Genomic DNA, 224,184 nt, shown 5'->3' on the forward strand with positions numbered 1-224,184 from the left:
AGGATCAATACGAACTAAACGGGATATGACTGTGTCTCCAGTTAAATGCGGGCAGCAGAAAGGGCCGTTGTGACCTGCACAACGGCCCTTGCTGCTGCCCGGCCGGGAAGGGTCAGGGGATGTTGCTCCCCCGAGCCGTGACCCAGAGTTTGTACCAGTCGGCGCGGGTGAGGGCCTGCGCCACCCGGGCTGCGTCGCCGCAGGCCCGGATGCGGTCCGGGTTGACCGTCCCGATGACCGGCGCGATTCCGGCCGGGTGCTTCATCAGCCAGCCCAGCAGGACACCCTCGCCGGAGGTGCCGTACTCCCCCGCAAGCCCCGCCACGAGTTCGGCCGTTGCCGCATCGGCTGAGGTGGGACTGTCCGGTTCGGCGCCGGTGTAGACGCCGCGGGCCAGGGCGCCGTACGCCTGCAGGGTGATGTTGTTCCGGGTGCAATACTCAAGCGTCCCGTGCGGGAAGCTGTAGTCCAGGTGCTCCGGGTGGTTGACCAGGACCTGGCTTTCCAGCCATGCCCGCTTGAGCAGGCTCATTTCCAGCTGGTTGGCAACCACCGGGGTCTCCAGCCGGTCCCGCAGCGCCTCGATCTGCGCTGCGGACATGTTGGACACGCCCAGTTGCCGGACCTTGCCTTCGTCCATGAGCTGCCCGACGGCGGAGGCCATCTCCGCGGGGTCCGCCAGGGGGTCCGGGCGGTGCAGCAGGAGGATGTCCACGTAGTCCGTCCGGAGCCGTTCCAGGCTGCCGTTGACCCGTTCCAGGATGGCGTCCCGGCTCAGGTCGTAGTGGGTCTGAAGGCCGCGTTCGTTCAGCCGGATGCCGCATTTGGTCTGCAGCCGGATCCGTTCCCGCAGACCCGGAGTGGCGGCCATGACCTCGCCGAACACCGCCTCGGACTTGCCGCTGCGGTAGATGTCCGCGTGGTCGAACAGGGTGATCCCGGCGTCCAGGGCGGCCTGGACGGCAGCGGCGGCCTGGTCCACATGGTGGCTGCCATGTGGTTCGTCAGACCAGCTGCCGCCCAGTCCCATGCATCCGTAGATGACCTCCTGCATCAGGCCCGCCCACGCCGGCGGTTCACGCCCATCAGCGCAACCACGCGGTGGTGTTGGCCGGCAGCTTGCCGTCCTCCAGCGGGCCGCTGCTGACCAGCACCTTGCCGGCCGGAAGGTCAACGGCGGTGTTCCCGAAGTTGGTCACGGACTGCCACCCGTTGGGGCGCTTGAAGTGCAGGACGTCCGGGTTGCCGGTGGCAACCCATTCGAGGTCCTCGTCCGTCTGCAGTTCACGGCGGAGCTTCAGGGCCTCGCGGTAGAGCTCCAGGGTGGAACCTTCGGTGCCGTCCTGGGCCTCCACGGCGTACTTGCTGAACCAATCCGGCTGCGGCAGGTGGGAGCCGCCGTCGCCGAAGCCGAAGGAGGTGCCTTCCACCTTCCAGGGCAGCGGCACGCGGCAGCCGTCGCGGCCAATCTCCACGCCCTTGTTGCGATAGAAGGACGGGTCCTGCCGTTCCGATTCGGGAATCTCGGCCACTTCCTGCAGGCCCAGTTCCTCGCCCTGGTACAGGTACGCGGAGCCGGGAACGGCGAGCATCAGGAGGGTGGCGGCCCGCGCACGGCGCTCGCCCAGTTCAACGTCCAGCTGGTCCTTGGGGCCGCCGGCCAGCAGCCAGTCCTTGCCGTCCTGGCCCTTGGCGCCGGCCTTTTCCTTGGCCACCTGCGGCAGCCCGTAGCGGGTGGCGTGCCGTACCACGTCGTGGTTGGAGAACACCCACGTGGAGGAGGCGCCGGTGGCGGCAGCCTCGGCCAGGTTGCGGGTGATGATCTCCTTGAACTCGGCGGCGTCGAAGTCGGCCTGCAGCAGGTCGAAGTTGAACGCCTGGCCCAGGCCCTGGGGGCTGGCATAGCGGGCACGCCTGGTGGCGTGCACCCAGGCTTCGGCGACGGCGGTGCGCGGCGGGTTGTACTCGTTGAACACCGCGCGCCATTCGGCGTAGATCTCGTGCACTTCGTCGCGGTCCCAGAACGGGTGCGTCCCGTCGTCGAATCCGTCCACTCCGGTGTTGGCGGCGCTCAGTTCCAGCTTGGAGAGCAGCGGCTCGGTGAGGTCCTTGGTGAGGGCGTGGGCAACGTCGACGCGGAAACCGTCCACGCCGCGGTCGGACCAGAACCGCAGCGTCTTCAGGAAGTCATCCCGGATTTCGCGGTTGGACCAGTTCAGGTCCGGCTGCTCCTTGGCGAAGATGTGCATGTACCACTGGCCCGGGGTGCCGTCCGGTTCGGTGATGCGCTCCCAGGCGGGGCCGCCGAACACAGAGTCCCAGTCCGACGGCGGGAACTCGCCGTTGGGGCCCTTGCCGTCACGGAAGATGTAGCGGTCGCGGGCCGGCGAACCCTTCGGCGAGGCCAGCGCTTCCTGGAACCACTTGTGCCGGTTGGAGGAGTGGTTGGGGACAATGTCCGCAATCAGCTTGATGCCGGCTTCGTGGAGGGCCTTGGCCATCTCGTCGAAGTCGTCCAGGGTGCCCAGCTTGGGATCCACGTCGCGGTAGTTGTCAACGTCGTAGCCGCCGTCGGCGAGCGCGGAGGGGTAGAACGGGCTCAGCCAGACGGCGTCGATGCCCAGCGACTTCAGGTACGGGACCTTGGCGGTGATGCCCTTCAGGTCACCGATGCCGTCGCCGTTGGAGTCGGCAAAGCTGCGCGGGTAGATCTGGTATACGGAGGCCTGGCGCCACCAGTTGGGGTCGGCCGGACGGTCGGAGTCGGACAGGGTTGCCAGCGTGGCAGTGGTGGACAAGGGGTGGTCCTTTTCTTTGCAGCAGGTACATTTATATTGAATCTAAATTTACTTCCCCAAGTATTATCTGGTGCTTTGCTCAGGAAGGTCAACAGCATGCCTGAACTGGTTCCGGCGACTCCCCAGTTGCTGCGGCGGGTCAGTGCCGGCGCGGTCCTCGAATTCCTCCGCGCCTCGGCCGCGGTGACCGTCACGGACGTCATGGCCGCCACGGGCCTGACCCGCGCCACCACCATCGCCGTCTGCGAGGACCTGGTCCGGCGCGGCTGGGTCCTGGAGCGGGAAAACCAGCGCGAATTCGGCGGGTACCACAAGGGCCGCCCCGCCCGCCGGTTCGAACTCAACGAGCGCGCAGGCGTGGTCCTGGGCATGGACATCGGCTATTCAAAGGTCACCGTGGTGGTTTCCGACCTCCGGGGCAAGACATTGGGACGGTCCAGCCGGCCTTTCCAGGCGGGAGACGTTGGTTCCCGGGAACGCATAGCCTTCATCGACGGCGTAGCCCAGGCGGCCCTGCGGTCCGCAGAAACGGAGCCCGGCCGGGTACTGGCCGTCTGCGCCGGAGTTGCCGCACCCGTGGACCGGCACGGGGAGGTGGTGGCCACGCAGAAGTTCTGGGGGCTGTTCGACCTGGGACTGGGGGCGGCCCTCAAGGAAACCCGGGGCTGGACGGTGCTGCTGGAAAACGACGCCAACCTTGCGGCCCTGGGCGAACGCTGGCAGGGGGCGGCCGCGGGAATTGACGACGTGGTGGTGATCCTGGCCAGCGAACGGCTGGGTTCGGGCATCGTGGAGGGCGGCCGGCTGGTCCACGGAACGCGGGGCAGCGCCGGGGAGCTGGCGTACCTGGACCTGGTGGAAGGCGTGGGCGACACCTACGGCATCGCCCACCTGGCGCGGACCTGGGCCGCCGAAGCCCTGGCCACCCCGGTCCCCACCGCCCTCCGCTCCGTCCCCCACGGGCGGTTGGAAGCTGAGCAGGTCTTTGCGGCGGCGGAACAGGGCGACGCCGTGGCTCTTGGCATCATGGACCGGCTGGCGGACAGGATGGCACGGGTGGTGGGAACCGTAGCCACCCTGCTCAATCCGGAGCTGGTGGTGATCGGCGGCGGGGTGGCCGATTCCGCGGGCGTACTCCTTGCACCCATCAGCGAGCGCCTGAAAGACTTCACCGCCACCCCCGCGCGGGTGGCGGTCTCCCCGCTGGGCGACTCAATCGTCACGGTGGGTGCCGTGCGCTGCGCCCTGGACTACGTGGAGCAGAATTCCCTGGACCTGGACCTGGAGCTGGCCGCGCCGGTCGCCCCGGCATAACCGAGGCCACGCGCCCCTTGCCCGCCGGGGTCTACGCGCCCGGTTCCAGGGCCGCTGCCACCGGCAGCGTGCCGTCGCGGAACTCGATGGTCCGGCCTGCGGTCTGGGGCAGGTCCAGCACCGCCGCGGCCACGATCGCCGTGTTGGCACGTGACGTGTCACGGTCCCCATCCGGCGACGGGTCCACGTCGATCAGCCCGGTCCCCGGCTTGTCGGTCAGTGCCCCGGGGCCCAGGATGGTCCACGCCAGCCCGCTGCCGCGCAGGTACTCGTCAGCGGCCGCCTTGGCTTCGGCGTAGGCGAAGAAACTGTTGTCTTCCGGCACTCCGTGGTCCTTGCCCGCACCGAAGTAGGACACCATCACGTACCGGTCCACCCCTGCCTGGGCCGCCGCATCCATGGAGCGGATGGCAGCGTCCCTGTCCACCGCGTAGGTGCGGCCGGGGTTGCCGCCGCCAGCCCCGGCGGACCAGACCACGGCGTCATGCCCGGCCAAGGCATCGGCGATGGCCGCCGTCGTGGCATTTTCCACGTCCAGGACCGACGGCGTGGCGCCAGTGGCGGCGACGTCGTCCGCATGGTCCGGATTGCGGATGAACGAGGTGACGGAGTGGCCCTCGCCGGTGAGGAGCTGGGACAGGAGGAGGGCCACTTTCCCGTGGCCGCCGATGATGGCGATGCGTGTCATGCACCCATTCTGCCCGCCCCGGGAGGGATTCGGAGCAGCCATGGTCCACGGAACAGGGCCTTTGTGCCCTGTTCCGCGTTTCCGGCTCCCGCCTAGCTTGGGGGCATGGCTGCCGGACCCCGTGCGGGGTTAGATGGACCCGCATCAGAAGCAATGTTGAAGCTGGGCCGTTTCTTTACCCGGTGGGACCAGACCGACGACGGCAGGGCCGTCTTCCGGGAGGGGGGCCGCAAGGGCGACATCTTCTACCGCGACCGGTGGAGCCACGACAAGGTGGTCCGCTCCACCCACGGGGTGAACTGCACCGGTTCCTGCTCCTGGAAGGTGTACGTCAAGGACGGCATCATCACCTGGGAATCCCAGCAGACCGACTACCCGTCGGTGGGCCCTGACAGTCCCGAATACGAACCGAGAGGCTGCCCGCGCGGGGCAGCCTTTTCGTGGTACACCTACTCCCCCACCCGGGTCCGCTTTCCCTACGCACGCGGTGTACTGGTGGAGATGTACCGGGAAGCGAAAGCACGCCTGGGCGACCCGGTCCTGGCCTTCGCCGAGATAGCGGCCGACCCGGACAAGCGCCGGCGCTACCAGCAGGCCCGCGGCAAGGGCGGCCTGGTCCGGGTCTCCTGGCAGGAAGCGATCGAGATTGCCGCCGCCGCCCACGTGAACACCATCAAGACCTACGGCCCGGACCGCTGCGCCGGCTTCTCCCCCATCCCGGCCATGTCAATGGTTTCGCACGCCGTCGGTACGCGCTTCATCCAGCTGATCGGCGGGGTGATGACGTCCTTCTACGACTGGTACGCTGACCTGCCTGTCGCCAGCCCGCAGGTGTTCGGGGACCAGACCGACGTTCCCGAGTCCGGTGACTGGTGGGACGCGCGCTACCTCATGATGTGGGGATCGAACGTCCCGGTCACCCGAACTCCGGACGCGCACTGGATGGCCGAGGTGCGGTACCGCGGCACCAAGGTGGTCACGGTCAGCCCGGACTATGCGGACAACACCAAGTTCGCGGACGAATGGCTTCCCGCCCAGGCGGGAACGGACGCTGCCCTGGCGATGGCGATGGGGCACGTCATGCTGAAGGAATTCTTCGTGGACCGGGACGTGCCGTTCTTCACCGACTACGTGAAGCAGTACACGGACCTTCCGTTCCTGGTCCGGCTGGTGAGGAACGACGACGGCGCGCTGACGCCGTCAAAATTCCTCACTGCGCGTGACATCCCGGCGGAGTCCGGGGCAGAGGACGCTGCGTTCCGCACCGTCCTGTTCGACAAGAAGGCCGGCCGTCCGGCCGTCCCCAACGGGTCCCTGGGCTTCCGCTACTCCGGCAGCGGCGAGGGCAAGTGGAACCTGGACCTCGAGGGGATGGAACCGGCGCTGTCGCTGCGGGAGGTCTCGGGAGAAAGCGCCGAGGTCCTGCTCCCGTGCTTCGAGCAGGCGGACGGCACCGGCAGCGTGCTCCGCCGCGGCGTGCCCGTCATCGAGGTGGAAGGCCAGCTGGCCACCACGGTGTTCGACCTCATGCTCGCGCAGTACGGAGTGGGCCGCGACGGGCTGCCCGGGGATTGGGCCGCCAGCTATGACGACGCCGCCACGCCCTACACCCCGGCATGGCAGGAGGAGATCACCTCCGTACCCGCCCAGGCCTGCATCCGGGTGGCCCGCGAGTTCGCCCGCAACGCCGAGCAGTCCAAGGGCCGGTCCATGATCATCATGGGCGCCGGCATCTGCCAGTGGTTCCACGGCGACACCACGTACCGGGCCATCCTGGCGCTGGTGATGCTGACCGGCTGCATGGGACGGAACGGGGGCGGCTGGGCGCACTACGTGGGGCAGGAGAAGACCCGCCCGGTCACCGGCTGGGTGTCGCTGGCCAATGCCCTGGACTGGTCCCGGCCGCCGCGGACCATGATCGGCACCGGGTACTGGTACATGCACACGGACCAGTGGCGCCAGGACGGATATTCAGCGGATGCGCTGAAGTCCCCGTTGTCCACCGGCGCCCTGGACGGCCTGCACACCGCGGACGCCATCGTCCAGTCCGCCCGGCTCGGCTGGATGCCCTTCTATCCCCAGTTCGACCGCAACCCCCTGGACCTCGCCGACGAGGCGGAGGCCGCCGTCGCCGCCGGAACCGCCAAGGACACCCCCAGCTATATCGCGGACGCACTCAAGAACCGGACACTGAACCCGGCCATCGAGGACGTGGACGCCCCGGAGAACTGGCCGCGCACGCTGATCCTGTGGCGCTCCAACCTGTTCGGTTCCTCCGCCAAGGGCAATGAGTACTTCCTGCGGAACCTGCTGGGCACCCACAACAACGTCCTGGGCACGGATGCCGAGGGACTTAAACCCAAGGATGTGAAGTGGCACGAAAAGGCGCCGGAAGGAAAGCTGGACTTCCTGGTCTCCGCGGACTTCCGGATGACCTCCACCACGCTGCTCTCCGACGTCGTGTTCCCGGCCGCCACGTGGTACGAGAAGCACGACCTGTCCTCCACGGACATGCACCCGTTTGTGCACGCCTTCACCCCAGCAATCGACCCGCCGTGGGAAACCAAAACGGACTTCGAGATGTTCCACCTGCTGGCCCGGGAGTTCTCCCGGATGGCCAAGACCCATCTGGGCGTCCGCCGGGACCTGGTCAGCGTGCCGCTGCAGCACGACACCCCGGGCCAGCTGGCCCAGCCCGGGGGGATCGTGCGGGACTGGCGTGACACGGACATTCCCGCCGTACCGGGCCAGAACATGGCCGCCTTTTCGGTGGTGGAGCGGGACTACACGGCCATCGCGGACAAGCTCGCCGCCGTCGGGCCCCTGGCCGACAAGCTCGGTTTCACCGTCAAGAACGTCACGTACAAACTCGCCGGCCCGTTGGAGCGGCTCAGCCGTTCCAACGGCGTGATGCTCGGCGGCGCAGCGGACGGGCGGCCGGCGATCGACACCGACGCGAAAATGGCCGAGGCCATCCTGGCCTTCTCCGGCACCACCAACGGTGCGCTGTCCGTGCAGGGCTTCAAAGACCTCGAAGTCCGCACCGGAAGGAAGCTGGCGGACCTGTCCGAGGGCTCCGAGGAAAAGTTCATCACCTTCGCCCAGACCCAGGCCGGACCGGTCCCCGTGATCACGTCGCCGGAATGGTCAGGCTCCGAAACGGGCGGCCGGCGCTACGCCCCGTTCACCATCAACATCGAACGGCTCAAGCCCTTCCATACCCTGACGGGACGGATGCATTTCTTCCTGGACCACGACTGGATCACGGACATCGGCGAGGGGCTGCCCATCTACCGGCCGCCGCTGGACATGCACCGGCTCTTCGGCGAACCCAAACTGGGCCGGAACGGGGAGCTGGAAGTGGTGGTCCGGTACCTGACGCCGCATTCCAAGTGGTCCATCCACTCCGAATACCAGGACAACCTGCTCATGCTCTCGCTCTCCCGCGGCGGCCCCACGGTCTGGATGAGCCCCGCCGACGCCGAGGCGATCCAGGTCAAGGACAACGACTGGGTGGAGTGCCTGAACATCAACGGGGTCCTGGTGGCCCGGGCGATCGTCAGCCACCGGATGCCGGCCGGCGTGGTCTACGTCCACCACGCACAGGAACGCACCATCGACGTACCGAAGTCTGAAGCCACGGGACGGCGCGGCGGCATCCACAACTCGGTGACCCGGCTGCTGGTCAAGCCTTCGCACCTGATCGGCGGCTACGCCCAGCTGGCCTACGCGTTCAACTACCTCGGCCCCACCGGGAACCAGCGCGACATGGTTGCCACCGTCCGCCGTCGTTCCCAGGAGGTGCAGTACTGATGCGTGTCATGGCTCAAATGGGCATGGTCATGAACCTGGACAAATGCATCGGCTGCCACACCTGTTCCGTGACCTGCAAGCAGGCCTGGACCAACCGTGCGGGCACCGAGTACGTCTGGTTCAACAACGTGGAAACCCGGCCCGGGCAGGGGTATCCGCGCCGCTACGAGGACCAGGAGAGGTGGCACGGCGGCTGGGTGCTGAACAAGCGCGGCAAGCTGGTGCTGAAAGCCGGGGGCCGGGTGAAGAAGCTCCTGGGGATCTTCGCCAGCCCCGTCCAGCCCGAGCTCAAGGACTACTACGAGCCGTGGACCTACGACTACAAGACCCTCGTGGACGCGCCGCTGGGCGACGACTTCCCGGTGGCCCGGCCCAAGTCCCTGATCACCGGCAAAGACACGAAAATCACGTGGTCCGCGAACTGGGACGACGACCTGGGCGGCTCCACCGAAAACGGCCACCTGGACCCGATCGTGGAGAAGGTGCGGCGCGAGTCCGAGGACAAGATCAAGTTCGCCTACGAGCAGACGTTCATGTTCTACCTGCCGCGGATCTGCGAGCACTGCCTGAACCCGTCCTGCATGGCGTCCTGCCCCTCCGGCGCGATCTACAAGCGGGTGGAGGACGGGATCGTGCTGGTGGACCAGGACAAGTGCCGAGGCTGGCGGCAGTGCGTCACCGGCTGCCCGTACAAGAAGATCTACTTCAACCACAAGACGGGCAAGGCCGAGAAGTGCACCTTCTGCTATCCAAGGGTGGAGGTGGGGCTGCCGACGGTCTGTTCGGAGACCTGCGTGGGCCGGCTGCGGTACTTGGGGTTGTTCCTGTACGACGCCGACGCCGTCACCGCGGCGGCCGCGGTCACCGACCCCAAGGAACTCTACGACGCCCAGATGGACGTGCTGCTGGACCCGAACGACCCCGCCGTCCAGGCCGAGGCCCGCGCCCAGGGGATCCCCGAGGACTGGATCGACGCCGCGCGGCGCTCGCCGGTCTACGCCCTGGCCAAGGTCTACAAAGTGGCACTCCCGCTGCACCCCGAGTACCGCACCATGCCGATGGTCTGGTACGTGCCGCCGCTCTCACCCGTTGTGGACCTGCTGCGGGACCAGGGGCACGACGGCGAGGACCACGGCAATCTCTTTGGCGCCATTGATGCGCTGCGCATCCCGGTGGAGTATCTCGCGGAACTGTTCACCGCAGGCGATGCGGACCGGGTCACGGCCGTACTGAAGAAGCTGGCCGCCATGCGTTCCTACATGCGCGGCATCAGCCTCGGCAACGACCCGGACGACTCGATCCCCGAGGCCGTGGGCATGGACGGCCAGACCATGTACGAGATGTACCGGCTGATGGCCATTGCCAAATACGACGAACGGTACGTCATTCCCAAGGCGCACGTGGAGCAGGCCCACGACCTGGAGGAGATGGGCTGCTCGCTGGATTTCGACGGCGGCCCTGGCATGCAGGATTCGGCACCCTTCGGGGAGGCGAGCGGCAGGCCCGTCCCGGTGGCCGTGGACACCTTCCACGCCCTGCGCGACCGGCAGACAAGTGACGAGGTCTCCGCGGGGACGGGCCTGAAGGGCAGGGTGAACCTGCTGAACTGGGACGGCCGCGGGGCGCCGCCCGGCCTGTTCCCGGACAAGGGGCACGAAGCGGATACCCTCGACGCTGCGGAGGACCAGCCGTGAACCGCCACGACCAGGTGGTGTACCTGGCAGCGGCCTGGTGCCTGTCCTATCCCGATGAGGACCTGGTGCAGCGGGTTCCCCTGGTCCGGGCAGCGCTTTCCGAGTTTCCCGGGGCTTTGCCGGCATTTGCGCCGGTACTGGACCTTCTCGAGGCCACCCCGCCCATGGAACTGCAGGCCCAATATGTCCGCGAGTTCGATCTCGGCCGGCGGCACGCGCTGCATTTGAGCTACTGGACCGATGGCGACACCCGGCGCCGCGGTGAGGTGCTGGGCTTCTTCAAGGAGGCCTACCGGCACAGCGGCGCCCTGGTGGACCTGGACGGGGAACTTCCCGACTACCTGCCCATGGTGCTGGAATTCGCTGCCCGGGTGGATTCCGCGGCCGGACGCACCCTGCTGAAGCGTTACCGGGCCAGCTTGGAGATGCTTCGGCTGGGGCTGCTTCGGGACAACCTGCCGCATGCCACGATGCTGGCGGCCATCTGCGCCACCTTGCCCGGGAAGTCACCCCAGGACGAGCAGGAAGTGATGCGCATGGCCGGATACGGTCCACCCTCCGAAAGCGTGGGACTGGATCCCTACGACCTGCGGCTTTTGCCGGTCAGGAGGGCCTGACCATGCCCGCACTCAAGGCGTCCACCGTGGCGGAGCCGGGACCCGCCGTCGTCCTCAACGCCTGGGATACCGTCCTGTGGGGCGTCCTGCCCTATGTCATGGTGGTGGTGCTGGTGGGCGGGCTGGTGTGGCGCTACCGGTACGACCAGTTCGGCTGGACCACCCGGTCCTCCCAGCTTTACGAATCCCGGCTCCTGAGGATCGCCTCCCCGCTTTTCCACTTCGGGCTGCTTGCGGTCATCGCCGGGCACTTCTTCGGCCTGGTGATCCCGATGGCCTGGACGGCGGCGGCGGGCATGAGCCAGGAGTTCTACCACTTCAACGCCCTGCTGGTGGGCGGCATCGCCGGGGTGGGAACGCTGGGCGGGATCGCGCTGCTGATCTACCGGCGGCGCACCACCGGCCCGGTCTTCATGGCGACCACCAGGAACGACAAGACCATGTACGTGGTGCTGACCGCGGCCATCGTCTTTGGCCTGTGGACCACCCTGGCCAGTGTGTTCGAGGGAGAACACGGGCACAACTACCGGGAAACGGTGGCGCCGTGGTTCCGGTCGCTGTTCATCTTCCAGCCGGACATCGCGGCGATGGCCGCTGCGCCGTTCACCTTCCACCTGCACACCTTGGTGGGCATGGCGCTGTTCGTCATCTGGCCGTTCACGCGGCTGGTGCACGCCTTCACGGCACCCCTGCACTATCTTTTCCGCCCGTACATCGTCTACCGCTCGCGGGACAGGGAAACGAAGGGCCGGGGCTGGTCCGCCGTTGGCACGCCGGACAGGGACACCCGCAACCGCTGACCGGCGGTGCGTTTGGATCATGGTGAGGAGCAGGAAGTGGCCGGAATGACCACAGCGCCGGGCACCTGGAGGGCGCTGAACCTTGCGCTGGCGACGGCGGCATCCGTGGCAGGTTTCTGGGCATGGAACTCCGTGGCCACGCTGGGCGCCTTCTACGTCCAGAACCTGTCCCTGACGCCGGCCAGCACCGGGATCCTGGTGGCCATGCCGGTGTTCGTCGGTTCGCTGGGACGGATCGTCGTGGGCACGCTCACGGACAAGTACGGCGGCAGGGCCATGTTCACCTTCGTGCTCCTGGCCGCCATCCCTCCCCTCCTCCTGGTGTCGGTCGGCGGCCTCCTGGGTTCCTTCGCGCTGGTACTGGGGGCCGGGCTGCTGCTCGGCGTGGCAGGGACCGTTTTCGCCGTCGGGATCCCGTTCGTCAGCGCCTGGTACCAACCAGCCCGCCGAGGGTTCGCCACCGGTGTCTTCGGCGCCGGGATGGGCGGCACGGCGCTGGCGGCATTTCTGAATCCCCGGCTTGTGGCCGGGGTCGGATACTTTCAGACGCACCTGCTGATCGCCGGCGTCCTGGCCGTGATGGCGGCGCTGGTGTGGTTCGCCATGAAGGAATCCCCGGATTGGGCGCCCAGCCACCTGCCGGTGCTGCCCAAACTCCTCGACGCTGCCAGGACGGCAGTCACCTGGAAGATGTGCTTCCTCTACGCCGTGGTCTTCGGCGGTTTCGTTTCCTTCGCCACCTACCTGCCCACCTATCTGCGGGACGTGTACAGTTTCGATCCCTCCGGCGCCGGCGCCCGGACCGCCGGTTTTGCCCTGGCCGCTGTCCTGGCCCGTCCGGTGGGCGGGGTCCTGGCTGACAAGCTGGGCCCGAAACCGGTAGTCCTCACCGCCCTTGCCGCCGTCGCGGTCCTGGGCTGGGTGGTGAACATGCGGCCCGACGGCGAAGTCCCCGCCGGTGCCACATTCGTTGCCATGGCGGCGGCGCTGGGTCTGGGAACGGGCGGCGTGTTTGCGTGGGTCGGCGTCCTGTCACCGGCGGGGAAGGTGGGCAGCATCAGCGGCATCGTGAGCGCCGCTGGCGGATTGGGCGGATACTTCCCCCCTCTGGTCATGGGCGCCACCTATGACGCAGCGACCCGCAGCTATTCGATCGGGCTGCTCCTGCTGGTGGGCACCGCGCTGGTGGCCCTGTTGTTCACCCTCTTCGCGGTCCAGCGCAGGACGGGTGCGCCGGCGGTTCAGAGGACTCCGTAGCGCAGGTACACCACGCCGTTTCCGAACGGGCGTTCCTCCAGCAGTTCCAGCCGGGCCTCCAGTCCGTCCGGCAGGAAGCGCAGGCCGCCGCCCACGGCAACCGGGGTGATGAAGAACTGGCATTCGTCCACCAGGCCGGCGTTGAGGGCGTGTGCCGCCAGCGTGGGGCCGCCGATGCTGATGTTCCTGTCCGTGCCGGCCTTCATGTCCCGCACCGTCTCCGGGCGGAACTGCCGCTCCAGCCTGGTGCGGGGCGTGGCAGCGATGGCCAGCGTCGTCGAGTACACCACCTTGTCCGCCCCCTGCCAGATCCGGGCATAGTCCTGGATCACCGAAGGATCCCCGGACGTGCCCATGGTTTCCCAGACAGACATCACCTGGTACATCCGCCGCCCCAGGAGGTAGGTGCCCACATCCCGCTCCAGGTCGTTGATGAAACCGTGGACCTCCGCATCCGGCGCGGACCAGTTGAAGTTGCCGTCCTTGTCTGCCGTGTAGCCGTCGAGGGACATGATTGCGGAGTAGATCAGCTTCGCCATGGCCCCATTCTGCCGCCGGATATCAGGCCCGCATAGGCCTTCGGCGCTGCTTGCGGCATTCCTGGGCTTGTTCGCACATCCGTGCCTTCTACGCGGGTCATTGCGAACAAGGCTAGGACCGCAGCATCCGGCAAAGCCTTACTGCTGCCGCGACACCATGAACTGCTGGCCCAGCGTCCAGAGGTTGGAAACCGTCCAGTAGACCAGGACTCCGATGGGGAAGAAGATCCCGCCCACGCCGAAGACCACGGGCAGGACGTACAGCAGGACTTGCTGCTGGCGCATCAGGAGACTGTCGCTGTCTTGGCCGTCCATGGTCCGTGAGGCCACAAGTTTCTGCGTCAGGAATTGGCTGGCGATCATCACCAGGATCATGACGACGGCGAGCACAGCCACGGCGGCCGGGTCGCCTGCGCCGTGCTGCAGGGAGGAGGACAGTGGTGCCCCGAAGATGCTGGAGGAATCGAACTGGACCACCTGGTCGTGTCCCATCACGCCCATGCCTTCGCCCTGCCGCGAGGCGTTGGAAATTCCGGACAGCACCTGGAAAAGCGCCAGGAAGAACGGTGCCTGGATCAACAGCGGCAGGCACGCAGAGAACGGGTTGGTGCCGTGCTTTTTGTAGAGGGCCATCTGTTCCTGGGCCATGGCCTGCCGGGACGCAGGGTCTGTCCTGCCCTTGTACCTGTCCTGGAGCTCCTTCAGGTCCGGCTGCAGGAGCCGCATCCTGCGCTGGGCCCTCACCTGGGCCAGGAACACCGGGATTAGTGCTGCGCGGATGACCAGGACCAGCCCGATGATGGACAGCGTCCAGGTCCAGCCGCCCGCCGCCGGCATGCCCACGGCGGCCAGCCCGTCGTGGAAAGCCACCATGACGGCGGACACCAGCCACCGGAACGGCTGCATCACCGCCGTGAAAAAGTCCACCGATCCCCCGTCCGCCAATTGCTGCCAAGCTACTGCGGATCCGGGAAACAGGAAAGCCCCCGGAACCTTGCGGATTCCGGGGGCTTGGCCGCCGCAGACAGGTATTGGTGTGGGGAAGGCCAAGGGGGCAGACAGGACGTTCAGCGGCCCCTCCGCCCCATGTGTGGGACATGCAGGATGAATCTTCAGTCTGTTTGGACGAAAAGGAAGAGGAAGAGGAAGGCAGCACCCATGGCTAAGCCGATCCACATGCTGATCAGGCGTGTCTTCTTGTACTGCCTGGTTTTGCCCCGCTGGTCTGCCATGAGCCACTGATCGTACAGCACCAGCGAGGCCACGATAATCGCGGCAGAAATCGATAAGTAGGTGAACGACATGGCTCAATCTCGACCTGCGGGGCCTACAGAGCGTCACGCCCTTCAGTTTCTGATTTCACCCGATAGTGCCGCGCACGGCTCAGGATGATCCCAAGCCTGCTCACGCAGGCGATGACCAGAACCGTGCCTGTTGCCACGAAAAAAATATCGACCCCGGTCCAGCCTTCCCAATCGAACCGCACCAGGGTTGGAATAAGCAGGCATAAGCCGAGGATGAAGCCCCACCAAGGCAGAATCCAGCCCTCGTGCCCGTCAGATGACGTAGTGCCCATGCTTCCACCTTCCCAATAGGGCGTCCACGGAGCTTCCTGGTGTGGTGAGGCGGGCGGCCGCCGTAAGGAACCACCCGCCTCGTCCAGCAGCTGGGGAGTCAAAGCCAGCGGCTGGGTACTTTATCTACAGGCCAAGCAGCCTGTTGTGCCCTGACGGGCCCTAATATGGCGTGACATATGCCACTTTTCTGCTCAGTCCAACCTAATAGTAAGCATGCTGAGCAGTCAACACCGGCCGCTTAGATAAGTGCCTTGAAGTCGAGACGCCGCTAGAGATGGATGGACTTGCAGCAAACAGAAAAGCCCCCGGGATCCATGGATCCCGGGGGCTTAGCCTGTAGCGGTGGGGAGGCTCGATCTCCCGACCTCACGATTATGAGTCGTGCGCTCTAACCAACTGAGCTACACCGCCACGAATGAGAAAAACCTGCGTCAAGCCGGTCAAACCGCCTTGACGCAGGCCCTCATTCAGAGCCCCCCACCGGAATCGATCCGGTGACCTCGTTCTTACCAAGAACGCGCTCTACCACTGAGCTAGGGGGGCAACGAGTAAATACTCTACCGGAAGATTTACGCACCAACAAATCGGCGCCCGGAGCCCCTTCCGGACGGTCGGGCAAGTGCTTTTCCGGGCTGCGGAAGCGTGTTTTTCCGCGGAATTCCGGGGCTGGAGGGGTGATGGGAAGCAGGGCGGACGACGGCGGCAGGCGCCTTCCCAGGGCCCCTCGCCACCGTGCCGAAGCCCGAATGTGGCGAGTCCCACACCCGTGCGGTTAAACGCCGATGGGCCGGCTCGAAAGCCGGCCCATCGCCGTCGTCAATTCCTCAACGCCGGGGGTTTACCACTTGCCCTTGCGGTTGAAGTCGCGGTGCCCGCCCTCGCTGCCGCTGCGGGGCTTGCGGGAGCCGTCGCCGTGGCCGCCGAAGCGGGAGTCGCCCGACTGGCCGCGGTCGCTGAAGGAGCGCTCGCTGTACGAACGGCCGCCGCGGTCAGCGGAGGACCGCTCGCCGTCGTTCTTGCGGAATTCCTTCTTGAACCCGCCGTTGCCCTTGAAGTTGCCTCCCCGGTCGCCGCCGCGGCTGCCCTGGTAGGCGCCGCGGTCACCGGACGGCTTGCGGCCGTTGTCCAGTTCGAGGTGGATCAGCTCGCCGCCGATCCGCGTGCGGGACAGGGCCTTCAGCTGGTCGGGGCTCAGGTCCGCGGGCAGCTCCACCAGGGAGTGGTCCGAGCGGATGTCGATGCCGCCGATCTGCGCGGAGGAGATGCCGCCTTCGTTGGCAATGGCGCCCACGATGGAGCCGGGCATGACGCGCTGGCGGCGTCCCACCGCGATCCGGTAGGTGGCATTGCCCTCGGTCAGCGCACGGGTCGGCCCACGTGAGCCGAAGCCGTCCTTGGAGCGCTCGCGCTTCTGGAATTCAGGAGCGGCAGGCAGTTCCTTGACCAGCAGCGGCTGCCCGCCCTGCGCCATCACGGCAAGGGCGGCAGCGATTTCTGCTGCGGGAACGTTGTGCTCCTCCTCGTAGGAGGCGATGAGGTCCCGGAACGCCGCGACGTCCTCGGAGGCGAGGGTCTCGGTGATGCGCTCGGCGAACTTGCCCAGGCGCAGCGTGTTGACGGTCTCGGCCGTGGGCAGGTGCATCTGCTCCACCGGCTGGCGGGTGGCCTTTTCGATGGAACGCAGCAGGTACTTCTCCCGCGGCGTCATGAACAGGATGGCGTCACCGGAACGGCCTGCACGGCCGGTACGGCCGATGCGGTGCACGTAGGACTCGGTGTCGTGCGGGATGTCGTAGTTGATGACGTGGCTGATGCGTTCCACGTCAAGGCCACGGGCGGCGACGTCGGTGGCCACCAGGATGTCGATGCGGCCTTCCTTCAGCGCGTCGACGGTCCGCTCGCGCTGCTGCTGCGGGATGTCACCGTTGATGGCGGCGGCCTGGAAACCGCGGGACTTCAGCTTGTCAGCAAGGTCCTCGGTGGCCATCTTGGTGCGCACGAAGGCGATGACGCCGTCGAAGTCTTCCACCTCGAGGATGCGGGTCATGGCGTCGAGCTTGTGCGGGCCCATGACCTGCAGGTACCGCTGGCGGGTGTTGGCACCGGTGGTGGTCTTGGACTTGACGGAGATCTCGGCGGGATCGTTCAGGTACTGCTTGGACATGCGGCGGATCTGGCTCGGCATGGTGGCGGAGAACAGTGCCACCTGGCGGTCCGACGGCGTCTGCTGGAAGATCTGCTCAACGTCCTCGGCGAAGCCCATGCGCAGCATCTCGTCGGCCTCGTCCAGCACCAGGTACTGGAGTTCGGACAGGTCCAGGGAACCCTTGGAGATGTGGTCGATCACGCGGCCGGGGGTACCAACAACCACCTGGGCGCCGCGGCGCAGGCCGGCCAGCTGGGGCCCGTAGGCGGAGCCGCCGTAGACGGGCAGGACGGTGAAGTCGTCGATGTGCTTGGCGTAGGAGGTGAAGGCCTCGGCCACCTGGAGGGCCAGCTCGCGGGTGGGTGCCAGGACCAGGGCCTGGGTCTTGCGGGACGGGCCGTTGAGGTCGTGGAGCTCGGCCAGGCGGGACAGTGCCGGTACTGCGAATGCTGCAGTCTTACCGGTGCCGGTCTGGGCGAGGCCCACGACGTCGCGGCCTTCAAGCAGCAGCGGGATGGTTGCTGCCTGGATGGGGGAAGGCTTTTCGTAGCCAACGTCCTGCAGGGCGGCCAGGACGCGGCCGTCGATGCCAAGGTCGGCGAACTTCACGGTGTTTTCTTCTGCCTCAGCGGCAGGGGCGTCCGCAGCGGCAGGAGCCTCGGCGGCGGGAGCGGTTGCAGGAGCCTCGGCGGCGGGAGCCACGGGGGCATCCTCAACAACGGCGGTGGTTTCGTTCTGGTTTTCGGGCATAGGGGGATATTCCTCATCCATAGGGGGCCAGGCGGCACTACCCGAGGTGAGCGGAGCCGCAGTACGCGTGCCGATGATGCCGGGCAAACGTTGACCGGCCGGTCACAGAAGTCCGGCGCTTTCGCAATCCCGTGGCAGGACTTCGCGCTGCATCTCTTGGCTGCTATCCCAGCAGTCTGTACAGCGTTTTCTTTAGCCGGCTCTCCCTATGAAAATGCCCGCATCGCTTGTGCGGGCCCCAACACTTGCCAGTCCTGCCTCAAAAATTGGGCAGGAATAAGGGATTTCCGGAGTGGGGGATATTTCAAGTGTAAGGTACGGACGCCATTGACCGCCAATTCAATGCCCGACGGCGGCGGTGAGCTTGCGCACACAGCCCGCCCCGGGCAGGGATGCTACTGCCCCAGCCGCCGCAGCAGCAGCCCAAACTTTGTGTGGTATTCGTCCTGGAGCCGGATCTCGCCGTCGGCCTCTGCATTGCGGAGCGCCTCGATGACCTCCGCGTCCGGCTCACTGAACCACTGGCCGATCGTGATGCCGTGGCGCGGCACGAAGGTCCGCTGGATGGGGTCGCCGGCGCGGATGCTGCCGGTGCGAATGACGCGCAGGTAGGTCCCCACCCGCCCCTCCTCGGTGAACCGCTTCACCCACTGCGGTTCCTTCATCCGGCGCTGGAACGTGGCGCAGGGGACGCGCGGGGAGGTGACCTCGAGTTCGACGTCGGCCCCCACCTTCCAGCGCTCCCCGATGACGGCGTGGGTGGCTTCGATGCCGGCCACCCGCAGGTTCTCACCAAACATGCCCGGCGGCAGTTCGCGTCCCAGGGTGCGCGCCCAGAAGTCGGCGTCGGCCTGGGAATAGGCGTAGACGGCCTGGTCCTCTCCGCCGTGGTGCACCCGGTTGGCCTGGATGTCTCCGCGCAGGCCCAGCTTGTGGACCTTCACCGGGCCGTCCGCCGGGCGCTTGTCGATGGCCGTCACGCCAACGTTTCCCTGGTCCGCGATGAGCTGGTGGACGCGGCAGACAGCAAGGACAGAACCAGATTCCATGGCATCCAGTCTAGGGTTCCCCCGCGGCGGGCTCCCTGCGGCGCGGGGATGGGCAGTTCTCCCCTGCCGTCGAGCGCGGTTTTGCTCGCAGCAGGCCTGCCCAGGGATTACGCTGATCCGAGGATTGCAATTGGGGGTGCAGCGCTGTGCCCAATTCACGTGGACAACTGAAGGGGACGCTGTGGATTCAAACACCATGGACCCGAACGAGGATCCCAGCAAGGAGCCGGACAACGCTTCCGAGGCGCAGCACGGCGCGTCCGGCCGGCCGCAACCGGGAACCGGCAGCAGCACCGCCAAGCCTCCGCCCTGGCAGGTCCCCAAGCCGGACCTGCGCCCCGAACTCCTCAATGAACCGGTCACCCCTGTCGATCCGTTCGCGCGGGAGCGGGAAAAGCAGCTCAATGACGCGGCCGCACGGAAGAAGCGTTCCCAGCGGCGCACCGTGGTGGTGGGCCTGGGCGTGACAGCCCTCCTGGCCGGGACCATCACAGCCGTGGTGGCCAGCAATGAGGATGATCCCGAGTACGCGCAGGTGTGCTTCAACGACGAAACCGGCGAGCGCGTGCCGGACACCAACTGCGATAGCTCTGCGGGCCGCGGGGGCGGCATCTACGCCTGGTACTTCTACTCCCGCGGGGCAAGTGTTCCGCCCATTGGCCAGAACCGGTCCACCGCGCCCAACTACACGCGGACCGTCCCCAGCGGCGCAAAAGCCTCCACGGGGTACAGCAGCCAGGGCGGCACGGTCAGCCGCGGCGGCTTCGGCTCCAGCGCCAAGAGCGGCTCAAGCGGTGGCGGCGGCAAGGTCTCGGGGGGCTGACGGATGAAGAGGATGTTGTCCGAACCCCGGCCGGGCTGGAAGCAGAAGATCGAAGAGCAGGGCCTGGTGTTCTCCACCACCACCATGGACGACGGGCGCCGGATCGAGTACTGGAACGAATCCGCGTACTACGAGTTCACCATGGACGAGGTGGAGACCCTTGAAGTGGCGGCCGAGGAAATGCACCGGATGTGCCTGGAAGCCGCGAAGTTCCTGGCCACCGGGGCCATGGGCAGCATCGGCATCGGCCCCCAGGCACTGGAACTGGCGGCCGCATCGCTGCAGGCCGGCGACGTGGATGTTTACGGCCGGTTCGACTTCATCTACGACGGCCGGGGCGGGCCGGCCAAGATGCTCGAATACAACGCCGACACCCCCACCGGACTCATCGAGGCCGCCGTCGCCCAATGGTTCTGGCTCCAGGACGTGTTTCCGGAGAAGGACCAGTGGAACGGCATCCACGAGGCCCTCATCCGGCAGTGGAAGAAATTCCAGTACCGCACCGGCATGAGCACCCTCCACGTGGCCCACTCCGAGGTGGAGGAATCCGGCGAGGACTGGATGACCGCCGCGTACATGCGCGACGTCGCCGGCCAGGCGGGGTGGACCACCATCGGGATCAACATGTCCGATATCGGCTGGGACCCCAACCTGAACCGCTTCGTGGACCTGGACAACTTCCTGATCAACACCATCTTCAAGCTCTATCCCTGGGAGCTGATGATGAAGGAGGAGTTCGGGCCCCGCCTGCTGGAGCGGGCGCACAACCCGCGCTGGGTGGAACCCGCCTGGAAGATGCTCCTCTCCAACAAGGCCCTGCTGGCCGCCCTGTGGCATCTGTACCCCGGCCATCCCAACCTGCTGCCCGCGTACCTCACGGATCCGGGGCCGCTGAAGGAGTGGGTGGGCAAGCCCCTCCACGGCCGTGAAGGCGACAACATCCGGATCCACGCGGACGGGATCAGCCTGGAGCAGCCCGGCGGCTACGGGCGGGAGGGCTGGTGCTACCAGCAGTACCACCCATTGCCGGACTTCGACGGCAACCATCCGGTGCTGGGCCTCTGGGTGGTGGACGGCGAGTCCGTGGGCTGCGGCATCCGGGAATCGGACGGGCCGGTCACGGACTACTTCTGCCGCTTCGTCCCCAACACCATTGACGCGCCGGCGCCGCTTTCGGCGGTGGCGGACTCCACCAAGGCAGGAATCGTTCTATGAAACCGGTGACAGCATGAGCACGGACATGACGACGACGGGCGGCCCCGGGCGCGGGACCGGCACCACCGTGCCGGCCAAGGGACTGCGGGCCGGCATCCTGGACCTGGGCGACTCCGTGATGCTGGGGCTGGCCTCCACCGCGCCGGTGTACTCCCTCGCCGCCACCCTGGGCCTGATCGTTGCAGTCAACGGCAACTACACTCCCCTGATCCTGCTGCTGGGCTTCATCCCGGTCCTGTTCATCGCCTACGCGTTCCGCGAGCTGAACAGCGCCATCCCGGACTGCGGCACCACCTTCACCTGGTCCCGCCAGGCCTTCGGCCCCTGGGCAGGCTGGCTGGGCGGCTGGGGCGTGGCCCTGGCCGGAATCGTGGTCCTGGCCAACCTCGCCCAGGTAGCGGGGAAGTATCTTTGGCTGCTGGTGGGCGACGGATCGCTGGCGGAGAACACCTTGCTGGTCACCGGCACGGGGCTGCTGTTCATCATCCTCATGACCTTGGTGAACTACCGCGGGATCCGGCTCGGCGAGCACGTCCAGCGCGTGCTGACCTACGTGCAGTACATTGCGCTGGGCATTTTCGCACTGGCCATCGTGGTGCGGATCGTGGGCGGGGCACCGGAAGGGCAGGCCTTTGACCTGGAATGGTTCAACCCGGCCGGCGCCTTTACCGACCCCGGCGCCGTAGTACACGGCGCCCTCCTTGCCCTGTTCATCTATTGGGGCTGGGACACCTGCCTGGCCGTGAACGAGGAGACCGAGAACCCGTCCACCACACCCGGCCGCGGCGCCGTGATCTCGGCGTTCGTCCTGGTGGCAATCTACGTTTCCGTGGCACTGCTGGTGATGATGTACGCCACCGTGGGCTCGGAAGGAATCGGCCTGGGCAACGAGGCCAACCAGGACGATGTGTTCCTGGCCATGAAGGACGTGGTGCTGGGCCCGTGGGGCTGGCTGATCGTCGTCGCGGTTCTTGCCTCGGTGCTGTCCTCCACCCAGACCACCATCCTGCCCACGGCCCGCGGGACCCTCTCCATGGGGGTCCACGGCGCGCTGCCGGCAAAGTTCGCAGAGGTGCATCCGCGCAATCAGACCCCGGGATTTTCCACCCAGGTGATGGGAGGCGCCGCCGCGGCCTACTACGTGGCCATGAGCTTCCTGAGCGAGAACCTGCTGGCGGACTCCATCAGTGCCATCAGCCTTTTCATCGCGTTCTACTACGCCCTGACCGGCTTCGCCTGTTTCTGGTACTTCCGCGGAACCCTGCGGGCATCGGCGCGCAACCTCTGGTTCCGCGGCATCCTCCCCCTCGCCGGCGCGCTGCTCCTGACCGCCGCCTTCTTCATCTCGGCGGTCCAGATGTGGGACCCGGCGTACGGCGACACCCAAATCTTCGGTGTCGGCGGCGCCTTTGTGAGCGGGGTGCTGCTGCTGGCGCTGGGCGTGGTCCTCGCGGCCGCGTGCCGTTTCATGCCGTCCACCCGCAGATACTTCCAGGTGAAGAAATGACTGGTGAAAAAATGCCGGGTGAAGCCGTGACCGCGGGCCCGTCCGATGTCCTGGACCTCGACTCCCTGCTGTCCGCGGACGAACTGGAGCTCCGGCAAAAGGTCCGCGACTTCACCCGGCAGCGGATCAAACCGGACATCGCCCGCTGGTATGAGGACGCCGTCTTTCCCCTCGACCTCGCGACGGAACTGGGTGAGCTGGGCGTCCTGGGGATGCACCTGGACGGCTATGGCTGCCCGGGCCGGTCCGCCGTCGAATACGGCCTGGCGGCCATGGAGCTGGAGGCCGGCGATTCCGGCATCCGCACCTTCGTGTCCGTCCAGGGCTCGCTGGCCATGACGGCCATCCATACCTGGGGATCCGAGGAGCAGAAGCAGGAGTGGCTGCCCCGGATGGCGGCCGGGGAGGTCATCGGGTGCTTCGCCCTGACCGAGCCAACGGCGGGTTCAGATCCCGCCTCCATGGCCACTTTCGCGGAGCGGGACGGCAGCGGGGATGACGCCGGCTGGGTGCTCAACGGTGCCAAGCGCTGGATCGGGCTCGCCTCAGTGGCCGGGGTGATGGTCGTCTGGGCCATGACGGACGACGGCGTCCACGGCTTCCTTGTTCCGGCGGGCACCCCCGGCGTGACTGCCACGCCTATCCGGCAGAAGCTGTCCATGCGCGCCTCCATCCAGTGCGATGTGGTGTTCGACGACGTCCGGCTGGGTCCCGAGGCCCTGCTCCCGGGAGCGCGGGGGCTGCGTGGGCCGTTCACCTGCCTGAACGAGGCCCGGTACGGCATCGCCTGGGGTGCCATGGGCGCCGCCCGGGATTCCTACGAAGCCGCCCTGGCGTACTCGCAGGAGCGGCTGCAGTTCGGCAGGCCGCTGGCCGGCTACCAGCTCACGCAGGAGAAGCTGGTGAACATGCTGGTGGAAATCCAGAAGGGCACCCTGCTGGCGCTGCACCTGGGCCGGCTGAAGGACGCCGGAAGCATCCGGCCGGAGCAGATTTCGCTGGCCAAGCTGAACAACGTCCGCGAGGCGATTGCCGTGGCCCGGGAGGCGCGGTCCATCCTGGGCGGCAACGGCATCACCACGGACTATTCACCGCTGCGGCACGCCGCGAACCTGGAGTCGGTCCGCACCTATGAGGGCACGGACGAGGTGCACACCCTGATCCTTGGCCGGCACATCACCGGCCTGGACGCCTTTCACTGACCCCTCCCCCAACCAGCTAGCAGTAGATGCCGTTTTGGGGGCCCAAAACGGCATCTACTGCGAGTCAGTTGGGAGGGCGCGGCGCGAAGGGGGTGCAGGGCACTCAGGCCGAGAAGCCGCCGTCGGCCTTGATCAGCTGCCCGGATACCCAGCGGCCGGCCGGGGACAGGAGGAACGCGACGGTGCCGGCGACATCGGCCGGGGTGCCGAGCCTCCCGGTGGGCTGGCGCGCGGTGAGCTCCCGGCGGACCTCCGGGGACATCCAGCCGGTGTCCACCGGCCCCGGGTTGAGCACGTTGGCCGAGATCCCCTGCGGACCCAGCTCGCGGGCGGCGGCGATGACGATCCGGTCCAGGGCACCCTTCGAGGCACCGTACGGAAGGTTGAACGCCGTATGGTCACTGGTCAGCGCAACGATCGCGCCGCCGTCGTCCGGTGCCTGCCGCGCAAAGGCGGCGATCAGCTGCCAGCTGGCGCGTGTGTTGACGGCGAAGTGGCGGTCAAAGGATTCGATACTGGTGTCCAGCACGCCCGAATCCACCGATTCAGCGTGGCTGAGCACCAGGCCCTGAAGCGGGCCCGCCAGCTGCCCGGCCTCGGCCACCAGCCTGTCCGGGACGCCGGGATCCTGGAGGTCTGCCGACAGGACCTGGACCTTGGCTCCAATCGCTTCCAGCTCGGCCGTGAGGCGGACCACGTCCTCGGGTTCGCTCCCCCACGGCATGCGGGCGTCGTAGTCGGCCCAGTAGGACAGGGCCAGGTCCCAGCCGTCCGCAGCGAGCTGCCGGGCAATGCCGGCACCGATTCCGGCAAGCCGTCCCACACCGGTGACCAGGGCAACGGGACGGACAGGGGCGGGTGCGACGGGTTCCATCCGACCAGCCTAGCCGCGCCCCAGATCAAGCCGCTGCCGGCTCCGCTTCCCGCGAACTGTGGTGCCGGCGGATGGTGGCACTGATGACCGCAGCGATGGTGCACATGGCTGCGGCTCCCAACCAGGCGTAGGTGTAGTGGCCGGTGGCATCCCGCAGGGCCCCGGCCGCGATGGCCGCCGCGGCGGCGCCCAGCTGGTGGGCGGCGAAGACCCATCCGAACACCACACTGCCGTCAGCACCGAACGTTTCACGGCAGATGGCGGCCGTGGGCGGAACGGTGGCCACCCAGTCCAATCCGTAGATCACCACGAACACGATCATGCTGGGCTGCACGTCTGCATTCAGCAGCAGCGGCAGCACCAGCAGCCCGATGCCGCGGAACTGGTAGTAGACGGCGAGCAGGACGCGGGGGTTGAAGCGGTCCGTCAGCCAGCCCGAGGCGATGGTCCCGATAATGTCGAAGATTCCGACGACGGCCAGCAGGCCCGCGGCCGTGGTTTCGGGCATGCCGTGGTCATGGGCGGAGGGGATGAAGTGGGTGCCGATCAGGCCGTTGGTGGTGGCGCCGCAGATGGCGAAACCGGCCGCGAGCGCCCAGAACGTGCGCACCCTGCTGGCGCGCTTGAGGACCTGGAGCGCCCGGACGGCAGCGTTGCTGCGCGGGGCGCCTTCCGGAGCCGCTGCCTGGGAACCAGCCTGTTCTTCAATGGCTGGCCCTTCCGCGCCGTAGGGCAGCACCCCGACGTCGGCCGGCGAGTTCTTGAGGAACTTCAGCACCAGCGGGACCACGGCAAGCGCCCCGGCAGCGATCAGCAGGGAGGCCTGGCGCCACCCGGGATCCTGCGCGAGGAGGGCGATGAAGGGCAGGAAGACCAGCTGGCCGGCGGCGCTGCCGGCCGTCAGGATGCCGATGACCAGGCCCCGGTTTTTCGTAAACCACGTGTTGGCGATGGTGGCGGCGAAGACCAGTGCCATGGAGCCGGTGCCGAGCCCGATCAGCAGCCCCCAGGTGAGGAGGATCTGCCATGACTGGTTGACCAGCACGGTCAGCGCGCTGCCCATGCCGATCAGGACCAGGGCTGTTGATGTGACGGCCCGGATGCCGAACCGCTCCATCAGGGCGGCGGCAAACGGAGCCGTGAGGCCGAACAGCACCAGGTTGATGCTGACGGCCGCCGAGAGCACGGTGGTGGACCAGCCGAACTCCTGCTGGAGCGGCACCATGAGGACGCCCGGGGCGGCCCGGAATCCGGCTGCCCCAACCAAGGCAAGGAATGCCACGGCGGCGACGATCCAGGCCGGGTGCAGGCGGCGTCGAGGTCCGGGGGCCTGAAGAACGGTGGTCTGCGAGGGAGTTCCGGCCGTTTCCTCGGGCAGGGTGCTCACGATGCCGCTCCCTTCCCGGATGCGGTGGACAGCCGGATGGGTTGATCGGACCTGGACCGGCTGTGCCAGCTGGTGTTGGCCGCCGTCAGCCGCGCGCCGCATTCGGTGCAGGTGTCCGCCGAGGTTGTGGGTTTCCCGCAGCCGGTGTGGATCACGTAAAGGTGGGCCTGGTCCGACGGCGCGGGCAGGTGTTTTTCCGCCCAGATGGTGACCGCGTTCAGCACCGGCAGGGCGTCCTCACCCTTGGGGGTGAGGACGTACTCCTGGCGTGTGCGGCCGCCGTCGTCGTAGGCCTTCCTGGCCAGCAGCCCGGACTCAACCAGGCCTGCCAGGCGTTTGGTGAGCACCGAGTCCGCCACTTCCAGCCGGCTTTTCATGGCGTCGAAGCGGCCATTCCCAAAGAAGACCTCGCGCAGCACCAGGATGCTCCAGGGGTCGCCCAGGATGTCCAGGCCGCGGGCCATGCTGCAGCTGCGTTGGGACCAGTCGGATCGAAGAGGCATAGGGAAAACCCTAGCTGGCTTTCCTCAAGAAAGCCAGACCCTTTCGTGGTTACGGGATGGCCGAGAACGCCTGGTCCAGGTCCGCGATCAGGTCCTCCACGTCCTCGATGCCGCAGGACAGCCGCAGCAGGTTGACCGGGACGGCCAGCTCGGTGCCCTTGACGGACGCGTGGGTCATCTCGGAGGGGTAGTTCATCAGCGACTCGATCCCGCCCAGGGATTCGGCGAGCGTGAACACGGACGTGGACTCCGCCACCTTCCGGGCCGCCGCCTCACCGCCCTTGAACTGCACCGAGACCATGCCGCCGAACTTCCGCATCTGCTTTTTGGCGAGCTCATGGCCGGGGTGGCTGGGCAGGCCCGGATACAGGACGGCCTCAACCTCCGGGCGTTCCAGCAGCCACTCCGCCACGGCCTGCCCGTTCTCGCTGTGCCGGTCCATGCGGACGCCCAGGGTCTTCAGTCCGCGGGTGGTCAGGAAGGCGTCCATGGGCCCGGACACGGCGCCCACGGCGAACTGGACGAAGCCGATCTTTTCCGCCAGTTCGGCGTCCTTCACCACGACGGCGCCGCCCACCACGTCGGAGTGGCCGCCGATGTACTTGGTGGTGGAGTGGACCACCACGTCCGCACCCAGGGCGAGCGGGGTCTGCAGGTAGGGGGACGCGAAGGTGTTGTCGACCACCAGGAGGGCCCCGGCGTCGTGCGCTATGTCCGCGAGCGCTGCGATGTCGGTGATCTTCATCAGCGGATTGGAGGGTGTCTCCACCCACAGGAAGCGGGTCTTATGGGAGGCCACGGCGTCGCGGACCATGTCCAGGTTGGCCATGTCCACGGGGGTGTTGCCAATTCCCCAGTCGCCGAGCACCCGGCTGATCAGCCGGTACGTGCCACCGTAGGCGTCATTGCCCAGCACGATGTGGTCCCCGGGGCGGGTCAGCGCGCGGATCAGGGCGTCCTCCGCGGCCAGGCCGGAGCTGAAGCTGTAGGCGGAGGTGCCCAGTTCCAGCGACGCGAGCTGTTCCTGCAGCGCGTCCCGGGTGGGGTTTCCGCCGCGCCCGTATTCGTAGCCGCTGCGCAGTCCCCCGATCCCGTCCTGGGCATAGGTGGAACTGAAGTGCAGCGGCGGCACCACGGCTCCGGTGCGGGGCTCGAAGTCCTGGCCGGCGTGGACGGCGCGGGTGTTGAAACCTTGGTTTTCAGGCAGGGACATGGTGCTCCTTTGCGGGTAACGCAGATCAGTTGCTGAGGTAGGCCAGCAGGTCGTGCCGGGTGAGGATGCCAACGGGCGCACCCACGAACGTGACCATCAGGGTGTCCGTGTCAGACAGCAGTTCCCTGGCGGCAGAGATGGTTTCCAGCGATCCGATGACGGGCAGCTTGGGTCCCATATGCTCGGAGATCTTGTCCGTCAGCTTGGCCTCGCCCCGGAACAGTTTGGCAGTCAGTGTGCGCTCGTCCACGGCGCCGAGGACCTCGCCCATGACCACGGGCGGTTCCTGGGACAGGACCGGGATGTGGCTGACGCCGAACTCGTTCATGATGTTGATGACGTCGCGGACAGACTCGTTGGGGTGGATGTGCACCAGGTCCGGCAGTTCGCCGTTCTTGGACTTGATGACCTCCCCCACGGAGGTTTCCTCGCCGCCGGAGAGGAAACCATAGGAGCGCATCCACTGGTCGTTGAAGATCTTGGCCAGGTAGCCGCGTCCTGAGTCTGGGAGGATGACCACGACGACGGCGCTTTCCGGCAGGTCCCGGGCCGCCTGCAGCGCGGCTACCACGGCCATCCCGGAGGAGCCGCCCACCAGCAGTCCCTCCTCCCGCGCCAGCCGGCGGGTCATGGCGAAGGAATCGGCGTCGCTGACGGCGATCACCTCGTCCGGGACCGACTTGTCGTAGTTAGCCGGCCACATGTCCTCGCCAACGCCCTCCACGAAGTAGGGGCGCCCGGTCCCGCCGGAGTAGACCGAGCCCGCGGGGTCCGCGCCGATGATCTTGACCACGCCGCCGTCGGACTCCGGCCGGTCCGCCGAAACCTCCTTGAGGTACCGCCCGGTGCCGGTGATGGTGCCGCCCGTGCCCGCGCCGATAACGCAGTGCGTTACCTTGCCGTCGGTATCGCGCCAGATCTCCGGGCCGGTGGTCTTGTAGTGGCTGCCCGGGGCGGCGGGATTGGAGAACTGGTCCGGCTTGTAGGCGCCCGGCGTCTCCCGGGTGATGCGGTCCGAGACGCCGTAGTAGCTTTGCGGGCTGTCCGGCGGAACGGAGGTGGGCGTGACCACCACTTCCGCGCCGTACGCCTGCAGCACCGCACGCTTGTCCTCGCCCACCTTGTCCGGGACCACGAAGATGCACTTGTAGCCCTTCTGCTGCGCCACCAGGGCCAGGCCCACGCCGGTGTTGCCGGAGGTGGGCTCCACAATGGTGCCGCCGGGCTTCAGCTTGCCCTCGCGCTCGGCGTCCTCGATCATCTGCGCGGCGATGCGGTCCTTGATGGATCCGCCCGGATTCAGGTACTCAAGTTTGACCAGGATGGTGGCCTTGAGGCCGTCGGTCACGTGGTTGAGTTTGATGAGCGGGGTATTGCCGATGAGGTCCAGGATGGACTGGGCGTACTTCATAGGTACTAAGCTACCGCTTCCTGCGCGCCCGCCCCGGTGCGGGATGCGAGGATAGGCCGGTGAAGCAGTTCGCATGGCTGAAAGCCGCCCGGAGCTACCTGCTGCCCGGCGGAACGCTGGCAGCAGGTATAGCCACCCTGGCACTCGGTGCGCTCCCCCTGCCCGCGTTCGGGGAGCTTTCTTCCCGGACCATTCCCATCCTGGCCTTCGTGCTGGCCATGTCCCTGGTCACCGAACTGGTGGACGAGGCAGGACTGTTCCGGGTGGTGACGGACAGGCTGGCGGCCCTGGGCCGTGGCCGGGTCTTCCAGCTGTGGCTGCTGGTGGTGGCGGTGGCCACGGTGTCCACCGTGTTCCTGTCCCTGGATACGACGGCGGTGCTGGTGACGCCCGTGGTGGTCCTGCTGGCCGTCCATGCCCGGATCCCGCCGCTGCCGTTTGCGCTGACCAGCATCTGGCTGGCCAATACCGCTTCACTGCTGCTTCCCGTTTCCAACCTCACCAACCTCCTGGCCCAGGACCGGCTGGGCCTGAGCCCCTGGCGTTTTGCGGGGCTGGTGTGGGCGCCTGCCCTGGTGGGCCTTCTGGTCCCCCTGGTCCTGTTGTGGCTGGCTTTCCGGCGGGACCTGCGCGGAACATACGGGCCGCAGCCTGCGCATCCCATCCGCGACCGCACCCTGTTGAAGGCCGCTGCCGTCACGCTCCTGGTCCTGTTGCCTGCGCTGGTGTCCGGAGTGCCGGTGCAGTACCCGGCACTGGCAGCCGCGGCCTTCCTCCTGGTGGTCTTCCTGCGCCGCCGGCCGTCCGTCCTGCGGTGGTCAATGGTGCCATGGCGGCCGCTGATGCTGACGGTGGGCCTGTTCATGCTCATGGAAGCACTGCACGCGCACGGCCTGACCGCACTGCTGGCGGGTGTTGCCGGTTCCGGTGAGAGCCTGCCTGCGCTCCTGCAGCTGGCCGGGCTGGGCGCCGGTGCCGCCAACGCCGCCAACAACCTGCCCGCCTACCTGGCACTGGAACCGGTGGCGGGATCGCCGGCAAGGCTTGCGGCACTGCTCATCGGAGTGAACCTTGGGCCGCTGGTGACTCCGTGGGCGTCGCTGGCCACGCTGCTCTGGCATGAGCGGCTGCGGGTGCTGAACGTCCCCATCCGGTGGGGCGGGTTCGCCCTGGCCGGCCTGGTGGCCGTGGTGCTGACGGTGCCGCTGGCCGTCCTGGCGCTGTGGCTGGTTTCCGGCACACTGTGAACCCCCGGACCGGCACCCGTGAAACGGCAGCCCCGGACCGGCACCCGTGAAACGGCACCGTACAGCGAAGGCTGTCAGCCGCGCTGGGCGTCCCCTTCGGCCGGGAGATTCTCCCAGAGGCCCATCACATTGCCCTCGGAATCCCTGAAGTAGGCCGTGTAGCCCATGCCGGGAATTTCGTTCTTCGGTACCACCACTGATCCACCCAGTTCCTCCACCCTCTTGAGGGTGGCATTGATGTCCGGGACGTCCACCGTGACCACCGGGTTGGTGATCTCCCCCTCCCTGGCCATCATGCCCCCGTTGATGGCACCGGCGGCCACTGGCTGGCCGTTGTCATCCATGTCCGCGGTGATGACCATGCTGTAGTCCATCCCTGGCACTGGTTCGATCCGCCAGCCCAAGGCTTCCCGGTAGAACTTGCTGGCCCGGTCCTGGTCGTCCGCGGGGATTTCGAAATGCACCACTCCGCCCATCATGGCCCTCCTGCCGTGTCGGGTTGCGGCGCAGTCTGTTCCGCGCCACAGGGTGGATTCTAGGTTTTGCCCGGGCGGGGAATTAGGGCCGTTCTACCTTTGCTTCCGGCCGTTTTCCTCCCCCGGCTGGCTTATGGGCCGGCTGGTTGTCCCGCCGCTGTCAGTGGTCCGTGGGACGATTGAAGGCATGACGATCGCAGAGGCACCTCCCCGGGTGGCAGCCGCGGCGGACGTGTCCCTGCGGTGGTATCCGGAGGCTCCGTACAGCCTTTCCCGCACGCTTGCGCCTCTTCTGCGGGGCAACAGTGATCCTTCCTTCTGCGTTCAAGGCGACGTTATCTGGAATGCGTTTACGACGCCGGCCGGTCCGGCAACAATGCGGCTCGCCCCGGCGGGCGGCGAGGCAGCAGACGGCCCCTTGGTGGACATCCAGGCCTGGGGTCCCGGTGCCGCGGCCGCCGTCAGGGCAGCGCCCCGGCTCCTGGGGGACGACGACGACTGGCGGGGTTTCGACGAACCCTCCTTCCATGCCACACTGCCCCACATGGTCCGGGAGGCCCGGCGGCGCAGCCTGGCGGTGCGGCTGCCGTCCAGCGGCCGCATGGTGGACCAGCTGGTGCCGATCATCCTGGAGCAGAAGGTGACGGTCATTGAGGCGCGGCGCGCCTACCGCTATCTGGTGCACCGGTACGGAACCCCGGCGCCCCGGGCCGGTACGTCCACCCCGGCCGGGCTGGTGGTGGCGCCAACGGCAGCGCAGTGGCTGCAGGTTCCCAGTTGGGAGTGGCACAGGGCCGGCGTGGGTCCCCAGCGCTCAGCCACCGTCATGCGCGCGCTGCGCTCCGCCGCCGCACTTGAACGGCTCGCCGCGCTGCCGGCCGCGGAAGCTGCCGGGAAGATGCAGGTCATTCCGGGCATCGGGGTATGGACCGCCGCCGAGGTTGTGCAGCGCACCCACGGCTGCCCGGATTCGATCTCCGTGGGCGACTACCACCTCGCCGCCTACGTGGGGGCGGCGCTCACCGGACGCAGGACGGACGACGCCGGGATGCTCCGGCTGCTGGAACCCTGGCGGGGGCACCGGCAGCGCGTGGTCCGGATGATCCAGAGCACCGGTTACCGCAAGCCCACTTTTGGCCCGCGGATGACCCTCCAGGACCACCGGGGGCACTGAGGCTTGCCACGGCAGGTCAACGGGTGCTTGATCCGGACCGCGATGGGTAAGGCTACGGTGTGGCGTCCAGCCAGGCACGGCCGGACCACGATTGAGAGGAATCCATGAGCTCCGATCCTGGACGCACCAACTACGCCGGCGGGGAACCCCTGGACGTGGATCCAACCGGGCAAGACCCCGCGGTGGTGGACCCGGAGGCGCACGATCCTGACGGGGATGCCAAATTGAAGCTGCAACTGGCCATCTTCGACGTGACTCGCCGCGGGGCCACGGGCAAGAGCCTTGAGGAAATCCGGGAGATGCTGCTGACCGCGTTCACCGCGCGGGACGTTGCCCCACCACCGTTCACCTGGGTGGAGTCCGTGGCGTCGTCGGCGTTCTACGGTGAGCCCTACATCATCGACTACCCAACAGCCATCGCCGCCGACGATCTGGAGGCTGCCCCCGATGAGACGGTGCGGGAGCGGCTGGCCGCCCGACGGAAACTGCGCGAGACCCAACTGCCGCAGGGGATCCTTCCGGCCCCGTCCGAGTGGCACATTCCCGCCAACGAGGTCACCGGCGGCAGGACGCGACAGGCCCCCATGGCCGGAAGGAACGGGGCAGCGGTCCTGGCCTTGGTCGCACTGGCGGCGGGCGCCGTCGTGGCCGTTGTGGCGCTACGGCTATCCCGCCGCCCAACCGGCCGCAGTAGCTAGCGGGCAGTTCTCCCCATGCCTCCGGCGGCGCGCCTCGCGTAAGCTTGAGCCTGGATATTTGGGGGAATAATGGCAGGCATTTATGGGGCGGACGTCGCCCAACTTCGCGCCCTGGGAAAGGCCCTTACCGCCTCTTCCGCGCGCTTGATGTCCACTGCCACGGCGCTGTCGAGGAACATGGGCGAGCCGGGCACCTGGAAAGGGGCCGACGCCGAGAGGTTCCGGAACGACTGGAATGGCACGCACAGCCTCCTGCTGGGCCGCGTCATTGAGGCCCTTGCGGACGCAGGGAAGGCAGCCGCACAGCACGCGGACGAGCAGGAACGCGCCAGCGGCGCCGGTGGCGCGTCAGGCCGGACCAGTACGGCCGGGGGCCCTCCCGGCAAGGCCGCCGGGGATGCGACGTCCGATTACCTGACCGGCGGGGAGCATTCTGTGGCGCGCCACCCCGACCGCGGCGAAGCGAACCTTGCCGCGCCCGAACTGGACAGGCTACAGGGCCTGGTCAGGGACGCTGCGTCGGGCGACAACTTCTTTGTGGGCAACGATTCGGACGTCAACAAGCTCCGCGACGCCTTGACCGGGCTCAAACCTGCCCAGCTGAACCAGTTGCTGGAGTCGTTAACCGATGATGAGCTCCGAAGCCTGGGCAGCGGCGCGGCGACCGACGGCAAGGGACTGTTCAACTGGGAGGGAACCACGCCTTTCGAACGTCAGCAACTGCTGGACCAGCTCCTGTCCAAGGCGTCAGCAGAGCAGGTGGGGCGCCTGAAGGACCTCATCCCGTGGGCCCAGCTGGACGGGCAGGCCATGGGAGATGCAGCGAGGCCTGATGGCCCTGACGCCAGCAGCACGAACCGGTGGATGGAACCCAAGTGGCCGGTGGTCGGACAACGCCCGGGCACTGACGACATCAGGCAGGGGCAGTACGGGGATTGCGTGGTTTTGGCCGCCGCCGGGGCCATGATCAATGCCGATTCGGGTTGGGCCCGCGAGCACGTAACGGACAACGGCAACGGCACGGTTTCCGTCCTGCTGTTCGACAAGAACGGAGAGGAGCAGTGGGTCACCGTCACCTCGGACCTGCCGGCAAACAGCAAGGGCGCACAGATGGGAGCCAAAGCAGGGTTTGGCGGCAACTGGCCTGCCTATGTCGAGAAAGCGCTGGCACAGGTTTACACCGAGGACGACAGAAACGACGGGACAGCGGAAGGGGCGCCCCCGGACCAGGCGTATCCGCCAGGCAACTACCGCGCCATTGAAGGCAACTGGGGTCCCGACGCATTCCAGTTTTTGGCAGGACCGGACGTGGAACGCACCGACGACGCCGGGAAGCTGTGGGAGGCGGCCGGCCGGGGACGTCCGGCCTTGGTCACAACACTGGGTGAAACGCCGGAGGAGGCGCCCAACGGATACCATGCCGGCCACGCCTATTTCGTTACCGGAGTTGACGAGCGGGGGAACATCATCCTTCAAAACCCATGGGGCCCCTCCGAGCCGCGCATGTACATCTCGCAGGACGAATTCACCAAGCTCTTCAGCGATGCCACGGTGGCGGGCTGATGCCGCGTCCAGCCCTGCGGCTTCGTGGCCGCATTCTCGCTTGCACGGTTTTGCCTCTGGCACTCTCTCTGAGCGGCTGCTCCCCCTCCGCAGAGCCGTCCCAACAGCACTCACCCCAAGCATCAAAGGAGCCAGCCATGACGTCAACGGCAAGCTGCACCAACACTGGAATTTACCGGATCATCCCGTCTGCAAATGGCTCTTTTCCGCTTCTGCCGGATTCCCCGCGGGGCTCGGATGCCACACCGCTCGTGCGACTGTCCAGCACACACCTGAAGAATGACCCGCCGACGGTGGACCTGTCGGTAGCCTTGTTCGAGGTCAGCAGCCCGGCATCGAAAGACTTTCCGGGGTTGGCACTCGGGCAGGAAGCCACATTTGACGGCTACACCATCCGGATCACCTCGATCTGCGAGGGCGAAGTCCGATTCGACCTGGTGCAGCAGCCCCGCTAGTCAGAGCCGCAGCCGGGCCACCGCTTCCTCGCGCATCTGGACCTTGCGGACCTTCCCTGAGACCGTCATGGGGAAACTCTCGCGCACCTCCACGTAGCGCGGGATCTTGTAGTGGGCCAGCCTCCCCCGGCAGTACTCGGCCACCGCTGCGGCGTCCAGCCGTTCCGCGCCCGGCTTGAGGATTATGCAGGCCATCAGCTCCTCCCCATATGTGGGATCAGGAACCCCAATCACCTGGACGTCCTGGATGGCAGGGTGCGTGTACAGGAACTCCTCGATTTCCCGGGGGTAGATGTTCTCCCCGCCCCGGATCACCATGTCCTTGATCCGGCCCTCCACCACCACGTACCCGTCGTCGTCCATCCGGGCGAGGTCGCCGGTGTGCATCCACCCGTCGGCGTCGATGGCTTCGGCCGTCTTGTCAGGCTGGTTCCAGTACCCGGCCATCACCGCGTAGCCGCGGGTGCAGAGCTCACCGATCTGCCCGCGCTCCAGTTCCTCCCCCGTGGCAGGGTCAACGATCCGGCTCTCGAGTTGCGGCATGGTCCTGCCCACGGTCTCGGTGCGCTGCTGGAGGGTGTCCCCCTTGCGGGTCATCGTGGACACGGGCGAGGTCTCGGTCATGCCGTAGCAGATGGCCACATCCACCATGTTCATTTCCGAGATCACCCGGTTCATCACCTCGATGGGGCACAGCGAACCGGCCATCACCCCCGTGCGGAGCGTGGACAGGTCATAGGAGGCGAAGTCCGGCAGCGCGAGCTCGGCGATGAACATGGTGGGAACCCCATAGAGGGATGTTCCGGCGAAGTCCTGCACTGCCTCAAGTGCGGCCGCCGGCGAGAAGCCGCGGCCAGGGATGATGGTGGCGGCGCCGTGGCTGAGCGCATTGAGGTTGCCGATCACCATCCCGAAGCAGTGGTAGAAGGGCACCGGGATGACCACCCGGTCATGGTCCGTGTAGCCCAGCAGCTCACCGATGGCGTAGCCGTTGTTCAGGATGTTGTGGTGCGTGAGCGTGGCGCCTTTGGGAAAGCCCGTGGTGCCGGACGTGTACTGCAGGTTGATGGGATCGTGCGGGTGGAGTTCGGCCATGCGGGCCTTCAGGGCAGCGTGACTCACGTCGTCCGCCCGCTTGAGCAGTTCGGCGTACGTCAGTTCGGCATCGCTTTGGGGGCTCCCGGCCGTCAGCCCATCCAGGCCGTGGTCCGGCAGGAAGACCAGCTCCCGCAGGTCCGGGCAAGTCAGCAGGGCCTGCCGCGCCATGGCCACGTAGTCGCTGTTGTTGTCCGACGGCGCCGTGAACAGCATGCGCATGCCGTTCTGCTTGACCACGAATTCCAGTTCATGGCTGCGGTAGGCCGGGTTGACGTTGACCAGGATGGCGCCGGCCTTGGCGGTGGCGTACTGCAGCAGCGTCCATTCGGCGCAGTTGGGGCTCCAGATGCCCACCCGCTCCCCCTTGGCGATGCCCAGGGCGAGGAGCGCACGCGCCAGCCGGTCGACGTCGTCGTTCATCTTTGTGTAGCTCCAGCGGCGGGCATCGGCGCCCGGCACCGGTGCGGCCTCAATCAAGGCGTCATGGAGGGGGAACTGGGCGGCCACGCGCTCGAAGTTCGCGCCGATGGTTTCCTCCAGGAGCGGGACGTCAGTGTCCCCGGCTGTATAAGCACGCATGATGGCACGCTACCAACAGGATCCCTGCAGGAGAAGGAAGACAGGCGGGGAAACGGGCGCAACACAACGGGGCGCCACCTGCAGCCCCGGTATTGTGAAACGCATGAGTGCACCCATTGACCTGATAGCAACGTTCATTCCCAACGACGGCGAGTTCTTCCGCGTCAAGCTGGCCCTGGAAATCGCGATCGATGAGGTGGTGAACGAGCCAGGCTGCATCCGCTACGAGCTGACCGAAGCCACGGAGGAGAAGCTGGTCCTGACCGAACAGTGGGCGTCCGAGGAGGACCTGGACAAGCACTCCAAGGGCACCGCTGTGCAGGACCTGAACGAGTCGCTGAGCGCGTTGCTGGCCGAACCGGTCAAGCTGGAACGCGTCTGACGCAGCCTGAACGCAAAAATGCGGGACCTCCAGTGGGAGGTCCCGCATTTTTTGTGCTGTCAGAGTCTTAGAAGTCGGGGATCTGGGTGCCGTCCTGCGTACCGTCCCGGGGGCCGGCAGGCTGGCTGGCCGCCGCTGCCGCTTCTTCCCGCTGGCGGGCCACGTGGGCGTGGACCTCGTCCATGTCCAGTGCCTTCACCGCGTCCACCACCTGTTCCAGCTGCTGGGCGTTCAGGGCGCCGGGCTGCGAGAACACCAGCACCTTTTCACGGAAGGCCATCAGGGTGGGGATGGAGGTGATGCCTGCCTCCGCCGCCAGCTGCTGCTCTGCTTCGGTGTCCACTTTGGTGAACACGACGTCAGGGTGCTTCTCGGAAACTGCTGCGTAGGTGGGGCCGAACTGCTTGCAGGGGCCGCACCATTCTGCCCAGAAATCGACCAGGACAATGTCGTTGCCTTCGATCGTGGATGCGAACTGTTCACCTGTGATGTCGAGGGTAGCCATGTGTCCACGCTACGCGCCGGGGCCCCGGCTGTCGCCCGTGTTCGCTCCCCGCGTCATCGGGAATAGGGGAAGGACGACGCCGGCACGGGGGTTCAGCGGTTGGCATCCCACAGGTGCGGGGAAGGCGTGCGGCTGCCGGGCAGGGCGCTGGAGGCGCGCCACTCATGGATCCACTCGGGCAGCACCAGGTCCCCGGGCGGTGTCCCGAACTCCGCGATGATCTCCTCCTGGCTGACCGGGCCGGTCTTGGTGACCAGCCGGGTGGCGATGTAGGCACGTGCGTAAATCTCGCCGTCGGCCACCATGCGCTGCTCGAAGAAGATCGCCTTGGTGTCCAGCCCGATGATGCGGGTCTCGATGGCGTAGTCCTGCCACAGCTGCAGGGATTTGCGGAAGGAGATGGTTTCCGCCGACACCACCGGGCTCCAGCCGCGGCGGCGCATCCGCTTCCAGACGCCGCTGCGCACCATGAGGTCGAACCGGCCCAGGTCCATCAGGGACAGGTACATGCCGTTGTTGACGTGCATGGCGATGTCGATGTCCGTGGGCAGGACGCGCAATGGCAAGGATGCCGGTTCCCATACGGCGAGCGGCGGCCGCCGTTTCGACCGGAAAAGCAGAAGCAGTGTTCTCAGGAGCAGGTGCATGCCTCAATGTTACCCGCCGGTAACATCTTTTGGCCTGCTGTGCCGCGGTCCATCCCCTTAGGATTTTCTGCATGACGCAGCAACGCTACCGGGCCCTGGCGGAGTGGCCCCTGATGGCGACGGCACTGGTATTTCTCGGCGCGTACGCCTGGCAGGTCATCGGCAGGGTCGAGGGCAGTGGGGCGGACTGGCTTGAGGCGGTCATGTGGGTGACCTGGTTCGTCTTCGTCCTGGACTACTCTGCAAACCTGTGGCTCTCGGCTGACCGGCGGCAGTGGTTCATCCGGAACCTGCACGAGCTGGTGATCGTGGCCTTGCCGTTCTTCCGGCCGCTGCGCCTGCTGCGCCTGGTCACATTGTTGTCCGTCCTGCACCGTACCGTGGGCGAAACGCTGCGCGGCCGCGTGGTCACGTATGTGGCGGGGTCCGCGGCGCTGCTGGTTTTTGTCGGTGCGCTGGCTGTGCTGGACGTCGAACAATGGGCGCCGGACGCCAAGATCACCACGTTCGGCGATGCCCTGTGGTGGGCCACCGCAACCATCACCACGGTGGGCTATGGGGACATGTACCCGGTGACGCCCATCGGCCGGCTGGTGGCCACGGCGCTGATGATGAGCGGCATCGCCGTGCTGGGTGTCGTGACGGCGTCCATTGCCTCCTGGCTCGTCCAGCGGGTTGAGGATACAGCGGAAACGGTGGCGGAGGCCGTGGAAGAGCCGCTGCGGGTTGAAGTGACGGAACTGGTGGCCGAGATTGCCTCATTGCGCCGGGAAATCGCCGAGCTGCGGGAACGCCGGACGCCGTAGAAGCGGGGATTGAGAGATTCCGTTTGGTGGTTGGCCTGCGCCCTCCAGGTCACGGCCGGTGGCAAGTATTGGGCTTCCGGATGCTGAGTAGCTTCGCTGCCGCGGGCGGGTACCGGCCCCGAAAACTCGGGTAATTCCTACTGGTGCCCCGGCCTTGGGGCGATTCCTAGACTCGGGATTCCTAGGACCAACACGCACTGGCAGGTCCCCCGGGTGGCTTCCGGACGTTCCTGCCTTCACGCGGAGTTCCGCATTTTCTGGGTATGCGGATGCCTCCACCCTGTGCCGCCTGCGGCTCCGGCAACTGCCGGGGCCGGCGGTGCAATGACTTCGCCATCCGTCCGGCGCACCGGTGTGCAGCAGCACAACCTGGCTGGACCGAACCCAGATGGGCCAACTCCATGAAACAGCCTTTCATTCCCTCCCCCGAGGGCACCAGCAGAAGCTTCGCCACCGACGAACCACGGACTGACCTCAACACCGGCCGGCCGGTCATCAGCAACAGGTTATGGGCCGGCATGGCCACGGCGGCCGTTGTGGCCGCGGTAGGCGTGGGCGCCATGGCAGCGCCGCCCGCTACCCTCGGCGGAAGCACGACGGCGGCGGCCCAGGTGGCAGAGGCCGCCTCACCACCGTCGCCAAGCGCCGCAGCCGAAACAGCCACGGACGCCGTGGCATCCGGACAAAGCGATCCGGGTGCGGCATCGGCGGTGGCGGCACAGGCTGCTGCGCCGGCCGCCGACCCGGCGCCTGCCCCCGCACCGGCAGCAGCCGAACCTGCGCCGGAACCTGCGCCCGCACCGGCCCCCGCGCCTGCCGGTGACCCCAACGTGTACACCGTGGTCCCGGGCGACACCGTGGGCGCGATTGCTGCCGGCCATGGCGTGGACATGAACGCCATGCTCGCGGCCAACGGGCTCAGCGCCTACAGCATCATCTACCCTGGCCAGACGCTCCTGCTGACCGGTCCGGCCATCGCAGTGGCCGCACCCGCCCCGGCTCCGGCCGCGGCTCCGGCCGCGGCCCCGGCCGCGGCCCCGGCTCCAGCGGCCGCACCGGCACCTGCTCCGGCTCCCGTCCCCGCAGCGCCTGCAATCCGGACCATTTACGTTGCCGGCTCCGGCGGCCAGTCCATGGTGGACGCCTGCATCGGGCCCATCCACTTCACCCCCAATGACGGCTATTCGCTGTTCATCACCGAGCATGATTTCTGCGGCGGCTGGGCCCGGTTCTCCGGGATCAGCGTGGGTGAGACGGTGAGCATCCCGGGCTATGGAACCTTCACGGTAACGGGGCGCGGGACGGTCCCCAATCCCGGAACCACCAACGACGTGATTGCGGTGTTCGGCGGTTTCCCCCGGGCGATCCTGCAGACCTGCATCCCGGGCACAAGCCAGATGCTGCTGATCGCACTGAACTGAAGGCACGTGAACCCGGGAGCTGAGCCGGGTTATCAAAAGCTTGTCCGCGGGTCCGAACCTTTACGGCTTGGATCCGCGGACAAGGCCATGCCGCATTGCCGGCGCTATATCCCGTGGCGCTCCGAGATGTGCTCCACCAGTTCGCCTACGCGCTGTTCGGAGTAGTTGCGCGCAATGTCGCCCTGGCTGATGATGCCCACCAGTTTGTGGTCGGAGATCACCGGGAGCCTGCGGACCTGGTGCTTTTCCATCATGTCGATGGCTGCATCGACGTTGGCGTCGGCGTCGACGCAGTAGGGCTTGCCGGAGGCGAGGTCGCGGGCCATCATCTGGCCCGGGTCACGGCCGGCGGCGACGCACTTGAGCACAATGTCGCGGTCGGTGATCATGCCCTTCAACTTGCCGTCATCCCCGCAGATGGGGAGGGCGCCGCAGTCCAGGTCCTGCATCATCCGGGCGGCGTCCACAAGGGACTCGCCTTCACGGATACATCGCGCATCCGTGGTCATGAATTCACGTACAGCACTCATTGAATCCTCCTTCATCGATGGATTTATCGACGCAGGGCATCGGGGCACGTGCGCCGATTCTGTCAGACTACGCCCGCACCCCCATGGTGTCGACGACGGTTTGGCACCGTTTCCAGGCGGCCTCCGGCCCTGCCTGGAGACACGAAAAAGCCCCCGGAACCTGGTGGTTCCGGAGGCTTTCCTTGGGTGGCAGATGAGGGATTCGAACCCCCGTAGGCGTTGCCAGCTGATTTACAGTCAGCCCCCTTTGGCCGCTCGGGTAATCTGCCGAACTTCAAAAGAAGTACCCGCTGATGCAGTGTTCGGAGCGTCCGTTTCCGTCCGTTCCGCTTCAGTAACCGCGGGCAAGACAACTTTACAGAACTTCCGCCGAAGAATCGAATCGAGCCCCGGGCAGCCCCAAAAGCCGCGGAACAGCGCCGGAAAACCGCTGTTTTATGCCTCCTGGCCCAGGATGCGTCCGGCCAGCTTGGCCTCGAAGCTCAGGGCCTGCTCCTCGGTGATCTGGTTCAGCTGCACGGCCCGCTGAAGGTCCGCCCGTACCCCGTCCATGCGGGAGGAGGCGTCGGCCACCGGGCTGAAGATGATGGAGGCTGCCAGCGCTGCCGCCGCCACCGAGGTCGCCGCCGTGGCCACCGCCCCCGCTGCTGCTGATGTGGTCCGGGTGACATAACGGGCGGCCTTGCGGTGCATGGTGTTCCTCTCGAACTTCAGTACAACTGCTCCAACTCTCGCCAGCGCGCCTTCGTTCCCCCGGTGCGTCCGCTGAGAGGGAACTGTGAATCCGCGGCCCCCACCGGTCCGGGCATCCGTACTAGGCTGGATTCCAGTGATCCTGGCCCTGTTCCGCGCGGGGCGCCCCATCAACAAAGGAGAGTCATGGCAGGCGAGTCAACGTTCGACGTCGTAAGCAAAGTGGACAAGCAGGAAGTGGCCAACGCGCTCAACCAGGCCCAGAAGGAACTCGCCCAGCGCTACGACTTCAAGGGCGTCGGGGCCGAGGTGGACTTCAGCGGCGAGAAGATCCTCATGAAGGCCAACTCCGAGGAACGCGTCCTGGCGGTCCTGGACGTACTGCAGTCCAAGCTGATCCGCCGCGGAATCTCACTGAAGTCGCTGGATACCGGCGAGCCCTACGCATCCGGCAAGGAGTTCCGCCTGGAAGCCTCCATCAAGGAAGGCATTGCGCAGGACCTGGCCAAGAAGATCAACAAGCTGATCCGGGACGAGGCGCCCAAATCGGTGAAGTCCCAGATCCAGGGCGACGAACTGCGGGTCTCCTCCAAGTCCCGCGATGACTTGCAGGCCACCATGGCGCTGCTGAAGGACTTCGAGGAAGCCGACCTGCAGTTTGTGAACTTCCGCAGCTAGCCTTCCCCGCCGTCGAATTCGACGCGGATAATTTCCTCCGCTACGCCTAACGGCCGGCGCACCCGATATACGGGGGGCGCCGGCCTTTTTGCGTATCGCGGACGGCTTTGCGTGTCGCGGGCGGCTTTGCGTGTCGCGGGCGGCGGAGCCGGTCGCCGATTCCGCTGCGGCCCCGCCATGCGTAACGAACACGAAATTACAGCACGTTTAGTTTGCGTAATTGCCGGCGCCGGGTAATCTCATCCTTAGGCCTGCCTAAGTAAGGCTTACCTGAGCGAAAGAACCTCCATGACTGCCAACTACCTGATCGGCCTGCGCGAAGGACTCGAAGCCACCCTGGTGGTGGTCCTCCTCATGGCCTACCTCGCCAAGACGGACCGCCGCCACCTCATCCCCCGGCTGTGGACAGGCGTTGCGGCGGCCGTGGCTGTCTCCGTCGGGTTCGGGGCCCTCCTGACCTTCGGCCCCAAGGGCCTCACGTTTGAGGCGCAGGAGGCGATTGGCGGCAGCCTGTCCATCCTCGCCGTCGGCCTGGTCACCTGGATGGTCTTCTGGATGGCCCGCACCGCGCGGACACTCGGCAGCGACCTGAAGTCGCGCGTTGACCGGTCCGCAGGCGGGGCCGGTTGGGGCCTGGCCGTGGTGGCAGCCATCGCCGTGGGACGGGAAGGCCTGGAAACGGCCCTCTTCCTGTGGGCGGCGGCCAAGGCCACCGGTGAGACCACCCAGCCACTGCTGGGCGCCCTGCTTGGCCTGGCAACCGCGGCCGGCCTGGGCTACCTGCTGCACCGCGGCGTCCTGAAGGTCAATCTCTCCCGCTTTTTCACCTGGACCGGCGCCGCCCTGATCGTCATCGCCGGCGGCGTGCTGTCCTACGGCGTCCATGATCTTCAGGAGGCCCGGCTCCTTCCGGGCCTGCACTCCCTGGCGTTCGATATCAGCGCCACGGTACCGCTGTCGTCCTGGTACGGCACCCTGCTCAAGGGCACCCTGAACTTCTCCCCGGCTACCACCTGGCTGGAAGCCGCGGCGTGGCTTGTGTACGTACTGCCCGTGCTGTTCCTCTACCTGCGCACGCACTTCACGTCGGTGCCGCCAGGCAGGACCATGGCCGGCAACAACCACGCCGCCAAAGCCCCGGCCGCTGCCTGACCGACTGCTTGACCGCCAAAAGACCTCCGCACCCGCACCCAAAGGACAACCCAATGCCCGGCTTCACCCTGCCCAAAACACCCCGGTACGTCTTCCGAAACAAGCCCGCCGCCCTTGCTGCCGCCGTCGTGGCCGTCCCTCTGCTCCTCACCGGCTGCACGGACAACACCAAGGCAGCGGACACCTCGGGTGGCGCCATCGAGGTTGTCAGCTCAAATACCGAGTGCAAGGTCTCGGCCGGCAGCGTGCCCAGCGGAAACCTCAGCTTCTCCGTGAAGAACGAGGGCACGGAGGTCACCGAGTTCTACCTGCTGGCAGCGGACGGGCTGCGCATCCTGGGCGAGGTGGAGAACATCGGCCCCGGCCTGACCCGCAACCTGGTGGTCACCGCCCCGGCAGGCACCTACACGACAGCCTGCAAGCCGGGCATGGAAGGCGACGGGATCAGGGGCGCCCTGGAAGTCACCCAGTCCGGAAACCAGCCGTCGGCCGACACGGACTTCCAGCACCTCCTGGACACCGCCACCGGGCAGTACGCCTCCTACGTCAAGGACCAGAGCGAGCAGCTGCTCACCGGCACCCAGCAGTTCGCCGCCGCCTTCGCGGCCGGCAACGCGGAGGAGGCGCGCTCCCTGTACGCGGCAACGCGCCAGCACTGGGAACGGATCGAGCCCGTGGCCGAGTCCTTTGGGGACCTGGACCCGCAACTTGATGCCCGTGAAGCCGATCTCGAACCGGGCCAGGAGTGGACCGGCTGGCACCGTGCCGAGAAGGACCTGTTCCCGCCGGCGGACTACACGGCGTTGACGGCAGCGGAACGGTCCTCGATCGCAGACCGGATGGTGGCCGACACCAAGGACCTGGTGGAGCGCACCCGCACCCTGGAGATTTCCGCGGACATGCTGGGCAACGGCGCCAAGGAACTGCTGGACGAGGTTGCCACCGGAAAGGTGACCGGGGAGGAGGAGATCTGGTCGCACACGGATCTTTGGGACTTCCAGGCGAACGTCGACGGCGCCCGCATCGCCTTCGAAAGCCTGAAGCCTGCTTTGCTTCGGAAGGACGCTGCCCTGGCCTCCTCCCTGGATGAGAAATTCGCCGCACTGCAGGCGGAGCTGGCCACGCACGCCCAGGGCACTGGCTTCGCCTCCTACGACAAGCTGGCCCCTGAGCAGGTCCAGCGGCTGGCGTCACTGGTTGACGCGCTCGGCGAACCGCTGTCCCGGCTGACGGCGGCGGTGGTCCTGTGACCGGCTGCCCCTTTGGCGGCCGGCCGCCGGAGGCCTCCGCGCCGGATGAACCTGCCGCTTCACCTGGGGCGGCGCAGGATGGCGGGGACCGGGAACAGCCGACGGCGGGAGCCCGCCTAAGCAGGCGCGGCCTGTTTGGCATCGCCGGACTGGGCGGTGCGGCAGCGGGGCTCGCCGCAGGCTTCCTGGGGCACGACGCCGTGGCCGCCTCTGCCGCGCCGCCGGCCGCCGACAGCCCGGTGGTCCCCTTCCACGGCCACCACCAGGCCGGCATTACCACCCCCGCCCAGGACCGCCTGCACATGGCCGCGTTCGACGTCACCACGACGAAGCGTGAGGAACTGGTCCAGCTGCTCAAGGACTGGACGCGGGCTGCGGAAGCACTGACCGAGGGCCGCCCTGCGGGCGCAACCGGCGCCGTGGACGGACCCTATGGTGCCCCTCCGGAGGACACCGGCGAGGCGCTGGACCTCAACGCGGGAAAGCTGACCCTGACCTTCGGCTTCGGCGCCGGCCTGTTCGAAAAGGACGGCGTGGCCCGCTTCGGACTGGAAGGACGCCGGCCCGAGGCCCTGGCCGACCTGCCGCACTTCCCCGGCGAGGACCTGGACCCCGCCCGCAGCGGCGGCGACCTGGTGGTGCAGGCCTGCGCGGACGACCCCCAGGTGGCGGTGCACGCCATCCGAAACCTGGCACGGATCGGCTTCGGCAAGGTGCGGGTCAGGTGGTCCCAGCTGGGCTTCGGCCGGACATCGTCCACGTCCCGCACGCAGGAGACCCCGCGGAACCTCTTCGGGTTCAAGGACGGCACCAACAACCTGAAGGTGGAGGACCAGCAACTGCTGGACCAGCATGTGTGGGCAGCGGCCGCCCGGCCCCAGGATGCCTGGATGACAGGCGGCAGCTACCTGGTGGCCCGCCGGATCCGCATGCACATCGAGATCTGGGACCGCACGTCCCTGGGCGAACAGGAAGGCCTGATCGGCCGGACCAAGGGAACGGGTGCACCCCTGTCCGGCGGCGGGGAGTTCACCGAGCCCGATTTCGCGCGGCAGGGCAAGGGCGGAAAACCCCTGATCCCCCTCGATTCCCACATGCGGATGGCACATCCCAGCCAGAACAGCGGCGTGCGGATGCTGCGCCGGGGCTACAACTACACCGACGGTTCCGACGGCCTGGGGCACCTGGACGCCGGGCTGTTCTTCATTGCGTTCGTCACCGATCCACGGACCCACTATGTCCCCATGCAGATGGCGATGGCCAAGGGCGACACCCTGGCGGTGGAGTACCTGAAGCACACGGGCTCCGGACTTTTCGCGGTGCCGGGCGGGGTGAAGCCCGGCGGCTTCATCGGCGAAGGCCTCTTCGCGTAGCGGGACCGCCCATGCCGGCCCCGCCCCGCCGTCGTTCCCGACGCGCCAAAGGCTAACCGCTGCGCAGGTTCCTTGGCGCACCCGAAATACCAGAGGCGCCAAGGAATCTGCGCAGCGAAAATGAAGGTGCGCGTCGCCGGCGAAGGCGCAGGTCGCTGCTGAAGGCAGGGCGTCGGCAGACAGGTCCGACGGCGGGCAACCGGCTACGTCTGCCGGCCGGCCATCCGCTCCAGCCGGGCGATCCGGTCCCGCATGGGCGGGTGGGTGGCGAACAGCTTGTTCATGGCGCCGCCGCGGAAGGGGTTGGCGATCATGAGGTGGGAGGCGTTGACCAGCCGCTGGTCCTGCGGCAGGGGCGCGATGGTGACGCCGCGTTCGATCTTGGCCAGTGCCGAGGCGAGCGCCAGCGGATCGCCCGTGAGCTGCGAACCGTCCTCGTCGGCGTCGTACTCCCTGGTGCGGGAGATGGCCATCTGGATCAGCGACGCCGCGAACGGCGCCAGCAGTGCCATGGCGATCATGGCCAGGGGGTTGGCGTTGCGCCGGTCACCGCCGCCAAAGAACAGCAGCATCTGCCCCACGGACGTGATGACGCCCGCGACGGCGGCAGCCACGGATGAGGTGAGGATGTCCCGGTTGTAGACGTGCATCAGTTCGTGTCCCAGGACGCCGCGGAGTTCACGGGCGTCCAGGAGCTGGAGGATGCCCTCGGTGCAGCAGACCGCGGCATTTTGCGGATTGCGTCCGGTGGCGAACGCGTTGGGGTTCATGGTGGGCGACACATAGATGCGCGGCATGGGCTGGTTGGCGCGCATCGAAAGCTCGCGGACAATCTGGTAGAGCTGCGGCGCCTGGGCTTCGGAGACCGGGATGGCCTGCATGGCCCGGATGGCAATCTTGTCGCTGTTCCAGTACCCGTAGAAGGTGGTGCCGACGCCGATCAGGGCCATGATCCAGATGGGGGCCGAGCTGCGTGTCCCCACGCCGATGAGCCCGCCAAGGCCCAGCAGCACCGCCCACAGCACCCCGAACAGTGCCGCGGTCTTCAGTCCGTTGTGATGGTTATGCACGTTTCCTCCTCGTTAAAAGGAACGGCCGGCTAGGGAACCGGGTTCCGCGCATCGTACGTCCGGAAGCCCGGCTGCAGTTTCGCCGCCAGCAAGGCCCCCGCAATACACAGCGCACCGCCGAGCAGCAGGACCCAGCCCTCATTCAAAATCTTAGTCGCGCCACCCGCCAGCAGGTCCCCGATTCGAGGGCCGCCGGCCACCACCACGATGAACACGCCCTGCAGCCGGCCGCGGAGGTGGTCAGGGGCCGCGGCCTGCAGGATGGTGTTGCGGTAGACGCTGCTGATGGAGTCGGCAATGCCTGCAAGGACACAGCAGACGGCGGCGGGCAGGAGCCACAGGGTCACCGCCCCGGCCGGCGCGGGACCGGCCAGCAGCACCACCAGGCCGAACGCCCCGATGGACGCGCCCCAGCCCATCACCGAAACGACGACGGCGGTCCCCTGGCGGCGCACGCTGCCCAGCGGACCGGAGAACAAGCCGGCCAGGAAGGCCCCGACGGCGGTGCAGGCCAGCAGGATGCCCACGGTTGCCTCGCCGCCGCCGATCATGAGGGCCGCGACTGCGGGCAGCAGCGCCCGCGGCTGGGCAAGGACCATGGCGATGAGGTCGATGATGAAGGTCATGCGGAGGTTGGGCCGCGTGCCAAGGAACCGGAACCCCTCGATGACGGAGCGGATCCCCGCCTTGCTGTGTCCACCGGTGGGCGGCATGGGTGGCAGCCGGTAGACAGCCCATAGGACGAAGGCAAAGCTCACGAAGTCGATGGTGTAGGTCCAGCCGAACCCGAGCCACGCCACCAGGAGGCCGGCCAGCAGCGGCCCCGCGGTCATGGCAAGGCCCAGGGTCAGCATGCTCAGCGCGTTGGCGGCCGGCAGGAGTTCCTTGCGGATGAGCGTGGGGATGATGGCGCTGCGTGCCGGCTGGTTGATGGCCTGGGCCCCGCTTTGCAGTGCCACCAGCAGGTACAGCACCCACACGTTGCCGAGCTGCACCCAGGCCTGCAGTGCGATCAGGCCGGTGGTCAGCCAGAGCACGGTGGTGGCCAGCAGGGCAATCCGCCTGCGGTCGTGGGCGTCGGCGATGGAGCCGCCCATCAGGCCACCGATCACGAGGGGAACCAGCGCGAAGATGCCCAGCAGGCCCACGTAGAAGCTGTCCTGCGTCAGGCGGTACACCTCGAGGCTCACTGCCACCAGGGTGAGCTGGCTGCCGACGGCGGACACCGCCGATCCGAGCCACAACCGGCGGAATGCCGGGCTTTCCCTGAGCGGTGTGACATCGGCAAGCAGTTTCCCCACCCCCGTAACACTAGCGGGCGACACGGGAAGGTAAGCCACGCCTTATTGTGAGTTGCTAAAAATAAGTGTTTCAATGGAGCCATGATGGAGCACTTTGACGGCCAGGAAGCGTGGGCTGCAGCCCTGCGCGCCCACGGCCGCAGGGTGACCAAGCAGCGGCTGGCCGTCCTTGCCGCCGTCGAACGCCACCCCCACTCGCCTGCCGAAAGCATCCTTGCCGCCGCCCGGGCCGAGCTGCCCGAACTGACGGCCCAGTCCGTCTATGTAGTCCTCGGCGACCTGACGGACCTGCACATGCTGCGCCGCTTCGAGCCGCCGCACTCCCCTGCCCTGTATGAGACGCGTGTGGGCGACAACCACCACCACGCCATCTGCATCAGCTGCGGCCGGGTGGAGGACGTGGACTGCGCCGTCGGCCACGCCCCCTGCCTCACGCCGCACTGGAACCCGGACGCCAAGCCCATGACCATCCAGATCGCGGACGTCATGTACCAGGGCATCTGCCAGGAATGCCAGCAGGCCCAGCAACTTCCTCCCCACAGTCCCTCGCAAGAAAAAGAGAAATAGGAGAACAATGACTGCCGTTTCCACAACCCAGTCAGGCGCGCCGGTTACATCCGACGCTCACTCGAAGTCAGTTGGTGCCGATGGTGCCATCATCCTGACCGACCACTACCTCGTTGAAAAGCTCGCGCAGTTCAACCGCGAGCGGGTTCCGGAGCGCGTAGTGCACGCCAAGGGCGGCGGCGCATTCGGCACGTTCAAGACCACCGAAGACATCTCCAAGTACACCAAGGCCGCGTTCCTGCAGCCCGGCGTCGAGACCGAGATGCTGATCCGCTTCTCCTCCGTCGCGGGCGAGAACGGCTCCCCGGACACCTGGCGCGACCCCCGCGGTTTCGCCGTGAAGTTCTACACCACCGAGGGCAACTACGACCTCGTGGGCAACAACACCCCCGTCTTCTTCATCCGCGACGGCATCAAATTCCCGGACTTCATCCACTCCCAGAAGCGCCTGCCGGGCACGCACCTCCGCGACGCCGACATGCAGTGGGACTTCTGGACCCTGTCCCCCGAGTCCGCCCACCAGGTCACCTGGCTCATGGGTGACCGCGGCCTGCCGGCCTCCTGGCGCGAAATGCAGGGCTACGGCTCGCACACCTACCAGTGGATTAACGAAGCCGGTGAGCGCTTCTGGGTCAAGTACCACTTCAAGTCCAACCAGGGCGTGAACTCCATGAGCTCCGAGCAGGCCGAACAGCTGGCCGGCTCTGACGCGGACTTCTACATCCGCGACCTGTCCGAGAACATCGCCGCGGGCAACTTCCCGTCCTGGGACCTGCACGTGCAGGTCATGCCGTACGAGGATGCCAAGACCTACCGCTTCAACCCGTTCGACCTGACCAAGGTGTGGCCGCACGGCGACTACCCGCTGATCAAGGTGGGCACCATGGAGCTGAACCGGAACCCGGAGAACTACTTCGCGCAGATCGAGCAGGCCACCTTCGCGCCGTCGAACTTCGTGCCGGGCATCGCCGCCTCGCCGGACAAGATGCTGCAGGCCCGCATCTTCTCCTACGCGGACGCACACCGCTACCGCGTGGGCACCAACCACGCGCAGATCCCGGTGAACCAGCCCAAGAACCAGGTCAACAACTACAGCCAGGACGGTGCCGGACGTTACCTGTTCAACGCCCCCTCCGTTCCGGTCTACGCACCCAACTCCGTGGGCGGCCCGGCTGCCGTTGAGCCGCAGAACCCGGCCGGCGGCTGGGAGAACGACGGCGAGCTGACCCTTGCCGCGCACTCCCTCCACGCCGAGGACAGCGACTTCGTCCAGGCCGGCGCGCTGTACCGCGAGGTCTACGACGAGGCAGCAAAGGCCCGCTTCCTGGAGACCATCACCGGTGCCGTGGGCGGCGTCCAGAGCCCGGGCATCAAGGAACGCGCCATCCAGTACTGGACCAACGTTGATGCCGAACTCGGCGCCAAGCTGCGCGCCAACCTCGGCGCAGGGGATGCCCCCTCCGCTCCGGCCTCGGATGCAGAGTCCGCCAACAAGATCGGCTGACCAGGCTTCCTGCCGGCTGAACCGAAAGAACACCCCGTCACGGGCCTCCGTGGCGGGGTGTTCTGCAGTCGGGCCGCTTTTGCACATACGGCGGCGTAGACCTGGCTGGTTGCGGGCGGCAGCCCTACGCTCCGTAGATGAACACTTTCGCAGGCATCCCCGTCGAAGCTTTCCGCTTCTACGCACAGCTGGAGGACAACAACAACCGCGACTGGTGGCTGGCACACAAGGCAACGTACGAGGAATCAGTCAAGGCACCACTCACCCTCCTGCTCTCCGAGCTGGAACCCGAGTTCGGACCGGCCAAGCTTTTCCGCCCCAACCGCGACGTCCGCTTCTCACTGGACAAGTCGCCCTACAAAACTGCCCAGGGAGCATTCGCTGCGCGCCAGGAAGGCGTGGGTTTCTATCTCCAAATCAATGCTGACGGGCTGTTGATCGGTGGGGGCTACCACTCCCACACTCCCGCCCAGCTGGCACGGTTCCGCGCGGCCGCCGACGCTTCCGCCAGCGGCGCCGCCCTGCAGGACATTGTTGATGCCGTGGCCGGCGCCGGTTTTGCCATCGAGGGCGAGACGCTGAAAACCGTCCCGCGGGGATTCGACAAAGACCATCCCCGCGCCGAACTGCTCAAGCACAAATCGCTCTCCGCCGGAGTCGAGGTGGGCCGGCCGGAGTGGGTCTCCACACCCGCAGCGAAGGAGCGGATCGCGGAACGGTGGCGGCAGCTCCGGCCGCTCGTGGAATGGGTGGGCCGGTACGCGGCGCCCTGAAACGCGGCTGCCGGAAATGCGGCTGCCCGCCCGGCACAGGCCGGGCGGGCAGTTCAGGAGGAGTGGTCGCGGGCCGTCAGGTGCGGCTCAGCTCATCCTCGTCGTCCCGTTCGGCGGCGGGGGCTGCAGCGGAACCCGCGGCGCCGTTGACGCTGGCGTTGGCCTCGGCGAAGCGCTCGTTGAGCCGGGAGTGCCGCTGTCCGTACGCGAAGTAGATCGCCAGGCCAATGACCAGCCAGACGGCAAAGAAGATCCAGGTCTCCACGGCGAGGTTGGTCATCAGGTACAGGCACAGCACCGCGGAGACAACCGGCAGTACCTTGCCGAACGGGACGCGGAAGGCGGGCTTCAAGTCCGGGCGCTTCCTGCGGAGCACCAGGATGCCCAGGCTGACCACCACGAACGCGGACAGCGTGCCGATGTTGATCATTTCCTCGAGCAGGTCCACGTTGGTCAGGCCTGCCACCAGGGCAACTGCGGCGCCGCAGATGATCTGGAGGCGCGCCGGGGTGGAACGCTTGTCGCTGGTCTTGGACAGCGACCGGGGCAGCAGTCCGTCGCGGCTCATGGCCAGCACCACGCGGGACAGGCCCATGAGGAGCACCATGATCACGGTGGTCAGGCCCACCAGGGAACCGAAGGCGATGACCTTGGCAGCGGACGTGTCGCCCACGGCCTCGAAGGCAGTGGTGAGGGTGGGGCTCTTGGCCTCGGCCAGCTGGGTGTAGGACACCATGCCGGTCAGGGCCAGGGACACGAGGATGTAGAGCAGCGTCACCAGGGCCAGGCCGCCAAAGATGCCGCGGGGCAGCGTCTTCTGCGGGTTCTTGACTTCCTCGGCGGAGGTGGCCACCACGTCGAATCCGATGAAGGCGAAGAACACCAGTGCGGCCCCGGCGAAGATGCCCATGGTGCCGTACTGGGCGGGCGCGGCACCGGTCAGGAAGCCGAAGAAGGACTGCTTCAGGACGTCCGCGGCGCCGGTGCCTGCCGTGGGCTGGGCGGCGGGAACGAACGGGCTGTAGTTCTCCAGCTTCACGTAGGTGAAGCCCACCACGATCACGAACAGCACCACGCCGATCTTGATCAGGGTGAAGATGTTTCCCACGCGGGCGGACAGCTTGGTGCCCAGCACCAGCAGCACGGTGAAGATGGCCACGATCAGGAAGGCGCCCCAGTAGAGGTCCACGCCGCCCAGCGAGAGGGCCGGCGGGATGTCGAGGCCCGTGAGGGCAAACACCTTGCTGAGGTAGATGCCCCAGTACTTGGCGATGACGGCGGCGGCCGTGAACAGCTCGAGGATCAGGTTCCAGCCGATGATCCAGGCAAGGAGTTCGCCCATGGTGGCGTAGGTGAAGACGTAGGCCGATCCGGCCACGGGGATGGCGGTGGCGAACTCGGCGTAGCACATGATGGCCAGCGCGCACGTGACGGCGGCGATGGCGAAGGAGACGGTGACGGCGGGGCCCGCGAAGTTGGCAGCGGCCTTGGCGCCCACCGAGAAGATACCGGCGCCCACAGCAACGGCGACGCCCATGATCATGAGGTCCCAGGTGCTGAGGGAACGCTTGAGTTTGCGCCCTGGCTCATCGGCGTCGGCAATCGACTGCTCGATGGATTTTGTCCGCAGAAGATTCATAAGGGGGGTCACAATCCTGGTTTGTGATGGAAACAGACCTATCAACGATAGTGTCCATCCACTGGACGGCCCCAATCGTCCCGAATAGTGAGACGGCCTCTGCGCCGAATATTCTTCCGCCAACGCACTCGGGGCCCTCCTAATGGAGAGCCCCGAGGCGTAAAGCGTCGAACTTGCTAGGCAGGCCAGTCCATCAGCGTTGACCGGATCAGGAAGCGTTTGCCCTCCGGCGCTTCCACCGAAAAGCCGCTCCCCCGGCCCGGTACAACGTCCACGGTCAGGTGGGTGTGGCTCCAGTAATTGAACTGTTCCCGGGACATCCAGAACTCCAGCGGAAGTGGCTGCAGGCCGTCGGACAGGTCGAACAGCCCCAGCAGGACGTCCGAGTCCCCCGTGATGAAGTCCCCTGCCGGGTAACACATGGGTGAGGACCCGTCGCAGCAGCCTCCGGACTGGTGGAACATGAGCGGTCCGTGCCGGTCCCAGAGCATCCGCAGCAGGTCCACGGCCGCCGGCGTGAGCGCCACCCGGGAAAAGTCTTCCCCGGGCAGCGTCACGGCGGCGTCCATCCCGTGGTCCGGCATCAGAACCTCAGCACCACGCGGCCGTCGATCTTGGCGTGCTTCATCTCATCGAAGACGGCGTTGACCTCGGAGAGCTCCCGGACGGACACTGTGGGGCGGATCTTTCCCCTGGCGTAGAAATCCAGCGCTTCCTCAAGGTCCTGCCGGGTTCCGACGATGGAACCGCGGACCGTCAGCCCCTTGAGCACGATGTCGAAGATCGGCGCCGGAAAGTCCCCCGGAGGCAGTCCATTGAACACGATGGTGCCGCCCCTGCGGGCCATGCCAATGGCCTGTCCGAATGCTGACGGATGCACCGCCGTAACCAGCACCCCATGGCACCCTCCTGTTTCACGCTGGATCACCTCTACCGGATCTTCATGCAGCGCGTTGACGGTCACTTCCGCTCCGTGGGTCCTGGCCAGGGCCAACTTGTCGTCCGCGACGTCCACGGCGGCCACCCGCAGGCCCATGGCGACGGCGTACTGGACGGCGATGTGCCCCAGCCCTCCGATGCCGGAGATGGTGACCCACTGCCCCGGCCGGGTCTCGGTCATCTTCAGGCCCTTGTAGACGGTGACGCCGGCACAGAGTACCGGCGCCACCTCGACGGGGTCGGATCCCGCCGGTATGCGCGCCGCGAAGCGTGAGTCCACGAGCATGTACTCCCCGAAGGACCCGTCCACCGTGTAGCCGCCGTTCTGCTGGGCCTCGCAGAGGGTCTCCCAGCCGGTGCGGCAGTACTGGCAGTCACCGCAGGCGGACCACAGCCAGGCGTTGCCCACCACGTCTCCGATGCGGAGGTCGGTGACGCCTTCACCCAGTGCCACCACCTCCCCCACGCCCTCGTGGCCGGGAACGAACGGCGGGGCGGGTTTGACCGGCCAGTCCCCTTCTGCTGCGTGGAGGTCGGTGTGGCATACGCCGGTGGTCAAGACTTTGACCAGTGCCTGGCCGGGCCCGGGTACCGGCATGGCGACGTCCTGGACGGACAGGTCGGCACCGAATTTGGTTACTACTGCTGCTTGCATTGTCGTCGTCATTGGCGAAATCCTTGCGTCGTTGTGGCGGGGGGGTAGTGCTGGCCTAGAAGAAGCCCAGCTTGTTTTCGTCGTAGCTGACCAGCAGGTTCTTGGTCTGCTGGTAGTGGTCCAGCATCATGGCGTGGTTTTCACGGCCGATGCCCGAGGACTTGTAGCCACCGAAGGCGGCACCCGCCGGGTAGGCGTGGTAGTTGTTGACCCAGACACGGCCGGCCTGGATTTCCCGGCCGGCGCGGTAGGCCACGTTGCCGTTGCGGGACCAGACACCGGCGCCCAGCCCGTAGAGGGTGTCGTTGGCGATGCCCATGGCGTCGTTGTAGTCGCTGAACTTGGTCACCGCCACCACGGGCCCGAAGATCTCCTCCTGGAAGATCCGCATCCGGTTGTGGCCCTCAAACACGGTGGGCTGGACGTAGAAGCCACCCGCCAAATCGCCCGGGAGTTCGGCGCGGGCGCCGCCGGTGAGGATCCTGGCGCCTTCCTGCTTTCCGATGTCAATGTAGGACAGGATCTTCTCCAACTGGTCGTTGGAGGCCTGTGCACCAACCTGCGTATCGGTGTCCAGCGGGTTGCCCTGGACCATCTTTTCCACCCGGGCCACGGCGTCCGCCATGAAGGAGTCGTAGATGTCCTCCTGGACCAGCGCCCGGGACGGGCAGGTGCAGACTTCGCCCTGGTTGAAGGCGAACAGCGCGAAACCTTCCTGGGCCTTGTCGTAGAACGCGTCGTTCTCCTGGGCAACGTCGTTGAAGAAGATGTTGGGGCTCTTGCCGCCCAGTTCCAGGGTGACGGGGATGAGGTTCTGGCTGGCGTACTGGCTGATCAGCCGGCCGGTGGTGGTCTCGCCGGTGAACGCGATCTTCCGGATCCGGGAGCTGGAGGCCAGCGGCTTGCCGGCCTCCACGCCGAAGCCGTTGACCACGTTCAGCACGCCGGCGGGCAGCAGGTCCCCGATGAGTTCCACCAGCACCAGGATGGAGCTTGGCGTCTGTTCGGCGGGCTTGAGCACCACCGTGTTTCCGGCGGCGAGCGCGGGTGCCAGCTTCCAGACGGCCATGAGGATGGGGAAGTTCCAGGGAATGATCTGGCCCACCACGCCGAGCGGTTCGTGGAAGTGGTATGCGGTGGTGTTCTCGTCCAGCTGGGAGAGGCTGCCTTCCTGGGCACGGACGGCTGAGGCGAAGTAGCGGAAGTGGTCCGCCGCCAGCGGCAGGTCCGCGTTCAGGGTCTCCCGGACCGGCTTGCCGTTGTCCCAGGTTTCGGCGACGGCGAGCATTTCCAGGTTTTCGTCGATGCGGTCGGCGATCCTGTTCAGGATTGCGGCACGTTCCGCTGCTGAGGTCTTTCCCCAGGACGGTGCCGCCTTGTGCGCCGCGTCCAGCGCCAGTTCGATGTCTTCGGCCGTGCCGCGGGCCACCTGGCAGAACGCCTTGCCCGTCACCGGAGTGATGTTGTCGAAGTATTGCCCCTTCACGGGGGCCACCCATTCCCCGCCGATCCAGTTTTCGTACCGGTCCTTGAAGGTGACCTTCGAACCGTCGGTTCCCGGCTGTGCGTAAACGGTCATGTGCTTAGCTCCTTTGCTGTGCAGAAGGCGGGCCCCAGGGGCCGTTCGCCGTTGGAGACAGCGTAGGAGTTGGCAGGTTGCAGCCAGGTTGCAGGCCTGTGGCCGGTGTCACAGGGGGGCGTTGTCAGGCGCGCAGTTCGGCTTCCAGCCGTTCCAGGTCGGCCACGACGGCGGCCCGCTTGGGTGAGCGCGGCGGCAGGAGGCGGAGCGCGGCGCGGCGGATTCCGACGTCGTCACTTGCCTCGGGAAGCGCGGCGTACTTGAGCAGGGACTCGGCACTTCCATCCGTGAGGACGGCCTCCCGGAGCAGGGACGAGACCCTGTTCCTCAGCTCGATGATGCCGGGCGCCTCGGAGCGCGGGAGCACGCCGCCACGGTAAATCTCCAGGGCAATCCGGTGTGCACCGCGCTGCAGGCAACTAAGCACCTGGCCGGTGTCCGGCACCAGGTCGACAGGCAGCCGGTAGGGGCGCGAGCCGGGAACAGCGTCCGGGGAAAGCTGTTGGATGACCTTGCGCAGGCGGACCATCTCGGCGCGCAGCGTCATGGTAGGGCCGTCCCCGGGATACAGCAGGGCGCTGAGTTCCTCCGCGGTGAGCCCGTCCGGGTGGGTGCTGAGCAGGGCCAGGATCTCGCTGTGCCGGGCGGACAGCGAAACCGTCCTGCCGCCCAGGCTGAGCAGCGCCTGGTCGCGGCCCAGCAGCTGCAGGCTGTTCCGGTAGAGGCTGCCTTCCTTGGCACCCTGGCCCTGCCTGGCGGCGGACGCCGGGGACCGCCGTCGTACGGGCTTCCTGGCCAGCTCCGCCGCGCGCTGCAGGCGCTCCACCCGCAGCTGCGCCTGCGCGGCCGCCACGGTGGCCTCCACCAGCGACAGCGTATGCGGCGCCACCGCGGTGGCTGTCCCGGTGATGTCCACGACGCCCAGCACGGCGCCTGAATCGGGGTCGTGGAAGGGGACGGCGGTGCAGCTCCAGGGATGGACGGCCCGCTGGTAGTGCTCGGCGCCGGCGATCTGGATCCCCTTGCCCAGGGCCAGGGCCGTTCCCGGGGCACTGGTGCCAACACTGGCCTCGGACCAGTCGGCACCGGGGACGAACATCATGCCTTCGGCGCGGCGCTGGAGCGTGGGGTCGCCGTCCACCCACAGGAGCCTGCCCACCTCATCGCCTACGGCCACCAGGAGGCCGCTGTCATGGCTGGGCTGGACCAGGAGTTTGTTGATGACCGGCATGATCGCTGCAAGGGGGTGCTGCCGGCGGTAGTCCTCCAGCTCGTCCCAGTCGAAGGCAAGCGGCGCGGCCGCATTGTCAGGATTGGCTTTGAAGCCGGCGGACCGTAGCCACGATTCCCTGATGAGTTTGCGCAGGCCGGGGATTTCGGGCGTGGCATCGCCCAGGCCCGGCATCTCTGGAATGGCACCGTCCAGGCGCTCGTGACCTGCCAGCGCGGCGCGCTGTCGCGGTTCAGGCTGGAGCAGGTTCGTCATCAAACTCCCGGAAAGTGCAGGCTTCTGGCGCGGCTAGTCTAGCCGTACCAGTTCCTCCAGCGCATCCACCCCTGCCACTGCTCCACCCGCGGCAGCGTAGCCCTCCGCAACCCGCCGCGCCCCCGGCGCCTTGGTCCGGGCCTGGTGGACGGCGGCGCGGAGCCTTTCCGGGGTGAGGTGCTTCCGGCTCAGCCGCACCCCGGCGTCGGCGGCCACCACCCTCGCCGCCACCTCGTGCTGGTCCCTGCCGAACGGAACCACCACCACGGGCACCCCTTTGGCGAGCGCCTTCTGCGTCGCCCCCATGCCGCCGTGCGTGATGGCGACGGCGGCGCGGTCAAGGACGGGACCGTGCGGCACGAAGTGTTCCAGCCGGGCATTGGCCGGGACGGACGCAAAGGCTTCGGCGCCGGATGCCCGGTGCGCCCCGGCGGACCCGGTGTCCGCTGCCGGCAGGGTGGCCACCACGGTGAAGGGTTCAGCGGCCAGGCCGGCCAGCGCCGCCCGTACCAGGGCTTCGTCGGCCTGGTATTCGGAGGATGTGGTCACCAGGACCACGGGGTCCTGGCCATCCCCGAGCCAGGAGGGAGGCTCCGCGGGCGGTTCCCAGCCGAGCGCGCCGATCATCCGCACGTCCGGCCCCCAGTCCGGATGGGGATACTCGAACGGCTGCGACGTGGCCACAAGCATCAGCGGCGCGGTGCGGAACATCTCGTCCGCACCGCTGACGGGTAGCAGTTGGCCGGCGGACAGCTCCGCCCGCAGCGCGTTGATGTGCGGCAGCATCAGCTTTTCCACGGCGCCGGTCACCAGGCGGCGGGCCAGTGCATCACGGGCCCTCCCCAGCGGGCCGGACATGGGGGCAAGCCCGGGTCCGAACGGCGGCGTTCCCCTCGACTGGAGCGGCGGGGTGTAGGGGCTGAAAGTGGCCCACGGCAGCCCCGAGGATTCGGCCTGGATGCGGGCTCCCCAGGCGTTGATGTCGATGAGCAGCAGGTCCGGGCGAACGTCATCAATGGCCTGCTGCAGGTCCGGGGCGTCGAACCGGGCGCGGGCCGTGAAGGTCTCCACGCTGGAAGCCAGGGCCGCCTTCGCGTTGTTGGCGCGGTAGTCAGTGGCCTCGACCGCAAGTATCCGGTCATCCACCGGTCCGGCATGGAACCCCGCCTCCATGAGCAGCGGGACCTGCCGGCGCAGGGTACGGACGTGGACACCATGCCCGCGGACCTTCAGCTCCTGGAGCAGCGGGACCATGGGGAAAAGGTGGCCGATGGCGGGAGAGGTGTAGGCAAGGACGGTGGACATCAGGGCCTCCGGATGAAGGGTTCCAGCATTTCGAGCAGGCAGTGGGCCACGTGGTCGCGGCTGAGCCCGGCATCGAGGCGCAGCAGCTTCCAGGTGTAGACGTCGCAGAGGGCGACGAACTGGGCAAGGCGGCGCTTCCGCTCTACCCCGTCCGGCAGGAAGTCATCTGCCAGGAAGGGCGCGAAGACGCGTTCGCACCACTGCCGGTGGAGCTGCCGGCCGCCTTCGGTGATCTCTGCGAGGACAGGGGACGTTTCCTCCTCGGCCAGCATCTTCAGGGCCAGGGCGCCGGTGGTTTCGTAGTGTTCCAGGAGATTGTCGACGGCGGCGGGTACGTCGCCGGGAGGAGCGGCACCGCGCTGGCCGGCAACCTGCGCTGACGCGAATTCCGCCGTGGCGTGGATCAGGCCCGGGCGGTCGCCGAAGCGGCGGATGACGGTCTGGACGGTCACCCCGGCCCGTTCAGCAACGGCATTCAGCGTCACGCCGGCGAGCGGCCCCTCCATGAAGAGGTCCAGCGTTGCCTGCAGGATCCGGCGCCCGGTTGCGGCGGCAGAGGCCGCACGCTTCCGGGAGTCGTAGGCACGGGTTCCCGCCATATTCATGTTAATCAGACTAACTTGAATACGGCTCTGCGGCCAGAGGTCACCGGGCCAGGTTTACAACCAGGGCCCGCCCGACCCATCAGATGCCCCCTTCACGGCCAGCGCCTCCAGCTGCCCGTCCGCGCTTCCAACAAGCAGTGAGAGGCGGCTGCGAACGTGGGAGGCCTGCTCTTTGGGGGTTTTCGCCTCTCCCAGAGGGCGCAGCCACAGTGCAATGTTCACGTATTACTGCAGTCCATACTGCGATTTCTGCAATTCGGCCACAGTGATCACGTCATCGGTGTCGCGGTACCAGGATCCGCTGTGCTTCGAGAATCCCGCACCCTTCATGAAGCCGTCAAAAGTGGTTTGAATGACGTTCCTGCTCATGGCCCTCCCTAAGTAACCACCTGCTGGCGGAGTGCGGCCGGAGTCAGCCGCGGGAGATGCGGATCATGTCCTCGCGCGGCACCACTTTGATCCGTTCGCGCACCACGTGGTCCAGGCCTTCGGGTCCGGTCCAAGCGGCCCCGAGTCCAGCCTCATGGGCGTCGAGCTTGTTCCACCCTTCCCAGGTGGTGTATTCGATGCCGCGTTCCTCGAGCAAGTCGATGATGGCCTGGGGATCCGGGTTTTGTGCAGCGGGGAGGTTCGGCCGGTCCTCCAGCAGGAAGCCGATGGTCTCCAGCGCATCGCCCTTGGTGTGGCCGATGAGCCCGACGGGTCCGCGCTTGATCCAGCCCGTGGTGTAGATGCCCGGGACGGGGTTCCCGTCGGCATCCAGGACGCGTCCGCCCTCATTGGGGATGACGCCGCGCTTGGCGTCGTACTCCAGTTCGTCCAGGGCGGAGCCGTGATAGCCGATGGCCCGGTAGACAGCCTGGACGTTGTATTCGACGTACTCCCCGGTGCCCTTGGCGTTGCCGGTCCCGTCCAGCTGCATGCGCTCAAACTTGATGCCGCCCACCCTGCCCGTGCCGTCGTCGAGCACTTCCACGGGGCTGTGCAGGAAGTGCAGGTGCAGCCTGCGGGAGGAGGGGCTCTCCGACTCCGCGTGCTCCTCAACCAGCCAATTGGTGAGCGTGTTCACCATGGTCTTGACCTGGTTGTTGCTGCGGATGGCCTCATCCGAGGCCTCGTCGAATTCAAAGTCCTCCGGATACAGGACGATGTCCACGTCGTCCATGTGGCTCAGCTCGCGCAGCTCCAGCGGGGTGAATTTCACCTGGGCCGGTCCGCGGCGGCCGAAAACGTGGACGTCCGTGACGGGCGAGGACTTCAGGCCCTGGTAGACGTTGTCCGGAATCTCGGTGCTCAGCAGCTCCTCGGGGTGCTTGACCAGCATGCGGGCCACATCCAGGGCCACGTTGCCGTTGCCGATGACGGCGATTTCCCTGGCCTCGAGCGGCCATTCCCGGGGAACATCGGGGTGCCCGTCGTACCAGGACACGAAGTCGGCGCCGCCGAAGGAACCCTGGAGGTTAATGCCGGGAATGTCCAGGTCCGCGTCCTTCACGGCGCCCGTGGAAAAGATCACGGCATCATAGAAGGCCCGGAAATCGTGCAGGGTAAGGTCCCGGCCGTAGGTCACGTTGCCCAGGAACCGGATGTCCCCGCGGTCCAGGACCTTGTGCAGGGCGTTCACGATGCCCTTGATGCGGGGGTGGTCCGGGGCCACGCCGTAACGGATCAGTCCGTAGGGCGCGGGGTAGGCCTCGAAGAGGTCGATGCTGACCTGGAAGTCGCCGTCCTTCACCCCGCTGGACTTGGTGAGGATGTCCGCAGCATAGACTCCTGCCGGTCCTGCGCCGACGATGGCGACGCGGAGGGGACGGTTGGCGGTTTCGCTCTTGTTGGACACCGGGAGCCCTTCTGAACTGGTCCTGCTCACGTTTCATGAGACTGCGCCGCGTCATGCAGCGCACAGTCCCCCATTCTAGTTGGCGGCCAGGGCCACCACCTTGCCTTCGCGGTACAGGAGTGCCCGGAGTTCGGCCTCCGCCGAGTCCAGGCGCTTTGGATCGATGGTTTCGCCGTCATGGAAGTGGTCCAGGACGCGGGGGTCCACGTAGCTCTTCCGGGCGATGGAGGGTGTGTTGCCCAGCGTCTCCGCGGCCTCGTGCATGGCCCGGCTGATGGCCCGTTTCCGTTTGGCCGCCGTGCGCTGGGGGCCGGTCCGGGCAAGGCTTGCCGCCGCGGCCACCGTCCCGCGAAGGGTGCGGAAATCCTTGGCGGTGAAGTCCGATCCGGTCCGCTCCTTCACGTAGGCGTTGATGTCCGCGCTGGTGACCGGACGCCAGGTCCTGCCCTCCTTGTAGGCCAGGAGCCGGGCGTTGGGCCCGCGGCGCTTGAGGAGGCGCAGCACGGCGGCGAGGTCCGGGTCGCGGATCTCCGATTCCCAGTCCTTGCCGCTCTTGCCAGGGAAGCGCAGCAGGATGCGGTCCTTGCGGACCTGGACGTGGGCGCACAGCAGGGTGGCCAGGCCCCGGCTGCCGTTTTCGTTGGTGTAGCGTTCGGATCCGACGCGCAGGGATCCGCTGTCCAGCATCCGGAACGCGGCCGCCAGGACCCGCTCGCGGGTGAAGCCATCGCTGCGCAGGTCCATGGTGACCATGCGGCGTGCCGCGGGCAGCGATTCGGCCAGCTGGAGGGACCGGTCGAACTTCACCCGGTCCTTACGCTCACGCCACTCCGGGTGGTAGATGTACTGGCGACGGCCCACCGCGTCCACCCCGGTGGCCTGGATGTGGCCGTTCTCAAACGGGGCAATCCAGACGTCCGTCCACGCGGGCGGGATGCCGATGCTCTCCAGCCGGTCACGGACGGGACCGGGCGGCAGGGTGGAGCCGTCCAGGTCCCGGTAACTGAAGCCTTTGCCTGCCGGTACCCTGCGGTAGCCGCGGCCCGAGGCGTTGCTGCGCCGGAGCCTCATGGGGCCGGCTGCGGGGTACGGGCACATGTCATGAAAGAAAGCCTACTGACTATTTTCGCGTTTTCCCGCCTGCCTCCCGGAATACCTGCCCGCGGGCTGCTGTTATGGAAAGCGTGCCCATGCCAGAAGGAACCCCCGTAGCCACCTCCCCCACGTCACGCTCCACGGCAGGTGATGCGGTGCCCGCGGGTCCCAAGGCAGTCGCCGGGGATTCGACGGCGGGAATGCTGTTCGGCATCGGCGCGTACGTTTTGTGGGGGCTGCTCCCGCTGTACTTCTTCATCCTGATGCCGGCCGGCGCCGTCGAGATCGTGGCCAACCGCGTGGTGTGGTCGCTCCTGTTCTGCGCCCTCCTGATCACGGTCACCCGGGCGTGGGGTGTGCTGGCTGCCGCGCTGAAGGACCGCCGCGTGTTTGGTTCCCTGGCGCTGGCTGCTTTCCTGATCGCCATCAACTGGCTGACCTATACCTACGGCGTGACCACCGGGCAGGCGGTGGAAACGTCACTGGGCTACTTCATCAACCCGCTGGTCTCGGTGCTCCTCGGCGTGCTGGTCCTGAAGGAAAAGCTGCGTCCGCTCCAGTGGGCCGCGGTGGGCGTGGGCTTCGTGGCCGTGGGCGTCCTCACCTACTCCTACGGGAAGTTGCCGTGGATTGCGCTGACGCTGGCGTTCAGCTTCGGCCTGTATGGCTTCGTCAAGAACCGGGTGGGGTCGAGGGTGGACGCCATCACCAGCCTCAGCGTGGAGACCATGGTGCTGGCACCGCTGGCCGCCGTGGCGATGGTGGTCCTGGCCGCGAACGGCAGCTCCACGCTGACTTCCCAGGGGCCCGGGCACTTCTGGCTGCTGCTGGCGTCCGGCGTGATCACCGCCGTTCCGCTGCTCTTCTTCGGCGCCTCCGCGCGGCGGCTGCCCATGACGACTATCGGGCTGCTGCAGTACTTTGCCCCCGTGCTGCAGTTCCTGGTGGCGCTGCTGGTGTTCCGGGAGGCCATGACCGTGGAGCGCTGGATGGGGTTCGGGGTGGTGTGGCTGGCACTGCTCCTGCTGACCCTGGACATGCTGCGGACGGCGCGCAGGAACTCGGTGGCCCGCCGGGCAGCGCTCCGCCAGGCGGCCTAGAAAGCGTCCGATGACAAAGAAGGTGGGCTCCCCACCGGGAGCCCACCTTCTTTGCGTTGCCGGAGGGAGTCGTTCCGGTTAGGCGTTGGCCTTGATGGCGGCGGCGAGGACATCCAGGCCGTCGTTCAGCAGTTCGTCGGTGATGACCAGCGGCGGCAGCAGGCGGATGACGTTGCCGTAGGTGCCGCAGGTGAGGATGATGACGCCTTCCTTGAGGCAGGCGGCGGCAACAGCCTTGGTCAGTTCCGGGTTCGGCTCCTTGGACCCTGCCTGGACAAGTTCGACGGCGAGCATGGCGCCGCGGCCGCGGACGTCGCCGATCACGGCGGTGCCGGAGCCGGCCAGTTCAGTCTGCAGGCCGCGGAGCCGGCCCAGCGCGAGTTCCTCGATGTGGCGGGCACGGCCGTTCAGGTCGTACTCCTCCATGGAGCCGATGGAGGCCAGCGCCGCGGCGCAGGCCACCGGGTTGCCGCCGTAGGTGCCGCCCAGGCCGCCGGGGTGGACGGCGTCCAGCAGGTCGGCGCGGCCGGTGATGGCGGACAGCGGCATGCCGCCGGCGATGCCCTTGGCCATGGTGATGATGTCCGGGACGACGCCCTCGTGGTTCACTGCGAACCATTCGCCCGTGCGGCAGAAGCCGGACTGGACCTCGTCCGCGATGAAGACGATGCCCTTTTCCTTGGCCCAGGCGGCCAGCGCGGGCAGGAACCCCTCGGCGGGAACGATGAAGCCGCCCTCGCCTTGGATGGGCTCGATGATGATCGCGGCCACCTGGTCGCCGCCGATCTGCTTCTCGATCATGGTGATGGCACGCTTGGCGGCCTCGGCACCGGTGATGGAGGGGTTTTCCTCGCGGTACGGGTAGCTCATGGGCATGCGGTAGACCTCGGGAGCGAACGGTCCGAAGTTGGTCTTGTACGGCATGGCCTTGGCGGTCAGCGCCATGGTCAGGTTGGTGCGGCCGTGGTAGGCGTGGTCAAAGGCGACGACTGCGTCCCGGCCGGTTGCCAGGCGGGCCACCTTGACGGCGTTTTCCACTGCTTCCGCGCCGGAGTTGAAGAGGACGGTGCGCTTTTCGTGGTCGCCCGGGGTGAGGCGGTTCAGCTGCTCGGCGACCGCCACGTAGCCTTCGTACGGGGTGACCATGAAGCAGGTGTGGGTGAAGTGCTCCACCGCTTCCTTGACGGCGCCGACGACGGCGGGATCGGACGCTCCCACGCTGGTCACGGCGATGCCCGAGCCGAGGTCGATGAAGGAGTTGCCGTCGACGTCGTGGATGATGCCGCCGTCGGCGTCTGCAACGTAGACCGGGACGCTGGAGGCGACGCCGGCAGCCACCACGGACTTGCGGCGTTCGGTCAGTGCCACGGACTTGGGGCCCGGGAAGTCGGCCTGGACGTTGCGCTTCTGCTCCAGGCGGTAGGTGATGTCTGATGCGGTGGTGGTCATGGGAAGGCCTTTCTTTGAAGCCTGGCGGTGGGTGGTTTTACGCGTCGAGGGCGGACATCACGTGCTTGATGCGCGTGTAGTCCTCCACGCCGTACATGGAGAGGTCCTTGCCGTAGCCGGACTGCTTGAAGCCGCCGTGCGGCATTTCGGCGGTGAGCAGGATGTGGGTGTTGATCCAGACGGCGCCGAAGTCCAGGTCGCGGCTCAGCCGCATGGCGGTGCCGTGGTTGGTGGTCCAGACACTGGAGGCCAGGGCGTAGTCCACGTCATTGGCCATGGCCACTGCCTCTTCTTCGGTGCTGAACTTCTGCACCGTGATGACCGGGCCGAAGGTTTCCTTCTGCACCACGTCGTCGGTCTGCTTTGCTCCGGTGATGATGGTGGGTTCGAAGAAGTAGCCCTTCTCCCCCGCGCGGTGGCCGCCGGTTTCGATCCGGCAGTTGGCCGGCAGGTTCTCCACCACCGACGTGACGGCGTTGAAGTGGTTCACGTTGTTCAGGGGGCCGAAGTAGTTGTCTTCGTCGTTCTGCGAGCCGGTGTGCAGGGTCCTGGTGTGCTCCACCATGGCGGCCACGACGTCGTCGTGCACGGACTCCTCCACCAGCACGCGGGTGATGGCGGTGCAGTCCTGGCCGGCGTTGAAGAAGGCGAACTCGGCGATGGCCGCGGCGCTCTTCTTGATGTCGGCGTCCTTGAACACGATGGCCGGGGCTTTGCCGCCGAGCTCCAGGTGCGCACGCTTCAGGCCCTTTGCGGCACCGGAGGCAACGGCGATGCCGGCGCGCACGGAACCGGTGATGGACACCAGGCCGGGGACCTTGTGCTCCACCATCATGGCGCCTGTTTCGCCGGTGCCGAGCACCACGTTCAGCACGCCGGCCGGGAAGATGCCGCCGGCCAGGCGTGCCAGGACCAGGGTTGATTCGGGGGTGGTGTCCGACGGTTTCAGGACCACGGTGTTGCCGGCCGCGAGCGCGGGGCCGATCTTCCAGATGGCCATCAGGAACGGGTAGTTCCAGGGCGCCACCTGGGCCACCACGCCGATGGGTTCGCGGCGGACGTAGGAGGTGTGGCCCTCGAAGTACTCGCCCGCGGACTTGCCTTCCATGATGCGGGCGGCGCCGGCGAAGAAGCGGAGCTGGTCGGCGCCGGCAGCCACTTCCTCGGAGGCGATCAGGGAGCGGACCTGGCCGGTGTTGCGGTGCTGGGCTTCGACGAGCTCGTCGCTGTTGGCCTCAATGGCGTCGGCGAGCTTGAGCAGCATCAGCTGGCGCTGGCCCGGGGTGACATGCTTCCAGGTCCTGAAGGCGTCCTTGGCAGCTGCCATGGCGGCATCGACGTCCGGCTGCACGGAAACGGGGGCCTGCGCCACCACGTCGCCGTTGGTGGGGTTGACCACGTCCAGCAGGGTGGTGCCGGCGGGGGTGACGAACTTCCCGTTGATGAAGTTCTGCAAGGTTTGGACCACGGTGTGCAACCTCTTTCGTAAGGGCCATCGGCGGCCGGGCGGAGACCACGACGGATGGATGGAACTGCCTTGAGCCTATGCCAGCGCCCAAGCGGGGTGAATAGCCACCTGCACACCCTTGCCAAAGAGGTTTAGTGCGGTTGCCCAGCTCACGTTTATCCTTGCTTCATGGCCATTTCCCTTGCTGCCCTGGTGGGCGTGTCCTCCCTGAAGCTGTCCAAGGCGGGCGTGGCGGAGACTACCTGGAACCAGGACATCAACTGGGTTGCCGTCACGGAGCTGGAGGATCCCCAGCGGTTCCTCAACGGCGGCGAGCTGGTCCTCACCACCGGCCTGCGGCTGCGTTCCGCCCCTGAGCAGCGCCGTTTTGTCCGCCAGGTGCAGCGCGCCGGCGCGGTGGGCATCGGTTTCGGCGTGGGCCTTTCGCATGAGGCGGTGCCGCCGGCCCTCCTGGCGGAGGCCAACCGCTGGGGCCTGCCCGTGGTGGAGGTGCCGTACGAGACTCCCTTCATTGCCATCACCAAGCTGGTGGCGGACGCCCAGTCGGCGGACCACTACGCCAAGCTGGAACGGCTGATCGCAGGGCACCAGGTGCTGGCGCGGGCGCTGCTGACCGGCGGCGGACTTTCCGAGCTGTTGAAGAACCTGGGGGGCATGCTGCGTACAGACATCGCGCTCACGCAGTTCACCGCGCAGCTGTACAACAGCAGCACCGCCAGCCCGTCGGCGGAGACCTGGTCCAGCTATCCCGTCCCTACCGGGCGGCGCGATGCGTGCACGCTGTGGGTGCGCCAGCCGTTCGAGGACACAGGGATCATTGGCTACGCGCAGAACCTGATCAGCGTGGAGCTGAACAACATGGTCAAGCAGCGGCAGGCCCAGCGTGCCCTCTGCGGCCAGGTGCTGGAGGACGTGATCCACGGCGCGCTGGAGACCAGCGAGGCGCAGCGCCGCCTGGCCGGCGTGGGCGTGAACAGCACCCGCAAGAACGTGGTGCTGCTCGCTGTTTCGGCCGCCCATGGCAAGGCCCTGGGGAGCACCTCGGTGCCGCTGGAACTGGAAAAGGCCGTTGCCGCCGTCGTGGGCAAGGACCTGGTACTGGTGGTCAATGACGACGGCGGGACGGCGCCGGCGCTGGCACGGAAGCTCAGCGACCACCTCGCCGAAGCCGGGATCCACGCCACGATCGGCATCGGCGGGGCGTACACCAAGCCGAACGGCCTGCGCTGGAGCTACTTCGAGGCCCGGGACGCCGCCAGCCACGGCCTGCCCGTCAACGAACCCGAGCGGCTCAGCCTGACGTCGCTGCTGCTGGCCAGCGAGGATGTGCCGCTGGCGGATATGGCCCACGAATCACTGAACCCCCTGCGGTCCTTCGATGCCGCACACGGCTCTGAGCTGATGGCCACGCTGGAGAGCTACCTGAACAACAACGGCTCGGTGGCCGCGGTGGCGGAGGAGCTCACGCTGCACCGCAACACCGTCCGCTACCGGCTGGCCCAGATCACCGAACTGACGGGGTACGACCCCGCCGTCACCGCCGACCGGGTGCAGCTGTGGCTCGCCCTGGCCGTGGCCCGGTTGTCGGCCCGCCAGGGCAGGTAGGCAGGGAGGCGGAAAAGGGGGCCGGCAGCGCCCTGCTGCCGGATCAGATGACGCCGTGCCCCAACAGGTCGCGGGATTTCTTCCAGGCCTTCCGGAAGCCGGCCCGGGCTGCCAGCATCCGTTCTTCCTGCCGGCTGAGCAGGTGGGCATAGATGCCTGCGGCGGCCGCGTCGGTGTTGTCGGCGGCGACACCGGCAAGCAGGTCGCGGGCCACTGCGGCGTCCTGGAAGCTGCCCAGGATCTTTTGCTGCCGGCGGGCGGCCTTTGCCACCTTGCCCGCACGCTTGCCATGTACCAGCGCGGCTGATTCGGCCACGTGGCGCAGCCGCTTGGCGTCCTTGCGGACACGGTGGAGGGCAAGTTCCTGTTCCCTGCCGCGCCGTGCCCCCTTGGCAGCCTTGCGTGAGCGGCGCAGCCGTTTGGCGGCCTTGTCCACCGCCTTTGCCGCCGCCCGCCGGCCGGGCGTAACCGCTTCGGCCCGCACCGGTGGGTTGTCCCGGAAGTCCTCGAGCTTGTCCAGGAGCCGGAAGTAGCGCTCCGTTCCCAGGGCTTCGCGCAGGAGCCGGTACGCGTCGTCGTAATCGGCAACCGTGCGCTGTTCCAGGCCTGCCGTTGCTCCCGCAACACCGTCCCCGGGCGGCAGCCCGGCCAGCTCTCCGCGGAGCTGCTCCCGCAGGACTTCAGCGTCACGCGGCCGGCCCAGCAGCTGGCCCAGCCACTTCAGCTCGCTCCGCAGCTTGCGCACCGGCGACGCCCGGTACAGCCTCCCGTAGGCGCCCAGGACCGAGCGGATCCGGCGCGTTGCCGAGCGCATGGCATGGACCGCCTCCGGCTCCTCGCCCCGGACAGCGGCATCGGTGGCAAGGATCTGCTCAATCTGCGCCCCCACGTACACGGTGACGACGGCGGCTGCGGGGGCACGCTTTCCGGCCAGCAGCGCCGGGCTGCCTTCGTCGCCGGCGGGGCCGGCGGCGTCCCCGCCGCCGGGGGACCGCGTTCCGGCCGCCTTGCCCGGCCCCAGTGCGCGGGCCAGCTTGGAGGCGTGGCCTGCGGGGCGGGCGCCGGCAGCGGCAAGCAGTTCCTCCACCGGGCCAAAGAGGCCTGGGTCGCCGTGGACCAGTTCCAGTTCCCACTCGCGCCACTGCTGCCGGGTGGCTGCGCCCCCCTCCTGCAGCCGTTCGGCGGTGACCTGGTCGTCGGCGAGGTCGGCGAGGTGCACGCCGTCGTCACCGTACAGGGGGTAGGTGGTGCGCCGCGTGTGCAGTCGGACCACCGGCACCGGGACGGCACCCCGGAGGTAGGCATGCAGGTGGGTGAGCAGGGCGTCCGGGACCACGTCCGGGCGGCCCAGGGGTGCGTGCAGTTCCGTGCGTTGCTGCGGGCCTTCCCCGGCTGCGGCGGCGGCCTGGGGTGGCAGCTTCAGGTGCCACCCGGCGTCCTTCCCGCCCGTGCGCCGGCGGAGGGTGATGCGCCGGGCGGCGAGGGAATGCTTTGGCGTGTCGAAGTAGACCGCTTCAAGGAGATCGGTATGCGGCTTGCCCGTGCGGGCCACCCCTGCCGCCTGCTCCAATGCGGGCACTGCGGCGCCAGTGTCGACGTCGTATTTTTTCTCGATCTCGAGTCCCCGGGAAGCCTCCACAGCCGTCCTTCCGCACCACCTGGTCCGCGCCAGGCCCTCCGACAGTCCGTTGGCAGTCTATTGCAGCGGCGCCGGACCGGGAGAGGTTGGCCACAAAAGCGCAAACATCAAACGTCTAACCTTTAGGATGGAGGGTATGTCCGCCACTCCCCCCGCTTCCCCGCCCGCAAGCATCCAGGCGCCCACCGCAGCCCCCGCCGCGCCGGCACCCGGCATGGCGCCTGCCAAGCCACGCTCCGCCGTCGTGTTCGGTGTCATTGCGTTGGTGCTGATCGGGCTGAACCTCCGCGCGGGCATCACCGGGGCGTCAGCCCTGCTGCACGACCTCCAGTCGGTACTGGGCTACGGGGCGTTGGTGGCGGCCATCATTCCGTCGATTCCCACACTCTGCTTCGCGGTGGCCGGCGCCGCGACGTCCTGGCTCAGCGGCAAGGTGGGTGTGGAGAAAGCCATCCTGCTGTCGCTGGCCCTGCTGGCCGGCGGCCTGTTGCTGCGCGGCATCCCCGCCACCGGCATGCTCGTGGCCGGCAGTGTGGTGGGCATGTCCGGACTGGCCATCTGCAACGTGGCCATGCCGTCCTTCATCCGCGAGCACTTCGCCTCCCGCACCTCGCTCATGACCGCCGTCTACACCGTGACCATGACCACCGGCGGCACCCTGACCTCCGTCCTGGTCGTACCCCTGGCCCAAGCCCTCGGATCCCCGTCCGCCGCGGTGGGCGCCGTCGGCATCGCTGCCGTGGCCGCCTTCCTGGGGTTCCTGCCCGTGGCACTGCACGCGCACCGCAACGCCGCCCCGGCCACGGGCCTGCGCGTGTCCCCCTGGCCGCTGTTGCGGACCCGCAAAGGTCAACTCCTCACCGCGATCTTCGCCCTTCAGGCCCTGCTCGCGTACGCCCTGCTCAGCTGGTTTCCCTACATGCTCACCACCATGGGCCTGAGCGCCTCGGACAGCGGACTGATGTTCGGGCTCATGCAGCTGGTCTCCGTTCCGGCGGGCATGGTGCTGATCGCCATCGGCTCCCGCCCGCGGATGCTGCGCCCGGCGTTCTACCTGGTGAGCATCACCATGGCCGTGGGAATCCTGGCGCTCCTGGTCCTCCCCGTGGGGCTGGCGGCCGTGCCCGCCGTCCTGCTGGGCTTTGGCCTGGGCATCTTCCCGCTGGTGATGGTCATGATCAGCCGCAGCGGCACCAGCACCGCCGAAACCACTGCACTGTCCACGCTGGCCCAGTCGTCGGGTTACCTGCTGGCCACGGTGGGCCCGTTCGGCATGGGCCTGCTGCACAGCGCCACGGGCGGCTGGATCCTGCCGCTGGTGCTGCTGCTGGCACTGGCCCTGGTACAGATTGTGGTATCCCACCTGATTACCGGCCGCGCCATGACCGGAAAGCCCGCAGGGGCAGCTCCGGTCCGGGCTGCGGACGGAAGGAAGTAACGCCATGTCCCTGAGCCCGTCAGTCCGGCCGCCGCTCGCCGCCGAAGTCACGGCCAAGCTGCGCGGGATGGTCCACTCCGGCGAGTGGGCCCTGAACCAGCGCATCCCGCCCGAACCGGAACTCATGGCCCGGCTCGGCGTCTCCCGCGGGACCCTCCGTGAAGCGGTCAAGGCCCTTGCCCACGGCGGCATGCTGGAGGTCCGGCGCGGGGACGGCACCTATGTGCGCGCCACAAGCGAGATGTCCGGCGCCGCGCAGCGGATGTACCAGGACCACACCGAGCAGCACATCCTTGAGGTGCGGCTGGGCCTGGACACCCAGGCGGCCCGGCTGGCCGCCCGCAATGCCACGGACGACGACGTCACGGCCCTGCGTGCCCTGCTCGCCAGCCGGGACCAGGCCTGGAACAACGGGGACGTCGACGCCTGGGCGGACGCCGACTGGCACTTCCACGAAGGCATCGCCCGGGCGTCCGGGAACCCGCTGCTGCACGAGCTCTACGCCAGCTTCGGAACCGCGTTCCACCAGGATCTCCTCAAGCAGCAGCGCCGGCCCGGCTTCAACGGGCTTCCGCGGGACGGCCACGAGACGCTGCTCGCTGCGATCGAGCGGCGGGATGAAGACGCTGCCGTCGCCACGGTGAACCGGAACCTGAACTCCTGCGCGGAGTGGCTGGCCGAGTAGTCCCGGCGGCACACCCTGCGGGGAAGGGCCCGCTCCGGGGTTTCCGCACCCCCAAACCATCAGTAGGCTTACCATCTGACGAAGGTTGTTCTGCCCTGCGCCGCATCCCGTGGCGCAGGGCACCCTCCGGACGATGAGGAGTACCCATGGCGCGATCAACACGCCTTAGTGATCAAGAGCTGGGCAACGAGCCCCTCCGGCAGGCGCAGGACGGCGCAGCGGCTGGCGATGGGGCACATACCGATGCCGGGCGGCCGGGCGGTGCAGCCCGCCAGGGTCAGCGCCCAGGCACCATCAGGAAAGCATCGGGCTCCAGGCCGCCGGGCGCGCTCTGGTCTGACGGCCTGGGCAGGGCAGGCACCCGCGCAGCCCAGGTTCTGCTGGTTGTGCTGGTAGTCGCCGTCTCCGTCTTCGCGCTGATGCAGATCAAGCTCCTGGTGATCCCCGCCCTGATCGCCCTGATCCTGGCAGCAGCGATCGGCCCGTTCGTGAACATGCTCCGCCGCCGCGGGATACCGGGTGGTCTGGCCACCGGCATGGCGTTCGTGGCGCTGCTGGTGATCCTGGCCGGTGTGTCCACCGTCATCTATTTCTCCGTCCGGAACCAGTGGGGCGAACTGGCGGCGCAGGCCTCCTCCGGCCTCGACGAGCTGGAGCAGTTCCTGCTGACGGGGCCCATCCCCATCGAGCGGGAACAGCTCAACCAGGCACGGGAGGCGGTGGTTCAGTTTGCCACCAGCAGCCAGGTCCGCTCCGGCGCGGTCACCGGGCTGTCCGTGGTGACCGAATTTATTGCCGGGGCCAGCCTCATGGTGGTCATCCTGTTCTTCTTCCTCAAGGACGGCGCCAAGATCTGGGACTTCTTCCTCCGCCCCTTCTCCGGCCAGCGTGAAGCCAAGCTGCGCCGGTCCGGACGCCGCACGCTCGAGGTTTTGGGCGGCTACGTCCGCGGCACAGCGATCGTGGCCCTGGTGGATACCGTGGCCATCGGTGCGGCGCTGCTGATCATGCAGGTACCGCTGGCCATTCCGCTGGCCATCATCGTCTTCATTACCGCCTTCATCCCGCTGGTGGGGGCAACGGTCGCAGGCATCCTGGCCGCCCTCGTGGCGCTTGTTGCCAACGGGCCGGTGGTGGCCCTCATTGTGGTGGCCGTCGTCGTCGCGGTCAACCAGCTGGAGGGCGACCTCCTGCAGCCGGTCGTCATGGGCAAGTCACTTCAGCTCCATGCCCTGGTGATCCTCATGGCATTGACTGCCGGCACCATCCTGGCCGGGATCGTGGGCGCGGTCCTGTCCGTGCCGCTGGCGGCGGTGGCCTGGGCCATCATCCAAGTGTGGACAGCCGAGGACCCGGACCTGAAGGACATGAACCCGGACCTGCCCCCGGCCAATACGCAACCGGTCTAGCGGACTCCGCCCCAAGCACCCCGGACACGGCAGCGGCCCGGCACTTACGTGCCGGGCCGCCGTCGTCAGCTTCTTACTGCGTGTTCGCCCTACTCGCCGCGGAGGCCTGCAAAGACGTTCTTGGGCCGCTGCATCTCGCCGTGCTTGGCGCCGAGGATGATCACCAGGGCTGCGAAGCCGGGGATGGCCCACTGCAGGAGCTTGAGCTGCTGCTGGGCCGTCTTCAATTCGTCCGAGGCCGCGCCGTGCGGCTCCGTTGCGCCTTCGGCGCCTTCACCGGCAAGCTTTTCCACCTTCTTGCCCAGGATGCCCGAGTACAGGGTCACCGCGGCGCCCACCACGGTGACCGCCGTCTTGATGACGGTGTCGCGGGCCACGCCCTCCTGCTTGGCGATGCGGCCCTTGTTCTCCCAGGCGATGGCGAGGTCCGCCACCAGGTGGGAGGCGAAAGCCGCCGTCTGGAACGGCGCCCACTTCATCCAGCCGGCACTGGAAAGCCGGGTGCGCTCGGCGGGGTCCTTGGCCTGGGCCGCCGCGCCGTTGAGTCCGATGGCGCCCATGAGTGATCCGCCAAACCATGCTGCCGCGGTCAGGTCGTGAACTGAACGGGCAATGAGGTTTCCTGCCATGATGTGCGTTCCTAACGTTGTGAACTGGTTCCGGGTTTTGCCGCTGTGCAGCGGACTTCGCTTGCCTGTTCCATCGAGGTATGGTGCGCCCATGGTAAGCACACTTACTAATATTACGAAACCCCGTCCCGGGCGGGGGCAACCGCGTAATATCGTCGCCATGGGAAAAACAGGAACATTGTTCGGCTGGGCCTTCGGGGACCCCGCCCGTGAAAGTGACGGCGGCTACGTGGACGGCCTGCAGCGCGAGGCGCTCAGGAATGCGCGGGAAACCGCCAAAGCCAAGGGCGTGGAGGCGGTCACCGGGTCCGAGGTGTTCACCGTCCTCAGCGCGGACGATTCCCTGGTGGAACTGGACAACGCCCCGGGCCAGCTGGTGGTCCGCTGCACCGTGCACGTGGAGGGACCGGGCGCGGAGAAGCTGAGGGCCGAAGGGCCCATGAACGGCTGAACCATGTCCGACGGCGATTCCACCCTCAGCCAGGCAGCAGACGCTGTCGAGGAGGCGTCCAACCACAAGGCCCTGGACGTCCTGGCCCGCACCGGATTTGCCGTCATGGCGGTGCTGCACATCATCGTTGGGGCCATCGCCGTTGCCATCGCCCTCGGCCATCCGGGCGATGCCGAACCCACCGGCGCCATCGCCCAGCTCGCGGACAACCCGTGGGGACCCGTGGTCATGTGGGGGTGCGTGGCGGCCTGCCTGGGCCTTGCCCTGTGGCAGGCCAGCGAAGCGACGTTGCGCGCCCGGAGCCTGGCCCGCAAGGAACGGCTGGCCAAGCTGGTCTCCTCGGGATTCCTGGCCATCGCATACGGCAGTGTGGGCCTTACGTTCGCCGGCTTCGCCCTGGGCCAGCGCAGCGACTCGGGAGACAACACCCGGGACTTCAGTGCCAGCCTGATGGCCAACCCTCTGGGGCCGTGGGTCCTGGTGGCGCTGGGGCTGACCATCCTGGGCATCGGCATCTACTTCATCGTCAAGGGAATCCGTCGCGGCTTCAAGGAGGAGCTGTTCCACTTCGACGGCACCCGGCGCGGCAGGCTTATCGACAGCCTGGGCGTCACCGGCCATGTGGCCAAAGGGATAGCGCTGGACCTCACGGGCCTGTTGTTCGTGATCGCCGCGGCCAAGCACCGGCCCGAGGAATCCACCGGCCTGGACGGCAGCCTCAAGGCCCTGCAGCACCACCCGTTCGGGCCCACCCTCCTGGTGGCCATTGGCGCCGGCTTCATCGCTTACGGGATCTTCGCGCTGATCCGGGCCCGGTTCGGGCGCATGTAGTCCGCCGCTTTATGGGTAGGAAGGAAGTATGACCCAGCAGCCGCGCGTTCTTTCCACCGTCACCGGGAGTGCCGGGCAGGCCTTTGCCGCCCTCTTCCGGCTCCTCAAACTCGCGCGGCCGGACCGGCCCATCCACCCCCAGGGCCTGGGCCTGGCCGGACAGCTCACCAGGACCGGCAACCCCGCACAGCCCAGCGGCATCGACTGGCTCGATTCCCCGGGGACCGACCCGGTGGTGGCCCGCTTTTCACGGTCCTTGGGCCTGCCGCAGGCGCTGCCGGACATCCTGGGCCTGGCGCTCCGGGTTTCGCCGACCAGTGCTTCCGCCGGTTCCTCGACCCCTGCCGCTGCCTCCGGTACCAACCCCGCGGACGTCCTGTTTGCCTCCACCGGCTGGGGACTGCCGGGCAGGTTCCTCCTGATGCCGCGGCTGGACATTGCGGGAGCCACCCTGACCACGCTGATGCCGTACCGCGGCCGGACGGGCCCGGTGCTGTTGGGACTGCGGACGCTGAACCTACCTTCGGGGTCGCCGGCCTCCGGCGAATGGGTGCTGGGACTGTCCTGGGCCAGACCCGGAGGGCCGTGGCGGGCGTGCGGTGAACTGCGGCTGAACGCGGGTGCGGACCCCGCGGACATCCCGCTGCGTTTCGACCCTCTTGAGAACCAGCCGCCGGGCGCCCGGACGTACGCCTGGACCCGCCGCCTGCGGAAGCCGTCCTACCGGGCCGCACGGCGGCCCGCACCTCCCGCCGTCGGACACTTGAAGGACCCCGGACACCCGACGGGGTCCGCCGAAGCACCCCACCAAAGCATGACCGGAACCGGAAGGAACTCCATGTCCACCGTCTCGCGGCTGTTCACCTCCCCCGCGGCCGACGTCTGGCGGGTCATCGCCGACGGCTGGCTGTATTCCGGCTGGGTGGTGGGCGCATCCCGGATCAGGGACGTGGACGCCGAATGGCCCCGGCAGGGTTCCCGGCTGCACCACTCCGTGGGCGCCTGGCCGCTGGTGATTGATGACAGCACCAGCGTGGCGGCCGTCGAGCCAGGCCGCTCGCTGGAACTGGTGGCGCGGGGCTGGCCGATGGGCGAGGCCAAGGTGGAGATCACGCTGGAGGACCGGGGCGACCAGTGCCTGGTGACCATCGCCGAGGATGCCATCCGCGGCCCCGGCAAGCTGATGCCGAAATTCCTGCGGGACCCGCTGATTTCGGCGCGGAACCGCGAGACCCTGCGTCGCCTGGAGCTGATGGCCGTTGGCGGCGCTGGTAAGCAACAGGGTTAGGGCATATTAAAGCAGGAACCGCGGGACCAATGGCCCCGCGGTTCCTGTCTGATGGTGCGTTGAATCGGTGCGTTAGACCTGCGCGGCCACACCGTCGCGGGAGATGTCCACCATGTCCTCGCGCGGCACCACCTTGATGCGCTCACGCTTGACCTCCACGCCGTGCGATCCCCCGGCCTCAGTGGCAGCTGCACCCAGTGCGAGTTCGTGCGCGTCCAGCGCCAGCCAGCCTTCCCAGCTGGTGAACTTCACGCCGCGTGCGTCGAGGAGTTCGGTGACGGCGTCCTCCTCCGGTGCCGAAGCGACGGGAAGGTTTTCGCGGTCTTCCAGCAGGTAGGTCACCGTCTCCAGGGCGTCGCCCTTGGTGTGGCCGATGAGGCCGACCGGCCCGCGCTTGATCCAGCCGGTGGCGTAGATGCCCGGGACGTGGTTGCCGTCGGAGTCCAGGACGCGGCCGCCGTCGTTCACCACAACGCCCTTCTTGTGGTCGAACTCCACGTCCGGGAGGGCGGAACCAAAGTAGCCGATGGCTCGGTAGACGGCCTGGACCGGGTAGTCCACGTACTCGCCGGTGCCGCGGGCGTTGCCGGTGCCGTCCAGCTCGGTGCGCTCAAACTTGATGCCGGCCACCTTGCCCGGGGTCTCGGCGTCGTCATAGATCTCCACCGGGCTGTGCAGGAAGTGCAGGTGCAGGCGGCGGGACGCCTTGAGCTCGGAGACGTCCTCGGGCTGCTCGGCAATCCAGTTGGTGAGCGTGCCCACCATTGTCTTGGTCTGGTTGTTGGTCTGGATCTGGCGGTCCGATTCCTCGTCGAACTCGAAGTCCTCCGGGTACAGGATGATGTCTACGTCCTTGGAGTGGGACAGCTCGCGCAGCTCCAGCGGGGTGAACTTGACCTGGGCGGGGCCGCGGCGGCCGAAGACGTGCACGTCGGTGACCGGGGAAGCCTTCAGGCCGGCGTAGACGTTGTCCGGGATCTCGGTGGTGAGGAGGTCGTCGGCATGCTTGGACAAAACACGGGCCACGTCCAGGGCCACGTTGCCGTTGCCGATCACCGCGATTTCCTTGGCCTCGAGCGGCCATTCGCGCGGGACATCGGGGTGGCCGTCGTACCAGGAGACGAAGTCGGCGCCGCCGAACGAGCCCTCCAGCTCGATGCCGGGGATGTTCAGGTCCGCGTCCTTGATGGCGCCGGTGGCGAAGATGACGGCGTCGTAATGGGTCCGGAGGTCCTCGATGGTGAGGTCCGTGCCGTAGTCCACGTTGCCGAAGAAGCGGATGTCGCCGCGGTCCAGCACCTTGTGCAGGGCGTTCACGATGCCCTTGATGCGGGGGTGGTCCGGGGCCACGCCGTAGCGGATCAGGCCGTAGGGTGCCGGGTAGCGGTCAAAGAGGTCGATGCTGACGGTCAGCTCGCCGCTTTTGACGGCTTCGCTCTTGGTGAGGATGTCGGCGGCGTAGACGCCGGCCGGGCCGGAGCCCACGACGGCGACGCGCAGCGGACGCGCAGCAGTTCCTACGGTGGTGCTGGATGACACGGCTGTGTTCCTTTTCTTCGTTCCGGCCCAACTGGCTCGCATTTGTTGTCGTTTTGACGGCTCAGAACGACAACAACTGCCAGTCAGTTGGGTGGGGCTAGGTGGTGAGGACGGTCTTGCGGGGGCTGTTCGGGGTGGTGGTGCTGTAGTCAGCGGTTTTGAAGTGCGACGGCGCGAAGGGGCTCACGCGCACCACGTCACCGATGACAATCACGGCAGGATTTGCGACGCCGGCCGCCTGGGCCTGGTCGGCGATGGAACCGAGCGTGCCAATGGTGACGCGCTGGTCCGGCAAATAGCCGTTTTCCACGATACCAACCGGGGTGTCCTGCGGCAGGCCGGCTTCGCCCAGCGCGGACGCGGATTCGCGCAGCTGGCCCACGCCCATGAGCAGGACGATCGTGTGGTCCGGACGGGCGGGTACCTCGGAGAGTTCCTCGTGGCCGGTGACCACGCTGAAGCCCTTGGCCAGGCCGCGGTGGGTGACGGGAATTCCGGCTGCTGCGGGAACGGAGATTGCCGAGGTGACGCCGGAGACCACTTCAACCTCGACGCCGTGCTGGCGGCAGTATTCGGCTTCCTCGCCGCCGCGGCCCAGCACGTAGGGGTCCCCGCCCTTGAGCCGGACAACGCGGTGTCCCTTGAGGGCTTCCTCGACGAGGATCCGGTTGATCCCAGCCTGCGGAACGGGGTGGTGGCCGGGGGTCTTGCCGACTTCGATGATCCGGACGTCCGGGGCGAGTTCGTTGAGCAGTCCGCGGGGGCCCAGGCGGTCGGCGACCACGACGTCGGCCTGGCCCAGGAGACGGCGGCCGCGGACCGTGATGAGGCCCGTATCGCCGGGACCGCCGCCAACCAGCGCGACGGATCCCTGGTGTGCGCGGCGGCGGCGCAGCGGCAGGTCGCCGGTTTCGAGGGCGGTGGCCACGGCATCGCGCACGGCCATGGCCCGCCGCGGGTCGCCGCCGGCGTTGATGGCGATCTTGACGTCGTCGACCTCCGCAACGGCGGGAGTCCAGGCGGCGGAAGCTTCATGGTTGGAGGCGTTGACGCACCAAACGCGCTGTGCCTCGGCGTCGGCCGACACCTGGGCGTCCACGGCGGAATCGCCGGTGGCGGTCTGGACGAACCACACGCCGTCGACGTCGCTGGAAAGGTAGGGCCGCGCTTCCCAGGTGAGCAGGCCGGCGCCGGCCATCTCCAGCAGCGCGGGCGAGGCAACCGGAGCCACGACGGTGACCACGGCCCCGGCGTCGAGCAGCCCCTTGGCGCGGCGGGCGGCAACGGGGCCGCCGCCCACCACCAGCACCGGGCGGCCGAGCAGCCGCAGCGCCGTGGGGTAAATGTCCTGAATTGCCATGAATCAACGGTAGGTCCGCGTCACATTCGCCCACAAAGGCCGAGCAACACCAGTTCACGTAAGGTAATGCTGCGTCACAAACGTTTAGCCGCAGCGGCGAGGAACCTGCCCCTGCGGACGATGATGCGCTCCAGGTACCGGGCCAGGAACAGGCGCTCGACGGCGCGGCCCAGGACCCCCAGCGGGGCGGTGAACTCCACCCGGTCAACCATCAGGCTTCCCGTGGCAGTAGGCGCGAATTCGTGGACGTGCCGGAAGGCCTTGAAGGGGCCCTTGACCTGTTCGTCGGTAAAACTGCGCGGGTAATCGAAGGCGGTAATGCGGCTGGTCATGGTGAGCGGTATGCCGAGGTGCCTGGCTCGCCACGTTACTTCCTGGCCTTCCCCGATAAGCCCGGTTGTCACCCCTCCCACCGCCCGCTCGCCCGCTGTCCGCTGCGACTCCAAGTGGATGTCAATGCTGCGCGCCCGGTCGAAGAGCTGCTCCACGGGGAGCGGGGACGCGGTGCGGCACTCGAAGCTGGCGGTCATGGCGCCAGTCTGCCACGGCCCGCCCTGGTGGGCGCCGGCGGTCGCGGGGCACTTTGGCGCGTTCCGGCGTCGAACCGGCCCTGAAACCCGGCGTGTCCGTGTCAAAGTGCCCCGGTTCCGTCAGGTCAGGGCACAGAACAGTCAGAGCACAGGACAGCAGAGAGCCCGACGGCGGGACTCGCCTTCGGGCTCTCAGGTGCCTGGGTGCGGGCTGACTTAGCGGGTGCTGCCGGCCAGGAGGCCGCGGCGGCGCAGGAGGCGCTTCTCGATGGGGCCGAACACCAGAAGCTCAATCAGGATGCCGACCGCGAGGATCAGCAGGATGGCGGCCATGACCACGCCCATGTCGGACAGGGTCCGGCCCTGGTCCAGCAGCGACCCCAGGCCGAAGCCGATGGTGCCGCCCACAGCGATGATCTCCGCGGCCATGAGGGAGCGCCAGGAGAAGGCCCAGCCCTGTTTGAGGCCGCCCAGGTAGCCCGGCAGCGCGGCCGGGAGGACAATCTGCAGGGCCATCTGCAGCCGGGACGCGCCAAGCACCGTGCCCACCCGGCGGTACTGCGGCGGGATCTGGTCCACACCGGAGATGAGCCCGTTGATGATGGACGGGATGGCCCCCATGAACACCACGAAGTACACGGTGGCGTCAGTAAGGCCGAACCAGATGATGGCCGCGGGGACCCACGCCACGGAGGGCAGGACCTGCAGTCCCGAAATGAGCGGTCCAAACGCGCGCCGCAACGGTGCCACCTGGGCCAGCAGCAGGCCGACCGGCGTGGCGATGGCCACCGAAATCAGGAAGCCCACCACGCCGCGCTGCAGCGACGTCCAGACTGATTCCTGGAACTTGCCGTCGCCCCAGAGAACGCCCAGCTGGCCAAGGACGTCCAGCGGCCCGGGAACCAGGTCGCGCCGTTTGACGCCCAGGGACACGTAGAACTGCCAGACCAGCACCAGCACCAGCAGCGCGGCTACGGGCAGGAGGATGCGGCTCCAGTCGATCCGGTGTTTGCGGTCGGCGTCGGACTGCAGCGAGTCAAGGCCGGATTCCAGCTCCCGGAGGTCCTCGTTGCCGGTGGACGTCCGGGTCAGGGCGGCATGGACTGGCTCGCGGGTTTTGGTTTCGTCGGGCTCAACCACCGGCGCGGAGCCGGACAGGGACTTACTTGGCATGGCGGCGAATCTCCTCCCGCAGCCGGGCGGTGATGACCCCGGTCAGCTGGCCGGCGAGCCCGGCGTCGGTTCGGTGTTCCTCGGTGACGGCCCATTCCTGGACCACGCGGCCGGGGCGCGAGGACAGCAGCAGGACGCGCTGGCCCAGCCGGACGGCCTCGCGGACGTTGTGGGTGACGAAGACGATGGTGCGCCCGGTTTCCTTCCAGATGCGTTCCAGCTCGTCGTGCAGCAGGTCGCGGGTGATTGCGTCCAGCGCGGCGAACGGCTCGTCCATGAGCAGCAGCTGCCGGTCCTGGGCCAGCGAACGTGCCAGCGAGACGCGCTGCCGCATGCCGCCGGAGAGCTCGTGCGGGCGCTTGTCCCCCGCCGTCCCCAGGTGCACCAGTTCCAGGAGCTCCTGGGCCTTGGCCTTGCGCTCGGCCTTGCCCACCCCGCGGAGCTTGAGGGCCAGCTCGATGTTTTCCCGGGCGGTGAGCCACGGGAAGAGGGCGGCGTCCTGGAACATGAAGGCGGCGCCGTCGCTAGGTACTTCCAGGGCGCCCGACGTCGGCGCTTCGAGTCCCGCGATGATGTTCAGGAGGGTGGATTTGCCGCAGCCGGAGGCACCGAGGAGGGCAACGAACTCGCCCTGCTTGATGTTGGCGTTGACGTCGTCCAGTACCGGGGCGCCGTCGCCGAAGCGCTTGCCCAGGTGTTCCAGTACGACTGGCATGGTGCCGTCCTTAGGTAGTGGGGGTGGGTCAGTCCTGGCCGAGTCCGGCCGCAGAAATCTTGTCGGTACCGCCGGTGACCTGGTTGAGGGCACGGAGGTCGAAGAGGCCGTTGATGTCGGCCTTCTTGGTGGTGCCGGCCTCCACGCCGTCCTGGAGGAGCTTGGAGTAGCTGCCGGCCAGGGGGTCCAGGGTGAAGGTGATGTTGGCCAGCGACCTGGTAAGGACATCTCCCGGCAGTGCTGCCCCGGCGGTTTCCTGCAGGGCGGAGTTGATGAGCTCCGCCTTCTGGCCGGCCGGCGCCGAATTGAGCCACGCTACCGATTCCGCGTTCCCCTTCAGCAGCGCCTTGACCGTGTCCGGGTGGTCCGCGGCGAACTTCTGGTTCACGATCAGGATGGTGGTGGGGAACTCGCCCGGCTTGCCGGTGCCGGTTCCGTCCCACAGGTCCTTTTCGTCCACCAGCACCTGGGCGCCGGCCTGGAGCACCAATCGTGAGGCCCACGGCTCAGGCAGCCACGCGCCGTCGAGCTTTCCGTCCTGGAACAGCTTGAGGGACTGGGCGTTGTCTGTGGGGTTGATGGCGACATCGCCGCTGCCGTCCACGTTGGTCTTGTAGCCCTGCTTGCTGAGCCAGGCCCGGAGGGCCACGTCCTGCGTGCCGCCGAGCTGCGGGGACGCGAGCGTCTTGCCCTTGAGGTCGGCGGCGGAGTTGATCCCGGGCCTGACCACCAGCTGTGCACCGCCCGCCGCGGCGCCCGCAATCACCCGCACGGACTGGCCCTGGCTCTTGGCGAACGAGTTGATGGCCGGATTGGGGCCGATGTAGGCGGCGTCGATGGCACCGGCATTCAGGGCCTCGATGGCTGCCGGGCCGGCGTTGAAGGTTTCGGTGCTGAGCCTGGTGCTGCCCAGGGCGTGCGCGAGGAACCCCTTTTTGATGCCCACCAGGGCCGCGGCGTGGGTGACGTTGCCGAAGTAGCCCAGCTTCAGTTCCGCGGCCGGGGTGGGCTCGGCGGCCTGCGCCTCGCTGTTGCGGGAAATGTTCGAGGCCACGATGGCGCCGACGGCGATCAGCAGGACCAGCCCGATGGCCAAGGCAGCCTCGACGGCGCGCCTGCGCGTGGGAACCGCGCTTTCGCCTGCCACGATGCGGGTCATCCCGGGCTTGGAACTAGTCATTGTTTCACCATAGGGAGTGGCCCAAACGCGTTCAACGACGCGGAAACGGGGGGTCACGGACGTTCATCTAGCGTCACATTTGGCCGCACTCCTGCCCTGTTTCGCAGATTCAGTTGCCTTTGACGTTGACCAGCTGCCGCAGCTTGTGCCGCACCGTGACCAGGTCCGCGGCATCCTGCATGACCTGGTCGATCGGCTTGTACGCGGCCGGGATTTCGTCAATGAAGGCCTCCGAGGCGCGGAACTCGATGCCCCGCATGGCCCGCTTCAGCTCCTCCAGCGTGAAGGCCTTCCGGGCAGCGTTCCGGGAGTACTCACGCCCCGCCCCGTGCGGTGAGGAGTTCAGCGACGCCGGGTTGCCACGGCCCACCACAACATACGACGCCGTCCCCATGGACCCGGGGATAAGTCCGGGATCTCCGGGGGCGGCTTTGATGGCGCCCTTGCGGGACACCCACACGGACTTGCCGTAGTGCGTTTCCTGCTCGGTGAAGTTGTGGTGGCAGTTGATCCGCTCGCGTTCGCGGACCGGCCCGCCCACCCAGTGGCTGAACTGGGTTCTTACGCGGTCCATCATCTCCTCCCGGTTCAGCAGGGCGAAGTGCTGGGCCCAGCGCAGCTCGGCAATGTACCGCTCGAACTGCGGGGTTCCCTCGTCCAGGTACGCGAGGTCCGGGTGCGGCAGGTAGATCTGGTTCTTGCGGCTGATAAGCCGGGCGACGCCGATGTGGTGCTGGGCGATCCTGTTACCGATGCCCCGCGAGCCCGAATGCAGGAAGAGCCACACGCCGTCGTCCTCATCTGCGGACACCTCGATGAAGTGGTTCCCCGAGCCCAGGGACCCCAGCTGCAGCTCCCACTTGGGAACGTACTGGGCAGGGTTGAAACCGGCCTTCGCGGCCCGCTGCTTCAGCTCCGCGATCCGCGGCTGCGCCGTGGGAAGGACCTGCCTGTTGTTATGCCCTGCCGATAAGGGGATGACCCGCTCGATGTCCTCCCGGAGGCGCTTGCGGTCCTTGGGCAGGTCCTTCACGGAGTACTGGGTGCGGACCGCGATCATGCCGCAGCCGATGTCCACGCCAACCGCGGCCGGAATGATGGCGCGCAGCGTGGGGATGACGGAGCCCACGGTGGCGCCCATGCCCAGGTGCGCATCCGGCATCAGCGCCAGGTGCGGGTAGATGAACGGCAGGGCCGCGGTCATCACTGCCTGCTCGCGGGTCTTGTCATCCAGGATGGACGCCCAGTTGAGGAGCTTCGGGCTGATGGTCTCCATGCTTTCGCCTCCTCTGACAACCTTACGAGACGGCAAAACCGCGGCTTGTTCGCGCGTCAGAACCTTCACGGTCCGGATCTGCGAACAAGCCGCGGTTTCGAAAGGAGTACCTAGATGCTGTAGCGCTCGTCCTCGTGGTCGCCCGGGTGGTCCTTGACCAGGCCGGCGGCCAGCGTGTTGCCGTCCAGCGGGTCGATCACCAGGAATGCGCCGGTGCGGCGGTGGTGCAGGTAGTTCTCCAGCGGCAGCGGGGCGGCGAGCCGGAGCTGCGCGTGCCCGATGTCGTTCAGTTCCAGGCTGGAGGCGCCTTCAAGCTTGAAGGTGGCCAGGTCCAGCTTGCCGGAGACGCTGCGGACCATCGCCTGCACCGTCCGGGTGCCGTGCTTGACCAGCACCTTCTGGCCTTCGCGGAGCGGCTTCGGGGACAGCCAGCACAGGGCGGCGTACAGGTCGGCGGAAGCCTCGCGGACGGTGCCGGCGGCCGCGATGGTGTCACCGCGTGCGACGTCGAACTCGTCCGCCAGCCGGATGGCCACCGACTGCGGGGCGGCGGCTTCCTGCAGGGAAGCCCCGGCAAAGTCGATGCCCACCACGGTGGTGGTCCGCGGTGCCTGGCCCGGTGTCAGCACGGACACCTGGTCCCCCACCTTCACGGAGCCTTCGGTGATCTGGCCGGCGTAGGCGCGGTAGTCGCGGAAGGCCTCCACATCCAGGCCGGCGGCGACGGCGTCGGGGGCCAGGGCGCCCTGCGGCCGGATGACCAGCTGCACCGGGAAGCGGAAGCTTTCCAGGTGGCTTTCCAGTTCATCGGCGGCGGGCAGGGTCTCCAGGACCTCCAGCAGTGCGGGGCCGGTGTACCAGGGGGTGCGCTCGGAGCGCTCCACCACGTTGTCGCCGTCGAGAGCGGAGACCGGGATGACCAGGAGGTCGCTGATGCCGTCGGCGCCCAGGCCCAGTTCGCGGCCCACCTGCTGCACGTCGGCTTCGATCCCGCGGAACACGGACTCGCTGAAGTCCACCAGGTCGATCTTGTTCACGGCCACGATCACGTGCGCCACGCGCAGCAGCTGCAGCACGGACAGGTGCCGGCGGGTCTGCTCCAGCACACCCTTGCGGGCGTCGATGAGCACGACGACGGCATCCGCAGTGGACGCGCCGGTCACCGTGTTCTTGGTGTACTGCACGTGCCCGGGGCAGTCGGCCAGGATGAAGCTGCGCTGGTCGGTGGCGAAGTAGCGGTAGGCCACGTCGATGGTGATGCCCTGTTCGCGCTCGGCGCGCAGGCCATCGGTCAGCAGGGCCAGGTCGATCCCGCCCTTGTCGCCGCCGAAACCGCGGTCGGCCGAGGTGCGGGCGACGGCGTCGAGCTGGTCAGCCAGGATGGCCTTGGAATCGTGAAGGAGGCGGCCCACCAGAGTGGACTTGCCGTCGTCGACCGATCCTGCCGTGGCGAAGCGGAAGAGCGTGGTGGGCAGGGCCGTTTCCAGGTCTGCCGGGAGAACTGCTTCGGTGGTCATTAGAAGTACCCGTCCTTCTTGCGGTCTTCCATGGCGGCCTCGGAGATGCGGTCATCTGCGCGGGTGGCGCCACGTTCGGTCAGGGTGGAGGCGGCGACTTCCACCACGACGTCGGACACGGTGTAGGCGTTGGATTCCACAGCGCCGGTGCAGGACATGTCCCCCACTGTGCGGTAGCGGACGGTCTTGGTGATGACTTCCTCGCCGTCGCGGGGCTGGGACACTTCGCCCACCGCGCGCCACATGCCGTCGCGGGCGAAGACCTCACGCTCGTGGGCGTAGTAGAGGCCCGGCAGCTCGATGTTCTCGCGTTCGATGTAGCGCCAGATGTCCAGCTCGGTCCAGTTGCTGATGGGGAAGGCCCGGACGTGCTGGCCCACGGTGTGGCGGCCGTTGTAGAGGTTCCACAGCTCGGGGCGCTGGTTGCGCGGGTCCCACTGGCCGAACTCGTCGCGGAGGCTCAGGATGCGCTCCTTGGCGCGGGCCTTGTCCTCGTCGCGGCGGCCGCCGCCGAACACGGCGTCGAACTTGTTCTGCTGGATGGCGTCCAGCAGGGGGACGGTCTGCAGCGGGTTCCGGGTGCCGTCGGCGCGCTCGGCCAGCTCGCCGCGGTCGATGAACTCCTGGACGGAGCCCACCACCAGCTTCAGGCCCAGCCGCTCAACAGTGCGGTCGCGGAAGTCGATGACCTCGGGGAAGTTGTGGCCGGTGTCCACGTGCAGCACGGGGAACGGCACCTTGCCGGGCCAGAACGCCTTGGTGGCCAGGTGCAGCATCACCACGGAGTCCTTGCCGCCGGAGAACAGCAGCGCGGGCTTCTCGAACTCGGCAACAACCTCGCGGATGATGTGGATGGCCTCGGACTCCAGGGTGTCCAGGCTGGACAGGCGCGTGGATACGGCGGCGTCAGTCACCTGGGTCTCCTCGGTAAGTGAAGTGCTCATACGTGTAGTCCGCATTCTGTCTTGTCGGTTCCTGCCCAGCGGCCGGCGCGGGGGTCCTCGCCGGGTGCCACCTTGCGGGTGCAGGGCTGGCAGCCAATGGAGGGGTAGCCCTGGGAAAGCAGCGGGTTGACGGGCAGGAGGTTGTCGTCGGAGTACTGGACCAGCTGGTCGAATGTCCAGGCGGCCATGGGGTTGACCTTGACCAGGCCGTTCTTCTCGTCCCAGCCGATCAGCGGCGTGTTGGTCCGGGTGGGGGCTTCGTCGCGGCGGACGCCGGTGAACCAGAGCTCGTAGCCGGCCAGGGTGCGCTGCAGCGGGGCCACCTTGCGGAGGGCGCAGCACTGGGCGGCGTCGCGGGCAAAGAGGTCCTTGCCCAGGAGCCGGTCCTGCTGCTCCACGGTGTTTTCGGGGAGCACGTCCACCACGTTGACGCGGAGGTTCGCGGCCACCTCGTCACGCGTGGCGTAGGTTTCCGGGAAGTGGTAACCGGTCTCCAGGAAGAGGACGTCGACGCCTGGCATCTGGTCCGCCACCAGGGCGGGCAGGACGGCGTCGGCCATGGAGCAGGCGACGGCGACGGCGGGCAGTTCGAAGTTGCGCTCCACCCAGGCGATGACATCGCGGGCAGGGGCGTCCCAGCCGAGCTCGGCAGCGCCGGCTTCAGCCAGCGCCTTGAGCTCCTCGACGGGACGCTTGGCGGGTGCGGGTGCCAGGTGTTTTGCCATTACTGCAATGCCTCCTCGTCTGCTGCGTGGGCCCATTCGGCGAAGGTCTGGCCTTCGGCACGGTCGGCCACGAACCGGCGGACCACCCGCTCCACGTAGTCTGGCAGGTCGTCCACGTACACCTTCAGGCCGCGGACGGTGCGTCCCAGCCCTGCTTCCTCGCGGTCGTTGGAAGCCAGCCCGCCGCCCAGGTGGACCTGGAAACCCGGGGAGGGGTCGCCGTCGGGCGTTGGCAGCATCATGCCCTTCAGCCCGATGTCCGCCGTCTGGATGCGGGCGCAGGAGTTGGGGCAGCCGTTGATGTGCAGCGAAAGTGCCTGCGGCAGCTCGCCCGAGCCGGCGAGGTCGGCCAGGCGGCGCTCCAGCTCGGCCACGGCCGTGGCGGCGGTGTGCTTGGTCTCCACAATGGCCAGCTTGCAGTACTCGATGCCGGTGCAGGCGATGGTGCCGCGGCGGAACACGGACGGGCGGGCGGACAGGCCCAGGGCGTCCAGTTCAGCCACCAGGGGCTCAACCTGTTCCTTCTCGACGTCCAGGACCACCAGCTTCTGGTGCGGGGTGGTGCGCAGGCGCCGGGAGCCGCGGGCCTCAAGGGTGTCCGCGAGCTTGACCAGCTGGGCACCGGACAGCCGGCCGGCCAGCGGGGTGGCGCCGATGAAGAACTTGCCGTCCTTCTGCTCGTGCACGCCGATGTGGTCGCCCGGTGCGGTGGGCTTGGGCGCGGCGGGACCGTCGGCCAGCTTGTAGCCCAGGTATTCGTCCTCGAGGATCTGGCGGAACTTCTCCGGACCCCAGTCAGCCAGCAGGAACTTCAGGCGGGCCTTGGTGCGCATGCGGCGGTAGCCGTAGTCACGGAAGATGCTGGTGACGCCCAGCCACACGTCCGCGGCCTGCTCCGGCTTCACGAACGCGCCCAGGCGCTTGCCGAGCATCGGGTTGGTGGACAGCGCGCCACCCACCCATAGGTCGTAGCCGGCGCCGAATTCGGGGTGCTTCACACCAACCAGGGCGCAGTCGTTGATCTCGTGCACCACGTCCTGGCTGGGGTGGCCGGTGATGGCGGTCTTGTACTTGCGCGGGAGGTTGGACAGCAGCGGGTTGCCGATGAACCGCTCCCCCAGCTCCTCGATGAGCGGGGTGGGGTCGATGATCTCGTCCTTGGCGATGCCCGCCACGGGCGAGCCCAGGATGACGCGGGGAACGTCCCCGCAGGCCTCGGTGGTGGACAGGCCCACGCCTTCCAGGCGGTTCCAGATCTCGGGGATGTCCTCCACGCGGATCCAGTGCAGCTGGATGTTCTGGCGGTCGGTGAGGTCGGCGGAGTCGCGGGCGAAGTCCACGGAGATCTGGCCGATGACGCGCAGCTGCTCGGTGGTCAGGGCGCCGCCGTCGATCCGCACGCGCAGCATGAAGTACTTGTCCTCGAGCTCGTGCGGCTCAAGCGTTGCGGTCTTGCCGCCGTCGATCCCGGGCTTGCGCTGGGTGTACAGGCCCCACCAGCGGAACCGGCCGTGCAGGTCCTGGCCGGGGATCGCGTCGAAGCCCTCTTTGGCGTAGATGGTCTCGATACGCTCGCGCACGTTCAGGCCGTCGTCTTCCTGTTTCCAGGTTTCGTTGGCATTCAGGGGCGTCTTGCCGTCCACCTTCCACTGCCCGTGCGGCTTCGCAGCAGGACGGGACGGGCGGGCGGGGCGCTTGGTGGCAGCGGAGTCCGCGGACGCTCCGGCTAGAGCTGTATCAGTCATGCATCGACTGTAGGTCCCGCCCGAATTGCGTCACAAAGGGCCGGAAACGCTAAGTCACCTAGGGAAATATTTCGTCACGAAACGCCGGAGGGCCTTGAAGATGCCACCCTCCTGTGCATCCGCGGCGGGTGCGGCCGGGGCCGGTGCGGCGGCTTCCAGGGGTGCCGCTGCCGGTGCTTCCGCAGGGGTCCCGTTCATCGTTGCGACGGCGGCGTCGTACCTGTCCAGCGCGATGTCGGCGAGCACGGGGGACGGCAGCAGGGGTTCGGTCACGACGTCGGCTCCTGCCTTGGCGAGCTGGTCGTGGAAGAAGCCCGGCGCCAGGAGGTAGGAGGCAATCACCACCCTTCCGCCGACGTCGACGGCCCCGGCGGACTCCCCCGCCCCGGCACCTCCTTCAAGTTCCTCCCGAAGCATCGCGACGGCGTCGGGCACTGAGGGCTTGGCCGAGGCACCGTAGGCGGCCACGATCCGGTTGGACCGGAGCTCCTGGAGCTGGCGCAGCAGCTCCTCCACGCTGACGGCGGCGTTGGGGTTGGACGAGCCGGCGGCGGCAAGGACGATGACGTCGTTGTCCGTGGTCCCGGCTTCGCGCAGCCGCTGGTCCAGCAGTCTGGCGAGCCGCGGGTCGGGACCCAGCGGTGCGGCGGCCGCACTGTCCGGACGGCTCTTCACGGCCCGCGCGATGTCCACCTTCACGTGGTAACCAACGCTGAGCAGCAAGGGAACCACCACGGCGGCCTCCCCCTCCGGCAGGCCCGCCACCACATCCACCAGGTCCGGCTGCTGGACGTCCACATAGGCTTCCCGGACGTCGAGGCCTGGCCGCAGTTCAGCAATGGCGGCGCGCAGGGCGTTGACCTCCGCGGCCCCCTGTGTGTTGGACGTCCCATGGGCACAGGCGATCATGATGGGGCTGTTCATAGGGGCTAGCGTAACGTTGGAGCCGCCCTGTCCGCCCTCTTTGAAATACCGGGGACGCCCCATGACATTCGCCTTTGACAACTCCCCGGTGTGGCTGGATCTGCTGGGCGTGTTTTTCTTTGCCGTCTCGGGCTCGCTGCTGGCGGCGCGGAAGCAGATCGACATTGTGGGATCGCTGCTGCTCGCTTCCCTGGTGGGGCTCGGCGGAGGCGTCATCCGGGACATCATCCTGGCCATTGTTCCGGCGGCCTTCACCAATCCGGCGTACCTGGCCCCGCCGCTGCTGGCCACCGTGCTGGTCTTCTTCCTGTTCTCCAGCGTGCAGCGCTACACGTCCCTGCTGATCCTGTTCGACGCCGCGGGCCTGGCCCTGTTCTGCATGACCGGCACGCTCAAGGCGCTGGCAACGGGCCTTAACCCGGTGGCGTCCGTGCTGCTGGGGGTGACGACGGCGGTGGGCGGCGGGCTGCTGCGGGATATCACCGCCAATGAGGTTCCCGAACTGTTCAACCCCAAGGACATCTACGCGCTGCCGGCATTTTTAGGGGCTGCCATGACTGCCGTGCTCTGGGTCTTCGGCGTGTTCAACGTCCTCACGGCGGCCGCCATCGCGGCAGTGGTTTTCACGTTCCGGGTCCTGGCGTGGCGGCGTTCCTGGCAGGCCCCCCTCGCAGTCCGCGGGTGGCACCGGCGCGGCACCGATCCAGGGCTGTGAGTGCTGCCCCGGTGTCATTTTGGGGTGCTCCGCATTGGCTAGGATATGAGCATGACTGACATGTTCCTCGAGAAGTTCCGTGCGCTTGTTCCGAAGTATCTCGAGGATGAATGGCAGGAAGAGGACGGCCTGACCCCTGAGGAACTGGATAAGGCCCTCGCCGGGCACCAGTTCCAGATCCCCTTGGTTTTGCGCGAGTTCTACCTGGCCCTTGGCGGCTGCGAGGACCTCATGGAGGCCTACCACTACTTCTGGGACCCCGAAGAGCTCGAGGTCGACGACGAGGGCTTCCTCATGTTCCTCGAGGACGAAGAGGAACAGTTCACCTGGGGCTTCCGCGTAGGAGACCTCAGCGTCCCCGATCCCATCGTGTACCGCCGCAACAATGCCCGCGGCCAGTGGAAGTCCGAGGAAGGCACCTTCTCCGAATTCGTCTTCGACATGTTCGAGTGGGCGTTCGAGGACGAAGAGGAAGAGTAGGGACTCCCCGCTTCGGCTGGGCTGCCTTGCTGCGGTCCTGGGGCACTGCTGCGGTCCTGGGGCACTTTGACACGGACACGCCGTGATCCCAGCCTGTTTTGCCAACTGTCGCGGCCAAAGTGCCCCGCGGCCGCGGGAACTCACCGCGCACTGAATGATCCCCGCCGGCTCTGTTCCAGCACCGCCAGGACCTGGTCCACCATCACCTCGGGATGGTGGACCACATCCGCATAGCCGAACCTCAGGCAGAGACGCCCGCCAATCACTGTGGCATTGTTGCGTGCCCTGTCCTTCTTAACCTGCTTTGCCTCCAGGTGGCTGGCGCCGTCGGTTTCCACCACCAGGAAATCCTCAATCAGGAAGTCCACTTCACCCACCCCCGGGAGCTCCACGTGCCGGCGGACATGGAGGCCGGCCCTGTGGAAGTGGTAGTTGGCCAAGACTTCCAGGAGCGAGTCCGCCCGCGGAATTACGTGATCCAGGACTGACCGGGCACGGGCGTTGCGGTTCCCGGGAAGCTTGCGCCGCAGGAAGTCCACCGTCACATCTCCGCGTTGCGCGGCGCACTGGACCATTACCAGCGCCTCCAGTTCCGGCAGGCAGTGCAGGGCATGGATGAGGACGTCGGCCAGGCCTGCCACCGGCAGCCAGGGATGGACAGGGTGGCGGATCCGGCCGTGGGTGAGGGTGTCCGGCACTGTCTTCCTGTGCCCAGGGCTCAGATGGACCACACCCGCCTTCTCCAGGGTCCACAGCTGATAAACGGGGGCAGCGGAAAGGCAGGTCACGAGCGCATTGTGCTGCAGCGCCAAACCGAGCACGCCGCCTTCCACCGGCAGGCCATAAACACCCCGCCGGAACCTCACGATGAGGCCTGCTGCCAGGAACTTGTCCACCCGCGTTCTGGGGAACCCCGCCCGGTGCAGTGCTGCAGTCCGGGCCACCCCTCCCCGGCGACGGAGAAAAGCCTCAATATCCATGGCTCCACGGTCCCCTGTACCTTGCCGCAAGCGACAGTTCCGGGCCGCGCCATGTGGAGAACCTGCAGTCGTGGGGCACTTCGACACGGACCCGCCGCGGGTTCAGCCCTGTATGCAGGGGGCGGCCCTCAATGTGCCCCACGACGGCCGCAAAGGCAGCCCTGAAAAATCTTTGACACCTGCAGTAACAAGGGACTTGCGCGTTATGACAAAGCTGTCATAAGCTATTCACGGATCCGCTAAACGCCTCCGGCGGGTCTGATGCGAACGGAGAGATGGCCCCGGTTCACAGCAGCTTCGGTTGTTGAGGACCGGGGCTGTCCCGTTAAGCGGGGGCACAAGAAGAAGCCCGGCACCAACTGGATAACCAGGGGAACCGGGCTCCTAAAACCAAGGATCAGCTGGCGCGGTCCACCACGGCCAGCGCGAAGTTGGACAGCGACTCCTTGACCACGCCCTCGGGCAGCGGGGCCAGGGCAGCGATGGCTTCGTCAGCCCAGCGGCGTGCCACCACCCAGGACTGAGCAGTGACAGGGTGCTCGCGCAGCCCGGCCACGGCGGCAGCCAGTGCATCATCAGAGGACAGGTCGCCGTCAATCAGCGTCAAAAGGTCGACGGCGGACTGGTCACCGTCAGCGGCAGCCTTGCGCAGGAGCAGGACGGGCAGGGTGGGAACGCCTTCACGCAGGTCCGTTCCGGGCGACTTGCCGGACTTCACCTTCACGCCGGTGACATCGATGACGTCGTCGGCCAGCTGGAACGCGACGCCCACCTTCTCGCCGTACTCCACCAGGATGTCCTCAAAGGCCTCGTCGGCGCCGGAGAAGATGGCACCGAACTGGCCGGAAGCTGCCACCAGCGAGCCGGTCTTGTCCGCGATCACGGAGAGGTAGTGCTCCACCGGATCCTCGTCAGGGCGGGGCCCCACCGTTTCGTGCAGCTGGCCCAGGCACAGCCGCTCAAACGTGCGGGCCTGGATGCCCAGCGCACGCCCGCCGAGTTCGGACACCAGGATGGAGGCCCTGGCGAAGATCAGGTCGCCCGTCAGGACGGCCACGGAGTTGCCCCATACTTCGTGGGCCGTAGGGGCGCCGCGGCGGAACGGCGCGGAGTCCATGACGTCATCGTGGTACAGGGTTGCCAGGTGCGTCAGTTCCACCACGACGGCGGCCTGCACCACTGCGGGCAGGGATGCGTCCCCGAGGTGGGCGCAGAGCAGGGTCAGCAGCGGCCGGATGCGCTTGCCGCCGGCTTCCACCAGGTGGCGCGACGTTGCGTCAGCCAGCGGATCCGAATTGGCGATGGCTTCCCGGAGTTTCTTCTCCACCTTGGCCAGGTTGTTGGTGATGGCCGGCCCCAGCTCGGCGTCCCCCGCGATGGCCGCGAAGCCTGCCGGCAGCTGGAGGCCCGTGGCAATGGCGGTGGTGTTGAGGCTGGGTTCGGAGTCCGGCAGGCCGTGCCCGGCGTGCGTCCAGCTGTGGTCTGCGGATTTGGTCACGGGTTAACCCTAACTTTTTGTTGCGGATACCGCTGATTCGGAGCTGACGGGGTATTGGACGTGGCCGGAACCAGCGATTCCAGGACGCGGATCACCCGGTCCTCGAAGCCTTTGGCGGTGGGGTCCGTGAGGTTGGCAAGGAGCCTGACCACGAACCGCATCAGCACTGGGATTGGCATGCCTGTCCGCAGCGCGAGTTTCATGACGGCCGGCTTGCCGATCAGCGCGGCGAAGGCCCGGCCGAGGGTAAAGTGCGAGCCCCACTGGTCCCGCACGTAGTCCGCGTACCGCGAAAGGTGCGCGTCGGCGTCGTACGTTCCGCCTGCTGCCATGGAGCGCGAGGAGGCGTCGATGATGAACTCCGCGGCAAAACGCGCCGACTCCATCGCGTAGGAGATGCCCTCACCGTTGAACGGGGACACCATGCCGCCGGCGTCGCCCAGCAGCAGGAGTCCCGGCGAGTAGTGCGGGGTGCGGTTGAAGCCCATGGGCAGCGCGGCGCCGCGGATCTCCCCCACCTGGTTTTCCGGTGTGAAGCCCCAGTCGGCGGGCATGCCGGCGGTCCATTCACGCAGGACCTGCTTGTAGTCGAGCTTGCCGAATTCCTTGGAGGAGTTCAGGATGCCCAGGCCCACGTTGGAGGTGCCGTCGCCCACGCCGAACACCCAGCCGTAGCCGGGCAGCAGCTTGCCGTCACGGCCAGGAAGTTCCAGCCAGCCTTCCATCCAGTCGTCGTCGGTGCGCGGCGAGGTGAAGTAGGTGCGGACGGCGACGCCGAGCGGCCGGTCGTCGCGCTTCTGGATGCCGAGTGAGACAGCGGTGCGGGTGGAGTTGCCGTCGGCGGCCAGGACGACGTCGGCACTGAAGTCGTGCGTCTGTCCCGTCTTGCGTCCGGACTCGTCAAGGAGCGCTGCGCGGACCCCGGTGACCCGGCCGTCGTCGTCCCGGAGGGCATCGGTGACGCTGTGCCGCTCGAGGATGGTGGCACCCGCGGCCTGGGCGTGCCGGCCCAGTTCCTCGTCAAAGCCAAGCCGGGTGCGGATCAGGCCGTACTGCGGGAAGTCGGACACCTCGGGCCAGGGCAGTTCGATGGTGCGGCCGCCGGCGATCAGGCGCAGGCCCTTGTTCCGCCGCCAGCCGTCGTTCTCAGGGTGCGGCAGGCCGAGCTTCTGGATCTCGCGGACGGCCCGGGGCGTGAGCCCGTCGCCGCAGACTTTCTCGCGCGGGAAGCTGGTTTTCTCCAGGACCGTGACATCGAGGCCGGCCTTGGCGAGGTAGTACGCGGCGGTGGATCCGGCAGGGCCGGCGCCGACAATCAGTACCTTCACAGGTCAGCGGACGATGTTGCGGCGCAGCTTGGCCACCGGGCCCTTGTGGGCGGCGATGGCGGCCGCGCCGCCGTTGGACGGCGGGGCGGGCTTGAAGGCGCGGTGGACTGCCACGATGCCGCCGGTCAGGTTCCGGTAGGTGACATTCTCCCAGCCGGCCTCCTGCAGCCAGGCGGCCAGGTGGTCCTGGTCCGGCCAGGCGCGGATGGACTCGGCCAGGTAGACGTAGGCGTCGGGGTTGGAGGCGACCTTGACCGCGATGGCCGGCAGGGCCCGCATCAGGTATTCGGTGTACATGGTGCGCCACAGCGGGACCACGGGCTGGGAGAACTCGGCGATGACCAGCCGGCCGCCCGGCTTGGTGACGCGCAGCATCTCCAGCAGCGCCTTCTTGGGCTCGTTCACGTTGCGGAGGCCGAAGGAGATGGTGGTGGCATCGAACGTGTTGTCAGCGAACGGCAGGTTGGTGGCGTCACCGGCAATGAAGTTGATGTCCGGGCGGCGGCGCTTTCCCACCTTGAGCATGCCCAGGGAGAAGTCGCAGGCCACCACGTCTATGCCGGCGTCGGCATATGGCTCGCTGGAGGTCCCCGTTCCGGCCGCGAGGTCCAGGACGCGCTGGCCCTTGGAGACTTCCATCGCGTCCACCACGATCCTCCGCCAGCGGCGGGTCTGCCCCATGGAGAGGACATCGTTGACGACGTCGTATTTCGGTGCGACGTCGTCAAACATCGTGGCTACTTCGTCCGGACGCTTATCCAAGGATGCTCGGTTCACCATGACATTGTCTCAAATGTTCCCGTGCGTGCTGACCAGCCCTTTTTGCCCACTCAAGCCTGCATCAGGGTGCCGGGGAGGCCACCGTGTACGCGGGAGTAGTGTTGTCTCATCATGACGAGCACGTTCCGCACCTTGACAGTCCCCCTGGATGGCAAAGCGTTCCCCGGGGGGCTGCCTTCGTTTCTGGTCAGGGACGATGTCCTGTGCTGGACCCGCAGGGAAGCCGGGCTGGCCGGGTTTGGCGAGATTGCGCGCTTCACTGCCACCGGGCCGGACCGGTTCCTGGAGGCGGACATCTGGTGGCGGCACCTGGTCCTCGAGGCTGAGGTCGCGGACTCCGTGGAGCTGCCCGGCACTGGCCCCGTCGCCTTCGGCTCCTTTGCCTTTTCCAAGACTTCCGCCCACGAGTCGCGGCTGATCGTGCCGGAGATCGTGGTGGGCGTGCGGGACAACCAGGCATGGCTCACGCAATTGACGTTCGACGACGGCCAGCTCACCGAAGAGTCGGCCCTCGCCGCACTGGACCGCTGGCTCAGCAGTGCTTCCGCCGAAGACCCGGACGTTGAAGGCACGACGGCGGCAGCGGACTCCGCCGGGGACGCTTCCCTGGGCGGCGTGCCCGGCAAAGCCCGCGGCGCCGTCGTACGCCCCCTCCCCCTGGCGGCCGGCGCAACGCTGCACACCGGTTCCCTCAGTGAGGAAGCCTGGATGGAGGCCGTGGCCGCCGGTGTTGCCGAGATCCGCACGGGGGCACTGGAGAAACTGGTGCTGGCGCGGGACGTTGTGGCTACTATTCCTTCCGGCGTACATGCCGCGGACGTGCTGCGCGAACTTGCCGCACGGTACCGCGAATGCTGGACGTACGGCGTGGACGGGCTGGTGGGGGCCACGCCCGAGATGCTGATCCAGGTGGAGGGCCGCACCGCGCAGGCGCGCGTGCTGGCCGGCACCCTGGACCGCCGCGACGCGCACGGCGAGGACGGTCCGCCCATGGATTACGCTACGCGCGTGCTCGCCGGCTCCGAGAAGCAGCGGCATGAGCACGAGATTGCCATCCAGTCCCTGACCAGGCAGCTGGCGCCGTTCTCGGAGGCCATGAATGCGCATGATGAGCCCTTCATCCTGGAGTTGCCCAACGTGTGGCACCTGGCCTCGGACGTCAAGGCGGAACTCACCGAGGTGGAGGGCCACGTGCCCACCTGCCTGGCCCTGATCAACGCCCTGCATCCCACGGCAGCTGTCTGCGGAACCCCCACCCTGGTGGCGGGCGAACTGATCCGGAAGCTGGAACATCTTGACCGCGGCCCCTATGCCGGGCCGGTGGGCTGGCTGGATGCCGCCGGGAACGGCGAATGGGGCATCGCCCTGCGAGGTGCGGTCATCGAGTCGACCGACACCGTGAGGCTATATGCCGGCTGCGGCATCGTTGACGGCTCGCAGCCCAAAGCCGAGCTGGCCGAAACGTGGGCCAAGTTCCGGCCCATGCTGGAATCGCTGGGCATCAAGAGCTGATTTTCCCCCGGATTGGGTAGGAGGTCTGGGATTACAGACTCTTCCCGCTCCTAAAGGCTTGCTTTTGCCCCCGTTACAGTTATCCAATAGTGAAACTTAGTTGCGTGTGACGTACCTCTCTTGTTGAGCGTTACACTATAAGCCGCGTTAGTACCTCATAGCCCCTGCAACAAAAGGTAAGAAATGCAGACTCCCCGTACCCTCCTGGGCACTTCCAAGCTGACCGCTGCCACCATGATCGCCATCAGCGCCCTGGCCCTCTCAGCATGCACGAACGCCTCGGAAACGGGTCCCTCCGGCGCGGCCACGTCCTCAGGCAAGGCCAGCGCGAGCTTTGATCCGTCCACGGTCAAGAAGGACGACGCCCTCGCTGCCATGGTCCCGGACACCATCAAGTCCAAGGGCACCATCACGGTAGGCTCCGACACCAGCTACGCACCGGCCGAATTCCTGGGTCCGGACGGCCAGACTCCCGTGGGCTACGACGTGGACATCGCCAAGGCCATCGGCGCCACGCTGGGCCTCAAGGTCCAGGTCCAGACTGCCGAGTTCACCGGCATCCTTCCGGCCCTCGGCCCCAAGTACGATCTGGGCATCTCCTCGTTCACCATCAACCCGGAGCGACTGGGCGCCGTGAACATGGTCAGCTACTTCAACGCCGGCACCGCCTGGGCCGTGCAGAAGGGCAACCCCAAGAAGTTCTCCCTGGATGATGTCTGCGGCAAGTCCATCGGTGTGCAGACCGGCACCGTCCAGGAAGACCCCGATCTTTCCGACCGCAACAAGAAGTGCGTCGCAGACGGCAAGAAGCCCATTGACATCGTCACCCTGAAGAACCAGACGGATGTCACCACCCGCCTGGTGAACGGCAGCATCGACGCCATGACCGCCGACTCCCCCATCATCGGCTACGCGCTGACCCAGACCAACGGCCAGCTGGAGAAGCTGGGCGACGTCTACGATTCCGCTCCCCAGGGCATTGCTGTGGCCAAGGCTGACACCGCCTGGGCAGAGGTCATCCAGAAGACCGTCACCAAGCTGATGGAAGACGGCTCCTACAAGAAGATCCTTGAGGGCTGGGGCAACTCTGAGGGCGCCATCACCAAGTCCGAGGTCAACCCGGCGGTCAAGTCTTGAGTTTTCGCGTTACCGACGACAAGTCAGGCGTGCATATGGAACACCCTCAACACCGGGATGCGCCGGTACTGAACAAGTCAGTGCCGGTGCGCCACCCCGGCCGGTGGATCAGCGCCCTCATCATCCTCGCTGTCGTAGCAGTGTTCCTGCAGAGCCTGTTCACCAACCCCAACTTCCGCTGGGACGTTGTGGGCACCTACATCCTGGACGTCAAGGTGGTCCAGGGTGTGGGCTGGACGCTGTTGCTTACCGTGGCCTCGATGGTCCTGGCCATCGTCCTGGCCATCCTGCTGGCATTCATGCGCCAGTCCGACAACCCCATATTCCGCTGGTCGAGCTGGGTCTGGGTGTGGTTCTTCCGCGGCACACCCGTCTATACCCAGCTGGTGTTGTGGGGCCTGATTTCGGTCCTTTATCCCAAGATCAGTGCGGGCATTCCGTTTGGACCTGAATTCTTCAGCCTGGACACCTCCGCAGTCATCACTGCCACGGTGGCTGCCATCCTCGGTTTGGGTCTCAACGAATCCGCCTACCTGGCGGAGATCTTCCGGGCCGGCCTCAAGTCCGTGGACAGGGGCCAGCAGGAAGCCGCCGAGGCGCTTGGCATGTCCAAGGGCAAAATCATGTGGCGGATCATTCTTCCCCAGGCCATGCGGGTGATCGTGCCGCCAACCGGCAACGAAACCATCGGCATGCTGAAGACCACCTCGCTGGTCCTGGCGGTCCCGTTCACCCTGGACCTGACATTTGCCACCAATGCGTTGGCCAACCGCACTTATCTGCCCGTGCCGCTGCTGATCGTGGCAGCCATCTGGTACCTGGTAATCACCAGCATCCTGATGGTGGGTCAGCACTTCATCGAGGCCTACTACGGCAGGGGCGTGGACAACCAGGCCCCCGCAGCCGGTGTCAACCCGGCTGCTGCCAAGGCTGCCGCGGCCGGTGCCGATGCACACCGGTCAATGAAGACGGACTTCCCCGAGGAGAGTGCACGATGACGATCACAGCAGAAAAGCCGCTGGTCCAGATCGAGGGCCTCCACAAGTACTACGGGCACCACCATGTGCTGCGGGGCATCGACATGACCGTCAAACAGGGCGAGGTGTCCGTGGTGATCGGGCCTTCGGGTTCCGGCAAGTCCACCATGCTGCGCTGCGTGAACCTCCTGGAAACTATCAGTGCCGGGCGGATTTCCGTGGGCGGTCAGTTGATCGGCTACCGCGAGGTCAACGGCCGGCTCCACGACCTCAAGACCAAGGAAATCGCCGCCCAGCGCCGGGAAATCGGCATGGTGTTCCAGCGGTTCAACCTGTTCCCGCACAAGACCGCGCTCCAGAACGTCATGGAAGCACCGGTGCATGTGAAGGGCCAGCCGAAGGCCGAGGCCCAGAAGCGGGCGCTTGAGCTGCTGGACCGTGTGGGACTGGGCGACCGGGCAGGCCACTACCCGTCCCAGCTTTCCGGCGGCCAGCAGCAGCGCGTGGCCATCGCCCGGGCGCTGGCCATGGAGCCTGAGCTCATGCTCTTTGATGAGCCCACCTCGGCCCTGGACCCGGAGCTGGTGGGCGACGTCCTGAACGTGATGAAGGACCTGGCAAAGTCCGGCATGACCATGATCGTGGTGACCCACGAGATCGGCTTCGCCCGCGAAGTGGGCGACACCCTGACCTTCATGGACGGCGGCGTGGTGGTGGAGTCGGGCGATCCCCGCGAGATCATCGCCAACCCCCAGCATGCGCGCACCAAGGAGTTCCTCAGCCGCGTGCTGTAGCTTCGTCCGCTTTCGAAGCCCAAATTCCCTGGCGCTGCCGTTATCTCGGTAGCGCCAGGGAATTTGTGCTTCCAGAGGGAATATGCGCGTCGAGGACGTGCGCACGCCCCCCAGGCGCTTACCGGCCGGCCAGCACGCCCTCAACTGCCGCGGCCACCGCTTCCTTGATGCGGGCGTGGAGCTGCCGCAGCTGCCGGCGGTCCGTCCGGACCTCCACGATGCTGCGCCCCTGCACAGGCCGGGCCAGCGCTTCGGCGAGTCCCGCCGTCGTACTTACCAGTGAATGTGCGACGCCGTACGCTGCGGCGAGTGCCGCGATGTCCACTGAGTGCGGGGTACCGAAGAGGCGCTCGACGACGTCCCCGTAGCGGCCGCCCTCCTGGACTCCCCCGTGCTCCAGCAGCCCGAAGATGGCGCCACCGGAATCATTGAGGACCACGATCCGCAGGTCCGGCTGCTCCTCCCCCGCGCCGAGGAGGAGTCCGCCGGCGTCATGGAGGAAGGTCACGTCGCCCATGAGGGCGGTGGTCTCCTGCCGGCCGCCCAGGGCAATGCCGGTTGCTGTGGAAATGGTGCCGTCGATCCCGGCAAGGCCCCGGTTTGCGTAGACGGTGGCGGACGGATCAGTGGCGGGCACGCCGGCCAGGTCCACATCCCGGATGCCATTGGAGGACCCGAGCAGCAGCTGGCCGCGTGCATGCTTCCAGACCTGTGAGGCAACGGAGGGGCCGGTGGCGGCGGCCTCTGCGGAGACCACCTGGTCCAGGGCATGCTGGGCAGCCGAGCCGGCGAGGAGCCAGGTGTCCAGCCAGGCGGAGGTGCCCCGGCCGGCGAAATCGGCAAGGTCGGCCAGGTTCTCCAGCGGCAGCTCGGTGCGCCGGCCAGGCTCGTACCACGCGACCGGAACCGGCTGGTACAGGGCGGATTCAACATCGTCGCGGGCCAGCAGCGCGGCCACGGGACGGGACAGGGTGGGCCGGCCGAACAGCACCACGCGCTCAATCGGCTGCGCCGAGCTGGGTCCGAAATGCTCCAGCAGCAGCCGGTACGGGCCCACGGCGTTGGGTCCGAACCGGGAATTGGAGGACGGTTCGGCGAGCAGCGGCAGGTTGTGGGCGCGGGCGAACGCCTCGGCGACCGGGCCGGCGTCGTGCCCTGCCAGCACCACGGTGCGCCGCTCCGGCAGGCTGTCCGCTGCCGGGGGCAGGTTCATGACCAGGGGCTCGGTGCCCACCCGGTAGCGCGTCCGTTCCACCGCCTCCGGCAGACCTTCTTCGGGGGACGGGACCAGGGGGTCGCGGAACGCGAGGTTCAGCTGGACCGGGCCCGGCGGCAGGTCCGGGAAGGCGCCGGTTGCCGCGGAAAGCCCGGTTTGAATGGCCCGCTCCGGACTGGTTCCGGCGGGTATGTCGGCCGCGAACCGGACCTGGTCACCAAACAGGTCCGGCTGCACGGTGGTCTGGTTGGCGCCGGTTCCGCGCAACTCCTCCGGCCGGTCCGCGGACAGGACGATGAGCGGGACGGCAGCATGGTTGGCCTCCATCACCGCCGGCATCAGGTTTCCGACGGCGGTCCCGGACGTGGTGAGCACGGCTGCGGGCGAACCGGTGGACAGGGCCAGGCCCAGGGCCGTAAACCCGGCGGACCGTTCGTCGATCCGGACCAGCAGGTCCACCCGGCCGGCCGCGGAGGCCTCGGCCAGGGCGTACGCCATGGGGGCCGACCGGGAACCAGGCGACACCACCACGTGCCGCACGCCGCCGTCGAGCAGGACGTCGACGGCGATCCGCGCCGCAGCCAGGGCGCTCAACTGGGCTTCCGGGTCATCCCGGTCGGGGAATCCAGGGGTGGCCTCCGGGGCAGGTTCGTTCGGCAAAGTCACCCAACCAGTCTGCCACCCCGCGACGCCCCATCACCTCCCGCACCAAAACACCCGACGCCCCATCACCTCCTGCCGCTGTGGGCCGGTAGGTGATGGGGCGTCGCCGAAAAACCCACGGAAGGTGATGGGGCGTCCGAAGGGTCAGCCGCGGAACACCTGGACCACCGCGGGACGGGGCGCGCGCACCTGGCCGGGTGCCGGCGTCGTGCCTGCCGGGACGTAGTCCGGAAAGTAGGAGTGCGGCGCCTCGAAGGTGCCTTCCTCGCCCGGGTGCTGCACGGAGACGAACACCATGCGCTCGTCGTCGTGGATGACCGGGCCGCAGGTTTCGGCGTCGCGTGGAACGGAGAGGAACTGCTCCACCTTGCCGCGCTCGGCGCCGTCCAGGGTGACCTTGAAGAGGCCGTCGTTGTAGCCGATGCCGGACGGCGCGCCGTCGGTGGAGATCCAGAGGTTGCCCACGGAGTCGAAGGCCACGTTGTCCGGGCAGGAGATGGGCGAGACCTTGTCCACCGGGTAGCCGGAGAAGTAGGTGACGTCGCCCTGGGCGGGGTCGCCGCAGACCATCAGGAGGGTCCAGTTGAACTTGGTGGAGGTCTGGTCGCCGGTTTCGGTGATTTCCACGATGTGCCCGTCGCGGTTCTGGGTGCGCGGGTTGACTTCGGTGGCGCCCTCCTTGGTGCCGGTGCCGCGGTCCGAGTTGTTGGTGCAGACCACGTAGACCTTGCCGGTGTGCAGGCTGGGCTGGACGTCCTCGCACCGGTCCATCTTGGTTGGTCCCACCTTGTCCGCTGCCAGGCGGGTGTAGACCAGGACTTCTTCGACGGACATGCCGGGGACGGCTGACTTGCCGCCGACCACCAGGGGCAGCCATTCGCCGGTGCCGTCGAACGCGCCGTCGGAGGGGAGCGCCCCGGTTCCGGTGATTTCTGCCGCGGGCGAGTTGCCGGTGAACTTGGCAACGTAGAGGTCACCCTGGGACAGCAGGTCCATGTTGTGCCTGCGGTCGCCCTCACGGTACTTCTCTGCCGAGACGAACTTGTAGAGGTAGTCGAACTTCTCGTCGTCGCCCATGTAGGCCACCACGTGACCGGATTCGGCCACGATCACGTTGGCACCCTCGTGCTTGAAGCGGCCCATCGCGGAGCGCTTCTTGGGCGTTGAGGTGGGGTCGAAGGGGTCGACTTCCACGATCCAGCCGAAGCGGTTGGTTTCGTTTTCGTAGCCGGCGTTGCGGGTGTCGAAGCGGGGATCGTCCAGCTCCCACTTGCGGGCGGTGGGCTTGGCGGTGAGGCCGTAGCGCTTGTCGCTGGCGGAGGTGCCGCCGGCCACGAAGTAGCCGTTGAAGTTTTCCTCGCCGGAGAGGATGGTGCCCCAGGGGGTGGTGCCGCCGGAGCAGTTGCCGAACGTGCCTTTGATGGCGCGGCCGGAGGGATCGGCGTCGGTTTTGACGAGGGCCGAGCCGGCGACGGGGCCGGTCAGTTCGAAGGTGGTATCGGAGAGGTAGCGGCGGTTCAGCGGGGCGCCCTTGACGTAGCTCCACGGCTTGGTGGTGTTCTTGCGCTCGAGTTCCACCACGGCCAGGCCGTGCGCTGCGCGGCCGATGGCACGGGTTTCGGCGGCGTCGTAGCCGGCCGGGACCATGATGTTCTCGTTGGTGTATTCGTGGTTGGTGAACAGTACCGCGCGGCGGCCCTTGCTGCCCGGGATTTCCACGATGTCCGTGTAGTCGTTGTTGTAGCCGAACTGGCGGGCCTGGGCTGCGGCAGTCTGGTTGTTGAGGTCGAAGTCCGGCGAGTCAGCGAACAGCGGGTCGCCCCAGCGGATGATCGGCTGCCATGTGAAACCTTCCGGAACGGTGAAGGCGTCGACGGCTTTGTCCACGGGCTTGATGGCGGTGAACTGCAGCTTGGAGTTGCCGAAGCCTTCCTTGGCGGCCTTGGACAGGCCCGCAGCGGAGGCGGGTTCGGCGGAGCTCACCGCGGAACCGAGGACGACGGCGAGTGCACCGGCGGCTCCCATGCCCAGGGCGGCGCGGCGGGACAGGGTGGCGGAGGCGATGTCGCGGAAGTAGCTGTTGGAGCTGGTGTTGCAGACGTCACCGGCGCAGGCGTTGTCGCACTTGAGCGCGCAGGTGACGGGGCTGCGCTTGCCCTTGGTATGGCCGAGCATGGGCAGCAGGGTGAACTTGCGGGCAGTTTCAGACATGGGAACCTTCCAAGAATTCTCGCTGGGGTGCCCGATCACCCTTCCAGCCGGTTCCTACAGGAAGCCATCAATTGGATGAAGTTATGGTGAACCGCCCGTGACCTGCAGGAACGTTTCATCCGTCAATGCAGGTGGTACCGCCCGTTCCGTGGGTTGGCTGAACATGCCGCGGCTGCTTCCCGCTGGCGGTGGGCGGACTTAAAATTGGAGTGCTGGGCGGACGGCGCCATCAGAGGTTTGGCCGGACACGGCGCTGCAGGCGGCCCAAACACGTCACCCTGTCCAGAGCGGATGCCCCGGCATGAGCACGAACAGACCTGCCTGGCGGCGGGCGGTCTTCGCCGCCGTCCTCGCCGTGACCGGCTGCACCTACACCCCGGACGAGCCCGTCCCCTCCCCAAGCTCCCCCAACCCCTTCGGCTCCCTTGAGAACCAGGTGAAGCTGTTCATGAACGACGGCGCGGTGGCCACCGTCGTGCAGGTCAAATGGCCGGAAGGTGAGTGGTCCAAGGCCTTTGGCATGCGCGACCTTGAAACGAGGACCCCGGCACAGGCCACCGACCGTGTGCAGATCGCCAGCGTCACCAAAACGATGACGGCCGTGGCAGTACTCAAACTCGTCGACGACCACCTCATCGGCCTGGACGACCCCGTAAACGATGTCATCCCCGGCTTCACAGCACTCAAGCCTCCGGGCCCCATCACGGTGAGACAGCTGCTCAGCCACACGTCTGGCATGCCGGAGGCCAACGATGCGTTGCCGCGCGACGTCGACTTCCGCCCAAGTGTTTCCCGGACGATGACGATGGAGCGGGGTTTGCAGCTGGCCGGCACCCTCCCGTGGGATGGGTCCAGCGTCGGCTCCTTTAGGTACTCGAACACGAACTACCTCGCACTCGGCCTGCTTATCCAGGAACTGCGGCATAAGCCCTTCACCAGCGTCATGCGTGAGGAGATCTTTGGTCCGCTTGGTTTGAAGAGCACCACCCTGGACCACCTCGACCCGCTCGAATCCGGGCTTCTCCACGGCTATGTGACCCTCCGGGGTGAGCGGATCGATACCACTGACAACATCTTCAGTGCCGGTTCGCCGGCCGTGGGCGCCGTTTCGACAGTGGAGGACATGAACCACTTCATGGCGGCCCTTTTCCAGGGCCGGGCAATCTCCGCCGCGTCGTTGGGCGCGATGACGGCGAAGACCGTCTTCTCGCCGTACGGGCTGGGCCTCTGGGAACACGCAGATGGCTGCTCGCCCCAGCCGCGCTACGCGGGCAGGGGGCTCTTCTGGGACTATCAGACTGTGGCGGTCAGCAGCAGCGACGGGCGCTACCAGGCCGCGATGACCGTCACCACCCCGCCGCTTCCGACAGAGCTGGAGGATGAGTCCACCCAGAACATGCGCGAACTCCTGGTCGGCCAAATCGAGTCAACCCTTAACGAGGCCCTTGACCGGCTGTGCGCGCCGGCAAAATGAGGAAACACCACTCCCCGATTGGTGGCCGTCTTCCTCAACCCACGGGATGCCCGTGCGAGCAGTGGTCCTCCCCCGGCAGGATCTCATGCCCCTGGATGCAGGTCCGTTGCGGGGCAAGGGGCCGGTCATGGCTGCTGAGGAAGATACTGCTGGAGGCACGCTCGATGCCCTCGTCCTCCCGCCTCAGCCATTCCGCCAGGTGCAGCCGGTGATGCTCCCCGGAGTTTTCCCGCTTTCTCGATTCATCCGCCTGATGCCTGAAAGGTATCTTCACCATGGCACTTGCGACCTTAAATAACGTCCCTGTTCGGTGCAGGGAGGAACCGGTGGAACCATGATAGGAGCCACGCAACCCTCCGGCAATCACCCGCAGGACGCCACCCTGCAGCGACATCCAATGCCGGCTAACTGCCGTTTGGGGCGTGAAAACGGCAGCTACTCAGCAGTCGCTCGGGTGAGGAGGGCGTGGACACGGCGGAGCCTGTCCAGCCACCAGTCCCGCCGGTCCGCGGGAGCCGCAAACCGCTCAAGCAGCCCGGCGTCGGCGGCAACGTCGCGCAGGCGGATGGCGCCGTCGTCGGCCACTAGGGGGTCCGTGGTGATGTCCGAGTCAAACAGCGACACCGTTCCCAGGCCGCAGGCGTAGGGCAGCTCGGGCAGGGCGGCGGCGAGGGCAAGGCCCGCGCGGATGCCGATGGAGGTGTCCAGCGCGGAGCTGACGACGGCGGGGAGTCCGGCCTGTGCCACGATGTCCAGGGCGCGCCGCACTCCCCCAAGCGGTGCCACCTTGACCACGATCAGGTCCGCCGCGCCCGCCCGGGCCACCCGGAGCGGATCGGTTTCCTTGCGGACGCTTTCGTCGGCCGCGACCAACACCGGCGTCCCGGCGTCCCGAAGCCGGGACCGGACCTCGGCAAGACCCTCGATGGAAGGCACCGGCTGCTCTGCGTATTCCAGCCCAACAGGCGCCAGCCGGGTCAACGCCTCCACGGCGCCGGGCACGTCCCAGCCGCCGTTGGCGTCCACGCGGATGGCCGCGTCCGGCAAAGCGGCGCGCACGGCACGGACCCGGGCAACGTCGTCGTCAAGCGACTGGCCCTGCTCCGCCACCTTGACCTTGACGGCGTCCACGCGGCCGAACCGGGCCAGGACGTCGGGCACCCGGTCCGCGGAGACAGCCGGCACGGTGGCGTTCACCGGGATGCTGTCCCGCAGCGGGGCCGGGAACCCCTGCCAGCCCGCCTCGATGGCGGCGGCCAGCCAGTGCGATGCCTCGGCGTCGCCATACTCGGGAAAGGGGCAGAACTCGCCCCAGCCCGCCGGCCCGCGGAGCAGGAGGGACTCGCGTTCCATGATTCCCCGGAACTTCACGCGCATGGGCAGGCTGACCACGTGCGCGCTGGCCAGGAGTTCGTCAAGCATGCCGTTTACTGTAGCCGCACCTCACTGCGAATTTTGCGCGTCGAGGAGGCGCAGGGCCAGCGAAGGACGTCAGATCCACTTGTTGTGCTTGAACGCCAGGTAAAGGGCCAGCCCCATGGCCGCCATCACACCCAGCGCATAGGGGTAGCCATAGGTCCACGCCAGTTCGGGCATGTTGACGAAGTTCATGCCGTAGATGGACGCCACCAGCGTGGGGGCGAACAGGATGGCAGCCCAGGAGGAGATGCGCTTGACCTGCTCGTTCTGCTCAAAGCTGGACTCTGTCATCCGCTGCATTTCACCGTTTTGCCGCTGGGCCACGAGGGCGGCGTTGACGGCGAGCGCGTTCTGGAGCAGGGCCCGGAAGGATGCCACGCGTTCATTGATCCTGAGGACGTGGTCCAGGACATCGCGGTAGTGGTCCCGAAGCTCGGTTGACTGTTCGCGGTCCGGGGCTCCGGCGATCAGGGCCTGCAGTATCCCCGCCAGCGGACTCGTGGCCCGCTGGAAGGTGATGACCTGCCGGGACAGTTCATAGATGCGGCGGGATACGTCCGGATCCGCACCGAACAGGTCATCCTCAATTTCGTCGATGTCGTTTTCCAGGCCCGCCACCACCGGCTCGTATTCGTCCACCACCTGGTCCAGGATCCCGTAGAGCACCGCGTCCGGTCCCAGGGCCAGGAATTCCGGCATCGACTCCATCCGGCGGCGGACCTTGGCCAAATCCGGGGACTCGGCGTGCCGGACGGTGACCACGTACTCGTCGCCCGCGAAGACGTGGATCTCGCCGAAGTCCACCCTTTCTTCGTCGTCACGGTATCGGGCTGGCCTCAGCACCAAAAACAGGCACTCGCCGTAGTGCTCCAGCTTGGCCCGCTGGTGGCCGGCAAGTGCGTCCTCGATGGCCAGCGCGTTGAGGTCGAATTCCTCGCCGACGGACTGCAGTTCCTCTGCGTCAGGCCGGTACAGCCCTATCCACGCCATCCCCTCCCGCTGGCGGAGCAGGAAGTAGGTCTCGTCAAGGTCTTCCGGGTCCTCGGTGCGCAGCCCGTTCACGTACACGGCGTTGTCGATGATGGTCACGGCGTGGCCTCCCTGGCCCGTTCGCGCTCCCAGTCGTCCAGCAGGGCCGGCATCCGCGCATTGAGGAACCGGTAGAACCGGGCCATGTCCGCCACCCGGGCCCGGGCCGCTGATCCCTCCGGGAGGGTTTCCGCCGTGGCGTCGGTCAGGGCCGCCAGCTTTTCGTAGATGGGGCTGTTCCGCATGGACACCACGTACCACTCGTCCTCATGCAGGGCGTAGAGGTCGCGGCGGCTGCCGGGCTGGGAGACGCGATGGACGAAGCCCACCGTCTGCAGGTACCGCACAGCCCCGGAGACCGCCGCGGCGCTGGCCCCCAGCCGCTCCGAAAGTTCCGCAGCCGTGAGGCTCCCCTGCTCGGAGGACACCAGTGCCAGCAGGGTCCGTGCCGGCATCTTGGGGAAACCGGCGGCGGCGAAGGCAGCGGCAGCTATTTCGGCAGCGGCGGCGGTTGAAGCCGCGGCGGCCAGCGTGTCCCGGGCAGCCGCCACCTCAGCTCGGGTGCTCATGCCGACCCCACTTCCCGCCGCCGCATGCCCGCAATGGCCAGCGCGGCGGCAGCCGCGGTGATGGCCAGCATCCACCATGCGCCGCTCCAGTCCGTGGCGTCCCCGTGCGGTACCGGTGTGTGGGTGAACGGGGACAGGTCGCGCAGGCTTTGGTCCAACCCCAGCATGCCCCCGAAGATTCCCAGCATCACGCCCAGGGCCAGCAACGCCCAGCTGGTGGCGGTGGTCCCGGCAGGCCACAGGACGAATACCAGCGCCGGAACGGCAAGGTAGATCAACGCTGCGGGCAGCTGGGCCAGCGCGGTTTCCCACAGCGCATCGGCCGGCATTGAGGTATCCCCGGAACCGGTGAGCGTGGCCCACGCCCCCACCCCGGCCAGGCCCACCACCAGCACCACGGCCCCCGCGCCCAGCAGCAGGTAGCCGGCCAGCCACCGGACCCGGCCCACCGGTGCGGCCAGCAAGAGTTCGGCGGTTCCGGCGGCTTCCTCCTGCCGCAGCCTGATCACCGCCTGGAGGGCGCACGCCGCCGCCAGGACCCCGGCCATCGAGAAGAGTACCGACACCATGAGCTGGGTCAGTGATGTGCCCTGCGACTGGAGCATGGCCCGCATCACGGCAGTGATGTTGGTGTCAGGGGTGTCGACGGCGGCAATCGCCTTTCCGAGCGACCCCGCCAGCAGCCCGAGGGCCAGCCCGCTGAGCCCCCACCCGATGATCGACCCGGACTGCAGCCGCAGTGCCAGGGCTGCCGGGCTTCGCAGCCCCGGCCGGGCGGCGGCGCGTCCCGGCCTGGCGCCCCAGACGCTTGCCCCGCTGTCCCGCGTGCGGAGGATGAGCCAGGCGGCGGCGAGGCAGCCGGCAGCGAGCCCCACCGGCAGCAGCAGCGGCCAGGTGCGGTTGCCGGAGAACGCGAACGTCTGCTGGCCCCAGCCGATCGGTGAGAACCAGCTGGCAGCCCCTTCAGTCATAGTGGTCCCGTCGGCGCCGGGCGTTCCGGTGGCGTCCCCGATCCCACGCAGGATATAGGCCAGGACAACCAGCGCGGCCGAGACCCCGTTCGCACCGCGCGAAGTCCCCATGAACTGGGCCACCAGCAGTCCCACGCCCAGGAAGGCGAGGCCGGCGGCGCCCGTTGCGGCTCCGGCGGTCAGGGCACCCTGCGCGTCCAGCCCCTGGGCGGCGAATCCGCCAAACACCGCGAGCGCCACGAGGATGTTGGCCGTGACGCCGTGCAGCAGGGTGGCGGCGTTGGGCAGCAGGCGGCCGGCAGGCGTGGCGGCCACCAGTTCCGCCGTCCCCGTCTCCTCGTCCGCCCGGGTGTGGCGTACCGCCAGGAAGGTGCTCATCAGGCCTGCCAGCAGGGCAAGGAACGCGTAGATCAGGAAGAACGTGAAGGCCCCCTGGTCGGCGCCACGGGGCAGGCCGCGCAGCATCAGGATGGCGGGCGTGGCGATGGCCACCTGCAGGATTTCCGTGCGGCTGGCCACGTTGCCGTAGGTCTGGGTCACTGCGGCGGCTGCGAACCAGGCGAACGCCCCGATGGCCGCCACCCAGCTCAGCAGCTGCCAGCGGTCCCGGCGCAGCCGCTGGCCCCAGAGGACCAGGAGGACGGCCATGTCAGCTCCGCCCCCTCGCGCCGAGCAGGTGGCGCCGGGAGCCGTGTCCGCCGTCGGGCGCATCAGCCCGTGGCCCGGCGGTACCGGCGCTGTCGCCGTAGTGGCGCAGGAACAGTTCCTCCAGGGACGGCGGAACAATCGTCAGGCCCTGAACGCCCAAGGCGCCCAGGGCAGGAAGCACCTCCGCGATCCGGTCGGTGTCGGCGCTGAACCGGATCCGCCCGGCGTCGACCGTCAGGTCATGCACCGCGCCCAGGCGGGCCAGGGCCTCGGGGTCCAAACCGTCAGCGGCGAACGACACCTCCGACCTGGTGAGGTGCCGCAGGGAGTCCAGCGTCCCGCCGTCGACAATCCTGCCCGCGCGGATGATGCTCACCCGGTGGCACAGCACCTCCACCTCGGAGAGGATGTGGCTGGAGAGGAGCACGGTGGCTCCGCGGTCGAAGGCGGTGAGCAGCTCCCTGCGGAAGACCTCCTCCATGAGCGGGTCAAGGCCGCTGGTGGGTTCGTCGAGCAGGTATACCTCGGCTTCGGTGGCGAGGGCCGCGATCAGGGCCACTTTTTGCCGGTTGCCTTTTGAGTAGGCGCGCCCCTTCTTGGCGGGATCGAAGTCGAAGACCTGGCACAGCTGGTCTTTTCGACGCCGGTACGCACCGCCGTCGGCGGTGCCGCCGCGCAGCCGGGACAGCAGGTCGATGGTTTCCCCGCCGGAGAGGTTGGGCCAGAGCCGGACGTCCCCGGGAACGTAGGCCAGCCGTCGGTGCAGCTCCACCGCCTGGGTCCAGGGCTCGAAACCCAGGACGGACGCGGAGCCGGACGTGGGCCTGGCCAGCCCCAGCAGGATGCGCAGGGTGGTGGATTTCCCGGCGCCGTTGGGACCCAGGAAACCGTGGATCTCACCGCGCTGGACTACCAGGTCGAGGCCGTCAAGGGCCCTGACGTGCCCAAAGTGCTTGTGCAGGTTCGCTGTGTGGACAACGGTGTTCATGGTTCAAGTCTTCGAAGTTTTCACAAATTTATGAAGGTACTAAAGTCCCCACTATGAGCACCGGCCACCCCCAGTCCAGCGGCAAGGCCGCCAGCTCGTCCTCGGCACCGCTGTATGCCGCGGGGTTCGTCACCGCTTTCGGTGCCCACAGCATCGCGGCCGGGCTGGGCGCGCAGAGCGGAAACATCGGGCTGACCCTGCTGAACCTGGGCATCCTGCTGGCCCTCTACGACGTTGCCGAGGTCTTCCTGAAGCCCGTCTTCGGTGCGCTCAGCGACCGGATCGGCGCCAAACCCGTCGTCGTCGGCGGCCTCTTCGCTTTTGCCGCCCTGTCCTTGATCGGCCTTGGCGCAGCTGACCCGCTGATCCTTGCCCTGGCCAGGCTGGGACAGGGCGCGGCGGCGTCGGCCTTCTCGCCGGCGTCGTCCGCCATGGTGGCAAGGATGGCCCGCGGCGGGAAGGCGGGAACCTACTTTGGCCGGTATGGGTCCTGGAAGAGCCTGGGCTACATCATCGGGCCGCCACTGGGTGCCGGCCTGATCCTGGCCGGCGGTTTCCCGCTGCTGTTCGGCACGCTGTCGGCGCTGGCCGCTGTCACTGCGGTATGGGTGCTGGTGTCCGTGCCGCATCTGGCGCCGCTGCCGCGGAAGCGGTACACGGTGCTGGACCTGGCGCGGCAGGTGGGCGAGCGCCGGTTCCTGGTCCCCACGCTGGTGCTGGCCGCCTCAACGGGTGCGTTGGGTGCCGCCGTCGGCTTCCTTCCGGCGCTGGCCACCCGGCACGGCCTGGACGCCTTCGCCGGGACGGCGGCGGTGAGCGTGGTGGCGCTGGGCTCGGTGCTGACCCAGCCGTGGATCGGGCGGCTGCGGGACCGGCACGCCGTCACGGACAACAGGGGCACGACGACGGGCCTGCTGCTGATTGCCGCGGGCGTCGGCCTGGTGGCGGCCGCCCCGGGAGTGGTCACCATCTTCGTTGCCGCGGCGTTCATCGGGGTTGGGATCGGCGCGGTGACCCCCCTCGGTTTCGCCCACCTGGCGGACACCACGCCCCCCGAACGGATGGGCAGGACCATGGGCTCGGCGGAACTGGGACGCGAACTGGGCGACGCCGGCGGGCCGCTGCTGGTGGGCGGCATCGCCACGGCCACGGCGCTTCCGTTCGGGCTGGGTGTGCTGGCGCTGCTGGTGGCCGCGGCGAGCATCCCCCGGCTGGACCCGGTCCAACCCACCCACCGCGGCCCAATCAACCCCCCGCCGCCCAACTAGCTCGCAGTAACTGTCGTTTTGAGCCCTGAAAACGACAGTTAGTGCGAGCCAGTTTCAACGCTTGAGAGGTCTTCCAGCTTTCTGTGTCACCCTTAACCGCGATGACTTCTTCACGGCAACTACCCACCAGGACCCCGGCCCGGCCTGCCCCGGGCTCGGCGTTCCTGTTCGTGCTGTCCACCCTGGCGTGCATTGCCGGGCTGGTTGCCACCTACTACTTCTTCGTCCAGACCACCACCGGACAGTTCATTGACGAGTCCGCGCTGGTGGAGGCCGTGGAGATCCACGGCCCCGCCGGCAAGGCCGCCACCCGGTTCCTGGACCTGCTGCCCACCATCTCGCTGGTGATGGCCGCCGTCGTGGTCCTTTTTGTGACGGTGATCCGGCGGCACTGGACGGAGGCAGGGATCGCCGTGGCCGCGTGCATCGGCGCCAACGTGGCAACCCAGGTACTGAAGGACCTCCTGCCGCCGCGCCCGGACAAAGGCGTGTTGACGCTGGAGCTGAATTCGCTGCCGTCGGGGCATACCACTCTGGCCGCGTCCGCGGCGGCTGCGGTGTTTTTGATGGCGTCGCCGCGCTGGCGCCCCATGGCCGGCTTCATTGGCGGCACCTTTGCCATCGCCTCGGGGGTGTCCACGCTGATCAACCAATGGCACCGGCCCGCCGACGTGGTGGCAGCCTTCCTGCTGGTGGGGGCGTTCATGATCCCTGCTGGCTGGCTGATCCTCCGCCGTGGTTCATGGAACGAATGGGACGGGTTCGGCGAGCATGTGGGATCCGCCCGGATCTGGCTTACGCTGCCGGTGCTGATCGGCTTGGCCTCGGCCGTGGTGGCGGTGTATTCGTTGATCCGGATTGCGCCCAGTCCGTGGCAGGAGGCCAGCACCACCAACTACTTCTGGGCGGGCATCTCCCTGATTGTGATCGCGGGATACCTGGCCACCGTTGCCACCACCTCCCTGTTCGCCTACGCGGCACGACGGCGGGACGCGCCCAGTAGCACGGAGCGGCCGCCGGCAGCGGGGTTTTGAGCAAATCTTGAGGAATTGATACCCCCTGGCTTGAGCCATGCCCGGGATAGTTGCAGGTGCCCGGGCGGCGTCTTGAAGTGGGCGCCGCCCGGTACCCCCACTGCTCTCCCGCTTGCAGCCTCTCCGGCGGAGGTTTCAGGGATCGAGCCGCTTGCGCAGGAGGCAGAACTCGTTGCCTTCCGGGTCCTGCAGCACGTGCCACTGCTCGTCGCCGGTCTGCCCCACGTCGGCCGGCCGTGCGCCGAGGGCCAGCAGGCGTTCCAGCTCCGCGTCCTGGTCCCGGTCCACGGGGTTGACGTCGATATGCAGCGGAAGCCTCCCCACCCGCGGATTGCTGCTGGGGCTCAGGAAGATAGTGGGCTGCAGACCGCCAAAACCGGCATCGGGCGGTCCGATCTCGATCGCACCATCCTCCCGGTCGATCTCCACATAACCCAGGACCCCGCTCCAGAACCGCGCAAGCAGTTCCGGGTCGGCACAGTTCAGGACCAGTTCGCTGATACGGCATGACATGGTGCCAGTGTACGGACGGGCCGCGGCTGCATGCGGGCGGACACGGACAGGAAGGCACGACGGCGGCACGCACCTCGCGCGGCAACTCGCCTTCGACGCGCATCGCCTTTCCCGACGCGCAGGGTTGTTCTCGACGCGCGTAGTTGTTCTCGACGCGCGTAGTTGTTCTCGACGCGGATATTCCCCTCCGCGGCCCAAATATCCGGGGCGCAAAGGCAACTGCGGGTCGAAAGTGAACATGCGCGTCGTGACAAGGGCGGGCTGAACCACAGCTGGACGGGCAACCCAGCCCGGCGGGAGGCGGCGCCGCTGCGTGGGGGGTGTTAGCAGCGGCGCCTTCTTCCGTCGGGCTGGCGGTGGACCGGCGCCTAGAAGGTCGTGGACAAGCAGGTGACTTTGTTGCTGTTGTTTCCTTGTTCCAGTGACACGGTGGCTGACGCGGTGGTCTGCACCTGGTTCGCGTATGTCGCTGTGACACGGATGGTGAGTGGGGTGGTGGTCCTGTTGGCCAGCACGATCTGCGAGTTGATGGTCAGGGTGATGGTGCTGGTTGTTCCCAGGCTTACGGACTCGTTGTAGGAGGGCCCATACGTGCCGTTCGACTGGAGTGCGGCGTAGGTAAGTGTCGTTGGCGCCGTCGTCCCCACCGCTGACAAGGTTGCGGTTTGCCGCGGGTTGTCATTGGTGCAGGTGAATCCCGAGAACTGGTTCGGCCACGCGCCGGAGGCAGTGACGGTCATGGTGGCCGTGGCGCTCTGCTGCCAGAGGGCCGAGGCCGAGGCGCCGCCTATGCCCAGCAGCACCGTGAGGATGAAGGCCCCGACGGCGAGGCCCGCACCGGGAGCATTCCGGATCCGTGCCATCTACTGCGCCCCGGCGGCCGCGTTGTCCCGGGAACGGGTCTTGCGGACCGACCTGTACACGGTGATGGCTCCGTAGCCGATGAGTGCCACGGCAGCGATGACTGTCCAGGTCCCACGGTCGGAATTCCCCAGGAAGTTGGCCACGAAACCCACGTACGGGACTGCGTAGAACAGCTTGCCCTTGACCTGGATGGCGCGGACGGGGTTCTCATCGTTGGCGCCGTTGTTGTCGCCCTTGGTGATCAGTGTCTTCTCGCCCTGCTGGGTGGACCCGAACCCCACGATCCGGTGCGTCTCCACATCGGGCCGGCCTGAGTAGAGCTGGAAAGTGATGACGTCACCATATTTCAGCTCATCAAACGGGGCAGGTTTCATCACCATGAACGTGCCCGGCGGGTACTTCTGCGCCATGGATTTGGTCAGCACCGTGTAGGTCTGCGAACCCGTCGCCACCGGAACCACGATGAGGACCAGGGCGGCGAACAGTGACACCAGCATGGCTGCCATGCTCAGGAAACGTCCGACGACGGCCCAGGCGGCAGTGCGCCTTCGTCCACGCTGCCGGGTGGTTGCCGGAGTCCCGCTCCGCGGTTCTGTCGGGTCGGCTTCGCCGCCCAGCAGGCGTTCGGTCAGGTCAGCAGCCACTGGGCACCCCGCAGAGCTGACGTGCGGTGAGTTGGAGCGAGATGTTCACTGCCTGTCCTTTCACTGTGGAGGGGGCGCTGGTGCTCAGGCTCACCTGGAAACAGAAGACGGTGGAACCGCCTTTGGCAACCGTGGGCGAGACAAGCCCTGCGGTACTGATTGACGCGAAGCCTGTGGCGGTGCTGCATTCCGCGGAGGAAGCCGCAGTTTTGGCGTTGACGCTGACGTAACTGGCGAGGGTTCCGCCGCTGACGTTTGCGATGGTGGGCTGGCCTGCCGTGATCGCCGTGTTGAACTGGCCGCCGGCATTGGTGTTGTTGGTGACCACCACTCCGCCGTAGACCGAGGTGCCCGGGCCCAGTGTCCCTGCGGGAGAAAGGGTCAAGGTGGCAGCCGAACCGTCAGCAAGGGTCATTGTGGTTGTTTGTCCCGTGTTGACCGCCGTCAGCGCCGTATCGAACGACGCCGACGTGATGGTCCCAGGGGAGGCTGATGCCGCCGCGCTCCACAACGCGTAGGTTCCCTGAACGGTGAACAGTCCCAGGACCACTGCAACGGCGGTCAGCGCTGCCGCCTGCAGCCTGCGCTTGGTGCGCATGGTTCCTCCTGGTCCTGATTCCTGGCTTCGGTCAATCCAGGCGGGTGACCTTGAGGCCACCCGCCTGCGCAAGGCTAGGAAAGACCGGTCTGGGTCACCTGGGTCAGCTGGAACGCCACGTTGTTGAAGTTGTAATTCGCTGTGGTGTCCGCGCGGCCGGCAGTGCTGGACAGGAACTCAAAGGTGATTGTCGCGGTGACCGTCTGGGCTGAACCCGTCGGCAGCAGCGGGTTGGCTACGGGCGCGCCGGCAACGGTAAGAGCCGGACCGGTCACAGACACGTTGGCGGTCGTGAAGCCGTTGGTCGCGGTGATGCCAGTGGTTGCCACGTTGGCGGCCATCTTGTTGCCGACCAGGGTTACCGTCAGATCCTGGGTGAAGGTGAGCTTGTCGCCCGGGACCACCTTGTAGGTGCTGATGTCGGCAATCGTGGTGCCCGCACGGTCCTTCCAAACACCGGATGCAGTCTTGGCAACGTTCAAGTCACCGGCAACGATGGTTCCCGGAGCCGCAATTGCCTCCGCGTTCCAGTTGGCCAGGGTTCCCCCGCCGCCCAGCAACAGTGCTGCGCCAACGGCGATGGCTGCGGTTCCCTTAATCAGAGTGCTGTTCTTCATGATGTCCCCTCAGACTTTTTATGTGTGCGTTTTGTCTAGCTGGGGACAACATTGCCGTGCCAAGCTCAGGAAGTGAGGGGGTAAAACGTCAACGAAAGCTCAAGTTATTTGAAATTTCAACCAGCCCCTGACCTGCACTTCCATCGGAATGCAGCTCATTTCTGCTCCAGTAACAGCCGGCACCAGGCATCGGTCAGCCAGTCTGCGAACCGTTCCGGACTCCACCCGCGCTGGTCCACCAGCAGCACCCAGTATTCGGGCCCGTTCATGCTCCATACGGCGTCGGCAAGCTCTTCGGCAGGCCGGTCCGTCCGCAGTTCCCCGGTGGAGGCAAGGTCCTCAACGAACTTCAGCATGTTGGCCGCGCGCCGGTTGGAGATTTCCTGCCACAGTGCTGCGCAGTCGGGATCCGTGCCGGCGGCATCGCGCAACGCCACGTATACCGGAGCCAGGCGCGGCTGGATGCGGGCCAGAGCATGGGCGTAGATGGAAATCTTTTCGGCTGCCGCCTTCGCCTCCCGCATTCGGATTACATAGTCGCGGCGCTCGGCGGGCACCGCCTGGCCGGTCCCGGAGATGGCCGTTTCCACCACTTCCCGCAGGAGGTCCGGTTTTCGGCCGATGGTGGCATAGATGGTGTCGACGGCGACGCCAGCCCGCCGTGCGATGCCGGCCACGGTGCTGGAACGGTAGCCCTCCCCCACAAAAAGTTCACGGGCAGCAGCCAACACGGCGTCGCGGGTGGCCGCCGCCTGTTCCTTCCGGAGCGGCGAGTGATAGCGGCGGGCCGGGGCATTGACTGCATCCATCGGGAGGCCTACCCTAATTTCATCCGAAGTATATTCGGATGAATCTTAGCAGGAAGCCCGGACAGGCAGTAGCGAACCCGCAAGGCGGCGGCAAAAGCCGCAACGCCGTGGCAGGCTCACAGCAGTCCGGGGCGGAAGGGCAGGCGTCATGTCAGAGCACTTCGATACGGTCGTCATCGGCGGCGGCCAGGCGGGTTTGGCCATGGGCTACCACCTGTCCCTCCTCAAGCGCCCCTACGTCATCCTGGATGAGAACGCCAGTACCGGGGACAGCTGGCGCAGCCGCTGGGACTCCCTCCGGCTGTTCACCCCGGCCCGGTACGACGCCCTTCCCGGCAGCCGCTACCCGGCTCCTCCGTGGTCCTACCCGTCCCGGGAGGAGTTTGCCGGTTACCTGAGCAGCTACGCGGAAAGATTCGCGCTGCCGATCCGGAACAACGTCCGGGTCACCAGCCTCAGCCGCAGCGGACATCACTTCGTCATTGAAACCGAGAGCGGCCGGCAGTTCGAGGCGGACAACGTGGTGGTCGCCGCCGGCTGGGACCGGAAGCCCAAAGTTCCGGCATTCGCACATCACCTCAACCCTGACATCCAGCAGTTCACGGCGGCAAGCTACAGGAACCCAGGAGACCTCGCCCCGGGCCCGGCCCTGGTGGTCGGCGCGGGCAATTCGGGCGCGGACATTGCCCTGGAGCTGGCCACCAGCCGCACGACATATCTCTCCGGCAGGCATCCCGGCGAGATTCCTTGGCCCATCGACGGCGTGGCAGCAAGGCCACTGACCCTCGCGGTCTTCTTCGCTTTCTCCCACGTCCTGACGCTCAACACGCCGATGGGCCGCAAGGCCCGCCCACAAATCCTTGCGCACAGCGGACCACTGGTCAGGGTGAAAAACCGGGACCTGGTGCGTGCCGGCGTCGAACGCGTCCCCAGGACGGAGGGCGTCAAGGACGGCCGCCCGTTGCTGGCGGACGGCCGGACCCTTGAGGTCGCCAACGTCATGTGGTGCACCGGCTTCCGGCCCGCGCTGGAGTGGATCCGTCTGCCAGTGTTCGGCCCGGACGGCGAGCCGGAGCAGCACCGCGGCGTCGCAAGGGCGCAGGCGGGGCTCTACTTCCTGGGCGCCGTCTTCCAGCAGTCGCTGGCGTCCTCCATGGTCCACGGCGTAGGCACGGACGCAGCCTTCATCGCCAGGCACGTCGCAGCAACCAAGGCATCCACGGCAACAAAGACACCGGCCGGCGTCAGGCCGGAAGGTTCAGCTGCTCCACAATGATCCGCGCGGTTCCGGGGTCGCCCAGGATCCTGAAGTGTCCCGCCACCGGGAGTTCAATGTTGGTGGCACCGGGAAGGACGCTCCCCTCCGGAATGTGCGGATCGAACGGCCCGTAGATGGACGTGATGCGGCTGTTGATGGTCAGTTCACGGGACATCTGGAGGGTCAGGGCGTTGCGCGGCGAGAAGATCCGGAGGCTGGGCAGCAGCATGTACCGGGCGTAGCGCGAGCCGGAAAACGGTGCGCACACGGCGATCATCCGGTCGATCCGGTGCTCCGGGTCCAGGGACAGCATGGCGTACTTCCCAATCAGGCCGCCCTTGCTGTGCGCCACCAGGATGGCATCGCGCAGTCCCGCCTCCTCCAGGTGCTGGGCCACCAGCTTTGCAGCGTCCGGGACCTTCATCTTGTTGCGCTGCAGCACCGTGACCACGTGCACGGGATGCCCGGCGTCGTGGATGGCCTGGATGAGCGGCATCATGAACTGCCAGTTTTCGTACACGCCGGGAATGATCAGCACGGGCTGCCGGGTGCCGTTGCGGAAGGACTCCGGCTGCACGCGCGACAGGAATCCGCGGACCTGCCAGCCCGCGGCATAAACATAGTCCTGCGCCCACCACACGGCTTTTTGCAGCGGGCTGATGCGGGCTTCAGCGCCGGGATCACTCATGTGTCGAGAATAACCCGCTCCTGCGACACTTCCCGCAATGACGGCCCGGGGGAAGTGGAGCCGCAGCTGGACCTGGCGGATTGGCCCCGACCAGCTTCACCGTGACTAGCGCTGGGTGCAGGCGTCGTCCACGAGGCGCCGGGCCAGGTTCAGGGCACGCTTGCCGTAGCGGGCGCCGTCGAGAACCGCGCCTGTTGCATAGGCCCCGTTGAGGACGATGAGCAACTCCTCGGCCAGCTCGCCAGGGTCCTGCGCACCGGCGTCGGCTGCCAGCGACTGGAACCAGTCCCGCACCTGCTGCTTGTGCGCTGCCGCCACCAGATGGGCCGGGTGGTTGCCCTCCGGGAACTCGGTGTTCGTGTTCAGCATCGGGCAGCCGCGGTAGGTAGCACCGGCGGTATCTCCGGCCAACACCTCAAACACGGCAATGAGTTTCTCCCGGGCGTCGTCGCGTTCCCCGGCCGCCTGCCGCATCCGCTCGAACCAGGCGTCCGCGCGTCCCTGAACGAACGCTGTGGCGAGGGCGTCCTTGGTGGGGAACTGGCGGTAGATGGTGGCGTTTCCCACCCCGCATTCCTTGACCACCGTATCCATCCCGACCGCGCGGATTCCCCGCTGGTAGAACAGGCGCGTGGCCACCTCAAGCACATTGCGCCGGTTCTCCTCGCCGCTCTTGCGCGCCACGGCAAACCCCACCCTTCCAAAACCCAAGCCAAAAAATGTACCGCCTTTAGTTTGACAGACGGATCGATCCGTCACAAACTAATGAGAACGATCCGTCACATCAGATCCGACCCGATAAATAAGAAGCTAAGGGAACCACCATGAAGACTGCTGTCCTCGGAACCGGCACTGTCGGCCGCACCATCGCCACCCGCCTGGCAGAGCTCGGACATACCGTGACCATTGGCACCCGCAGCCCCGAAGCCACGCTCGGCCGCACTGAGGCCGACGCCATGGGCAACGCACCCTTCGCCACCTGGGCTGCAGCAAACCCGGGCGTCACGCTGGCCGGCTACGCAGAGGCCGCCGTCGGGGCAGAGCTCATCGTCAACGCCACCAACGGCAACGGATCCCTGGATGCCCTGGCACAGGTAGGCGCGGAGAACCTTGACGGCAAGGTCATTCTGGATATCGCCAACCCGCTCGATTTCAGCCAGGGCATGCCGCCCACCCTGTTCGTCAAGGACACCGATTCACTCGGTGAGCAGATCCAGCGCGCTTTCCCCACCGCCCGCGTGGTGAAGTCCCTCAACACCCTCAATGCCGACCTCATGGCGCGTCCGGACACCCTTCCCGAGGCCAGCACTGTCTTCGTCTCCGGAAACGACGCGGACGCCAAGCACATGGTCACGGAACTGTTGAAGGATTTCGGCCACCAGGACGTCATCGACCTCGGGGACATCTCGACCGCCCGTGGCACGGAGATGCTCCTCCCTGTCTGGCTTCGCCTCTGGGGCGCCCTCGGCACGCCCGAGTTCAACTTCAAGATCGTTCGCTGACCCGGGGAACCGGTTCGGGACGCCAGCCTTGGGGTGACGTCCCGGCGGTCAGCAGTTGCGGCGGTCAGCAGTTCCTGCGGTCAGTAGTTGCGGCGGTGCTTCAGGCGGGGAATGACGACGCCGAACACGGCCGCCGCCGCGAACCCCAGCAGGCCTGTGGCTGAGATCCCCGGGCCCAGGGAGGCCAGGGCGGTCACCCCGGACAGCAGGACCGGGCCGCCTGTGGAGCCGGCATCCGCCATGAACCGCCAGAGGCCCAGGAACTGGCCGCGGCCCCGGTCCGGCGAAAAGTCGGCGCCCAGCGTCATCACCAGGCCGGAGCTGATGCCGTTGCCAAAGCCGATCAGCAGCGCCGCCAGCAGCAGTCCCACGAAGGAACCGGTGAGCGGGATCAGGAGCAGCGCAGTCCCCATGAGCAGCGTGGAGGGAATCGCCACCCACTGCCGCCCTTTCCGGTCCATCAGTTTCCCGGCGGGATAGAACACCAGCATGTCGATGGCACCGGAGAGCCCGTAGATCAGGGATGCGGAGGTGGCGTCCATGCCCAGGTGGTCGGCCCAGAGCGGGATCACCACCTGCCGGGAGGACCGCAGCGCGCTGAGCAGCAGGATGCCCACGCCCAGCGAAAGGAACACGCCGGCATGCGACACCGCGACGCTCCGAAGCGTGGGCTGGGGGCCCGCGTCCCCGCCCAAGGGGACATCCGGCGTCGCAAGGTCCGGGATGGTGAGGGACAGCAGCGCGGCGGCCGCCATGGCCACCACCCCCACCCAGTAGGCGCCGGCGATGCCGAAGAACTGCATCACCGCCGCGCCCGCGAACGGGCCGATGAACACGCCGATGCGGTTCACGCCGCCCAGCGTGGACAGCGCCCGGGCGCGGAAGGCCACCGGCACCGCCTCCGTCAGGTACTTCTGGCGGGCCAGGCCAAACACCGCCCCGGACATCCCGACGACGGCCATCGCCACGGCGAGCAGCCACAGTCCGTTCGGGGCCAGGGCGGAGGTGGCGGCGGCTGCCAGCGCCAGGCCACCGGCGACGGCGGCGCCCACGATGGACCAGCGTTCACCGAAGCGAAGGGTTACCAGCGACGCCGGCAGGTTGAAGAACCAGGATCCCAGTCCGATGAGGGTGACGATCAGGGCCGCCACTGCCACCGAAGCGCCCAACTCGCGGGCAGATAATGCCACCACCGGAAGGATGGCGCCCTGCCCAATTCCGAAGAGCAGTGTGGGTCCGAAAGCGGCTACCGCAATGCTGCGCAGGCTGAAGGGCTGGGAAGGGTCCGGGGAAGTCATCAGATTTATCCTATGGCCGCCCCCTTACCAAGCAGGATGCAGTGTGACGCACCGGACAGGGCCCAGTGGCCTGTGCTCAGCGGGCCCGGGGCTCAAACCCGGCCAGGGCGCGGAACAGGTTGACGACTTCCACCACCGCCCCAATGGCCGAGCCGACGATGCCGATCACCAGCAGCACCCGCACAAGCACCGGCCAGCCGGACCAGCTGGTGCCGAAGTCGAAGGGAAACACCTCCCACAGGCGCAGCATGGCGGCTACCCCGAAGCCTATGACCACCAGATTGCCCAGCGCCATGAGGGTGCGGGCGTGGATCACCACGCAGACGAGGTTGACGATGATGCCCGCGATCAGGGACGCGTTGATGAGGTCAAGGACGCGGGACATGTCAGCCGTCAGGAACGGCAGCACCTGCCACCCCGGCCACAAGTTGATTCCGTACAGCAGCAGACCATTGACGATGGCTGAGCCAAGGTTGCCGCTGCGGCTGGTGGTTGTCCTGTCCGCCATGGCAACAGGCTCCAGCCGAACCGTCCCGCCCAAAAGTGCCGAAGGTCCCCCTGCCTCAACATCGGGTCACGGTCCGGACGACGACAGGCCCTTCGGCCCTGTTTCACCGCCACTCAGAGCAACGACGCTGGCTTCAGGAGGTGGTGGGAAATGTTTACTCTTCGCACCCTGGGCGGCGTCGCCCTTTTGATGGCAGGAAGCAGCTGGTTGTGGATCACGCCCACCTTCGCCACGCGTGGCGTGAACACGTCAGGTATCTGGTGGAGCATCACCATGGTGCTTGCGCTGCTGACCGTCCTGGGATTCCTGGTGGCCACGTGGGGATTGTTTGCCCGGTGGAGCTGGTGGGAAAATGCGGCCCTCGCTTCGGCGGCACTTGGGCTTGTGGCCCTGGTGCCCTTCTGGTTCGCGGCCATCGGCGGGGGCGAAACAGTCGGGACCACGGCCTGGAATGTGTTCGTCCACGTCCTGATGGTGGCCGGCGTCGCGGTGTTGTTGCTGGTACCGCCGCTGGAGCGGTGGGTGAACCAGCAGGTCATGGGTTAAACGGGGATCAGTAACCTTCCAGGACTTCCCTTGCCTTGCCGTTTGCCGCCGCGCTGGTCAATTCTTCCGCCACCACGTGCAGTTTGACGTTGGCGTGCTGGCTTCTGGCGGCCAGCACCTGGAATGCAGACTCGGCATCCACACAGTGCAGAGCCATGACAATGCCCTTCGCCTGCTCAATGACCGCCTTATGCCCGAACGCACCCTCGATGGCCTCAGTGGCGGCATGCTGGGATTCGATGCGCAGGCTCTGGGTCACATCCACCATGAAGCCGCGGGCCCGCTCCACCCGTCCTGACGGCGCTGCGAGGGCCTGGATCGCCGAGAAGACGCGCCGCTCCCTGCCCCGGACGTCAATGATCCGGTGCAGCAGGGCGCCCTGGCCGCCAGCCGTAAGAAGGTCCGCCCACAGGGCGCGCACCGGTTCCCGGTCGTCCGGGTGCTTGTGGGCCATCAGCACGTCAAAAGTGGGCACCACCTCCCCTGGCTGCAGCCCGTGAATGCCAAACATGCCATCTGACCACTTCATGCTTCCCGAGGCAACGTGCAGCTCAAAGGTCCCCGAAGGACAGACGGCGGTAATCGGCAGCGGGAAGAGGTACGCATCCAGCTTCGACCACATTCATTCCTCCAAAACTCACATAACCCATGCGGGTTTTGGCACAACGTTAGCTGACTGAAGTGCCACTCATTTGCCATGTTCGCTGACGGCAGCAGGCCACATTCGGGGGGTCACAAAAGCCGCCTGGAGGAGTAGCGTTCGCCTTATGGGCGCTGTTCCGCGCCCGCAGCCAAGGGGAGGTCAATTCATGGGTGAAGTGTGGATACGCACACTGGGCAACGGGCTGGTCCGGGCAGACCGAGTCACTGAAATTTCATCCACGCGCGGGTCCCTGCATGAGGACAGCGGGTATTCACTGAAGGTCATCGTGGACGGCAAGGGCCACGTGCTGATTGACGACGGCGGGCTGCAGGGGTCCCTGCCCGAACGGCTGGAATACGCCAGGCACATGGAGGACGCCCTGCTGCTGGCCATTGACGAGGCGCGCGAGAACGACGCGTCCATGGTGATCTCCTACGAGCCGGAGCGCGAACGCTGGTCCGCAGCTCCAGTTTCAGTATTAACCGGACGGCTTCCCGAAGTCGTCTGACCCGCGGATTGCGGCCTGCGGCCCGGGCAACACTGAGTGCCCGGGGCCGCAGTACTTAGCTGTGCGTGGGTTCTTCCACCAGGGCGGTGGCAATGCTGGCCGCGTCTTCCAGCGCTGCCAGGAACCGCTCGGCGTCCAGGGCTGCGGCGCAGCCGGTGCCGGCGGCGGTGATGGCCTGCCGGTAGCGGTGGTCCACGGCGTCGCCGCAGGCAAAGACGCCCGGCAGGTTGGTGCACGTGGTGGGGGCGTCCACCTTGATGTAGCCCTCCCCGTCCAGGTCCACCTGGCCTGCCACCAGCTCGGTCCGCGGCAAGTGCCCGATGGCCACGAAGATGCCGGTGGCGTCCTGGTGCCTGGTCTCACCGGAACGGGTGTCCGTGAGGGTGACGCCAGTGACCTTGCCGTCGCCGTGGATGGCAGTAACGGCTGAATTCCAGGCGAAGCGGATCTTGGGGTTGTCCTTGGCCCGCTGCGCCATGATGCGGGAGGCGCGCAGTTCGCCCTTGCGCACCACCACGGTCACAGTCTTGCCGAACCGGGTCAGGAAGGTGGCTTCCTCCATGGCCGAGTCGCCGCCGCCCACCACAATGATGTCCTGGTCGCGGAAGAAGAACCCGTCGCAGGTTGCGCACCAGGAAACACCGTGGCCGCTGAACTTCTTCTCCTCCGGCAGGCCGAGTTCCTTGTAGGCGGAGCCGGTGGCCAGGATGACGGCCGTAGCCTCGTAGGTCTCCCCGCCGCCGGTGACCACACGCTTGACGGACCCCTTCAGGTCAACGGACGTGGCGTCGTCGTACTCAATGCGCGCGCCGAACCTCTCCGCCTGCTGCTGCAGCCCGTCCATCAGCTCAGGGCCCTGGATGCCGCCGGGGAAGCCCGGAAAGTTTTCCACCTCAGTGGTGTTCATCAGCGCGCCGCCGGCGGTGACGGAGCCGGCGAGGACCAGGGGGTTCAGGCCCGCGCGGGCGGCGTAGATGGCGGCGGTGTAGCCGGAGGGGCCGGAGCCGATGATGATCAGCTGTTCTTTGCTCATGGATTGTCCTTCGGTGGCGGTACTACTGGGCGTCCGCGTGCTGCGCGGGCAGGAGTTCGGTGATCAGTTGTTCAACGCGTGCCTTGATCTCATCACGGATTGGACGGACGGATTCAACACCCTTGCCGGCCGGATCCTCCAGGACCCAGTCTTCGTAACGCTTGCCCGGGAAGAACGGGCACTCGTCACCGCAGCCCATGGTGATCACCACGTCCGATTCTTTCACTGCCTCGGTGGTAAGCACCTTGGGGACCTCGGTTGACATGTCGATCCCAACCTCGGCCATGGCCTCCACCGCCGCCGGATTGACCTTGTCGGCCGGCTGGGAACCGGCGGAGCGCACCTCGACGGCTCCCCTGGACAAGGAGGTGAGGAACGCTGCCGCCATCTGGGACCGGCCGGCGTTGTGGACGCAGACAAAGAGGACGGAAGGCTTTCCTGCGGGGTCGATGCTCATGGCACTCCTCAAACTGGTAGGAAACTACGTTCGGTGTAATAAAGGCCCCCGTGTTGCGCAGGTCACATTTGTTGCCTAATCTAATTGAGGCTCATGCAAACGGGCCATGCAAGAAGCTGCAGCGTCGCAGCCAATGCCGGGGAAGGCTTTACAACTTGAACTCTAAGCTGAACATCGTAGTCCGGGTGGATCTGGACCACAGCAAGGCCAAGGTGATTGCAACGGGGCATATCACCATTCACAGCGTCAACGCCCTCTATGTAGTGGCAAAGCGTGCCAACTCCCTCAGGGGAGGCCTGGACCTGGAACTGGACGTTTCCAGCGCCTGGGTGGACGAGGAAGCACTGGAAATGCTCCGCGCCGCCTCTGAAACAAGGCACCTTCCAGCCAAAATCGATCCGGAACAGGCTCCCTGCACCATCAGCGTGCTGGCTGACCGCCGACATCCGCGTCACACGGCCGGCCGCCTGGCCGCATAAATTTCCCGGCCGCTCGACGCGCCCATTTTTCGGGCCAGAGCAGGCCGACCACCGCTTCTCTTTCCGCTCCAACAGCCCGAAGTGCAGCTGCATCTGAACAAACGGATGGCTGCACTTCGGGATGGTGGAGCAGTTTTTGTTTTACCGCAGCTGGTCCTTGGCAACCAGGATGTCCTGAAGCTCCTCAACGGTGAGGCCGGCGGCCCTGCCCAGGTCCTCCTGCCCTGCACCCAGCCTCGCGGCGCTCTGGACTGCATGCTCAAACCGCTCCTGCGCCGCATCCAGCTCCCACTGGAGGCTCTCCACCCTTGCGGAAGCCAGCTGGACGGCCTCCAGCGGATCACCGGCAGTGCCGCCGTCGACGATCCTGTAACCGCATGCGCAGGACCATTCCGCCGAGCCAAGCTCCAATGGTGCCCACCCCAGCGACGCTATCGGTACGGGGCCGGCCGCCATCGCTGCGCCGCAGTGAAAGGGTGCCGCGGGGTCGCCAATCACAGAGGGCGCGGGCTGAAGCGGGAGTTCTTCGTAATGCTCAACGCGGGTCGACTGCCCCGGCGCCTGAGGTTCAAGTACTGCAGTCATGCAATCCGCCGTCCGATAGTTAACTAACAATGTAGCTAGTCTAACTAGGATTATCTCTTTGTCTACCGGCCGGTAATGCCGGGGCCGGAGTTGACGGCGTCCACTGCTTCCCGCATGCGCACCAGGAAGTGCATGACGGCCTTGATTTCTTCGGAAGACAATGATTCGGCGGCTTCCAGCATGCGCTTGTGCATCTGGTTCAGGTTGTGCCGGACTTCCTCGTCGGCGCCGGGAGTAGGCCGCAGGATGACGGCGCGGCGGTCCGAGGGGTGGGGCTCCCGGGTGACGTAGCCGCCGGACACCAGGCGGTCCACAAGACTGGTCATGGAGGCGGACGTGATGCACAGGCGGGCTGCAAGTTCCGTGGGTCGGATTCCCACGCCGGCAGCCTCTGCATCGATGAGGTACCGCAGCGCCAGGAGGTCCGTCTCCCCCATTGCGGCGGACGAGCGGGTGCGCCTTCTCATAGCGCTCTCCGAGGTCCGGAATTCGCGGAGCGCGTTGATGACATCAACAGCCCCGGGCTCGACGCCCTCAACGGGTGGGTACCAGTAGCCTTCGCTTGCACCATGCGGGTTCATGCGAATTCCTTCGATATCCTACTTGCTTGGCTGTCTAACAAACCCATGGTAGCCCACTTGTTCCCCCGCCACCTCCACAACGTTGAAAAGCAGCAGGCAAGTACCCGGGCGGGCGGCACGGGAAAAGTAGAGTACCGGCTACTCGTGCCGCACACCGTCCCGGCCCAATAAGTTTCTTCCAACCCGCGGCGCCACGGCCAAGGGGCGTGACGAGACGGGGGTGCAGGGTGGCGGTTGGCCCGGCAGACAATGTGGAGCCCGAACGGCAGGGGTTCCTGCTGGATTTGGTGACAGGGGCCGACGGCGATGCAGGGTCCCTGCAGAAGCTCACCGATGCTGCCGCCCGCTGGATCAGCACTTCCGCCGGAAGGGCACTGGAGTGCGCCGCCGTCCTGCACCGGCAGCGGTCCTGTTTTGCCACCGCCGGCAGCACTCCGGCCGCGGCCAGCGTGGCATCGGAGGACGAGCACGGGGACAGCCCCACCGCTCTTGGTTCGCCGCTGATGGCGCCGGCAGTGATCAACCAGGCCGGCGCCCGCTGGGAGGCGTACCGCAGGCGGCTGCTGGACAAAGGCTTCGGCTCAGCGCTTGCCGTTCCCCTGGAATTGCAGCCGGGCTCGGCTGGAGCCCTCGTGTTCCTGGGACCGGCAAACTACGTTTTCAACGCCAAGGTGATCAACGAGGCAGCCTGGTTTGGCGAGGTGGCATCGCACAGCCTGAAGCTGGCCCTCGACGTGCACGGCGTCATCCGCGCCGGGGACAACCTGAAACAGGTACTGGAGAGCCGGACCAGCATCGACGTGGCCTGCGGCGTGCTCATGGCGCAGAACCGCTGCTCATACACGGAGGCGTTCAGCAAGCTTGCCGGCACCTCACGGCACCGGAACCTGAAGGTCCGCAGCGTTGCGGAGAACATCCTGAGGTCACTGCCCAGCGGCACGCCCGGAACACGGTTCGAGCCCCCCGCAATCGCGTAGGAACTGCGGCGAAAATCCTAGTGCCGTGCCCGTGCCCTGATAAGGCCGGCCGCCACCAGCCCTGCACCTCCGAGTGAAGCCAGCATGCCGCCGAGAGCCACAAAGTAATCGGTAATGGTCATTGTCCTGCGCTCCTTCCGTACTGCCTGATGAGCCCAAGCTATGCGGCGAAACTCAGCATTTCCTGAAGGATCGCCAGCAGCTTTGGTCAAGATCCGGTAAAGGAAAACTGCGGCGATCCACATACTTCGCCCCGCGATCTTCTCTTTGTAGGGGCGTTCCGTATTATTCATGCATGTGGACAAAACAAAGCCAGAGCTTCTGCCCCACCTGCGGCAGGACCACCAATCACGTCACCCATTTCCAAAAGGACGACGCCGGGTCCCTGGTTGCGGACGTCCGCTGCGTTGAGTGCCCCGAGATTGCCGGGGCGGTCGCCTAGGTAGTTTCGTTCCCCGAAGACGGCGGTTGGCCTTCCCTGCCGGAGGCGTGCGGACGCACGACGGCGAAGACCGCCAGGGCCGCGGCCTGGACCACCGTGACGGTAACCGCAAGTGCAGGAACTGAGATCTCGTAGAGCAGGCCGATGACGAAACTGCCGGCCAGCCAGGCAAGGCCGTAGCAGGCAGTGAACATCCCGTAAGCACTCCCCCGCCGGGCCACCGGAGCGAGGCCCGCCACCCCGGCCCGCATGGTGCTTTCCTGGACACCCATCGCTGCTCCCCACAGCAGCACCCCCGCCACCGCAAGCGCCGTGCTGTTGCTGAAGCCCAGCCACGGGACCGCGGCGGCCAGGACCGGAAGGGCCAGGAGAACCTTCAACCCCACCTGGTCAAAAAGCCAGCCGGAAACCAATGCCGCCACGGCATCCACTCCCATGGCCGCGGCGTAAAGCACCGGGACCAATGAGGGTGGCAGGAGTCCGGTGGCCACCAGATGGAACGACAGCAGGCCGAACGTGGCATAGCCGAACATGGTCAGGCTGCTGAAGGCTGCGTAGAGCCAGTACTGGCGCGGCATTGGGGCCGGCTTCCCAGCAATTGTGTCCTGGGCGGGAACGGGGCTGGCGGGAGCGGGGCTGGGTGGGGCTGGCGGCGCGGCGGAAGGCTCGTAGACACCGGGGTCGGGAACGCGTCGCCTGAGGCGGAACAGAATCAGCATGGCAGCAAGCCCTGGAACAGCCAGGAGCAGGAACCCGGGACCGTAGCTGCCGGACAGCGCCAGGGCCGCCCCCACCAGCAGCGGCCCCACCAGTGCCCCCACCTGGTCCAGCGCCTCGTGCAGCGCGAACGCCTTGCCCTGCCCCATCGCTGAACCGGCCTCGGCCAGCATGGTGTCCTTCGCCGGGCTCCGCACCGCCTTGCCCAGCCTTTCCGCCAGGACCAGCAGGCAGGCTATCCACAGCGCATCGGTGATCCCCAGCAACGGCACGGACAGCGCGGTCAGGGCATAACCGCTGAGTGCGAGCGTCCATCGCAGCGCCGGCCGGTCGGCCAGCCGCCCAAACACCAGGCGGAGCACCAAGGCCACCGCTTCACCAGCCCCCGTGACCACGCTGACCAGGAGCGCGGACGCGCCCAGCGCACCCAGGTATGGGCCGGTGACGCTCCGCGCCCCTTCGTAGACCATGTCCATCAGCGCACTGACCACCCCGAAGACCAGGATGAAGCGGATGGCAGTCATCGGCGCCGGAGGAGTTGTCCCGCCGGCGCTACCGCTGGTACGCATGCTCCCGGGCCTGCTTCACGGCCCGGCCGGACACAGCTCGGGTTGACACGGGCCGGGCTGACACGGGACGGCCGGGTCCGGCGCGACGGGACCGGGTGGGGTGAGGGTGTACACCTTCCGGACGCGTTACCGCCAGGATCACCCCGATGCCGGCCAGTGAGGAGACCATGGCCGATCCGCCATAGGAGATGAACGGCAGCGGCACGCCGATCACCGGCAGCAGTCCGCTGACCATGGCGATGTTGATCACGGCCTGTCCCAGGATCCAGGTGATCACGCTGCAGGCCACGATCCGCGAGAAGGTGTCCGTGGTGCGGGCAATGGTCTTGAACACCGCGATGGCCAGGATGGCGAACAGCCCCAGCACCAGCAGGGTTCCGGCCAGGCCGAGTTCTTCGCCGAGGATGGAGAAGATGAAGTCGTTGTGGGCTTCCGGGATCCAGTTCCATTTCTGCCGGCTCTGTCCCAGGCCCACGCCAAACCAGCCGCCGGAGGCCAGGGCGTACGCGCCGTGCTGCGCCTGGTAGCCCATTCCCTGTGCGTCCTCGTCGGATCCCATGCCCAGCCACGATGAGATCCGCCCCATCCGGTTGCCGCTGGTGGCCGCGAGCAGGAGCGCTGCCACCGCGCAGACCAGCCCCGCAACCGAGAACACCTTCATCCGGACTCCGCCATAGAACATGGTGGCGGCGAGGATCATCATGATGATCATGGTGGTGCCCAGGTCGTGCCCCAGCGCCACGATCAGCATGATCAGTCCCCCGGCGGGTGCCAACGGAATGACCGCATGCTTCCACTGCCCCAGGAGGGCCTGCTTGCGGTCCAGGATGGCGGCGGCCCAGACGATCAGCGAGAGCTTTGCGAACTCGGAGGGCTGCGCGGTGAAACCTCCCACGCTCAGCCAGTTCCGGTTGCCGTTGACGGACATTCCCAGCGGTGTGAACACCAGCACCAGGGCAACAAGGGAGCCGATCAGCAGCGGCCAACCCAGCCATCGGATCCGCCGCACGGGCATCCGGGCCAGCACCAGCATGATCACCACGCCAGCCACGGTCCACATGGCCTGCTTCAGGGGCAGGTCGTACGGATTGTTTCCTGCCGCCACAGATTCCACGGACGACGCCGATGCCACCTCCACGAGTCCGATCGCCGAGAGCGTGAGGACCACCGCCAGGATCAGCGGCCGGAGGCGTCCCGGGGAGTCATCCACCAGCCACACCGCCACTTTGCCCAGCCCGCGCCGGGCAGGACGGCCCGCCACGCGCTGCTTTTGTCCTGTATTCATCTGTCCGTTCCTCAGCCTGCACAGCAGGGCTTCCCCCATGGCCGGGCCCATCTCCGGGGCGGGTACCCGCCGAGAAAAAAGAGTACGCCCTCTGCCGCCGCCAGGACCGGGACGGCGCGGCTGCAGGCTGCCGTTCTTGGGGAATTGCCAGCTTGGGCCTGTAGGGTAGCCGAAACCTGTCCCCTCCCGAAGGTCATTTTTTCGTGTTCGGTTCCAGAAAATCCCCCGGCCCGGATCAGGTTGGCTCCGCCCCCGGCGCCTACCCCGGCCAAGGCGAGTTGTACGCCGCCAGTTTGCGCCGCCGTCGGCCTGTACGCCGTGTCCCGCGCTGGCTCAAGGCCGTTACCGCCGTGGTGTCCGCGCTGCTTGTCGGTGCCGTGGCCTTCGGCGGCTACTGGGCGTGGCGCCTGCAGTCGAACATCACAACGTCTGAACTGACGGCGGGTGGGGAGCGGACCGAAGGGACCGTGAACGACAGCACGGACCGGATGCAGATCCTGGTCCTGGGCTCCGACACCCGGGACGGCAGCAACAGCCAGTACGGCAGCGCGGAGGACTCCTCCGGCTACGGCCAGTCCGACGTCATGATGCTGCTGGACATTTCCGCGGACAACAAGCACGTCAACGTGGTCAGCTTCCCGCGCGACCTGCTGGTGGACGTGCCGGCGTGCACGGACCCCAAAACCAAGCAGGCATATCCCGCCCGCCAGGACGTGATGATCAACAGCGCCATGGCACAGGCCGGCATCGGCTGCGCCGTGGACACCGTGAACAAACTGACCGGCCTGGAGGTGGACCACTTCATGATGGCCGACTTCAACGCGGTAAAGGAACTGTCCAATGCCGTGGGTGGCGTGGAGGTCTGCGTCAGCGATGCCGTGCACGATCCGGACAGCGGGCTGAACCTGCCTGCCGGAACGTCCCAGGTGCAGGGCGAACAGGCGCTGGCGTTCCTGCGGACCCGGCACGCTTTCGCCAACGGCGGGGACCTGGGGCGCATCCAGGCCCAGCAGGGCTTCCTGGCTTCGCTCAGCCGGAAGCTCAAGTCCGAGGGCACGCTGGGCAATCCGCAGAAGACCCTGACCATTGCCGACACCATCACCAGGAACCTGACCGTTGACTCGGGCCTGTCCTCCATCCCATCACTGCTGACCATCGCCAACCGGCTGAAGAACATCGACCCGGCCAACATCAACTTCATCACCACGCCCACGGTGCCGGCGCCGGCGGACCCCAACCGGCTGGCACTGAATGAGCCGACAGCCTCCAACTTCTTCGCCGCGCTCCGAAGCAGCCCGGACCTGAGCCAGCCCTCCTCCGCCTCCCCCACGGAGGCGCCCGCAACTCCCGCGGCACCCGCCTACGACAAGTCGCTGCAGCCCGTCTCCATTGCCAACGGCACCGGCGTGACGGGGCGGAGCAATGCCATTGCCGGGCTGCTCTCTGAGGCCGGTTTCACCAACCTGACCAAGCTGCAGGCCCAGGCGCAGGAGAAGACCATGGTCTACTACTCGGCCGGGTTCGAGGACGTGGCCGCGGACGTGGCCGCGCTGTTCGGCCTGCCCGCAGGCAACGTGCAGCAGGTGGCGAACATCCAGGGCGTGCAACTGTACGCGGGCACGGACTTTGCCGCCGGCACCAAACCCGCCGCACCGCCGTCGTCCGCCGACTCCTCAGGCGGCGTGGTGGCCCAGACGGGCAGCGACCAGACCTGCCAATCGGCCAACCCCCTGGGGTAGCAGGACTACAGGCCGGTCTACCGGCGCGGCGGCTCACACGGCATGGGGCTGAAGGCGTGCTTCTCCGGGAGGCTTCGTTCGCCGGGCAGGCTTCGTTCGCGGGCCCGGCTTCGTTGGCGGGACTGGCTTCGTTCGCCGGGCAGGAACCCTGGCGGCCACTTTGGTGGTTCCCAGTCCTGGTGTTCGCTTGTGTAGTGGCGGCCGGTGGGTGAGGTCCAGCTGGGTGGTTCGTTCGTGCTGGCCGGGGTGGGTTTCCAGCCGGTGGTGTGCCGGAGCCGGTGGTGCTTCGGGCAGGGCTGTCCCAGGTTGCTGATTCCGGTGGTGCCGCCGTGGTGCCAGGCGAGAAGATGGTCGGCCTCCGTGTCCAGGGAGGTGTTGCTGCAGCCCGGGAACGGGCATTTCCCGTCCCGCATCCGCAGCCAGGCCCGCATCGCCCTGGGAACCCGGTAACTCTTCCGGCCGATCTCCAACGGCGCCCCGTCCCGGGGATCCACCAACACCCGGTAAAACGAGCCCGCCCCGTCCGCGACCAGTCGCCGCGCCATCGACGCCGGCACCGGACCATACCCGTCCAGCATCCCCGGCTCATCCGTCAAACCCATCAGCGCGAACACCGGAACCGTAACCAGCACCTCGGCGCGGACCGGCGCCAAGTGTCCCGGCCCGGCGCCGTCAGTGCCACCGGCACCGGCACCCGGCCCCGCAGCAGCCACGACGCCGGCAGTGGCACTGGCACTGGCACTGGTGAGACTGGTACTGCCGCCCCGGGTGTCGCCGCTGCCGAGGATCGCTGCGGCGAAACTGTCGGCCCGCAGCTGGGGCATGGTCCTGTCCTCGGCCGGGCCCTGCAGGCCCCGTGCGGCAGCGGTGAGCCGGTTCCAGCCGGACATGGCCTGGTCCGCGGGCAGGTAGGCGCCCAGCCACGCCATCCCGTCCCGGTCCGGCCGGAACTCCACCCGCCGCTCCGCCACACCCCTGGCGTGCCGCTTCTCCATCGATTCGGCGTGGTGGCGCTCCCGCCAGGTCCGGGCCTTGACCCGGAACCGGTGCGCCGGCAGCTCCCCGGCAGGACAGCCCCGGGCGGCATCCTGTGCTTCAGGGTCCAGGAAATGCGCCTCCAACGCCGCCGCCCCCGCCACATCAAGGGACGCCGTCTCATCTGCCAGCACTATCGCGTGCTGCCACGACAGGGTCCCGGACTGCAACGCCTCCAAAGTCCGCGGCAAGCTGCTGGTCAGGGCATGGGAGGTAGCCAGGAACGACGCCGCCGCCCGCGGACCCAACGCCAGCACGCACCCGATCTCCGCCGCGACCGCCATCTCCTGCGCCACCACCGGCACCTCCGGCCCCGCCACAGCATGCGCAGCCTCCGCGTACCCCACCGCAGCCTTCGCCTTCACCCCCGCAACCCGCGCCTCGACCTCCCGGGCCCCGGCAAGAATATCCAGGCAGCCATCGGCCAGACCGGCCAGCGGATCAATATCCGAGAACGGCAACGAACCCGCCCCGTCCACCTCAGCCTGAAGCACAGCAAGGGCAGCGCGAATCTCCTCGAACGCCCTCACCACCGCCGCTTTCCCCATAAACCCATCATGACAAGGGGGTCTGACAATTGCCGGTGGGCCACCGAAAGTGAACCGCCCCCTCCACTGCAGCGGCGGTTGTTCAAGCCGAAAAACTTGTCGCGGGGGCTGGGATTACAGTTCATCTTCACCTGAATACAGTGATGGATGTACTCTAAGACCATGCAAACCCTCGAGCCCATCCAGACCCTCACCCACGCCCCTGTGCTGGCCCGTTTTGGCTATGCGGTGTCGGACCCTACCCGCGCCCGAGTCCTGCTGGCACTTGCAGACGCCCCTTCCTATCCTTCCGACCTGGCGGACAACTTAGGGGTGTCCCGGCAGAGCATGTCCAATCACTTGACCTGTTTGCGCGGCTGCGGACTGGTGGTTGCGGTGCGGGACGGGCGGCGGAGCCGTTATGAACTGGCGGACGCCCGGATCGGCCACGCTATCAAGGACCTCATCAATGTTGTCCTCGCGGTGGACCCAGCCTGCTGCGCCCCTGATGGGGAATGCTTCGCATGACCGCTGCGCTTAACTCCCCCACCGCGGAACGCCGCAGGGTGCTGAGCCGGCGAATCCGGCTTCTGGCGGGAGCAACCATCACCTACAACGTCATCGAGGCCGTCGTGTCCCTGTGGGCGGGCGGCGCGGCCGACTCCTCGGCGCTGATCGGCTTCGGCCTGGATTCGGTGATCGAAGTAGCCTCCGCACTGGCATTGTCCTGGCAGTTCTCCGCCAAGGACCCGGAGCGGCGTGAGCATCTGACCCTGCGGATCATCGCCATCTCATTCTTCGCCCTGGCCGCATTCGTGGCTGTGAATGCCATCCGCTCTTTGGCGGGTGCGGGAGAAGCCCAGCACTCAGTGCCCGGCATCGTGATCGCGGCGTTGAGCCTGGCCGTCATGCCGGTCCTGTCCTGGACCCAGCGCAGGGCTGGGCGGGAACTGGGATCACGCACAGCGGTGGCCGATTCCAAGCAGACGCTGCTATGCACCTACCTCTCCGCCGTGCTGCTGGTTGGCCTGGTCCTGAACAGCACCCTGGGCTGGTGGTGGGCAGACGCCGGCGCGGCGCTGGTGATCGCCGGCATTGCGGTGCGTGAAGGCGTCAACGCGTGGCGCGGGGACGCCTGCTGCGCCGTTCCCCACGTGGTGGCTGACGAAGCCGAAAACACTGCGTGCTGCCCGGACTGTTCCAGCGCCGCCAAACCGGAGTCCATGGGTATGCCCAGCATCCGAAAGGACTGACCTGCAGCTTCAGGCGTCGGTTGGTCAGGCGTCAGTTGATCAATTGGCCGGCAGGCTCGGGTTCCTGCGCTGGTTGCTTGGAAGCATTAGGCGCGGAAGGCGCTCGGCCCGGAGTCCCGGGAGTGGAACCTGCAGGCGTTGAACGGTCGACGGCGGGCTCCAGCCTTTTGTTCGCCCATCCCCGGAGCGGCCGCTCAACAAAGCGGAACGACGCGTACGCCAGCAATACCGTGAGGGCTGCGGTCAGTGCGATGCGGAGCGGCAGCGCCGGGATCAGGGGCATCAGCAGCAGGTAGACCGGCAGGTGCCAGAGGTACAGGCCGTAGGACAGATCGCGGCCGGGGCGGGCCAGCCAGGGGTGGCTGAGGATACGGGAAAGGAACCCGGCCGGCTGGAGCACCAGGGAACCGATCAGTACCGCGGACAACAACGCGAGCGCCGCGGGCCCCCACGTCCAAAACAGGTTGAACCAGTCGCCGGGGGTGTCCGGCTCCTTAAGCAGGAACAGCGCTGCCACCAGGGAGATGCCGGCCAGCGGTGCAGCCCAGCGGGCAGCGGACACCAGTGCGCGGTGCAGCCGGGAACCGTCCCGCACGGCCGTGAACATCAAGGCGAGCGCACAGCCGATCAGCAGTTCGTCCGCCCGGGTGTCCGGTCCGTTGTAGATGCGGTCCAGCGGCTCGCCCGCGTTCACCAGCAGGAACCGGTTCAGTACGAAGACGGCGGCCAGGGCGACGGTGGCCAAGGCTGAGGTACGGACCTTCCAGAAGCGGAGCATCAGCAGCAGGAGCAGCGGCCACACCAGGTAGAACTGCTCTTCCACGGCGAGGGTCCAGGTGGGGCCGAGGGTTTCACCCGCGATGGACTCGCCGAACATGCCAAAGTGCGCCAGGTTCATCACGTACGCGGCAGCGGGAAGGACGAACCCCGCCTGGCCGCCCCAGCCTGACGCCGGGAACAGAAGGCCGACGGCGACGATCACCGCGCAGAGTGCCAGGAGCGCCGGCCAAAGCCGGGCCAGGCGCTTGGCGTAGAAGACGCCCAGGTGGAGCCGGCCGGTGGCGATCCGTTCCTTCATGATCAGCAGCGTGATCACGAAGCCGCTCAGCGTGAAGAACACGTCAACACCGATGGATCCACCCGGCATGGAGTCGGTGGCGGTATGGAAAAAGAACACGCCCGCCACGGCGATGCTCCGGAGCCCATCCAGGGCATGCTTGCGCCCCGCGATCAGCCCCGTTTGGGGCGCCGACGGGCGTTCCGGTACTGACAAATTTCCGCTGCTGGACCTAAAAACCACTAAGCAAGCATATATAACGTTTCCATAACTGCGCTGTGCGCGGGCTTGGAGAAGGCTGGTATCGGTGCGCTGATCCCGCCCTTGTGGCTGATTCCTGCTGCTTCTACATTGAACAGATGGTGGACCAGGACATGGCGGACGACTTTGAAGGGATTGTGGATCTGATCGCCGGGACGGAGGACATCAAGTCGGTGCTGGATGGACTCACCGGCTTCGCGGCAGCCAGCATGACCAGCACTACCGGAGTGCCCATCGAATGCGCTGTCACCCTGCACCGGCGCAAGCGTACGGCCACCATCGGCGGCAGCAGCGGCAGGGCCGCGGTGCTTGACCGGATTGAACAAACGCTGGGAGACGGGCCCTGCGTGGAAGCGTTGGAAAGCGGAGTTCCCGTCCTGTTGGGAGACGTTTCGTCCGACCTGCGGTGGCCGGAATACCGGAGCGCCCTTTCTGCCGCGGGGGTTGCCAGTGCCCTTGGCATCCCCATGAAGATGAATGACGACGCCGGGGCAGTCCTGGATTTCTTCGCCCCCTCCACGGGGTGCTTCTCTGAGCAGGCGGTGTCTGATGGGCTCCGGTTCGCCGAGATGGCGGGAAAGGCCCTGCGGCTCGCAGTCCGGATCGTGGCTGCGGAACAGCGGGCCGAGCACTTGAAGTCGGCCATGGACACCAGGACCGCCATCGACCTGGCCTGCGGCATCATTATGGCCCAGAACAACTGCAGCAGGGATGCCGCCTTCGGCCTTCTCAGCAACGCCTCCAGCACTCGAAACCAAAAGCTCAACGAACTCGCCGAAACGCTGGTGGACCGGTTCTCGGGCCCTGGAACAGCTGAGGCCCACTTCGACGACTGAGGCTTCACCCCACCCCTTCCCGCTTGGGGAGGGCCCTGTTAGCATGACGCGTGCCGACAACGAAGTCCCGCTCACAAAAGGAGTCCCCGTATGCCCACCCGGCTCAATCCCTATCTGAGCTTTCGAAACAATGCCCGTGAAGCCATGGAGTTCTACAAAGACGTCTTTGGCGGTGAACTGAACATCGGCACGTTCGCGGAATTCCAGGCCAGCCAGGATCCCTCCGAAGACCAGTTGGTCATGCACGCACAACTCGATACCCCAACGGGGCTGACCCTGATGGCGTCGGACACCCCGCAGCGGATGGACTACACGCCCGGAAACACGTTCAGCATCTCCCTCAGCGGCGGTGACGACGCGGAACTCAGGGGCTACTGGGAGAAGTTGTCCGAGGGCGGCACGGTGACAATGCCGTTGAACACAGCCATCTGGGGTGACACCTTTGGCATGTGCACCGACAAATTCGGTGTCCAGTGGCTGGTGAACATCGCCGGGCCGAAGCAGTAACTTGCGCTGAGAGGTCAGCCGCCGGCCCTGCCGCACCAAGTGTCCAGGGCCTCGGCAAGCCCGTCTGCTGAGCCCGCGCCCACCCAGGCGACGTACCCGTCCGGCCGCACCAGGACTGCGGCGGGCGCACCCACAGCACCCAGCACGGGAAGCTGCCAGCCGCCGTCGTACGTGGCCGGAACATCCCGCACCCTGCCGTTGGAAAGGCCCGCACCCAACTCCTGCCCGCTGAAGTCCAGCAGCAGGGGCCGCGCCTGGTGCAGCAGTTCGAAGACCCGGATGGGACCTTCGGCAGTGGTGACGTCCAGGTCCGGCATCCGGCGACCCAGGAGCGGATGGCCGGCGCCCAGGTCGTAGGCCACGTCGAGCCCTGTCACAAGCGCCGCGATGGGAACCCCGGCCCCCTCCACGCGGAGCACCTCGCCAAGCAGGTCGCGCAGCGCCTCCTGCCGGGGGTCTGATTTTTGGAAAAGCGACTGCGCCATGGTGTACTTCAGCGCCCGCTCCCCCGCCTGGTGGCGCTCCGCGTGGTAGGTCTCCAGCAGTTCCTCACCGGAGAGGCCCCGCACTACCTGCCCCAGCTTCCACCCAAGGTTGACCGCGTCCTGCACGCCGAGGCCAATACCGAGCCCGCCTGTCGGTGAGTGGACATGCGCCGCGTCGCCGGCCAGCAGCACCCGGCCCTTCCGGTAGGTCTCCGCCTGGCGGGTGGCGTCGGTGAACCGTGACAGCCAGGTGGGACTGTGCACGCCGAAGTCGGTGCCGAACACGTCGGTCAGCGCCTGCCGCAGGTCCGCCAGGGTGGGCTCGGTGGTTGGACCGAGCACAGCCTCGGTCACCACCACGCGGACCGTGCCGTCCCCCATCGGGTAGAGGCCGTGGATGCCGCGGGCGTCCACCTTTCCCTGCTGGACAGGCTCCCCCGCCACCTTCACCTCGGCAATCAGGCTGCTCCGGGTTGCGTCCGGGCCCGCCATCGTGATGCCCGCCGAACGCCGCACCGTGCTGCGGCCCCCGTCGGTGCCCACCACATACCGGGCCCGCAGCGATCCGCCGGCGCCAAGATGAACGGCCACGCCGCCGTCGTCCGCCTCCACGCCGGTGACCTCCACGCCGCGCCGGACCTGTACGCCCAGCTCCTCCACCCACTCAAGCAGCAGCCGCTCAATGTGGTTCTGGAACAGCGCCAGCGTGTATGGATGCCGGGTGGGCAGCCCGCCCAGGTCCAGCGGGGTGTTGCCGAACGTGGCCGCGTTAATCGTTTTGCCCTCGGCAAGGAACCTGTCCACGATGCCGCGCTGGTCCAGCAGTTCAAGGGTGCGGGAATGGATTCCGCCCCCGCGGGAGCCCGCCAACTCCTGGGACTCCCGCCGTTCAAGGACAACGGCGTCCACCCCCGCCAGCCGCAGCTCGCCCGCCAGCATCAACCCCGTGGGCCCACTCCCCACAATCACCACGTCATGCATGCCGTCCCCCTCAATCCACGAATAGTCGATCGCCAGTATGCGGCACCCCCGGGGCCTTGCGGCAAGGCCCCCGCGGCGGGGTACCTTGGAAATGGAAGGGGATTCCCGCGCTGCTGTCGATTTTCGCTTCCGGTGCGCGTCGTATGGGTAGGGGCTCCACTGAAGGGCTCCGGCCAACAGCGAAGGGAGCACGACATGTCCAAGTATTTGATCCTGATTTTCCAGGATGAGGCGGTAGCGCGGCAGGCCGAAGGCGAGTCGATCAGCGCCAGCTACCAGGAGTTCATGCAGCGGCGCGGTTCCAACCTGATCAACGGGGCCGCCCTGCAGCCATCCTCGACCGTGACGTCCGTCCGGCGTGATGGGTCGGGCGGGTTCCTGGTCTCGGATGGTCCGTTCGCGGAGTCGAAGGAAACCCTGGGCGGCTATTACCTGGTGGAGGCAGCCGACCTGGATGAAGCCCTCGAAATCGCCAAGGAGGTACCCGCCGGGGTTGGAGTCGAGGTCTGGCCCGTTCGGGTGGTCAGCTGATGCCGCACGCCGCCAGCTCCGAGGTCGCCGCGGCAGTGGCCGACGCCCACCGGCGCGAATGGGGGTTCGTGCTGGCGGCCACGGTGCGTGTTGCCGGGGATATCGACGCCGCCGAAGAGGCGGTCCAGGACGCGTATGCCAGTGCTTTGTCCACGTGGGGCGTGAACGGAATCCCCAGGAATCCGGGGGCCTGGCTTACGGTTACGGCACGACGGCGGGCCCTGGACATGCGGCGCCGCGTGGCCACCCTCCAGCGGGCCCTGCCCAAGCTGCTGGAACCTGAGGAGTATGGCGACGACGCGCCGGACGCTGATGACATCCCGGACGACCGGCTCCGGCTGATTTTCACCTGCTGCCATCCCGCCCTGGCGCTCGAAGCCCAGGTGGCGCTGACGCTGCGGCTGCTGTGCGGACTGTCCACCGCCGATGTGGCGCGCGCGTTCCTGGTCCCGGAAGCCACCATGGCGGCACGGATCACCCGCGCGAAAAAGAAGATTGCCGCCGCCGGCATCCCCTACCGGGTACCGCCGGTGTCTGAGCTGCACGAACGCGTGGACGGCGTGCTGTCGGTGGTGTACCTGGTGTACACGACGGGGCACACCTCCCCGTCAGGTTCGGACCTGATGCGCCGCGACCTTGCCGAACGCGGTTTGGAGCTGGCCAGGACACTGCGGGTCCTGCTACCCGCTGACCCCGATGTTGCCGGCCTGCTGGCCCTGGTCCTGCTTACGGACGCCCGCAGGGACGCCCGGGTGGACAAGCACGACGACCAGGTTCTGCTCGAGGACCAGGACCGGTCGAAATGGGACCGGCGTGCCATCGCGGAAGGTGTTGGGCTGTTGCGGGAGGCCTTGGTTTCGCGGCCTCCCGGCAGGTTCGCCCTGATGGCCGCGATTGCCGCTGTGCACGATGAAAGCGGATCCTGGTCCGACACCGACTGGCAGGAGATCCTGGTCCTGTATGACCTGCTGATGGAAAGGTGGCCGTCCCCGGTGGTCCAGCTCAACAGGGCCATCGCGCTGGGCTTCGCCGTGGGTTATGCGGAAGGCCTGGCGGAGCTGGATGCGCTCGGTGCCGAGCCGCAGCTCGCCCGGTACCCGTATCTTGCCGCGGCGCGGGCCGACTTCCTGGCCCGGCTTGGGCACCCGGAGGAGGCGCGGGTGGCGTTCCAGGAAGCCCTGATCCTCACCGGCAATGAGGCGGAGCGGCGTGCCCTCCGGGCCCGCCTGGGTCAACTCGTGGAGTAGCCATCGCCGGTTCCTGTCCTGTTCCGGGCAAAGGGAAAGCCCCTCCCAGGAGGGGCTTTCAACGTAGTGGTCATTTGTCTGTAGGTAACGGTCAGTGGTGATGCACTCCCCCTTCCCGGACGCCCCCGGCGCCCATCCGGACTATGACCCAACCCACTTTAATAACATGTGGCCAGTGCGTAAAGACCCTTGTGCCGAAAAACTTGAAAGGAACGACGACGGCGCGGGGCCGCCGTCGAGCCATGGCTGGTTGGGTCAGTCCAAGCCTTCGCCGTGGCTAGGACTTAGCCCAGATGGACACCCAGTCGACCAGGACGTGGCCGCTGGTCTCGGGCAGCGGGCATTTTGGCGAGCAGGACTCGGTCTGCAGGATGTAGTGCATGGGTGTGTTCAGTCCGAACGACCTGGACACACCGATCGAATTTCCATCAAGGAAGAATTCGATGCCGTCGGCACGCCACTCAGTAGTAGCGATATGCCAGTCCCCGTACGGTACTTCCGGACGCAGGGCGTCCCAACGGTGCACGCCGTTCTCCACGCCGTGTACGGCTGCGTAGATGAGCTTTGACAGGTCTCCCTCGGGAAAATCGATCTCGCCGTCCTCGGGCCATCGCTTGCTGTCCGGCCACAGCAGCCACGCCAGTTTGAATCCCGGCAGGACATCGGCCTTGAAGCGGACCGAATAGCGCCCGTACACCAAGCTGTTGTACGGCCGCTGGCTGGCCCCATCCAGTTTCGGTGACGGAGCAGCACCCATTGCCACACCGTTTTCAGAATGCAGGTAGAAGTCCAGGACGCCATCGTGGACACTCAGGACCTTCGACGGGAAATACCCGGATGTCCGTTCGCCCTTGTTTTGCTGCTGGGCGGCTGTGTCCGGCGTGCCGTCCGCGTAGTTGGCGCTCCAGCGCGTGCCGTAGACGGGGCCCGGGAATCCGCCAGTGCCAACGTCTCCTTCGGCGAAGTCCTCAACAAAAACCTGCCTCCAGCCAGGCAGGTCTCCCACTGGCACGGACAGGGAGGCTGCAGAAGGGTCTGAGGGTCGATCGAGGACAAGGGGCGGTACCGAACCAGGCGATGGCTCCTCTGTTGGTGGCTGTGCTGACTCAGAGGCCGCGGAAGGGACGTCCGTCGCCGCCTGCGCAGAATCGGAGACCGTGCTCTCCGGTTCGGCTCCCTGGGGCGGCGATGAACCTGGAGCACGCCTGAGGTCGCCGCATGCCACAGCTGATAAAAGCGTCATAACCAAGACGAGGACGACGCAAGTCCATGCACGATGCTGAATCCTCTTCAAGAGTTTCGCTCCTCCCAGAAGACCTTGGACGGGAGCCTGGTCCCCCTAGTCAATTCAGCCTACGGACAAGCCGCGCATTCGGTCACGAGTAGTGGGTACTCATATTTCCGTTCAGGGCCTTGAGGGGGCTACGCGTTAGGTTGATTACGGGGAGGACCGTCAGCCCAATGGGGATACCGTGCGCCAGTATGAGGTTGCGCCGGTTTCCTTTTGGTGCGCGTTACGGGAAAAAAGCCCTGTCCCTGACTCGGCCATAGGCGGCGGAATACGGACAATTTCGAGTTCAAAGATATCGAGCAGACACCTGCTTCCGGTCAATGTGTCCAGAATCCAAAACCGCCCGTATTCCGGGTCTGTGTCCGTCACCGGGCCCCGATGAATCAACGTGTTCTGGTAGAAAGCTTCGATCGCATCGCCGGAAACGAGCTCACTGCAGGATCCAACGACATGGGGGTCAAGACTTGTCACGACTCATCCTTTTCTCTTGGCTTACAGGTCCCCCTGTCTCATATCCTTCCTGCGCAAGCTGACTGCCGGGTGTCTACAGGATGATGATTCCCTGACATTTTGGGTGCAGGGCCCCGCACGAGCCCGCGCAAAGGCCCGGCCCTGGATTGCGGGTGCTAGCCGACTACCGGGACCGGGCCTTTGTCTGACGGACGGGCCTTTGCAGGAATGTCAGGCGCGGGTCCTGCCACGCAGGAAATGGAAGATCAGGACCACCACGGCGACAACCAGAAGTATGTGGATCAGTCCCCCGCCGATATTGGCGAGCAGGCCCAGAAGCCAGAGGACCGCGATGATAATGGCTATCCAAAGCAACATCAGAATCTCCTTGGTTCGTTTCCAGATGGCACATATATACCCCCGCCAGGGGCGGCCCCTGGAAAGGCCCACAAAGGTTTACCGCGTGGTGCCTCTTACCCTAATTCAGATTTCCATTAGGGGAAATGGCGCCACGAATTGCACCAAGAATTCATCCCTCAAACAGCGGCCACTAAATGTCGGCCAGCAGCGACGTGGGGTTTTCGATGGCATCTGCCACAAAGCGGAGGAAGCCGCCGGCGGTGCCGCCGTCACAGACGCGGTGGTCGAAGGTCAGCGTGAGTTCGGTGACCTTGCGGACCGCCAGCTCACCGTTGACCACCCACGGCTTGTCGATGATCCGGCCGACGCCGAGGATGGCCACCTCCGGATGGTTGATGATCGCCGCGGACCCGTCCACACCGAACACGCCGTAGTTGTTCAGGGTGAACGTGCCACTGCCCAGCTCGGTGGGGGTCGCCTTGCCGTCCCGGGCCACCTGGGTGAGGCGGCGGATCTCGCCGTCGAGCTCCCTGGCGCTGAGCTTCTCGGCGCCGCGGACGGACGGGACCACCAGGCCCCGGTCGGTCTGCGCCGCGAAGCCCAGGTTGACGCCGTCGAACGCGACAATCTCCTGCGACCCGTCCTCCGCGGCTTCGATCCGGGTGTTCAGCTCCGGGTACTTTTTCAGCCCTGCGGTGACGAAACGGGCGATGAATGCCAGCAGGCCAGGAGCCTCGGCGCCGTTGGCCTTAAGTCCCTCGCGGAGCTCCATCAGTGCGGTGGCGTCCACATCCACCCATACGGTTGCTTCCGGGATCTCGGCCCGGCTGCGGGCCATGTTGGCGGCCACGGCCTTGCGGACCCCACGGACCGGGGTGCGGGCGGCAATGCCAAGCCCGGTGCGGGCGTCCACGCCGTTGGCCGGGGCGGCTTCCCGGGGCGCCGTGGCCGGCCGCGTTTCGGCGGGCTTGGCCTCCTCGGGCTTGGCTGCGGGGGCTTCCACCGGTGCAGTGGTCCGCAGCGCAGCCTCAACGTCGCGCCGCATGATCAGGCCGCTGTCGCCGGAGCCTGAGATGTCCCCGAGATCGACGCCGTGCTCCCGGGCCATGCGCCGGACCAGCGGCGAGATCACCGCGCCGAGCTTGCCGGGGACGCGGGTGCGCAGGAGGGTGAGGTCGTCCTCGGTGGGCTTCGGTTCAGCCGGCTCAGCGAGGGCGACGGCGGTCTTCCGGGCACGGGTGCGCCGGGCAACACCGTGTCCGCCGGGAGTCCCATAACCGATCAGCACATTGCCGGATCCGGCCTTCTCTTCTTCCCGGTAGGCTTCGGCTGCCGCATTGGCCGGCTTGGGCCCGGCAAGCTCGGTCTCTGTGGGCTGTACTTCCGGCTGGGCCGGCGAAGGGGCGGGGGCGGCATCATCCGCGGCGGCCCCGGCATTAGCACCAACAGGCGTCACCGTAATCAGCGGCTTCCCCACGTCCAGGGTCTCGCCGGGCTGGCCGTGCAGTTCGGTGACGATTCCGGCATACGGGGACGGTACCTCCACGGCGGACTTGGCGGTCTCCACCTCGGCAATCGGCTGGTCGACGGCGATCTCGTCGCCCACGGCAACGTGCCAGGAGACGAGTTCAGCTTCGGTAAGGCCCTCGCCGAGGTCGGGCAGCAAAAACACACGTGGTTCGCTCATGGTCAGTTCTCCCACTGAAGGTCGTCAACGGCGTCGAGGATGCGGTCCACGCCGGGCAGGTAGTACTTCTCGAGTTTGGGTGCCGGGTAGGGGACGTCGAATCCGGTAACGCGGCGGATGGGGGCGGCCAGGTAGTGGAAGCAGCGTTCCTGGACCCGGGCCACGATCTCGGAGGACACGGACGCGAAGCCGTGCGCCTCGGCGATCACCACGGCCCGGCCGGTCTTGCGGACGGACGCGCACACGGTGTCGTCGTCGAACGGGACGATGGTCCGCACGTCGATGACCTCCAGCGAGCGGCCTTCCAACGCGGCCGCTTCGGCGGCGGCGAGCGCGGTGGGGACGGACGGGCCGTAGGCAATCAGCGTGGCGTCCGTGCCGGGACGTGCGACGGCGGCACGGCCTTCGGAGGTGCGTCCCGCCGTCGTGCCTTCCGCGGAAGCACCTTCCTCGTGAAGGCGGCGGAGCTCGGCAAGGTCCACGGAGTCCTTGGTCCAGTACATCTTCTTGGGCTCCATGAAGACGACGGGGTCGTCGGAGTCGATGGCTTCGCGCAGCATCCGGTAGCCGTCCGCCACCGTGGCGGGGGTGTACACCTTCAGGCCGGCGGTGTGGGCGTAATAGGACTCGGAGGAGTCGCAGTGGTGCTCAACTCCCCCGATGCCGCCGCCGTACGGGATGCGGATCACCATGGGCAGCTTCACGGCCCCCTTGGTGCGGTTGTGCATCTTGGCCACGTGGCTGACGATCTGCTCGAACGCAGGGTAGGCGAACGCATCGAACTGCATCTCGATCACCGGGCGCATCCCGTTGATGGCCATGCCCACGGCCATTCCCACGATGCCGGACTCGGCCAGCGGGGTGTCGAAGCAGCGCTGTTCGCCGAACGTGGCGGTGAGGCCGTCGGTGATGCGGAAGACCCCGCCCAGCATGCCCACGTCCTCGCCGAACACCAGGACGGAGGAGTCGGCGTGCATGGCGTCCGCCAGGGCGGTGTTGAGGGCCTTGGCCATGGTGACGGGCTGGGGACCCGCGGCTTCGGCGGACGCGGCGGCCGAGGCTGCGGCCCGGGCGGTGGCGGCACTGACGTTGCCGTTGGCTTCGGACGAGGTGGTGATGGTGGGGCTCACTTGCCGGCCTCCTGTGAATCAGTAGCTGCTGCGTCGCGGGCCAGCTCGTCGGCGAGCATGGCGGATTGTTCCTTCAACTGCGGCGTCTGCCGGGCGAAGACGTGGCGGAACAGTTCCTGCGGGTCCACCTGCACGTCCTCGCTCAAGCCCTCGCGCAGCTGGGCGGCAACCGCTTCAGCGTGGGAAGCGATGCGTGCTTCGGCGTCGTCATCCAGCAGCCCCCGGTCCGTCAGGTACGTCCGCATCCGGTTGACCGGATCCTTGGCCCGCCACTCCGCAACCTCGCTGTTTTCCCGGTAGCGGGTGTCGTCGTCGGCGTTGGTGTGGGCCTGCATGCGGTAGGTGTTGGCTTCCACCAGGAGCGGTCCGGAGCCTTCGCGGGCGAGTTTCACGGCGCGGTCCAGGACGGCGAGGAGGGCCACCACGTCATTGCCGTCCACGCGTTCGCCGGCCATGCCGTAGCCCACGGCCTTGTGCGCCAGCGACGGCGCCACGGACTGGTGCGCCAGGGGCACCGAGATGGCGTACTTGTTGTTCTGGACGAAGAAGACCACCGGCAGGTGGAAGACGGCGGCGAAGTTGAGGGCTTCGTGGAAGTCGCCTTCGCTGGTGGCACCGTCACCGCACATGGCCAGCACCACGGTGTCCTCGCCGCGGAGCTTGGCGGCGTGCGCCACGCCCACGGCATGCAGCAACTGGGTGGTCAGCGGCGTGCACTGGATGCCCACCTTGTATTTGAGGGGGTCGTAGCCGCCGTGCCAGTCGCCGCGGAAGATGGTCATCACCTGTACCGGGTCCACGCCGCGGGTCATCACGGCCACGGCGTCGCGGTAGGTGGGGAACATCCAGTCACGCTCGGACAGGCAGAGGGCGGCGGCCACCTGGCAGGCTTCCTGGCCGTGGCTGGAGGGGTAGACGGCCATACGGCCCTGCCGGACCAGGGCGGAGTTCTGGTCGTTGACGCGGCGTCCGACGACGAGGCGTTCGTACGCTGCCAGCAGTTCGTCATCGCCGGGTACAGGGTATTCGTGGCCGGGCTGGGTGCCCTGCTCGCTGTCCGGGATGAGCCGGCCGTCCGGATCCACCATCTGGATCTGGTGCCGGGCGGGGAGCATGTAGTCCTCCACCGTGATGCCGAACTTCTTCACAGCTTCCGTGAGCGCATCGTCTGCGGGCTCGGTGCTGGCGGTGTCCGGCGCGGTGTGGTCTGCGGAGATCGTCATTGGTCCGTCCTTCGGTAGCCACTATTCCCTCCCAGTATTGTCCCGGGCGAGGTTTCGTATCCAGCACCTGCGCAAATCGTGGAGAAGCTGCCCTGAAGTGCCGGGTTTGGAAGACGATTTGTAACTGTGACGTGGATTACCGACCGGAGCCGTGGACAAAATGCCGGGCAGGGAAACTGCACCTGCTTCCATCCGGGCGCGAAAGCCTGGCGGCCAACGGAAAGAAGTGCATTGACCCCTGTCTCCCGAAGGCCCACACTCGGATGATGCGGGTACGCACCGTCCCGGGACATCCGGGACTGCGGCATTTTCCTAACAGCAGTGACAGGCGGGGGCGTTAGCTATGGAAATAGCCAAATTGTGGGACAGGCTCGACCCGGACACGCGGCAATGGCTGGTTGATAATCCCGGCTGCAGGATCCTTCCGCGCACCGTCGCGGCGGCCATCACGAAGAGCCCCGGAGTCGAATTCGAACAGGACCGGCATGGCGAAACCGTGCTCTCCCCCGGCGACTGCGACTTCATCCGCGGCGCAGCGGAGGGGACCGGGACCCGCCACGGCGGGTCCTGATCCACACCCCGGACGGCCCGGGAAAGGCCGACCGGCCGAGCATCATTCGTTCCAGCGGCGTTCCTGCTGCCGGTTTTGTATTCCCGCGCGCTCCTGCCACGGAGACTCTCCTCAAATCTGCCTACTATGGAAGACGATTTGTATTCGTGAGGTGGAGTACCAACGGGAGCCGAGTGCACAATGGCGGGCAAGGATGTGGCGGCCGAGGTTCCGCTGGATGAGATCGACCGGCGCATCATCAGCGAACTCACCCGGGACGGCCGCATGTCCGTCACGCAGGTGGCGGAAAACGTGCACATTTCCCGGGCGCATGCCTATTCCCGCATTGCCCGGCTGACCGGTGACGGCGTGCTCACCCGGTTCACCGCGCTGGTGGATCCCATCAAGGCAGGGTTGAAGTCATCCGCCTACGTGACGCTGAAGCTGAAGCAGGATTCGTGGCGGGAACTCCGCGACCAGTTGGGCGCCATCCCGGAGGTGCACCACATCGCGCTGGTGGGCGGCGACTTCGACGTGATCCTGCTGGTCCGGGCCGTGGACAACATCGACCTGCGCCGCGTCATCTTCGACCAGCTGCAGACCATGCCCGGCGTGCTGGACACGCAGACGTTCCTGGTGTTCGAGGACGTGGATACGCGGTAAGCCGGCCTTCCTCGCTGCCGCGCACCGGAATCAAGCGGTCAATATTGAGCCGACCTTGATGAATTCTTGACCGGATCCGGGGACGTCCTTGAGGCGTTCCCTCCAAAGTGATGCGTGAAGGACGGGAGCGCATCGCTGATGCACCTGGGTACTGGGTCCCAGTCAACCCGCGCCTGCGTCGGATAACACCGACGGTCTCAGAAGCCTGGCGGCGCTAAGCAAGGGCGCCGCCAGGCATCCAACTTAACGTTCCACACAAGACCAGGGGCCTGCGGCGGAGGCACGGATCAGCGTCGATCCGAAAAAGCCGCCGGCCCCCGCACCCCAAGCGGGAAGTACGACGGCGGGACGCGGCCGCCGTCGTACGCTCGCGTCCCTGCGTTGATTGACGCGCATATTCGCCCACGACGCGCACATTCCCTTTCGCCGCCCACATTCGAGCCGCGCCACGGAATATGCGCGTCGAAAATCACGAAGCGCGTCGAAGTTCACTTCCTGCGGCGCACCACCAGCACGATGTACAGGGCAACAGCCACCGCCACCAACGCGCCGATGCTGACTCCTGCGCTGGGACCGTCAAGCATGCCGGAACTCCTCTCCAGCGAGACATCGTTACTGACGCCAACAGCATACGTCCGTCCGTCGTCGTCGCCCCGCCGGCTGCGGACAGCGGACTGGGGGCATTGGCACCCGCTTTGACTTTGGCCACCCGAGTAGGGGCGCACGAATCCCAGTAGTGGAATTCACACTCCCCTGAAAATTCGAGTACCGGTACGTGTTGTTGGGCAGAGCGCCAGCCGAAAACATTGGGTCATCGATCCACCGAAAGGCACCAGGATGGGGCCGCTCATGGGGGAACGGGTTCTCAATCACATTCACAAGGAGTCTTTCCATGCGCCCAATGACCAAGAAGAACAAGATCGCCGCTGTTGCACTTTCCGCCACGCTGCTGGCAGCCGGTGGCGGCGCCGCCTACGCCTACTGGAGCACCACGGGCTCCGGCACCGGCTCTGCAGCGGCGGCAGCCGGCACGCAGGCCGTCACCATCAACGTGACGGTGGATCCGGGTGTGGCGCCCGGTACGCCGCAGACCATCACCTACACGGCCGCAAACCCGAACGCGAGCAACACCCAGGTGACGCTTGCCACGCCGGTAGTTACTACAAGCGTCGACGGCTGCCTGCCAGCTTGGTTCTCGGCCACGGCTCCCGCCGGCGCCACTAACGTACCGGCCAAGGCCACGGCCACGCCTCTGGGCACCGGAACCCTCACCCTCAACGACAGCGCGACGGTCGACCAGAGTGCCTGCAAGGGCGCCACGATCACTGTGACCGTCGGCAGCAACTAACAAACGAGCGGGCCGGGGACGGGTGAAAACCCCGTCCCCGGTTCGTCGTCAACCGCACCAAAGTGGAAGGGGCACGGGGTGCACAACAAAGACGGGCAACCGCGGCATCGCCTGCGGCAGGCCATCAAGGTGGCGCTGATCGGGCTTGCGGTGATGCTGGCCAGCGCGGGGGCGCTGTTCGCCGCAACGCAAAGCACCAAAGCGGGCATCACGGTCCAGGTCTCGCCCGCCAGCCAGTCGGTCCAGCAGGGGCAGTCCGCGGCCTACACGGTGACGGTGACGTCCACCGGGGGCTTCAGCGGTACGGTCAACCTGACCACCGCGGGACTGCCGGCCGGAGCAACAGGTGCCTTCACGCCGTCGTCCGTCCCCCTCAGCTCGGGCACCACGTCAACTTCCACCCTGAACGTCAGCACGGCAGCCACCACCCCGGCGGGCACCAGCTCGTTGACCATCACCGGCACCAGCGGCAAGGTCTCCGGCAGCGTCACCGCCGGCCTCACCGTCAACTACAAGATCTCCTCCGGCCTGACAGTCGCCGCCTCCCCTGATTCGCTCACCGTCCCGCCCGGTTCCACCGCGGTGTACACCCTGCAGATCACCCGGAACAACCTGTCCGGGCCGGTCACCTTCAGCGTCCTGGGCGGACTGCCCTCCGGCGCCGCCGCAACGTTCTCGCCCAATCCGGTGACCGGCACCTCCACCACCCTGCAGGTGGCAACAACGGCCGCTTCACCGAACGGCAGCTACAGCCTCTACCTCATGGGCACGGGCAAGGATGCCGCCGGGAAGGCCCAGTACGCCTACGCCAACGTGCAACTGGTCCTGGACTCCACCATCAAGCAGTTCGTCCTCTCCGGAAACGTCCCCGGCACCCTGTCCCCCGGCACGTCGGCCGGCCTGGACCTGCAAATCAGCAACCCCAACAACAAGGCGCTCTCGCTGACCAACATGTCCGTGGCGGTGGCAGGCGTCACCCGCAGCACGGACGCCGTGGCCAGGAACCTTCCCTGCACCGCAGCGGACTTCGTGGTCACGCAGTACAGCGGCCCCTACCCGGTCTCCGTTCCGGCGGGCAGCAGCTCCCTTTCCGGGCTCCGTTTGGCACCGTCGGTGTGGCCCAGGGTGGGAATGCTGGACACCTCCGCCAACCAGGACGGCTGCAAGGGTGCCTCGCTCCAGCTCACCTACTCAGGATCAGGACAGGGGAACTGAGATGACCGCCAACCCAACCACCCGCCGTCGTGCAGTCAGGGCAGCGGCCCTCGCCGGACTCCTGGCCGCTGCCGGCGCCGGAACCGCCTACGCGTACTGGGGCACCGCGGGCACCGGCACCGGTTCCGCAGCCGCGGCCACCATGCAGGCCGTCACCGTGGACGCGCTCGTCGCCGGGGACAACCCAAAGTCGACGCTTGTTCCCGGCGGTACTGCCGACGTCGTCCTCCGCCTCACCAACCCCAACCCCTACGCCGTGCAGGTCTACAGCGTCACGGCCAACGGGGCCGCCACCGCGGACGCGGCACACCCCGGCTGCACCACCACCGGAGTCAGCTTCGTGGGGAGCGCGGCGCCACTGTCCCCGGCCACCTTCGTTCCGGCCAACTCGTCCACCCTGCTCACCCTTCCAGGATCGGCCGCCATGGATACCACCTCTCTCGCAGCCTGCCAGGGCGCCACCTTCCACCTTCCCGTCACGGCGGAGGTGCGCAAATGAGCCTCGCCATCCGTGCTTTATTCGGCCGCCCGTCCCGCCGGGTGCCCTGGATCATCACCGCGCTCCTGCTCCTGCTGGGCACGGGTACCGCTGCCTATGCCTTCTGGGCCTCGACCACCAGCAGCAACAACGCGGCCGCCGCTGCCGACGCGCTGTCCGCCGGGTCCAAGCCCGCCGTCACCGCCAACGGTGCCTCGCTCAGCGTCAGCTGGGCAGCCGGCACCACGGTCAACGGCCGGGCGGCCACCGGGTACACCGTCACCAGGTACGCGGCGGCCACCGGTGGCACCGGAACACCGGCAACAGGTGGTTGCGCGGGGACCGTCACCACGCTCACCTGCACCGAACAGAATGTCCCGGGCGGCATCTGGTACTACACGGTCACCCCCACCATCGCGCTGTGGACGGGTTCGGAAAGCCCGCGCAGCACCGGCGTCAGCAGTGACTCCACCGCCCCGGTGGCCTCGGTGTCCGGCATTTCGCCCACCCCCAACGCCGCCGGCTGGAACAGCACCAGCCCGGTCACCGTGACCATCACCGCCGACGACGGGACGGCTGGATCCGGCGTCGCCTCCATTACCTACGCGGTCGACGGCGGCGCCAAGCAGACTGTGGGCGGCAGCGTCACCAGCATCCCGGTGAGCGGCGACGGAACGCACACGGTCTCCTACTTCGCCACCGACAACGCCGGCAATGCCGGCACGGCGCAGAGCCAGACGGTGCGGATCGACACCCAGGCGCCTGCCGCACCGGGGCTCAGCGTGCCCGCCTTTGTGAACTCCGCCAACGTTGCCGCCGTACCCGTCACCGGGACGGCGGAGGCAGGGGCCAAGATCACCCTTACTGCCAGCGACACCGGTTCCGGCGCCCCACATTCGGTGACGGTTACGGCTACCGCATCGGGAACCGGAAGCTGGTCCGCCTCCTTGGATTTGAGCACCTTCAAGCAGGGAACGATCAACTACAGCGCCACGGCCGCGGACGCCGCCGGGAACACGGGAGCGGCAACTGCGGCTTCGAACACCAAGGACACCATCGCTCCGGCACCAGCGCAGGGCGTGGGCGTGCCTATATACGTCAACAGCTCCACCGTTTCCTCCGTGCGGGTCTCCGGAAGCGCCGAAGCCGGGACCACTGTGACGGTTGCGGCCACGGACACCACTACTGCCCCTCCGGTCACTGGCACGGCCACTGACGCCGGAACGGGTTGGTCACTGAACCTGAACCTCACGCCGCTCAAGGATGGAACAGTCACCTACGCCGTCACAGTCAAGGACGCCGCAGGCAACAGCAGTTCGGCCGTTACACCGAGCCCCACCAGTTTGAAGGACACTGTGGCACCGAAGCTGACCATTGACACCCCGGCGTACATCTACTCGGGCAACGTGGGCGGCTATAAGGTCAGCGGCACCAATGATCCTGGCCTGACCGTCAACCTGAGCGTCAGCGATTCGACCACCAGCGTCCCGGCAACGGCATCAGGGACGCCATGGACAACCGGCGGCCTCAATCTGGCGGGCCTCAAGGAGACGTCCACGGTTGTACCGGTGGTCACGGTCACTATCACTGCCACCACAAGCGATGCGGCAGGAAACAGCAGTACGGTCACGGCCACAGCGGTCAAGGACACCCAAGGGCCCACAGTTACCTCAGTCAAGCTGCTCAACGGCGGCTCGACCAATACCCGCCAGGCCTCAGCGGACGCTGGCGACACCATTACCCTCAAATTCTCGGAAAAGTTGGACCTGGCCAAGGTGTGCACCAACTGGACCGGCTCCCAATTGTCGGGCACTGCAACGATCACTGATAATGCGGGCAATGACACACTGGGTGTCACGATCCCCGGTTGCTCCGTCGGCACGGTATCCCTCGGCGGGGACTACCTCAACGGCGCCGCGGCCACCTTTGGAGCCCAGGGAACAGGCTCAACCCTCAACTGGGATGCCGCCAACAACGCCATGGTTATCAAACTCGGCAATGCGCCTAACGGCAGCGCAGGCGCGGGCACACTCAACGCGGGTGTCCCTGCGGGCCTGCCGGCGTACGCCCCACCACAGAGCCTGACCGACGTGGCGGGGAACCTGATCGGTACTGTCTCGTTCAGAGACACCCTCTCCTCAGGACTGGGATAGGTGACGCGTTACCGGCTCCCCACCGACTATTCGGCGGGGAGCCGGTGCGTGTCCGGCCGGGGTGTGGTTCACGCTCCTTACGACACACCCCACATACACTTTGGCTAGCGGATCCAGCAAAGGGGCGCGTGATCAAGCACCCCCGGACCGCCCAAGGGAACAGGAACCCAACGTAATGACGGACTTTGATGCCTTGATCGACGCCGAACGGAACCGCCTCATCGGCGCCCTGGAAAGGCTCGACGACGAACGCTGGAACTCACCGAGCCTGTGCGGTGGCTGGCGGGTGAGGGACGTCGTCGTCCATCTCCTGATGCCCTACCAAATGTCCCTACCGCGGTTCTTCATCAATATGGCCGCAGCCGGGTTCGCGTTCGACAGGATGGCGGACCGCTGGGCCACCCGGGACACCCGCCCGAAGGATGAACTGCTGTCAGCCCTTCGGCGCACGAAGGCGGAGCGTTTCGGGGTTCCAGGCGCCGGCCCTGAAGCACCGCTGAGCCACCTTGTCATACATGCGGAGGACATCTACAGGCCCCTGAAGATCGACCATGTGATAGAGCCGGAGAGTGCCAACATCGTCCTGGACCAGCTCACCACGCCCCAGGCCCAGCGTTCACTGAAACCGGGCCTGATCGATGGGCTTGCCTTCTCCACCCAGGACACGGGCTGGAGGCACGGCACCGGCGCCCAGGTGCTGGGCAGCGCGTCGGCCCTGATCTCCACCCTTGCGGGGCGGCAGGGATCCGCAGCCGAGCTGACCGGCGAAGGAGCCATTCTGCTTCAGGGCAGGGGCCGCTGACTTTCCCGATCCCGGCTGCTTCGTTGAATGGCTTCGGCCATGCTCTTGATTCTCTGGAGCCGGGCATCCCATGCAGCGCTGACCGACGACAACTGGGCAACGGCGCGGGAAAGCTCTGCCTGGTTCACCTCATAAACGCGTTGCCGGCCTGCGGGCCTGACATAGACCATCCCCGCACGGTGCAGTACCTCCAGGTGCTTCGCCACCGCCTGCCTGGTCACGGGCAGCCGGGTGCTCAGGCCCGTGGCCGTGCCGCCGCCTTCGGACAGGATCAGGTCGAGCATCTTCCGCCGGGTGGGATCACCCACCGCGGACCAGAGATCGTCGTCGATAGCGATGGTCATTGCGCAGCGACCAGCCGGCCGATGTAGGCCACAAGCCGTGGCAGGAAGTAGTCCCAGCCCCGGACGTGGTCATTGTAGTTAAGCTCGACGTCAGCTTGCTCCCATCCCTTGTCCTGGAACCCTGCCTCCGTAAAGCGCAGCAGTGTCCCCGAGCCCTGCGGAATCAGCTCAAAAGTCACCAGGAGGGAGTTTTCCGGCGATGCCGCGGCTTCGTCGTAAACCCACCTGAAGGAGAAGCGCCGCGACGGCTCGACCTCCACAACCGTCAGCTTCACCACTTTTGCATCTGCCGCCGTCCGGTCGCCGAAGACTATGTCCCCGCTTGAACCCGCGGTGGGGTCAAAGGCGGCCTCATCGGGCCACCATTGGCGCAGGTGTTCGGGGGTGCTGATGACCTCGAAAACAATCTCCGGCGCCGCTTCAATGTGGATTTCCCGCTCAATGCTGTTGTGCATGTCCAGTTCCTTTCGCAACCATTGGTTGCTAAGAGCCTAAACGACGCAGCACCCGAAGCGCAACCATCGGTTGCGCAGGCGTCTTCGCCAACCCGGAGCGGCAGAGATGACGACGGCTGAGATCGCCTGCCTACTTCTGCTCGGGTATCCAGAACGGGGCATTCACCCCCGCTCCTGTGAGGTTGTCGCAGCGGACCAGCTGGGTGCCGATGCGCTCCAGCGGGCAATCCACGTAGGTGTTAAGGACTTCCTCGTCATAGCCCGCGGTGGCCGGGGCTGGCCCTGCGGAGAGGAAGAGTGCCGGAAAAACGGCAGCGATGACCGGGACAGTGCGCTTGTGCAACGGGGGGCTCCTTGGATTCGGCAAGGGAGATTGACGGGCGGCCGGCCCTGGACGAGGGCCAGCGCAACTGGGTCCCCAGCCGATTCCCCAAAATGCGAATCCTGCCAGCTCAGGACTCTCCGGCAGGACCAAAGTACATGAACCGCCCGGGCAGCCATAAGGGTCCCGGGCACCCCTTATGCAGCACGGCCTACCCAATCATGACTCCCGCAATCCCGGGAACGGGCGCGGGGTGGGCCTACGCAACGAAAGGAAAATCCCCTCCTCCTGGAGGCTTATCCCCCAACACCCACCCCTCCGGAACCCTCCCCGGCCCTTAGTTGTTCGCGTGGATATGCGGACTCCTCTCCCCCACAAACCCACAATCCGTTGCACTGGCGCAACTGATGCGGGGGTGGGTCATGTCTCGGAATGGCCCACCTTCACCGCTGAGTTACCGTGACGAGCGCCTACCAGTGACGAGGCTGCGACCGGCATCCCGCTACCGGCGCAGTTGCCCGTGCTGCAAGGGCGCCCGTCAGGATGTTTTCCTCCTGGTTGCTTCTGCCTCTGCCCCGCCGGAGAGGGCACCCTGCAGCCGGGCACCGGACAGCGGCCTGTCACCGCTTCGCCGCAATGTCAGCATCACCAGGCCTGCAGCCAGGAGGCAACATGCCAGGAAGATGGACGTGGCCAGGAAACTGCCGTGCGTCACATCCTGCAGGAAACCACCAACGTAGGGTCCAACGAATCCGCCGAGGTTTCCTACCGCATTGATCAGTCCCATAGCGGTGCCGGCGACGGCCACCGGCATGGCCCGGGACGCTGAAGCCCAGAATGGACCGTCGTAGGCCAAGGCCCCGGCGACGGCGATGCTAATGAGGGTAACCGCAAGGAACGGCATATTGTCTCCGGTTGCTACCGAGACCACCAGCGCAACAGCACCGACTGCCATCGACAGCAGCACGTGAGTGGAGTAGCGGCCGGAACGGTCGGCCGCTTTGGCGTTGTACCAGAGGCCGACCATCGCCAGCACGTACGGAACTGCGGTGATGAGCCCCACCTCCATAGACGATCCGGAGGTAATTGTCTTGATCACGTGCGGCAGCCAGATGTTGATGCCATAGAAGCCAATCTGGATGAGGAAGTACACCAAGGTCAGCCGCCACACAACCGTGTTGGACATAACGTGGCGCAGGCCCAGTTTCTCCTGCTGAGGATGTTCCCTTGCATCCGCAGCGAGCCCATTCTCGATGTACTCACGCTCCTGGACCGAGCACCATGCCGCCTCGCGCGGATGGTCAGCGATCAGGGCCCACCACAGGGGTGCGGCGATGACGAAGGGGAAGATGCCCTCGATGATGAACAGCCACCGCCAGTCCGAGAAGGAGAGAATCCAGCCGGAGAGGGGGCCCGTAATGATGGAGGCGATGGCGATGTTCATCATCCAGAATGCGTAGGCCCGTGCCCGCTCAGCGGCCGGGAACCAGTGGCTGATCAGGACAAGGATCGCAGGCCAGATTCCGGCCTCGGCGACACCCAGGAAAAAGCGCACCACCAGCAGTTGCGTGAAATTTTGGATGAATCCGGAAAGAACGGCCAGTACGCCCCAGATGAGCACCATGATTCCGACGAACTTCTTCGCGCTCCAGTGCTCGGCGAGGTGGCCGCCTGGAATTTGCAGGACGAGATAGCCGATGAAGAAGATGCCTGCAGCCAGGCCCTGCTGGGCGGCGTCGATGCCCAGGTCCTGATGGAGTCCGTTCAGGGCGAACCCGATATTGGTCCTGTCCATAAACGAAATGATGTAGACGACAATGGCGACGGGAATCAACCGCTTCCACCGGGCATTGCCCACTGCCGTTGCTGACTTGACGTTCTGTGCCATTGGAAATGCTCCTTCGCGATATGGCTGATCAGACCGCCCCCCCAGTAAAGCTACTGCTCTCCCGCGGACCTCGTCGGGGTTCGCTTTCCGCCAAGCGGCGGAACGAGCGGGACTTGTTCGGACAGAGCCGACCTGACGTTGCAGGCTTTTACGCCTTGAGTTGGCGACCCTTACCCGAGCAGCATTTTCTTATTTTCACGCAACTATTGCGTTAGCGCAATAAGTCATTTAGCCAGGTCGCCAAGGGTGACGTGCAGGTTCTGGGATGCTGAGCCGCGCTGCACGATGACGTCCACCTGCTGCCCGGGGTCCTGTTTCCTGAGGGCCACCAGCAGGTCCGTCACGTTTCCAATGTCTGCCTGGGCGAACTTGGTGATGATGTCTCCTGCCTTCATGCCGGCTTGTTCCGCTGGGCTTCCTTGCGAAACGCTCACGATCAGCGCCCCCGCCGTCGTGGGCAGGGAGAACCGTTGGGCGAGTTGCGGCGTGATGTCGGTGGGGACCACACCGAGGGCGGCGTGTTTGACCGATCCGCTGGCCAACAGCTGGTCTGCAACGTCGGTGACAGTGGAAGATGGCGTAACGAACCCGATGGCTACGGCTCCGGTGCTGGGTGGAAGGTAAGCCTCGGAAAGACCGATTACCTGTCCGCCGGCATTCGCCACCGCACCGCCGGAATTACCGGGGGAAATCGGCGCATCGGTCTGCAGCAGGTCGATGGCGCCGTGGGGTGATTCCTTCGACGGCGGCATGTTCCGGTGCAGGCTGGAGACAATTCCGGCAGTGACGGTTTCCTCCAACCCCAGCGGGCTTCCGATGACAACGGTCATCGAACCCACCTCCGGATCTGTTGCAGCAAATTTTGCGGCCGGAAGGCCGGTGCGGTCGACCTTGAGGACAGCAAGGTCCGTGACGTCGTCAACGCCAACTATTGTGCCTTGGGACTGAGAGCCATCAGCGAACTGGACCTCAACGTTCTTAAAGGGCTGTTTTTGCTGGTCCTCCACGACATGGGCGTCTGTGACAATGGATCCATTGCCGTCGTAGATGACACCGCTGCCAAGGCCGACAGCAGTCCTGATGGTGACCACGGATGGTTCGACCTCCCTGACCACGCCGGGAACCGCGGCCAGGCCGCCGCCGCCCGACAGGCTTGCCTTGGATGCGTCCGGTGATGCAGTGGAGGAACCGGGCCCCGGTGCCGGGTTTCCCGTACAGCCCGTCAGCGTCAGCGCCGCTGCGGTCATTCCAGCCGCCGCGTAGAGTCTTAACCTCATTGGATACCTCCTCTTTGAGAGATCGCCCGGGAGGGGCGGTCGCCTGTCTTGCCCAGCAGGGCTGCTGCCAGCGTCAAGGGCTGGGCGAAGGAACATAAGGCTGGTACTGGTCAAAAGTCCCGTCCTGAATGGGGACGTTGATTCTGGTTTCCTGCCCCTTCACGCTTACTGTCAGGTCAGTGCGCGCCCCGGGAGCCTCCGCGGCACTGTTGAGAATGAGGGGCGTCTGGTCAAACTCCTTGTTCCCGCTTGCCGGGATCCTGACCTGGACTTGCTCGTCGGAGTCGGCCAGGACCATCTCAATATCAGCAGCCGTGGTGTTGATGATCGTTCCCAACACGCGTGCGGGTTCATTTTGCCCTGATGTCACAAGCAGAACGCTTCGCAACTCCAGCCCGGCAAAGTTCAAGTCGGAACCGAGCGCAATGGGATCGCGGTCCCCTTCGGAAGGGTTGTAGCAGCCGGTAGCCAGAAGGGCCGAGATCACCAGGACGGGCAGGAGGCGGAAAAACCGTATGGTGCCGTGGGCGGGTTTCATGGATGTTCCTTTCCCTGGCGTTGAGATGCTGCCGGCTGGTCAAAACAGAAGCCTGCATGAGATCTGCAGGTGACAATGCGGCGGAGATGGCGCAGGTCGCCTGGCAGCCCAGTACAGCTTTTCCCCTGCCCCACCGTGGTTAGCTTTAGGGCTTCATCCGTGGGCTTCCCCGATATATCCCCTCCCTCAGTGTGGCGCAGCACTTGCGCCAACGCAATCACTATCCACTTAGCAAGTTCCACTTTTCTGAATTGTTGCCCTCCTGTTACCGGATTCAGCCCTGTCGATGCAGATTCGGGACATAGCATTGTTTGCACATTGGCAATCATTCCGAGACAAGCGGCACTAGACCCAGGAGGGGTTGCTTCCAGGCACCCCTGTCCATGCGACGCCTTGATCGAAGTGCAGTGACGACACGACAAGGAATTCTCCTGCATGCTCCTTAGAGACAAACTGTGGCGAAAGGCTGCCGCCTTCATGGCTGCCTGCGTCATCGGCGGCTTCCTGGTCACCGGGCTCCTGGTCCCCGCGGCGGCGTTGGGCTCATCCCTGGCCGCTACATCCACCAAGCTTTTCGAGCAGCTGCCCTCAGTGCTGGATCTGAACCCCCCGGCCCGGAACTCGGAGGTGCTGGCTAAAGATGGGTCGGTCATCGCCACGTTCTATTCGCAGAATCGCGTGCCGGTGGAACTGGAGCAGGTATCACCGTTTATGCGCGACGGGATCGTGGCCATCGAGGACTCCCGTTTCTATGAGCACGGCGGCATCGATCCAGCGGGCATTCTCCGGGCCCTCTACGTGGACACCTTGGGCGGCCGGCAGGGCGCATCGACCATCACCCAGCAGTACGTCAAGAACGTGCTCATCCAGGCGCTGATCTCCAGCGGCAGGGCGGACGAGGTCAAGTCCAGCGCGGCCAGGACCATCGGCGACAAACTTCGGGAGATGAAACTCGCCGTCAGCCTCGAGGACAAGTACTCCAAGGACCAGATCCTTCAGGGCTACCTGAACCTGGTGTATTTCGGCAACGGAGCCTACGGCATCCAGTCGGCAGCCAAAGAGTATTTCGGCGTCGCCGCAAGCGACCTCAGCCTTACCCAAGCCGCCGCCCTGGCAGGAGTGGTCAACAGGCCCCTGTACTACGATCCGATCACCGAACCAGGCCATGTGGTGGCCCGGCGCAATGAAGTTCTGGACCAAATGCTCCAACAGGGTTACATCTCCACGGTCCAGCACGACAAGGCTGCCGCCGCGCCCCTCGCCTTGAACGTCCAGCCAACCGTCCAAGGATGCGCCGCGGCGACTTCTCCATACTTCTGCGACTACGTCCAACGTTTGATCCTCAACGACCCCGCCTTCGGGGCCGACGAGACGGCCCGGCGCAGACTTTTGTACCAGGGTGGGCTGTCCATCCACACCACTCTGGACCCGGACCTGCAAAAAGTGGCCCAGGGACAGGTCAATGCCTCGCTTCCCCCGGCGGATCCCCTGCAGCGCGGGGCCGCCCTTGTCAGCGTCCAGCCCCGGACGGGCAAGATCCTTGCCATGGCCCAAAACACCATATACAACCCGGCGCCTGGGCCCGGACACTACACGGGCAACTTCGCCCTCCCAGAAACGGACAGCCGCGGTAAGCCGCTCCATGGTGCCGGCGGCTTCCAGATCGGTTCCACGATGAAACCATTCGTCTTTGCTGAATGGCTCAATTCCGGCCGGTCCATGGCTGTCCGGCTGGACGGCTCGGTCCGCACCTACAAGGCCGGCTTCCCATGGAAAAACAGCTGCGGCACGACGGCCGGGTCCTACGATCCCGCCCTCGGCCAGACACCCCTGCCCAACGACGACCCCTACCACTACTACCGGATGAGTGTCCTGGAAGGCCTGTACCACTCCATCAACACCATCACGTTCCAGTCAGCAACGCAGCTGGATTTCTGCAACATCCAGAAGATGGCCACAGCGGCGGGCATCAAGGACGGCCACACCAACAAGCCCTACGACCTCTCCAGTATCGCCAACCTGATCGGCACCCAGGATGTCGCGCCGCTGGACATGGCTACCGCTTACGCAACTTTCGCGGCCGGAGGAATCCGCTGCAGACCCGTCGCCTTGGAGACGGTCACCGGACCCGGCGGACACCACTACCCGGTGCCAGCCGCGGACTGCACCCAGACCATCGACCCGGACGTCGCTGCCGGCGTCACGTACGCCCTGAAGCCAGTACTGACCAAAGGATCGGGCTACAACATTCCCGTGAACAAGGAACAGGACATCTTCGCCAAAACCGGCACCACCGACGGACACACCCAGACATGGACCGTTGGCGCCACCACAGGCATCGCCACCGCCTCATGGTTCGGAAGCTACAAAGGATTCGGGCCGGAATGGGCAAATGAGCACATCACCATCAACGGAAAGTACTACGCCGGTCTGGACGGAGCAAACATCGCCGGCACCCAGTGGGCCCACCTCATGAACGCCGCGGCCCCAAAATACCCAGGCGGCCCTTTTCCCTCGCCACCACCATCAATGCTCCGCTGACGGGGGCGGGCCAGCCCCGTATTCGATTGCGCAATTACAATTATTGCGCTATCGTTCATTGATACTCGGTGAAGCAACGGTGGCTTTTTCACGAGCTTCACTTCCCAAACCGCGAAAGTTCCCCAACGACGAGGAACCAGTCCAGCAGGAGGAATGGGTGCCGCCGTGGCAAGCGATGACGACGATGTCCGCCCTGATGTAAAAGAGTCGCAGTCTCAATCCTTGGCTTTTCGCTTAGGCGACGGATTCATTGTTCCCCCAGGCCGGTTCCTCGTCCTGAGCGCAGTGTCACTTGCGCTGGCCCTGGCCGGCGCCGCTTCCTTTTTGCTGACGCTGGGGGAAGTGCTTCACGGCAATGGCGTCACAGCGGCCGACGGTCCCATGACCGAGTGGTTCGTGAATCACCGGACCAGTGCTGCCACCATGGTTCTGGCGGGACTCGCCATTGTGTTCGGCCCGGTCGCCCTTCCGCTGATAACACTGCTCGCCACCACGGCCTGGGCCCTTTTGACCCGCCGCCTTTGGCGCCCCTTGCTGCTCGCCGGGTCGATGCTCACGGGGGTCATCATTACGGAGGTCATCGCCCACGCCGTGGGACGTTCCCGTCCCCCAGCGGCACTGATGATGCTGGGCGCCGATGCCACTTCATCGTTTCCTTCCGGGCACGTCGTCGGTGCCTCAAACTTTCTGCTGATCGGCGCATACCTGCTCTATTCCCGCTCCTCCCGCACGGTTTCCGTGATCGTTGCCTTCAGCGCTGCAGCCGGAGGCCTGACACTGGAAGCAGCAAGCCGCGTTTACCTCGGCTATCACTGGTTTACAGATACGCTCGCGTCCGCCTCCATCTCCGTGGTTCTCCTCGCGGTCGTGATCATGCTGGATATCAACCGCGGCGGCCATGCGGCAGAACAATGAGTGCGAAAGCCGACTGGCTGCCCGGCTGCTGAGCGGGCTCGATGGACGTTAGCGCTTGCTTCCCCCACACTGTTGCGTGATCGCAAATAAAGCGAGACACTGGCCAGGACAACCACGGCTAAAGGGAGACATCATGCGTGCGCTGACAGTGACCCCGGGAGTCAAGGACTCCCTTCACCTGCGCGACATTCCGGAACCGGCAGCGGGTGAAGGACAAGTGCTGGTGGATGCCCTGGCGGTTGGCCTCTGCGGCACCGACGCCGAGATCATCGCGGCAGATTACGGCGAGGCTCCGCCGGGCCAGGACTACCTGGTGCTGGGCCATGAAAACCTGGGCCGGGTGCGGGAAGCTCCGCGGGATTCCGGCCTCGCCGAGGGAGACCTGGTGGTGGGCATTGTCCGCAGGCCCGATCCCGAACCCTGCAAAGCCTGCGCCGCCGGCGAGTGGGACATGTGCCTGAACGGCAAGTACACCGAGCACGGCATCAAAGGCCTGGACGGATTCGCGCGCCAGCAATGGCGCGCCGACCCGCAGTCCATAGTGAAACTGGAGGCGGGGCTGGAAGACGTGGGTGTGCTGCTGGAGCCCACTACCATCGTGGCCAAGGCCTGGGAACAGATCACCAGGATCGGGCAGCGGGCTTTCTACGACCCTCATATCGCCGTGGTGACCGGAGCCGGACCCGTTGGCTTGCTCGCCGCACTTCTGGGCGTCCAGCAGGGCCTGGAAGTCCACGTCTTCGACATCGTCAAGGACGGGCCCAAGCCGGAGCTGGTCCGGGACCTCGGAGCCATCTACCACAGCGAATCACTGCCGGACTCCGGCCTGAAACCGAACGTCCTGGTTGAGTGCACGGGCGTCACCCCCGTGGTCCTGGACGCACTGCGCTGCCGCGCCCAGGACGCCATCACCTGCCTGACCGGCGTCTCGGGAACCGGGAACCAAACGGAAGTGGATGTCGGCGCCCTCAACCGCGAGGAAGTGCTGATGAACGGCGTGGTCTTCGGCAGTGTCAACGCCAACCGGCGCCACTACGATGCCGGCGCCAAGGCCCTGTCCTCTGCCAACCCCGACTGGCTGCGCCGCCTCATCAGCCGCCGGGTACCCCTCGAAAACTACGCTGAGGCCTTCCATCACAGGCCTGACGACGTCAAGGTTGTGCTGGACCTGCAAAAGTCCCGCGGCGGCAGAGGCGACCAGCGATGATTCCCCGCCGGGAACCAACAGAAGCCACCATCGACCACCGGCACCCGTCCGGGCTCCAGTACGAAATCCGGTACGGCGGGCAAACCGCGCACCTCACGGAGGTTGGCGGGGCATTGCGGGACTACCTGCTGGACGGCCGCACCTTGCTGGACGGGTATGGACCGGATGAGATGTGCACGGGCGCACGCGGTCAGTCGCTCATCCCCTGGCCGAACCGGATCAAGGCCGGCAGCTATGAGTGGGAAGGCCGTCGGCTCCAGCTTGACCTGAGCGAGCCGGACAAAGGCGGGGCCATCCACGGACTGACCCGCTGGCGGAACTGGAATGCCCCGGTTGTGGAGCAGACCGACGAATCCATCTCCTTCGCCTACACCCTGCACGCCTGCCAAGGCTGGCCCTGGGTCCTCGACTGCCGGCTGGACTATCAACTCGGTCCGGACGGATTGACGGTGCGGAGCACGGCGGTGAACCGGAGCGACTCGCCGTGCCCCTACGGGACTGGGGCGCATCCTTACCTCAGCACAGGAACGGTGAGCGCGGGCGCTATCGACACCGCCTTGGTCCAGGTGCCGGGGCGGACGTACCTGCCCGTGGATGAACGCGGCATCCCCACCGGGCACGAGCGTGTGGACGGCACAAAGTACGACCTGCGTGAACTCCAGCAACTTGGTGGCCGGCACATCGACGTGGCCTACACCGACCTTCTCCGCGGCGGGGATGGGCGCGCCCGCGTAAGGCTGCTGCGCCCGGACCGCTCCGGAGGAGTTGAGCTGTGGGTGGACGACACATACCCCTACCTGGAGATCTTCACCGGGGACACCCTCCCCCAACGGGACTGCCGCCGGACCGGGCTGGGCGTGGAGCCCATGACGTGCGCCCCTGACGCCTTCAACTCCGGCGAAGGCCTGATCACCCTGGACCCCGGGCAATCCCACACCGGACAGTGGGGCATCAAGCCAGCCTGAAGGATTCCCTCCGCCGATCCGGGTCCAGCAGAGAAGACATCCCACTTTTGCCAACTATTGCGCAAACGCAAATATTGGGTTTCAATGAAAACATGGCTTGCCGCACCAGGATCCGGTCACGTCACGTACCGGCTCCCAACGTAAAGCGACCGTCGGAGGTACCCTGGCCGCCGGCGGCGGCTGCGAAGGCCTCCAGCGCGGCGGCCAGCGCAGGACGCCGGCCCGCAGGCATCCTGGAAATCACCTCTGCGATGGCCTGCCGCCGGTGCTCCAACACGGAGTTGACCAGTTCCTTGCCCTTGCTGGTCAACTCCAACCGGATGTATCGGCGGTCCGCGGGGTCTTCACGGCGCTGCAGCAGGTCAGCCGCTACCAGCCGGTCGCAGATGCGGGTGGCATTGGATGCGTGCACGCCAAGCTCTGCGGCGACGCCGCCGAGGTTTTGTGGTCCGCGGGTATGGATAAGGACCAGCACCCGCAGCTGTGGCGTATTGACGATGTCCTCAACCTCAGCAACAGAGCGGGCCACCACGCGCAGAAGAGTGTCGGCGGCGCCCATCACCGCTTCGACTTCCCGACTTGAAGGTTCAGGGATCAACGCAGATCCGGCAGATGTATCCATGGGCACCAGTTTCCTCTAATGGTTGCTGTCCCGCAAAGTTTGCCAGCTTCCCTCGTCTGTTCGCAGGCGGCCCGAAGGAGAATCATGAAGACGCAACACCCGGCAGATCCGGTCCGCAGCACGGTGAATGGCATCGACCGGCTTGTACGGAATGTGCAGACGGGGAGGTTTGAGCGCTCCTTGTCAGGCCTGACGGCTGCCGGTGCCCTGGTCACGGCGGCGGAAATCTATCTGGAACATGACAAGGCCAGTTTCGGCAACAAGTGGATGTGGGTTCCCGTTGCCTTGGGCCCGCTGGGGGCCGCCGCGGGAGTAGCCGGCGTATTCAGCCGCCGCATGGCTAAGACCGCCCTCCCGCTGGCCAGCGCCGCGATCATTGCCAACGGGCTGCAAGGAACCTGGCTGCACCTGCAGGGCATCCGGCAGAAACCGGGCGGCCTGTCCAACCTGCGCTACAACCTGGAGATGGGTCCGCCGCTGTTCGCGCCGCTGCTGGTCACCCTGGTGGGCGGAATGGGGGTGCTGGCCTCCGTCCTGAGGCGGGAACCATGAGCAGCCTCCCACTGGACATGTCCGACGGCGGCGGCCGCTACCCCGGCTTCAGCACCCGCGCCCAGGCGGGCCATTGGGACCGGGCGACTGCCGCCGTCGTCGAGTCCCGCCTGGGTATGCCGCCGGACGTCCGTTTCTTCACGCCCGCAGAGGAGGCCGCAGCGCGCGCCCTCTTCGACCAGTTACTGGGCCAGCAGGGCGAGCCCCGGGTGCCGGTGGTGAACATGGTGGACGCCCGCCTGGCAGATGAGCAAACCGACGGCTGGCACTATGACAACATGCCGAGGGACGGCGAAGCGTGGCGGGCAACGCTCGCGGCGCTGGACCGTGAAGCGCACTCCCGTGCCGGCTCCACCTTTGCCGGCCTGGATCCAGAGCAGCAGGCCGGGCTCCTGCAGGACATCTGCAATCTGCACCGGGAACTCTGGCACGGCCTGCCGGCGGACCGGGTGTGGAGCCTCTGGACCCGGTACGCCTGCACCGCCTTCTACTCGCATCCCCTGGCCTGGGACGAAATCGGCTTCGCGGGACCGGCCTACCCGCGCGGCTACAAGAACCTGGGTGTGAACCGCCTGGAGCCGTTCGAGGTGCGCGACATCCGCCCCGATGCTGACCCCACCCACGGGCCAACCCACGACGCAGGCCACGGGGCAGACCGGTGAACAGGGTCCGCGAACGCAATGAGTCCGCGTGGCTGCTCCCTTCCGGACCCGGCAGCAACCTTCGGCTGCGGGAGAATATGCGGCGGTACGCCGAAACCGATGAGGTGGACATGGTCATCGTGGGCTGCGGAGCAGGAGGTTCCACGCTGCTGCAGCGCCTGGCACGGGCCGGGTGGCGGGCGGTGGCGTTGGAGGCGGGTCCGTTCTGGGAACCCGAGCAGGACTGGGTCAGCGATGAAGCCGGATCCCACCATCTGTACTGGACCGAACCACGGGTTATTGCCGGGGCTGATCCCGTGCCCTTGGGGTCAAACAACTCGGGCCGGGGGGTGGGCGGCTCCATGGTCCACTTCGCCGGGTACACGCCACGTTTCCACCCCAGCGATTTCCGGACCTTCACTGCTGATGGGGTGGGCGCCGACTGGCCCCTGGAGTACGCGGAACTGCGGCCGTTCTACGAAGACATCGAAGCGGAACTGCCGGTCGCCGGGGAGCGCTGGCCGTGGGGCGACCCGCACGGCTACCCGCACCGGCCGCATCCTGTGTCCGGCAACGGCGAGCTGTTCCTGCGCGGCGCCAACGCCTGCGGCATCACCGCGAAGGTGGGTCCGGTGGCCATCGCCAACGGCAGGTTCGGCAACCGGCCGCACTGCATCTACCGGGGATTCTGCCTCCAGGGCTGCAAGGTCAACGCCAAGGCATCCCCGCTGATCACGCACGTCCCGGACGCGCTGGCCCACGGCGCCGAAATCCGCCCCGACTCGATGGCCACCCGGATCGGCTTTGACGAACGCAGCGGGCTGGCAACCGGCGTCGAATATGTCCAGGGCGGCGTCACGAAGTTTCAGCGGGCCCGCCTGGTGGCCGTGGCCGGCTACTCGATAGAAACCCCGCGGCTGCTGCTGAACTCCGCCACGCCGCGCTTCCCGGACGGGATGTGCAACGACTTCGACCAGGTGGGACGGTACCTGATGGTCCAGGGCGCGCCCCAAACCGCCGGGCGGTTCCAGGCCGAGGTGCGGATGTGGAAGGCCCCTCCCCCCGAAGTCAGCACGGAGGACTTCTACGAAACGGACCCGGCAAAGCCCTACAAGCGGGGATTCTCCATCCAGTGCGTGTCCCCGTTGCCCATTACCTGGGCCGAGCATGTTGCCGCGCAAGGGCACTGGGGGTCCACCCTCCGCCGCTATATGAGCGACTACCCGCACTGGGCCTGCCTGGGCGCCCTGTGCGAATTCCTCCCCCTTAAGGAGAACCGGGTAACGCTGGCTGACGGGACGGACCGGCACGGCATTCCCGTGGCGTGCTTCAGCTACGGCCAGTGCGACAACGACCGGCAGCTGATGTCCGCAGCACAGCAGGTCATGGAAGAAATCCTGACCGCTGCAGGGGCAGAGGAAGTCATCACCATCAACCGCTATGCCCACTTGGTGGGCGGGGCCCGGATGGCAGCCACCCAGGACGCCGGTGTGGTCGACCGGAACTGCCGCAGTTTCGCGGTACGCAACCTCCTGGTCACGGACGGCAGCGTGCTGCCCACCCAGGGGAGCGCCAACCCCGCCCTGACCATCATGGCGCTGGCGGCCCGCGCCGCCCGCGTCCTGGTCCAAGGCGCCCGCCGCGGCGCCACGATGAGCGCAAAGGAAGACTGATCATGGCAACCACAGTGGCCGACTACCTGCTCGCACGCCTCGGTGAGTGGGGTGTGGACAAGGTCTTCGGTTTCCCCGGAGACGGTATCAACGGCATCCTGGCCGCCTTTGGCAAGGCCGGCAACCAGCCGAAATTCATCCAGGCACGGCACGAGGAGATGGCCGCGTTCGAGGCCGTGGGCTACGCCAAGTTCGGCGGCCGCGTGGCCGTGTGCATGGCCACTTCCGGGCCCGGAGCCATCCATCTGCTCAACGGCCTCTACGACGCCAAGCTGGACCACGTTCCGGTGGTGGCCATCGTGGGACAGACGGCACGCAGCGCCATGGGCGGCTCCTACCAGCAGGAGGTTGACCTGCTGACTCTCTTCAAGGACGTGGCTTCCGACTACGTCCAGATGGTGACCGTCCCCCAGCAGCTGCCCAACGTCATCGACCGCGCCATCCGGATCGCGGAGGCCCAACAGGCACCCACCGCTGTGATCATCCCGGCCGATGTGCAGGAACTCGAGTATGCCGCCCCCACCCACGACTTCAAGATGGTCCCTTCCAGCGTCGGTGTCCGCTGGCCCGACATCCAGCCTGACACCGACTCGATCCGCGGTGCCGCGCAACTCCTGAATGAAGGCTCCAAGGTGGCCATCCTGATCGGACAAGGGGCGCGGGGCGCGGCCGCGGAGGTCCGGGAAGTGGCTGAACTGCTGGGAGCAGGGGTGGCCAAGGCGCTGCTGGGCAAGGACGCCCTGCCCGATGACCTTCCCTACGTCACCGGCTCCATCGGGTTGCTGGGCACCCGCCCCAGTTACGAGATGATGCGGGACTGCGACACCCTGCTCACGGTGGGATCCAGTTTCCCGTACACGCAGTTCCTGCCTGAACCGGGCCAGGCGCGTGGCGTGCAGATCGACGTCGACCCCAAGATGATCGGGCTGCGCTACACCAACGAATTCAACATCGTCTCCGACGCCGCTGCCGCCCTGCGCGCCCTGATTCCGCACCTGGCCCGCAAGCAGGAGCGGTCCTGGCGGGAAAACCTGGAATCGAACATCAGCCGCTGGTGGGAAACCATGCACGACGAAGCCATGGTCAGCGCCAACCCGGTCAACCCCATGCGGCTGTTCGCCGAACTCTCCACCCGGTTGCCGGCGGACGCGATGCTCAGCGCCGATTCCGGCTCCTCAGCCAACTGGTACGCGCGGCAGCTGAAGTTCCGGGAAGGCGTCCGGGGCTCGCTGTCCGGTAACCTGGCCACCATGGGCCCCGGTGTGCCCTACGCCATCGGCGCCAAGTTCGCCTTTCCGGCCCGGCCCGCCATCGCCTTCGCCGGGGACGGCGCCATGCAGATGAACGGGCTGGCGGAGCTCATCACGGTGAAACACTACTGGCGCGAATGGAATGATCCCCGGCTGGTGGTGGCCGTCCTGCACAACAATGACCTGAACCAGGTCACCTGGGAAATGAGGGCCATGGGCGGGGTGCCGGCCTTCCGCGAGTCCCAGGCCCTGCCCGACGTCGACTACGCGGGTTTTGCGGAGAGCCTGGGGTTGCAGGGCATCCACGTTGAGGACCCCGACGACGTGGGGCCGGCCTGGGAGAAGGCCCTCGCCGCGGACCGGCCCACCCTCCTGGACGTCCGCACCGACCCCGATATTCCGCCGATCCCGCCGCACGCCACCTTTGAACAGGCGCGGAAGACTGCGGAGGCCATGGTCAAGGGTGACGACAGCGCCTGGGGCGTGGTGAAGGAAGGGGTCAAGACCAAGATCCAGGAATTCCTGCCGCACAAGGAGGGCTGAACCGTGTCCGCCGCCGCCACCCCGGTCACCGCCATCCGGGCAAGCGCCTTCACGGTTCCAACCGACGCACCCGAAGCGGACGGCACCTACAGCTGGGACTCCACCACCCTGGTCCTGGTGGAAGCGGACGGCGGCGGGAAGACCGGGTTGGGCTGGACCTACGCCCCGGTGCCGGCGGCGGCCCTGGTGGAAGGCTTGCTGGCCCCGGCCGTCCAGGGCATTGGCGTTTTGGACGTGCCGGCCGCGGCAGCTGCGATGGCGCGGACGGTGCGCAACCCTGGCCGGACCGGCCTGGCATCCTATGCCGTGTCCGCCGTCGACTGTGCCCTGTGGGATCTGAAGGCCCGGCTGCTGGAGGTGCCGCTGCATAAACTCCTGGGCGCTGTCCGGGATTCCGTGGCCGTGTACGGCAGCGGCGGGTTCACCACCTACTCCGACGACCAGCTGCGGGACCAGCTCCAGGGCTGGGCCCAGGGCCAGCACATCCCCCGGGTGAAGATCAAGATCGGCCAGGACGGCGGGACGCACGTCGCGCGGGACCTGGAGCGCATCCGCCAGGCGCGTGCCGCCATCGGGCCCGGCACGGAACTGTTCGTGGACGCCAACGGTGGCTACAGCGCCAAGCAGGCAATCCGGGTGATGCGGGACGCAGCAGATGAGCACGTCACTTGGTTCGAAGAACCCGTCTCCAGCGACGACCTCGCCGGACTGCGGGCGGTGCGCGCCGCCGTCGACGCCGACGTGGCCGCCGGGGAGTACGGAACGGGACTGGTGTACTTCCGGCGCATGTGCAGCGCGGACGCCGTCGACTGCCTCCAGGCCGATGTCAGCAGGTGCGGCGGGATCAGCGAATGGCTGCGCGTGGCCGCCGTCGCTGCCGCCCACGGACTGGAAATCTCAGGCCACTGCGCACCCCACCTCAGTGCCGCCGTCGCCGCAGCCACCCCTAATTTCCGGCACCTGGAATGGTTCCACGACCACGTCCGGATCGAAAACATGCTCTTTGACGGAACGCTTGACCCGGACGGCGGGTGGGTCCGTCCGTCGGATGTCCCCGGCAACGGGCTGGCCTTCCGCGCTGCCGACGCCCGCCCTTACCGGGTCCAGTAAAAGCAGGTACCCGCCAACCATGACAGGACCGAAAGGAAGCCCATGAGCACCAGCCCAGGCAACGCGAACCCCTCCGGGGCAAAGCCACTTGACCCTGACCCCACAGGCCAGGATCCGAGCGCCGAGGACCCCGGCGGGAGGCAGAAAGCGCTGCTGCAGGCGGTGATCTTCGAGGTCGCACGGGAGACCGAAGGCCGGGGGCTGGCGGATATCCGGGACATGCTGCAGTCAGGTTTCGCGCGCGCCGGCGTGGCGGCACCTACCAATGCATGGCTGGACTCGGTGGCTTCCGCGGCGTTCTATGGAGAGCCGTACATCATCGACCTCCCCGCAGCCCTGGCGGCGGAGGGTGCAGTGCCCGCCCCCAACCAGGAGGTACGGGAGCGGCTGGCCGTACGCCGGGAGCTGCGGCAGGAACAACTGCCGCCGGGGATCTTTCCTCCCGCGTCGGCCTGGGAGTTGGATGAGAACGATGTCACCGGCAGAAGGCCGGAGCCGGGCCCCGATGCCCGGGCCGTGCTGGAAAGCACCCGTGCGGCGCGGCGGATGCTTGCCGTGGCGGCGTCAGGCGCGGCCGCGGGCCTGGCCTTTGCGGCGGTCCGGGCGGCGAGGAACGCACGGCGCTGGAGAAGCGGACGTTCGACGGCGGGTGGTGCCTAATGCCGGCATGGCTGCAGGCATGGATGTGGGGCACCATCGCCGGCGGGGCGCTGGTGGTGGGATGCGCGCTGGCGTGGCAATGGAAGATCCCGCCAAAGGTGGTGTCCTCTGTGATGTCGTTCGGCGCCGGTGTGCTGATTTCTGCGCTGTCGTTTGAGCTCGTGGAGGAGGCCGTCAACGGCGGCGGACTGTGGCCCACCATCGCCGGGTTCGCCAGCGGCGCCCTGGTGTATGTGGCTGCCAATGCCGTACTGGCCAGCAAGGGCGCGAAGCATCGGAAGCGTTCGGGCGGCAAGCAGCCCTCCGAAAAGGAAAAGCCGGGCAGCGGGACGGCCATCGCCATCGGCGCGCTGCTGGACGGCATCCCGGAATCGGTGGTCCTGGGGGTGGGGCTGGTGACAGCGGGCGCGGTCAGCCCTGCCATGCTGGCCGCCGTCTTCATCTCCAATGTCCCCGAGGGACTGTCCAGCACAGCCGGGATGAAAAGGGCCGGCCGCGGGCCTGGCTACGTGTTCGGCGTGTGGGGCGGCATCGCCGTCCTCTCCGGGCTTGCCGCGCTGGTCGGGTTCCTGGTCCTGCAGAACGCCCCCGGGGAACTGGTCGCCTTCATCACCGCCGTTGCGGCCGGCGCCATCCTGGCGATGCTCGCCGACACAATGATTCCCGAGGCCTTCGAGGAGCATCACCTGCTTACCGGCCTGATCGCCGCCGCGGGATTCCTGGCGGCATTCACCGTGGACCAGGTGGGCGGATAGCTTCCCGGCTTCCCAACTGGCGGGAAGCCGCACCATGTCGGATACGAAACCCCGGAGGAACAGATGGCAAGGATCGAAGACTATGCGATCATCGGTGACCTGCACACGGCTGCATTGGTGGGCCGCAGCGGGTCCATCGACTGGATGTGCATGCCAAACTTCGATTCACCGGCATGCTTCGCGGCCCTGCTGGACTCGCCGGAGGCGGGGCGGTGGCGGCTGGCCCCGGCCGGAGCCGGTGACTGCACCCGGCGGCGCTACCGGCCCGGCACGCTGATCCTGGAGACGGAATGGGACACGGCGGATGGAAGCGTCAGGGTAACGGACTTGATGCCGGTCCGCGATGGTTCCGCTGACGTGGTGCGCATGGTGGAGGGCCTGAAGGGGAGCGTTGCCATGCAGGGCGAACTGTCCCTGCGCTTCGATTACGGCCGGATCGTTCCGTGGGTCCGGCGGACCAGCCACGGCATCAGCGCCATCGCGGGCCCTGACGCCGCCTACCTCAGCACCCCCGCGCCGCTGGAGGGCAAGGACATGCGGACCGTCAGTGAATTCACCGTCAACGCCGGTGACCGCATCCCGTTCGTCCTGCGCTGGGCACACAGTTACAAGGCCGTCCCGGACCAAACCGAGCCGGAGAAGGCGCTGGCCTCCACGCAGGAGTATTGGGAGCAATGGACCGGCCGGAACTCCATGGCCGGCGACTACAAAGACGCGGTGGAACGGTCCCTGATCACCCTCAAGGCACTTACCTTCGCCCCGACCGGAGGCATCGTGGCCGCCGCAACCACCTCATTGCCTGAGAACCCCGGGGGCAGCCGCAACTGGGACTACCGCTTCTGCTGGCTGCGGGACGCCACCCTGACGCTGCAGTCCCTGCTGGCCTGCGGCTACAAGGATGAAGCAGCGGCGTGGCGGGAATGGCTGCTGCGTGCGGTGGCCGGCAACCCCGCGGATTTGCAGATTATGTATGGGCTGGACGGGACACGCCGGCTGCCCGAGGCCGAGCTGCCGTGGCTTGGAGGGTTCGAAGGTTCCAAGCCTGTCCGGACCGGCAACGCCGCGGCCCCGCAGCTGCAGCTGGACGTGTGGGGAGAGGTCCTGGACGGCCTGGCCCTCACCCGGGCCGCGGACCCTGGCACCACGGATGATTCCTGGGATATCCAGGTGGCGTTGATGGAGTTCCTGGAGGGCGCGTGGGACCAGCCGGACAACGGGCTCTGGGAGATGCGGGGGCCCCGGCGCCATTTCACCCATTCCAAGGTCATGGCCTGGGTGGCCGCGGACCGGATGGTCAAGGCCGTCCAGGAATCCGGCCTTCCCGGACCCGGGGGGCGCTGGGCCGCACTGCGCAAGCAGATCCACGACGACGTCATGACGCACGGCTTCGACCAAAAACGCAACACCTTCGTCCAGTCCTACGGCAGCAGCGAACTCGATGCCAGCCTGCTGCTGATCCCCCGCGTCGGGTTCCTTCCCCATGACCATCCCCGCGTCGTGGGCACGGTGGACGCGGTCCAGAAGAACCTGACCGAGGACGGGTTCGTCCTGCGGTACCACCCCGAGGCCAGCAATGACGGGCTGCCTGGCACCGAAGGCGTCTTCATGGCATGCTCCTTCTGGCTCGCCGACGCGCTGCTGGGCATCGGCCGCCGGGACGAGGCCGTGGACCTGTTTGAACGCCTGCTTTCGCTGCGCAACGACGTGGGCCTGCTCAGTGAGGAATGGGACCCCCGCAACAGCCGCCAGCTGGGCAACACGCCCCAGGCATTCAGCCATTTCCCGCTCATCCACTGCGCCCTCCAGCTGCAGCACGGCCCGCACCATAGCAATATGCCGCTGAAGGAAAGGCATGCTGGCCTGAAGTGAACGGCTCAGCCTGCGCTTGAGGTCGGGATTGGTGCGGGGGTCCCCCCTCCGCCGGAATCCACGGTGGATGCCGGCGTTGCCTCGTCAACGGACGACGTCGGCTGCCCGCCTTCCCCGTACTGGCCCGCCGGCGCTGTGGCCACCTCAGTCGGAGCCGGGTTGGGGGCGCCGGCCGGGGCCGTCGGCTGGGCCGGGCCGGTGGGTTCGGTTTGGGAACTGGCAGTCGTGGGGCCCGGGGAGGGTCCTGCTGATGCCGGAGCTGTCGGCCCGGAGGACGACGTCCCGGAAGTGCCCTTAACGATGGCCGTAATCTGCTCCTTGTAGCCGTTCAACGTGGCCTGGATATCGGAGAGCGGCACGTCCTGGAGATTCCGGCCGTACTCGGCGATCTGCGCCCACAACGCCTCGAGCTGCTGCTTGCTGGCCGGATCCAGCGGCCCGTCCAGGGTCAGGACCAGCTGGCTGGCCAGGGCGTAGGCCAGGCAGTCCAGGCAGTTGTAGTTCGCCGCCGCGGAGAGGTTCTGCGGGACGATGACGTCCGCCTGCCCCACCACCAGGACCACCTGGAATCCGACAGCCACCGCGGCGCAGCCCGTGCAGTTGGCGAAAGCGTAAGCCTCGTTGGTGGTGGTGACGGGATTGCCGTCCTCGGCCCACACCAGCGCGAACGCCACGCTGTACGTCACCGAGCCGTCGGTGGTGTTGACCGCGAGCGCCTGGTTTCCGTCGCCCTCCGGGGCGGCGGGCCGGTCGAACGGGAACACCCAGGACGGCGCCGCAGCGGAAGAAGCGCCGCCGGTGGAGGACGCCCCGGTACCAGAGGCATCTGCGGGTACCAGCACCATGCTCAGCTGCGGGTTGTCCCGTGTGGGCTTGGTGGCGCCGGCCGGCCACAGCGCAAGGGTCTGCCCGGTTGCTCCCTGCCGGAGCGCCCCGCGCTCACGCTGGGGAAGGATTGCCCGGGTGGCGTCCCCAAGTGTCCCGCGTTCGTAAGCCTGGACCGGACGGTACGTCCCGCCGTCGGGCCACCATGCCCAGGCGAGCCCTGCCAGAAGAGCCGCGACGGCGGCCATGGCAACGGTGCGCTGCACCGCCTTGCCGCGCGTTTTCTGCCACAGCCCGGTCACCAGCTGCCGCAGCAGCCGCACCACGATGTACAGCACGCCCAGCACCGGCACGGCCACCACAACAACCGCCAGTGCCCGCACCGCCGCGCCCAAAACGTCGCCGGAGGACAGACTCGCCGCCAGCATTTCCTGCTGCTTGACCGCACTCGCCCACCCGGTGGCCAGCAGCCGCGGCAGGGAAAGCACCATCATCACCATGCTGAACAGCAGCACCGGAACGGTCACCAGGACCCAGGCGGTGACCACGGCCCGGGCCCAGGGCTTGAGCACCTTGCTTTCAGGGTTGCCCCACCGCCACGGAAGGATCCCCAGGAGGGTGGGCTTGATCCGCTGGAACAGGTCGGGCACGCCGGTAGCGTCGGCCAGGATGTGGTAGCCGTCATACTTCACCAGCGGGATCAGCTGGCGGACCATCTGCAGGATCTGCGTGACCACCACCAGCAGCAGCGCATCAAAGCCGGTGGCCCACCACAGTCCCATGATGGCCACTGCCACGATGGCGTTGAAGTACAGGCCGCCCAGGTCCGTGCGGATCCGGCCGCCGCGGCCCAGCCGGTATGAGTCGGTCACGTCCGTGAAGAACGCAGGCCACAAAAGGTACAGCCCGGCACCCATGGCCCCGGGAGTAGCCCCGCCCTTGCGGGTGGCGGCGGCATGGCCGAATTCGTGGAAGCCGGCGGAGAGGATGGTGACGGCGAGGATCAGCAGCAGGAGGGCGGGCTGGGCAAACGCCTCGTGGGTGGCCGAGCCCAGGCCCTTGACCATGAGCACCCACCAGCAGGCGGCCAGGAACGCCGCGGTCACGGCCACCACGATCAGCGGGTTGAAGAGGACAGCGAACGGCGCGGTGATCCTGCGGGTGCGTTGGGGGTCGGACACGATGTAGCGGAACCGCAGGCCCAGCAGCGGGTTGGCCTTCCTGACTTCGGGCTGGGTGCCGTCGGCGAGCCGGAGCAGGCCCATCGGGAGCAGCTGGGTGTCCATCAGGGTGCGCACGTTGTCCGCGCTGACCAGCCGTCCGGAGCCTTCGCTGACGTGCCGGGCGATGCCCTCAAGGTCCCGCGTCCCGTCGGCGGCCTCCAGCACCAAATACAGGAGCCTGGTCAGCTGCAGGGTCTGGCCGTCGGCGCGCCGCACCAGGGCGGGCGGTTCGCGGTAGCCGGATCCTTCGGCGGGGCCAAGCAGCTGCACACCGTCGGCCAGGGCGGGAAGGTGGCCGGCCGGCGTCGTAATGGTCTGGTCCGGGGGGTCCTGGGCAAGGGTGGCGCGTGACGACGGCGGGCCCGCCTCGGGAGGCGGGCCGCCGTGGGTTTGGGTCATCTGCCTTACTGCTGCAGGTCGGACTGCTGATCGGCCGTGGCGTTGGCCTCGCCGTCGATGTGCTGCGAGATGGTGGCGCTCTGGTCCGAGATGGCGTAGGCCTGGCTGTCGATGGAGCCGATGTTCGCGGCCACCGCCGCGTCGATGGGAGCGGCAACGTTGGCATTGGCGGCCACGGCACCGTTGATGGGTGCCGCGATGGCGGCGTCGGCGTCCAGGTTTACGTCGACGTTCAGAAGGTTGCCGTTCAGGGCGCCCGCTGCATCCGTCAGCCCGCCGGTGCCGGAGGGGACCGTTACCGAACCGGACGTTCCGTCCGTGGTCCCGTCCGTGGTTCCGGTGTCGGTGGTACCCCCGTCCGCCGTGCCATCAGCCTGGCCGATGACGCTGTCCTGCGTGGAGTCCGCATTCGCGTCGGCAGTGATGCCCTGGTCAATGGCGGCGTCCTGGCTGGACAGTGCCTGCGCGTCGGAGCCGAAGGAGAGGATGTTGGCCGAGGCTGCTGCGTCGATCGGTGCCGCCACGTTGGCGTTGGCGGCTACGGCCAGGTCGATGGGTGCTGCGGCGTTGATGCCAAGGTCCAGGTCAGCGTTCAGGTCCAGGACCGATGCCACTTCCTTGTCCGGAAGCGCGGTGGCCTGTTCCGACATCAGTTCTTCATCAGTGAGGGGACGCATTTCATTGTCCATGCTTGAGAGACCTCCGGTGCGGCGCGGGTGCTCTGCCCCCAGCGGACAGCCCGCGCCCAACAATAGTAAGCATGATTATTAGTTTTGCGAAGGGACAACCTCGACGTTTTCGACGCGCAAGTTCCATTTTCGCGGCCCATATATGGCCTGCGCCCGGGAAGATGCGAGTCGAAAATGAACCCGCGCGTCGAAAATGCGCTTGCGCGTCGGGGAGGGAGTGGCCCGGCGCCAGGCGCTAACTCCGGGCGAGCCCCAGGATCCCAGCCGCGGTCCCGGCAGCGCCACCGTGCTGGACGATGTGCGGCTTGCCGGGAATTTCCAGGAAGGTGCCGTTGGGGACCGTCGCGGCCAGCTTCTCGCACCAGTCCCTCGGGGCGATGGGGTCGCGTGAACCGCGGACCACAAGGACCGGCTGGCTCACCAGGGCCAGCCGCGCGTCCAGGTCGTAGCCCATCATGACGGGCAGCTCGGTCAGGTACCAGCGGAGCCCGGAACGGATGTAGTCGGTGAAGACGATGGCATTGCCCAGCGGGCTCTCCTTCAGCCCGTCCAGGCCAAGGGCCAGGGACTGCTCCAGGACGGTCCGGCGGGTCGGGTCCACTACCGGGCCCAGCAGCGCCAGGTGGGACACCAGGTCCGGCCGCTGGACCGCGAGCTCGGTGGCAAACTGGGTGCCCATGGAGTGCCCCACCACCACTGCGCGGGAGACACCCATCTTTTCCAGCACCGCAGCCGTGTGTGCGGCGTAGTCGGCCACGGACAGCTGCCGGCCCGGGGTGGGGGTGCCGCCGAAGCCGGGGAGGTCCACGGCGTAGGTGTCCCCGTGCCGGGCCAGCAGCGCCTGCAGCCGCCGGTAATAGCGGTGCGACATTCCGATGCCGTGCAGCAGCACGAAGACCGGTCGCGGGGAACCCGCAGGGCCGGCAAGGAGGTACACGTGTGAGGTCAGTCCGCCGGCGGCGACAATCCGGGGCGTAAGGCAGGGCCGCATGCCGGGCAGGTGCATCGGGCGGCGCGCGGGTTCAGCGGCGGGTGGTTGGTCGGTTGCGGCGTGCACCGGCAGTCCTTTTCAAGTTCAAATCCATCGAGCGGTTCCTACCCTAAAGTGGCCAGCGCGGCAGGTGCGCTATGGACGGTGACCTGCGTGTCGGCGTCGAGCGACCTCACCTCACCGTCGATCTGGTACGGGATGGGCTTAAGGGTGATAAACCCGTAGCTGCTGACGCTGGGCTGGTCCCCCAGCCCCTTGGTGGCTGCGCGGAGCGCGGTGAGCAGCACCCGCAGCTTGGACTTGTGGGGGAAGACCACCACCTCGAACTTGCCGTCGGCCAGCTTGCTGTCGGCGTCGCTGAGGGTGGCGTACTTGGCCATCTGGGCGATGTTGGCCAGGACCAGGCTGTCGAACTTCCGCCGCTTGCCGCCGTCGGGCAGGATCTCGAACGGCTTGAACTTGGCGAAGGTGCGCACAACGGACACCGTCTCCTTCAGTGCACCCTTGCTGCCCTGTTCCAGGCCGATGGCCATGATGGGCGTCAGGCCGAAGCCGATGTAGGAGTGTGCGTACTCGTCCGGGGCGTCCCCGGGCTGGCCCGTGGTGATGCGCAGGAGGTCGATGTGCCGGACGTCGCCGCCGGCAATGGCGTGTTCCAGCGGCCCGGTGCCGGTGCTGCGGCTGTGGTCGTTGGCGTTGCCCGCGGCCAGCACGGCGCACACGGCGTCCGGGTTCCCGGCCTGCATGAGGCCGTTGACCACCTCGTTGTACCCGCCGTCCCCGCTGACGGAGACCACCAGGACGTGCCCGGTGGCGGCAGCCTCGCGCGCCAGCTGGACGGCGTGCCCGGCATGGCTGGTGGGCTGCAGCCGGATGTCCGCGGCGTACGGAAGCAGGCCGCTGAGGCTGGCCTTGAGCTGTTCGGCGAGCGCGGGGGCGTCACCGGTGCTGTTGGGGTTGAAGATGATGGCGATGGTGTCGAAGGTCCGCGGCGTGCCCATGCGCCGGTTCCTAGCTGTTGCCGGTGTGGACAAGGCTGTCCAGGTCCAGCTGCTGGGCAGGCGCGTCGGCCAGGCCGGCGGGCGTGAGGTCAAAATGCTCGACGGCGGCACGGGCTTCGCGGGCGGCGGCGGGGCCGTGCGGGGTATGGGTGTTGTTCATCATGGGTGTGAAATTCCTTGCGTTTCATGCGGAATGGGGGTGTGCGCGGGAAGCGCCGCCACGTGCTCTGCCGTGGTCTCCAGGACCCGGGAATGGCGGCACTGGGAACAGTGGATGGCCACGGCAACTGTTGAGGCGCGGCGGTTCAGGACGGGCGGCGAGTCAACGAACAGGTGGAAGTCCGTGTCGCAGTGGGCGCACCACGGGCGTTTTCCGTGGGGCTGGAGGGTGTGCCTGGGCACGTAGCTGTTGGAGGCCTGGGTGACGAGAACTGTCACACCACGGCCCGGTAGCTGCACAGGATGTAGTCGGCGGCCGCCGGTCCGGTCATGCGCAGGCAGGCGTCGGGGCGGACGCGTCGGCTCATCGCCTCAAAGAAGACGTGCTCGTCCTGCGGCTCCTGCTGGGACAGGGTGCACCAGCTGGTGTAGAGGCCGTACAGGGTGTCGTCGTCAAGGCTGCTCCCGGACTCGTGGTCCGGGCAGGTGGCTTCGGTGAGGAACTGGTCGAACTGTGATTGCGCCATGGTGGCTCTTTTCAAACAAGGTGCAGTTGTTCGCCGTTCGGCTACAGCGGTTCGAACCCGGAGCCTTGCACAGTGCACCGGGCGGGTTTGCGGGGAGCTGTGAGTGCCCGGCAGGGAAAATCAAACGTGGGGTGGGAGGAGAAGGGGGGCCATGTAGTTCTCCTGGGAAATGCGTGAGCAGCCATAGCGGCCATGCAAACTCTGATCCCTTGACTAAAACCATGTCGACAATTTCTCTACACTGTAGACTTTAGGTGTAGACCCAGTAATAAGCAAGCTGGGGGCGGCGTGGCACACGGCGAGGTATGGGCCGATTTCCGGGCCCAAAGGAATGCCGGGAGCGGACCCATCCAGGGCACCCGCGGCTACGAATGCAGCATGTGTGAGCATACGGCCGCACCCGGCTGAAGGGCCAAACATGAGCGCCCCGAATCATCGACAATTCCTGTCCGAATGCCTTGTCCCCGTCCCGGCAAAGCAGCCGGGCATCAGCGACGACGAGTTGTACGGGCTGTACCTGAGCTGGTGCCTGCTCAATGCCCGGAAGCCCGGCCCCACCGCGTCGCTGTGGGCAGCCGTACGGCAGGAAGGGTACCTGCAGCAGCACCGCGGCGGCCGGAACGAGTGGCCGGATTTGTGTATGACCGGCCCTGCGGCCGTGGACTACATCCTCGCCAGCCGGCCCAGCCTGCTGTAACCGGGCAGGCTGTAACAGGGCAAGAGGCACGACGGCGGGTGGCCGCCCGGGTGGGTAGCCGGGTCCGGGTTGGGTAAGGTCTGATCATGATCCAGCAGGCTGCGGCCGTGTCCGCGCTGTCGTCCTACCACTGGCTGGGCATCCCGATTGCCGCGGCCGGCGCCGTCCTGCTTGCCTTGGGAACGCTGTTCCAGCACCGTGCCGTGGAAGACCAGCCGGCTGCAGCCGGGCGCGCGGCGGGCAGCATGGGCGGCGGACGCCTGCAGGCCCTGGTCCGGAGGCCGGTGTGGCTGGCCGGGACGGGGATGCTCGGCGCCGCCATCCTCCTCCAGCTCACCAGCCTGCGGTTTTCGCCCCTGATCGTGGTGCAGCCCATCGGCGCCATTGCCCTGGTGGTCACCACCCTGGCAACGGCCCGGATGACCCGCCGGTCCCCCGGGCGGCGGGCCCTCACCGCAGTGGCGTTATGCGTTGGCGGCGTGGGTGTGTTCGTTGCCGTGGCGGCGCTGTCCGCGGAGGACGTGGAGGTCAGCGACCGGCACTTGATCACCATCCTGATCGTGCTCGCCGTGGTCCTGGCCGGTGTTGCCGTGGCCTTCGCCTTGTGGCGCCACCGGTCGGGTGCCGTGGTGTTCACCGCCGGAGCCGGGATCCTCTTCGGGTTCGTCGCGGCCCTGGCCAAGACCGTCATCGCCCGGCTGTTCCAGGGCGACTTCGAGTGGTTGTCGCTGACATGCCTGGCAGGCCTGCTCATCGCCGCCCTGGCCGGCAGCTTCCTGGTCCAGAACGCCCACACAAGGGGAACCCCCGAACTCGTGGTGGCCGGCCTGACCGTCATCGATCCCCTCGTCGCCGTCGCCATCGGCATCACCATCCTGGGCGAGGCGGACGCAGCACCCCCGCTGGCAATCGTCCTGTTCCTCCTGTCAGGAGCCACCGCCGTCGCCGGCGTTTTCCTGCTCGCCACGGTCAAGAAGCCGCCTACGGCGGCGCGTGCGTCCGTTCGTGGTTGAATGACCACTGTGCCCCAGAGCACAGTCAGGACCCATCCGAGCACCAGGAGGACACTATGGCTGGAATCAACGCAAAGTTCGACAAGGAGTACCTCGACAAGGGCATCGACGAATTGGCGAAGGCGCCCGTGGAGGCGCTGAAGGGATTGTCCGAAAGCGACGCGCAGAAGCTCAAAGAGGCGCTGAACATCAAGACCGTCAAGGACCTGGGCACCAACAAGTTCTTCCTCTGGGCGCAGTCCGTCGCCAAGCTCGCGGAGTAGCGGGCACCATCCGTCCCTTCGGCAAACACACGAAAGCTCCCGGCGCAGGCCGGGAGCTTTCGTGTGTTTGGGTGCCTACCGCACCTAGCCGGCCTTCACGGCGTCGGCAGCGCCGGCGAAAAGCCGGATGCGGACTATCCGGACCACCACTCCCACCAGAACCAGGCCAATTCCCAGTGCCATGAGGCTCCACACGGGCACGGAATCGGAGTCGATGGTCCGGTAGCACGTGGCCGCGGCCCCTCTGCCGGCCTCTTCCAGGTCAGCCAGTTCGGCGGCGCGGCTGTTGGGAAGCAACGGGCTGCCGCAGAGCGGGCCGGACGGCTGCAACCCGATGACGAAGCCAAGGATGTACACGTCGAATCCCGCGGCGACAATCCACAGCCACGTCCGCTGCTGCCAAAAACCCAATTTGCCGGCAGGAACAGGCTTCGCCTGGGGATCACGCATCTTCATAGGCCGAGCATAATCCGCGCCCGGATAAAGGTGGAGACAAAGGTGCAGGAGCGGCATTCAGCATTTCCCCAGCCTGCGGTCCTACAGTGAACCCTGCCGGTCCAACCCGTCGGGTGGACCCACGCGCAAATTTGGAGGAACACACCGTGGTGAAGCCATCAATTCCGTCAATGAGGGCCCGCATCGGCGTCGGGGCGGCAGCAGTCCTGGCCGCCGGTGCCATGGCCGCCGCGGGCGTGGGTGCCGCGTCCGCATCCCCCAGCCCAACATCCGTGTCCGCAACCTCAACCACAGCATCCAGCGACGTCAAGGCAGCAAAGGGCGCCGGTGGCCTGAAGGCCTTCCTGACCCTGAACGCGGACAGCCCACAGGCGGCCGGGGACCGTGCGGCGGAAGCAGCCGCGGCGCTGGTCAACCATCCCAAGCTTTTCGCCAAACTCCCCGCTGCCCTCCAGGCGGACGTGACAGCCCTCAAGGACGCCGCACCTGCGGACCGCGTGAAGGATGCCTACAAGATCAAGACCACCGCCCTGTCCGGCGGGTACGGTGCCGAGATCCAGAAGCGTGCCGAAGCGCTGGAGAAGGCAGCCACCGGCCTGGCCGGCCTGCGCCAGGAGCTGCGCACCGCGTTCGGTTCCGACAATCCCGGCGCCGGGCTCCAGAAGGTGGCCGACCAGCTCATCAACCACCCCAAGCTGTTCGCCAAGCTCCCGGCCAACCTCCAGGCGGACCTGACCGCACTCAAGAACGCCGCCCCGGCGGATCTGGATGCCCAGGCGAACAAGATCAAGGACACCGCCATCAACGGCGGCTACGGTGCCAAGGTGCAGAAGATGGCCCAGGCGCTGGCGAAGAAGGCTGCCGCGGCGCCGTCCACGTAAGCCGCGCCTTCCCGAGATACACCGTCAGGGCATTTGCGACGCCGCCGCGGACGGTTCCAGGTCCGCGAGCGTGAGCGGGTGGGCCGGTTGGTCCGGGAAGGGGAAGGTGGACGTCACCACCAGGTTGGGGCCAACATGCACCAGCTCCCCCGGCGCCATGGGGCGCCAGCCGGGGTTCTGGTTCATCCGTTTGGTGGCGAAGAGGACGGAGCGGGACTCCGCCAGCTCGGTGCTTCGCGAGTGGATCCGTGGGCTTCTGGCGTCCAGCGGTGCCACCGGAGCGGGTTCGGTCAAGGGGTCGCGTTCCAGCACGTACAGCGGGTGGGTTGCCGGGTAGCGGAGCGCCCAGAGGTCGGTGGCCGTCGTGACAATGATGTTCAACGCCAGGACAGGCAGCTCGGCGGCCACCCAGCCCACCGCCCGGGAGATGCCCTCGGCCACGTCCCCGCCGGCCCTGCGGCTCTCTGCCGTGATGAGGGCGAAGAGCCGCTCACTGTCGGTCTGGCCCTGCACCAGTTCCGCCACGCCGAACTCACGCAGCCGCGCGTCGAGCCGGCCGAGTCCGTGGAAGGCGCCATTGTGGGCGAACAGCCGACCGTCCTGCTCGAACGGGTGCGTGTTCACCAGGGTGTGCGCACCTGTGCTGGCATACCGGACGTGGGCCAGGAAGGTGGTGCTCCGCAGCTCCCTCGCCTCCCGGGCGAAGGCATGGTCCTCCCATGCGGCGAGCGGCCGTTTGGTGACCCGCGGGCTGCCGTCGGGATCGAACGTGCCGATCCCGGCGCCGTCGGGCTCCTTCCTGCTCTGCTCGGACAAGCTGTCCGGGGCGTCAAGGAGCCAGAAGGTGGCGCGGACCGGCCGGGATCCGGCGTGCAGCCCGAACAACCGGCACATGGTGCGCTCCTCCCGGCAGGGCTAGTGGCGGGAGGTGTGGTCCATGGCCTGATAGCGGTCGTAGCAGTCACGGGAGCAAAATAGCGCGGTGGGAGTTGGAGGCAAGGCCTGGCCGCAAAGCCTGCATTTCGGCTTGGGTCGAAGGCTCCGAAGCACGGTGTTCAGCATGGATGAAGGCTATTCGCCTGCCCGGAAAATTGAACCAGTAAACGGATACTTCAATCTGCGGACAGCGATACTTGCCCGCCACTGCGGCACGGAACGCGGCAGCGGACACAGGCTAGTGGTGGAACGCCTCCTTGTGCTTGTCGGTGGGCATGGGCGACGTCAGGGCGTCCAGGTAGGCCACTTCCTTCTTGAGGTCGGGTTGAGCCAACGCCTTAGCGAGCAAAGGGCCCGAAGCCCCGATCAAGTAATAATTTACCGGAGCTGCGGTTCACTATGGGCGACGAACATCAATTCCCTGGGAAGCCGGATGTGTATCGCATCCTTACCAGCTGCGATGCCGAGTGAGTTTTAATGGGCTAAATCCATACGGACGGCTACCGCTTTGATACCGGCCCTCCACTCGCCCAAGCCTTGGCCGTAATTCCAATACAGTGCCTCGGGTTGCTCGCCTGCGCTGTTAGCCCCGAATAGTAGTCGTGCGTAAAACCTGAATTGTTGTTGAAGATGGAGTTTGGGATGGGGTTCGAGGCTGACTCGTCCAAGAGCACGTACCCCCTGCCCGTCTTGCAGTTCACTGACGACTCGGGGTGATGGTTGTCAGCCATGGGCTTCGGCGCAATACCGGTAGCGTCGTAGAAGCCGGTTATTGCATGCCCCCACTCGTGTTTGATTACGTTGTGTCCCCCGTAGTCAAGCTGGGAAAGAGTGATCTCGGAAAAGGTGGGGGCTGGGCCAAGGTTCCATGTGAGACCTCCGTAGTGCCCGATATTGTCTGTCGCATTGATGCCCCAGTCCCAACCGTAGGACTGCCAGAAGACGATATACGAGTTATATCCCGGATCCTGGTCTGCTTTCGTTGACCACGGATCAGGCGTCCAGCCGCCTCCCCCATCCGCGACGAGGGACGCGGCGTCCAGCGGTTTGTTGACTGTTTTGACTGTCAGCTTGGGGTGCTGCTTACCTGAGGAAAGGGCCGGAACGTCAGTGTCGACGAATCCGATCATGCTGGTCTTGATGTTGGTCACTTCGTCGGGCATGAGGCTCCCAACGAGCCTGTGGGAAACACCGGCTGTCAAATAAGTGATGTCTGTATATGGATAGATGAGGACTTCAATTTTCCACGCAGGACCTGCGGTGACCGCTGCTGCGGGAACGGTCAGCCGCACAGGGACAAGACCAGCGTTGCCGCTGCAATGAAAGCGCCACGAACGGTCCCCCGGGCGTTGTCCACGTCGCGCCTGCTCACGGAGGGGTGGGTCGGATCTCATAAATGACTCCTGTTGCTCACCAAGCATTTTGCTGACTGTCGCCCAGTCCCGTAGAAGGCGGGCGAACGGAGACTAAGCGCTGGAATTTAGTCGGGGATGCCCAGGCAATAGAGCTTGGGCGTCAGATGCCTCCCCGCGCGTGATGCGCCGAAATCGACGCGGTGCTGTAGGAGTGAAGCGGTGTCAATCCTCATAAACTAAGTAGGCTCGAGGATCCTCAGAGCACGAGTGCGTGTCAACAAATCCTGCCCCCTTCTTTGGAATCGGAGATGCCACTCTCCTATTCGGTGGACTGGTGAGCCTCTATTCGCACACGCGGGATTGCTCGTATCCAGGAAACCTTCCCTGCACGCCAGGAAGCTGGCTGCCAGGCCGCCATCGACGCCCCGGCGACACCACCCGGGCCAAGGTATTACCCCATACCGCCCGACAGCTCTCATATGCATTTGAGAAGTGGTTGTTCGATAGCCCATCGCCGCCATCGAAGCCCAAACGTTCCCTGGCGGCGGAATCAAGGTCATACGGCCCCCGCACGGGAATATGCCGTATGGGGGTACCCAATTTCTTAGCCCGACCCAAGATTCAAGAACGACTTGGGCGCGCCCCGGAAATCGGTTTCAGCCCAAAGTCGTCCCGGCGGGCGGCCGAAAAGGAACCGTTAGGTAGACATAGGTAAGTGGCCGGCGCGCAAAAAGCGAGTACCTCGTACCGGGTGAGACCTCTGACAGTCGACTTACTCTTTAGGCCTCGGGAATACGGAAGTGTCAAGCCGCGGCACTAGAAAAACGACCCGACAGGGGAAATAGACCGATTTTGCCGCTCGGTGTGACTCTCACAGACCTAATAGGGGCCTTGGGGGAACTCTTCTAGCGGCACCCCCTCTACGACAGCAGCACCGCCACAGCAGTATGCGGTCGTATCGCACCCCTGAGCGACAACACGTAAGGGGCCCGTTCAGTTACGAACGAACCTCTTCCCGTTCAGTTAGGAACAAACCTCTTAAGGATCCCCCGACATGGCAGCTATTTTAGTGATCGGTTCAGGCGTCGTAGGTAAGGCAACAGGCCTAGGTTTGATCAGTCATGGCCACGAGGTGACGTTCGTGGACGTCAGGAAAGAAACAGTAGAGCATCTCCGTTCTGCTAACTACAACGCAATATCCACGGATGACATGGTCTTGCAAGACGTCGATGCGGTGTTCGTATCAGTCACAGCGCTTACAAACGAAGATGGGATCGACCTAACGCATCTGATCATGGCGACAGAGTCTCTCGGGCACAAACTTCAACATCTCAACAGCGGTTATCCAGTAATCATTTACCGCTGCACCATGGTACCCGGAACCGTGCGCAACATCCTCGCGCCTATACTCCGAAAAGCCTCCGGAAAGACGGTGGGAGAAAACTTCGGCATCGCCTACAACCCGGAGTATCTTCGCGCGGCTTCCGCGCAGCGAGATTTCCTACATCCACGTGTTGTGACACTCGCCAGCTTTGAGAAAGATGATCGCGCGCACAAGACAGCGGCAGGAATTATGTCCGAATTCGGCGCAGAAATGCATTGGCTTCCGCTGGAAGCAGCTGAGTACCAAAAGTACGTAAGTAACGTAGGGAATGCGATAAAGATCAGCACCTACAACTGGTTTCGAGCGCTTGGAGTCCGTATAGGCCTCGAGCAGGCAGAAATTGATGAAGCATTCAGCATCTGCGCCTTAAGCGCCGAGGGGCTCTGGAATAGTAGGTACGGCACGAAGAACCTCGGTCCTTACGACGGAGCTTGCCTGCCGAAAGACACACGAGCGTTACAAAAATTTGCCTCATCGTTGGGCGTAGATACGTCACTGCTGGAAGCGGTAGAAATGATTAATCGCGAATACGGAGGCGCATGAGATGCAAATGACGGACCACCCCTTCTACAACACACTCCAATGGGTACTGCTCGTCTTTTTTATGGTACCGCTCATCGAAGTTACGCTCGCAATTTTTGGCGCAGCCTGGGCCCAGTTTGGCTACGTAAAATCCCCGGAGAAGTTCAAGCAACTGATCATCCAAATCACAACGGTGGGAAAAGAGCCAGAACTCGTACAATCAACCGTCAATACAATCCGCAGTTACGGTCTATCTATGCCGCACCAGATCTGGGTTGTCATTGAACCAAACCACCCCGCCGCTTACGTCAATGCTGACAAGGTGATAGTTGTACCGCTCTCCTTCAAATGCAAACCCGTAGATAAGGCTCGGGCGCTGGAGTACACGCGCATGCTGCGCAGCCGCGAGAATCTTGACAGGGATGACGTCAAAATACTTTTTGTCGATGACGACACATTGCCGTCAAAAAGATATATCCAACTCGCATTTGCGGGCGATTACGACTTGTGCCAAGGTATCACGGTACCTAGCAGATGGTATGCAGTAGGCGGAATGCGGCACATAATACTCAGCCATCTGGACAACATCCGCACACGAAACTGCCTCATCTATTGCTCATGCACTCAGGGCTTGACACAGAAGCCTCTGTTCGTTCACGGTGAGGGACTTTGCATCACAGGTAAGACGGAAAAGATCGTAACGTGGAACAGGCCAATTATTGCGTCTGATGATCTTGTTTTCGGCACGAACGCTGCACATCTCGGAATGAGCTGGGGCTACTTCCACGCGGCGATACAGCTTGTCTCTCCCTGGACATTCAAGGAGAACTTGAACCAAAGATGGCGCTGGACATGGGGGAACTTCGATGCAATCGGACACCGTGAGATCATGCCTCGCGGCGCAGCCATTTTCAAAGGCGCTAAGTATGCCCTCGGTTTTATGTCCATATTCGCATCCACCACAGGCGCAGTATTACTGCTCATGGGAATAGCAAAAGTTCCACCTCAGGCCCACACGGTGTTCTGGACTTCACTGATATCCTGGTTTGTCAGCTACGGTTTTACCGGATGGATCAATTCCGGGGGAGAACCGAATAGGAGCCTTCGCACAAATCCATTCAGATACTGGGGCTTCCGCGTCACGCAGACATTGATAGCGACAGTTCTTACTCCCCTCACCGCTTTAGCCCCCGTATTCATCATTTCGTATAGCGTTCTTCGCGGGCGACCAAAACGATTCATCATGATCAAGAAAACTAACAAGGCAATGCAGAAGACGGCCTAGGGAATGATGACATCATTAGCGGCGGATACCATGGCCGGACGATCTACAAATCACGTTCTGCGCGCAGCTATCGGAATGATGATTATCGTTTCCGTGTTGCTAGTAGGAATCGGTTTTTATCTATCCCTGGCAATTGCTATCTATCCCCAAAACGATGAGGGGTTTGAGATTGTTGAGCGCGGTCCCTACATCCATTCATATGATCCGATTGCCCTTGCGGAGCTGGGCTTGCCGCCAAACTCGAGCAACGCAAATGCCTTGCCCGCTAACCCTGAAGTGCGAACAATTTCAACATATTCGGACAAGGTTGTCCTGACCGCCGCTGGCGTCATTACGAGCAGTATCTCACTCACCAACCCCATCACGGACCTCAAACAACTGAAGGACCTAGTCAACAATCCTGCATGGATCGAGGAGGGTAGCGCCGGCGTATATACACTCAAAGCTGCGCTGATCGCCTACTCTCCATCTTCTTTCACTATTGGTTCTCCACAAGTTCGCGAGGTGCAGTTGCTCGATATGCCCAGCATATTCATCGGCGTCCAAGGTGGCACATTTGAATTCAGAGACGTAACTATCCGGGCGGTCAATGCGGGCCAAAGGAGTGATAACCAGTACCAGCCCTTCGTTATGGCTACAGGCGGCGCTAAGATGACGATTAGTAACAGCATATTTTCGAATTTGGGCTGGGATTGGAATGCAAGCTACGGCGTATCTTGGGTACACGGATCGACTGGGAGCGCCACGGGATCGGTTTTTGAAGACAGCTTCATCGGTGTTTATACGAGTCGCGCCGAAAGGTTGAGCTTCATTAGCTGCATCTTCCGCAACAATCGTTTATACGGTCTTGATCCACATACGTATAGCCGAAACCTGACCATCGACAATGTAATCGCTGAACGAAATGGTGCTCACGGGATCATTTTTTCCGATCACGTGACCGACAGTGTGATCAAGAACTCCGCGGCATTCGCAAATGGTGAAAACGGCATCATGATGGACCAGTCATCAACATACAACGTCATTGAGAGTAGCGCGGTTCACAATAACATCGGCGACGGACTTGTCACTGCGGCCTCGAGTGACAACACATTTTTGCGGAATAGCATATACGAGAATCGAGTCGGCATTCGGATTGATAAATCTGATGCCCCGAATACGGTGCTCACGGGTAATTCTCTAACCCGCAACAACAAAGCCTCTGAAAATGCTTATCTTGACGGCAGCAACTCGATTCAAGACAATGGTGGCCAGTGGAACATACAGATCCTCTCTTTTATTTGGTTTGGAGTGGCGATGGTTCTTCTTATATTCGGTGTATTATTTTCTTGGATAAGAATCGCTCACCAGGGGCGGCGTTTATGGTCACCGAAGCTCGTTGAAAACTTATGACCACCCCGATGCTCAGGCCCTTGGCAATTACCATAGCGTTACTTTTGTCTATATCGGCTTGCACGGCTCAACCCAAGCCAGACAAGCCATCGTCAATTCTCGACTTAAGCAACTGGAAGTTGTCGGTACCCGTCGAGGCGAACCACGAGGGGCATCCGTTAGAGGTCCAGCAACCGGCACTAGATAGCTACAGCAGCCAATTCATGTTCACTGGTCCTGGGAAGACGGATGTAGTTTTTCGGACCCCGGCTGCCGGCACGATACAACCGGGCTCGGACTTTCCACGCACAGAACTCCGGGAAATGACCGGACGCGGCCAGGTCGAAGCCAAGTGGTCCACTAGAACCGGAACACATGAGATGGTGGTCGAGCAGGCGGTGACACTTCTTCCGCGTTCTACGCCTGACGTCGTCGTCGGACAAATTCACGATTCGGCCAAGTTCGTGCTCATTATTCGGCTTGACGGGAATCACCTGTACGCGAGGATGCAAGATGGAAAGATGGACACCCTCAACGGGGATTACAGCCTCGGCACCTATTTCACATTGAAAATAGTTGCCGGAGACGGCAGTGTCGCCGTTTACTACAACGACGAACTGAAGGCGATGCACCGTAAGAATTGCTCGTCATGCTATTTCAAAGCAGGCATGTATTTACAGACAAGCTCGGATACCGGAGAGGCGACGGACTCAAGTGGAGAGGTCCGGATTAGGAGCCTTATAGTTTCGCACCGCTAGCTGCAACACCCTTACCGGCTTACCGGTAAGCGTCCACGTTCGCAGCCGCAATCCCGTTAGCGGCCGCCCGCGTTTCCGGCTTCAGCATGTCCAAGGGTCATTGGTCACTGTCGACAACACCTTGGTCGTAAGGGTGTGGAGAGACGGAAGTCCCACACTTCGACTGCAGCAACGGCGCCACCATGGCCCCGGAGGCGCCGTCCACGTGGATGGGGATGTCCAGGCCCGTGGCGGCCTGGATGCGGTCCAGCGCGGCGGAGATCTGCTCCACGGGTTCGTAGGCGCCGGTGTAGGTGACGCCCATGATGGCCGCCACGCCGATGGTGTTCTCATCCACGTAGCGGTCCAGGTCGTGGCCGTCCAGGGTGGGGTGTTCCCTGGACACGGGAACGTAGCGGGCTTCCACCTCCCAGTAGTTGCAGAACTTCTCCCAGCACACCTGCACGGCGGAGCTGAGGACGATGTTCGGCGCGTCCGTGGGCTTGCCCTCGGCGCGGCGGCGGTGCTGCCACCGGCGCTTGAGGGCCAGGCCGGCCAGCATGCAGGCTTCGGAGGAGCCGATGGTGGAGGTGCCGATGGCCGCCGCAGGATCCGGGGCGTTCCACAGGTCCGCGAGCATCCGCCAGCACCGGGTCTCGATCAGCGCGGTCTGCGGGTACTCGTCCTTGTCGATCATGTTCTTGTCGAACGCTTCCGCATAAAGCTGCGAGGCTTCCCGTTCCATCCAGGTCCCCACGAACGTGGCCAGGTTCAGTCGGGAATTGCCGTCCAGCATCACCTCGTCATGGACCACCTGGTAGGCGGTGCCTGGCAGCGACTCCCCGTCGGGGATGGTGAAGCGCGGAAAGAGGGTGGATTCCCCCGGCCGGCTGAACAACGGGTTCAGCTCCACGCTCGTTTCGGGCTCGTGCCGTTCGCTCCGGTGTGACCTCGTCATGTCCAGTTCCTTCGCCCGCCGTCGTCCGCAGGCAGGCGCCTGCGGCCGCACTTCCGCTGTTCCCAGCACTCCGTATTATTCATGCACCCGGGACAAACGGCAGCAGGGGCGGCGGGGTTGGGCGCGGCAGGAGTACGACGGCGGCACGCACCAGGGTGCCGGCCGCACCGTACCAAAGGGCCGGGAGAGACCTACTGCTGGCCGAACTTGTTCAGGCTCAGCGAGCGGGACCTGATCCCCTCGATGTGGTTGTTCATCGCGGCCGTCGCCGCTGCGCAGTCCCCGGCCTTGAAGGCATCAATGATGGCCTGGTGCTCCTGCACCGTGTGGTCACCGCTCATGTCGTTGTGCACCATCAGCCTGAAGCGCTGGATGCTTCCCTCGATGGACCCGTAGGCCCGGAGCAGGAACTCGTTGTCCGTTGCCTCCACGATCCGCCGGTGGAAGTTTTCGTCGGCCTTCCAGTAGGCCCGGTACCCCGCGAAGGTGTCGCCGCCATGGCGTGACGCCTCAAGGTCGCGGTGGAACCCTTCCAGGTCCGCCACCAGCTCCTGTGTTGAGTTGGTGCAGGCGATGCTGGTGCATGCAGGCTCGAGGATCTGACGCGACGTCAGAAGCGCCGCGATGTCGCTGGCGGTGGGCTCCGGCGCAACCTTGTAGCCGCGCAGGGCTTCCCGCCTGACCATGCCGGTGGTTTCCAGGCGTGCCAGGGCTTCCCGCACGGGAGTCGAAGAAACTTTAAAGCGCTTGGCCAATCCGTCAATGCTCAACGGCGATCCGGTGGAGATCTTGTCGTCGAGCAACAGGGACAGGATGGCCTCGAACACCTGGTCGACCAGCATGGGCCTGCCGGGGATCAGGACTTCTTCTTCAGGTGAAGCGGCGTTCATTTCGGAATCCTATGTGAATTTTTCGGTCAGTCGCATGCAGCCGCAACACCACTTCCACGAGCGCGTCGTCACAAACCAAACACGGCGAAAAGGGTGTTTGCAGAAAATCGTGCATGATGTACGGTACATGATACCGGACAGCGAAGTGATCTGTACCACAGCCAAGCTGCCCATCAAGGTTGGAAGCTCTCCTACCACCCCTCCTCCCCCACTTCCGAAGGCGTGTAGATGATTCAGTTTCGATCGATGTTGGTGACCGTCGCCGCAGTTTCCATGGCGAGCGTGCTTCTCTCCGGGTGCTCCAACCCCGAAATGACCAGCTCAGCCCAGTCCGATGCCCCTAAAAGCCCAAGCTCCGCGGAGACCGTCAAAGTCGACGAAGCCGCCGCCGCAGCCCTCCCCAAGGAGGCGCGGGACAGGGGAACCCTGACCGTCACCATGAGCCAGAGCTCACCTCCCCTGCACTTCATGGCCGCCGACGGGACAACCATTCAAGGTATTGACCCGGAAATTGCCATGGCCCTGGGCCAGACGCTGGGCCTGAAGACGGAGGTCAAGAGCGGCCCCTTCGACGGCATCATCCCCGGTATCGCTGCCGGCAAGTTCGACATGGCCATTTCCCAGATGTCCCCCTCGACGGAACGCATGAAAGTGCTTGATTTCGTCGACTACTACCAGTCAGGCAGCGGCATTGGTGTGGCTCCGGGCAACCCCCAGCACCTCACGCTGGACACACTCTGCGGGAAGCGTGTTGGCGTGCTGAAGGGTTCATTCCAGGACCTCAAGCGCCTTCCTGCCCTCTCCCAGGCGTGCACCGCCGCCGGCAGCCCAGCCATCGAGGCCATGACCTACCCCGATATGCAGGCCCCCAATCTCGCACTGACGGCCGGACGCATCGATGCGGTCTACATCGACGGACCCACCCTGGGCTACGCCATCAAGCAGGGCGGCCAGATCGAACTGCTCGGCGAGAAGGACGTCTCCCCCGTCAGCATCGGCTTCAAGAAGGGCGCGGGCCTGGAAAAGGCGGTACAGCTGGGCATGGAGTCCCTTGCAAAGAGCGGCAAGTACAAGGAGATCCTCGACAAGTGGGGCGTGGGCACCGGTGCAATCTCTGACTTCGCCTTCAACAAAGCGCAGTAGCCAGATGGCCAACACAGCCACGGAACCCGACGCCAAGGCACCCGCCGGTGACGCGCTGGACCGCCAGCTTCTACTGGGCCGTCCGCACCAGCGCCACGGAGGGTTGTGGCTGACGGCGGCAATCGTCCTGTTCGCGATCTTCCTGGTCGGCTATTCCCTCGTCACCAATCCGCGCTTCGAGTGGAACGTGGTCTTCGGCTGGTTTACCTCGGAGCGGCTGTTCACAGGCCTCCTGCGGACGCTGGGACTGACGGCCATCTCCATGGCTGTGGGAATCGTCGTCGGCGTCCTGCTGGCCCTGGCCAGGCTCGCCCCGAACGCCATCGTGGCCGGGACCGCCGCGTTCCTGGTCTGGCTCTTCCGCGGGGTGCCGGTCTTCGTCCAGCTCCTGTTCTGGGGTTTTATCGCCGCCATCTACCCACGGATTGCCGTGGGCGTGCCGTTCGGGCCCGAGTTCTTCTCGGTGGATGCCAACGTGCTCATCACCCCCTTCATGGCGGCGATCCTGGGGCTGGGCCTGAATGAAGGAGCCTACATGTCCGAGATCGTCCGGGCAGGGCTCCTGAGCGTCAACCGTGGACAAACGGAAGCGGCCACGGCGCTGGGCATGCGCCGGTTCGCGATACTTTCGCGGATCGTCCTGCCACAGGCAATGAAGATCATCATCCCGCCAACGGGCAACCAGACCATCTCCATGCTGAAGACCACCTCCCTGGTGAGCGTCCTGGCCTTCCCCGAGCTGCTCTATTCAGCGCAGCTGGTTTACAGCGCCAACTTCAAAACCATTCCGCTGCTTATCGCCGCAAGCATGTGGTACCTGCTGGTGACCAGCGTTCTGAGCCTTGGGCAGTTCTTCATTGAACGGCACTTCAACCGGGGCGGAATCATCTCCGGACGCAGCCCCCGCCGGCCCCGCAAGCCCAAGGCGGCGAACGCCCGCACCACACCAGAGGAGGCCCAGCCATGAGTGACGTGATGATCGAAGCACAGGGGGTCACCAAAAGCTTCGGCGACCTCGAAGTCCTCAAAGGCATCGACCTCACTATCCCCAAAGGCAGTGTGACCTGCATTATCGGGCCGTCCGGCTCCGGCAAGTCCACCTTCCTTCGCTGCATCAACCAGCTGGAAACGCTCGACGGCGGGTACATCCTTGTGGACGGACAGCCGGTTGGCGTGAAGATCAGGAAAGGCCGGCTTCACGCGCAGAACAACGCCGAGGCGGCGAGGATGCGCGAGAACATCGGCATGGTCTTCCAGAGCTTCAACCTTTTCCCCCACATGACGGTGCTGGAGAACGTCTGCGAGGCGCCGGTCAGGGTGAAGAGGGAGAACCGGAAGGCAGTGCAGGACCGGGCCCGCGTCCTCCTGGAGCGGGTGGGGCTTTCCGAGAAGGTCCACGCCTACCCGGCGTCCCTGTCCGGCGGCCAGCAGCAGCGCGTGGCCATCGCCAGGGCACTGGCCATGGAGCCACGGCTGATGCTGTTCGATGAACCCACATCGGCCCTGGACCCGGAGCTGGTGGGCGAGGTGCTGGACGTGATGCGGAAGCTCGCTGACGGCGGGATGACCATGATCGTGGTCACCCACGAGATCGGCTTCGCCCGGGAAGTGGGCGACCACCTGATCTTCATGGACGGCGGCGGCATCGTGGAGCAGGGCGACCCCCGGACCGTCCTGCGCGACCCGCGGCACGAACGCACCAAACAATTCTTGGCGAAAGTAATTTAGACCTTCACATTGGAGCAGGACCCTTGAGAAACAAATGGATTGTCAGCATCGATGACTACCGCAAGGCTTCCCGGAAACAGCTTCCGAAAATGATCTCGGACTATTTGGAGGGCGGTGCGCTGGACGAGACCACCATGCGCGCCAACGAGGACCGGTTCGATGCCCTGATGCTTCGCCAACGATCAATGGTGGACCTTCGGGGCCTGAACACATCCACCACCGTGCTGGGCCATTCCCTGGCGCTGCCGCTGATGGTGGCACCGATGGGCATGCTCACCATCTTCCACCCGGGTTCGGATCCTGCCGTTGCCCGGGCCGCGGTAAGGGCGGGGTCGATCTTCATCCACAGTGCGTGGGCCGGCTGCTCGCTGGAGGAGGTGGCCAAGGTGGCCCCGAACAACCTGTGGGCGCAAATCGCCTTCTGGAAGGATCCGGAGGAAACCGCCAGCTACATCAACCGGGCCCGGGCCGTGGGGGTGGAGACCCTGGTGGTGGCGGGCGACGTCGGGTCCTCCAGCAAGCGGGAACGGGACCTGCACCATGGACTGTCCATGCCGCCGCGCCCGCCGGTGGCGGACTACTTCAATGCCGCCACCCGCCCGGCCTGGCTGTGGCGCTGGCTCACCGGCCGGAAAATGACCTACGGGAACTACCAGATTAACGGCCGCCCGCTGCGCATGGACGAGATGAACAACTGGATGGCGACCAACAAGAACCCGGGCGCCACCTGGGAGGACTTTGCCAGGCTCCGGTCCGAGTGGAAGGGGAACCTGGTGATCAAGGGCATCATGGACGCCGAGGACGCGGCCCGCGCCGTGGACGAGGGCGCGGACGGCATTTTTGTCTCCAACCACGGCGGCCGGCAGTTCGACTCCCAGCCTGCCACCATCGATGTCCTCCCCTCCATCGCTGACGCCGTGGGCGGCCGGGCGGAGATCTATCTCGACGGCGGTATCCGGCGCGGCCACGACATCGTCAAGGCAGTGGCGCTGGGCGCCAAGGCGGCACTGGCCGGGCGCCCGTTTGCCTACGCCCTCGCCACGGGCGGGGAGCCGGCGGTGGACCGGGTGTTCGGAATCCTCCAGGACGAGCTCAAGGGCGCGATGGGGTTCGTGGGCAAGTCATCCGTTGCGGACCTGGACAGCAGCATCTTTGCAGGGCGCAGCACGTCAGCCGTACCCGAGAGCCTGCTTGTGTAGAAGCATGAATCTGTCTTCAGTTACTGCCCGCTTCCCCGACGGGAGGCGGGCAGTTCTTGTCGAAGGCTGCCGCGTACAACTGCGAGGCTTCCGGTTCCATCCAGGCCCCCTCGAACGTGGCCAGGTTCAGGCGCGAGTTGCGGCCCAGCATCACCTCGTCGCGGACCACCTGGTAGGCGGTACCCGGCAACGATTCCCCGTCCGGGATGGTGAAGCGCGGAAAGAGGGTGGACTCCCCCGGCCGGCTGAACAACGGGTTCAGCTCCACATTCGTTTCGGGCTCGTGCCGTTCGCTCCGGTGTGACCTCGCCACGTCCAGTTCCTTCGCCCGCCGTCGTCCCCAGGCAGACGCCTGCGGCCGCACTTCCGCTGTTCCGGATTACATCGCATTTATACCGGGCCGGTACCCTTGGCACTTATGGGGAACAAAACCGCGCCGCACGTACGCGAACAACTTTTCAAGCTGCCCATCATGGCCATTGTCTTCCTTCTCCCGTTGCGGGCGCTCTCTATCCCCGGCGCCGGTGGCGCCACGCCAGGACTCGTTTTATCCCTCGCCTTGTTCCTGGTTGTCTGGAGCAGCGCAAGGACCTACCGGATCGGGTGGCCTGTACTCCTGACAGTCGCATCCTTGGTGTCCGCTCCATTCCTCATGGAGTTCTCGCGGGCCGATCACCGTATCGAGTCGGGCGCCGCGCTGGGGTACGTGGTTATCCTCCTAGGGGCACTGATGACGTACTTGACACTCTTGTGGTCAAAGAACGAGCTCGGCCTCCGCGCAACGGCCCTCCTATACAGTGTCGGCTGGATTGTGCAGCAGGCTGCCACGCCGAGTAGTTGGAGCACCAATGCGTGGAAGTACTCATTTTCGTGGCCCGTAACGATTTTCCTTGCCGCATTGATCTACAACAACCGGTCGCGCATACTGTCGGTGCTGTTCGTCGGTCTGATGGCTGGCCTGTCAATTTTTAACGACTTCCGAAGCAACTTCGGTCTCCTAGTGCTGACTGCCGTCCTTGTCGTCTGGCTCTGGAAGCGCAACGCCCCCGATAGCAGCATCAAGACTGGCGCCATTCTCCTGGGACTAGGCGGTGTCTTGTGGGGTGTCTATCAAGCAGCCATATGGTTGGCCCTGGAAGGATACTTGGGGCTTCGAAACCAACTGGTAACCGCGCAACAGCTCGCGAGTGGTGAATCCCTGATTGCATCAGGCCGAGTTGAATCCTCGGCAGCGTTCGACCTATTCGCGCAACGACCTTGGGGGTATGGGCCTGGCGTAACTCCCAACACTGAAGACGTACTCGTCGCCAAGACTGCATTGCAGGGAACCGGGGCGAACCTTGACGGGCAGTACATCAACACATACGTGGTCGGAGATCAAATAAAACTGCACTCAGTAGCGAGCGATCTTTGGGTCAGCTTCGGGATCGCCGGGCTAGTACTCGCAGCGTACTTCGCATGGTCGATCCTTATCCGCCTGGTTGGATCTGAGGAACAGGTGACGGTCTTGTACATCTTCGCGTCCCTGGTTGCCCTCTGGGATCTGGCATTCTCGCCGATCACCTCGAACATACACGAGGTAGTTTTTGCGGCGGCTCTGGCTACTCCTCTCCTGTCGGAAATGCAGAAAAGCAGGACGCGCCAGAAGGAAAAAAAGATGACCCGCCATGAGAGTGAACTGATGGCAATCACAGCGGCCAGAAGTGACCAGCGCGCCTAACGCTTGTGTGGGGCTCGTCCGAGCGGCCCAGATGGTCCACAGGACGGCCATCACCAGCACGATCGTACGGGCGACGCTCATCTTCTTGCCAGCCGATAACACAAGCCCACTGACTGTAAACATCGCGAGGCTCTCAAGCTTTCAGTGCCGATTCGGCTTGACGTCATCCAGAACCCAGTCGCGCAAAATTACCCCCAAAAGAAGTGATTTTGCCCCGATTTCTACCCGGGCCAATATGACCCGTTAAGTTCCCGTTCACGTTGACAGAGCATAAAGAGATGTGACATAAACGCCTGCCGTTACCGGTACCCATCCACAATTGCGGCGGCAATTTCCTTGTAGGCCCGCCGTGTCTCCGGCTTCAGCACATCGAGGGTCACAAGGTCGCCGTCGGCCACGCCGCGGTCGTGCGGCACAGCGATGAGTTCGCGGCAGATCCCTGCCAGGTGCTCCTCAATCGCGTCCTTGTCCACCCGGGAGGACACTTCGTCCTTGTCCGTGATCACCACAATGGCGTTCCGGGCCAGGTCCTCGTAGCCGTGGCTCGCCAGCCAGTGCAGGGTGCTGCGGGCCCGCTTGGCACCGGACACCGCATAGCCGGCGGCGATCACCAGGTTGTCGGCTGACTGCAGGATGCCGCTCATCGCGTTGTGGGTTACGCCGGTCCCGCAGTCGGTCAGCGCCACCGAGTAGTAGCCGGAGATGAGCTTGCGGATCCGCAGGTACTCCTCGGCCGTCAGGGAGTCCGAGACCTCCGGGTCCTGCTCCCCTGCGATCAAGTGCAGCCGGCCGGCGTGGTGCATGTACCGGGCAAGCGCCGTCAGCGAGTCAATGGATTCAATGTTCTCCAGCAGGTCCGTAATGGTCCGCGGGCTGGCCTGCTGGTAGATGCCCTCGCCCAGCGCGCGCTCCACCAGGTCCCCGGAGTCCGGGTTGGCGTCGATGGCGCAGGGGGCGTCACCGCGGTATTCGGCCAAGGTCAGGCCCACGCCCACGGTGGTGGAGGTCTTGCCGATGCCGCCCTTGAGGCTGAGGATGGCGGTGTTGTAGCTGCCCTGGAGCTGCCGGGAAATCCGGCGCCCCAACTCGTCCTCCTGCCGTTGCTTGGGGCCGGGACCCAGGTTCCAGGCGCCTCCGGTCAGGTTGTACAGCGCCCCGCGGATGCCACCCCTCGGGCGGGGCTTCTGCTCCTTGACGAACAGTCCCGGCGAGCTGATGAAGTCCGGCATGGCGCTTTCGGCGATGGCATCGGCCACGGTGGGCCGGCTGCGGCGGAAAGCGGGAGCGTCCGACGGCGGCGCGGCAGCTTTGCGGGCAGCGTCACCTGAAACATCGACCGGCGGCGCGGAGGGAACAGACGCGATTGGATCCGCGGCGGGCTGCCTCGCGGGTGGCGCAGGAGGGGCCGCCGCAGGCGATGGTGCCCGCGACGGCTTGGTGGCATCGGCTGCGGCAGCCGCTGCCGCCCAGGACGTGCGGCGAGAAGCTGGCGTCCCGGCGTCGTTGGAACTGGAAGGGGAAGGGTTTACTGCTGGCATGGTTCCTGTCCAGGCATCGTCCACTGAGCCGTCGGCACGACGAAGGTCGCGGCGTCGGCGCAGTTGCGGCTGCCCTGCATCCTCTGCTGGGGCGCCTGCATTCTGATCCGCCGGTTCTGGCATGTCTGTCCCCCCGGACGATCGGCAAACTGTTATGCAGCACTAGTTCGAACAGTAAGTCTAGGCGCTGGGACCGGGTTACCCAGCCAGGCTGTTTAGTTAGTGGTGCGTGAGGGCGGCCGCTACCACCGCGACGGTGAGGACCAGGAGGACGGCAAGAATGGTGTAGCCCACCCACTTGGGACGCCCTTTGTGGGGGTTGATGTCGACGTACGGCATGGTCAGCGTTGATTACCTCTGGGTGCGGGCCGGACGGGGATCCGGAGTGCGCGGCGCTTGAGCCGCAGCATCTGGTACAGGACAGCGAAGGGAACCAGCAGGGTGCCCAGCAAAGCGGTCAGTGCCAGGGCGTAGTCCGAAAAAGCCACAGAAGCCTCCATTGGTCAAGTGATCCCCATCGCCTCGAACCTAATCACGTGGCATATGGATTCACAAGTCACGGCGAAGAGCGGGACTTAAGCCTCTAGACCAATGTTCTTGGACCACAAGCAGCGCAAACAGCCTTCACAAAAACCACGAGGACAGCCAGCTAAACAAAGGAAAGTAGCCTTATCTTTTACTTTCATCATTCCCCCGGCCGCGCGCCCGCGATCATGGGTTAGTCGCGTGGAAATGCGCGCGGGTCCAACCTCAAGATTTGCTCAAGAAAGACGTATTGTTACGAGGCTTCCTGGGGCTTGAGCCGGGTCTCCTGCAGCCGCTTGATGAACCACCGGGACTGCTCCGGGCCGTATGGCAGAACGGGAATGGCCTTAGTGGCGTCGTTGGGGGTGTCGCGGATGGATTGGCGGGCCTGGCGGACAGCTGTTGTCATCGTGTTGGCCATGGTTTTGACGAACTGGTCGCCGCACGGCTTTCCGTGGCCCGGGATCAGGAACTCGTAACGATGGCGCAGCGCGGAGATGTGCCTCAGCACGTCGGCCCACTCCTCGGGATAGGAGTCCTCGAATGAAGGATGCGCGCCCTGTTCCACAAGGTCGCCCACGTAGAGAGTGGTGGGCGTGCCCACCAAGAGATCACCATCGGTGTGGCCGCGGCCAAGGTAGAAGAGGGTTGCTGTCAGGCCCCCGAGGTACACCAGGACAGGCTGGTCCTTGACAATCGCATTAGGGACCACGAGTTCAACCTTGTCCCCCTCACCGGAGGACATCTCCGGTTCCAGCGTCCCGACGTGCCGGCGCTGCAGGTCACCCCGCCGTTCAATCTCGGTGGCGCAGTTCTGGTGGGCCCAAAATTCCGTGGCGCCAGCTTCAGCGAAAACCGCATTGCCGAAGAAGTGGTCGTAGTGGGCGTGCGTGTTGACGACCACGAGCGGCAGGTCCGTTTTTTCACGGACCGCATCCAGGATCTCGCGCCCCTGGCGGGGACCGCACCCGGTGTCGATGACCATGGCGCGCTCGGCGCCGACGATCAGGCCCGTATTTAGCAAGGATCCTTCAGTGACCAGTACATAGTTGTCCGTCCCGACTTCGAGCCATTCCGCCATTGTTTCTCCGTACCTCCGGCAACACATCGTGCGTCTTGTAATGGTGAAAGATTCTACCCGGGGCAACCTCGACGAATCCGGGACGCGCGGCTGTGCCAGTTCCAGGGTAGTCCCCGAATCATCGACAGCGCGCGAAGAGACGTCCCCTACCCTCATGGTTGTTACAGCCGATGAGGAGATACCCACCCCACCAAGGGACGAGGGTCCAAGGCTGAATGTGCAGACCAAGAGAGATACCTCCGGCTTCAAGCCAAGCCGGAGGTATCTCAAGATGCAACGCCACCGAGCGAGGGCCATCTTGACATGAATCTACGACTGCTCCCGCAAAACGTATAGTTCAACTCATGGGGATCAAACAACACAAGATGCACTGTCTGCTGTGCGCAAAGATAACAAACCATGTCACGACGTTTACAAAAAGTGACTCCGGAACTTTGATTGCCCTCACTCGATGCTGGGAGCATTCCAGGAGCGAGACCCGCCCCTTATTTGTTCAACTGGACACCACGCCTCACTCCGATTGAGTCGCAGTAGTCTTACCCGCCGCGAGGGGCCTCCTCCAGGCTTGAGACGCAGAGATCTTGCGAAGTGAGACCCGGAGGCCTGCAAACACAACGAGGAGCTCGCGGTCATATCCGTGACCGGTACAACCCAAGCCGACAGGTAGGATTAGCCCGACCGCAGAATATGGATGTTCCAGTTGGGTGCCAGCAGGCCCCCACCGCTGGAGACCAACAGGGGGACACTGGATTGAACATAGGCGAATACTTGCGGGTCGCGCGTCGGAATTGGGTTCTCGTTTTGGCGTGCGCGCTCATCGGGCTTCTATGTGCGGGAATAATTTCAGTCACCGCCAAGCCGACGTATACGGCTGAAACTCAACTATTCGTGGCTATTCAAAGTTCGGGCTCTGTGCAGGAGCTGCAACAGGGTAATACCTTTAGTCAAGCTAGGGTCCAGTCGTACGTGGGAACTGTGACGACGCCTGTTGTGCTGCAACCGGCTATCGATGCCCTGGGCCTCTCAGTTTCGCCAGAAGATCTGGCCAAAAGAGTAAAGGCAACAAGCGACCTCAATACCGTTCTCATAAGCATCTCGGTAACAGACGAGTCCGCGGTTCAAGCTGCTGCGACGGCCGAGGCCATAGCCAATAGCCTTGTTCGTGCCGTCGATACCTTGGAAAAACCGAAAAACGGCGGATCTTCCCCTGTCAGCCTCTCGGTTATCAGCCCTGCAAAGGCCCCACTAGTTCCTTCTGGACCGAATACACGACTGAACTTAGCTCTCGGGCTTCTTGCCGGTTTGATAGCCGGCGTGTTGTCGGCCCTGATTCGGACGGGACTTGACACTCGATTGCGTGGAGAAGCTGATCTGAGACGGCTGACATCCTCACCTCTCCTGGGGGGCATTTCCTTCGATCAGGAAGCCTCCCGACGACCTCTCCTGACACAGACGGGGCATCAGAGCCCACGCGCGGAGGCCTTCCGCCAACTCAGAACCAACCTGCAATTCGCAAACGTGACTGACAGGGCGAAGACGATCCTGGTCACCTCCTCGCTCCCTGGCGAGGGGAAAAGTACAACGGCAACTAACCTCGCTATAGCACTGGCCCAGGCAGGACAAACTGTCTGCCTTGTTGATGCCGACCTCCGAAGGCCGATGATCAGCGAGTACTTAGGTCTCGAAAGAGAGGCTGGCCTTACGACGGCACTGGTCGGAACAGTCGACCTAAACGAACTCCTGCAGCCATGGGGAGACGATAACCTCTACGTCCTGACGTCGGGCCAGATACCTCCCAATCCCAGCGAACTACTTGGATCCGAAGACATGGGTCTTCTCATATCACGGCTTGAAGGCACGTTTGACGTTGTTATTATCGACGCTCCCCCTCTCTTGCCGGTGACCGACGCAGCAGTGCTTTCGCAGCATGTAGGCGGCGTCGTAGTGGTAGTGGGCGTTCAGAAGATCAGATACCCCGATCTGGAAAAGTCCCTTAGCGCCCTGTCTTTGGTCGGCGCTAATCTTCTGGGCGTGGTCTTGAATCGTCTACCGGCTAAAGGGCCCGACGCCTACGCCTATAGCTACTACAGCTCTGAAGAGCCGACAGCGAAAGCCAAACGTCGGAAGCGCGCTAGTAGGAATGCCTCACCAGCGCACGGCCCGGGCACCGAAAGTGTATTCGACAGAACTATTTCGGGGTCAGACTTCCAGCCAGCGAAGGTCTTTAGCAACAGTCGCTTTAGTCCTGTCTCCAGTGATGACACGACAAGCAGAGGCGAGGGCTAGCCCGTTGCACAAGATCGTGAGAATTGCGCTGAGACGTTATTCAGCTTTCGAGATGCTCGTATTACGTGTCGCAGCCTTTTTGCCCATCCACGGATTGCGAGTTGCAGCGCTAAGAATCTTTGGCGCAGACATTCACCCTGAGGCCGTCATATATCACGGGTTTCAAGTTAGAGCGGCACGAAAGCTGAGCATCGGACCCCGTACCTCTATAGGCGACGGAGCTATTCTCGATGCCCGCGGCGGCCTGTCCATGGGAGCCGACGTTAACCTATCTACCCAGGTGATGATATGGACTGCCCAACACGACTGGAGAGCGGCGGACTTCGGATATGTTGACGCTCCGGTGAGTGTTGGAGATCGGGTATGGATTGGACCGCGCGCCATAATTCTGCCTGGGTCTGTCATCGGAGAGGGAGCTGTTGTTGCGGCGGGGGCGGTCGTCCGTGGCCAAATAGCGCCATACTCCTTAGTAGGAGGAGTTCCCGCTGAATTCATTTCGGAGAGACCGAAGAAGCTTGAATATCACTTACCCAGCCCGAAAGGCAAAACGTGGTGGTGGTGAGCCAGGTCCACTACTCTTTGGCAAACTATGAGAGAGGTTCAGCGAAGTGGCTTCCATTGGTCGCACGCTGAGCGTATCAGCGTCCGCTAGGGTCCTCACCCTACCGATAACGGCTGTCGCCACAGTAATCACCACTTACCTTATCGTCGAAAACTTGGGCCTTGAGTCCTACGCATACATAGTTCTTGTTGGAACCCTCTTCCAGTTGATTCCTTTTGCCGACTTGGGGATGGGAGCCGCCGTCGTCAATGCTGTTGCAAAGCGACTTGATAGTCGCGAACTATCAGCAAATGCCCTAGCGACGGCAGCGCTGGCATTTCGCACCCTGACGGCATCGGCGCTAGTGATACTTTTGGCGGCCATAACCATAAGCCTTTTTGGGGCATGGCCATCCTTACTTGGACTTACGCCGGCATTCGCTGCGTCATCACTCTGGGCAATACCTGTGGTTCTGCTTCCGTTTGCACTGTCTATTCCCCTAGGCATTGGACAAAGAATACTCATTGGCGATGGACGCAATCACATAGCAAGCCTTATTGGTGTCGTCGGTCCCGTAGTCGCAACGGCAGCGACTTTTGTTCTACTGCAGCTAGGGACAGCACCGCTGCTCCTGGCCATCGCGACCCCTCTCGGTATCTTTGCGGTCTCGTTGACTTGTTTCGCTGTCGCACTGAAACGGTGTAGTTGGCGTCTCGCTGACATCCTCCTCGTTCGCAGGATACGGCGACGACCGAAACTATGGAGTTCGGCTGCTCCCATGATGGTAATAAGTATTACCGTGCCGCTTGCAATGCAAAGTGATCGCTTGGTTCTGTCCCACTTTTCGACCGCGTTTGAATTATCGGAGTACTCGATAGCGGCACAAATGTATGTCCCATGCTTTTCCATCATCTCGATGGCTGCGGTGGCCTTGTGGCCGATTTTCTCCCGGTCAGGCGCAGCTTCCAAACCACTTTGGATCAGGGCCATGGCTTCCTTGAGCGGTGGCGGTGCAGTCCTTGCTTTAGCCTTTGTACTTCTCGTTGATCCCATTGCCCGTCTTATTACCAAGGACAAGTTGGCCGTCGGAGTGGACCTCGCTATTGGAATGGGTTCACTCCTGGTTGTCATGGCAACTCATCAGGCATCTGCCGTTCTGCTCACATCTCCCGCCAACCTGACTTTTCAGGCGATCTGTTCAACAATCATGCTCATATTGAATCTTTTCCTCTCCGTTCTTTTGAGTCCATACATGGGAGCCAGTGGAGTTGTCTGGGCTTCCGTTTTTGCAGTAGCAATCGCGCAACTGGTTCCCTGCATTATAAAGGCCCGGCTATTTATGCAGAATGATCGACAATTAGTTCCCGCTTAGGAATAGTAAAATGCACAAGATCTTCATATACGATCCAAACTGGATCAATCCCTATGGCGTCGAACTGGCAGCGATTATCTCCTCCACGGGCCGCGCAGTAGAACTTTGGTGCACAGCAAACCGCACTGAGGTGATAGAGGGAGTTTCTATACGTGCAGAGCTACAGGCGGGCCCACGAACTTCAGCTAGAAGTACGACCCGTCTGATCTTCAACAGGCTCTATGCGCCTTTACGTGTAATTTTGGCCGCGCCTCTACGGAAGCCACTGATAGTTGTCTGGACTCGTGACCCATGGGACGGTTTCTTATTTGGGGCGCGGGCGGCTATCGGGGGAAAGACCGTTTTCATCTATCACAATCCGGCCCAAGTCCGACCAAGACGTGGGCTCGCAGGGGGTCTGGAGCGCCTTCTCGTCAGCCTTTCCACGCTATGCGTTGTTCATAGTCCTCGGCTTGCCGCCGCGTGCAAGGAACAGAGTAGAACCGCTGAAGTGCGCGTGGCGTCGCATCCGCCTTACCAAGTGACAACGTCGAAGCATCGTATCGAAGGTGCTCTCGATCCGGACCTCCCCACTGCGGCCTTTGTAGGCGCTTTACGGCCTGACAAGGGCGCGGGCGACTTCATTGCAATCGCTGAAGGCGTATCACGGCCTTGGCGACTCCGCGTTCTGGGCCCAGATAGACTCCCCCAGGCAATTGAGAAGTCACTCACTGATAGTCACGTTGTGTGCGAGTACATCGGATCTGAGAACGGTCCAACTGATGCTGAACTAGTTTCTGGATTACAAGAATGCAATTTGATGATTGCCCCGTATCGGTCTGTAACAGAAAGCGGCTCAGTTCATTTGGCTCTCAGTCTTGATTTACCCGTCCTAGCGTATGAATCTCCCGGTGTTAGTCACATACTCAATTCACGCAGTATGGCCGCGGGGTCCACACAGCTAGGGAGAAAGCTAAATAGTTTTTTCGAAAGCGCTTGGGAAACATTTACTCCGCATGCAGCAAAACTTCATAAGGCCTGTTCTGACGATTGGGAGCGGTTACTCAATGAAATTGACCAATGACAGTAGAACTTTCCTTTCAATTATCATCGTCACCTATAATGCCGGGAAGTTCCTCCCGCGCACCCTTTCATCGCTCGAAGAGCAGGTGCGGAACTCTCAAGAAAGAGTAGAAGTCATCGCGGTAGACGGGAACTCTTCTGACGACACTGTTCAGCTGCTGAGATCCTCTCCTGCTATCACAAGGGTGGTCTCTGAACCTGATAATGGAATCTATGACGCGATGAATAAGGGCGCCCTGCTCGCAACCGGTGAGTGGCTTCACTTCCTCAATGCCGGCGACTCTTTCGCATCGCCCACCGCACTTGACCGCATCCTCCAAGGCCTTTTGGTGGCAGACAGCAACGGGACACCTTGGCTGGTTGCTGGTGCTCGCAATTTAGGTGGCCGGGAGAATGGTTCCGCACGCCGCATTCCGAGCCTTCCACACAAGTGGTGGCGGCACGCATATGGGATTCAGCCGCACTGCCATCAAGCGACCTGGTTCAGACGATCCACCCTTATCGACTCCGGCTTGCACTCGCTTGACTTTGGAACGGCAGGTGACTTTGACGTCGTCCTTCGGTTTGGCCTGCTGTCCCGGCCAGAAGTCATTGACACCGTACTGATTGATTATCTTGGTGGTGGCATATCGCAGGTACCACCTCGTCTTACTGCTTCCCTTCAAAGTCAAGTTAGAAGCGACCGGTTCAATTTGAGTAGCCGTCTAGGAGCAATCGACAACGTATTCGGTCAGGGTATCGCTTTGATAAACGCAGCACGCATAACAGCTGGGCGGATGAAAGGAAAGTATCTCACCAGCACCCCTGAAGGTGATTCCCTCGCTCCTGGGCCATCCGTACATTGATCAGAGTAACGTTTGGCTACCAGCTCAGGATGTGTTTGTACCGGCCCGGAACAGGCGTCTGACTCCTTGAATTGGAGCAGAGGGAAAAGGTATCTTCAATTCGAAGCCGGGTTCATAACGGCAAGTAGGACAATGTCCAGTGAATACGGAACATGACGGAGGAGCCATTGGCACTTCCGTCACACCAAACTCACTCTGCTTGTCGGACTTCCTTGTATATCGTGGACAGGCGCATTTGAATGCTCGATTGCTTGAACCTGGCGCTTACAAACCTTCGCGCCAAGTCTTCCTCTTCACTCTGGCGCCACTCGCTCGACAGAATTTTGTGGACTGCCATGGCGACTTCCTCCGGTCGCTGGTCCTGAACAACTATCCCCAAGCAGTTATCTTCGATTTCTGAGGCCAGAGCGGCTGAACGCGTAACAACTACTGGAACTCCCTTTACTAAGGCAGATACCAAAACATTTCCCCAGGGCTCGTTCTCGGAGGTCAGGACAAAAACCGCGGCGTTGGCTAGTATCTTGTCAATTTTTTGGGCGGGAACCGAGCCAGCATATGTGACGTTTGGTATGGTCCGCATCCCCAGCTCAGCCACCGGCCCGTCCCCCTGATCTGGCCCTATTATCTCGTACAGCTCATCCCAACCATTGGCATAGGCGATTCTGCCGGCTTCAACAAAGTCACAAACTCGCTTTCGCGACTCCAAGCGTGCAATAAATACGGCATTTCTGCTGCCAAGAGCGCGCTCTTCATTGCTTTCGTAAGGTAAAGGATTGCCACAGACTTTAATCAAAGGAGGAGTTGTGTTTCCGGCCCATGCTTGGAGTTGATCTTTCTCCACGTCGGTGAGGGCAATAACTGTATCTGCTCTTTTGAATACAGGACGCGCAAAAACATCGACCAATCTATGGAGGCGACTCGTGCGTGAGGTCAGCATCCCGTGCGGTTGGATAACCAGCGGCTTCCGCAGGGCAATTGTGAAGAGAGCCGAGGTGAGCGGGATGAGCTCACGCGCGAAGCTAATGTGAACCACATCGGCTTTTCGCACTTGGCGAAAAGTCTCGACCAGAATGGCAAGGGATATGCAGGTTGTGAAGCCGCTTGCCTTTATTATTCGTCGGACAGGCTTGGCAATCATCTGATAGAGGGGTGATGTTTGCGGGGGCGCGTCACCGGGAAGATGGCCGGCAAGGAGCGTTACTTCCATGTCATCTTGACCTGCGATTAGGCGCGACTGGCTGGATGCCGTGTCGTAAGGGCCACCGTACTTACCCGTTGAACTTGCTAGGGTGACAATTCGAAGGACCTTCAAAATTTCCACTTTCATTTAGAACCCTTTTCGGCCAACCCAAGGCAAGGCCAAAACGCTACAGGTGGGACTCAAGTGAAGCGGGGACGTGACTGGACGCCTCCGCCGCTAACGCTATTGCTGTCAACCTGCCCTTGCACGACGCTCATAGGACGAATTACCGCCGAACGGCCTACTCTTGCTCCGCCCAACACCAAGCACCGGGATGTTACCCATGCCCCATCCTCGATGTAGATGGGCGACGTCACCAAGCCCATGTCCGTCTTGTGGCGATGGCTCCCCGTAGTAAGCATTGTTTCCTGGGATATCACCACATTTGAACCGACGAAGACTTGGTCCTGGTTGTGGAACCATACGCCCTCTCCGATCCAGGAGTTGTCGCCGATATGAAGTTTCCAAGGAAACTTCACCCTCGTCCGTGGACGAAACACCACACCTTCACCGATCTCCGCCCCGAAGGCCCGCAGGGCAGCCACACGAAGGGCAGAACTCACCTGCCAGGAATTTGTGACCACAAGCAGCTCAACAACCGCCCAGGCATAGACAAAAAGACGCGGTTTATCCCAGGCAAGACGTTCCCCCGGCGCCTCCCGGAGTGGTATCACTCTCGTTCCATCGAAAGAGTCTTGGTTCTCGTCCATCGTTGCCCTCCACCACCGCTGTCTGTAACCACGTCTATTCTTACACTCGTGACTCCATCAAATTTGCGCATTACCATCATGGGACTCAACTACCACCCGGAACCGTCGGGCAATGCTCCATACACCACAAGCCTCGCGGAGGGTTTGGCCGCGGCAGGACATAGCGTGCACGTTGTAACTGGGTTCCCGCACTATCCCGAATGGTCTGTCAGGGCAGGCTATGGGGGCTGGAGTCGCGACGAAATAATCAACGGTGTGCATATCCGGCGACTTCGCCACTATGTACCGCGGCGCCCCACAGCCTTGGGACGCTTGCACATGGAACTGAGTTTTGGCTTGCGTCTTTTTTTTGAGAAGTGGCAACAGCCGGATGTTGTACTGGTTGTCAGCCCGGCTTTGTTTTCGTGCGCCCTTGCCATACTTCGGGCCCGCGTTTTTTCCAGGGGGCCTGCTGTAGCTATCTGGGTACAAGACCTCTACAGCCGGGGCGTGGTGGAAACAGCATCCGGAGGCAGAGTAATGGGCCGTTTTGCGACTCTCCTGGAGTCACTCATTCTTAAGGCCACCGACGGAGTCGCCGCTATCCACGAGCGTTTCAAGCGACACATGGTCGACACGCTCGGTGTTCCAACAGAGAAAATCCGAGTCATCAGAAATTGGACTCATCTGCCGCAGTCGCCAGAACTCGATGGCACCGACATACGGGCAAGGCTCGGCTGGCGCGAAGACCAGATCGTCGTACTTCATGCGGGAAACATGGGTAAGAAGCAGGGGCTCGAAAACGTCGTTGATGCGGCGCGCGTAGCGGAATCCGATGGGAGTAACGTTCGCTTTGTGCTTATGGGAGATGGAAATCAGCGTGAGAGGCTTCAGGCTCTAGCTTGCGGAGTAAGCACCATCACATTTGAAGACTCGCTTCCTAACGAAGAGTTCCAGTCGGCCCTTGCTGCGGCAGATGTCCTTCTAGTCAATGAGCTGCCAGGTTTGAAAGATATGGCTGTCCCTAGCAAGCTCACTTCCTATTTCAACGCCGGCGTCCCTGTAGTGGCTGCAACCGATCGTGGCAGTGTTACGGCTTACGAAATTGAGAGTTCGGGAGCAGGTATTCGCGTTGACCCTGGCGTACCCCGTGCCATTGTGACGGCGGTTGAGAACTTAGCCAAAGATCCGTCTATCCGGGCGCGACTCGCAGAGAACGGTCTCCGGTACCGACGTGACAGGCTGGACGAAAAGGTTGCAGTGGCGCACTATGATGATTTCATCAAGAGTCTGGCATCGTCGCGCGGCCGTTAGGCTGGCGGCTTTTTTTTCGCAACCAACATGGGGGGTTACAAATGAAACGTGCGCTAATCACGGGTATTACGGGGCAGGACGGCTCCTACCTAGCTGAGCTTCTTCTTAGCAAGGGCTACGAAGTGCATGGCCTTATTCGACGGGCTTCAACGTTCAATACAGCGAGAGTTGATCACCTTTACGTAGACCCTCACGATCCGAAGGCCAAACTTTTTCTCCATTACGGCGACCTGAGTGATGGTGCTCGACTCGTAACGCTGCTCGCAGACATCAAGCCCGACGAGGTCTACAACCTTGCGGCCCAATCGCATGTCCGCGTTTCGTTCGATGAACCCGAGCACACTGGCGATACAACAGGCGTTGGCACAATCCGTCTCTTGGAAGCGGTGAGGATGTCAGGAATCGAAACGAAGTTCTACCAAGCGTCTTCTTCAGAGATGTTCGGCGCCACGCCGCCGCCGCAAAACGAAGAAACACCTTTCTATCCCCGGTCCCCCTATGGGGCGGCAAAGGTTTATAGCTACTGGATCACCAAGAACTACCGCGAGGCATACGGTATGTTCGCAGTGAACGGCATCCTGTTCAACCACGAGTCTCCTCGTCGAGGGGAAACATTCGTGACACGAAAGATTACCCGTGCTGTTGCTGCCATCAAGGCCGGGAAGCAGGATCTTTTGTATATGGGCAATCTCGACGCTGTTCGAGACTGGGGCTACGCCGCCGAATACGTCGAAGGCATGTGGCGCATGCTCCAGGCCGACGAACCGGACGACTTCGTCTTGGCTACGGGCGGTAACTACACCGTGCGTGACTTTCTTCAAATTGCATTCGAGCACGCCGGCCTCAACTGGGAAGACCACGTCCGATTCGACGAGCGCTATCTACGCCCTACGGAAGTGGATGCCCTCGTCGGCGACGCATCAAAGGCTCAAGACAAGCTTGGTTGGAAGGCGTCTGTCCACACGCCAGAGCTAGCTCGGATCATGGTGGATGCCGACATTGAAGCTCTGAAGCACGCTGGTAACAACTGGATCGACAGAGTCACTCTGGAAAGTTGGAAGAACTAGTGTCTGAAGACCTCAAGTTCGAGCCCGCCAAGCTCGACAGAGTTGCTCCGTTTTATGTCGCCGGCCACCGGGGACTTGTCGGTTCGGCTATCTGGCGGAAGTTGGATGATGAAGGATTTACAAACCTGATCGGCCGCACTTCCTCCGAGTTAGACCTCAAGGACCGGGAAGCTGTGTTCGAGTTCTTCGAGCAATCGAAGCCGCGATACGTGATCCTAGCAGCAGCAAAGGTAGGCGGCATTCTGGCCAATAACACCTATCCGGTAGATTTCTTGAGCGACAATCTCCGCATCCAGGTAAACGTTCTTGATGCAGCGCGTCAATTCGGAGTAGAGCGTCTCCTCTTCCTTGGTTCCTCATGCATCTACCCAAAGTTTGCTGCTCAGCCAATTAGGGAAGATTCGCTTCTTACTGGTCACTTGGAGCCGACGAACGACGCTTACGCCATAGCTAAAATCGCCGGCATCATGCAGGTTCAAGCCGTTCGCCGCCAGTATGGCTTGCCATGGATTTCTGCGATGCCGACCAACCTTTACGGGCCAGGAGACAATTTTTCGCCGCAGGGCTCTCATGTCTTGCCCGCGCTCATCAGGCGTTACGATCATGCCGCGAAATCTGGCCAGACGTCTGTCACGAACTGGGGTACTGGTTCCCCCATGCGAGAGTTTCTGCATGTGGACGACATGGCAGACGCCTGTCTTCATCTCCTCGAAAATTATGACGGCCCGTCCCAAGTGAACGTCGGAACAGGCTCAGACGTCACGATCAAGGAACTGGCGACAATCGTCGCATCGGCAGTCGGCTACACAGGTCATATTGAGTGGGACGTGACCAAGCCTGACGGGACGCCACGAAAGCTCCTCGACGTCTCGAAACTCGCGGAGGCCGGGTGGAAGTCCTCAATCAGCCTGGAGGACGGTATTCGTTCCACCGTGGAGTGGTACCGCACGCATACCGAGAGCATTCGCAGCTAGTACTGCCAGCTGGTCCGTCATCGAACGTTTAAACCCTGGGGGAACTTTTCGTGAAAGAGGTGCGCGACTGGCGAGCCAAATGTAGTCGCCAGCTACGGGTTATCGACGCCTTCGTAATCATCTGGGCAGTTGCTGGCGCTTACGTCATCCGCTTCGGTTGGGCCTCAGACTTCGTTGTCGAAGGCCAGGATGCAATTTACATCTGGCTTTCCATTGCACTCGTTGTGGCCTGGTGGATCATGCTGGGTGCTTGGAACAGCAGACAAAGCCGTATCCTTGGCGCTGGCCCTGACGAGTACAAGAGGGTCGCCGCTGCGTCCTTATGGTTGTTTGGCCTAGTCGCCATCGTGTCGTACGTGCTGCGACTCGACACTGCCCGCGGCTATGTGGGGGTAGCTTTGCCCGCGGGTTTGTTCGGACTACTTCTTGCACGCTGGTTGATCCGGCAACATCTGCATGTGAACCGGCAGATGGGACAGAGCATGTCACGATTGTTGTTGCTCGGCGGCCCCAGTGCGGTGGCACACCTGGCTCGTTCCCTCCGAACTGCGAAGCACGCTGGGTACCTGCCCGTTGCGGTCTATACGCCGAACACTCCCGACTTCCCGTCGATTGAGCCGGAGTCCGGACTTCCAATAGTTGGAAATTCACCTGATGCTAAGTCCATAGTCCAGGCAATTCAGGCATGCAGCGCGGACGCCGTGGCTGTCTCCGCAGGTGTGCAACTGCACCCGCAAACACTTCGACACCTCGGTTGGGAATTGGCTTCGCGGAACATCGGACTGATCATGGCACCTGCGCTTACCGACATTGCTGGGCCGCGGATTCATACCCAACAGGTTGCGGGTCTACCCCTCATCCACGTCACCACCCCCACTCTGGAGGGCGGTCAGAGAGTAGCAAAGCGTCTCTTTGACTTAGTCGTCGCGTCCTTCCTGCTCGTTCTTAGCTCACCCGTTATGGCTATCATTTCGATCTTGGTCAAGCTAAACGATGGCGGACCCGTATTGTTCAAACAAGACCGCGTTGGGATAGAAGGGGCTCCATTCCAAATGCTGAAATTCCGGTCCATGGTGTTGGACGCGGAAGCTCAACTTGAGACGCTAAAAGAAAGAAGCGACGGGAGTGGGTTGCTCTTCAAAATGAAAGATGACCCACGTGTCACCTCTATCGGTCGATTCCTCCGCAAGTTTAGCCTTGACGAGTTGCCTCAACTCGTTAATGTCCTTATGGGATCGATGAGTCTCGTTGGTCCTCGCCCGCCTCTTCCTTCTGAAGTAGAAGCCTACGAGCAGGATGTTAGACGAAGACTGCTTGTTAAACCTGGCCTGACTGGACTGTGGCAGGTGAGCGGCCGTTCTAATCTATCCTGGCAGGACTCCGTACGACTTGATCTCTACTATGTAGAAAACTGGTCAATGGCCGGGGACCTACTTATCCTCATGAAGACCTTCCGCGCTGTTTTCCAGAGCGCCGGAGCCTACTGATTCTCTGGTGGTTGAGAAACCGCTTTGGGGAAGGACACACAATGCGAATATCGGTTATCGGCTGTGGCTACCTGGGTGCCGTACACGCTGCGTGCATGGCCAAATTGGGACACGAGGTGGTGGGTATTGACATTGACGAACGTAAGATTTCCGATTTGTCTGCTGCTCGTGCACCCTTCTTTGAGCCCGGTCTGGAAGATTTGCTGAGGGAAGTCCAGGAAACGGAAAGACTCTCCTTCTCAACCGACATGGCCGAAGCCCTGGGCAGCACAGTGCACTTTATCTGTGTGGGAACTCCCCAAAAGCAGGGAGAGAATGCTGCTGACTTAACCTACGTTGATGCCGCTATAACGGGGCTCATCCCCCACCTTTCTCCTGGTGACCTGGTAGTGGGTAAGTCGACAGTGCCGGTTGGAACGGCCGCACGACTCTCCACGATGATCAAGGAAGCCGAGCCGGAAGCTCACTTGATGTGGAACCCCGAGTTCCTTCGCGAAGGCCATGCAGTCTCGGATACCTTGCGCCCTGACAGACTCGTCTACGGCGTTGCCGACGGCTCGGAGGAACACGATGCCGTTCGGGTGCTTGATCACGTCTACACGGTCCCACTCGAAGCTGGCACCCCGCGTTTGGTAACTGACCTACCGACTGCTGAATTGGTGAAAACTGCCGCTAATTCATTCTTGGCAACAAAGATTTCCTTTATAAACGCTATGGCTGAACTTTGCGATGCTGCCGGTGCAGACGTCACCTTATTGGCCGATGCCATCGGTCTGGACGACAGGATTGGGCGCAAGTTCCTCAACGCTGGGATTGGTTTCGGGGGCGGGTGCCTCCCGAAAGATATCCGGGCCTTTATGGCACGCGCCGGCGAACTTGGCGCGGACCAAGCTCTGACCTTCCTACGGGAGGTAGACGCGATCAATATGCGACGACGGACACGCGTTGTAGAGCTGACGCGTGATCTCTGCGGAGGCTCGCTGCTTGGACAGCGGATTACCGTGCTGGGGGCAGCGTTCAAGCCTGAAAGCGACGATGTCAGGGACTCACCAGCGTTAAGCATCGCTGCACAGTTGCAGCTGCAGGGCGCAGTAGTGACCGTGACGGATCCTGAGGCCCTTAAAAACGCTGCCCGACGATTCCCCGAGTTGCACTACGAGGCATCCACCGGCAAAGCCCTTCAGCGAGCCGACGCCCTTCTGCTTTTGACCGAATGGCAGGAGTATCGCGATCTGGATCCCTATGAAGTAGCAAGCATTGTTGCGTCGCCCAAAATTTTGGACGGCAGAAATATCCTGGACGCCAGCAAATGGCGCGCTGCTGGTTGGACCTACCGCGGGCTCGGCCGCCCTTAAACATGACTGCATCCACTCCACAGCAGGAATTGCAGCGTCCCGGTCGGTCTACCCGCACAACTCGACGAACCCATCGAAGGAGGCCGGGCAGGCTTCTAAGAGTCGGGCTCCCGATCTTTGCTTCCATTCTCGTTCTCAGCTGCGCAACGGCCTGGTTGGGCTTCAAGGCGTCTGTCATCAAGAGTGAGTTGTACGCGTCCGCTGACCTGATTTCCCAGCTCAAGCAAGAGATCCTGGGCTCGGATGCGGCCTCTGCAACGAGCACTGTTAGCAAATTGCGGGAACACACTTCGGCCGCCAGGAAGGAGTCGGAGGACCCGCTGTGGACTCTCGCATCCGGCCTACCTTGGGCCGGCCCAAACCTAAGTGCGATTTCCGAGGTAGCAAGATCAGCTGACGACGTCGCAAGTCTTGGTTTAACTCCTTTGGTGGGTATTTACGATTCTCTTAACTGGACTGCGCTTGTGCCCACGAATTTGGGCAGCAATTTGGGCCCTCTTAAAACCGCGGCCCCTAGTGTCGCCTCAGCGGCCTACAGCGTTCGGGCTTCCGCAGAGCGGCTTCAGGGCATTGATTCGTCAGATCTATTGCCGCAGGTGGCCGGCCCCCTTCGCCAGGCAGCCGAAGAACTCAGCCAAGCGACAGTTGCGCTCGACTCGGCAGCCGATGCAGCCAGCGTGGCTCCGGGTATGTTGGGTGAGGACGGGCCAAAGAACTATCTGCTCATGATTCAAAATAACGCTGAAGCCCGAGCCTCGGGCGGCATACCAGGGGCGCTCGCTGTCCTGACGATGGATCATGGCAAGCTCGCCTTGGGTGCACAGAACAGCGCGGTAGACGTAGGGACAATGACGCCGCCGCTGCCCATTGATCCTCAACAGCAGCAGATTTATTCCACTCGGGTTGGCAAATACATGCAGGACGTCAATCTAACTCCCGACTTTCCAACCGCCGCCTCCACCGCGCAAGCGATGTGGGAAAGAAAGACCGGCCAGCGTGTCAACGGGGTAGTCTCGATTGATCCAGTTGTTTTAAGCTACATCCTGCAGTCCACGGGACCCGTCGAAATCAACGGCCCCGAACTGGCAGCAGTGAAAGCGGCAGGTCTGCCTACAGAACTTACGGGAAGCAATGTGGTCCGCACACTGCTTTCCGATGTCTACGCAAAAATTCAGCAACCGAAACTGCAAGATGCATACTTCGCAGGAGTTGCCAAGGAAGTGTTCGCTGCCCTATCCAGCGGAAAGGGAGAAGCAAAGGGCCTTATCACCGGTATCAGCCGGGGCGCCGAGGAGGGACGAGTCCTGATTTGGTCTGACGATGCCGTCAACCAGGCAGTGATTTCGAAATATGCCTTGAGCGGGTCTATTTCGGGCCCCAACGTTTCGCCTGCCCAGTTTGGCGTCTACTTCAACGACGGCACTGGTGCCAAAATGGACTACTACGTCAGGCGCACAGTTCAGATCATCAAGGAGTGCCCGGTGGACGGCTACGGGCAAACTAAGGTCCGAATCACCAGCACAAATATGGCCCCCGCGGATGCAGCCACGGCGCTGCCTACCTACGTAACGGGGGCCGGTATTTTCGGGGTGCCCCCGGGTACCGTGCAAACAAACATCGTTGCCTACGGGCCGGTGCAGGCCAACGTCGAATCAGCAAGCGTCGACGGCCAAAAGACACCCTTTGCTCCCTACCTACACGCGAATCGACCGGTGGGCGTCGTTGCTCAACAGCTCGCGCCAGGGGAAAGCAAGACGTTGGAGTTCACATTTGGAAAGATCGTCCAACATACCGAACCTAACTTGGTTGTCACGCCCACCGTCCAGCCTGTAAAGGACGTTATCCTTCCAACGGAAAATGAGTCCTGTGACCCTGGGCAGTGACGGGCGCGTTAACACTATGTAAACCGACTTGATTGAGCTTGGTGACAGCTGGTTGAGGATGGTAACGTCTTTCTTGGGATATCTATCCGTAGTTCTGCACACGGTCTCGTGCAGAGGGGACACTTCCCCTAAATCGGGTATCAAAAACTTAAACGTCTCCGGGGGGACACTCATGAAGAAGACTTTCGCTGCACTCGCGCTTGCGGGCTCTATCGCACTCATCGGCTCGGCTCCTGCCATGGCCGCAACCTACCCTGCTCTTCCGCCGCAGGCAGCCGTTTCTGACGGTGTCGTTGGCCCGGGCGAATCCTTCGTCTTCCGTGGCCAGGGCTTCCGTGCCGGAGAACCGCTGATCATCCGCGTTACACCCGGCCAGGCTCCCGCTTCCAACGGCGCTGGCGTTGGTAACCGTGCGGTTGCCGCCCGCATCGCCGTCGTCACCGAGGCTCAGAACCTGTCCGCTACTGCAGACGCCCAGGGCGCTGTCGCACTCCCGATCGCAATCAGCGAAGCCGGGACCTACTCCATCACCGCTACCGGCACCCAGTCCGGTGTCACCGTCGGCCCCGTCACGGTTACCGTGGCAGCTTCACTGGCCAACACCGGTGGGAACGCCGCCGGCGCTCCGCTGGCCAACACCGGCGGCCTTGCCAACACCGGTGCCGACTCCGGCCTTGTTCTCTGGACCTTGGTTGGCGCAGGCGCACTTGCTGCCGGCGCAACCTCGGTAGTGGTGGTCCGCCGCCGCGCCAAGGCAGAGGCTGCTGCCTAACAACGATTTTCCAGCACCAACAAAGGTGGGTGCTTCTCCGGAAACGGAGAAGCACCCACCTTTTGCTTTGTGTGGTATCTATTTGATCTATGGGGAGACATTGGCACAGAGCACCACGAGAGTACGACTTTTCCATTCCGCTCCCCCAACCCCGGGTGCTGCACTACATGCTTCTTATGCTGCTGGCTATAGCGGCCGTCGGAACCGCAGTGTTCGCCCTACTACGAGCCTCCTGAGGTCCGTTTGAGGTTCCTTCACAACTATCGCTTATGGCGCAAGGTTCTGGCAGCTATGCTCATTCCGCTGGCGCTCGTTGCTTTCTGGCCGTCACCGGTAGATAAGCCTGTTTCGGGACAACTCACCGCGATCCTGCATTTCCTCCACGGCCACGGCGTCCCTGGTTGGTTCAATTACAAATTTGTCGAAGCCTCCGCCAATGTTGCCCTATTTGTGCCAGTCGGTTTTGTGAGCCGGTTGGCATCTCCAGAAAAACGCTGGTGGCAGATCGGGGCATTCGGATTGCTGGTTTCCGGCTGCATCGAGCTCGGCCAGCTCCTGTTTCTTCACGACCGTTTTGCAAGCCCGTCAGACATCGTGACAAACACGTCAGGAGCCCTCATAGGATGCCTTCTGGCAGCCTTGGCTGCCCAAACGCAGAAGAGGCCCGTAGCCTTCCGGCAACGGGCCTCCAAGAAGCAATAGAGGGTCGGGGCTAGCCGACGAAGTTCTTCATCCAGGTCTTCAGGTCCTCACCGAACTCCACGCGCTCAGACGCGAGGGTGATGACCGCCTTGAGGTAGCTCAGCTTATCGCCGGTATCATAACGGCGGCCCTTGAAGACCACGCCGTAAACGCCGGAGCCGTCGCCTTCGCCGGCAGCCAGGGTCTGCAGGGCGTCCGTCAGCTGGATCTCGTTGCCGCGGCCCGGCTCCGTGTTCTCCAGGACGCCGAAGACGGAGTGGTGCAGCACGTAGCGGCCGATCACTGCCAGGTTGGATGGAGCCTCGCCGACGGCGGGCTTCTCCACCAGGCTGTTAACGCGGACGTAGTCTTCGCCGTCCACGGCGGTGATGTCTGCGCAGCCGTAAGCGCTGATCTGCGACGGATCAACCTCGATCAGCGCGATTACTGAACCGCCCGTCTTCTGCTGCACCTCCATCATGGTGCTCAGCAGGGTCTCTGCCTCGTCGATGAGGTCGTCACCCAACAGGACGGCGAACGGTTCGTCGCCCACGTGCTGCTGGGCGCACAGCACGGCGTGGCCCAGGCCCTTGGCTTCACCCTGGCGGACGTAGTGGATGGGGCCCAGGTTGGAGGCGTACTCCACCAGACCCAGCTTGTCCTTGTCCCCCTTGGCCTCAAGGGCAGCCTCCAAGCCGGGCTCGCGGTCGAAGTGGTCCTCCAGGGCGCGCTTGTTGCGGCCCGTGATCATCAGCAGGTCTGTGAGGCCTGCGTCAATGGCTTCCTCCACCACATACTGGATCGCCGGGCGGTCAACCACCGGCAGCATTTCCTTCGGCATTGCCTTGGTGGCGGGCAGGAAGCGTGTCCCCAATCCGGCAGCAGGAATGACGGCTTTGGTTATTGCTTTCCCCTTAGTCATAGCTGAACCTTAACAAATTTGGTGTGTTAATCGGCAATCGGATGCGGAAATAGGAAGGCCCAGACAGCAGCCAAGCAGGGCTATTTGCTCCACCCTGCACCCACCCGCGGTGACGTCATGGGAGATGACGAAGGTCACGGAGGAGGCTTGGGATATCGCGAAAGAACCGGACCCACCTGCCCCGATGCTGATTCAACCGACCCAGTACCGACAGGTCAGCATAGATGTTTCCCGTCAGGAAAACTTCGGTACGCGGAAAGACCGCGCGCCACAGCATTTTTGGCTTGTCCCTCCACGAAGCCTGGACAATGGCAATGATCCGGGCGCTCCCGGGCGCCTGCGCCGTGACGCGGTTGCGCCACTCTTGGGAGGGTTCCGGCCAAGCAGGGACTACTGATTCGGGAAGAAGAGCTTCAAGGAAAGGCCGGACGGCGGCCAGGGCGCCCGTGGCCGTAGCGAGCTCCAAGAGCGCCTCCGACTGGGATCCCTGCCGCGCGACGCCGGCCAGGTACTGCAGCTCCTGCCGACAGGCCGGCAGCTCGGGTGACCGCAAGGCGTGCAGTGCCAGAAACAAGGTCCCAAGAACCTTCGTGGGGACTTTCAGCCGTTGTCCTGCGAGCTGCACGTGGGTGGTGTTCGCCCACAGGGTCTCGAAGCAGCTGCCAGATGGTTCTTCCATTCCTGGAAAGCGGAAATGGACGTCGATGCAGCACGGCCACTCTGGGTGATCCAGGGTCACCGAGTGCTTAGGAAAGGTGATGTTATCTGGATCCGACGGGCGCTCCCGCCAGCCTCGGCTCTGCAGGGCTTGCATTAGAGGGTGGAGGTCGGAGGGTGCAACAAAGACGTCCACGTCGGCCGATACTTTGGCTTGACGCAGGCCCTGGATGACGCTGGCTGGTCCCTTAATAAAGAAGACCCGTATTCCCAGGCTGTCCGCCACACGCGACACCAGGGCATGGCCGAGGAGTACGCCCTCCGGGATCCTGAGTTGGGTTTCCTGGCCAGGGAACGTCATGGGATGCCTAGATCCTGGCTCTGCGGCCGCCGTGGACGGCTTCCAGTACATCGAAGGTATCTGCGTTCTGACAGTCGTCGACGGGCTCAGATTCCGCAAAGGACGGAGCTGGTGCCGATGAATATGTTCCGTAGTAGGAGTAGGCGTCCCTTCCCTTGATGGGAACGTAGTTGAGAACGGCTCCCAGGACGCGCCCCTTGACCTTTTGAAGGTTCCCCAGGGATTGGTCCAGCTGCTCCTGGGTGGTCCGCCCAGTCCTAATCACCAGGATGGCGCCATCGGCGGCGCGCGAGAGGACAGCTGCGTCCGTCACGGGAAGAAGCGGCGGCGCGTCGATAAGGACGACGGCATCCTTGGCCAGGGTATTGAGCATGTTCTTCATGGCCCGGGAGCCCAGCAGCTCGCTGGGATTCGGCGGGATGCGGCCTGATCCCAGGACTGAGAGGTTGGGCAGCGCACCCCAGGGCTGGAGGACATCGGCGAGCTGGGCGGTGCCCGTGAGCACATCGGTGACCCCTACTCCCGGAACCAGGTTGAAGACGTCCACCAGCGTGGGCCGGCGGAGGTCGCCGTCGACCACCACGACGTTTTCACCTGCTGCCGCCATGGTGACCGCCAGGTTGGCCGTCACCGTGGACTTGCCCTCCGCCTGAAGAGAGCTGGTGACCACGATGATCCGTGGGGGCTGGTCGACGTCCAGGAAACTGAGGTTGGTCCGCAGTTCGCGGAGAGCCTCTGCCATGGCGCCGCCGGCGTCATGGAGCTGCGCGGCGGTGCCGGCGTCTACGATGGTGCTCTTCCCATCCAAGCGGTGGTCCACAGGGAGCGTGCCAATCACAGGAACGCCGAACAGCCGTTCAATGTCCGCAGCCTTCTGGATGCGCCGGTCCAGGTGCCGGCGTATCAGCGCGTAAGCCACACCAAGGGCCAGCCCGACGAGGGCACCGAGGGCCAGGTTGAGCTTGGTGTTGGGTGACGTGGGGCTGGTGGGGAACACGGCTTTGCCCAGCGGGAGTACGCGGACAGCCGTCTCTGCACTGGGGGACGACCCGGCTGCGTCGGCGGAGGGTGCCGTCTCAATGGCCTCCACTTGGGCGGCGAGGCCGTTGACCCAGGCATCCGCCACCCGCTGCGCAGTTGCGGGATCCGTGGACTGTGCGGTGACCCTGATCTCGGCCGTATCCAGCGGTACCTTGACACTGATGCTGCCAAGGAGGGCGTCGGCAGTTGTTTTCAGGTCCAGGGCCTGGATGACCCGGTCCGCGACGAGCCGCGATTTTGCCACGGATTCGTAATTCTTGACCTTGGCCTTAGCCAGGCTGTCGCCGGCCAGTGCCAGGCTCACGTTGTCCGAGCCAGGGGTGACCACTATGCCGCTGGAATCAGAGGAGTAGATCTTTGGCTGCAGGATGGTCCATCCGGCAGCTGCCACGGTGGCCAGCAGGGTGAAGGCGACAATGGCCTTCCAGTACACCCTCAGGACGTTCAGGTAGTCCGCCAGGTCCAGGCCCGGAGAGGCCTCCGGGGGCGCGGTTGTTGTGCTCATGATG

The 224,184-nt window shown here is 65.4% G+C and carries 210 protein-coding genes, 3 tRNA genes and 2 pseudogenes; 99 read left to right on the forward strand and 116 right to left on the reverse strand.

Going from position 1 to position 224,184, the window contains the following annotated elements; genetic code table 11:
• Nucleotides 1-112: 112 nt before the first annotated feature.
• Together LDO86_RS14485 and LDO86_RS14490 are read right to left on the reverse strand one after the other, a co-directional pair.
• On the reverse strand, nucleotides 113-1,054 hold the full coding sequence (locus LDO86_RS14485) for an aldo/keto reductase (RefSeq protein ID WP_018769081.1): 942 nt from the start codon (nucleotides 1,052-1,054) through the stop codon (nucleotides 113-115).
• A gap of 31 nt (nucleotides 1,055-1,085) precedes the next feature.
• Nucleotides 1,086-2,798, reverse strand: a complete 1,713-nt coding sequence (locus LDO86_RS14490; RefSeq protein ID WP_018769080.1) for a glycoside hydrolase family 13 protein — start codon at nucleotides 2,796-2,798, stop codon at nucleotides 1,086-1,088.
• A gap of 96 nt (nucleotides 2,799-2,894) precedes the next feature.
• Here LDO86_RS14490 and LDO86_RS14495 point away from each other — a divergent pair, with 96 nt between their 5' ends.
• A complete protein-coding gene (locus LDO86_RS14495; protein WP_018769079.1) occupies nucleotides 2,895-4,112 on the forward strand; it encodes an ROK family transcriptional regulator in 1,218 nt (405 codons plus the stop codon).
• Between the two features lie 31 nt (nucleotides 4,113-4,143).
• Here the strand turns inward: LDO86_RS14495 and LDO86_RS14500 are convergent, their stop codons facing one another.
• Nucleotides 4,144-4,800, reverse strand: coding sequence for an SDR family oxidoreductase (locus LDO86_RS14500; protein ID WP_018769078.1), 657 nt, complete (start codon nucleotides 4,798-4,800; stop codon nucleotides 4,144-4,146).
• A gap of 105 nt (nucleotides 4,801-4,905) precedes the next feature.
• On the opposite strand from LDO86_RS14500, the gene LDO86_RS14505 reads away from it, so the two are divergent.
• From LDO86_RS14505 to LDO86_RS14525, 5 genes are read left to right on the forward strand one after another with little or no spacing between them, the layout of a single operon-like run.
• Nucleotides 4,906-8,613, forward strand: a complete 3,708-nt coding sequence (locus tag LDO86_RS14505) for a nitrate reductase subunit alpha (protein WP_224084033.1) — start codon at nucleotides 4,906-4,908, stop codon at nucleotides 8,611-8,613.
• On the forward strand, nucleotides 8,613-10,307 hold the full coding sequence (gene narH / locus LDO86_RS14510; RefSeq protein WP_043424889.1) for a nitrate reductase subunit beta: 1,695 nt from the start codon (nucleotides 8,613-8,615) through the stop codon (nucleotides 10,305-10,307). The genes LDO86_RS14505 and narH overlap by 1 nt, the downstream gene beginning before the upstream one ends.
• The gene (gene narJ / locus LDO86_RS14515) at nucleotides 10,304-10,924 is read left to right on the forward strand and encodes a nitrate reductase molybdenum cofactor assembly chaperone (protein ID WP_018769075.1); all 621 of its coding nucleotides are present in this window, start codon (nucleotides 10,304-10,306) and stop codon (nucleotides 10,922-10,924) included. Before narH ends, narJ begins: the two co-directional genes overlap by 4 nt.
• A 2-nt stretch (nucleotides 10,925-10,926) precedes the next feature.
• On the forward strand, nucleotides 10,927-11,724 hold the full coding sequence (gene narI, locus LDO86_RS14520; RefSeq protein ID WP_018769074.1) for a respiratory nitrate reductase subunit gamma: 798 nt from the start codon (nucleotides 10,927-10,929) through the stop codon (nucleotides 11,722-11,724).
• A 45-nt stretch (nucleotides 11,725-11,769) separates the two neighbouring features.
• Nucleotides 11,770-12,981 (forward strand): MFS transporter, encoded by a 1,212-nt coding sequence (locus tag LDO86_RS14525; RefSeq protein WP_018769073.1) that lies wholly within the window; start codon nucleotides 11,770-11,772, stop codon nucleotides 12,979-12,981.
• Here LDO86_RS14525 and LDO86_RS14530 read toward each other — a convergent pair.
• The 8 genes from LDO86_RS14530 to LDO86_RS14565 all read right to left on the reverse strand — a co-directional run bounded on the left by LDO86_RS14530 (nucleotide 12,966) and on the right by LDO86_RS14565 (nucleotide 19,042).
• Entirely contained in the window at nucleotides 12,966-13,520 is a 555-nt protein-coding gene (locus tag LDO86_RS14530; RefSeq protein ID WP_018769072.1) for a dihydrofolate reductase family protein, read from the reverse strand. The genes LDO86_RS14525 and LDO86_RS14530 overlap by 16 nt on opposite strands.
• Before the next feature lie 138 nt (nucleotides 13,521-13,658).
• Complete coding sequence (gene yidC, locus LDO86_RS14535) at nucleotides 13,659-14,447, reverse strand: membrane protein insertase YidC (protein ID WP_018769071.1); 789 nt, start codon at nucleotides 14,445-14,447, stop codon at nucleotides 13,659-13,661.
• Between the two features lie 185 nt (nucleotides 14,448-14,632).
• Nucleotides 14,633-14,824: a hypothetical protein gene (locus LDO86_RS14540; protein WP_018769070.1), complete on the reverse strand. Its 192-nt coding sequence runs from the start codon at nucleotides 14,822-14,824 to the stop codon at nucleotides 14,633-14,635.
• A gap of 23 nt (nucleotides 14,825-14,847) precedes the next feature.
• Nucleotides 14,848-15,096 (reverse strand): hypothetical protein, encoded by a 249-nt coding sequence (locus LDO86_RS14545; protein WP_018769069.1) that lies wholly within the window; start codon nucleotides 15,094-15,096, stop codon nucleotides 14,848-14,850.
• A 338-nt stretch (nucleotides 15,097-15,434) separates the two neighbouring features.
• A tRNA-Met gene (locus tag LDO86_RS14550) sits at nucleotides 15,435-15,508 on the reverse strand.
• A 60-nt stretch (nucleotides 15,509-15,568) separates the two neighbouring features.
• Nucleotides 15,569-15,640: transfer RNA gene (locus tag LDO86_RS14555), tRNA-Thr, on the reverse strand.
• A 295-nt stretch (nucleotides 15,641-15,935) separates the two neighbouring features.
• A complete protein-coding gene (locus tag LDO86_RS14560; RefSeq protein ID WP_018769068.1) occupies nucleotides 15,936-17,993 on the reverse strand; it encodes a DEAD/DEAH box helicase in 2,058 nt (685 codons plus the stop codon).
• 395 nt (nucleotides 17,994-18,388) lie between these two features.
• Nucleotides 18,389-19,042, reverse strand: a complete 654-nt coding sequence (locus tag LDO86_RS14565) for an MOSC domain-containing protein (RefSeq protein WP_018769067.1) — start codon at nucleotides 19,040-19,042, stop codon at nucleotides 18,389-18,391.
• A 181-nt stretch (nucleotides 19,043-19,223) separates the two neighbouring features.
• Here LDO86_RS14565 and LDO86_RS14570 point away from each other — a divergent pair, with 181 nt between their 5' ends.
• Genes LDO86_RS14570 through LDO86_RS14585 form a run of 4 tightly spaced genes read left to right on the forward strand, consistent with a single transcriptional unit; the run spans nucleotide 19,224 to nucleotide 23,789 of the window.
• The gene (locus LDO86_RS14570; RefSeq protein ID WP_018769066.1) at nucleotides 19,224-19,865 is read left to right on the forward strand and encodes a hypothetical protein; all 642 of its coding nucleotides are present in this window, start codon (nucleotides 19,224-19,226) and stop codon (nucleotides 19,863-19,865) included.
• Between the two features lie 3 nt (nucleotides 19,866-19,868).
• Nucleotides 19,869-21,080, forward strand: coding sequence for a glutathionylspermidine synthase family protein (locus tag LDO86_RS14575; RefSeq protein ID WP_026265733.1), 1,212 nt, complete (start codon nucleotides 19,869-19,871; stop codon nucleotides 21,078-21,080).
• Between the two features lie 13 nt (nucleotides 21,081-21,093).
• Entirely contained in the window at nucleotides 21,094-22,587 is a 1,494-nt protein-coding gene (locus LDO86_RS14580) for an APC family permease (protein WP_018769064.1), read from the forward strand.
• A complete protein-coding gene (locus tag LDO86_RS14585) occupies nucleotides 22,584-23,789 on the forward strand; it encodes an acyl-CoA dehydrogenase family protein (protein ID WP_223992348.1) in 1,206 nt (401 codons plus the stop codon). The genes LDO86_RS14580 and LDO86_RS14585 overlap by 4 nt, the downstream gene beginning before the upstream one ends.
• Nucleotides 23,790-23,892: 103 nt before the next feature.
• Here the strand turns inward: LDO86_RS14585 and LDO86_RS14590 are convergent, their stop codons facing one another.
• The 5 genes from LDO86_RS14590 to LDO86_RS14610 all read right to left on the reverse strand — a co-directional run bounded on the left by LDO86_RS14590 (nucleotide 23,893) and on the right by LDO86_RS14610 (nucleotide 29,177).
• On the reverse strand, nucleotides 23,893-24,663 hold the full coding sequence (locus tag LDO86_RS14590) for an SDR family oxidoreductase (protein ID WP_018769062.1): 771 nt from the start codon (nucleotides 24,661-24,663) through the stop codon (nucleotides 23,893-23,895).
• Nucleotides 24,664-24,688: 25 nt separating this feature from the next.
• Complete coding sequence (locus tag LDO86_RS14595) at nucleotides 24,689-25,972, reverse strand: MFS transporter (RefSeq protein WP_224084487.1); 1,284 nt, start codon at nucleotides 25,970-25,972, stop codon at nucleotides 24,689-24,691.
• 74 nt (nucleotides 25,973-26,046) lie between these two features.
• Nucleotides 26,047-26,553 carry a helix-turn-helix domain-containing protein gene (locus LDO86_RS14600; RefSeq protein ID WP_026265732.1) on the reverse strand — a complete coding sequence of 169 codons (507 nt, stop codon included), beginning with the start codon at nucleotides 26,551-26,553 and terminating at the stop codon, nucleotides 26,047-26,049.
• Between the two features lie 49 nt (nucleotides 26,554-26,602).
• Entirely contained in the window at nucleotides 26,603-27,766 is a 1,164-nt protein-coding gene (locus tag LDO86_RS14605; protein WP_018769059.1) for a cystathionine gamma-synthase, read from the reverse strand.
• 25 nt (nucleotides 27,767-27,791) lie between these two features.
• A complete protein-coding gene (locus LDO86_RS14610; protein ID WP_018769058.1) occupies nucleotides 27,792-29,177 on the reverse strand; it encodes a cystathionine beta-synthase in 1,386 nt (461 codons plus the stop codon).
• A 59-nt stretch (nucleotides 29,178-29,236) separates the two neighbouring features.
• Between LDO86_RS14610 and LDO86_RS14615 the strand changes: the two genes are divergently transcribed.
• Nucleotides 29,237-30,424: an SLC13 family permease gene (locus tag LDO86_RS14615; protein ID WP_018769057.1), complete on the forward strand. Its 1,188-nt coding sequence runs from the start codon at nucleotides 29,237-29,239 to the stop codon at nucleotides 30,422-30,424.
• 74 nt (nucleotides 30,425-30,498) lie between these two features.
• Here the strand turns inward: LDO86_RS14615 and LDO86_RS14620 are convergent, their stop codons facing one another.
• On the reverse strand, nucleotides 30,499-30,903 hold the full coding sequence (locus LDO86_RS14620) for a VOC family protein (RefSeq protein ID WP_018769056.1): 405 nt from the start codon (nucleotides 30,901-30,903) through the stop codon (nucleotides 30,499-30,501).
• A 184-nt stretch (nucleotides 30,904-31,087) separates the two neighbouring features.
• Here LDO86_RS14620 and LDO86_RS14625 point away from each other — a divergent pair, with 184 nt between their 5' ends.
• The 4 genes from LDO86_RS14625 (at nucleotide 31,088) to LDO86_RS14640 (ending at nucleotide 34,790) form a co-directional block, all read left to right on the forward strand.
• On the forward strand, nucleotides 31,088-32,074 hold the full coding sequence (locus tag LDO86_RS14625) for a 3-methyladenine DNA glycosylase (RefSeq protein ID WP_026265731.1): 987 nt from the start codon (nucleotides 31,088-31,090) through the stop codon (nucleotides 32,072-32,074).
• Nucleotides 32,075-32,178: 104 nt separating this feature from the next.
• Nucleotides 32,179-32,772 (forward strand): hypothetical protein, encoded by a 594-nt coding sequence (locus tag LDO86_RS14630; RefSeq protein WP_018769054.1) that lies wholly within the window; start codon nucleotides 32,179-32,181, stop codon nucleotides 32,770-32,772.
• 69 nt (nucleotides 32,773-32,841) lie between these two features.
• Nucleotides 32,842-34,335, forward strand: coding sequence for a hypothetical protein (locus tag LDO86_RS14635; protein ID WP_018769053.1), 1,494 nt, complete (start codon nucleotides 32,842-32,844; stop codon nucleotides 34,333-34,335).
• A gap of 137 nt (nucleotides 34,336-34,472) precedes the next feature.
• Complete coding sequence (locus LDO86_RS14640; RefSeq protein WP_018769052.1) at nucleotides 34,473-34,790, forward strand: hypothetical protein; 318 nt, start codon at nucleotides 34,473-34,475, stop codon at nucleotides 34,788-34,790.
• Here LDO86_RS14640 and LDO86_RS14645 read toward each other — a convergent pair whose 3' ends face one another.
• Nucleotides 34,791-36,467: an AMP-binding protein gene (locus LDO86_RS14645; RefSeq protein ID WP_018769051.1), complete on the reverse strand. Its 1,677-nt coding sequence runs from the start codon at nucleotides 36,465-36,467 to the stop codon at nucleotides 34,791-34,793.
• Between the two features lie 103 nt (nucleotides 36,468-36,570).
• On the opposite strand from LDO86_RS14645, the gene LDO86_RS14650 reads away from it, so the two are divergent.
• Nucleotides 36,571-36,849, forward strand: coding sequence for an antibiotic biosynthesis monooxygenase (locus LDO86_RS14650; RefSeq protein ID WP_018769050.1), 279 nt, complete (start codon nucleotides 36,571-36,573; stop codon nucleotides 36,847-36,849).
• Between the two features lie 67 nt (nucleotides 36,850-36,916).
• On the opposite strand, the gene trxA is transcribed toward LDO86_RS14650, so the two are convergent.
• Both trxA and LDO86_RS14660 read right to left on the reverse strand, forming a co-directional pair.
• Complete coding sequence (gene trxA / locus LDO86_RS14655; protein ID WP_018769049.1) at nucleotides 36,917-37,354, reverse strand: thioredoxin; 438 nt, start codon at nucleotides 37,352-37,354, stop codon at nucleotides 36,917-36,919.
• A gap of 92 nt (nucleotides 37,355-37,446) precedes the next feature.
• The gene (locus LDO86_RS14660) at nucleotides 37,447-38,001 is read right to left on the reverse strand and encodes an acyl-CoA thioesterase (RefSeq protein WP_018769048.1); all 555 of its coding nucleotides are present in this window, start codon (nucleotides 37,999-38,001) and stop codon (nucleotides 37,447-37,449) included.
• Nucleotides 38,002-38,072: 71 nt separating this feature from the next.
• Between LDO86_RS14660 and LDO86_RS14665 the strand changes: the two genes are divergently transcribed.
• Both LDO86_RS14665 and LDO86_RS14670 read left to right on the forward strand, forming a co-directional pair.
• On the forward strand, nucleotides 38,073-38,807 hold the full coding sequence (locus LDO86_RS14665; protein WP_018769047.1) for an ion channel: 735 nt from the start codon (nucleotides 38,073-38,075) through the stop codon (nucleotides 38,805-38,807).
• A 401-nt stretch (nucleotides 38,808-39,208) separates the two neighbouring features.
• A complete protein-coding gene (locus LDO86_RS14670) occupies nucleotides 39,209-40,228 on the forward strand; it encodes a LysM peptidoglycan-binding domain-containing protein (protein ID WP_018769046.1) in 1,020 nt (339 codons plus the stop codon).
• Nucleotides 40,229-40,332: 104 nt separating this feature from the next.
• Here LDO86_RS14670 and LDO86_RS14675 read toward each other — a convergent pair whose 3' ends face one another.
• The 3 genes from LDO86_RS14675 to LDO86_RS14685 form a co-directional block, all read right to left on the reverse strand.
• Nucleotides 40,333-40,758, reverse strand: a complete 426-nt coding sequence (locus LDO86_RS14675) for a CBS domain-containing protein (RefSeq protein WP_018769045.1) — start codon at nucleotides 40,756-40,758, stop codon at nucleotides 40,333-40,335.
• A gap of 187 nt (nucleotides 40,759-40,945) precedes the next feature.
• Nucleotides 40,946-41,027, reverse strand: a tRNA-Tyr gene (locus LDO86_RS14680).
• Between the two features lie 166 nt (nucleotides 41,028-41,193).
• On the reverse strand, nucleotides 41,194-41,451 hold the full coding sequence (locus LDO86_RS14685; RefSeq protein WP_018769044.1) for a hypothetical protein: 258 nt from the start codon (nucleotides 41,449-41,451) through the stop codon (nucleotides 41,194-41,196).
• Between the two features lie 186 nt (nucleotides 41,452-41,637).
• Between LDO86_RS14685 and LDO86_RS14690 the strand changes: the two genes are divergently transcribed.
• The 4 genes from LDO86_RS14690 (at nucleotide 41,638) to efeB (ending at nucleotide 45,904) form a co-directional block, all read left to right on the forward strand.
• Nucleotides 41,638-42,129, forward strand: a complete 492-nt coding sequence (locus LDO86_RS14690; RefSeq protein ID WP_018769043.1) for a YajQ family cyclic di-GMP-binding protein — start codon at nucleotides 41,638-41,640, stop codon at nucleotides 42,127-42,129.
• Between the two features lie 288 nt (nucleotides 42,130-42,417).
• Nucleotides 42,418-43,281, forward strand: coding sequence for an iron uptake transporter permease EfeU (gene efeU, locus LDO86_RS14695; protein ID WP_018769042.1), 864 nt, complete (start codon nucleotides 42,418-42,420; stop codon nucleotides 43,279-43,281).
• 53 nt (nucleotides 43,282-43,334) lie between these two features.
• Nucleotides 43,335-44,531 (forward strand): iron uptake system protein EfeO, encoded by a 1,197-nt coding sequence (efeO, locus tag LDO86_RS14700; RefSeq protein WP_018769041.1) that lies wholly within the window; start codon nucleotides 43,335-43,337, stop codon nucleotides 44,529-44,531.
• Nucleotides 44,532-44,662: 131 nt separating this feature from the next.
• Nucleotides 44,663-45,904 (forward strand): iron uptake transporter deferrochelatase/peroxidase subunit, encoded by a 1,242-nt coding sequence (gene efeB, locus LDO86_RS14705; RefSeq protein WP_231377425.1) that lies wholly within the window; start codon nucleotides 44,663-44,665, stop codon nucleotides 45,902-45,904.
• Nucleotides 45,905-46,107: 203 nt separating this feature from the next.
• Here efeB and htpX read toward each other — a convergent pair whose 3' ends face one another.
• On the reverse strand, nucleotides 46,108-46,974 hold the full coding sequence (gene htpX / locus LDO86_RS14710) for a zinc metalloprotease HtpX (protein ID WP_018769039.1): 867 nt from the start codon (nucleotides 46,972-46,974) through the stop codon (nucleotides 46,108-46,110).
• Between the two features lie 29 nt (nucleotides 46,975-47,003).
• A complete protein-coding gene (locus LDO86_RS14715) occupies nucleotides 47,004-48,275 on the reverse strand; it encodes an MFS transporter (RefSeq protein WP_026265730.1) in 1,272 nt (423 codons plus the stop codon).
• A gap of 81 nt (nucleotides 48,276-48,356) precedes the next feature.
• On the opposite strand from LDO86_RS14715, the gene LDO86_RS14720 reads away from it, so the two are divergent.
• From LDO86_RS14720 to LDO86_RS14730, 3 genes are all read left to right on the forward strand, one after another.
• Entirely contained in the window at nucleotides 48,357-48,842 is a 486-nt protein-coding gene (locus tag LDO86_RS14720) for a Fur family transcriptional regulator (RefSeq protein WP_018769037.1), read from the forward strand.
• Between the two features lie 7 nt (nucleotides 48,843-48,849).
• The gene (locus LDO86_RS14725) at nucleotides 48,850-50,346 is read left to right on the forward strand and encodes a catalase (RefSeq protein WP_018769036.1); all 1,497 of its coding nucleotides are present in this window, start codon (nucleotides 48,850-48,852) and stop codon (nucleotides 50,344-50,346) included.
• A gap of 137 nt (nucleotides 50,347-50,483) precedes the next feature.
• Nucleotides 50,484-51,119 carry a DUF2461 domain-containing protein gene (locus tag LDO86_RS14730; protein WP_018769035.1) on the forward strand — a complete coding sequence of 212 codons (636 nt, stop codon included), beginning with the start codon at nucleotides 50,484-50,486 and terminating at the stop codon, nucleotides 51,117-51,119.
• A 76-nt stretch (nucleotides 51,120-51,195) separates the two neighbouring features.
• Here LDO86_RS14730 and LDO86_RS14735 read toward each other — a convergent pair whose 3' ends face one another.
• The 10 genes from LDO86_RS14735 to LDO86_RS14780 form a co-directional block, all read right to left on the reverse strand.
• Nucleotides 51,196-52,758 carry an amino acid permease gene (locus LDO86_RS14735; RefSeq protein WP_018769034.1) on the reverse strand — a complete coding sequence of 521 codons (1,563 nt, stop codon included), beginning with the start codon at nucleotides 52,756-52,758 and terminating at the stop codon, nucleotides 51,196-51,198.
• A gap of 176 nt (nucleotides 52,759-52,934) precedes the next feature.
• On the reverse strand, nucleotides 52,935-53,342 hold the full coding sequence (locus tag LDO86_RS14740) for a DUF779 domain-containing protein (protein ID WP_026265729.1): 408 nt from the start codon (nucleotides 53,340-53,342) through the stop codon (nucleotides 52,935-52,937).
• Nucleotides 53,342-54,364: an alcohol dehydrogenase AdhP gene (gene adhP, locus LDO86_RS14745; protein WP_026265728.1), complete on the reverse strand. Its 1,023-nt coding sequence runs from the start codon at nucleotides 54,362-54,364 to the stop codon at nucleotides 53,342-53,344. Before adhP ends, LDO86_RS14740 begins: the two co-directional genes overlap by 1 nt.
• Nucleotides 54,365-54,407: 43 nt before the next feature.
• The gene (locus LDO86_RS14750; RefSeq protein WP_018769031.1) at nucleotides 54,408-55,931 is read right to left on the reverse strand and encodes an aldehyde dehydrogenase family protein; all 1,524 of its coding nucleotides are present in this window, start codon (nucleotides 55,929-55,931) and stop codon (nucleotides 54,408-54,410) included.
• Between the two features lie 124 nt (nucleotides 55,932-56,055).
• On the reverse strand, nucleotides 56,056-57,417 hold the full coding sequence (locus LDO86_RS14755) for a helix-turn-helix domain-containing protein (protein ID WP_018769030.1): 1,362 nt from the start codon (nucleotides 57,415-57,417) through the stop codon (nucleotides 56,056-56,058).
• Nucleotides 57,418-57,450: 33 nt separating this feature from the next.
• Nucleotides 57,451-58,722 (reverse strand): nucleotide disphospho-sugar-binding domain-containing protein, encoded by a 1,272-nt coding sequence (locus LDO86_RS14760; protein ID WP_018769029.1) that lies wholly within the window; start codon nucleotides 58,720-58,722, stop codon nucleotides 57,451-57,453.
• Nucleotides 58,722-59,327 carry a TetR/AcrR family transcriptional regulator gene (locus LDO86_RS14765; protein WP_081620186.1) on the reverse strand — a complete coding sequence of 202 codons (606 nt, stop codon included), beginning with the start codon at nucleotides 59,325-59,327 and terminating at the stop codon, nucleotides 58,722-58,724. The genes LDO86_RS14760 and LDO86_RS14765 overlap by 1 nt, the downstream gene beginning before the upstream one ends.
• 225 nt (nucleotides 59,328-59,552) lie before the next feature.
• On the reverse strand, nucleotides 59,553-59,696 hold the full coding sequence (locus tag LDO86_RS14770; protein ID WP_018769027.1) for a DUF4304 domain-containing protein: 144 nt from the start codon (nucleotides 59,694-59,696) through the stop codon (nucleotides 59,553-59,555).
• Between the two features lie 43 nt (nucleotides 59,697-59,739).
• On the reverse strand, nucleotides 59,740-61,167 hold the full coding sequence (locus tag LDO86_RS14775; protein ID WP_018769026.1) for an FAD-dependent oxidoreductase: 1,428 nt from the start codon (nucleotides 61,165-61,167) through the stop codon (nucleotides 59,740-59,742).
• 75 nt (nucleotides 61,168-61,242) lie between these two features.
• Complete coding sequence (locus tag LDO86_RS14780) at nucleotides 61,243-62,238, reverse strand: DNA topoisomerase IB (RefSeq protein ID WP_018769025.1); 996 nt, start codon at nucleotides 62,236-62,238, stop codon at nucleotides 61,243-61,245.
• Between the two features lie 119 nt (nucleotides 62,239-62,357).
• Between LDO86_RS14780 and rarD the strand changes: the two genes are divergently transcribed.
• Nucleotides 62,358-63,362 carry an EamA family transporter RarD gene (gene rarD / locus LDO86_RS14785; RefSeq protein ID WP_018769024.1) on the forward strand — a complete coding sequence of 335 codons (1,005 nt, stop codon included), beginning with the start codon at nucleotides 62,358-62,360 and terminating at the stop codon, nucleotides 63,360-63,362.
• 78 nt (nucleotides 63,363-63,440) lie between these two features.
• Here rarD and gabT read toward each other — a convergent pair whose 3' ends face one another.
• The gene (gabT, locus tag LDO86_RS14790; RefSeq protein WP_018769023.1) at nucleotides 63,441-64,811 is read right to left on the reverse strand and encodes a 4-aminobutyrate--2-oxoglutarate transaminase; all 1,371 of its coding nucleotides are present in this window, start codon (nucleotides 64,809-64,811) and stop codon (nucleotides 63,441-63,443) included.
• 37 nt (nucleotides 64,812-64,848) lie between these two features.
• On the reverse strand, nucleotides 64,849-66,279 hold the full coding sequence (locus LDO86_RS14795) for an aminobutyraldehyde dehydrogenase (RefSeq protein WP_018769022.1): 1,431 nt from the start codon (nucleotides 66,277-66,279) through the stop codon (nucleotides 64,849-64,851).
• A 168-nt stretch (nucleotides 66,280-66,447) separates the two neighbouring features.
• Here LDO86_RS14795 and LDO86_RS14800 point away from each other — a divergent pair, with 168 nt between their 5' ends.
• Nucleotides 66,448-67,884: a PucR family transcriptional regulator gene (locus tag LDO86_RS14800; RefSeq protein WP_018769021.1), complete on the forward strand. Its 1,437-nt coding sequence runs from the start codon at nucleotides 66,448-66,450 to the stop codon at nucleotides 67,882-67,884.
• A gap of 43 nt (nucleotides 67,885-67,927) precedes the next feature.
• On the opposite strand, the gene LDO86_RS14805 is transcribed toward LDO86_RS14800, so the two are convergent.
• Nucleotides 67,928-69,523, reverse strand: a complete 1,596-nt coding sequence (locus tag LDO86_RS14805; RefSeq protein ID WP_018769020.1) for a CYTH and CHAD domain-containing protein — start codon at nucleotides 69,521-69,523, stop codon at nucleotides 67,928-67,930.
• A 214-nt stretch (nucleotides 69,524-69,737) separates the two neighbouring features.
• Between LDO86_RS14805 and LDO86_RS14810 the strand changes: the two genes are divergently transcribed.
• The 3 genes from LDO86_RS14810 to LDO86_RS14820 all read left to right on the forward strand — a co-directional run bounded on the left by LDO86_RS14810 (nucleotide 69,738) and on the right by LDO86_RS14820 (nucleotide 73,055).
• Nucleotides 69,738-70,961 (forward strand): MFS transporter, encoded by a 1,224-nt coding sequence (locus tag LDO86_RS14810; protein ID WP_223995266.1) that lies wholly within the window; start codon nucleotides 69,738-69,740, stop codon nucleotides 70,959-70,961.
• A 4-nt stretch (nucleotides 70,962-70,965) separates the two neighbouring features.
• Complete coding sequence (locus LDO86_RS14815; protein ID WP_018769018.1) at nucleotides 70,966-71,646, forward strand: FadR/GntR family transcriptional regulator; 681 nt, start codon at nucleotides 70,966-70,968, stop codon at nucleotides 71,644-71,646.
• Nucleotides 71,647-71,792: 146 nt separating this feature from the next.
• On the forward strand, nucleotides 71,793-73,055 hold the full coding sequence (locus LDO86_RS14820) for an AI-2E family transporter (protein ID WP_018769017.1): 1,263 nt from the start codon (nucleotides 71,793-71,795) through the stop codon (nucleotides 73,053-73,055).
• An 89-nt stretch (nucleotides 73,056-73,144) separates the two neighbouring features.
• Here LDO86_RS14820 and LDO86_RS14825 read toward each other — a convergent pair whose 3' ends face one another.
• On the reverse strand, nucleotides 73,145-73,684 hold the full coding sequence (locus tag LDO86_RS14825; protein WP_018769016.1) for a hypothetical protein: 540 nt from the start codon (nucleotides 73,682-73,684) through the stop codon (nucleotides 73,145-73,147).
• Nucleotides 73,685-73,844: 160 nt separating this feature from the next.
• On the opposite strand from LDO86_RS14825, the gene LDO86_RS14830 reads away from it, so the two are divergent.
• From LDO86_RS14830 to LDO86_RS14840, 3 genes are read left to right on the forward strand one after another with little or no spacing between them, the layout of a single operon-like run.
• Nucleotides 73,845-74,135 (forward strand): hypothetical protein, encoded by a 291-nt coding sequence (locus LDO86_RS14830; protein WP_026265726.1) that lies wholly within the window; start codon nucleotides 73,845-73,847, stop codon nucleotides 74,133-74,135.
• 3 nt (nucleotides 74,136-74,138) lie between these two features.
• The gene (locus LDO86_RS14835) at nucleotides 74,139-74,966 is read left to right on the forward strand and encodes a DUF1206 domain-containing protein (RefSeq protein WP_018769014.1); all 828 of its coding nucleotides are present in this window, start codon (nucleotides 74,139-74,141) and stop codon (nucleotides 74,964-74,966) included.
• 28 nt (nucleotides 74,967-74,994) lie between these two features.
• A complete protein-coding gene (locus LDO86_RS14840) occupies nucleotides 74,995-76,254 on the forward strand; it encodes an SRPBCC domain-containing protein (RefSeq protein ID WP_018769013.1) in 1,260 nt (419 codons plus the stop codon).
• A 72-nt stretch (nucleotides 76,255-76,326) separates the two neighbouring features.
• Here the strand turns inward: LDO86_RS14840 and LDO86_RS14845 are convergent, their stop codons facing one another.
• From LDO86_RS14845 to LDO86_RS14900, 12 genes are all read right to left on the reverse strand, one after another.
• Nucleotides 76,327-77,793 carry an FAD-dependent oxidoreductase gene (locus LDO86_RS14845; RefSeq protein ID WP_018769012.1) on the reverse strand — a complete coding sequence of 489 codons (1,467 nt, stop codon included), beginning with the start codon at nucleotides 77,791-77,793 and terminating at the stop codon, nucleotides 76,327-76,329.
• A gap of 97 nt (nucleotides 77,794-77,890) precedes the next feature.
• Entirely contained in the window at nucleotides 77,891-79,153 is a 1,263-nt protein-coding gene (gene cobA, locus LDO86_RS14850) for a uroporphyrinogen-III C-methyltransferase (protein ID WP_018769011.1), read from the reverse strand.
• 74 nt (nucleotides 79,154-79,227) lie between these two features.
• A complete protein-coding gene (locus LDO86_RS14855) occupies nucleotides 79,228-79,683 on the reverse strand; it encodes an SRPBCC family protein (RefSeq protein WP_018769010.1) in 456 nt (151 codons plus the stop codon).
• A gap of 216 nt (nucleotides 79,684-79,899) precedes the next feature.
• A complete protein-coding gene (locus tag LDO86_RS14860; protein ID WP_018769009.1) occupies nucleotides 79,900-80,856 on the reverse strand; it encodes an ABC transporter permease in 957 nt (318 codons plus the stop codon).
• The gene (locus LDO86_RS14865) at nucleotides 80,846-81,571 is read right to left on the reverse strand and encodes an ABC transporter ATP-binding protein (protein ID WP_056393004.1); all 726 of its coding nucleotides are present in this window, start codon (nucleotides 81,569-81,571) and stop codon (nucleotides 80,846-80,848) included. Before LDO86_RS14865 ends, LDO86_RS14860 begins: the two co-directional genes overlap by 11 nt.
• Nucleotides 81,572-81,599: 28 nt before the next feature.
• Nucleotides 81,600-82,730 (reverse strand): ABC transporter substrate-binding protein, encoded by a 1,131-nt coding sequence (locus LDO86_RS14870; RefSeq protein WP_018769007.1) that lies wholly within the window; start codon nucleotides 82,728-82,730, stop codon nucleotides 81,600-81,602.
• Between the two features lie 130 nt (nucleotides 82,731-82,860).
• Entirely contained in the window at nucleotides 82,861-84,027 is a 1,167-nt protein-coding gene (locus LDO86_RS14875; protein ID WP_018769006.1) for an RtcB family protein, read from the reverse strand.
• A gap of 110 nt (nucleotides 84,028-84,137) precedes the next feature.
• Complete coding sequence (locus LDO86_RS14880; protein ID WP_056393001.1) at nucleotides 84,138-85,544, reverse strand: GTP-binding protein; 1,407 nt, start codon at nucleotides 85,542-85,544, stop codon at nucleotides 84,138-84,140.
• Nucleotides 85,544-86,488 carry a sulfate adenylyltransferase subunit CysD gene (cysD, locus tag LDO86_RS14885; protein WP_018769004.1) on the reverse strand — a complete coding sequence of 315 codons (945 nt, stop codon included), beginning with the start codon at nucleotides 86,486-86,488 and terminating at the stop codon, nucleotides 85,544-85,546. The genes LDO86_RS14880 and cysD overlap by 1 nt, the downstream gene beginning before the upstream one ends.
• A complete protein-coding gene (locus LDO86_RS14890) occupies nucleotides 86,485-87,213 on the reverse strand; it encodes a phosphoadenylyl-sulfate reductase (RefSeq protein WP_018769003.1) in 729 nt (242 codons plus the stop codon). The genes cysD and LDO86_RS14890 overlap by 4 nt, the downstream gene beginning before the upstream one ends.
• Nucleotides 87,213-88,958, reverse strand: coding sequence for a nitrite/sulfite reductase (locus LDO86_RS14895; RefSeq protein ID WP_224084034.1), 1,746 nt, complete (start codon nucleotides 88,956-88,958; stop codon nucleotides 87,213-87,215). The genes LDO86_RS14890 and LDO86_RS14895 overlap by 1 nt, the downstream gene beginning before the upstream one ends.
• Before the next feature lie 54 nt (nucleotides 88,959-89,012).
• Nucleotides 89,013-89,882: a sirohydrochlorin chelatase gene (locus LDO86_RS14900; RefSeq protein WP_224084035.1), complete on the reverse strand. Its 870-nt coding sequence runs from the start codon at nucleotides 89,880-89,882 to the stop codon at nucleotides 89,013-89,015.
• 61 nt (nucleotides 89,883-89,943) lie between these two features.
• Between LDO86_RS14900 and LDO86_RS14905 the strand changes: the two genes are divergently transcribed.
• Both LDO86_RS14905 and LDO86_RS14910 read left to right on the forward strand, forming a co-directional pair.
• Nucleotides 89,944-90,597 carry a trimeric intracellular cation channel family protein gene (locus LDO86_RS14905; RefSeq protein ID WP_224084036.1) on the forward strand — a complete coding sequence of 218 codons (654 nt, stop codon included), beginning with the start codon at nucleotides 89,944-89,946 and terminating at the stop codon, nucleotides 90,595-90,597.
• A 51-nt stretch (nucleotides 90,598-90,648) separates the two neighbouring features.
• A complete protein-coding gene (locus tag LDO86_RS14910; protein WP_056392997.1) occupies nucleotides 90,649-91,077 on the forward strand; it encodes a hypothetical protein in 429 nt (142 codons plus the stop codon).
• A 140-nt stretch (nucleotides 91,078-91,217) separates the two neighbouring features.
• Here LDO86_RS14910 and LDO86_RS14915 read toward each other — a convergent pair whose 3' ends face one another.
• The 4 genes from LDO86_RS14915 to LDO86_RS14930 all read right to left on the reverse strand — a co-directional run bounded on the left by LDO86_RS14915 (nucleotide 91,218) and on the right by LDO86_RS14930 (nucleotide 95,660).
• Entirely contained in the window at nucleotides 91,218-92,057 is an 840-nt protein-coding gene (locus LDO86_RS14915) for a type IV toxin-antitoxin system AbiEi family antitoxin domain-containing protein (protein WP_224084037.1), read from the reverse strand.
• A gap of 397 nt (nucleotides 92,058-92,454) precedes the next feature.
• Nucleotides 92,455-93,555 (reverse strand): polyprenyl synthetase family protein, encoded by a 1,101-nt coding sequence (locus LDO86_RS14920; protein ID WP_056392994.1) that lies wholly within the window; start codon nucleotides 93,553-93,555, stop codon nucleotides 92,455-92,457.
• Nucleotides 93,552-94,883, reverse strand: coding sequence for a geranylgeranyl reductase family protein (locus tag LDO86_RS14925; RefSeq protein ID WP_224084038.1), 1,332 nt, complete (start codon nucleotides 94,881-94,883; stop codon nucleotides 93,552-93,554). The genes LDO86_RS14920 and LDO86_RS14925 overlap by 4 nt, the downstream gene beginning before the upstream one ends.
• Nucleotides 94,884-94,886: 3 nt before the next feature.
• Nucleotides 94,887-95,660: a demethylmenaquinone methyltransferase gene (locus LDO86_RS14930; protein WP_224084039.1), complete on the reverse strand. Its 774-nt coding sequence runs from the start codon at nucleotides 95,658-95,660 to the stop codon at nucleotides 94,887-94,889.
• A 114-nt stretch (nucleotides 95,661-95,774) separates the two neighbouring features.
• Here LDO86_RS14930 and LDO86_RS14935 point away from each other — a divergent pair, with 114 nt between their 5' ends.
• From LDO86_RS14935 to LDO86_RS14950, 4 genes are all read left to right on the forward strand, one after another.
• On the forward strand, nucleotides 95,775-97,175 hold the full coding sequence (locus LDO86_RS14935) for an isochorismate synthase (RefSeq protein WP_224084040.1): 1,401 nt from the start codon (nucleotides 95,775-95,777) through the stop codon (nucleotides 97,173-97,175).
• Between the two features lie 183 nt (nucleotides 97,176-97,358).
• A complete protein-coding gene (locus LDO86_RS14940; protein WP_018768629.1) occupies nucleotides 97,359-98,312 on the forward strand; it encodes an ABC transporter substrate-binding protein in 954 nt (317 codons plus the stop codon).
• Between the two features lie 35 nt (nucleotides 98,313-98,347).
• A complete protein-coding gene (locus LDO86_RS14945) occupies nucleotides 98,348-99,310 on the forward strand; it encodes an amino acid ABC transporter permease (protein WP_018768630.1) in 963 nt (320 codons plus the stop codon).
• Complete coding sequence (locus LDO86_RS14950) at nucleotides 99,307-100,083, forward strand: amino acid ABC transporter ATP-binding protein (RefSeq protein WP_018768631.1); 777 nt, start codon at nucleotides 99,307-99,309, stop codon at nucleotides 100,081-100,083. Before LDO86_RS14945 ends, LDO86_RS14950 begins: the two co-directional genes overlap by 4 nt.
• A gap of 118 nt (nucleotides 100,084-100,201) precedes the next feature.
• Here the strand turns inward: LDO86_RS14950 and menD are convergent, their stop codons facing one another.
• On the reverse strand, nucleotides 100,202-101,893 hold the full coding sequence (gene menD, locus LDO86_RS14955) for a 2-succinyl-5-enolpyruvyl-6-hydroxy-3-cyclohexene-1-carboxylic-acid synthase (protein WP_224084488.1): 1,692 nt from the start codon (nucleotides 101,891-101,893) through the stop codon (nucleotides 100,202-100,204).
• Nucleotides 101,894-102,106: 213 nt separating this feature from the next.
• Nucleotides 102,107-104,173, reverse strand: a complete 2,067-nt coding sequence (locus tag LDO86_RS14960; RefSeq protein WP_224084041.1) for a PhoX family phosphatase — start codon at nucleotides 104,171-104,173, stop codon at nucleotides 102,107-102,109.
• A gap of 301 nt (nucleotides 104,174-104,474) precedes the next feature.
• On the opposite strand from LDO86_RS14960, the gene LDO86_RS14965 reads away from it, so the two are divergent.
• Nucleotides 104,475-105,647 (forward strand): serine hydrolase domain-containing protein, encoded by a 1,173-nt coding sequence (locus LDO86_RS14965; protein WP_018768634.1) that lies wholly within the window; start codon nucleotides 104,475-104,477, stop codon nucleotides 105,645-105,647.
• Nucleotides 105,648-105,681: 34 nt separating this feature from the next.
• Here LDO86_RS14965 and LDO86_RS14970 read toward each other — a convergent pair whose 3' ends face one another.
• From LDO86_RS14970 to LDO86_RS14995, 6 genes are all read right to left on the reverse strand, one after another.
• Nucleotides 105,682-105,924 (reverse strand): hypothetical protein, encoded by a 243-nt coding sequence (locus LDO86_RS14970; RefSeq protein ID WP_224084042.1) that lies wholly within the window; start codon nucleotides 105,922-105,924, stop codon nucleotides 105,682-105,684.
• Between the two features lie 158 nt (nucleotides 105,925-106,082).
• Nucleotides 106,083-107,069: an o-succinylbenzoate synthase gene (locus LDO86_RS14975; protein ID WP_224084043.1), complete on the reverse strand. Its 987-nt coding sequence runs from the start codon at nucleotides 107,067-107,069 to the stop codon at nucleotides 106,083-106,085.
• Between the two features lie 69 nt (nucleotides 107,070-107,138).
• Entirely contained in the window at nucleotides 107,139-108,155 is a 1,017-nt protein-coding gene (corA, locus tag LDO86_RS14980; RefSeq protein ID WP_224084044.1) for a magnesium/cobalt transporter CorA, read from the reverse strand.
• Nucleotides 108,152-108,664, reverse strand: coding sequence for a MarR family transcriptional regulator (locus LDO86_RS14985; protein WP_018768638.1), 513 nt, complete (start codon nucleotides 108,662-108,664; stop codon nucleotides 108,152-108,154). The genes corA and LDO86_RS14985 overlap by 4 nt, the downstream gene beginning before the upstream one ends.
• Nucleotides 108,661-110,283 (reverse strand): hypothetical protein, encoded by a 1,623-nt coding sequence (locus tag LDO86_RS14990; protein ID WP_224084045.1) that lies wholly within the window; start codon nucleotides 110,281-110,283, stop codon nucleotides 108,661-108,663. Before LDO86_RS14990 ends, LDO86_RS14985 begins: the two co-directional genes overlap by 4 nt.
• 1 nt (nucleotide 110,284) lies before the next feature.
• Nucleotides 110,285-111,271 (reverse strand): ABC transporter ATP-binding protein, encoded by a 987-nt coding sequence (locus LDO86_RS14995; protein ID WP_224084046.1) that lies wholly within the window; start codon nucleotides 111,269-111,271, stop codon nucleotides 110,285-110,287.
• Nucleotides 111,272-111,324: 53 nt separating this feature from the next.
• On the opposite strand from LDO86_RS14995, the gene LDO86_RS15000 reads away from it, so the two are divergent.
• Nucleotides 111,325-112,539, forward strand: coding sequence for an MFS transporter (locus LDO86_RS15000; protein ID WP_224084047.1), 1,215 nt, complete (start codon nucleotides 111,325-111,327; stop codon nucleotides 112,537-112,539).
• A 101-nt stretch (nucleotides 112,540-112,640) separates the two neighbouring features.
• Nucleotides 112,641-113,573 carry a phosphatase PAP2 family protein gene (locus LDO86_RS15005; protein ID WP_056392974.1) on the forward strand — a complete coding sequence of 311 codons (933 nt, stop codon included), beginning with the start codon at nucleotides 112,641-112,643 and terminating at the stop codon, nucleotides 113,571-113,573.
• Between the two features lie 135 nt (nucleotides 113,574-113,708).
• Here LDO86_RS15005 and LDO86_RS15010 read toward each other — a convergent pair whose 3' ends face one another.
• From LDO86_RS15010 to LDO86_RS15035, 6 genes are all read right to left on the reverse strand, one after another.
• The gene (locus LDO86_RS15010) at nucleotides 113,709-114,086 is read right to left on the reverse strand and encodes a VOC family protein (protein WP_018768643.1); all 378 of its coding nucleotides are present in this window, start codon (nucleotides 114,084-114,086) and stop codon (nucleotides 113,709-113,711) included.
• Between the two features lie 368 nt (nucleotides 114,087-114,454).
• Nucleotides 114,455-114,949, reverse strand: coding sequence for a hypothetical protein (locus tag LDO86_RS15015; RefSeq protein ID WP_018768644.1), 495 nt, complete (start codon nucleotides 114,947-114,949; stop codon nucleotides 114,455-114,457).
• Complete coding sequence (locus tag LDO86_RS15020; protein ID WP_018768645.1) at nucleotides 114,950-115,594, reverse strand: signal peptidase I; 645 nt, start codon at nucleotides 115,592-115,594, stop codon at nucleotides 114,950-114,952.
• The gene (locus LDO86_RS15025) at nucleotides 115,584-116,192 is read right to left on the reverse strand and encodes a hypothetical protein (RefSeq protein ID WP_018768646.1); all 609 of its coding nucleotides are present in this window, start codon (nucleotides 116,190-116,192) and stop codon (nucleotides 115,584-115,586) included. The genes LDO86_RS15020 and LDO86_RS15025 overlap by 11 nt, the downstream gene beginning before the upstream one ends.
• A 74-nt stretch (nucleotides 116,193-116,266) precedes the next feature.
• On the reverse strand, nucleotides 116,267-116,809 hold the full coding sequence (locus tag LDO86_RS15030) for an alternate-type signal peptide domain-containing protein (RefSeq protein ID WP_018768647.1): 543 nt from the start codon (nucleotides 116,807-116,809) through the stop codon (nucleotides 116,267-116,269).
• Nucleotides 116,810-116,964: 155 nt separating this feature from the next.
• Nucleotides 116,965-117,618, reverse strand: a complete 654-nt coding sequence (locus tag LDO86_RS15035) for a TetR/AcrR family transcriptional regulator (protein ID WP_018768648.1) — start codon at nucleotides 117,616-117,618, stop codon at nucleotides 116,965-116,967.
• 148 nt (nucleotides 117,619-117,766) lie between these two features.
• Between LDO86_RS15035 and LDO86_RS15040 the strand changes: the two genes are divergently transcribed.
• Nucleotides 117,767-118,894 (forward strand): NAD(P)-binding domain-containing protein, encoded by a 1,128-nt coding sequence (locus LDO86_RS15040; RefSeq protein WP_018768649.1) that lies wholly within the window; start codon nucleotides 117,767-117,769, stop codon nucleotides 118,892-118,894.
• Here the strand turns inward: LDO86_RS15040 and LDO86_RS15045 are convergent.
• Both LDO86_RS15045 and LDO86_RS15050 read right to left on the reverse strand, forming a co-directional pair.
• Entirely contained in the window at nucleotides 118,863-119,564 is a 702-nt protein-coding gene (locus tag LDO86_RS15045) for an alpha/beta hydrolase (RefSeq protein WP_018768650.1), read from the reverse strand. The genes LDO86_RS15040 and LDO86_RS15045 overlap by 32 nt on opposite strands.
• Nucleotides 119,565-119,669: 105 nt before the next feature.
• Nucleotides 119,670-120,248, reverse strand: a complete 579-nt coding sequence (locus tag LDO86_RS15050; protein ID WP_043424836.1) for a TetR/AcrR family transcriptional regulator — start codon at nucleotides 120,246-120,248, stop codon at nucleotides 119,670-119,672.
• Nucleotides 120,249-120,388: 140 nt separating this feature from the next.
• On the opposite strand from LDO86_RS15050, the gene LDO86_RS15055 reads away from it, so the two are divergent.
• Nucleotides 120,389-121,066: an NAD(P)-binding domain-containing protein gene (locus LDO86_RS15055; protein ID WP_018768652.1), complete on the forward strand. Its 678-nt coding sequence runs from the start codon at nucleotides 120,389-120,391 to the stop codon at nucleotides 121,064-121,066.
• An 80-nt stretch (nucleotides 121,067-121,146) separates the two neighbouring features.
• On the opposite strand, the gene LDO86_RS15060 is transcribed toward LDO86_RS15055, so the two are convergent.
• Both LDO86_RS15060 and LDO86_RS15065 read right to left on the reverse strand, forming a co-directional pair.
• Complete coding sequence (locus LDO86_RS15060) at nucleotides 121,147-122,364, reverse strand: MFS transporter (RefSeq protein ID WP_018768653.1); 1,218 nt, start codon at nucleotides 122,362-122,364, stop codon at nucleotides 121,147-121,149.
• 76 nt (nucleotides 122,365-122,440) lie between these two features.
• Entirely contained in the window at nucleotides 122,441-122,872 is a 432-nt protein-coding gene (locus LDO86_RS15065; RefSeq protein ID WP_018768654.1) for a hypothetical protein, read from the reverse strand.
• Nucleotides 122,873-123,022: 150 nt separating this feature from the next.
• Here LDO86_RS15065 and LDO86_RS15070 point away from each other — a divergent pair, with 150 nt between their 5' ends.
• Nucleotides 123,023-123,418 (forward strand): hypothetical protein, encoded by a 396-nt coding sequence (locus LDO86_RS15070; protein ID WP_018768655.1) that lies wholly within the window; start codon nucleotides 123,023-123,025, stop codon nucleotides 123,416-123,418.
• A gap of 7 nt (nucleotides 123,419-123,425) precedes the next feature.
• Here LDO86_RS15070 and LDO86_RS15075 read toward each other — a convergent pair whose 3' ends face one another.
• Nucleotides 123,426-124,040, reverse strand: a complete 615-nt coding sequence (locus LDO86_RS15075) for a PAS and ANTAR domain-containing protein (protein ID WP_018768656.1) — start codon at nucleotides 124,038-124,040, stop codon at nucleotides 123,426-123,428.
• Between the two features lie 187 nt (nucleotides 124,041-124,227).
• Here LDO86_RS15075 and LDO86_RS15080 point away from each other — a divergent pair, with 187 nt between their 5' ends.
• Nucleotides 124,228-124,569, forward strand: a complete 342-nt coding sequence (locus LDO86_RS15080) for a hypothetical protein (protein ID WP_018768657.1) — start codon at nucleotides 124,228-124,230, stop codon at nucleotides 124,567-124,569.
• 55 nt (nucleotides 124,570-124,624) lie between these two features.
• Here LDO86_RS15080 and trxB read toward each other — a convergent pair whose 3' ends face one another.
• Together trxB and LDO86_RS15090 are read right to left on the reverse strand one after the other, a co-directional pair.
• The gene (trxB, locus tag LDO86_RS15085; protein ID WP_018768658.1) at nucleotides 124,625-125,602 is read right to left on the reverse strand and encodes a thioredoxin-disulfide reductase; all 978 of its coding nucleotides are present in this window, start codon (nucleotides 125,600-125,602) and stop codon (nucleotides 124,625-124,627) included.
• Between the two features lie 22 nt (nucleotides 125,603-125,624).
• Nucleotides 125,625-126,059 (reverse strand): arsenate reductase ArsC, encoded by a 435-nt coding sequence (locus tag LDO86_RS15090; RefSeq protein ID WP_018768659.1) that lies wholly within the window; start codon nucleotides 126,057-126,059, stop codon nucleotides 125,625-125,627.
• Nucleotides 126,060-126,214: 155 nt separating this feature from the next.
• Between LDO86_RS15090 and LDO86_RS15095 the strand changes: the two genes are divergently transcribed.
• A complete protein-coding gene (locus LDO86_RS15095) occupies nucleotides 126,215-126,538 on the forward strand; it encodes a hypothetical protein (protein ID WP_018768660.1) in 324 nt (107 codons plus the stop codon).
• A gap of 141 nt (nucleotides 126,539-126,679) precedes the next feature.
• Here LDO86_RS15095 and LDO86_RS15100 read toward each other — a convergent pair whose 3' ends face one another.
• Together LDO86_RS15100 and LDO86_RS15105 are read right to left on the reverse strand one after the other, a co-directional pair.
• Entirely contained in the window at nucleotides 126,680-127,123 is a 444-nt protein-coding gene (locus tag LDO86_RS15100; protein ID WP_224084048.1) for a hypothetical protein, read from the reverse strand.
• 62 nt (nucleotides 127,124-127,185) lie between these two features.
• Nucleotides 127,186-127,704, reverse strand: a complete 519-nt coding sequence (locus LDO86_RS15105) for a MarR family transcriptional regulator (RefSeq protein ID WP_018768662.1) — start codon at nucleotides 127,702-127,704, stop codon at nucleotides 127,186-127,188.
• A 227-nt stretch (nucleotides 127,705-127,931) separates the two neighbouring features.
• Between LDO86_RS15105 and LDO86_RS15110 the strand changes: the two genes are divergently transcribed.
• The gene (locus LDO86_RS15110) at nucleotides 127,932-128,681 is read left to right on the forward strand and encodes an ANTAR domain-containing protein (RefSeq protein ID WP_018768663.1); all 750 of its coding nucleotides are present in this window, start codon (nucleotides 127,932-127,934) and stop codon (nucleotides 128,679-128,681) included.
• Nucleotides 128,682-128,976: 295 nt separating this feature from the next.
• The gene (locus tag LDO86_RS15115) at nucleotides 128,977-129,123 is read left to right on the forward strand and encodes a hypothetical protein (RefSeq protein WP_155845532.1); all 147 of its coding nucleotides are present in this window, start codon (nucleotides 128,977-128,979) and stop codon (nucleotides 129,121-129,123) included.
• On the opposite strand, the gene LDO86_RS15120 is transcribed toward LDO86_RS15115, so the two are convergent.
• Together LDO86_RS15120 and ftsW are read right to left on the reverse strand one after the other, a co-directional pair.
• The gene (locus LDO86_RS15120) at nucleotides 129,120-130,409 is read right to left on the reverse strand and encodes an MFS transporter (RefSeq protein WP_224084049.1); all 1,290 of its coding nucleotides are present in this window, start codon (nucleotides 130,407-130,409) and stop codon (nucleotides 129,120-129,122) included. The genes LDO86_RS15115 and LDO86_RS15120 overlap by 4 nt on opposite strands.
• Nucleotides 130,393-131,694 (reverse strand): putative lipid II flippase FtsW, encoded by a 1,302-nt coding sequence (gene ftsW, locus LDO86_RS15125; protein ID WP_224084050.1) that lies wholly within the window; start codon nucleotides 131,692-131,694, stop codon nucleotides 130,393-130,395. Before ftsW ends, LDO86_RS15120 begins: the two co-directional genes overlap by 17 nt.
• 203 nt (nucleotides 131,695-131,897) lie before the next feature.
• Between ftsW and LDO86_RS15130 the strand changes: the two genes are divergently transcribed.
• The gene (locus LDO86_RS15130; protein WP_026265676.1) at nucleotides 131,898-133,433 is read left to right on the forward strand and encodes an LCP family protein; all 1,536 of its coding nucleotides are present in this window, start codon (nucleotides 131,898-131,900) and stop codon (nucleotides 133,431-133,433) included.
• Between the two features lie 17 nt (nucleotides 133,434-133,450).
• Here LDO86_RS15130 and LDO86_RS15135 read toward each other — a convergent pair whose 3' ends face one another.
• A complete protein-coding gene (locus LDO86_RS15135; RefSeq protein ID WP_224084051.1) occupies nucleotides 133,451-135,016 on the reverse strand; it encodes an HNH endonuclease signature motif containing protein in 1,566 nt (521 codons plus the stop codon).
• 180 nt (nucleotides 135,017-135,196) lie between these two features.
• Between LDO86_RS15135 and LDO86_RS15140 the strand changes: the two genes are divergently transcribed.
• Complete coding sequence (locus LDO86_RS15140; RefSeq protein WP_026265677.1) at nucleotides 135,197-135,523, forward strand: winged helix-turn-helix domain-containing protein; 327 nt, start codon at nucleotides 135,197-135,199, stop codon at nucleotides 135,521-135,523.
• Nucleotides 135,520-136,248: a cation transporter gene (locus tag LDO86_RS15145; protein ID WP_018768670.1), complete on the forward strand. Its 729-nt coding sequence runs from the start codon at nucleotides 135,520-135,522 to the stop codon at nucleotides 136,246-136,248. Before LDO86_RS15140 ends, LDO86_RS15145 begins: the two co-directional genes overlap by 4 nt.
• Nucleotides 136,249-136,279: 31 nt before the next feature.
• On the opposite strand, the gene LDO86_RS15150 is transcribed toward LDO86_RS15145, so the two are convergent.
• Nucleotides 136,280-137,521 (reverse strand): acyltransferase, encoded by a 1,242-nt coding sequence (locus tag LDO86_RS15150; RefSeq protein ID WP_018768671.1) that lies wholly within the window; start codon nucleotides 137,519-137,521, stop codon nucleotides 136,280-136,282.
• Between the two features lie 143 nt (nucleotides 137,522-137,664).
• Here LDO86_RS15150 and LDO86_RS15155 point away from each other — a divergent pair, with 143 nt between their 5' ends.
• Together LDO86_RS15155 and LDO86_RS15160 are read left to right on the forward strand one after the other, a co-directional pair.
• The gene (locus tag LDO86_RS15155) at nucleotides 137,665-138,402 is read left to right on the forward strand and encodes a GAF and ANTAR domain-containing protein (RefSeq protein WP_043424841.1); all 738 of its coding nucleotides are present in this window, start codon (nucleotides 137,665-137,667) and stop codon (nucleotides 138,400-138,402) included.
• A 90-nt stretch (nucleotides 138,403-138,492) separates the two neighbouring features.
• The gene (locus LDO86_RS15160; RefSeq protein WP_018768673.1) at nucleotides 138,493-138,909 is read left to right on the forward strand and encodes a VOC family protein; all 417 of its coding nucleotides are present in this window, start codon (nucleotides 138,493-138,495) and stop codon (nucleotides 138,907-138,909) included.
• A gap of 14 nt (nucleotides 138,910-138,923) precedes the next feature.
• Here the strand turns inward: LDO86_RS15160 and LDO86_RS15165 are convergent, their stop codons facing one another.
• Nucleotides 138,924-140,375, reverse strand: a complete 1,452-nt coding sequence (locus LDO86_RS15165; protein WP_026265678.1) for an FAD-dependent monooxygenase — start codon at nucleotides 140,373-140,375, stop codon at nucleotides 138,924-138,926.
• Between the two features lie 195 nt (nucleotides 140,376-140,570).
• Here LDO86_RS15165 and LDO86_RS15170 point away from each other — a divergent pair, with 195 nt between their 5' ends.
• Together LDO86_RS15170 and LDO86_RS15175 are read left to right on the forward strand one after the other, a co-directional pair.
• Complete coding sequence (locus tag LDO86_RS15170; RefSeq protein ID WP_018768675.1) at nucleotides 140,571-140,906, forward strand: YciI family protein; 336 nt, start codon at nucleotides 140,571-140,573, stop codon at nucleotides 140,904-140,906.
• Complete coding sequence (locus LDO86_RS15175) at nucleotides 140,906-142,153, forward strand: DUF6596 domain-containing protein (protein ID WP_018768676.1); 1,248 nt, start codon at nucleotides 140,906-140,908, stop codon at nucleotides 142,151-142,153. Before LDO86_RS15170 ends, LDO86_RS15175 begins: the two co-directional genes overlap by 1 nt.
• A 277-nt stretch (nucleotides 142,154-142,430) precedes the next feature.
• Here the strand turns inward: LDO86_RS15175 and LDO86_RS15180 are convergent, their stop codons facing one another.
• The 6 genes from LDO86_RS15180 to pdhA all read right to left on the reverse strand — a co-directional run bounded on the left by LDO86_RS15180 (nucleotide 142,431) and on the right by pdhA (nucleotide 148,294).
• Nucleotides 142,431-143,159 (reverse strand): glycoside hydrolase family 16 protein, encoded by a 729-nt coding sequence (locus LDO86_RS15180; protein ID WP_018768677.1) that lies wholly within the window; start codon nucleotides 143,157-143,159, stop codon nucleotides 142,431-142,433.
• 447 nt (nucleotides 143,160-143,606) lie between these two features.
• Nucleotides 143,607-143,915, reverse strand: a complete 309-nt coding sequence (locus tag LDO86_RS15185; RefSeq protein WP_186447800.1) for a hypothetical protein — start codon at nucleotides 143,913-143,915, stop codon at nucleotides 143,607-143,609.
• Nucleotides 143,916-144,125: 210 nt separating this feature from the next.
• Nucleotides 144,126-144,272, reverse strand: a complete 147-nt coding sequence (locus LDO86_RS15190) for a lmo0937 family membrane protein (protein WP_018768678.1) — start codon at nucleotides 144,270-144,272, stop codon at nucleotides 144,126-144,128.
• A 172-nt stretch (nucleotides 144,273-144,444) separates the two neighbouring features.
• Complete coding sequence (locus tag LDO86_RS15195; protein ID WP_018768679.1) at nucleotides 144,445-145,941, reverse strand: dihydrolipoamide acetyltransferase family protein; 1,497 nt, start codon at nucleotides 145,939-145,941, stop codon at nucleotides 144,445-144,447.
• Between the two features lie 2 nt (nucleotides 145,942-145,943).
• Nucleotides 145,944-147,071: a transketolase C-terminal domain-containing protein gene (locus LDO86_RS15200; RefSeq protein ID WP_018768680.1), complete on the reverse strand. Its 1,128-nt coding sequence runs from the start codon at nucleotides 147,069-147,071 to the stop codon at nucleotides 145,944-145,946.
• Entirely contained in the window at nucleotides 147,068-148,294 is a 1,227-nt protein-coding gene (gene pdhA / locus LDO86_RS15205) for a pyruvate dehydrogenase (acetyl-transferring) E1 component subunit alpha (protein WP_018768681.1), read from the reverse strand. The genes LDO86_RS15200 and pdhA overlap by 4 nt, the downstream gene beginning before the upstream one ends.
• 343 nt (nucleotides 148,295-148,637) lie before the next feature.
• Here pdhA and LDO86_RS15210 point away from each other — a divergent pair, with 343 nt between their 5' ends.
• The 7 genes from LDO86_RS15210 to LDO86_RS15240 all read left to right on the forward strand — a co-directional run bounded on the left by LDO86_RS15210 (nucleotide 148,638) and on the right by LDO86_RS15240 (nucleotide 155,503).
• Nucleotides 148,638-148,865 carry a hypothetical protein gene (locus LDO86_RS15210; RefSeq protein ID WP_018768682.1) on the forward strand — a complete coding sequence of 76 codons (228 nt, stop codon included), beginning with the start codon at nucleotides 148,638-148,640 and terminating at the stop codon, nucleotides 148,863-148,865.
• 180 nt (nucleotides 148,866-149,045) lie between these two features.
• On the forward strand, nucleotides 149,046-149,507 hold the full coding sequence (locus LDO86_RS15215) for an Lrp/AsnC family transcriptional regulator (protein WP_018768683.1): 462 nt from the start codon (nucleotides 149,046-149,048) through the stop codon (nucleotides 149,505-149,507).
• 892 nt (nucleotides 149,508-150,399) lie between these two features.
• Entirely contained in the window at nucleotides 150,400-150,855 is a 456-nt protein-coding gene (locus tag LDO86_RS15220; RefSeq protein WP_026265679.1) for a hypothetical protein, read from the forward strand.
• Nucleotides 150,856-150,933: 78 nt separating this feature from the next.
• Nucleotides 150,934-152,070, forward strand: a complete 1,137-nt coding sequence (locus LDO86_RS15225) for a hypothetical protein (RefSeq protein ID WP_018768686.1) — start codon at nucleotides 150,934-150,936, stop codon at nucleotides 152,068-152,070.
• A 1-nt stretch (nucleotide 152,071) separates the two neighbouring features.
• Nucleotides 152,072-152,569 carry a hypothetical protein gene (locus LDO86_RS15230; RefSeq protein WP_018768687.1) on the forward strand — a complete coding sequence of 166 codons (498 nt, stop codon included), beginning with the start codon at nucleotides 152,072-152,074 and terminating at the stop codon, nucleotides 152,567-152,569.
• Entirely contained in the window at nucleotides 152,566-154,701 is a 2,136-nt protein-coding gene (locus tag LDO86_RS15235) for an Ig-like domain-containing protein (RefSeq protein WP_018768688.1), read from the forward strand. Before LDO86_RS15230 ends, LDO86_RS15235 begins: the two co-directional genes overlap by 4 nt.
• Before the next feature lie 175 nt (nucleotides 154,702-154,876).
• On the forward strand, nucleotides 154,877-155,503 hold the full coding sequence (locus LDO86_RS15240) for a maleylpyruvate isomerase family mycothiol-dependent enzyme (protein WP_018768689.1): 627 nt from the start codon (nucleotides 154,877-154,879) through the stop codon (nucleotides 155,501-155,503).
• On the opposite strand, the gene LDO86_RS15245 is transcribed toward LDO86_RS15240, so the two are convergent.
• From LDO86_RS15245 to LDO86_RS15270, 6 genes are all read right to left on the reverse strand, one after another.
• Nucleotides 155,485-155,847, reverse strand: a complete 363-nt coding sequence (locus tag LDO86_RS15245; RefSeq protein WP_018768690.1) for a metalloregulator ArsR/SmtB family transcription factor — start codon at nucleotides 155,845-155,847, stop codon at nucleotides 155,485-155,487. The two genes, LDO86_RS15240 and LDO86_RS15245, sit on opposite strands and share 19 nt — an antisense overlap.
• Complete coding sequence (locus tag LDO86_RS15250; RefSeq protein WP_018768691.1) at nucleotides 155,844-156,302, reverse strand: SRPBCC family protein; 459 nt, start codon at nucleotides 156,300-156,302, stop codon at nucleotides 155,844-155,846. Before LDO86_RS15250 ends, LDO86_RS15245 begins: the two co-directional genes overlap by 4 nt.
• A gap of 130 nt (nucleotides 156,303-156,432) precedes the next feature.
• Nucleotides 156,433-156,645 carry a hypothetical protein gene (locus LDO86_RS15255; protein WP_018768692.1) on the reverse strand — a complete coding sequence of 71 codons (213 nt, stop codon included), beginning with the start codon at nucleotides 156,643-156,645 and terminating at the stop codon, nucleotides 156,433-156,435.
• A gap of 517 nt (nucleotides 156,646-157,162) precedes the next feature.
• A complete protein-coding gene (locus LDO86_RS15260; protein ID WP_018768693.1) occupies nucleotides 157,163-158,512 on the reverse strand; it encodes an MFS transporter in 1,350 nt (449 codons plus the stop codon).
• A gap of 224 nt (nucleotides 158,513-158,736) precedes the next feature.
• Nucleotides 158,737-159,789 (reverse strand): trypsin-like peptidase domain-containing protein, encoded by a 1,053-nt coding sequence (locus tag LDO86_RS15265; protein WP_223992434.1) that lies wholly within the window; start codon nucleotides 159,787-159,789, stop codon nucleotides 158,737-158,739.
• A 73-nt stretch (nucleotides 159,790-159,862) separates the two neighbouring features.
• Nucleotides 159,863-160,327 (reverse strand): hypothetical protein, encoded by a 465-nt coding sequence (locus LDO86_RS15270; RefSeq protein WP_018768695.1) that lies wholly within the window; start codon nucleotides 160,325-160,327, stop codon nucleotides 159,863-159,865.
• A gap of 435 nt (nucleotides 160,328-160,762) precedes the next feature.
• On the opposite strand from LDO86_RS15270, the gene LDO86_RS15275 reads away from it, so the two are divergent.
• From LDO86_RS15275 to LDO86_RS15290, 4 genes are all read left to right on the forward strand, one after another.
• The gene (locus tag LDO86_RS15275; RefSeq protein ID WP_051081330.1) at nucleotides 160,763-162,868 is read left to right on the forward strand and encodes a transglycosylase domain-containing protein; all 2,106 of its coding nucleotides are present in this window, start codon (nucleotides 160,763-160,765) and stop codon (nucleotides 162,866-162,868) included.
• 165 nt (nucleotides 162,869-163,033) lie between these two features.
• On the forward strand, nucleotides 163,034-163,783 hold the full coding sequence (locus LDO86_RS15280) for a phosphatase PAP2 family protein (protein ID WP_223992435.1): 750 nt from the start codon (nucleotides 163,034-163,036) through the stop codon (nucleotides 163,781-163,783).
• Nucleotides 163,784-163,916: 133 nt separating this feature from the next.
• Nucleotides 163,917-164,990: a glucose 1-dehydrogenase gene (locus LDO86_RS15285; RefSeq protein WP_224084052.1), complete on the forward strand. Its 1,074-nt coding sequence runs from the start codon at nucleotides 163,917-163,919 to the stop codon at nucleotides 164,988-164,990.
• Entirely contained in the window at nucleotides 164,987-165,955 is a 969-nt protein-coding gene (locus tag LDO86_RS15290; protein WP_224084053.1) for an aldose 1-epimerase family protein, read from the forward strand. Before LDO86_RS15285 ends, LDO86_RS15290 begins: the two co-directional genes overlap by 4 nt.
• 121 nt (nucleotides 165,956-166,076) lie before the next feature.
• Here the strand turns inward: LDO86_RS15290 and LDO86_RS15295 are convergent, their stop codons facing one another.
• Entirely contained in the window at nucleotides 166,077-166,577 is a 501-nt protein-coding gene (locus tag LDO86_RS15295; protein ID WP_051081332.1) for a MarR family transcriptional regulator, read from the reverse strand.
• A gap of 84 nt (nucleotides 166,578-166,661) precedes the next feature.
• Between LDO86_RS15295 and LDO86_RS15300 the strand changes: the two genes are divergently transcribed.
• The 8 genes from LDO86_RS15300 to LDO86_RS15335 all read left to right on the forward strand — a co-directional run bounded on the left by LDO86_RS15300 (nucleotide 166,662) and on the right by LDO86_RS15335 (nucleotide 175,630).
• Nucleotides 166,662-167,129, forward strand: coding sequence for a hypothetical protein (locus tag LDO86_RS15300; protein ID WP_018768701.1), 468 nt, complete (start codon nucleotides 166,662-166,664; stop codon nucleotides 167,127-167,129).
• Nucleotides 167,126-167,791 carry a gluconate 2-dehydrogenase subunit 3 family protein gene (locus LDO86_RS15305; RefSeq protein WP_134163994.1) on the forward strand — a complete coding sequence of 222 codons (666 nt, stop codon included), beginning with the start codon at nucleotides 167,126-167,128 and terminating at the stop codon, nucleotides 167,789-167,791. The genes LDO86_RS15300 and LDO86_RS15305 overlap by 4 nt, the downstream gene beginning before the upstream one ends.
• The gene (locus LDO86_RS15310) at nucleotides 167,788-169,443 is read left to right on the forward strand and encodes a GMC family oxidoreductase (RefSeq protein ID WP_224084054.1); all 1,656 of its coding nucleotides are present in this window, start codon (nucleotides 167,788-167,790) and stop codon (nucleotides 169,441-169,443) included. The genes LDO86_RS15305 and LDO86_RS15310 overlap by 4 nt, the downstream gene beginning before the upstream one ends.
• 2 nt (nucleotides 169,444-169,445) lie before the next feature.
• Nucleotides 169,446-171,236 (forward strand): thiamine pyrophosphate-requiring protein, encoded by a 1,791-nt coding sequence (locus tag LDO86_RS15315; protein WP_224084055.1) that lies wholly within the window; start codon nucleotides 169,446-169,448, stop codon nucleotides 171,234-171,236.
• Between the two features lie 3 nt (nucleotides 171,237-171,239).
• Nucleotides 171,240-172,346: an enolase C-terminal domain-like protein gene (locus tag LDO86_RS15320; protein ID WP_224084056.1), complete on the forward strand. Its 1,107-nt coding sequence runs from the start codon at nucleotides 171,240-171,242 to the stop codon at nucleotides 172,344-172,346.
• A gap of 42 nt (nucleotides 172,347-172,388) precedes the next feature.
• A complete protein-coding gene (locus LDO86_RS15325) occupies nucleotides 172,389-173,006 on the forward strand; it encodes a hypothetical protein (RefSeq protein WP_224084057.1) in 618 nt (205 codons plus the stop codon).
• On the forward strand, nucleotides 173,006-173,761 hold the full coding sequence (locus LDO86_RS15330) for a ZIP family zinc transporter (RefSeq protein ID WP_224084058.1): 756 nt from the start codon (nucleotides 173,006-173,008) through the stop codon (nucleotides 173,759-173,761). Before LDO86_RS15325 ends, LDO86_RS15330 begins: the two co-directional genes overlap by 1 nt.
• Before the next feature lie 63 nt (nucleotides 173,762-173,824).
• Nucleotides 173,825-175,630, forward strand: coding sequence for a glycoside hydrolase family 15 protein (locus tag LDO86_RS15335; RefSeq protein WP_224084059.1), 1,806 nt, complete (start codon nucleotides 173,825-173,827; stop codon nucleotides 175,628-175,630).
• 5 nt (nucleotides 175,631-175,635) lie between these two features.
• Here the strand turns inward: LDO86_RS15335 and LDO86_RS15340 are convergent, their stop codons facing one another.
• The 7 genes from LDO86_RS15340 to LDO86_RS15370 all read right to left on the reverse strand — a co-directional run bounded on the left by LDO86_RS15340 (nucleotide 175,636) and on the right by LDO86_RS15370 (nucleotide 181,444).
• Complete coding sequence (locus LDO86_RS15340; RefSeq protein ID WP_224084060.1) at nucleotides 175,636-178,077, reverse strand: hypothetical protein; 2,442 nt, start codon at nucleotides 178,075-178,077, stop codon at nucleotides 175,636-175,638.
• 5 nt (nucleotides 178,078-178,082) lie between these two features.
• Nucleotides 178,083-178,754: a hypothetical protein gene (locus tag LDO86_RS15345; protein ID WP_018768710.1), complete on the reverse strand. Its 672-nt coding sequence runs from the start codon at nucleotides 178,752-178,754 to the stop codon at nucleotides 178,083-178,085.
• Between the two features lie 247 nt (nucleotides 178,755-179,001).
• On the reverse strand, nucleotides 179,002-179,823 hold the full coding sequence (locus tag LDO86_RS15350) for an alpha/beta hydrolase (protein ID WP_224084061.1): 822 nt from the start codon (nucleotides 179,821-179,823) through the stop codon (nucleotides 179,002-179,004).
• A gap of 38 nt (nucleotides 179,824-179,861) precedes the next feature.
• A complete protein-coding gene (locus LDO86_RS15355; RefSeq protein WP_224084062.1) occupies nucleotides 179,862-180,758 on the reverse strand; it encodes a diacylglycerol kinase family protein in 897 nt (298 codons plus the stop codon).
• Nucleotides 180,759-180,768: 10 nt separating this feature from the next.
• A complete protein-coding gene (locus LDO86_RS15360; RefSeq protein ID WP_018768715.1) occupies nucleotides 180,769-180,921 on the reverse strand; it encodes a hypothetical protein in 153 nt (50 codons plus the stop codon).
• On the reverse strand, nucleotides 180,918-181,196 hold the full coding sequence (locus LDO86_RS15365; RefSeq protein WP_018768716.1) for a hypothetical protein: 279 nt from the start codon (nucleotides 181,194-181,196) through the stop codon (nucleotides 180,918-180,920). Before LDO86_RS15365 ends, LDO86_RS15360 begins: the two co-directional genes overlap by 4 nt.
• Nucleotides 181,193-181,444 carry a hypothetical protein gene (locus LDO86_RS15370; protein ID WP_224084063.1) on the reverse strand — a complete coding sequence of 84 codons (252 nt, stop codon included), beginning with the start codon at nucleotides 181,442-181,444 and terminating at the stop codon, nucleotides 181,193-181,195. Before LDO86_RS15370 ends, LDO86_RS15365 begins: the two co-directional genes overlap by 4 nt.
• A 418-nt stretch (nucleotides 181,445-181,862) precedes the next feature.
• Between LDO86_RS15370 and LDO86_RS15375 the strand changes: the two genes are divergently transcribed.
• The 3 genes from LDO86_RS15375 (at nucleotide 181,863) to LDO86_RS15385 (ending at nucleotide 183,417) form a co-directional block, all read left to right on the forward strand.
• A complete protein-coding gene (locus tag LDO86_RS15375) occupies nucleotides 181,863-182,141 on the forward strand; it encodes a hypothetical protein (protein WP_224084064.1) in 279 nt (92 codons plus the stop codon).
• Nucleotides 182,142-182,227: 86 nt separating this feature from the next.
• On the forward strand, nucleotides 182,228-183,154 hold the full coding sequence (locus LDO86_RS15380; RefSeq protein WP_134164007.1) for a multidrug DMT transporter permease: 927 nt from the start codon (nucleotides 182,228-182,230) through the stop codon (nucleotides 183,152-183,154).
• Between the two features lie 56 nt (nucleotides 183,155-183,210).
• The gene (locus tag LDO86_RS15385; protein WP_214944708.1) at nucleotides 183,211-183,417 is read left to right on the forward strand and encodes a hypothetical protein; all 207 of its coding nucleotides are present in this window, start codon (nucleotides 183,211-183,213) and stop codon (nucleotides 183,415-183,417) included.
• 84 nt (nucleotides 183,418-183,501) lie between these two features.
• Here LDO86_RS15385 and LDO86_RS15390 read toward each other — a convergent pair whose 3' ends face one another.
• A complete protein-coding gene (locus LDO86_RS15390) occupies nucleotides 183,502-183,873 on the reverse strand; it encodes a hypothetical protein (protein ID WP_224084065.1) in 372 nt (123 codons plus the stop codon).
• 170 nt (nucleotides 183,874-184,043) lie between these two features.
• On the opposite strand from LDO86_RS15390, the gene LDO86_RS15395 reads away from it, so the two are divergent.
• The gene (locus LDO86_RS15395; RefSeq protein ID WP_224084066.1) at nucleotides 184,044-184,754 is read left to right on the forward strand and encodes a hypothetical protein; all 711 of its coding nucleotides are present in this window, start codon (nucleotides 184,044-184,046) and stop codon (nucleotides 184,752-184,754) included.
• A 24-nt stretch (nucleotides 184,755-184,778) separates the two neighbouring features.
• Here LDO86_RS15395 and LDO86_RS15400 read toward each other — a convergent pair whose 3' ends face one another.
• Complete coding sequence (locus LDO86_RS15400; protein ID WP_224084067.1) at nucleotides 184,779-185,648, reverse strand: class II glutamine amidotransferase; 870 nt, start codon at nucleotides 185,646-185,648, stop codon at nucleotides 184,779-184,781.
• Between the two features lie 542 nt (nucleotides 185,649-186,190).
• Nucleotides 186,191-186,982, reverse strand: coding sequence for a hypothetical protein (locus tag LDO86_RS15405; protein WP_224084068.1), 792 nt, complete (start codon nucleotides 186,980-186,982; stop codon nucleotides 186,191-186,193).
• A 1,117-nt stretch (nucleotides 186,983-188,099) separates the two neighbouring features.
• Between LDO86_RS15405 and LDO86_RS15410 the strand changes: the two genes are divergently transcribed.
• The 4 genes from LDO86_RS15410 to LDO86_RS15425 are packed head-to-tail and all read left to right on the forward strand — an operon-like array spanning nucleotide 188,100 to nucleotide 192,365.
• Nucleotides 188,100-188,972 carry an NAD(P)-binding domain-containing protein gene (locus LDO86_RS15410; protein ID WP_224084069.1) on the forward strand — a complete coding sequence of 291 codons (873 nt, stop codon included), beginning with the start codon at nucleotides 188,100-188,102 and terminating at the stop codon, nucleotides 188,970-188,972.
• A 7-nt stretch (nucleotides 188,973-188,979) separates the two neighbouring features.
• Nucleotides 188,980-190,236 carry a glycosyltransferase family 2 protein gene (locus LDO86_RS15415; protein WP_224084070.1) on the forward strand — a complete coding sequence of 419 codons (1,257 nt, stop codon included), beginning with the start codon at nucleotides 188,980-188,982 and terminating at the stop codon, nucleotides 190,234-190,236.
• Nucleotides 190,237-190,239: 3 nt separating this feature from the next.
• Complete coding sequence (locus tag LDO86_RS15420) at nucleotides 190,240-191,628, forward strand: right-handed parallel beta-helix repeat-containing protein (protein WP_224084071.1); 1,389 nt, start codon at nucleotides 190,240-190,242, stop codon at nucleotides 191,626-191,628.
• Nucleotides 191,625-192,365, forward strand: a complete 741-nt coding sequence (locus LDO86_RS15425) for a polysaccharide lyase family 7 protein (protein WP_224084072.1) — start codon at nucleotides 191,625-191,627, stop codon at nucleotides 192,363-192,365. The genes LDO86_RS15420 and LDO86_RS15425 overlap by 4 nt, the downstream gene beginning before the upstream one ends.
• Before the next feature lie 140 nt (nucleotides 192,366-192,505).
• On the opposite strand, the pseudogene LDO86_RS15430 reads toward LDO86_RS15425, so the two are convergent.
• Both LDO86_RS15430 and LDO86_RS15435 read right to left on the reverse strand, forming a co-directional pair.
• Nucleotides 192,506-193,302 (reverse strand): annotated as a pseudogene (locus LDO86_RS15430) (pyridoxal-dependent decarboxylase); the annotation flags it as partial.
• A gap of 191 nt (nucleotides 193,303-193,493) precedes the next feature.
• Nucleotides 193,494-194,192, reverse strand: coding sequence for a GntR family transcriptional regulator (locus LDO86_RS15435; protein ID WP_224084074.1), 699 nt, complete (start codon nucleotides 194,190-194,192; stop codon nucleotides 193,494-193,496).
• Nucleotides 194,193-194,420: 228 nt separating this feature from the next.
• On the opposite strand from LDO86_RS15435, the gene LDO86_RS15440 reads away from it, so the two are divergent.
• Genes LDO86_RS15440 through LDO86_RS15455 form a run of 4 tightly spaced genes read left to right on the forward strand, consistent with a single transcriptional unit; the run spans nucleotide 194,421 to nucleotide 198,262 of the window.
• Complete coding sequence (locus LDO86_RS15440) at nucleotides 194,421-195,335, forward strand: ABC transporter substrate-binding protein (protein WP_224084075.1); 915 nt, start codon at nucleotides 194,421-194,423, stop codon at nucleotides 195,333-195,335.
• 4 nt (nucleotides 195,336-195,339) lie between these two features.
• Nucleotides 195,340-196,302, forward strand: a complete 963-nt coding sequence (locus LDO86_RS15445; RefSeq protein WP_224084076.1) for an amino acid ABC transporter permease — start codon at nucleotides 195,340-195,342, stop codon at nucleotides 196,300-196,302.
• On the forward strand, nucleotides 196,299-197,063 hold the full coding sequence (locus LDO86_RS15450) for an amino acid ABC transporter ATP-binding protein (protein WP_276572210.1): 765 nt from the start codon (nucleotides 196,299-196,301) through the stop codon (nucleotides 197,061-197,063). The genes LDO86_RS15445 and LDO86_RS15450 overlap by 4 nt, the downstream gene beginning before the upstream one ends.
• Before the next feature lie 23 nt (nucleotides 197,064-197,086).
• Nucleotides 197,087-198,262, forward strand: a complete 1,176-nt coding sequence (locus LDO86_RS15455; protein ID WP_134164020.1) for an alpha-hydroxy acid oxidase — start codon at nucleotides 197,087-197,089, stop codon at nucleotides 198,260-198,262.
• A 52-nt stretch (nucleotides 198,263-198,314) separates the two neighbouring features.
• On the opposite strand, the pseudogene LDO86_RS15460 reads toward LDO86_RS15455, so the two are convergent.
• Nucleotides 198,315-198,575 (reverse strand): annotated as a pseudogene (locus LDO86_RS15460) (glutamate decarboxylase); the annotation flags it as partial.
• 159 nt (nucleotides 198,576-198,734) lie between these two features.
• Here LDO86_RS15460 and LDO86_RS15465 point away from each other — a divergent pair.
• The gene (locus LDO86_RS15465) at nucleotides 198,735-199,982 is read left to right on the forward strand and encodes a hypothetical protein (RefSeq protein ID WP_224084078.1); all 1,248 of its coding nucleotides are present in this window, start codon (nucleotides 198,735-198,737) and stop codon (nucleotides 199,980-199,982) included.
• Between the two features lie 299 nt (nucleotides 199,983-200,281).
• Here the strand turns inward: LDO86_RS15465 and LDO86_RS15470 are convergent, their stop codons facing one another.
• The 3 genes from LDO86_RS15470 to LDO86_RS15480 all read right to left on the reverse strand — a co-directional run bounded on the left by LDO86_RS15470 (nucleotide 200,282) and on the right by LDO86_RS15480 (nucleotide 203,126).
• On the reverse strand, nucleotides 200,282-201,520 hold the full coding sequence (locus LDO86_RS15470) for a MinD/ParA family protein (protein WP_224084079.1): 1,239 nt from the start codon (nucleotides 201,518-201,520) through the stop codon (nucleotides 200,282-200,284).
• Nucleotides 201,521-201,861: 341 nt separating this feature from the next.
• Nucleotides 201,862-202,008, reverse strand: a complete 147-nt coding sequence (locus LDO86_RS15475) for a hypothetical protein (RefSeq protein ID WP_224084080.1) — start codon at nucleotides 202,006-202,008, stop codon at nucleotides 201,862-201,864.
• A gap of 290 nt (nucleotides 202,009-202,298) precedes the next feature.
• A complete protein-coding gene (locus tag LDO86_RS15480) occupies nucleotides 202,299-203,126 on the reverse strand; it encodes an MBL fold metallo-hydrolase (protein WP_224084081.1) in 828 nt (275 codons plus the stop codon).
• Nucleotides 203,127-203,876: 750 nt separating this feature from the next.
• On the opposite strand from LDO86_RS15480, the gene LDO86_RS15485 reads away from it, so the two are divergent.
• The 3 genes from LDO86_RS15485 (at nucleotide 203,877) to LDO86_RS15500 (ending at nucleotide 209,232) form a co-directional block, all read left to right on the forward strand.
• Nucleotides 203,877-205,412 (forward strand): polysaccharide biosynthesis tyrosine autokinase, encoded by a 1,536-nt coding sequence (locus LDO86_RS15485; protein WP_224084082.1) that lies wholly within the window; start codon nucleotides 203,877-203,879, stop codon nucleotides 205,410-205,412.
• 716 nt (nucleotides 205,413-206,128) lie between these two features.
• A complete protein-coding gene (locus LDO86_RS15495; protein ID WP_346655920.1) occupies nucleotides 206,129-207,325 on the forward strand; it encodes a hypothetical protein in 1,197 nt (398 codons plus the stop codon).
• Between the two features lie 995 nt (nucleotides 207,326-208,320).
• On the forward strand, nucleotides 208,321-209,232 hold the full coding sequence (locus LDO86_RS15500; protein WP_224084084.1) for a glycosyltransferase family 2 protein: 912 nt from the start codon (nucleotides 208,321-208,323) through the stop codon (nucleotides 209,230-209,232).
• Between the two features lie 190 nt (nucleotides 209,233-209,422).
• On the opposite strand, the gene LDO86_RS15505 is transcribed toward LDO86_RS15500, so the two are convergent.
• A complete protein-coding gene (locus LDO86_RS15505) occupies nucleotides 209,423-210,559 on the reverse strand; it encodes a glycosyltransferase (protein WP_224084085.1) in 1,137 nt (378 codons plus the stop codon).
• Between the two features lie 701 nt (nucleotides 210,560-211,260).
• Between LDO86_RS15505 and LDO86_RS15510 the strand changes: the two genes are divergently transcribed.
• The 8 genes from LDO86_RS15510 to LDO86_RS15545 all read left to right on the forward strand — a co-directional run bounded on the left by LDO86_RS15510 (nucleotide 211,261) and on the right by LDO86_RS15545 (nucleotide 220,715).
• A complete protein-coding gene (locus LDO86_RS15510; protein WP_224084490.1) occupies nucleotides 211,261-212,475 on the forward strand; it encodes a glycosyltransferase family 4 protein in 1,215 nt (404 codons plus the stop codon).
• Nucleotides 212,476-212,516: 41 nt separating this feature from the next.
• Nucleotides 212,517-213,542 carry a GDP-mannose 4,6-dehydratase gene (gene gmd, locus LDO86_RS15515; RefSeq protein WP_224084086.1) on the forward strand — a complete coding sequence of 342 codons (1,026 nt, stop codon included), beginning with the start codon at nucleotides 212,517-212,519 and terminating at the stop codon, nucleotides 213,540-213,542.
• A complete protein-coding gene (locus LDO86_RS15520) occupies nucleotides 213,542-214,516 on the forward strand; it encodes a GDP-L-fucose synthase (RefSeq protein WP_224084087.1) in 975 nt (324 codons plus the stop codon). The genes gmd and LDO86_RS15520 overlap by 1 nt, the downstream gene beginning before the upstream one ends.
• A 50-nt stretch (nucleotides 214,517-214,566) precedes the next feature.
• Nucleotides 214,567-216,003, forward strand: a complete 1,437-nt coding sequence (locus LDO86_RS15525; RefSeq protein WP_224084088.1) for a sugar transferase — start codon at nucleotides 214,567-214,569, stop codon at nucleotides 216,001-216,003.
• Nucleotides 216,004-216,044: 41 nt separating this feature from the next.
• The gene (locus tag LDO86_RS15530) at nucleotides 216,045-217,358 is read left to right on the forward strand and encodes a UDP-glucose/GDP-mannose dehydrogenase family protein (protein WP_224084089.1); all 1,314 of its coding nucleotides are present in this window, start codon (nucleotides 216,045-216,047) and stop codon (nucleotides 217,356-217,358) included.
• Nucleotides 217,359-217,786: 428 nt separating this feature from the next.
• Complete coding sequence (locus LDO86_RS15535; protein ID WP_224084090.1) at nucleotides 217,787-219,241, forward strand: DUF4012 domain-containing protein; 1,455 nt, start codon at nucleotides 217,787-217,789, stop codon at nucleotides 219,239-219,241.
• A gap of 172 nt (nucleotides 219,242-219,413) precedes the next feature.
• The gene (locus LDO86_RS15540) at nucleotides 219,414-220,013 is read left to right on the forward strand and encodes an LPXTG cell wall anchor domain-containing protein (protein ID WP_224084091.1); all 600 of its coding nucleotides are present in this window, start codon (nucleotides 219,414-219,416) and stop codon (nucleotides 220,011-220,013) included.
• Between the two features lie 291 nt (nucleotides 220,014-220,304).
• Complete coding sequence (locus tag LDO86_RS15545) at nucleotides 220,305-220,715, forward strand: VanZ family protein (protein WP_224084092.1); 411 nt, start codon at nucleotides 220,305-220,307, stop codon at nucleotides 220,713-220,715.
• Nucleotides 220,716-220,725: 10 nt separating this feature from the next.
• Here the strand turns inward: LDO86_RS15545 and galU are convergent, their stop codons facing one another.
• The 3 genes from galU to LDO86_RS15560 form a co-directional block, all read right to left on the reverse strand.
• Nucleotides 220,726-221,616: a UTP--glucose-1-phosphate uridylyltransferase GalU gene (gene galU, locus LDO86_RS15550; RefSeq protein WP_224084093.1), complete on the reverse strand. Its 891-nt coding sequence runs from the start codon at nucleotides 221,614-221,616 to the stop codon at nucleotides 220,726-220,728.
• A 115-nt stretch (nucleotides 221,617-221,731) separates the two neighbouring features.
• Nucleotides 221,732-222,634, reverse strand: coding sequence for a nucleotidyltransferase family protein (locus LDO86_RS15555; protein WP_224084094.1), 903 nt, complete (start codon nucleotides 222,632-222,634; stop codon nucleotides 221,732-221,734).
• A 7-nt stretch (nucleotides 222,635-222,641) separates the two neighbouring features.
• Complete coding sequence (locus LDO86_RS15560; RefSeq protein WP_224084095.1) at nucleotides 222,642-224,180, reverse strand: polysaccharide biosynthesis tyrosine autokinase; 1,539 nt, start codon at nucleotides 224,178-224,180, stop codon at nucleotides 222,642-222,644.
• Nucleotides 224,181-224,184 lie beyond the last annotated feature (4 nt).

It is taken from the genome of Arthrobacter sp. StoSoilB19, from assembly GCF_019977275.1.
Lineage (GTDB): Bacteria > Actinomycetota > Actinomycetes > Actinomycetales > Micrococcaceae > Arthrobacter.

What these genes read in the sequence shown, in the direction of transcription:
- LDO86_RS14485 (WP_018769081.1), bottom strand. Translation starts at nt 1,054, where the DNA reads ATGCAGGAGGTCATCTACGGATGCATGGGACTGGGCGGCAGCTGGTCT.
- LDO86_RS14495 (WP_018769079.1), top strand. Translation starts at nt 2,895, where the DNA reads ATGCCTGAACTGGTTCCGGCGACTCCCCAGTTGCTGCGGCGGGTCAGT.
- LDO86_RS14500 (WP_018769078.1), bottom strand. Translation starts at nt 4,800, where the DNA reads ATGACACGCATCGCCATCATCGGCGGCCACGGGAAAGTGGCCCTCCTC.
- LDO86_RS14505 (WP_224084033.1), top strand. Translation starts at nt 4,906, where the DNA reads ATGGCTGCCGGACCCCGTGCGGGGTTAGATGGACCCGCATCAGAAGCA.
- narH (WP_043424889.1), top strand. Translation starts at nt 8,613, where the DNA reads ATGCGTGTCATGGCTCAAATGGGCATGGTCATGAACCTGGACAAATGC.
- narI (WP_018769074.1), top strand. Translation starts at nt 10,927, where the DNA reads ATGCCCGCACTCAAGGCGTCCACCGTGGCGGAGCCGGGACCCGCCGTC.
- LDO86_RS14525 (WP_018769073.1), top strand. Translation starts at nt 11,770, where the DNA reads ATGACCACAGCGCCGGGCACCTGGAGGGCGCTGAACCTTGCGCTGGCG.
- LDO86_RS14530 (WP_018769072.1), bottom strand. Translation starts at nt 13,520, where the DNA reads ATGGCGAAGCTGATCTACTCCGCAATCATGTCCCTCGACGGCTACACG.
- LDO86_RS14540 (WP_018769070.1), bottom strand. Translation starts at nt 14,824, where the DNA reads ATGTCGTTCACCTACTTATCGATTTCTGCCGCGATTATCGTGGCCTCG.
- LDO86_RS14545 (WP_018769069.1), bottom strand. Translation starts at nt 15,096, where the DNA reads ATGGGCACTACGTCATCTGACGGGCACGAGGGCTGGATTCTGCCTTGG.
- LDO86_RS14560 (WP_018769068.1), bottom strand. Translation starts at nt 17,993, where the DNA reads ATGCCCGAAAACCAGAACGAAACCACCGCCGTTGTTGAGGATGCCCCC.
- LDO86_RS14565 (WP_018769067.1), bottom strand. Translation starts at nt 19,042, where the DNA reads ATGGAATCTGGTTCTGTCCTTGCTGTCTGCCGCGTCCACCAGCTCATC.
- LDO86_RS14575 (WP_026265733.1), top strand. Translation starts at nt 19,869, where the DNA reads ATGAAGAGGATGTTGTCCGAACCCCGGCCGGGCTGGAAGCAGAAGATC.
- LDO86_RS14580 (WP_018769064.1), top strand. Translation starts at nt 21,094, where the DNA reads ATGAGCACGGACATGACGACGACGGGCGGCCCCGGGCGCGGGACCGGC.
- LDO86_RS14585 (WP_223992348.1), top strand. Translation starts at nt 22,584, where the DNA reads ATGACTGGTGAAAAAATGCCGGGTGAAGCCGTGACCGCGGGCCCGTCC.
- LDO86_RS14590 (WP_018769062.1), bottom strand. Translation starts at nt 24,663, where the DNA reads ATGGAACCCGTCGCACCCGCCCCTGTCCGTCCCGTTGCCCTGGTCACC.
- LDO86_RS14600 (WP_026265732.1), bottom strand. Translation starts at nt 26,553, where the DNA reads ATGCCTCTTCGATCCGACTGGTCCCAACGCAGCTGCAGCATGGCCCGC.
- LDO86_RS14605 (WP_018769059.1), bottom strand. Translation starts at nt 27,766, where the DNA reads ATGTCCCTGCCTGAAAACCAAGGTTTCAACACCCGCGCCGTCCACGCC.
- LDO86_RS14610 (WP_018769058.1), bottom strand. Translation starts at nt 29,177, where the DNA reads ATGAAGTACGCCCAGTCCATCCTGGACCTCATCGGCAATACCCCGCTC.
- LDO86_RS14620 (WP_018769056.1), bottom strand. Translation starts at nt 30,903, where the DNA reads ATGATGGGCGGAGTGGTGCATTTCGAAATCCCCGCGGACGACCAGGAC.
- LDO86_RS14625 (WP_026265731.1), top strand. Translation starts at nt 31,088, where the DNA reads ATGACGATCGCAGAGGCACCTCCCCGGGTGGCAGCCGCGGCGGACGTG.
- LDO86_RS14630 (WP_018769054.1), top strand. Translation starts at nt 32,179, where the DNA reads ATGAGCTCCGATCCTGGACGCACCAACTACGCCGGCGGGGAACCCCTG.
- LDO86_RS14635 (WP_018769053.1), top strand. Translation starts at nt 32,842, where the DNA reads ATGGCAGGCATTTATGGGGCGGACGTCGCCCAACTTCGCGCCCTGGGA.
- LDO86_RS14640 (WP_018769052.1), top strand. Translation starts at nt 34,473, where the DNA reads ATGACGTCAACGGCAAGCTGCACCAACACTGGAATTTACCGGATCATC.
- LDO86_RS14645 (WP_018769051.1), bottom strand. Translation starts at nt 36,467, where the DNA reads ATGCGTGCTTATACAGCCGGGGACACTGACGTCCCGCTCCTGGAGGAA.
- LDO86_RS14650 (WP_018769050.1), top strand. Translation starts at nt 36,571, where the DNA reads ATGAGTGCACCCATTGACCTGATAGCAACGTTCATTCCCAACGACGGC.
- trxA (WP_018769049.1), bottom strand. Translation starts at nt 37,354, where the DNA reads ATGGCTACCCTCGACATCACAGGTGAACAGTTCGCATCCACGATCGAA.
- LDO86_RS14660 (WP_018769048.1), bottom strand. Translation starts at nt 38,001, where the DNA reads ATGCACCTGCTCCTGAGAACACTGCTTCTGCTTTTCCGGTCGAAACGG.
- LDO86_RS14665 (WP_018769047.1), top strand. Translation starts at nt 38,073, where the DNA reads ATGACGCAGCAACGCTACCGGGCCCTGGCGGAGTGGCCCCTGATGGCG.
- LDO86_RS14670 (WP_018769046.1), top strand. Translation starts at nt 39,209, where the DNA reads ATGAAACAGCCTTTCATTCCCTCCCCCGAGGGCACCAGCAGAAGCTTC.
- LDO86_RS14675 (WP_018769045.1), bottom strand. Translation starts at nt 40,758, where the DNA reads ATGAGTGCTGTACGTGAATTCATGACCACGGATGCGCGATGTATCCGT.
- LDO86_RS14685 (WP_018769044.1), bottom strand. Translation starts at nt 41,451, where the DNA reads ATGCACCGCAAGGCCGCCCGTTATGTCACCCGGACCACATCAGCAGCA.
- LDO86_RS14690 (WP_018769043.1), top strand. Translation starts at nt 41,638, where the DNA reads ATGGCAGGCGAGTCAACGTTCGACGTCGTAAGCAAAGTGGACAAGCAG.
- efeU (WP_018769042.1), top strand. Translation starts at nt 42,418, where the DNA reads ATGACTGCCAACTACCTGATCGGCCTGCGCGAAGGACTCGAAGCCACC.
- efeO (WP_018769041.1), top strand. Translation starts at nt 43,335, where the DNA reads ATGCCCGGCTTCACCCTGCCCAAAACACCCCGGTACGTCTTCCGAAAC.
- LDO86_RS14720 (WP_018769037.1), top strand. Translation starts at nt 48,357, where the DNA reads ATGATGGAGCACTTTGACGGCCAGGAAGCGTGGGCTGCAGCCCTGCGC.
- LDO86_RS14725 (WP_018769036.1), top strand. Translation starts at nt 48,850, where the DNA reads ATGACTGCCGTTTCCACAACCCAGTCAGGCGCGCCGGTTACATCCGAC.
- LDO86_RS14730 (WP_018769035.1), top strand. Translation starts at nt 50,484, where the DNA reads ATGAACACTTTCGCAGGCATCCCCGTCGAAGCTTTCCGCTTCTACGCA.
- LDO86_RS14735 (WP_018769034.1), bottom strand. Translation starts at nt 52,758, where the DNA reads ATGAATCTTCTGCGGACAAAATCCATCGAGCAGTCGATTGCCGACGCC.
- LDO86_RS14740 (WP_026265729.1), bottom strand. Translation starts at nt 53,342, where the DNA reads ATGCCGGACCACGGGATGGACGCCGCCGTGACGCTGCCCGGGGAAGAC.
- adhP (WP_026265728.1), bottom strand. Translation starts at nt 54,364, where the DNA reads ATGACGACGACAATGCAAGCAGCAGTAGTAACCAAATTCGGTGCCGAC.
- LDO86_RS14750 (WP_018769031.1), bottom strand. Translation starts at nt 55,931, where the DNA reads ATGACCGTTTACGCACAGCCGGGAACCGACGGTTCGAAGGTCACCTTC.
- LDO86_RS14755 (WP_018769030.1), bottom strand. Translation starts at nt 57,417, where the DNA reads ATGACGAACCTGCTCCAGCCTGAACCGCGACAGCGCGCCGCGCTGGCA.
- LDO86_RS14760 (WP_018769029.1), bottom strand. Translation starts at nt 58,722, where the DNA reads ATGTCCACCGTCCTTGCCTACACCTCTCCCGCCATCGGCCACCTTTTC.
- LDO86_RS14765 (WP_081620186.1), bottom strand. Translation starts at nt 59,327, where the DNA reads ATGAATATGGCGGGAACCCGTGCCTACGACTCCCGGAAGCGTGCGGCC.
- LDO86_RS14770 (WP_018769027.1), bottom strand. Translation starts at nt 59,696, where the DNA reads ATGAGCAGGAACGTCATTCAAACCACTTTTGACGGCTTCATGAAGGGT.
- LDO86_RS14780 (WP_018769025.1), bottom strand. Translation starts at nt 62,238, where the DNA reads ATGAGGCTCCGGCGCAGCAACGCCTCGGGCCGCGGCTACCGCAGGGTA.
- rarD (WP_018769024.1), top strand. Translation starts at nt 62,358, where the DNA reads ATGCCAGAAGGAACCCCCGTAGCCACCTCCCCCACGTCACGCTCCACG.
- gabT (WP_018769023.1), bottom strand. Translation starts at nt 64,811, where the DNA reads ATGACCACCACCGCATCAGACATCACCTACCGCCTGGAGCAGAAGCGC.
- LDO86_RS14800 (WP_018769021.1), top strand. Translation starts at nt 66,448, where the DNA reads ATGGCCATTTCCCTTGCTGCCCTGGTGGGCGTGTCCTCCCTGAAGCTG.
- LDO86_RS14810 (WP_223995266.1), top strand. Translation starts at nt 69,738, where the DNA reads ATGGCGCCTGCCAAGCCACGCTCCGCCGTCGTGTTCGGTGTCATTGCG.
- LDO86_RS14815 (WP_018769018.1), top strand. Translation starts at nt 70,966, where the DNA reads ATGTCCCTGAGCCCGTCAGTCCGGCCGCCGCTCGCCGCCGAAGTCACG.
- LDO86_RS14820 (WP_018769017.1), top strand. Translation starts at nt 71,793, where the DNA reads ATGGCGCGATCAACACGCCTTAGTGATCAAGAGCTGGGCAACGAGCCC.
- LDO86_RS14825 (WP_018769016.1), bottom strand. Translation starts at nt 73,684, where the DNA reads ATGGCAGGAAACCTCATTGCCCGTTCAGTTCACGACCTGACCGCGGCA.
- LDO86_RS14830 (WP_026265726.1), top strand. Translation starts at nt 73,845, where the DNA reads ATGGGAAAAACAGGAACATTGTTCGGCTGGGCCTTCGGGGACCCCGCC.
- LDO86_RS14835 (WP_018769014.1), top strand. Translation starts at nt 74,139, where the DNA reads ATGTCCGACGGCGATTCCACCCTCAGCCAGGCAGCAGACGCTGTCGAG.
- LDO86_RS14840 (WP_018769013.1), top strand. Translation starts at nt 74,995, where the DNA reads ATGACCCAGCAGCCGCGCGTTCTTTCCACCGTCACCGGGAGTGCCGGG.
- cobA (WP_018769011.1), bottom strand. Translation starts at nt 79,153, where the DNA reads ATGGCAATTCAGGACATTTACCCCACGGCGCTGCGGCTGCTCGGCCGC.
- LDO86_RS14855 (WP_018769010.1), bottom strand. Translation starts at nt 79,683, where the DNA reads ATGACCGCCAGCTTCGAGTGCCGCACCGCGTCCCCGCTCCCCGTGGAG.
- LDO86_RS14860 (WP_018769009.1), bottom strand. Translation starts at nt 80,856, where the DNA reads ATGCCAAGTAAGTCCCTGTCCGGCTCCGCGCCGGTGGTTGAGCCCGAC.
- LDO86_RS14865 (WP_056393004.1), bottom strand. Translation starts at nt 81,571, where the DNA reads ATGCCAGTCGTACTGGAACACCTGGGCAAGCGCTTCGGCGACGGCGCC.
- LDO86_RS14870 (WP_018769007.1), bottom strand. Translation starts at nt 82,730, where the DNA reads ATGACCCGCATCGTGGCAGGCGAAAGCGCGGTTCCCACGCGCAGGCGC.
- LDO86_RS14875 (WP_018769006.1), bottom strand. Translation starts at nt 84,027, where the DNA reads ATGGAGACCATCAGCCCGAAGCTCCTCAACTGGGCGTCCATCCTGGAT.
- LDO86_RS14880 (WP_056393001.1), bottom strand. Translation starts at nt 85,544, where the DNA reads ATGACCACCGAAGCAGTTCTCCCGGCAGACCTGGAAACGGCCCTGCCC.
- cysD (WP_018769004.1), bottom strand. Translation starts at nt 86,488, where the DNA reads ATGAGCACTTCACTTACCGAGGAGACCCAGGTGACTGACGCCGCCGTA.
- LDO86_RS14890 (WP_018769003.1), bottom strand. Translation starts at nt 87,213, where the DNA reads ATGGCAAAACACCTGGCACCCGCACCCGCCAAGCGTCCCGTCGAGGAG.
- LDO86_RS14895 (WP_224084034.1), bottom strand. Translation starts at nt 88,958, where the DNA reads ATGACTGATACAGCTCTAGCCGGAGCGTCCGCGGACTCCGCTGCCACC.
- LDO86_RS14900 (WP_224084035.1), bottom strand. Translation starts at nt 89,882, where the DNA reads ATGAACAGCCCCATCATGATCGCCTGTGCCCATGGGACGTCCAACACA.
- LDO86_RS14905 (WP_224084036.1), top strand. Translation starts at nt 89,944, where the DNA reads ATGACATTCGCCTTTGACAACTCCCCGGTGTGGCTGGATCTGCTGGGC.
- LDO86_RS14910 (WP_056392997.1), top strand. Translation starts at nt 90,649, where the DNA reads ATGACTGACATGTTCCTCGAGAAGTTCCGTGCGCTTGTTCCGAAGTAT.
- LDO86_RS14915 (WP_224084037.1), bottom strand. Translation starts at nt 92,057, where the DNA reads ATGGATATTGAGGCTTTTCTCCGTCGCCGGGGAGGGGTGGCCCGGACT.
- LDO86_RS14935 (WP_224084040.1), top strand. Translation starts at nt 95,775, where the DNA reads ATGACGAGCACGTTCCGCACCTTGACAGTCCCCCTGGATGGCAAAGCG.
- LDO86_RS14940 (WP_018768629.1), top strand. Translation starts at nt 97,359, where the DNA reads ATGCAGACTCCCCGTACCCTCCTGGGCACTTCCAAGCTGACCGCTGCC.
- LDO86_RS14945 (WP_018768630.1), top strand. Translation starts at nt 98,348, where the DNA reads ATGGAACACCCTCAACACCGGGATGCGCCGGTACTGAACAAGTCAGTG.
- LDO86_RS14950 (WP_018768631.1), top strand. Translation starts at nt 99,307, where the DNA reads ATGACGATCACAGCAGAAAAGCCGCTGGTCCAGATCGAGGGCCTCCAC.
- LDO86_RS14960 (WP_224084041.1), bottom strand. Translation starts at nt 104,173, where the DNA reads ATGTCTGAAACTGCCCGCAAGTTCACCCTGCTGCCCATGCTCGGCCAT.
- LDO86_RS14965 (WP_018768634.1), top strand. Translation starts at nt 104,475, where the DNA reads ATGAGCACGAACAGACCTGCCTGGCGGCGGGCGGTCTTCGCCGCCGTC.
- LDO86_RS14970 (WP_224084042.1), bottom strand. Translation starts at nt 105,924, where the DNA reads ATGGTGAAGATACCTTTCAGGCATCAGGCGGATGAATCGAGAAAGCGG.
- LDO86_RS14975 (WP_224084043.1), bottom strand. Translation starts at nt 107,069, where the DNA reads ATGCTTGACGAACTCCTGGCCAGCGCGCACGTGGTCAGCCTGCCCATG.
- LDO86_RS14985 (WP_018768638.1), bottom strand. Translation starts at nt 108,664, where the DNA reads ATGAGCACCCGAGCTGAGGTGGCGGCTGCCCGGGACACGCTGGCCGCC.
- LDO86_RS14990 (WP_224084045.1), bottom strand. Translation starts at nt 110,283, where the DNA reads ATGGCCGTCCTCCTGGTCCTCTGGGGCCAGCGGCTGCGCCGGGACCGC.
- LDO86_RS14995 (WP_224084046.1), bottom strand. Translation starts at nt 111,271, where the DNA reads ATGAACACCGTTGTCCACACAGCGAACCTGCACAAGCACTTTGGGCAC.
- LDO86_RS15000 (WP_224084047.1), top strand. Translation starts at nt 111,325, where the DNA reads ATGAGCACCGGCCACCCCCAGTCCAGCGGCAAGGCCGCCAGCTCGTCC.
- LDO86_RS15005 (WP_056392974.1), top strand. Translation starts at nt 112,641, where the DNA reads ATGACTTCTTCACGGCAACTACCCACCAGGACCCCGGCCCGGCCTGCC.
- LDO86_RS15010 (WP_018768643.1), bottom strand. Translation starts at nt 114,086, where the DNA reads ATGTCATGCCGTATCAGCGAACTGGTCCTGAACTGTGCCGACCCGGAA.
- LDO86_RS15015 (WP_018768644.1), bottom strand. Translation starts at nt 114,949, where the DNA reads ATGGCACGGATCCGGAATGCTCCCGGTGCGGGCCTCGCCGTCGGGGCC.
- LDO86_RS15025 (WP_018768646.1), bottom strand. Translation starts at nt 116,192, where the DNA reads ATGCGCACCAAGCGCAGGCTGCAGGCGGCAGCGCTGACCGCCGTTGCA.
- LDO86_RS15030 (WP_018768647.1), bottom strand. Translation starts at nt 116,809, where the DNA reads ATGAAGAACAGCACTCTGATTAAGGGAACCGCAGCCATCGCCGTTGGC.
- LDO86_RS15035 (WP_018768648.1), bottom strand. Translation starts at nt 117,618, where the DNA reads ATGGATGCAGTCAATGCCCCGGCCCGCCGCTATCACTCGCCGCTCCGG.
- LDO86_RS15040 (WP_018768649.1), top strand. Translation starts at nt 117,767, where the DNA reads ATGTCAGAGCACTTCGATACGGTCGTCATCGGCGGCGGCCAGGCGGGT.
- LDO86_RS15045 (WP_018768650.1), bottom strand. Translation starts at nt 119,564, where the DNA reads ATGAGTGATCCCGGCGCTGAAGCCCGCATCAGCCCGCTGCAAAAAGCC.
- LDO86_RS15055 (WP_018768652.1), top strand. Translation starts at nt 120,389, where the DNA reads ATGAAGACTGCTGTCCTCGGAACCGGCACTGTCGGCCGCACCATCGCC.
- LDO86_RS15060 (WP_018768653.1), bottom strand. Translation starts at nt 122,364, where the DNA reads ATGACTTCCCCGGACCCTTCCCAGCCCTTCAGCCTGCGCAGCATTGCG.
- LDO86_RS15065 (WP_018768654.1), bottom strand. Translation starts at nt 122,872, where the DNA reads ATGGCGGACAGGACAACCACCAGCCGCAGCGGCAACCTTGGCTCAGCC.
- LDO86_RS15070 (WP_018768655.1), top strand. Translation starts at nt 123,023, where the DNA reads ATGTTTACTCTTCGCACCCTGGGCGGCGTCGCCCTTTTGATGGCAGGA.
- LDO86_RS15075 (WP_018768656.1), bottom strand. Translation starts at nt 124,040, where the DNA reads ATGTGGTCGAAGCTGGATGCGTACCTCTTCCCGCTGCCGATTACCGCC.
- LDO86_RS15080 (WP_018768657.1), top strand. Translation starts at nt 124,228, where the DNA reads ATGGGTGAAGTGTGGATACGCACACTGGGCAACGGGCTGGTCCGGGCA.
- trxB (WP_018768658.1), bottom strand. Translation starts at nt 125,602, where the DNA reads ATGAGCAAAGAACAGCTGATCATCATCGGCTCCGGCCCCTCCGGCTAC.
- LDO86_RS15090 (WP_018768659.1), bottom strand. Translation starts at nt 126,059, where the DNA reads ATGAGCATCGACCCCGCAGGAAAGCCTTCCGTCCTCTTTGTCTGCGTC.
- LDO86_RS15100 (WP_224084048.1), bottom strand. Translation starts at nt 127,123, where the DNA reads ATGACTGCAGTACTTGAACCTCAGGCGCCGGGGCAGTCGACCCGCGTT.
- LDO86_RS15105 (WP_018768662.1), bottom strand. Translation starts at nt 127,704, where the DNA reads ATGAACCCGCATGGTGCAAGCGAAGGCTACTGGTACCCACCCGTTGAG.
- LDO86_RS15115 (WP_155845532.1), top strand. Translation starts at nt 128,977, where the DNA reads ATGTGGACAAAACAAAGCCAGAGCTTCTGCCCCACCTGCGGCAGGACC.
- LDO86_RS15120 (WP_224084049.1), bottom strand. Translation starts at nt 130,409, where the DNA reads ATGCGTACCAGCGGTAGCGCCGGCGGGACAACTCCTCCGGCGCCGATG.
- ftsW (WP_224084050.1), bottom strand. Translation starts at nt 131,694, where the DNA reads ATGAATACAGGACAAAAGCAGCGCGTGGCGGGCCGTCCTGCCCGGCGC.
- LDO86_RS15135 (WP_224084051.1), bottom strand. Translation starts at nt 135,016, where the DNA reads ATGGGGAAAGCGGCGGTGGTGAGGGCGTTCGAGGAGATTCGCGCTGCC.
- LDO86_RS15145 (WP_018768670.1), top strand. Translation starts at nt 135,520, where the DNA reads ATGACCGCTGCGCTTAACTCCCCCACCGCGGAACGCCGCAGGGTGCTG.
- LDO86_RS15155 (WP_043424841.1), top strand. Translation starts at nt 137,665, where the DNA reads ATGGTGGACCAGGACATGGCGGACGACTTTGAAGGGATTGTGGATCTG.
- LDO86_RS15160 (WP_018768673.1), top strand. Translation starts at nt 138,493, where the DNA reads ATGCCCACCCGGCTCAATCCCTATCTGAGCTTTCGAAACAATGCCCGT.
- LDO86_RS15165 (WP_026265678.1), bottom strand. Translation starts at nt 140,375, where the DNA reads ATGCATGACGTGGTGATTGTGGGGAGTGGGCCCACGGGGTTGATGCTG.
- LDO86_RS15170 (WP_018768675.1), top strand. Translation starts at nt 140,571, where the DNA reads ATGTCCAAGTATTTGATCCTGATTTTCCAGGATGAGGCGGTAGCGCGG.
- LDO86_RS15175 (WP_018768676.1), top strand. Translation starts at nt 140,906, where the DNA reads ATGCCGCACGCCGCCAGCTCCGAGGTCGCCGCGGCAGTGGCCGACGCC.
- LDO86_RS15190 (WP_018768678.1), bottom strand. Translation starts at nt 144,272, where the DNA reads ATGTTGCTTTGGATAGCCATTATCATCGCGGTCCTCTGGCTTCTGGGC.
- LDO86_RS15195 (WP_018768679.1), bottom strand. Translation starts at nt 145,941, where the DNA reads ATGAGCGAACCACGTGTGTTTTTGCTGCCCGACCTCGGCGAGGGCCTT.
- pdhA (WP_018768681.1), bottom strand. Translation starts at nt 148,294, where the DNA reads ATGACGATCTCCGCAGACCACACCGCGCCGGACACCGCCAGCACCGAG.
- LDO86_RS15210 (WP_018768682.1), top strand. Translation starts at nt 148,638, where the DNA reads ATGGAAATAGCCAAATTGTGGGACAGGCTCGACCCGGACACGCGGCAA.
- LDO86_RS15215 (WP_018768683.1), top strand. Translation starts at nt 149,046, where the DNA reads ATGGCGGGCAAGGATGTGGCGGCCGAGGTTCCGCTGGATGAGATCGAC.
- LDO86_RS15220 (WP_026265679.1), top strand. Translation starts at nt 150,400, where the DNA reads ATGCGCCCAATGACCAAGAAGAACAAGATCGCCGCTGTTGCACTTTCC.
- LDO86_RS15230 (WP_018768687.1), top strand. Translation starts at nt 152,072, where the DNA reads ATGACCGCCAACCCAACCACCCGCCGTCGTGCAGTCAGGGCAGCGGCC.
- LDO86_RS15235 (WP_018768688.1), top strand. Translation starts at nt 152,566, where the DNA reads ATGAGCCTCGCCATCCGTGCTTTATTCGGCCGCCCGTCCCGCCGGGTG.
- LDO86_RS15240 (WP_018768689.1), top strand. Translation starts at nt 154,877, where the DNA reads ATGACGGACTTTGATGCCTTGATCGACGCCGAACGGAACCGCCTCATC.
- LDO86_RS15245 (WP_018768690.1), bottom strand. Translation starts at nt 155,847, where the DNA reads ATGACCATCGCTATCGACGACGATCTCTGGTCCGCGGTGGGTGATCCC.
- LDO86_RS15250 (WP_018768691.1), bottom strand. Translation starts at nt 156,302, where the DNA reads ATGCACAACAGCATTGAGCGGGAAATCCACATTGAAGCGGCGCCGGAG.
- LDO86_RS15260 (WP_018768693.1), bottom strand. Translation starts at nt 158,512, where the DNA reads ATGGCACAGAACGTCAAGTCAGCAACGGCAGTGGGCAATGCCCGGTGG.
- LDO86_RS15265 (WP_223992434.1), bottom strand. Translation starts at nt 159,789, where the DNA reads ATGAGGTTAAGACTCTACGCGGCGGCTGGAATGACCGCAGCGGCGCTG.
- LDO86_RS15270 (WP_018768695.1), bottom strand. Translation starts at nt 160,327, where the DNA reads ATGAAACCCGCCCACGGCACCATACGGTTTTTCCGCCTCCTGCCCGTC.
- LDO86_RS15275 (WP_051081330.1), top strand. Translation starts at nt 160,763, where the DNA reads ATGCTCCTTAGAGACAAACTGTGGCGAAAGGCTGCCGCCTTCATGGCT.
- LDO86_RS15285 (WP_224084052.1), top strand. Translation starts at nt 163,917, where the DNA reads ATGCGTGCGCTGACAGTGACCCCGGGAGTCAAGGACTCCCTTCACCTG.
- LDO86_RS15290 (WP_224084053.1), top strand. Translation starts at nt 164,987, where the DNA reads ATGATTCCCCGCCGGGAACCAACAGAAGCCACCATCGACCACCGGCAC.
- LDO86_RS15295 (WP_051081332.1), bottom strand. Translation starts at nt 166,577, where the DNA reads ATGGATACATCTGCCGGATCTGCGTTGATCCCTGAACCTTCAAGTCGG.
- LDO86_RS15300 (WP_018768701.1), top strand. Translation starts at nt 166,662, where the DNA reads ATGAAGACGCAACACCCGGCAGATCCGGTCCGCAGCACGGTGAATGGC.
- LDO86_RS15305 (WP_134163994.1), top strand. Translation starts at nt 167,126, where the DNA reads ATGAGCAGCCTCCCACTGGACATGTCCGACGGCGGCGGCCGCTACCCC.
- LDO86_RS15315 (WP_224084055.1), top strand. Translation starts at nt 169,446, where the DNA reads ATGGCAACCACAGTGGCCGACTACCTGCTCGCACGCCTCGGTGAGTGG.
- LDO86_RS15325 (WP_224084057.1), top strand. Translation starts at nt 172,389, where the DNA reads ATGAGCACCAGCCCAGGCAACGCGAACCCCTCCGGGGCAAAGCCACTT.
- LDO86_RS15330 (WP_224084058.1), top strand. Translation starts at nt 173,006, where the DNA reads ATGCCGGCATGGCTGCAGGCATGGATGTGGGGCACCATCGCCGGCGGG.
- LDO86_RS15335 (WP_224084059.1), top strand. Translation starts at nt 173,825, where the DNA reads ATGGCAAGGATCGAAGACTATGCGATCATCGGTGACCTGCACACGGCT.
- LDO86_RS15340 (WP_224084060.1), bottom strand. Translation starts at nt 178,077, where the DNA reads ATGACCCAAACCCACGGCGGCCCGCCTCCCGAGGCGGGCCCGCCGTCG.
- LDO86_RS15345 (WP_018768710.1), bottom strand. Translation starts at nt 178,754, where the DNA reads ATGCGTCCCCTCACTGATGAAGAACTGATGTCGGAACAGGCCACCGCG.
- LDO86_RS15355 (WP_224084062.1), bottom strand. Translation starts at nt 180,758, where the DNA reads ATGGGCACGCCGCGGACCTTCGACACCATCGCCATCATCTTCAACCCC.
- LDO86_RS15360 (WP_018768715.1), bottom strand. Translation starts at nt 180,921, where the DNA reads ATGATGAACAACACCCATACCCCGCACGGCCCCGCCGCCGCCCGCGAA.
- LDO86_RS15370 (WP_224084063.1), bottom strand. Translation starts at nt 181,444, where the DNA reads ATGGCGCAATCACAGTTCGACCAGTTCCTCACCGAAGCCACCTGCCCG.
- LDO86_RS15375 (WP_224084064.1), top strand. Translation starts at nt 181,863, where the DNA reads ATGAGCGCCCCGAATCATCGACAATTCCTGTCCGAATGCCTTGTCCCC.
- LDO86_RS15380 (WP_134164007.1), top strand. Translation starts at nt 182,228, where the DNA reads ATGATCCAGCAGGCTGCGGCCGTGTCCGCGCTGTCGTCCTACCACTGG.
- LDO86_RS15385 (WP_214944708.1), top strand. Translation starts at nt 183,211, where the DNA reads ATGGCTGGAATCAACGCAAAGTTCGACAAGGAGTACCTCGACAAGGGC.
- LDO86_RS15390 (WP_224084065.1), bottom strand. Translation starts at nt 183,873, where the DNA reads ATGAAGATGCGTGATCCCCAGGCGAAGCCTGTTCCTGCCGGCAAATTG.
- LDO86_RS15395 (WP_224084066.1), top strand. Translation starts at nt 184,044, where the DNA reads ATGAGGGCCCGCATCGGCGTCGGGGCGGCAGCAGTCCTGGCCGCCGGT.
- LDO86_RS15400 (WP_224084067.1), bottom strand. Translation starts at nt 185,648, where the DNA reads ATGTGCCGGTTGTTCGGGCTGCACGCCGGATCCCGGCCGGTCCGCGCC.
- LDO86_RS15410 (WP_224084069.1), top strand. Translation starts at nt 188,100, where the DNA reads ATGGCAGCTATTTTAGTGATCGGTTCAGGCGTCGTAGGTAAGGCAACA.
- LDO86_RS15415 (WP_224084070.1), top strand. Translation starts at nt 188,980, where the DNA reads ATGACGGACCACCCCTTCTACAACACACTCCAATGGGTACTGCTCGTC.
- LDO86_RS15420 (WP_224084071.1), top strand. Translation starts at nt 190,240, where the DNA reads ATGATGACATCATTAGCGGCGGATACCATGGCCGGACGATCTACAAAT.
- LDO86_RS15425 (WP_224084072.1), top strand. Translation starts at nt 191,625, where the DNA reads ATGACCACCCCGATGCTCAGGCCCTTGGCAATTACCATAGCGTTACTT.
- LDO86_RS15435 (WP_224084074.1), bottom strand. Translation starts at nt 194,192, where the DNA reads ATGAACGCCGCTTCACCTGAAGAAGAAGTCCTGATCCCCGGCAGGCCC.
- LDO86_RS15440 (WP_224084075.1), top strand. Translation starts at nt 194,421, where the DNA reads ATGATTCAGTTTCGATCGATGTTGGTGACCGTCGCCGCAGTTTCCATG.
- LDO86_RS15445 (WP_224084076.1), top strand. Translation starts at nt 195,340, where the DNA reads ATGGCCAACACAGCCACGGAACCCGACGCCAAGGCACCCGCCGGTGAC.
- LDO86_RS15450 (WP_276572210.1), top strand. Translation starts at nt 196,299, where the DNA reads ATGAGTGACGTGATGATCGAAGCACAGGGGGTCACCAAAAGCTTCGGC.
- LDO86_RS15465 (WP_224084078.1), top strand. Translation starts at nt 198,735, where the DNA reads ATGGCCATTGTCTTCCTTCTCCCGTTGCGGGCGCTCTCTATCCCCGGC.
- LDO86_RS15470 (WP_224084079.1), bottom strand. Translation starts at nt 201,520, where the DNA reads ATGCCAGCAGTAAACCCTTCCCCTTCCAGTTCCAACGACGCCGGGACG.
- LDO86_RS15480 (WP_224084081.1), bottom strand. Translation starts at nt 203,126, where the DNA reads ATGGCGGAATGGCTCGAAGTCGGGACGGACAACTATGTACTGGTCACT.
- LDO86_RS15500 (WP_224084084.1), top strand. Translation starts at nt 208,321, where the DNA reads ATGCAGCAAAACTTCATAAGGCCTGTTCTGACGATTGGGAGCGGTTAC.
- LDO86_RS15505 (WP_224084085.1), bottom strand. Translation starts at nt 210,559, where the DNA reads ATGAAAGTGGAAATTTTGAAGGTCCTTCGAATTGTCACCCTAGCAAGT.
- LDO86_RS15510 (WP_224084490.1), top strand. Translation starts at nt 211,261, where the DNA reads ATGGGACTCAACTACCACCCGGAACCGTCGGGCAATGCTCCATACACC.
- gmd (WP_224084086.1), top strand. Translation starts at nt 212,517, where the DNA reads ATGAAACGTGCGCTAATCACGGGTATTACGGGGCAGGACGGCTCCTAC.
- LDO86_RS15530 (WP_224084089.1), top strand. Translation starts at nt 216,045, where the DNA reads ATGCGAATATCGGTTATCGGCTGTGGCTACCTGGGTGCCGTACACGCT.
- LDO86_RS15540 (WP_224084091.1), top strand. Translation starts at nt 219,414, where the DNA reads ATGAAGAAGACTTTCGCTGCACTCGCGCTTGCGGGCTCTATCGCACTC.
- LDO86_RS15545 (WP_224084092.1), top strand. Translation starts at nt 220,305, where the DNA reads ATGCTCATTCCGCTGGCGCTCGTTGCTTTCTGGCCGTCACCGGTAGAT.
- galU (WP_224084093.1), bottom strand. Translation starts at nt 221,616, where the DNA reads ATGACTAAGGGGAAAGCAATAACCAAAGCCGTCATTCCTGCTGCCGGA.
- LDO86_RS15555 (WP_224084094.1), bottom strand. Translation starts at nt 222,634, where the DNA reads ATGACGTTCCCTGGCCAGGAAACCCAACTCAGGATCCCGGAGGGCGTA.
- LDO86_RS15560 (WP_224084095.1), bottom strand. Translation starts at nt 224,180, where the DNA reads ATGAGCACAACAACCGCGCCCCCGGAGGCCTCTCCGGGCCTGGACCTG.